The sequence below is a fragment of the Variovorax sp. R-27 genome, from assembly GCF_049913215.1.
Lineage (GTDB): Bacteria > Pseudomonadota > Gammaproteobacteria > Burkholderiales > Burkholderiaceae_C > Variovorax.
This window is the reverse complement of sequence record NZ_CP183984.1, coordinates 412851-638486: the sequence shown is the minus strand read 5'-3', so window position 1 is coordinate 638486 and position 225636 is coordinate 412851. Positions and strand designations below refer to the sequence as shown.

Annotated in this window: 203 protein-coding genes and 1 pseudogene (2 of these 204 running past the window's edge); 101 read left to right on the top strand and 103 right to left on the bottom strand. The window is 67.0% G+C overall.

All coding sequences use genetic code 11. From position 1 onward, the window contains the following. The 4 genes in view from ACN9MV_RS02945 to ACN9MV_RS02930 are tightly spaced (at most 49 nt apart) and all read right to left on the bottom strand, a layout consistent with a single transcriptional unit that may run on beyond the window. On the bottom strand, positions 1-477 hold the 5' portion of the coding sequence (locus tag ACN9MV_RS02945; protein WP_093054092.1) for a LysR family transcriptional regulator. 450 nt of this gene lie to the left of the window's left edge; only the first 477 of its 927 coding nucleotides appear in the window; its start codon is at positions 475-477; its stop codon lies off the left edge, out of view. Positions 478-526: 49 nt separating this feature from the next. Then, on the bottom strand, positions 527-1507 hold the full coding sequence (locus tag ACN9MV_RS02940; RefSeq protein ID WP_426391259.1) for a Bug family tripartite tricarboxylate transporter substrate binding protein: 981 nt from the start codon (positions 1505-1507) through the stop codon (positions 527-529). Positions 1508-1511: 4 nt separating this feature from the next. Next, complete coding sequence (locus ACN9MV_RS02935) at positions 1512-2702, bottom strand: CaiB/BaiF CoA transferase family protein (RefSeq protein WP_426391258.1); 1191 nt, start codon at positions 2700-2702, stop codon at positions 1512-1514. After that, the gene (locus tag ACN9MV_RS02930) at positions 2695-3633 is read right to left on the bottom strand and encodes a hydroxymethylglutaryl-CoA lyase (RefSeq protein ID WP_426391257.1); all 939 of its coding nucleotides are present in this window, start codon (positions 3631-3633) and stop codon (positions 2695-2697) included. Before ACN9MV_RS02930 ends, ACN9MV_RS02935 begins: the two co-directional genes overlap by 8 nt. Positions 3634-3764: 131 nt before the next feature. On the opposite strand from ACN9MV_RS02930, the gene ACN9MV_RS02925 reads away from it, so the two are divergent. Continuing rightward, positions 3765-4505 (top strand): IclR family transcriptional regulator, encoded by a 741-nt coding sequence (locus ACN9MV_RS02925; protein WP_093175179.1) that lies wholly within the window; start codon positions 3765-3767, stop codon positions 4503-4505. Positions 4506-4509: 4 nt separating this feature from the next. Here the strand turns inward: ACN9MV_RS02925 and ACN9MV_RS02920 are convergent, their stop codons facing one another. After that, positions 4510-5481 carry a Bug family tripartite tricarboxylate transporter substrate binding protein gene (locus tag ACN9MV_RS02920; protein WP_426391256.1) on the bottom strand — a complete coding sequence of 324 codons (972 nt, stop codon included), beginning with the start codon at positions 5479-5481 and terminating at the stop codon, positions 4510-4512. A gap of 46 nt (positions 5482-5527) precedes the next feature. Next, positions 5528-6505, bottom strand: a complete 978-nt coding sequence (hisC, locus tag ACN9MV_RS02915) for a histidinol-phosphate transaminase (protein WP_426391255.1) — start codon at positions 6503-6505, stop codon at positions 5528-5530. Positions 6506-6711: 206 nt separating this feature from the next. Here hisC and ACN9MV_RS02910 point away from each other — a divergent pair, with 206 nt between their 5' ends. After that, positions 6712-8886: a malate synthase G gene (locus ACN9MV_RS02910; protein ID WP_426391254.1), complete on the top strand. Its 2175-nt coding sequence runs from the start codon at positions 6712-6714 to the stop codon at positions 8884-8886. A gap of 130 nt (positions 8887-9016) precedes the next feature. Then, complete coding sequence (locus ACN9MV_RS02905; protein WP_426391253.1) at positions 9017-10270, top strand: MFS transporter; 1254 nt, start codon at positions 9017-9019, stop codon at positions 10268-10270. Positions 10271-10304: 34 nt separating this feature from the next. Here the strand turns inward: ACN9MV_RS02905 and ACN9MV_RS02900 are convergent, their stop codons facing one another. Together ACN9MV_RS02900 and ACN9MV_RS02895 are read right to left on the bottom strand one after the other, a co-directional pair. Beyond that, positions 10305-11072, bottom strand: a complete 768-nt coding sequence (locus ACN9MV_RS02900; protein ID WP_426391252.1) for a hypothetical protein — start codon at positions 11070-11072, stop codon at positions 10305-10307. A 4-nt stretch (positions 11073-11076) separates the two neighbouring features. Then, positions 11077-11304 carry a hypothetical protein gene (locus tag ACN9MV_RS02895; RefSeq protein WP_097200447.1) on the bottom strand — a complete coding sequence of 76 codons (228 nt, stop codon included), beginning with the start codon at positions 11302-11304 and terminating at the stop codon, positions 11077-11079. Positions 11305-11695: 391 nt separating this feature from the next. On the opposite strand from ACN9MV_RS02895, the gene ACN9MV_RS02890 reads away from it, so the two are divergent. Further along, positions 11696-12268 (top strand): fasciclin domain-containing protein, encoded by a 573-nt coding sequence (locus tag ACN9MV_RS02890; RefSeq protein ID WP_093054272.1) that lies wholly within the window; start codon positions 11696-11698, stop codon positions 12266-12268. 7 nt (positions 12269-12275) lie between these two features. On the opposite strand, the gene ACN9MV_RS02885 is transcribed toward ACN9MV_RS02890, so the two are convergent. Then, complete coding sequence (locus tag ACN9MV_RS02885) at positions 12276-13211, bottom strand: LysR substrate-binding domain-containing protein (protein WP_093054044.1); 936 nt, start codon at positions 13209-13211, stop codon at positions 12276-12278. 82 nt (positions 13212-13293) lie between these two features. Here ACN9MV_RS02885 and ACN9MV_RS02880 point away from each other — a divergent pair, with 82 nt between their 5' ends. Genes ACN9MV_RS02880 through ACN9MV_RS02865 form a run of 4 tightly spaced genes read left to right on the top strand, consistent with a single transcriptional unit; the run spans position 13294 to position 16011 of the window. Beyond that, positions 13294-13617: a DUF2917 domain-containing protein gene (locus ACN9MV_RS02880; protein WP_307615339.1), complete on the top strand. Its 324-nt coding sequence runs from the start codon at positions 13294-13296 to the stop codon at positions 13615-13617. Positions 13618-13650: 33 nt separating this feature from the next. Next, positions 13651-14466, top strand: a complete 816-nt coding sequence (locus tag ACN9MV_RS02875; RefSeq protein WP_093077172.1) for an enoyl-CoA hydratase-related protein — start codon at positions 13651-13653, stop codon at positions 14464-14466. Between the two features lie 55 nt (positions 14467-14521). Further along, positions 14522-15778: a 6-phosphofructokinase gene (locus ACN9MV_RS02870; RefSeq protein ID WP_426391251.1), complete on the top strand. Its 1257-nt coding sequence runs from the start codon at positions 14522-14524 to the stop codon at positions 15776-15778. Beyond that, entirely contained in the window at positions 15775-16011 is a 237-nt protein-coding gene (locus tag ACN9MV_RS02865) for a cysteine-rich CWC family protein (protein WP_093054040.1), read from the top strand. The genes ACN9MV_RS02870 and ACN9MV_RS02865 overlap by 4 nt, the downstream gene beginning before the upstream one ends. Here the strand turns inward: ACN9MV_RS02865 and ACN9MV_RS02860 are convergent. Next, positions 16002-17315 (bottom strand): zinc-binding metallopeptidase family protein, encoded by a 1314-nt coding sequence (locus tag ACN9MV_RS02860; RefSeq protein ID WP_093076978.1) that lies wholly within the window; start codon positions 17313-17315, stop codon positions 16002-16004. The two genes, ACN9MV_RS02865 and ACN9MV_RS02860, sit on opposite strands and share 10 nt — an antisense overlap. Positions 17316-17443: 128 nt before the next feature. Between ACN9MV_RS02860 and ACN9MV_RS02855 the strand changes: the two genes are divergently transcribed. The 4 genes from ACN9MV_RS02855 to ACN9MV_RS02840 all read left to right on the top strand — a co-directional run bounded on the left by ACN9MV_RS02855 (position 17444) and on the right by ACN9MV_RS02840 (position 23293). Next, the gene (locus ACN9MV_RS02855; protein WP_093054038.1) at positions 17444-18931 is read left to right on the top strand and encodes a DHA2 family efflux MFS transporter permease subunit; all 1488 of its coding nucleotides are present in this window, start codon (positions 17444-17446) and stop codon (positions 18929-18931) included. A gap of 73 nt (positions 18932-19004) precedes the next feature. After that, positions 19005-20144: an ABC transporter substrate-binding protein gene (locus tag ACN9MV_RS02850; RefSeq protein WP_093054036.1), complete on the top strand. Its 1140-nt coding sequence runs from the start codon at positions 19005-19007 to the stop codon at positions 20142-20144. 53 nt (positions 20145-20197) lie between these two features. Then, positions 20198-20965 carry a class II glutamine amidotransferase gene (locus ACN9MV_RS02845; protein WP_093054034.1) on the top strand — a complete coding sequence of 256 codons (768 nt, stop codon included), beginning with the start codon at positions 20198-20200 and terminating at the stop codon, positions 20963-20965. 117 nt (positions 20966-21082) lie between these two features. Next, positions 21083-23293, top strand: coding sequence for a TonB-dependent receptor (locus ACN9MV_RS02840; protein ID WP_426391250.1), 2211 nt, complete (start codon positions 21083-21085; stop codon positions 23291-23293). Positions 23294-23302: 9 nt separating this feature from the next. Here ACN9MV_RS02840 and gshB read toward each other — a convergent pair whose 3' ends face one another. After that, complete coding sequence (gene gshB / locus ACN9MV_RS02835) at positions 23303-24262, bottom strand: glutathione synthase (RefSeq protein ID WP_093076974.1); 960 nt, start codon at positions 24260-24262, stop codon at positions 23303-23305. Beyond that, a complete protein-coding gene (locus ACN9MV_RS02830; protein ID WP_426391249.1) occupies positions 24262-24396 on the bottom strand; it encodes a hypothetical protein in 135 nt (44 codons plus the stop codon). Before ACN9MV_RS02830 ends, gshB begins: the two co-directional genes overlap by 1 nt. Positions 24397-24541: 145 nt before the next feature. Between ACN9MV_RS02830 and ACN9MV_RS02825 the strand changes: the two genes are divergently transcribed. Together ACN9MV_RS02825 and ACN9MV_RS02820 are read left to right on the top strand one after the other, a co-directional pair. Further along, positions 24542-24973 carry a hypothetical protein gene (locus ACN9MV_RS02825; protein ID WP_097200939.1) on the top strand — a complete coding sequence of 144 codons (432 nt, stop codon included), beginning with the start codon at positions 24542-24544 and terminating at the stop codon, positions 24971-24973. Positions 24974-24986: 13 nt separating this feature from the next. Next, positions 24987-25910, top strand: coding sequence for a polysaccharide deacetylase family protein (locus ACN9MV_RS02820; RefSeq protein WP_426391248.1), 924 nt, complete (start codon positions 24987-24989; stop codon positions 25908-25910). Between the two features lie 17 nt (positions 25911-25927). On the opposite strand, the gene ACN9MV_RS02815 is transcribed toward ACN9MV_RS02820, so the two are convergent. The 6 genes from ACN9MV_RS02815 to leuS form a co-directional block, all read right to left on the bottom strand. Continuing rightward, entirely contained in the window at positions 25928-27796 is a 1869-nt protein-coding gene (locus ACN9MV_RS02815) for a potassium transporter Kup (protein WP_093054026.1), read from the bottom strand. Between the two features lie 179 nt (positions 27797-27975). After that, positions 27976-29298 (bottom strand): glutamate--cysteine ligase, encoded by a 1323-nt coding sequence (gene gshA / locus ACN9MV_RS02810; RefSeq protein WP_426391247.1) that lies wholly within the window; start codon positions 29296-29298, stop codon positions 27976-27978. A gap of 97 nt (positions 29299-29395) precedes the next feature. Continuing rightward, positions 29396-30688, bottom strand: coding sequence for a glutamate-5-semialdehyde dehydrogenase (locus ACN9MV_RS02805; RefSeq protein WP_426391246.1), 1293 nt, complete (start codon positions 30686-30688; stop codon positions 29396-29398). A gap of 78 nt (positions 30689-30766) precedes the next feature. Next, on the bottom strand, positions 30767-31840 hold the full coding sequence (gene holA, locus ACN9MV_RS02800; RefSeq protein WP_426391245.1) for a DNA polymerase III subunit delta: 1074 nt from the start codon (positions 31838-31840) through the stop codon (positions 30767-30769). 28 nt (positions 31841-31868) lie between these two features. After that, positions 31869-32414 (bottom strand): LPS assembly lipoprotein LptE, encoded by a 546-nt coding sequence (lptE, locus tag ACN9MV_RS02795; protein ID WP_093175220.1) that lies wholly within the window; start codon positions 32412-32414, stop codon positions 31869-31871. A gap of 11 nt (positions 32415-32425) precedes the next feature. Further along, entirely contained in the window at positions 32426-35056 is a 2631-nt protein-coding gene (gene leuS / locus ACN9MV_RS02790; protein ID WP_093175222.1) for a leucine--tRNA ligase, read from the bottom strand. 161 nt (positions 35057-35217) lie between these two features. On the opposite strand from leuS, the gene ACN9MV_RS02785 reads away from it, so the two are divergent. Beyond that, positions 35218-36192, top strand: a complete 975-nt coding sequence (locus ACN9MV_RS02785) for a Bug family tripartite tricarboxylate transporter substrate binding protein (protein ID WP_426391244.1) — start codon at positions 35218-35220, stop codon at positions 36190-36192. Beyond that, positions 36185-37264 (top strand): NAD/NADP octopine/nopaline dehydrogenase family protein, encoded by a 1080-nt coding sequence (locus tag ACN9MV_RS02780; RefSeq protein ID WP_426391243.1) that lies wholly within the window; start codon positions 36185-36187, stop codon positions 37262-37264. Before ACN9MV_RS02785 ends, ACN9MV_RS02780 begins: the two co-directional genes overlap by 8 nt. Here the strand turns inward: ACN9MV_RS02780 and ACN9MV_RS02775 are convergent. From ACN9MV_RS02775 to ACN9MV_RS02765, 3 genes are read right to left on the bottom strand one after another with little or no spacing between them, the layout of a single operon-like run. Then, positions 37259-37855, bottom strand: coding sequence for a peroxidase-related enzyme (locus ACN9MV_RS02775; protein ID WP_093076960.1), 597 nt, complete (start codon positions 37853-37855; stop codon positions 37259-37261). The two genes, ACN9MV_RS02780 and ACN9MV_RS02775, sit on opposite strands and share 6 nt — an antisense overlap. Then, positions 37852-38364, bottom strand: a complete 513-nt coding sequence (locus ACN9MV_RS02770) for a CMD domain-containing protein (RefSeq protein WP_093054008.1) — start codon at positions 38362-38364, stop codon at positions 37852-37854. The genes ACN9MV_RS02775 and ACN9MV_RS02770 overlap by 4 nt, the downstream gene beginning before the upstream one ends. Positions 38365-38367: 3 nt before the next feature. Continuing rightward, positions 38368-39825, bottom strand: a complete 1458-nt coding sequence (locus tag ACN9MV_RS02765; protein WP_426391242.1) for an NAD(P)-binding domain-containing protein — start codon at positions 39823-39825, stop codon at positions 38368-38370. Positions 39826-39956: 131 nt separating this feature from the next. Between ACN9MV_RS02765 and ACN9MV_RS02760 the strand changes: the two genes are divergently transcribed. From ACN9MV_RS02760 to ACN9MV_RS02735, 6 genes are all read left to right on the top strand, one after another. Continuing rightward, a complete protein-coding gene (locus tag ACN9MV_RS02760; RefSeq protein ID WP_426391241.1) occupies positions 39957-41624 on the top strand; it encodes an alpha-glucosidase in 1668 nt (555 codons plus the stop codon). Between the two features lie 5 nt (positions 41625-41629). Then, the gene (gene glgB, locus ACN9MV_RS02755; RefSeq protein ID WP_426391240.1) at positions 41630-43801 is read left to right on the top strand and encodes a 1,4-alpha-glucan branching protein GlgB; all 2172 of its coding nucleotides are present in this window, start codon (positions 41630-41632) and stop codon (positions 43799-43801) included. Positions 43802-44387: 586 nt separating this feature from the next. Beyond that, entirely contained in the window at positions 44388-46475 is a 2088-nt protein-coding gene (gene glgX, locus ACN9MV_RS02750; protein ID WP_426391239.1) for a glycogen debranching protein GlgX, read from the top strand. A 91-nt stretch (positions 46476-46566) separates the two neighbouring features. Then, entirely contained in the window at positions 46567-47874 is a 1308-nt protein-coding gene (gene glgC / locus ACN9MV_RS02745; protein ID WP_426391238.1) for a glucose-1-phosphate adenylyltransferase, read from the top strand. A 17-nt stretch (positions 47875-47891) separates the two neighbouring features. Then, positions 47892-49373, top strand: coding sequence for a glycogen synthase GlgA (gene glgA / locus ACN9MV_RS02740; protein ID WP_093076951.1), 1482 nt, complete (start codon positions 47892-47894; stop codon positions 49371-49373). A gap of 34 nt (positions 49374-49407) precedes the next feature. Then, positions 49408-51891 (top strand): glycogen/starch/alpha-glucan phosphorylase, encoded by a 2484-nt coding sequence (locus ACN9MV_RS02735; RefSeq protein ID WP_093053995.1) that lies wholly within the window; start codon positions 49408-49410, stop codon positions 51889-51891. A 1-nt stretch (position 51892) separates the two neighbouring features. Here the strand turns inward: ACN9MV_RS02735 and ACN9MV_RS02730 are convergent, their stop codons facing one another. The 4 genes from ACN9MV_RS02730 to ACN9MV_RS02715 form a co-directional block, all read right to left on the bottom strand. Next, positions 51893-52363 carry an ExbD/TolR family protein gene (locus ACN9MV_RS02730; protein WP_354337146.1) on the bottom strand — a complete coding sequence of 157 codons (471 nt, stop codon included), beginning with the start codon at positions 52361-52363 and terminating at the stop codon, positions 51893-51895. A 12-nt stretch (positions 52364-52375) separates the two neighbouring features. After that, positions 52376-53071, bottom strand: a complete 696-nt coding sequence (locus ACN9MV_RS02725) for a MotA/TolQ/ExbB proton channel family protein (protein WP_093053991.1) — start codon at positions 53069-53071, stop codon at positions 52376-52378. Between the two features lie 15 nt (positions 53072-53086). After that, on the bottom strand, positions 53087-53851 hold the full coding sequence (dapB, locus tag ACN9MV_RS02720; RefSeq protein WP_426393140.1) for a 4-hydroxy-tetrahydrodipicolinate reductase: 765 nt from the start codon (positions 53849-53851) through the stop codon (positions 53087-53089). 182 nt (positions 53852-54033) lie between these two features. After that, the gene (locus ACN9MV_RS02715; protein ID WP_093053987.1) at positions 54034-54597 is read right to left on the bottom strand and encodes an outer membrane protein assembly factor BamE; all 564 of its coding nucleotides are present in this window, start codon (positions 54595-54597) and stop codon (positions 54034-54036) included. A 94-nt stretch (positions 54598-54691) separates the two neighbouring features. Here ACN9MV_RS02715 and fur point away from each other — a divergent pair, with 94 nt between their 5' ends. Continuing rightward, entirely contained in the window at positions 54692-55111 is a 420-nt protein-coding gene (gene fur / locus ACN9MV_RS02710; RefSeq protein WP_019655576.1) for a ferric iron uptake transcriptional regulator, read from the top strand. A gap of 16 nt (positions 55112-55127) precedes the next feature. On the opposite strand, the gene hprK is transcribed toward fur, so the two are convergent. The 4 genes from hprK to ACN9MV_RS02690 all read right to left on the bottom strand — a co-directional run bounded on the left by hprK (position 55128) and on the right by ACN9MV_RS02690 (position 59617). Further along, the gene (hprK, locus tag ACN9MV_RS02705; protein WP_093053985.1) at positions 55128-56087 is read right to left on the bottom strand and encodes an HPr(Ser) kinase/phosphatase; all 960 of its coding nucleotides are present in this window, start codon (positions 56085-56087) and stop codon (positions 55128-55130) included. 95 nt (positions 56088-56182) lie between these two features. After that, positions 56183-56650: a PTS sugar transporter subunit IIA gene (locus tag ACN9MV_RS02700; protein ID WP_093053983.1), complete on the bottom strand. Its 468-nt coding sequence runs from the start codon at positions 56648-56650 to the stop codon at positions 56183-56185. Positions 56651-56835: 185 nt separating this feature from the next. After that, positions 56836-57165 (bottom strand): ribosome hibernation-promoting factor, HPF/YfiA family, encoded by a 330-nt coding sequence (hpf, locus tag ACN9MV_RS02695; protein ID WP_056515121.1) that lies wholly within the window; start codon positions 57163-57165, stop codon positions 56836-56838. Positions 57166-57496: 331 nt separating this feature from the next. Continuing rightward, complete coding sequence (locus tag ACN9MV_RS02690) at positions 57497-59617, bottom strand: ATP-dependent helicase (protein ID WP_426391237.1); 2121 nt, start codon at positions 59615-59617, stop codon at positions 57497-57499. A gap of 227 nt (positions 59618-59844) precedes the next feature. Here ACN9MV_RS02690 and corA point away from each other — a divergent pair, with 227 nt between their 5' ends. The 3 genes from corA (at position 59845) to ACN9MV_RS02675 (ending at position 64117) form a co-directional block, all read left to right on the top strand. Next, a complete protein-coding gene (gene corA, locus ACN9MV_RS02685; protein ID WP_093053979.1) occupies positions 59845-60831 on the top strand; it encodes a magnesium/cobalt transporter CorA in 987 nt (328 codons plus the stop codon). A 120-nt stretch (positions 60832-60951) separates the two neighbouring features. After that, entirely contained in the window at positions 60952-63324 is a 2373-nt protein-coding gene (locus ACN9MV_RS02680; RefSeq protein WP_426391236.1) for a phosphoketolase family protein, read from the top strand. Positions 63325-63364: 40 nt separating this feature from the next. Beyond that, positions 63365-64117, top strand: a complete 753-nt coding sequence (locus tag ACN9MV_RS02675; protein WP_426391235.1) for a YoaK family protein — start codon at positions 63365-63367, stop codon at positions 64115-64117. A 1-nt stretch (position 64118) separates the two neighbouring features. Here ACN9MV_RS02675 and ACN9MV_RS02670 read toward each other — a convergent pair whose 3' ends face one another. From ACN9MV_RS02670 to ACN9MV_RS02625, 10 genes are all read right to left on the bottom strand, one after another. Further along, positions 64119-64889 (bottom strand): 5'-methylthioadenosine/adenosylhomocysteine nucleosidase, encoded by a 771-nt coding sequence (locus ACN9MV_RS02670; protein ID WP_426391234.1) that lies wholly within the window; start codon positions 64887-64889, stop codon positions 64119-64121. Positions 64890-64892: 3 nt separating this feature from the next. Then, positions 64893-66524: an ABC transporter substrate-binding protein gene (locus ACN9MV_RS02665; RefSeq protein WP_093076939.1), complete on the bottom strand. Its 1632-nt coding sequence runs from the start codon at positions 66522-66524 to the stop codon at positions 64893-64895. Positions 66525-66559: 35 nt separating this feature from the next. Beyond that, positions 66560-67597 (bottom strand): dipeptide ABC transporter ATP-binding protein, encoded by a 1038-nt coding sequence (locus ACN9MV_RS02660; protein ID WP_426391233.1) that lies wholly within the window; start codon positions 67595-67597, stop codon positions 66560-66562. After that, the gene (locus ACN9MV_RS02655) at positions 67594-68619 is read right to left on the bottom strand and encodes an ABC transporter ATP-binding protein (protein ID WP_093053967.1); all 1026 of its coding nucleotides are present in this window, start codon (positions 68617-68619) and stop codon (positions 67594-67596) included. Before ACN9MV_RS02655 ends, ACN9MV_RS02660 begins: the two co-directional genes overlap by 4 nt. Before the next feature lie 17 nt (positions 68620-68636). Then, positions 68637-69542, bottom strand: coding sequence for an ABC transporter permease subunit (locus tag ACN9MV_RS02650; RefSeq protein ID WP_093053965.1), 906 nt, complete (start codon positions 69540-69542; stop codon positions 68637-68639). Positions 69543-69546: 4 nt separating this feature from the next. Then, the gene (locus tag ACN9MV_RS02645; protein ID WP_426391231.1) at positions 69547-70551 is read right to left on the bottom strand and encodes an ABC transporter permease subunit; all 1005 of its coding nucleotides are present in this window, start codon (positions 70549-70551) and stop codon (positions 69547-69549) included. Positions 70552-70614: 63 nt separating this feature from the next. Beyond that, positions 70615-72294, bottom strand: coding sequence for a long-chain-fatty-acid--CoA ligase (locus ACN9MV_RS02640; RefSeq protein ID WP_426391229.1), 1680 nt, complete (start codon positions 72292-72294; stop codon positions 70615-70617). Positions 72295-72396: 102 nt separating this feature from the next. Beyond that, positions 72397-73821: an NAD(P)(+) transhydrogenase (Re/Si-specific) subunit beta gene (locus ACN9MV_RS02635; protein WP_093053959.1), complete on the bottom strand. Its 1425-nt coding sequence runs from the start codon at positions 73819-73821 to the stop codon at positions 72397-72399. Then, positions 73818-74150, bottom strand: a complete 333-nt coding sequence (locus ACN9MV_RS02630; protein ID WP_093053957.1) for an NAD(P) transhydrogenase subunit alpha — start codon at positions 74148-74150, stop codon at positions 73818-73820. Before ACN9MV_RS02630 ends, ACN9MV_RS02635 begins: the two co-directional genes overlap by 4 nt. Before the next feature lie 20 nt (positions 74151-74170). Further along, positions 74171-75301, bottom strand: a complete 1131-nt coding sequence (locus ACN9MV_RS02625) for a Re/Si-specific NAD(P)(+) transhydrogenase subunit alpha (RefSeq protein WP_093076932.1) — start codon at positions 75299-75301, stop codon at positions 74171-74173. A gap of 441 nt (positions 75302-75742) precedes the next feature. Between ACN9MV_RS02625 and ACN9MV_RS02620 the strand changes: the two genes are divergently transcribed. The 3 genes from ACN9MV_RS02620 (at position 75743) to ACN9MV_RS02610 (ending at position 77479) form a co-directional block, all read left to right on the top strand. Next, the gene (locus ACN9MV_RS02620; RefSeq protein ID WP_093053953.1) at positions 75743-76456 is read left to right on the top strand and encodes a response regulator transcription factor; all 714 of its coding nucleotides are present in this window, start codon (positions 75743-75745) and stop codon (positions 76454-76456) included. Positions 76457-76532: 76 nt separating this feature from the next. Beyond that, positions 76533-76967, top strand: coding sequence for a DUF4019 domain-containing protein (locus tag ACN9MV_RS02615; RefSeq protein ID WP_093175266.1), 435 nt, complete (start codon positions 76533-76535; stop codon positions 76965-76967). A 23-nt stretch (positions 76968-76990) separates the two neighbouring features. Next, a complete protein-coding gene (locus ACN9MV_RS02610) occupies positions 76991-77479 on the top strand; it encodes an NUDIX hydrolase (protein ID WP_426391228.1) in 489 nt (162 codons plus the stop codon). A 1-nt stretch (position 77480) separates the two neighbouring features. Here the strand turns inward: ACN9MV_RS02610 and mnmA are convergent, their stop codons facing one another. Continuing rightward, positions 77481-78581 carry a tRNA 2-thiouridine(34) synthase MnmA gene (mnmA, locus tag ACN9MV_RS02605; RefSeq protein ID WP_426391227.1) on the bottom strand — a complete coding sequence of 367 codons (1101 nt, stop codon included), beginning with the start codon at positions 78579-78581 and terminating at the stop codon, positions 77481-77483. Between the two features lie 145 nt (positions 78582-78726). Between mnmA and ACN9MV_RS02600 the strand changes: the two genes are divergently transcribed. Next, a complete protein-coding gene (locus tag ACN9MV_RS02600; RefSeq protein ID WP_426391226.1) occupies positions 78727-80454 on the top strand; it encodes a long-chain-fatty-acid--CoA ligase in 1728 nt (575 codons plus the stop codon). Positions 80455-80457: 3 nt separating this feature from the next. On the opposite strand, the gene ACN9MV_RS02595 is transcribed toward ACN9MV_RS02600, so the two are convergent. From ACN9MV_RS02595 to ACN9MV_RS02575, 5 genes are read right to left on the bottom strand one after another with little or no spacing between them, the layout of a single operon-like run. Further along, positions 80458-81453, bottom strand: coding sequence for an LLM class flavin-dependent oxidoreductase (locus tag ACN9MV_RS02595; RefSeq protein ID WP_093054262.1), 996 nt, complete (start codon positions 81451-81453; stop codon positions 80458-80460). Between the two features lie 45 nt (positions 81454-81498). Further along, positions 81499-83181 carry an FxLYD domain-containing protein gene (locus ACN9MV_RS02590; protein ID WP_426391224.1) on the bottom strand — a complete coding sequence of 561 codons (1683 nt, stop codon included), beginning with the start codon at positions 83179-83181 and terminating at the stop codon, positions 81499-81501. Positions 83182-83226: 45 nt separating this feature from the next. Continuing rightward, positions 83227-83823, bottom strand: a complete 597-nt coding sequence (locus ACN9MV_RS02585; protein WP_426391223.1) for a hypothetical protein — start codon at positions 83821-83823, stop codon at positions 83227-83229. 13 nt (positions 83824-83836) lie between these two features. Continuing rightward, positions 83837-85627 carry a VanW family protein gene (locus ACN9MV_RS02580; RefSeq protein ID WP_426391222.1) on the bottom strand — a complete coding sequence of 597 codons (1791 nt, stop codon included), beginning with the start codon at positions 85625-85627 and terminating at the stop codon, positions 83837-83839. After that, entirely contained in the window at positions 85624-86229 is a 606-nt protein-coding gene (locus ACN9MV_RS02575) for a DUF6891 domain-containing protein (protein WP_093053937.1), read from the bottom strand. Before ACN9MV_RS02575 ends, ACN9MV_RS02580 begins: the two co-directional genes overlap by 4 nt. Before the next feature lie 206 nt (positions 86230-86435). Between ACN9MV_RS02575 and ACN9MV_RS02570 the strand changes: the two genes are divergently transcribed. Further along, positions 86436-87197 (top strand): hypothetical protein, encoded by a 762-nt coding sequence (locus ACN9MV_RS02570; protein WP_426391221.1) that lies wholly within the window; start codon positions 86436-86438, stop codon positions 87195-87197. Between the two features lie 85 nt (positions 87198-87282). Here ACN9MV_RS02570 and ACN9MV_RS02565 read toward each other — a convergent pair whose 3' ends face one another. Continuing rightward, positions 87283-87663, bottom strand: coding sequence for a helicase SNF2 (locus tag ACN9MV_RS02565; protein WP_093053935.1), 381 nt, complete (start codon positions 87661-87663; stop codon positions 87283-87285). A 251-nt stretch (positions 87664-87914) separates the two neighbouring features. Between ACN9MV_RS02565 and ACN9MV_RS02560 the strand changes: the two genes are divergently transcribed. Further along, on the top strand, positions 87915-88391 hold the full coding sequence (locus ACN9MV_RS02560) for a DUF6314 family protein (RefSeq protein WP_426391220.1): 477 nt from the start codon (positions 87915-87917) through the stop codon (positions 88389-88391). Position 88392: 1 nt separating this feature from the next. Here ACN9MV_RS02560 and ACN9MV_RS02555 read toward each other — a convergent pair whose 3' ends face one another. The 5 genes from ACN9MV_RS02555 to ACN9MV_RS02535 all read right to left on the bottom strand — a co-directional run bounded on the left by ACN9MV_RS02555 (position 88393) and on the right by ACN9MV_RS02535 (position 93028). After that, the gene (locus tag ACN9MV_RS02555; RefSeq protein ID WP_093054258.1) at positions 88393-88986 is read right to left on the bottom strand and encodes a biotin transporter BioY; all 594 of its coding nucleotides are present in this window, start codon (positions 88984-88986) and stop codon (positions 88393-88395) included. A gap of 31 nt (positions 88987-89017) precedes the next feature. Next, positions 89018-89611, bottom strand: a complete 594-nt coding sequence (locus ACN9MV_RS02550; RefSeq protein WP_093175283.1) for an energy-coupling factor transporter transmembrane component T family protein — start codon at positions 89609-89611, stop codon at positions 89018-89020. Next, positions 89604-90350: an energy-coupling factor ABC transporter ATP-binding protein gene (locus ACN9MV_RS02545; protein WP_426391219.1), complete on the bottom strand. Its 747-nt coding sequence runs from the start codon at positions 90348-90350 to the stop codon at positions 89604-89606. Before ACN9MV_RS02545 ends, ACN9MV_RS02550 begins: the two co-directional genes overlap by 8 nt. 42 nt (positions 90351-90392) lie before the next feature. Then, positions 90393-91229 (bottom strand): isocitrate lyase/PEP mutase family protein, encoded by an 837-nt coding sequence (locus ACN9MV_RS02540; protein WP_426391218.1) that lies wholly within the window; start codon positions 91227-91229, stop codon positions 90393-90395. A gap of 95 nt (positions 91230-91324) precedes the next feature. Further along, entirely contained in the window at positions 91325-93028 is a 1704-nt protein-coding gene (locus ACN9MV_RS02535) for a M14 family zinc carboxypeptidase (protein ID WP_426391217.1), read from the bottom strand. Positions 93029-93140: 112 nt separating this feature from the next. Between ACN9MV_RS02535 and ACN9MV_RS02530 the strand changes: the two genes are divergently transcribed. The 4 genes from ACN9MV_RS02530 to ACN9MV_RS02515 all read left to right on the top strand — a co-directional run bounded on the left by ACN9MV_RS02530 (position 93141) and on the right by ACN9MV_RS02515 (position 95471). Continuing rightward, positions 93141-93854, top strand: a complete 714-nt coding sequence (locus ACN9MV_RS02530; protein WP_093053924.1) for a YebC/PmpR family DNA-binding transcriptional regulator — start codon at positions 93141-93143, stop codon at positions 93852-93854. 21 nt (positions 93855-93875) lie between these two features. Then, on the top strand, positions 93876-94274 hold the full coding sequence (locus ACN9MV_RS02525) for a GFA family protein (protein ID WP_093053921.1): 399 nt from the start codon (positions 93876-93878) through the stop codon (positions 94272-94274). A 139-nt stretch (positions 94275-94413) separates the two neighbouring features. Next, positions 94414-95112 (top strand): HAD-IA family hydrolase, encoded by a 699-nt coding sequence (locus ACN9MV_RS02520; RefSeq protein WP_093076906.1) that lies wholly within the window; start codon positions 94414-94416, stop codon positions 95110-95112. Positions 95113-95117: 5 nt separating this feature from the next. After that, a complete protein-coding gene (locus tag ACN9MV_RS02515) occupies positions 95118-95471 on the top strand; it encodes a cupin domain-containing protein (protein ID WP_426391216.1) in 354 nt (117 codons plus the stop codon). A gap of 16 nt (positions 95472-95487) precedes the next feature. Here ACN9MV_RS02515 and ACN9MV_RS02510 read toward each other — a convergent pair whose 3' ends face one another. From ACN9MV_RS02510 to ACN9MV_RS02480, 7 genes are all read right to left on the bottom strand, one after another. Continuing rightward, entirely contained in the window at positions 95488-96645 is a 1158-nt protein-coding gene (locus ACN9MV_RS02510) for an NAD(P)/FAD-dependent oxidoreductase (RefSeq protein ID WP_426391215.1), read from the bottom strand. Beyond that, positions 96642-98057, bottom strand: a complete 1416-nt coding sequence (locus tag ACN9MV_RS02505) for an FAD-dependent oxidoreductase (protein ID WP_426391214.1) — start codon at positions 98055-98057, stop codon at positions 96642-96644. The genes ACN9MV_RS02510 and ACN9MV_RS02505 overlap by 4 nt, the downstream gene beginning before the upstream one ends. Further along, positions 98054-98434 (bottom strand): (2Fe-2S)-binding protein, encoded by a 381-nt coding sequence (locus tag ACN9MV_RS02500; protein ID WP_426391213.1) that lies wholly within the window; start codon positions 98432-98434, stop codon positions 98054-98056. Before ACN9MV_RS02500 ends, ACN9MV_RS02505 begins: the two co-directional genes overlap by 4 nt. A gap of 19 nt (positions 98435-98453) precedes the next feature. Further along, positions 98454-98948, bottom strand: a complete 495-nt coding sequence (locus tag ACN9MV_RS02495) for an Lrp/AsnC family transcriptional regulator (RefSeq protein ID WP_007828485.1) — start codon at positions 98946-98948, stop codon at positions 98454-98456. 78 nt (positions 98949-99026) lie between these two features. Next, complete coding sequence (locus tag ACN9MV_RS02490; protein WP_426391211.1) at positions 99027-100430, bottom strand: aspartate aminotransferase family protein; 1404 nt, start codon at positions 100428-100430, stop codon at positions 99027-99029. A gap of 162 nt (positions 100431-100592) precedes the next feature. After that, positions 100593-101525 carry a 2-hydroxyacid dehydrogenase gene (locus ACN9MV_RS02485; protein WP_426391210.1) on the bottom strand — a complete coding sequence of 311 codons (933 nt, stop codon included), beginning with the start codon at positions 101523-101525 and terminating at the stop codon, positions 100593-100595. A 94-nt stretch (positions 101526-101619) separates the two neighbouring features. Next, positions 101620-102498, bottom strand: a complete 879-nt coding sequence (locus tag ACN9MV_RS02480; RefSeq protein ID WP_093053902.1) for a GNAT family N-acetyltransferase — start codon at positions 102496-102498, stop codon at positions 101620-101622. 222 nt (positions 102499-102720) lie between these two features. Between ACN9MV_RS02480 and ACN9MV_RS02475 the strand changes: the two genes are divergently transcribed. The 9 genes from ACN9MV_RS02475 to ACN9MV_RS02435 all read left to right on the top strand — a co-directional run bounded on the left by ACN9MV_RS02475 (position 102721) and on the right by ACN9MV_RS02435 (position 114249). Next, on the top strand, positions 102721-104202 hold the full coding sequence (locus ACN9MV_RS02475) for an aldehyde dehydrogenase family protein (protein ID WP_426391209.1): 1482 nt from the start codon (positions 102721-102723) through the stop codon (positions 104200-104202). A 216-nt stretch (positions 104203-104418) separates the two neighbouring features. After that, positions 104419-105084, top strand: coding sequence for a haloacid dehalogenase type II (locus tag ACN9MV_RS02470; protein WP_093053896.1), 666 nt, complete (start codon positions 104419-104421; stop codon positions 105082-105084). A gap of 31 nt (positions 105085-105115) precedes the next feature. After that, positions 105116-106408 (top strand): NAD(P)/FAD-dependent oxidoreductase, encoded by a 1293-nt coding sequence (locus tag ACN9MV_RS02465; protein ID WP_426391208.1) that lies wholly within the window; start codon positions 105116-105118, stop codon positions 106406-106408. 69 nt (positions 106409-106477) lie between these two features. Next, positions 106478-108100, top strand: a complete 1623-nt coding sequence (locus tag ACN9MV_RS02460; protein WP_093076890.1) for an ABC transporter substrate-binding protein — start codon at positions 106478-106480, stop codon at positions 108098-108100. A 10-nt stretch (positions 108101-108110) separates the two neighbouring features. After that, positions 108111-109067, top strand: a complete 957-nt coding sequence (locus ACN9MV_RS02455; RefSeq protein ID WP_093053887.1) for an ABC transporter permease — start codon at positions 108111-108113, stop codon at positions 109065-109067. Between the two features lie 61 nt (positions 109068-109128). Beyond that, positions 109129-110001, top strand: a complete 873-nt coding sequence (locus ACN9MV_RS02450) for an ABC transporter permease (RefSeq protein ID WP_426393139.1) — start codon at positions 109129-109131, stop codon at positions 109999-110001. Continuing rightward, entirely contained in the window at positions 110001-111647 is a 1647-nt protein-coding gene (locus ACN9MV_RS02445) for an ABC transporter ATP-binding protein (protein ID WP_426391207.1), read from the top strand. Before ACN9MV_RS02450 ends, ACN9MV_RS02445 begins: the two co-directional genes overlap by 1 nt. 11 nt (positions 111648-111658) lie before the next feature. After that, the gene (locus ACN9MV_RS02440) at positions 111659-112747 is read left to right on the top strand and encodes a tartrate dehydrogenase (protein WP_093076886.1); all 1089 of its coding nucleotides are present in this window, start codon (positions 111659-111661) and stop codon (positions 112745-112747) included. A 17-nt stretch (positions 112748-112764) separates the two neighbouring features. After that, the gene (locus ACN9MV_RS02435) at positions 112765-114249 is read left to right on the top strand and encodes an NAD-dependent succinate-semialdehyde dehydrogenase (protein ID WP_426391206.1); all 1485 of its coding nucleotides are present in this window, start codon (positions 112765-112767) and stop codon (positions 114247-114249) included. 15 nt (positions 114250-114264) lie between these two features. Here the strand turns inward: ACN9MV_RS02435 and ACN9MV_RS02430 are convergent, their stop codons facing one another. The 3 genes from ACN9MV_RS02430 to ACN9MV_RS02420 all read right to left on the bottom strand — a co-directional run bounded on the left by ACN9MV_RS02430 (position 114265) and on the right by ACN9MV_RS02420 (position 119155). Beyond that, positions 114265-116502, bottom strand: coding sequence for a LamG-like jellyroll fold domain-containing protein (locus ACN9MV_RS02430; RefSeq protein WP_426391205.1), 2238 nt, complete (start codon positions 116500-116502; stop codon positions 114265-114267). 177 nt (positions 116503-116679) lie between these two features. Beyond that, a complete protein-coding gene (locus ACN9MV_RS02425) occupies positions 116680-117939 on the bottom strand; it encodes an NAD(P)/FAD-dependent oxidoreductase (RefSeq protein WP_426391204.1) in 1260 nt (419 codons plus the stop codon). Positions 117940-118012: 73 nt separating this feature from the next. Next, the gene (locus ACN9MV_RS02420) at positions 118013-119155 is read right to left on the bottom strand and encodes a saccharopine dehydrogenase family protein (RefSeq protein ID WP_093175327.1); all 1143 of its coding nucleotides are present in this window, start codon (positions 119153-119155) and stop codon (positions 118013-118015) included. A 419-nt stretch (positions 119156-119574) separates the two neighbouring features. Here ACN9MV_RS02420 and ACN9MV_RS02415 point away from each other — a divergent pair, with 419 nt between their 5' ends. The 7 genes from ACN9MV_RS02415 to ACN9MV_RS02385 all read left to right on the top strand — a co-directional run bounded on the left by ACN9MV_RS02415 (position 119575) and on the right by ACN9MV_RS02385 (position 126969). Then, entirely contained in the window at positions 119575-120378 is an 804-nt protein-coding gene (locus ACN9MV_RS02415) for a transporter substrate-binding domain-containing protein (RefSeq protein WP_256216757.1), read from the top strand. Between the two features lie 10 nt (positions 120379-120388). Continuing rightward, the gene (locus ACN9MV_RS02410) at positions 120389-121192 is read left to right on the top strand and encodes an amino acid ABC transporter permease (RefSeq protein WP_093053866.1); all 804 of its coding nucleotides are present in this window, start codon (positions 120389-120391) and stop codon (positions 121190-121192) included. 1 nt (position 121193) lies between these two features. Next, on the top strand, positions 121194-122006 hold the full coding sequence (locus tag ACN9MV_RS02405; protein WP_426391203.1) for an amino acid ABC transporter ATP-binding protein: 813 nt from the start codon (positions 121194-121196) through the stop codon (positions 122004-122006). Between the two features lie 88 nt (positions 122007-122094). After that, entirely contained in the window at positions 122095-122547 is a 453-nt protein-coding gene (locus ACN9MV_RS02400; protein ID WP_093053860.1) for an Lrp/AsnC family transcriptional regulator, read from the top strand. A 14-nt stretch (positions 122548-122561) separates the two neighbouring features. Further along, complete coding sequence (locus tag ACN9MV_RS02395) at positions 122562-123254, top strand: aspartate/glutamate racemase family protein (RefSeq protein WP_426391202.1); 693 nt, start codon at positions 122562-122564, stop codon at positions 123252-123254. Positions 123255-123618: 364 nt separating this feature from the next. Beyond that, entirely contained in the window at positions 123619-125382 is a 1764-nt protein-coding gene (locus ACN9MV_RS02390) for a branched-chain amino acid transaminase (protein WP_426391201.1), read from the top strand. A gap of 21 nt (positions 125383-125403) precedes the next feature. Then, positions 125404-126969: an acetolactate synthase large subunit gene (locus ACN9MV_RS02385; RefSeq protein ID WP_426391200.1), complete on the top strand. Its 1566-nt coding sequence runs from the start codon at positions 125404-125406 to the stop codon at positions 126967-126969. Between the two features lie 8 nt (positions 126970-126977). Here ACN9MV_RS02385 and ACN9MV_RS02380 read toward each other — a convergent pair whose 3' ends face one another. From ACN9MV_RS02380 to ACN9MV_RS02370, 3 genes are read right to left on the bottom strand one after another with little or no spacing between them, the layout of a single operon-like run. Continuing rightward, a complete protein-coding gene (locus ACN9MV_RS02380) occupies positions 126978-128444 on the bottom strand; it encodes a PLP-dependent aminotransferase family protein (RefSeq protein WP_426391199.1) in 1467 nt (488 codons plus the stop codon). Between the two features lie 7 nt (positions 128445-128451). After that, positions 128452-129906: a dihydropyrimidinase gene (gene hydA, locus ACN9MV_RS02375; protein ID WP_426391198.1), complete on the bottom strand. Its 1455-nt coding sequence runs from the start codon at positions 129904-129906 to the stop codon at positions 128452-128454. Between the two features lie 2 nt (positions 129907-129908). Further along, positions 129909-131408, bottom strand: a complete 1500-nt coding sequence (locus ACN9MV_RS02370) for an NCS1 family nucleobase:cation symporter-1 (protein ID WP_426391197.1) — start codon at positions 131406-131408, stop codon at positions 129909-129911. Between the two features lie 227 nt (positions 131409-131635). Here ACN9MV_RS02370 and ACN9MV_RS02365 point away from each other — a divergent pair, with 227 nt between their 5' ends. After that, positions 131636-132406, top strand: a complete 771-nt coding sequence (locus ACN9MV_RS02365) for a FadR/GntR family transcriptional regulator (protein ID WP_093175345.1) — start codon at positions 131636-131638, stop codon at positions 132404-132406. Positions 132407-132481: 75 nt separating this feature from the next. On the opposite strand, the gene ssb is transcribed toward ACN9MV_RS02365, so the two are convergent. Further along, a complete protein-coding gene (gene ssb / locus ACN9MV_RS02360) occupies positions 132482-133042 on the bottom strand; it encodes a single-stranded DNA-binding protein (RefSeq protein ID WP_097200521.1) in 561 nt (186 codons plus the stop codon). Positions 133043-133150: 108 nt separating this feature from the next. Here ssb and ACN9MV_RS02355 point away from each other — a divergent pair, with 108 nt between their 5' ends. Next, positions 133151-134539 (top strand): chloride channel protein, encoded by a 1389-nt coding sequence (locus tag ACN9MV_RS02355; protein WP_426391195.1) that lies wholly within the window; start codon positions 133151-133153, stop codon positions 134537-134539. 18 nt (positions 134540-134557) lie between these two features. After that, a complete protein-coding gene (gene uvrA / locus ACN9MV_RS02350; protein WP_426391193.1) occupies positions 134558-137680 on the top strand; it encodes an excinuclease ABC subunit UvrA in 3123 nt (1040 codons plus the stop codon). 36 nt (positions 137681-137716) lie between these two features. On the opposite strand, the gene ACN9MV_RS02345 is transcribed toward uvrA, so the two are convergent. The 5 genes from ACN9MV_RS02345 to ACN9MV_RS02325 all read right to left on the bottom strand — a co-directional run bounded on the left by ACN9MV_RS02345 (position 137717) and on the right by ACN9MV_RS02325 (position 143121). Beyond that, positions 137717-138205: a type II toxin-antitoxin system VapC family toxin gene (locus tag ACN9MV_RS02345; protein ID WP_426391192.1), complete on the bottom strand. Its 489-nt coding sequence runs from the start codon at positions 138203-138205 to the stop codon at positions 137717-137719. Beyond that, the gene (locus ACN9MV_RS02340; RefSeq protein ID WP_426391191.1) at positions 138202-138972 is read right to left on the bottom strand and encodes a hypothetical protein; all 771 of its coding nucleotides are present in this window, start codon (positions 138970-138972) and stop codon (positions 138202-138204) included. The genes ACN9MV_RS02345 and ACN9MV_RS02340 overlap by 4 nt, the downstream gene beginning before the upstream one ends. A 143-nt stretch (positions 138973-139115) precedes the next feature. Beyond that, positions 139116-139871: a GntR family transcriptional regulator gene (locus ACN9MV_RS02335; protein ID WP_093053825.1), complete on the bottom strand. Its 756-nt coding sequence runs from the start codon at positions 139869-139871 to the stop codon at positions 139116-139118. Then, the gene (locus ACN9MV_RS02330; RefSeq protein WP_426391190.1) at positions 139868-141637 is read right to left on the bottom strand and encodes a glycerol-3-phosphate dehydrogenase/oxidase; all 1770 of its coding nucleotides are present in this window, start codon (positions 141635-141637) and stop codon (positions 139868-139870) included. The genes ACN9MV_RS02335 and ACN9MV_RS02330 overlap by 4 nt, the downstream gene beginning before the upstream one ends. Then, positions 141634-143121 carry an FGGY family carbohydrate kinase gene (locus ACN9MV_RS02325; protein WP_426391189.1) on the bottom strand — a complete coding sequence of 496 codons (1488 nt, stop codon included), beginning with the start codon at positions 143119-143121 and terminating at the stop codon, positions 141634-141636. Before ACN9MV_RS02325 ends, ACN9MV_RS02330 begins: the two co-directional genes overlap by 4 nt. Positions 143122-143302: 181 nt before the next feature. Between ACN9MV_RS02325 and ACN9MV_RS02320 the strand changes: the two genes are divergently transcribed. The 12 genes from ACN9MV_RS02320 (at position 143303) to ACN9MV_RS02265 (ending at position 158945) form a co-directional block, all read left to right on the top strand. Further along, positions 143303-144349, top strand: a complete 1047-nt coding sequence (locus ACN9MV_RS02320) for a substrate-binding domain-containing protein (protein ID WP_093076861.1) — start codon at positions 143303-143305, stop codon at positions 144347-144349. Further along, entirely contained in the window at positions 144346-145869 is a 1524-nt protein-coding gene (locus tag ACN9MV_RS02315; protein ID WP_426391188.1) for a sugar ABC transporter ATP-binding protein, read from the top strand. The genes ACN9MV_RS02320 and ACN9MV_RS02315 overlap by 4 nt, the downstream gene beginning before the upstream one ends. Next, a complete protein-coding gene (locus ACN9MV_RS02310; RefSeq protein ID WP_426391187.1) occupies positions 145866-146900 on the top strand; it encodes an ABC transporter permease in 1035 nt (344 codons plus the stop codon). Before ACN9MV_RS02315 ends, ACN9MV_RS02310 begins: the two co-directional genes overlap by 4 nt. An 11-nt stretch (positions 146901-146911) precedes the next feature. Further along, on the top strand, positions 146912-147892 hold the full coding sequence (locus ACN9MV_RS02305) for an aldo/keto reductase (protein ID WP_426393138.1): 981 nt from the start codon (positions 146912-146914) through the stop codon (positions 147890-147892). 46 nt (positions 147893-147938) lie between these two features. Then, a complete protein-coding gene (locus ACN9MV_RS02300; protein WP_093076858.1) occupies positions 147939-148790 on the top strand; it encodes a class I fructose-bisphosphate aldolase in 852 nt (283 codons plus the stop codon). Between the two features lie 190 nt (positions 148791-148980). Beyond that, a complete protein-coding gene (locus tag ACN9MV_RS02295; RefSeq protein ID WP_426391186.1) occupies positions 148981-153690 on the top strand; it encodes an Ig-like domain-containing protein in 4710 nt (1569 codons plus the stop codon). A 145-nt stretch (positions 153691-153835) separates the two neighbouring features. Further along, on the top strand, positions 153836-154075 hold the full coding sequence (gene atpE / locus ACN9MV_RS02290; protein ID WP_426391185.1) for a F0F1 ATP synthase subunit C: 240 nt from the start codon (positions 153836-153838) through the stop codon (positions 154073-154075). Positions 154076-154230: 155 nt separating this feature from the next. Continuing rightward, positions 154231-155436, top strand: coding sequence for an ABC transporter substrate-binding protein (locus ACN9MV_RS02285; RefSeq protein ID WP_093053805.1), 1206 nt, complete (start codon positions 154231-154233; stop codon positions 155434-155436). 128 nt (positions 155437-155564) lie between these two features. Then, positions 155565-156485 (top strand): branched-chain amino acid ABC transporter permease, encoded by a 921-nt coding sequence (locus ACN9MV_RS02280; protein ID WP_093175361.1) that lies wholly within the window; start codon positions 155565-155567, stop codon positions 156483-156485. Continuing rightward, positions 156482-157465, top strand: a complete 984-nt coding sequence (locus ACN9MV_RS02275) for a branched-chain amino acid ABC transporter permease (protein ID WP_426391184.1) — start codon at positions 156482-156484, stop codon at positions 157463-157465. Before ACN9MV_RS02280 ends, ACN9MV_RS02275 begins: the two co-directional genes overlap by 4 nt. Further along, a complete protein-coding gene (locus ACN9MV_RS02270; RefSeq protein WP_093053796.1) occupies positions 157462-158217 on the top strand; it encodes an ABC transporter ATP-binding protein in 756 nt (251 codons plus the stop codon). The genes ACN9MV_RS02275 and ACN9MV_RS02270 overlap by 4 nt, the downstream gene beginning before the upstream one ends. Next, complete coding sequence (locus ACN9MV_RS02265; RefSeq protein ID WP_258351680.1) at positions 158214-158945, top strand: ABC transporter ATP-binding protein; 732 nt, start codon at positions 158214-158216, stop codon at positions 158943-158945. Before ACN9MV_RS02270 ends, ACN9MV_RS02265 begins: the two co-directional genes overlap by 4 nt. A 55-nt stretch (positions 158946-159000) precedes the next feature. Here ACN9MV_RS02265 and ACN9MV_RS02260 read toward each other — a convergent pair whose 3' ends face one another. The 5 genes from ACN9MV_RS02260 to ACN9MV_RS02240 all read right to left on the bottom strand — a co-directional run bounded on the left by ACN9MV_RS02260 (position 159001) and on the right by ACN9MV_RS02240 (position 163339). Further along, positions 159001-159639: a methyltransferase type 12 gene (locus ACN9MV_RS02260; RefSeq protein WP_426391183.1), complete on the bottom strand. Its 639-nt coding sequence runs from the start codon at positions 159637-159639 to the stop codon at positions 159001-159003. Between the two features lie 133 nt (positions 159640-159772). Next, the gene (locus ACN9MV_RS02255) at positions 159773-161230 is read right to left on the bottom strand and encodes a SulP family inorganic anion transporter (protein ID WP_426391182.1); all 1458 of its coding nucleotides are present in this window, start codon (positions 161228-161230) and stop codon (positions 159773-159775) included. Between the two features lie 236 nt (positions 161231-161466). Next, positions 161467-162180: an SDR family oxidoreductase gene (locus tag ACN9MV_RS02250; protein ID WP_093076848.1), complete on the bottom strand. Its 714-nt coding sequence runs from the start codon at positions 162178-162180 to the stop codon at positions 161467-161469. Positions 162181-162398: 218 nt separating this feature from the next. Continuing rightward, positions 162399-162851, bottom strand: coding sequence for a lysozyme inhibitor LprI family protein (locus ACN9MV_RS02245; RefSeq protein ID WP_143047744.1), 453 nt, complete (start codon positions 162849-162851; stop codon positions 162399-162401). Then, positions 162848-163339 carry a glycoside hydrolase family protein gene (locus ACN9MV_RS02240; RefSeq protein WP_093175371.1) on the bottom strand — a complete coding sequence of 164 codons (492 nt, stop codon included), beginning with the start codon at positions 163337-163339 and terminating at the stop codon, positions 162848-162850. Before ACN9MV_RS02240 ends, ACN9MV_RS02245 begins: the two co-directional genes overlap by 4 nt. Before the next feature lie 48 nt (positions 163340-163387). Here ACN9MV_RS02240 and ACN9MV_RS02235 point away from each other — a divergent pair, with 48 nt between their 5' ends. Beyond that, positions 163388-163582, top strand: a complete 195-nt coding sequence (locus ACN9MV_RS02235) for a hypothetical protein (RefSeq protein ID WP_426391181.1) — start codon at positions 163388-163390, stop codon at positions 163580-163582. 23 nt (positions 163583-163605) lie between these two features. Here ACN9MV_RS02235 and ACN9MV_RS02230 read toward each other — a convergent pair whose 3' ends face one another. From ACN9MV_RS02230 to gtdA, 9 genes are all read right to left on the bottom strand, one after another. After that, the gene (locus tag ACN9MV_RS02230; RefSeq protein WP_426391179.1) at positions 163606-164214 is read right to left on the bottom strand and encodes a glutathione S-transferase; all 609 of its coding nucleotides are present in this window, start codon (positions 164212-164214) and stop codon (positions 163606-163608) included. A 39-nt stretch (positions 164215-164253) separates the two neighbouring features. Continuing rightward, on the bottom strand, positions 164254-165144 hold the full coding sequence (locus ACN9MV_RS02225; protein ID WP_093175377.1) for an acyl-CoA thioesterase: 891 nt from the start codon (positions 165142-165144) through the stop codon (positions 164254-164256). 90 nt (positions 165145-165234) lie between these two features. Next, positions 165235-165924, bottom strand: coding sequence for a hypothetical protein (locus ACN9MV_RS02220; protein WP_093076843.1), 690 nt, complete (start codon positions 165922-165924; stop codon positions 165235-165237). 54 nt (positions 165925-165978) lie between these two features. Then, positions 165979-167334 carry an FAD-dependent oxidoreductase gene (locus tag ACN9MV_RS02215; RefSeq protein WP_426391176.1) on the bottom strand — a complete coding sequence of 452 codons (1356 nt, stop codon included), beginning with the start codon at positions 167332-167334 and terminating at the stop codon, positions 165979-165981. Further along, positions 167334-168314, bottom strand: coding sequence for a Bug family tripartite tricarboxylate transporter substrate binding protein (locus ACN9MV_RS02210; RefSeq protein WP_426391175.1), 981 nt, complete (start codon positions 168312-168314; stop codon positions 167334-167336). The genes ACN9MV_RS02215 and ACN9MV_RS02210 overlap by 1 nt, the downstream gene beginning before the upstream one ends. An 84-nt stretch (positions 168315-168398) precedes the next feature. Next, on the bottom strand, positions 168399-169376 hold the full coding sequence (locus tag ACN9MV_RS02205) for a Bug family tripartite tricarboxylate transporter substrate binding protein (RefSeq protein ID WP_426391174.1): 978 nt from the start codon (positions 169374-169376) through the stop codon (positions 168399-168401). A gap of 56 nt (positions 169377-169432) precedes the next feature. Further along, positions 169433-170695 carry a 3-hydroxybenzoate 6-monooxygenase gene (locus tag ACN9MV_RS02200; protein WP_093076840.1) on the bottom strand — a complete coding sequence of 421 codons (1263 nt, stop codon included), beginning with the start codon at positions 170693-170695 and terminating at the stop codon, positions 169433-169435. A gap of 24 nt (positions 170696-170719) precedes the next feature. Continuing rightward, entirely contained in the window at positions 170720-171424 is a 705-nt protein-coding gene (locus tag ACN9MV_RS02195; protein WP_354337210.1) for a fumarylacetoacetate hydrolase family protein, read from the bottom strand. Positions 171425-171490: 66 nt separating this feature from the next. Continuing rightward, positions 171491-172552 (bottom strand): gentisate 1,2-dioxygenase, encoded by a 1062-nt coding sequence (gene gtdA, locus ACN9MV_RS02190; protein ID WP_426391172.1) that lies wholly within the window; start codon positions 172550-172552, stop codon positions 171491-171493. Between the two features lie 121 nt (positions 172553-172673). Between gtdA and ACN9MV_RS02185 the strand changes: the two genes are divergently transcribed. The 6 genes from ACN9MV_RS02185 to ACN9MV_RS02160 all read left to right on the top strand — a co-directional run bounded on the left by ACN9MV_RS02185 (position 172674) and on the right by ACN9MV_RS02160 (position 176748). Further along, positions 172674-173570, top strand: coding sequence for a LysR family transcriptional regulator (locus ACN9MV_RS02185; protein ID WP_093053751.1), 897 nt, complete (start codon positions 172674-172676; stop codon positions 173568-173570). Between the two features lie 112 nt (positions 173571-173682). After that, positions 173683-174132, top strand: coding sequence for an acyl-CoA thioesterase (locus ACN9MV_RS02180; protein ID WP_093053749.1), 450 nt, complete (start codon positions 173683-173685; stop codon positions 174130-174132). 97 nt (positions 174133-174229) lie between these two features. Beyond that, positions 174230-174709, top strand: coding sequence for a phasin family protein (locus tag ACN9MV_RS02175; protein ID WP_307615997.1), 480 nt, complete (start codon positions 174230-174232; stop codon positions 174707-174709). Positions 174710-174855: 146 nt separating this feature from the next. Then, positions 174856-175578 carry a TetR/AcrR family transcriptional regulator gene (locus ACN9MV_RS02170; RefSeq protein WP_093053744.1) on the top strand — a complete coding sequence of 241 codons (723 nt, stop codon included), beginning with the start codon at positions 174856-174858 and terminating at the stop codon, positions 175576-175578. Between the two features lie 5 nt (positions 175579-175583). Beyond that, on the top strand, positions 175584-176423 hold the full coding sequence (locus ACN9MV_RS02165; RefSeq protein WP_097200543.1) for a hypothetical protein: 840 nt from the start codon (positions 175584-175586) through the stop codon (positions 176421-176423). A gap of 67 nt (positions 176424-176490) precedes the next feature. After that, positions 176491-176748: an acyl-CoA-binding protein gene (locus ACN9MV_RS02160; protein WP_007835415.1), complete on the top strand. Its 258-nt coding sequence runs from the start codon at positions 176491-176493 to the stop codon at positions 176746-176748. A gap of 21 nt (positions 176749-176769) precedes the next feature. On the opposite strand, the gene ACN9MV_RS02155 is transcribed toward ACN9MV_RS02160, so the two are convergent. The 4 genes from ACN9MV_RS02155 to ACN9MV_RS02140 form a co-directional block, all read right to left on the bottom strand. Continuing rightward, on the bottom strand, positions 176770-177684 hold the full coding sequence (locus ACN9MV_RS02155) for a DNA/RNA non-specific endonuclease (RefSeq protein WP_426391168.1): 915 nt from the start codon (positions 177682-177684) through the stop codon (positions 176770-176772). A gap of 54 nt (positions 177685-177738) precedes the next feature. Further along, a complete protein-coding gene (locus ACN9MV_RS02150) occupies positions 177739-177978 on the bottom strand; it encodes a hypothetical protein (protein ID WP_143042575.1) in 240 nt (79 codons plus the stop codon). 8 nt (positions 177979-177986) lie between these two features. Continuing rightward, positions 177987-179636: a S8 family peptidase gene (locus ACN9MV_RS02145; protein WP_354337217.1), complete on the bottom strand. Its 1650-nt coding sequence runs from the start codon at positions 179634-179636 to the stop codon at positions 177987-177989. Between the two features lie 66 nt (positions 179637-179702). Beyond that, on the bottom strand, positions 179703-180941 hold the full coding sequence (locus ACN9MV_RS02140; RefSeq protein ID WP_426391166.1) for a CaiB/BaiF CoA transferase family protein: 1239 nt from the start codon (positions 180939-180941) through the stop codon (positions 179703-179705). A gap of 253 nt (positions 180942-181194) precedes the next feature. Here ACN9MV_RS02140 and ACN9MV_RS02135 point away from each other — a divergent pair, with 253 nt between their 5' ends. From ACN9MV_RS02135 to ACN9MV_RS02105, 7 genes are all read left to right on the top strand, one after another. Beyond that, positions 181195-182085: a helix-turn-helix domain-containing protein gene (locus ACN9MV_RS02135; RefSeq protein ID WP_093076831.1), complete on the top strand. Its 891-nt coding sequence runs from the start codon at positions 181195-181197 to the stop codon at positions 182083-182085. Positions 182086-182195: 110 nt separating this feature from the next. Further along, complete coding sequence (locus tag ACN9MV_RS02130) at positions 182196-183116, top strand: ABC transporter substrate-binding protein (protein ID WP_093053723.1); 921 nt, start codon at positions 182196-182198, stop codon at positions 183114-183116. 25 nt (positions 183117-183141) lie between these two features. Beyond that, positions 183142-184653, top strand: a complete 1512-nt coding sequence (locus ACN9MV_RS02125; RefSeq protein WP_426391163.1) for a sugar ABC transporter ATP-binding protein — start codon at positions 183142-183144, stop codon at positions 184651-184653. 96 nt (positions 184654-184749) lie between these two features. Next, positions 184750-185730, top strand: coding sequence for an ABC transporter permease (locus tag ACN9MV_RS02120; RefSeq protein WP_093053717.1), 981 nt, complete (start codon positions 184750-184752; stop codon positions 185728-185730). A 36-nt stretch (positions 185731-185766) separates the two neighbouring features. Beyond that, the gene (locus tag ACN9MV_RS02115; RefSeq protein WP_093053714.1) at positions 185767-186897 is read left to right on the top strand and encodes an alcohol dehydrogenase catalytic domain-containing protein; all 1131 of its coding nucleotides are present in this window, start codon (positions 185767-185769) and stop codon (positions 186895-186897) included. A 15-nt stretch (positions 186898-186912) separates the two neighbouring features. Further along, on the top strand, positions 186913-188439 hold the full coding sequence (locus ACN9MV_RS02110) for an FGGY-family carbohydrate kinase (RefSeq protein ID WP_426391160.1): 1527 nt from the start codon (positions 186913-186915) through the stop codon (positions 188437-188439). A gap of 117 nt (positions 188440-188556) precedes the next feature. Further along, positions 188557-189294, top strand: a complete 738-nt coding sequence (locus ACN9MV_RS02105) for an SDR family oxidoreductase (RefSeq protein ID WP_426391158.1) — start codon at positions 188557-188559, stop codon at positions 189292-189294. 12 nt (positions 189295-189306) lie between these two features. Here ACN9MV_RS02105 and ACN9MV_RS02100 read toward each other — a convergent pair whose 3' ends face one another. The 3 genes from ACN9MV_RS02100 to ACN9MV_RS02090 are packed head-to-tail and all read right to left on the bottom strand — an operon-like array spanning position 189307 to position 192801. After that, positions 189307-189624 carry a polyhydroxyalkanoic acid system family protein gene (locus ACN9MV_RS02100; RefSeq protein WP_093053707.1) on the bottom strand — a complete coding sequence of 106 codons (318 nt, stop codon included), beginning with the start codon at positions 189622-189624 and terminating at the stop codon, positions 189307-189309. After that, positions 189617-190741: an aminopeptidase gene (locus ACN9MV_RS02095; RefSeq protein WP_093053704.1), complete on the bottom strand. Its 1125-nt coding sequence runs from the start codon at positions 190739-190741 to the stop codon at positions 189617-189619. Before ACN9MV_RS02095 ends, ACN9MV_RS02100 begins: the two co-directional genes overlap by 8 nt. Then, entirely contained in the window at positions 190738-192801 is a 2064-nt protein-coding gene (locus ACN9MV_RS02090) for a molybdopterin-containing oxidoreductase family protein (protein WP_426391155.1), read from the bottom strand. The genes ACN9MV_RS02095 and ACN9MV_RS02090 overlap by 4 nt, the downstream gene beginning before the upstream one ends. Before the next feature lie 51 nt (positions 192802-192852). On the opposite strand from ACN9MV_RS02090, the gene ACN9MV_RS02085 reads away from it, so the two are divergent. Beyond that, positions 192853-193980 (top strand): ABC transporter substrate-binding protein, encoded by a 1128-nt coding sequence (locus tag ACN9MV_RS02085; protein ID WP_093076819.1) that lies wholly within the window; start codon positions 192853-192855, stop codon positions 193978-193980. A gap of 22 nt (positions 193981-194002) precedes the next feature. Here ACN9MV_RS02085 and ACN9MV_RS02080 read toward each other — a convergent pair whose 3' ends face one another. From ACN9MV_RS02080 to ACN9MV_RS02065, 4 genes are all read right to left on the bottom strand, one after another. After that, positions 194003-195097, bottom strand: coding sequence for a M14 family metallopeptidase (locus ACN9MV_RS02080; protein ID WP_426391153.1), 1095 nt, complete (start codon positions 195095-195097; stop codon positions 194003-194005). Continuing rightward, positions 195094-196296: a M20 aminoacylase family protein gene (locus ACN9MV_RS02075; protein ID WP_093053693.1), complete on the bottom strand. Its 1203-nt coding sequence runs from the start codon at positions 196294-196296 to the stop codon at positions 195094-195096. The genes ACN9MV_RS02080 and ACN9MV_RS02075 overlap by 4 nt, the downstream gene beginning before the upstream one ends. Positions 196297-196383: 87 nt before the next feature. Further along, a complete protein-coding gene (locus ACN9MV_RS02070) occupies positions 196384-196884 on the bottom strand; it encodes a deaminase (RefSeq protein WP_426391151.1) in 501 nt (166 codons plus the stop codon). A gap of 18 nt (positions 196885-196902) precedes the next feature. Further along, entirely contained in the window at positions 196903-198093 is a 1191-nt protein-coding gene (locus ACN9MV_RS02065; protein WP_093076814.1) for a glycerophosphodiester phosphodiesterase, read from the bottom strand. Positions 198094-198198: 105 nt separating this feature from the next. Between ACN9MV_RS02065 and argE the strand changes: the two genes are divergently transcribed. The 11 genes from argE to ACN9MV_RS02010 all read left to right on the top strand — a co-directional run bounded on the left by argE (position 198199) and on the right by ACN9MV_RS02010 (position 211509). After that, on the top strand, positions 198199-199365 hold the full coding sequence (argE, locus tag ACN9MV_RS02060; RefSeq protein WP_426391150.1) for an acetylornithine deacetylase: 1167 nt from the start codon (positions 198199-198201) through the stop codon (positions 199363-199365). After that, positions 199358-200623 carry a DUF445 domain-containing protein gene (locus tag ACN9MV_RS02055; protein ID WP_426391149.1) on the top strand — a complete coding sequence of 422 codons (1266 nt, stop codon included), beginning with the start codon at positions 199358-199360 and terminating at the stop codon, positions 200621-200623. Before argE ends, ACN9MV_RS02055 begins: the two co-directional genes overlap by 8 nt. 117 nt (positions 200624-200740) lie before the next feature. After that, positions 200741-202393, top strand: coding sequence for a hypothetical protein (locus tag ACN9MV_RS02050; RefSeq protein WP_426391148.1), 1653 nt, complete (start codon positions 200741-200743; stop codon positions 202391-202393). Between the two features lie 140 nt (positions 202394-202533). Further along, the gene (locus ACN9MV_RS02045; RefSeq protein WP_093053681.1) at positions 202534-203307 is read left to right on the top strand and encodes an MHYT domain-containing protein; all 774 of its coding nucleotides are present in this window, start codon (positions 202534-202536) and stop codon (positions 203305-203307) included. Positions 203308-203406: 99 nt separating this feature from the next. Further along, complete coding sequence (locus ACN9MV_RS02040) at positions 203407-205017, top strand: acyl-CoA carboxylase subunit beta (RefSeq protein ID WP_426391147.1); 1611 nt, start codon at positions 203407-203409, stop codon at positions 205015-205017. Further along, positions 205014-206960 carry an acetyl/propionyl/methylcrotonyl-CoA carboxylase subunit alpha gene (locus ACN9MV_RS02035; RefSeq protein ID WP_426391146.1) on the top strand — a complete coding sequence of 649 codons (1947 nt, stop codon included), beginning with the start codon at positions 205014-205016 and terminating at the stop codon, positions 206958-206960. Before ACN9MV_RS02040 ends, ACN9MV_RS02035 begins: the two co-directional genes overlap by 4 nt. 34 nt (positions 206961-206994) lie before the next feature. After that, positions 206995-207894, top strand: a complete 900-nt coding sequence (locus ACN9MV_RS02030) for an SDR family oxidoreductase (RefSeq protein WP_426391145.1) — start codon at positions 206995-206997, stop codon at positions 207892-207894. A gap of 23 nt (positions 207895-207917) precedes the next feature. Next, entirely contained in the window at positions 207918-209078 is a 1161-nt protein-coding gene (locus ACN9MV_RS02025) for an acyl-CoA dehydrogenase family protein (protein ID WP_093076805.1), read from the top strand. Between the two features lie 7 nt (positions 209079-209085). Further along, positions 209086-210261, top strand: coding sequence for an acyl-CoA dehydrogenase family protein (locus ACN9MV_RS02020; protein WP_426391144.1), 1176 nt, complete (start codon positions 209086-209088; stop codon positions 210259-210261). An 89-nt stretch (positions 210262-210350) separates the two neighbouring features. After that, positions 210351-211112 carry a slipin family protein gene (locus ACN9MV_RS02015; protein WP_093076802.1) on the top strand — a complete coding sequence of 254 codons (762 nt, stop codon included), beginning with the start codon at positions 210351-210353 and terminating at the stop codon, positions 211110-211112. A gap of 94 nt (positions 211113-211206) precedes the next feature. Beyond that, complete coding sequence (locus ACN9MV_RS02010) at positions 211207-211509, top strand: Dabb family protein (RefSeq protein WP_426391143.1); 303 nt, start codon at positions 211207-211209, stop codon at positions 211507-211509. 10 nt (positions 211510-211519) lie between these two features. On the opposite strand, the gene ACN9MV_RS02005 is transcribed toward ACN9MV_RS02010, so the two are convergent. Beyond that, complete coding sequence (locus tag ACN9MV_RS02005) at positions 211520-212800, bottom strand: DEAD/DEAH box helicase (RefSeq protein ID WP_426391142.1); 1281 nt, start codon at positions 212798-212800, stop codon at positions 211520-211522. 32 nt (positions 212801-212832) lie between these two features. On the opposite strand from ACN9MV_RS02005, the gene ACN9MV_RS02000 reads away from it, so the two are divergent. From ACN9MV_RS02000 to ACN9MV_RS01980, 5 genes are all read left to right on the top strand, one after another. Beyond that, the gene (locus ACN9MV_RS02000) at positions 212833-213216 is read left to right on the top strand and encodes a translation initiation factor Sui1 (protein ID WP_426391141.1); all 384 of its coding nucleotides are present in this window, start codon (positions 212833-212835) and stop codon (positions 213214-213216) included. Positions 213217-213223: 7 nt separating this feature from the next. Beyond that, on the top strand, positions 213224-213460 hold the full coding sequence (locus ACN9MV_RS01995) for a DUF3820 family protein (protein ID WP_093053658.1): 237 nt from the start codon (positions 213224-213226) through the stop codon (positions 213458-213460). A 181-nt stretch (positions 213461-213641) separates the two neighbouring features. Next, positions 213642-214052, top strand: coding sequence for an RNA recognition motif domain-containing protein (locus ACN9MV_RS01990; protein WP_093053653.1), 411 nt, complete (start codon positions 213642-213644; stop codon positions 214050-214052). 200 nt (positions 214053-214252) lie between these two features. Further along, positions 214253-214741 carry a tripartite tricarboxylate transporter TctB family protein gene (locus tag ACN9MV_RS01985; protein WP_093053650.1) on the top strand — a complete coding sequence of 163 codons (489 nt, stop codon included), beginning with the start codon at positions 214253-214255 and terminating at the stop codon, positions 214739-214741. A gap of 12 nt (positions 214742-214753) precedes the next feature. Continuing rightward, entirely contained in the window at positions 214754-216265 is a 1512-nt protein-coding gene (locus tag ACN9MV_RS01980; protein ID WP_093053647.1) for a tripartite tricarboxylate transporter permease, read from the top strand. A gap of 64 nt (positions 216266-216329) precedes the next feature. On the opposite strand, the pseudogene ACN9MV_RS01975 reads toward ACN9MV_RS01980, so the two are convergent. Next, positions 216330-216434: pseudogene (locus tag ACN9MV_RS01975) on the bottom strand (sulfite exporter TauE/SafE family protein); the annotation flags it as partial. Between the two features lie 375 nt (positions 216435-216809). Here ACN9MV_RS01975 and ACN9MV_RS01970 point away from each other — a divergent pair. Further along, on the top strand, positions 216810-218048 hold the full coding sequence (locus ACN9MV_RS01970; RefSeq protein ID WP_093053644.1) for an ammonium transporter: 1239 nt from the start codon (positions 216810-216812) through the stop codon (positions 218046-218048). 18 nt (positions 218049-218066) lie between these two features. Continuing rightward, on the top strand, positions 218067-218369 hold the full coding sequence (locus ACN9MV_RS01965; protein ID WP_093053641.1) for a hypothetical protein: 303 nt from the start codon (positions 218067-218069) through the stop codon (positions 218367-218369). A gap of 35 nt (positions 218370-218404) precedes the next feature. On the opposite strand, the gene ACN9MV_RS01960 is transcribed toward ACN9MV_RS01965, so the two are convergent. From ACN9MV_RS01960 to ACN9MV_RS01940, 5 genes are all read right to left on the bottom strand, one after another. Next, positions 218405-220078: a thiamine pyrophosphate-binding protein gene (locus ACN9MV_RS01960; protein ID WP_426391140.1), complete on the bottom strand. Its 1674-nt coding sequence runs from the start codon at positions 220076-220078 to the stop codon at positions 218405-218407. 25 nt (positions 220079-220103) lie between these two features. Further along, positions 220104-221333: a pyridoxal phosphate-dependent aminotransferase gene (locus tag ACN9MV_RS01955; RefSeq protein ID WP_093175457.1), complete on the bottom strand. Its 1230-nt coding sequence runs from the start codon at positions 221331-221333 to the stop codon at positions 220104-220106. Then, complete coding sequence (locus tag ACN9MV_RS01950) at positions 221330-222229, bottom strand: amino acid ABC transporter substrate-binding protein (protein WP_426391139.1); 900 nt, start codon at positions 222227-222229, stop codon at positions 221330-221332. The genes ACN9MV_RS01955 and ACN9MV_RS01950 overlap by 4 nt, the downstream gene beginning before the upstream one ends. Positions 222230-222330: 101 nt before the next feature. Then, entirely contained in the window at positions 222331-223869 is a 1539-nt protein-coding gene (locus tag ACN9MV_RS01945; RefSeq protein ID WP_093053629.1) for an L-piperidine-6-carboxylate dehydrogenase, read from the bottom strand. A gap of 127 nt (positions 223870-223996) precedes the next feature. Continuing rightward, positions 223997-224416: an MAPEG family protein gene (locus ACN9MV_RS01940; RefSeq protein WP_093053626.1), complete on the bottom strand. Its 420-nt coding sequence runs from the start codon at positions 224414-224416 to the stop codon at positions 223997-223999. 95 nt (positions 224417-224511) lie between these two features. On the opposite strand from ACN9MV_RS01940, the gene ACN9MV_RS01935 reads away from it, so the two are divergent. Continuing rightward, on the top strand, positions 224512-225171 hold the full coding sequence (locus tag ACN9MV_RS01935; protein ID WP_093053623.1) for a hypothetical protein: 660 nt from the start codon (positions 224512-224514) through the stop codon (positions 225169-225171). A gap of 10 nt (positions 225172-225181) precedes the next feature. Here ACN9MV_RS01935 and ACN9MV_RS01930 read toward each other — a convergent pair whose 3' ends face one another. Further along, positions 225182-225636, bottom strand: the 3' portion of a protein-coding gene (locus ACN9MV_RS01930) for an IclR family transcriptional regulator (protein ID WP_093053620.1). 412 nt of this gene lie beyond the right edge of the window; the window shows 455 of its 867 coding nt (coding positions 413-867); its start codon lies off the right edge, out of view; its stop codon occupies positions 225182-225184.

Below are 225636 nucleotides of genomic sequence, written 5' to 3'. Positions count from 1 at the left end.
GGCGAGCCGCACGCTCACGAGCGATGAATCGGGCAGATCGCCCACGCGCACCGCGCAATCGAAGCTCTCGCCAGTGACGTCGACCACGCGGTCGCTGAGGTTCAGCGAGATCGTCACTTCCGGATGCAGCGCATGAAAGCGCGGCACCAGCGGCGCGACGTGGCGGCGGCCGAAGCCGGCCGGCGCCGTTACGCGCAGGTGGCCGCTGGCCTTGATGCCGCCGGCACTCACGCTGGCTTCTGCGTTGGCGAATTCGGTCAGCAGGCGCTGGCAGTCTTCGAGAAATGCGCTGCCCTCGTGCGTGAGCGTGATGCGCCGCGTGGTGCGCACCAGCAGCTTGACGCCCAGGCGTTCTTCCAGCGCATCGAGCCGGCGCCCCATGATCGCGGGCGCCACGCCCTCGGCCTTGGCCGCGGCCGTGAGACCGCCGCGGGTCGCGACCGAGACGAAGGATTCGAGCTGCTTGAGGCGGTCCATGGGGCGGAAACTATATCGCCCGCCGGTTTGCTGGTTAGCTGGAGGGCGCCTATTCGGGCCGCACGCCCGCCTCGCGCACCGCCGCGCCCCAGCGCGCATGCTCGACCTTGACGTACTGCGCCGCCTGCTCCGGACTGCCGCCCACGGGCGTGCTGCCTTCTGCCAGCAGCTGCGAGATGGTCGCGGGCTTGGCCAGCGCCTTGTCGACGGCGGCGTTGAGCTTCTTCACGATATCGGCGGGCGTGCCGGCCGGTACGACGAGCGCCTTCCAGTCCACCGCCTCGAAGCCCTTGTAGCTCTCGCCCACGGTCGGCACCTCGGGCATCACCGGCAGGCGCTTGGCCGAGGTGACGGCCAGCGCGCGCAGCTTGCCGCCCTTCACCATGGCGAGCGCGCCCTGCGGCGTGGCGAACATGTAGTCGGTCTGGCCGCCGAGCAGGTCGGTGATGGCCGGCGCGGCGCCCTTGTACGGCACGTTGAGCACCTGGAAGCCCGCGCGCTTCGCGAGCACCTCGCCGGCCATGTGGCCCAGCGTGCCGGTGCCGGCAAGCGCCTGCTTGATCTCGCCGGGCTTGGCCTTGGCGGCCGCGACCAGATCGGCCAGCGACTTGTACGGCGCGTCCGCGCGCACCACCAGCACCACGGGCTGCGAGGCCACGACCGACACCGGCACCAGGTCCTTCAGCGCGTCGTAGGGCATCTTGGGGAACAGCGTCGGGTTGATCGCGAGGTTGGCGGTCTGGCCCAGGCCGATGGTGTAGCCGTCGGGCTTGGACTTGGCGACCACGTCCATGCCGATGTTGCCGTTGCCGCCCGCGCGGTTGTCGACGATGAAGGTCCACTTGGTGTCGTCGACGAGCTTCTGCGCGATGAGGCGCGCCACGATGTCGGTTGCGCCGCCGGGCGTGTAGGGCACGACGAGACGCACGGGCTTGTCGGGCCAGGCGGTGTCGGCAAGGGCGGGAGCGGCGTTCAGGCATGCGGCGGCCGCGGCGCACGCCAGCAAGGCGCGCCGTGTGATGAAAAACATGGGGTCAGTCTCCGAGGGTGATGTGTTGTGTTTCGAGCGCGGCGATTTCTTCGTCGCTGTAGCCCACTTCTTTCAGCAGCTCGCGGCTGTGCTCGCCGACGTGCGGCGGCTGCAGCCGGATGCCGGGCCGTTCGCCTCCCAGCGTGAACGGCATCAGCGGCACCTTGGCCGTGCTGCCGTCGTTCATGCGCACCGGCGCAAGGCCGCCGGTGGCGTTCAGGTGCGGGTCGTCGAACAGCTCCTGCGGCTTGGTGATGGGCGCGAAGGGCAGCTCGTTCTGCTCGAACACCGCGCTGAGTTCGGCCGCGCTGTGGTTCGCGAGGTGCGAGCGCAGGATGGGCATCATCCATTCGCGCGCCAGCACGCGGTCGTTGTTGGTCTTCAGGCGCGAGTCGGCCAGCATGTCCTCCAGGCCGAAGGCCTTGCAGAAGATGGCCCACTGCTTGTCGCTCACGGCCGCCAGGAAGATCTGCTCGCCATCCTTCACGGTGAACACGTCGTACACGGCCCAGGCCGAGATGCGGCTGGGCATCGGGTCGGCCGCCTTGCCGGTGGCGGCGAACTGCATCATGTGCTGCGCGACCAGGAACACGTTGTTCTCGAACAGCGCGGACTGCACTTCGCAGCCCTTGCCGGTGAGGTCGCGCTGGCGCAGCGCTGCCATTGCGCCGATGGCGCCGAACATGCCGCCCATGATGTCGTTCACGCTGGTGCCCGCGCGCAGCGGGTCGCCCGAGCGGCCCGTCATGTAGGCGAGGCCGCCCATCATCTGCACCACTTCGTCGAGCGCGGTGCGGTGGTCGTACGGGCCGGGCAGAAAGCCCTTGTGGCTCACGTAGACGAGGCGCGGGTTGAGCTTGCTGAGCGTGTCGTAGTCGAGCCCCAGCTTCTTCATGGTGCCGGGCTTGAAGTTCTCGCTGACGATGTCGGCGGTGGCGACGAGGCGCAGCGCGGCCTCCACGCCCTCGGGCTTCTTCAGGTCGAGCGCGATGCTCTTCTTGTTGCGGTTGAAGGTCGGGAAGAAGCCCGAGCCCGAGCCGAGCAGGCGGCGCGTGTTGTCGCCCTCGATGGGCTCGACCTTGATGACCTCGGCGCCGAGGTCGGCCAGCAGCAGGCCGCAGGTCGGGCCCATGACCATGTGGGTGAACTCGACGACGCGGACGCCGGCATAAGGAAGAGGATTGGCTTCAGACATGTTGTGCGGTGTGTTCCTGGACGAAGCCCTTGGGCAATCCGGCTTCCGGCGTCATGCCGTAGACCGGCTCGCCCGGCAGGCCGGCCATGAGCGGCGCGCGCGCCGCAATGAGTTTCTGGATGTCGATGCCGGTGCGCACGCCCATGGCCTCGAACATGAACACAAGGTCTTCGGTAACGGCATTGCCCGAGGCGCCCGGCGCATAAGGGCAGCCGCCGAGACCGCCGAGCGATGCATCGAAGGTACGCACGCCCTCGTCCCAAGCCGCGAGGCAGTTGGCGATGCCAAGTCCGCGCGTGTTGTGCATGTGGGCCGCGCCCGCGTGCCTGCCGATCTCCGCGCTCAGCCGCTTGAAGAGGCGGCGCACCTGCGCGGGGTTGGCGTAGCCCACGGTGTCGGACAGGCCCGATTCGTCGGCGCCGGCCTCGATGCATTGCGCGGCCAGGCGGATCACGTCGTCTTCGGGCACCAGGCCCTGCAGCGTGCAGCCGAAGGCGGTGGAGATGCCGGCTTCGAGCTTCACATGCGGCGCAATGGCGCGGCGCAGATCGGAAATGGCGCGCACCTCCTCGACCATTTCGGTCGGTGTCTTGCGCACGTTGGCCAGCGAGTGCGCCACGCTGGCCGACACCGGCATCGTGAGCTTGTGCACGCCGGCCTCGAGCGCGGCCTGCGCGCCCTTGCGGTTGGGCACCAGTGCCATCACGGTGAGGCCGGGCAGCGTGACGGCGTGGCGCACCACGTCGGCGGCGTCGGCCATCTGCGGCAGCAGCTTCGCGGGCACGAAGGACGCGACCTCGATCTCGCGGATGCCGGCGGCGTAGAGCGCGTCGATCCAGCGCAGCTTGTCGGCCGTGGGCATCGTGGCCTTGACCGACTGAAGGCCGTCGCGCGGGCCGACCTCGCTGATGAGGACGTCGGGGGGTGTCATCGGACTTGTCTCCTTCGATGGAATCGTGGAATCGCTTGACTGTTCTATCTTACAGAACTATATTCCGTTAAACAGAATTAGACCGTCGATCCACCCGACTGTCAAGCCGACCCATTCCCTCCCTCCTCCTCATGCCCCGCAAAGCCCAGACCGAATCCGTGTCCGACCTCAATGCCGCCCCCGGCGGCGCGGCGGCGGTCGACCGCGCGCTGAGCCTGCTCTCGGCCTTTCAGGCGGGCGACGAGGCGCTGTCGCTCGCGCAGTTCGCCGAGCGCACGCAGCTCTACAAGAGCACCGTGCTGCGGCTGCTGGCCTCGCTCGAACACGCGCGGCTGATTCGCCGGCAGGACGACGGGCGCTATGCGCTGGGCATGGAGATCGCGCGGCTGCACGGGCTGTACGCGGCGTCGCAGTCGCTCGACCGCATCGTCCTGCCGGTGCTGCGCTCGCTCGCTGCAACAACGGGCGAAAGCGCGGCGTACCACGTGCGGCAGGACCAGGGCGACAGCTGGGTGCGCCTGTGCCAGTTCCGGGTCGATTCATCGCACGTGGTGCGCGACCACGTGCGCGTGGGCGACCTGCTGCCCAACGACCGAGGCGCAGGCGCGCGCGTGCTGATCGCCTTCGGCCCGGAGGCCGAACAGCCGCGTGGCGCGAAAGAACGCAAGCTGTACGACAGCATTCGCGCGCAGGGCTACTGCGCGCTGGTGGGCGACCGCACGGCCGAGCTGGCGGGCATCTCGGCGCCGGTGTTCCATGCGGACGGCAGCCTTGCCGCGGCAGTCACGCTGACCATGCCCACGCACCGCTACGACGAGCGCTACATCGAGCCTGTGCAGGCTGCCGCGCGGGAACTCGGCGGGCAGGTCTGAGCGATCAGGACTCGGCCTTGAAGCCCGAGTTCTTGATCGGCATTTCCCAGCGCTTCAAGTGCGCTGCCTGGATGGCTGCCAACTCGGCCGGCCCGGCATGCGCAGGCACCAGCCCCAGCGAATAGATCTTCTCCTGCACGTCGGGCATGCGCAGCGCATCGGCCACGGCCTTGTCGATCCGTGCGACCACTTCGGGCGACATCCCCGGCGGGCCATAGAGGCCGAAGAACGCATCGGCCGTCACGTTGATGCCCGACTCCTTCAGCGTCGGCACGTCGGGCAGCGCGCGGCTGCGCTGCTCGCCCGTCACCGCGAGGATGCGGACCTTGCCGGCGCGGTGGTGCTCGATGGTTTCCGAGGCCGTGTCGACCATCAGCGGCACCTGGCCGCCGATCAGGTCTTGTGCAGCCGGCGCGCCACCGCGGTAGGCCACGTGCGTCATCGGCACGCCGGCCGCCTGGGCGATCAGTTGTCCGGCAAAGTGCGGCACCGTGCCCGCGCCCGAGGTGGCGTAGTTGGCCTTGGCCGGGTTGGCCTTCATCCACGCCAGCACCGTCTTCAGGTCGCCGGCGGGCGCGCCGGGCCCGGCCGTCACCGCGAAGTCGAAGATGCTGCCGAGCGCGATCGGCGTGAAGTCCTTCGCCGGGTCGTAGCCGAGGTTCGAGTAGAGCCACGGATGGATCACCATCGCGCCGCTCGGCGAGAACACCAGCGTGGTGCCGTCCGGCGCCGCGCGCCTGAGTTCGCCCAGCGCGAGCCGGCCGGCCGCGCCGGGCTTGTTGTCGATGATGACGTTCTGCCCGAGCGACACACGCATCTTCTCGGCGAGCACCCGCGCCACCACGTCCGCCGAGCCGCCCGGCGGAAAGCCGACCAGGATCCGCACCGTGCGGTCTTGCTGCGCGAACACCAGCGGCGCAGCGGCCGCGACGGCAAAGGCGGCAGCGGACTGCGCTGCGAACTGACGGCGCTTCATGGTCTTGTCTCCTCGGGGCGTTGTTGAAAAAGGAGTGCCGCCCTGCTCAGCGCAGCGCGGCCAGCACCGCGCGGTTCTGCTCGGGCAGGCCGATGCTGATGCGCAGCCACTGCGGCAGGCCGTAGTTGCCGAGCAGTGAAACCTCGATGCCGGCCGCCAGCAGGCGCGCGTGCACGGCCTGCGCATCGCCGACCTGCACCATCAGGAAATTGCCCGACGAGGGAACGTACTCGAGGGCCAGTTCCTTGAAGCCCGCCGCGAGCTGTTCGCGCCCGGCCGTATTGAGCTCATAAGTGCGCGCGAGGAAGTCCGCATCGCCCAGCGCGGCCACTGCCGCGGCCTGCGCCGGTGTCGTCACGTTGAAGCGCGGGCGGTGCGCGTTCATGCGCGCCGTGAGCGCCGGCTGCGACACGCCGTATCCGATGCGCAGCCCGGCCAGGCCGAAGGCCTTGGAGAAAGTGCGCGCCACGACCAGGTTGGGCAGGCGTCGCACCCACTCGATGCTGTCGTAGCGCTGCACAGGCGACAGGTACTCGGTGTAGGCCTCGTCGAGCAGCACCGTCACGTGCGCGGGCACCGATTGCAGAAAGGCCAGCAGCGGCGCAGCATCGATGAAAGTGCCGGTCGGGTTGTTCGGGTTGGCCACGAACACCAGCTTCGTGTCGTCGCCGATGGCAGCGCGCATGGCGCCCAGGTCGTGGCCGAAGTTGAGCGAGGGCACGACAGTTGCGTGCGCATGGGCCTGCGCCGTGGCCTGCGCGTAGACGACGAAGCCGTACTGCGAATAGACGACGCCCTCGCCGGGCTTCAGGCTGACCTGCGCCGCGAGATGGAGGATTTCGCTCGATCCGCTGCCCAGCGTGAGCCAGTCGGCCGGCACGTCGAGCCGCGCGGCCAGCGCGTTCTTCAGCGCGGTGCCGTTGCTGTCGGGGTAGTTGCCAGCACCTACGAGCGCGGCGGCGGCCGCGCGGCGGGCCGAGTCGGGCATGCCGAGGGGGTTTTCGTTGGAGGCCAGGAGGATCATGGAAACGGGTCGGGATTTATTTAAGAAGTTAAATATATCCCTCGCCTGCGGCGTTCTTATCAGTGCCTACCCTTTGCGCCCCAGGCCGCTCGCCAGCGATTACCTTCATTTTTGTCACGGATAAATCCCGCTTCCGGCTCTTACTCGCCAGCAAAGTATCGAATAAAGTTCGACCCAGGATTGCATTTTTCTCAAGGAGAAACCCCATGACCGCCCGCACCACCGCCCACGGACTCCAGGTCGCGACCGAGCTCCACCGCTTCATCGAAGACAAGGTCCTGCCCGCCAGCGGCGTGGCCAGCGACGTCTTCTGGAAGGGCTTCGACGCCATCGTCAGCGATCTCGCGCCGAAGAACATCGCCCTGCTCGCCGAGCGCGACCGCCTGCAGAGCGAACTCGACGCCTGGCACAAGAAGAACCCCGGCCCGATCGCCGACATGCCGGCGTATCGCGCCTTCCTCGAGAAGATCGGCTACCTGCTGCCGCAGCCCAAGGGCACGAAGGCCACCACGGCCAACGTCGACTCCGAACTCGCGCTGCAGGCCGGCCCGCAGCTGGTGGTGCCCATCCTGAACGCGCGCTACGCGCTCAACGCCGCCAACGCACGCTGGGGCTCGCTGTACGACGCGCTCTACGGCACCGATGCCATCTCCGAAGCCGGCGGCGCCGAAAAGGGCAAGGGCTACAACCCCGTGCGCGGCGCCAAGGTCATCGAGTTCGCGCGCAACGTGCTCGACCAGGCCGCGCCGCTGGAAAACGGCTCGCACAAGATGGCCACCGGCTACAGCGTGAAGGACGGCAAGCTCGTCGTCACACTGCAAAGCAGCAGCACCGGCCTGGCCGATGCCTCGCAGTTCATCGGCTACCAGGGCGATGCCGCCGCGCCGTCGTCGGTGCTGCTGAAGCACAACGGCATTCACCTCGACATTCGCATCGACCGCAGCACGCCCATCGGCAGGAGCGACGCGGCCGGCGTGAGCGACCTGGTGCTCGAAGCCGCGCTCTCGACCATCCTCGACCTCGAAGACTCGGTGGCCGTGGTCGATGCGGCCGACAAGGTGGTCGCGTATTCGAACTGGCTCGGCATCGTCGAAGGCACGCTGACGGAAGAAGTCGCCAAGGGCGGCAAGACCTTCACGCGCGGCCTGAACGCCGACCGCGAATACACGGGCGCCGACGGCAAGCCCGTCAAGCTGCACGGCCGCTCGCTGATGTTCCTGCGCAATGTGGGCCACCTGATGACCAACCCGGCCGTGCTGTATGCGGACGGCAAGGAGATTCCGGAAGGAATCTTGGACGCCGTGGTGACCACCACCATCGCCACCATCGACCTGAAGCGCAAGGGCAACTCGCGCACCGGCAGCATCTACATCGTCAAGCCGAAGATGCACGGTCCGGCCGAAGTGGCCTTCGCGAGCGAGCTGTTCGGCCGCGTCGAGCAGCTGCTCGGCCTGCCCGCCAACACCGTGAAGCTCGGCATCATGGACGAGGAGCGCCGCACCAGCGTGAACCTGAAGGCCTGCATCGCCGAGGCCGCCGCGCGCGTGGCCTTCATCAACACCGGCTTCCTCGACCGCACCGGCGACGAAATGCACACCGCCATGCAGGGCGGCCCGATGATCCGCAAGGGCGACATGAAGTCCAGCGCGTGGATCGGCGCTTATGAAAAGAACAACGTGCTGGTCGGCCTGTCGTGCGGCCTGCGCGGCAAGGCGCAGATCGGCAAGGGCATGTGGGCCATGCCCGACCTGATGGCCGCCATGCTCGAACAGAAGATCGGCCACCCCAAGGCCGGCGCCAACACCGCCTGGGTGCCCTCGCCCACCGCCGCCACGCTCCATGCGCTGCACTACCACCAGGTCAGCGTGACCGCGGTGCAGCAGGAACTGGAAAAGATCGACGCCGACGGCGAGCGCGACAACATCCTCAACGCGCTGCTGCAGGTGCCGATCGCGGCCGACGCCAAGTGGACTGCCGAAGAGCGCCAGCAGGAAATCGACAACAACGTGCAGGGCATCCTCGGCTACGTGGTGCGCTGGATCGACCAGGGCGTGGGCTGCTCGAAGGTGCCCGACATCCACAACGTCGGCCTGATGGAAGACCGCGCGACGCTGCGCATCTCCAGCCAGCACATCGCCAACTGGCTGCTGCACGGCGTGGTGACCAAGGCGCAGGTCGACGAGACCTTCCAGCGCATGGCCAAGGTGGTCGACGAGCAGAACGCGGGCGACCCGCTGTACCAGCCGATGGCCGGCAACTTCACGACCTCGTCGGCCTACAAGGCGGCGCAGGACCTGGTGTTCAAGGGCATCGAGCAGCCGAGCGGGTATACCGAGCCGCTGCTGCATGCGTGGCGGTTGAAGGTGAAGGGCGAGGCCTGATCCACCCAGGCCCGGCACCCTGCCGGGCTTGAAGCATGAAAAGAACGGCGCCCTCGGGCGCCGTTCTGCATGAGGGGCGGCGTGCCATTAGCATTCGTCGCTCTCCCTCCTTCCCGATCCTTCCCTTTCGATGAACACGAATGCGGTATCGCCGCCCCCGCCGCGCTGGTCGACTTCGGCGGCTGCCATGCTCGTGGCACTGGCCTCGGCTTTCGCCCTGAGCCAGGCCTTCCGCACCGTTGGCGCCATGATGGCCACGCCCCTCAGTGGCTACTTCGGCCTGACGCCCCAGCAACTCGGCATGTGGGCAGGCACCTTCCACTTCGCCTTCGGGATCATGCAGCTCGCGATGGGCGTGTCGATCGACATCTTCGGCGTGCGCCGCACGGTGCTGACAGCCTTTCCCCTGGCCGTCGCGGGCGCCGCGCTGTGCGCGGTGGCGCCGAACTTCCACGCACTGCTGCTCGGGCAGGCGTTGATCGGCGTCGGTTGCGCGCCGGCGTTCCTGGCCTGCACGGTGTTCATCGCGCGGCATTTCGATGCCTCGCGCTTCACCGCGATGTCGGGGCTGGTGATGAGCATGGCCGGCATGGGCATCCTGTTCACCGGCACGCCGCTGGCCTTGCTGATCGAGGCTGCGTCCTGGCGCGCCGGCTACGCGGTGCTGGCCGCATTCGCGGTGCTCTCGTGGCTGGTCATCTTCTGGCGCGTGCGCGAGCCCGCTGCACTCGCGAACCCGCAGCCCGTGCCAGCCGAGCGCCAGTCGCTGCGCAAGGCCGTGCGCGAACTGGTGCCTCTGTTCGCGATGCCCCACACCTTGGGGCTGGTGTGCTTCGCCTGCGTGTCGTACGCGGCATTCATCACGCTGCGAGGCCTGTGGCTCGGCCCGGTGCTGCACGACCGCCACGGCCTCTCGCTGGTGGCCAGCGGCAACGTCGCACTGGTGATGACCGTCGCCGGCATGATCAGCCCGATGCTGTTCGGCCGCATGGACCCGGGCGGCGCGCGACGCACGCGCTGGATGATGGGGTGCGCGTTCGCCGGTACGCTGATGTTCGGCGCGATGGCGCTCACGCATTCGCGCATCGTGGACATCGGCCTGCCGATCGTCTACGGGCTGCTGTCCGGCTACAGCGTACTGCAGTACGCGTACACCAAGAACGCTTACCCGGCGGCCATGACGGGGCGCGCGATGGCGCTGATGAACATGGCCATGTTCCTCGGTGTCTCGTTGATGCAGTGGACGACCGGCGTGGCCGCATCGTGGGCTGTGGCGCATGAGGTCGAGCCGTACCGCGCGGTGTTCCTCACGGTGGCGGGCATGCTGGCCGCGGGCACGATTGCGTTCCTCGTGCTGCCGCGGGCGCCGGCGCGAGCTGGCTAGCGCTTGATCGCCAGCATCAGCACGCCGCCGACGATCAGCCAAAACGCTTTCGCACCTCCCATTGGCTGAGTCTGCGCATGGCGGAGGCGTACACATGATCGCGCCCATACATCTCCCGATGATCGGCTGAACCGAAGGCCGGCTTTTCGCAACCGCCGCGCCGCGTGACCGGGCAGCGGCGCAACACGTCGTAGTACGTCACATCGAGCATCGTCCGCCGCAACTCGGGCAGCGGCGCGAGCGTGACCTCGAACCAGCAGCCATCGATGCGGTGCCATTGCGTGACCTCGTCGATCACATGAAAGACAGGCGCCTTGCCGGCCGGCGGCCTGCTCCACGCGGCGCGATAAGCCAGCTTCTGCGCCTTGCGCGCTTCATGCAAGCGCCGGTTGGGCAGCAGGATGCCGGTGACCGGATGCACGAAGAGTTCCACATGTGCCGCTTCACTCAGTAGCGTGCGAAGGCGGCTCCGCCACCGCTCGGCAGGCACCCACACCTGGCCGTCGCGCAGTTCGGCCCTGCACTCCACGAAGCCGTCGATGTGCTCGAAGATGTGCGCCTGCACCGTGCTGCGGCGGTCAATGCCGCTACAGAGTTCGGCGTACACCTTGTCCCACGGCCGGTGTACCTGCTTGTGCAACCAGCGCTTGAGCGGCGCGAGGTTTTCGCTGAGCCACTTCGGGTGGGCATGGCCGCGCTTCATGCCCAGGTGCGAACCACGGTCCTTGCTGTTGCGCCACTTGCGCCCATCTCCCTGCACTCGCCAGCCGCCTCGCGGCCGCTCGACGATGACCTTGTCCATGTCTTCACGCATCGTCGCCCCTCCCGCCCAGGCTGCGCGCAGCCTTCTGCAGCGCCACCTTCTGCGCACGCCGTTCCGCGCGGTGCGTACGCAGGTGACGTCCTGCGCCCTGGCTCGATTCGCCGCGCGCCATCGCGGCCACCACTGGATTGCGAGGTGCCGCAGTCGGCACCGAAAAATAGAACCGGCCCAGACGCTTGTTGTCGTCACGGGCCTTTCGTTGAGCACTCATGTGCACACACTCCAAAAAACAAAAAAAGCCCCGGCGAATGGCTGCGCGGGGCCTTTGTCGATGGGCCTCGGCGGATGCGTGGATGCACGTCCGGCCGGGGCGGTCGGTGTGCGGGTCAGGTGTTCAGGAAACGGTTCATTGAATTGGTTTGTCGCCCGGGAGGTTGGTCGTCGCCAAGCGCGGTGAAAAGAAACTGTTGCTGAAAAACGAAGGGCGGATTCTGTCGAGCGCGCTCGTGATGCGCAAGCGCCGCACGCGCGGTTGTGGCGCAAAGCCGACGCGTGAATCCAGTTGCGCGGCCGCGCCGTATTCGACTCAAGCGCATCGCGCCTCCGAGCTGCCGGCGGTTTCCGCAGAGAACTTCAAGAACCATTCTTTTCAGGAGCCTTCAATGAAAAAACTCATGATTGCAGTCGGCGTTTCGGTCTTGCTCGGCGCTTGCGCGGGCGGCATGGGCGGCAGCAGCGGCGGCATGTCGTCGACGAACCCGATGGTCGGCGGCGCAGCGATGTACCCGACGAAGGACATTGTCGACAACGCCGTGAATTCGAAGGACCACACGACGCTGGTGGCCGCAGTGAAGGCCGCGGACCTGGTCGGCACGCTGAAGAGCCCCGGCCCGTTCACCGTGTTCGCACCGACCAACGCGGCCTTCTCCGCGCTGCCGGCCGGCACTGTCGACACGCTGCTCAAGCCCGAGAACAAGCCCACGCTGACCAAGGTGCTGACCTACCACGTGGTGCCCGGCAGGATGGACGGCCCGGCGCTCATGAGCGCCATCAACGCAGGCGGCGGCAAGGCCACGCTGAAGACCGCGAGCGGCGGCACGCTGACCGCGACGATGAGCGGCAGCAACGTGATGGTGACCGACGCCAAGGGCGGCACGGCGATGGTGACGATCGCCAACGTCTACCAGTCGAACGGCGTGATCCACGTCGTCAACAAGGTGCTGCTGCCGGGTTGATCGTCGGTCAGCTTCGCTGCGCGGCCTCGGCTTCGTCGCGCAGCCACTGCGCGAAGTCCTGCGCGTCGCGGTTGCCCGCGGCGCGCCTCGACATCTCGATGAAATAGCCGCGGTGCGATGCGGCGCCTTCGCCGAGCGGCGCCACGAGCCGGCCATCGCGCACCAGTTCGCTCAGCAACGGCAGCCGGCCGATCACCACGCCCTGCCCCGCCACCGCGGCGGCCACGGCATCGGCGTACTGAGTGAAGCGCAGCGTGCTCTTCATGCGCAGGTCTTCCAGCCCCATCACCTTGAGCCAAGGCTCCCAGTCGGCGGTCGGGGCTTCGCTGTGGTCGGGGTATTCCACGGTCAGCAGCGTGAGCTTCGAAAAGTCCGAGAGTTGGCGCAGCGATGCGGCAAGCTGCGGCGAACACAGCGGGATGACGGACTCCTCGAACAGCGCCGGTCCGATGCCGCGGCCAATGGGCGCAAAGCGCACGGCCAGGTCGATGCGGCTGCTTTCCAGGTCGAGCACGTCGAGCGTGGCCGACACGCGCACGTCGACCTGCGGATGGCTGCCGGTGAAGCGCGCCAGTTTGGGAATGAGCCAGATCGACGCAAAACCCGGCGTGGTGGTGATCGCCACCTGGCGCGGCGCCGAACTCGCACGCACACGCGCCGTGGCGTCGCGCAGCCGCTCCAGGCTGTCGGTAACGGCTCGCTGCAGCACGCCGCCGGCCTCGGTGAGCGCCAACGCGCGGTGGCGGCGCTCGAACAGCAGCACGCCCAGGCTGGCTTCGAGTTGCTGGATCTGCCGGCTGACGGCCGATTGCGTCAGGTGCAGTTCGCCAGCCGCCAGCGTGAAGCTCAGCCGGCGCGCGGCCGCCTCGAAACTGCGCAGAAGTTCGAGCGGCGGCAGCTCGCCGCTCATGGCGCCTGGGGCTTTCGCATTCTCTGGGTGCATGCAACGAGTTCCGAATGACCGTGTGCAAAGGGGAGGTCGGCTCACTATATTCATTCGTATCACGAATGCAATGGAGCTTGCCATGAGCGCCTCTTCTTCCAACACCTCCCGCTTCCACGTCAACCTGCCGAAACGTTCCGTCTTCACCGTGCCCGACGGCGCGGGCGTGGGCATCGAGTGCCGCAGCGGCTCGGTGTGGGTCACGCTCGACCGCGATATGCGCGACATCGTGCTGGAGCCCGGCGACCGCTTCGAGAGCACCGACCACCGGCGCGTGCTGGTCTCGGCGCTGGAGCCGTCGTGCATCACGGTATCGGATGCGCAGCCGGCCGCGATGCCGCTGCCCGCGCGTTCGCGCGCATGGTCGCCTTGGCGACTTCTGCCCCACGGGTTGTCCCCGGCTTGACCGTGCTCCATGGGCGCCGAACCATCGATGCCCATGAGCCCCGACGCACCGACACAACCCTTCATCCTCCAGGAACAGGCCGACGGCATCGCAACGCTGACGCTGAACCTGCCCGCCAAGCTCAACCCGATCGCGCACGGCCTGCAGGTCGAACTGCGTGATGCGCTGGAACGCATACGCGACGACCGCTCGGTGCGCGCCGTGATCCTCACGGGCGCCGGCAAGGCCTTCTGCGTGGGCGCCGACCTGAGCGCGATGGCGCCGGGCGACAAAGACAAGTCACTGGGCACACAGACTGCCGAGTGGATGCAGGAGCTCAGCAACCCGCTGATCGAAACGCTGCGCAGCTTGCCGGTGCCGGTAGTTGCCGCTGTCAATGGCCCGGCGGCCGGTGCCGGCGTGGGCCTGGCGCTGGCAGCCGACGTGACCATCGCGGCACGCAGTGCCTACTTCTATCTGCCCTTTTTGCCGAAGCTCGGCATCGTGCCCGACCTCGGCTGCACCTGGGCCATTCCGCGCCGCGCCGGCCGGGCGCGCGCGATGGGCATGGCCCTGCTCGACGAACGCGTAGGCGCGGGGCGTGCCGTGCAGTGGGGGCTGATCTGGGCCTGCGTGGACGACGAGCAGTTGCTGGAAGAAGCCAAGGGCATCGCGCAGCGCCTCGCCCGCCTGCCGGCGCATGCCGTGCTCGAAGCGCGCGAAGCCTTCGAGGCCTCCGAGCACCACACGCTGAAGGAGCAGCTGCACTACGAGAGCGAGCGCCAGCGCGAGCTGATCGACCGCCCCAGCTTCCGCGAAGGCGTGAGCGCGTTCCTGCAGAAGCGGCCACCTGTCTTCGAGAGCCGCTGACATCCTGACACGCCGGCACTGGCGCCTGCCTTAGGGCTGCGGGAGAATCCCGCGCATGCCCATCCTCAACGCCTTCTACGCCCAGTCGGGCGGCGTCACCTCGGTCATCAACGCGTCGGCCTGCGGCGTGATCGAAACGGCGCGCCGGCACCCGGACCGCATCGGCAAGCTCTACGCCGGGCGCAACGGCATCATCGGCGCGCTGACCGAAGAGCTGATCGACACCGGCGCCGAAACTGCCGAAGCAATCGCAGCGCTGCGCAGCACACCTTCGGGCGCCTTCGGCTCGTGCCGCTACAAGCTCAAGTCACTGGAGAAGAATCGGCGCGAGTACGAGCGGCTGATCGAGGTGTTCAAGGCGCACGGCATCGGCTACTTCTTCTACAACGGCGGCGGCGATTCGGCCGACACCTGCTTCAAGGTGAGCCAGCTGTCGCAGTCGACGGGCTATGCGCTGCAGGCCATCCACGTGCCCAAGACCATCGACAACGACCTGCCGCTGACCGATTGCTGCCCGGGCTTCGGCTCGGTCGCGAAGTACGTGGCGGTGTCGACCATCGAGGCTTCGTTCGATGTCCGCTCGATGGCGGCCACGTCGACCAAGGTGTTCGTGCTCGAAGTGATGGGCCGGCACGCGGGCTGGATCGCCGCGGCGGGCGGCCTGGCGGCGGACCAGGGCATTCCGGTGGTGGTGCTGTTCCCGGAGATCGAATTCGACAAGGCACGCTTCATCGCACGTGTCGATGAACTGGTGAAGCAGCACGGCTACTGCTCGGTGGTGGTGTCCGAAGGCTGCCATCACCCCGACGGCACCTTCCTCGCGGAGCAGGGCACGCGCGACGCCTTCGGCCATGCGCAGCTCGGCGGAGCCGCGCCGGTGGTGGCGCAGATGGTCAAGGAAGCGCTGGGCCACAAGTTCCACTGGGCCGTGGCCGACTACCTTCAGCGCGCGGCACGCCACATCGCCTCTGCCACCGACGTGAAGCAGGCCTATGAGCTGGGCCAGCGCGCGGTGGAGCTGGCGCTGGAAGGCCGCAACGCGGTGATGCCGACCATCGAGCGCACGTCCGACGTGCCGTATGCCTATCGCATCGGCAGCGCGCCGCTCGAATCCGTCGCCAACGTCGAGAAGCCGATGCCGCGCGATTTCATTTCGGACGACGGCTACGGCATTACCGAGAAGTGCCGTCGCTACCTGCTGCCGCTGATCGAGGGCGAGGACTACCCGGCCTACAGCGGCGGGCTGCCGGTGTACGTGACGCTGCAGAACGTGGCCGTGCCGAAGAAGCTGCCGGCCTTCGAGATCGCATGACCACTCTGGCGGCAGTCCCGGGCCTGATCGACGCCACGCGCTGTCCGCTGTGCGGCGAGCCGAACCGCTGCGCGATGGAGATCGAACGAGAGACGGGGCAAACGCAGCCACCCTGCTGGTGCATGCAGGTCGACTTCAGCAGGGCGCCGCTCACGAACCTGCCGGAAGACATGCGCGGGCTGGCGTGCATCTGCATGCGCTGCGCGACGGGCGAGTCGCCGCCTCAGGGCTGACCGGAGCTTTGCGATTGCGTCTGTGATTGCACCTGCTCGGGTGCAGGGTCGGCCACATCGCCAGCCACCACCATCGTCGGCGCATCGCCCGGCCGCTGCTGCGTGATCACGCGGTGAATGAACTGCAGCTTTCCCACCGCCACGCGCGGCAGCACGAAGGGGTAGTAATCGGGCTGGCCCATGCTGCGCGACAGTTCGTTGAGCACGTTGGTGAGCAGCACCCAGCCATTGATGAAGTCCAGGAACTTGCCGGCATCGGGATCTTCCGGCTGCCACAGGTCGTCGAGGGTGAACAGGTCGCTCGTGAGCTCGACGTTGGTCGCGTCGACGCCAAAGCTCATCGCCGTGTCTGCGGTGTCGGCCATGTGCAGGTAGTGGGCCCAGGTCTCGGCCCAGTCTTCCCACGGATGGGTGCTCGCGTAGCTGCTCACGAAGCGGTCGGCCCAGTCGGGCGGCGGGCCCTGCTCGTAGTGGGTCTGCAGCGCGGCGGCGTAGTCGGCGCGGTCGTCGCCGAAGAGCGCGCGGAAGTCGTCGATCCACGGCGTGGGCAGCACCAGCAGGTCCCAGTAGTAGTGGCCGATCTCGTGGCGGAAGTGGCCGAGCAGCGTGCGGTAGGGCTCGCGCATCTCGGCGCGGATGCGCTCGCGCACGGCGTCTTCGGCCTCCTCGGCGTTGAGGGTGATCACGCCGTGCTGGTGGCCAGTCATCACGTGCGGGCCGCCCGGCATGTTGCTGAGGAAGTCGAAGGTCAGGCCGTGCACGGGATCGACATGGCGGCTCACCACCGGCAGGCCGAGCGCGAGCAGCTGCGAGATGAGCCGGCGCTTGGCGGTTTCGAGCTTGCGCCAGAGTTCTCCGTTGCTCTCCAGCGAGAGATCGGGGATGGTGCGCGTGACGCTGCAGGCCAGGCAGTAGCCCGGCGCAAGGCCTTGGGTATCGGGAGGCAGTTGTTCGCCGTCGCGCGCGGCGGGCACCATCCAGCTGCAGGCGGCCGGCGTCATGAGGTTCGCACAGCGGCGGTAGGTGTTGCCGTGCGGATCGCCGAACACGGTGAAGGTGTCGGGCTGCGCGCCCTCGCCCACGGCCGGTGCGAGCGGCATGACGCCGAGCCGGTCGATCACGTAGCCCAGCGGCGTGTGGCAGGCCAGGCATTCGCTGTTGCGCAGGAAGACGGGGCGGCCGCACTGGCAGCGATAGGCGCGGCTGACGGTCGGCGAGGCCAGTTCGGCCGCAAGCGTAGGCGCGCCTTCGGGCTCGATGGCAGCCTGCTGGGCATTGGCTTGTTCGTCGGGTGAAGAGTCCATGTTCTTGTCTTGATCTTCTTGACGCGGAGGGGACAGCGGATGCATTGTGCGGCCGCCCCGCGCAGTCCCGGCCGTGCAAAGACCGATATGCTTGTAGGACGACGGACCCCGAGACATTCCGCCGCCCCATGACCTCCCCACAGACTTCCGAAGCCGCGATCGCGCCGGCCCCGCCTTCCATCGGCTCGCTGCGCGAGCGCTATGGCGAACGCTACCGCTGGTACTTGCTGCTGTCGGTCATGGTGGGGACGATGGCGTCGATCATGTCCTCGACCATCGTCAACGTTGCGATTCCGGGCATGAGCCATCATTTCTCGCTCGGCCAGGAGCGCGCGCAGTGGGTGAGCTCGGGCTTCATGGTGGCGATGACGGTGTCGATGCTCACCACGCCGTGGCTGCTGTCGCGCTACGGCTACCGGCGCACGTACGTGGGCACGATGCTGTTGCTGCTGGTGGGTGGCATCGTGGGCGGCGTGGCCAACGACTTCTCGCTGGTGCTGTTCGCGCGCGTGGCCGAAGGGCTGGCGGCGGGGGTCGTGCAGCCCATTCCGGCCATCATCATCCTGCGCGCCTTCGAGCCGCACGAGCAGGGGCGTGCGAGCGGCATCTTCGGCATGGGCGTGGTGCTGGCGCCGGCCATCGGGCCGAGCATCGGCGGGGTGCTGGTCGATCTGTTCGGCTGGCGCTCGATCTTCTTCATGGTGGTGCCGTTCTGCCTGGCCTCGCTCTGGCTGGCCTACAAGTTCGTGCCCAAGACTGCGCCCGGCGGCGTGGCCGCGGTACGCGGCAGCGGGCTCGACGCGCGCGGGCTGGCGCTGGGCACGGTTGGCACGCTGTGCCTGCTGAACGGGCTGGTCGCGCTGCGCGGCGATTCACCGCTGCAGGCGGGCCTGCTGCTGGCCGGTGCGCTGCTGGCGTTCGGCATCTTCGTTTGGTGGCAACGTCGACTCGCGGCCTCGGGCGGCACGCCGCTGATGAACCTGGCGCTCTTCCAGTACCGGCAGTTCGCGATGGGCAGCGTGGTCGCCTTCATCTACGGCACGGCGCTGTTCGGCTCGACCTACCTGCTGCCGGTGTACATGCAGGTGGGGCTGCACCTTTCCGCATCGCACGTGGGCACCATCCTGCTGCCGGCGGGCATCGTGCTGGCGCTGACCATCGCCGGCGTGGGCCGGCTGGCCGACAAGCATCCGACCTGGGTGCTGGTGACGATCGGGCTCGTGCTGCTGGCGGCCTCGTTCGCGCTGATGATGGTGCTGCGGCTCGACAGCGCGCTGTGGCTGCTGGTGGCCTTCGCGATCATCGGGCGCATCGGGCTGGGCTTCATCCTGCCTTCGCTCAACCTGGGCTCGATGCGGCCGCTGGCCAAGCCGCTGATCCCGCAGGGCGCGAGCGCCATCAACTTCGTGCGCATGCTGGGCGGCGCGGCCGGCGTGAGCCTGTGCGCGATCGTGCTGGAGTGGCGTCTCGCGGCGCACGGCGATTCGCTCGCCAACCCGATGACCAGCCCGGCGCGGCTCGCGGCCTTCGACGAGGTCTTCGCGATGCTCGCCGGCCTTTGCGCGCTGGCCATCTGCGCAGCGTGGCAATTGCGCCGCCCGCCACAGTCAGGGTAAGCACCAAGTAGTACGAAAGAACCCATCGTCTCTAATTGTGAGAATTTGTTAAATCAGTTGGGATGGGTCTTACATGCAACGCAGAAGTTTTATCGCCTCGACGGCCGTGGCGGCCGCCGGGCTCGCTCGGCTCTCTTCCGCGCAAGCCGCCGAAACGGGGGTGAGCGACAGTGAAATCGTGCTCGGCAGTTCGGCCGTGCTGAGCGGGCCGCTCGGATCGCAGATCAAGGTCGTGCACAACGGTGCCGCGCTGGCGTTCGATGCCGTCAACGAACAGGGCGGCGTGAACGGGCGCAAGATCAAGATGGTGGCGCTGGACGACGAGCTGAAGGCCGACAAGGCGGTAGAGAACTACACCAAGCTGCTGAACGACCATCGCGTGTTCGCCTTCTTCGGCTGCGTGGGCTCGGGCACCACGGCCGCCGCGGCCAAGCTGCTGCAGCAGAGCGGCGCGCCCAGCGTGGGCGGCTACGGCGTGGGCGACAGCGCGCGCGAACGCGTCGCGGGATCGGCTTACTTCGTGCGCGCCAGCAACGCCCGTGAAGCGCAGGCCCTGGTCGAGCACCTGGCGACCATCGGTGTGAACAAGATCGCGATCGCCCACCTCGACAACCCCGGCGGCGCCGAGGCGGTCAAGCTGATCGAGGCGGCCATGGTCCCCCACAAGCTGGTGCCGACGGCCAAGGTGGTCGCCAAGGGCGACGGCTCCGACGCCGCCGCCGCCGGCAAGGCGCTGGCCGACAGCCAGTCGCAGGCCATCCTGATGTACCTGGCCGGCACCGTGGCCGGCGAGGTGATCAAGGCCACCTACGCCGCCGGCAGCAAGCCGATGTTCTACGGCATGTCGATCGTGCCGGGCGAAGTCACGGCCAAGGTGGTGGCCCTGCAGGCGGGCGGCCTCGCGATCTCGCAAGTCATGCCCTATCCCTGGGGCGAGGTGGAGACGGTGACGCGCGACTATCGCCGGCTGGCGGAGCGGGCACAGGTACCGGTGGGTTACGGCAGCTTCGAGGGCTACCTGAACGGGCTGGTGATGATCGAGGCACTCAAGCGCACCGGCCGCGACCTGACGCGCGCCCGCCTGCATGCGACGCTGCGCGCGCTCAAGTTCCGCCTGGCCGGCATGGACATCGATTTCTCGACCGGCAACACCACCGGCTCGCGCTTCATCGAAATGGTGCGCGTCACGCCCGAGGGCCGCTTCGTGCGCTGAGCGGCGAGCGGATCCGCCGCACGGCCGGCCGGCACTCGCGCTCTAATAGCGCCATGTGCCAATTGCTAGGAATGAACTGCAACACGCCGACCGACGTGACCTTCAGCTTCACGGGGTTCGCGCAACGCGGCGGCCGCACCGACCACCACGCCGACGGCTGGGGCATCGCGTTCTTCGAGGACCGCGGGCTGCGCCACTTCGTCGACCACCAGCCGGCGAGCGAATCGCCAGTGGCTGAGCTGATCCGGCGCTATCCCATCCAGAGCCGCAACGTCGTGGCGCACATCCGCAAGGCGACGCAGGGCGAGGTCAACCTGCAGAACTGCCACCCGTTCGTGCGCGAACTGTGGGGGCGCTATTGGGTGTTCGCCCACAACGGCGATCTGAAGGAATTCCGCCCGCGGCTGCACGGCAACTTTCATCCGGTGGGCAACACCGACAGCGAACACGCCTTCTGCTGGATCATGCAGGAGCTGGCCAAGTCGCATGCGGGCGTGCCGAGCATCGAAGAGCTGACACTCACGCTGCGCGAGCTGGCGCCACAGCTCGCGAGCCACGGCACCTTCAACTTCATGCTGTCCAACGGACAGGCGCTGTGGGCCCATGCCTCGACCAACCTCTGGTACGTGGAGCGCCGCCACCCCTTCGTGACCGCGCAGCTGTCGGACGAAGACGTGGAGATCGACTTCGCGCAACACACCACGCCCAACGACCGCGTGGCCGTGGTCGTCACCGCACCGCTGACCACCAACGAGACCTGGACACCCTTCGCGCCGGGCGAGCTGCATGTGTTCGTGGACGGGCAGCGATCCGGTTTCTGACGCAGATATGAAGTCTTTCGACCGACACTTTTTTGCAACATTGCAAGAAAGTATCAACAGGTGGATGCAATCGAGTGAACAATAACCGTTCTCATTTGCATCTTATCTGGATCGTCCATGCCCGCTCCCCGCTTCTTCCTCCGGCCAACCGTGGTCGCGTCGCTGCTCGCGCTCAACACCGTGGCCGCCCTGGCCCAAACCACCACTGCCGAGCCGGCTGCGGCAGCGGCCAGCGGCACGCTCTCCACGGTGACCGTGGAAGCCAGCGCCGATGCATCGGCCGAAGGCCTGACCAAGCCCTATGCGGGCGGCCAGGTGGCGCGCGGCGGGCGGGTCGGCATCCTGGGCAACCAGGACATGATGAGCACGCCGTTTTCCAGCACCAACTACACCAACGAGTTGATCCAGGACCAGCAGGCCAAGAGCGTGGCCGACGTGCTGCTGAACGATCCGTCGGTGCGCCAGGCGCGTGGCTTCGGCAACTTCCAAGAGCTGTACGTGGTGCGCGGCTTCCCCGTCTACTCAGACGACGTCTCGTACAACGGCCTCTACGGCATGCTGCCGCGCCAGTACATCGCTTCTGAGTTCTTCGAGCGCGTGGAGGTGTTCCGCGGCGCCAACACCTTCCTGAACGGCGCCGCGCCCGGCGGCAGCGGCATCGGCGGCGCGATCAACCTGCTGCCCAAGCGCGCGCCCAACGAGCCGCTCACACGCATCGGCTTCGGCGTGCAGACCGGCGGCCAGGGCTTCGTCAACCTCGACCTGGCCCGCCGCTTCGGTCCCGACGACAGCCTGGGCATTCGCGTGAACGCTGTGCGCCGCGAAGGCGGCACCGGCGTGAAGAACGAAAGCCAGCAGCTCAGCGCCTTCGGCGTGGGCCTCGACTGGCACAACCGCAACGTGCGCCTGTCGGCCGACTTCGGCTACCAGGACTACGACCTGAAGGACGGCCGCCCGAGCCTGACGCCCTCGTCCACGTTGCCGATCCCCCGCGCGCCCGACGCCCGCACCAACTTCGCCCAGCCCTGGACCTACTCGAAGGAAAAGGACAAGTTCGCCACCTTCCGCGGCGAAGTCGACATCACCGACAACATCACGGCCTGGGCCGCCGGCGGCGTGCGCCGCAGCGACGAAGACAACGTGCTGTCGAACCCAACCCTCACCGACTCGTTCGGCAACACCAGCAACACTCGCTTCAGCAACACCCGCAAGGACCGCATCGGCACCGCCGAGCTCGGCGTGCGCGGCAACTTCGCGACCGGCCCGGTGAAACACACCGTGGTGGCCTCGGTCGCCAAGTACAGCAACGACCGCGACAACGCGTACACGATCTCGCGCGGCACCATCCGCAACAACATCTACGCACCGTACGCAACGGCATACCCGGTCGCCAACGCCTTCACCGGCAACACGCTGGAAGACCCGCGCCTGACCGACAAGATCGACACCTCGAGCGTGGCCATCGCCGACACCATGTCCTTCATGGACGACCGCCTGCTCGTCACCCTCGGCGCGCGTCGCCAGACCATCGAGCAGACCAGCTTCGCCTACACCACGCTCAAGCAGACGAGCACCTACGACAAGAGCAAGACCACGCCGGTGGCCGGCGTCGTGTTCAAGATCACGCCGACTGTCTCGGCCTACGCCAACTACATCGAAGGCCTCGTCAAGGGCAACGTCGCGGGCACCACGGTGAACAACCGTCCCGTCACCAACGCCGGCGAAATCTTTGCGCCCTACCAGGCCAAGCAGAAGGAAGTCGGCGTCAAGTACGACGGCGGCACGCTCGGCGCCAGCGCCGCGTTCTTCACCACCGACCAGCCCACCTACTACTACTCGGGCCAGACCTACGGCCTGTACGGCAAGCAACGCAACCAGGGCCTCGAGTTCTCGGTGTTCGGCCAGCCCACCAAGGGCCTGCGCTTGCTCGGTGGCCTGACGCTGCTCGACGCCAAGCAGAAGAACACGCAAGGCGGCGCGACCGACGGTCTCACCGCCATCGGCGTGGCCAAGCAGCAGGCCAATCTCGGCGCCGAATGGGACGTGCCCGGCCTGCGCAACCTGTCGCTGAACGCACGCGTGCTGTACACCTCGAAGCAGTACGCCAACGCCACCAACACGCAGTCGGTGCCGTCGTGGACGCGCTTCGATATCGGCGCGCGCTACCTGGTCGACCTCGGCAACGGCCGCGCGCTCACGCTGCGCGCACGCATCGACAACCTGTTCAACAAGTCGTACTGGGCCTCGGTGGGCGGCACGCAGGGCAGCAACTACCTGGTGCTGGGCGCGCCGCGCACGTTCGCGGTGAGCGGCACCATCGACTTCTGACCTGCTGCGTCAGCGGCCCTGCTTGCGCAGGGTCTCTTCCAGCGCATCGATGAACATCGCCGGCACGTCGAAGCCGGTCTGTTCGGTGATCTCCTGAAAGCACGTCGGGCTGGTCACGTTGATCTCGGTCACCGAGTCGCCGATCACGTCGAGCCCGATCAGCAGCAGCCCGCGCGGCGCGAGCGCACGGCCCACGGTCTCGGCGATCTCGCGGTTGCGCGCGGTCAGCGGTTGCGCCACGCCCTTGCCGCCCGCAGCCAGGTTGCCGCGCACCTCGGTGCCCTGCGGAATGCGCGCCAGCACGAAGGGCGCCGGCTCGCCCGCGATGATCAGGATGCGCTTGTCGCCCTGCACGATCTCGGGCACGAAGCGTTGCACCATGATCGTCTCTGCGCCGTCCTTGTTGAGCGTCTCGACGATGGAGCCGAGGTTCAGCGCATCTTGCCGCACGCGGAAGATGCCCATGCCGCCCATGCCGTCGAGCGGCTTCAGGATGATGTCGCCGTGCTCGGCGTGGAAGTCGCGCACGGCCTGCGAGCTGCGCGTCACCAGCGTGGGCGTGGTGAACTGCGGAAACTCCATGATCGCGAGCTTCTCGGGGTGGTCGCGCAGCGCGCGCGGCTTGTTCACCACCTGCGCGCCCTCGCGCTCGGCCTGCTCCAGCAGGTGCGTGGCGTAGATGTACTCGGCGTCGAAGGGCGGGTCCTTGCGCATCAGCACGGCGTCGAAGTCTTTCAGCGCCTTGGCCTCGGTGATGTCAACGCTGTACCAATCTTTCGGGTCGCCGGTCAGCGTGATCTGCTGCACCGTGGCCGTGACCACGCCGCCCGACTTCCACTGAATGTCCTGCGGCAGGCAGGCCGCGATGCGGTGGCCGCGGCGCTGGGCCTCGCGCATCATCGAGAAGGTCGTGTCCTTGTAGATCTTGAAGTGATCGAGCGGATCGGCGACGAAGAGGATGTTTTTCATCAGGCGTTCTTTCTTGCGGTGCCGGGAGCGGCGGCTGCCACCGGGATATCGGGCGCGATGTTGCCGGAAGCGGCGATGTCCTTGCCGGCCGGGGCCTTTTCTTCATGCGTCCGGCCGGGCTTGGGGAATCGCATCGGGCGATTGTGCCGGGAGGCCGGCAGCACCAGATTGTCAACAATCTGAATTCCATAATGTCAACCATCAGGCACGGGAATTGCACGAACCCAGTCGCGACATCCCGCCGTGCACCGCCATGGCCCAGCAAGATTGGAGAACCCCGTGGACGCATCCGTTTCGCAGCAGAGCAATCCCGCGCTCGACCCCGCCGCCGTGGTCGACGAGTTCCTTCGCCTGGTGATGATTCCCGACCCGCAGTCGGCCTCCCGCTTCACCGCGCCCGGCATCCGCATCCGCTTCACCGGCAACCGGCCAATGCAGGCGCCCGGCGACACCTCCGCCTTCAACGCAAAGCGCTATGCGTGGGTCAAGAAGAAGATCGAGCGCACCGAAACGGTGGCCGGCGGAACGCCCGAGGAAACGGTGGTCTACAGCCTCGGCACGCTCTACGGCGCATGGCCCGACGGCACGGCCTTCGAAGGCAATCGCTATGTCGACCGCTACGTGGTGCGCCATGGCCTGATCGTGCAGATGGACGTGTGGAACGACAGCGCCGAATGGCTGCTGGTGCGCGCCGGCCTCGCCGTGCTGTGATGAGGCCCCAGGCATGACGACGCGCTGGCCCGACCGGCTTCCCACGCACGACCGCTTCGACTACCGGCCCATCACGCGGCGGCCCGACTACGTGTGGCCGAACGGCGCGCGGCTGGCGGTGTACATCGGCTTCAATGTCGAACACTTCGCCTTCGGCGACGGGCTGGGCGCATGCATCGGCCCGGCCTCGCCGCAACCCGACGTGCTCAACCACGGCTGGCGCGAGTACGGCAACCGCGTCGGCGCGTGGCGCTGCCTGGAGCTGTTCGACGCGCTCGCGCTGCCCACCGGCGCGCTCGTCAACACCGCGCTGTATGACCACTGCCCCGAGCTGGTCCAGGCGCTGGTGGCGCGCGGCGACGAGCTGATCGGCCACGGTCACAGCAATGCCGAGCGCCAGGGCGCGCTCGACGAAGTGCACGAACGCGCGCTGCTGCAGCGCTGCCGCGAACGCATGGTGCGCGAAAGCGGGCAGGCACCCGCCGGCTGGCTCTCGCCATGGATTTCGGAAAGCGCCGTCACGCCCGACCTGCTGGCCGAGACCGGCTACAGCTACTCGCTCAACTGGTGCCACGACGACCAGCCGCTGCGCATGCGCACACGCGGCGGCGGCTCGCTGTGGTCGGTGCCGTATCCGCAGGAGCTCAACGACATCCCGATGATCGTCGGCCGCCTGATGGACGCGAAGGATTTCAGCGCGATGGTGATCGACAACTTCGAGGAGATGCTCGAACAGTCGCGCACGCAGCCGCTGGTGATGGGCCTGGCGCTGCACCCGTACATCGTGGGCCAGCCCTATCGGCTGCGGCACCTGCGCACCGCACTCACGCACCTGGCGCAGGCGCGCGACCGGGGCGACATCTGGTTTACCACGCCGGGCGCGATCGCCTCGCACGTGGAAGGGCTCGCGAAGGAGCGCCCAGGAGAATTCGACTGAGGCGCCCTGCCTGAGCCTCAGATCTCGATCTTCGACCCCAGCTCCACCACCGCATTGTTCGGCAGCCCCAGGAACGCCGCCGCCCCGCTCGCGTTGTGGTGCATCTGCGCGAACAGCTTCTCGCGCCACGGCGCCATGCCGCTTCCGAGCGTCGGAATCACGACGTCGCGCGACAGGAAGTAGCTGGTCGTCATCGGCTCCAGCTGGCAGCCGCGCATGCGCGCGTTTTCGAGCGCGCGCGGCAGGTCGATGTCGTTCTTGAAGCCGTAGTGCACGATGATCTGCCAGCAGTGGTGGCCGAGCGCCTCGATCTCGATGCGCTTGTCCATCGGAATCCACGGCACCTCGTGGTTGCGCACGGTGACGAACATGTTCTGTTCGTGCAGCACCTTGTTGTGCTTCAGGTTGTGCAGCAACGCATTCGGCACGGTGCCCGGCTCGGCCGTGAGGAACACCGCCGTGCCATCGACACGCGCCGGCGGGCTCACGAAGACCGAGTCGAGAAAGGACTTCAGGTCGATCGCGTCGGCATGCTGCGCCTCGCCCATCAAACGGCGTCCTTCCTTCCACGTCATCATCAGCGTGAAGACGAAGCCGCCGATCAGCAGCGGGAACCAGCCGCCCTCGAACAGCTTGAGCAGGTTCGACGCGAAGAACAGGAAGTCGACCACGAAGAAGACCGCTGTCGATGCGATGCACAGCGCCAGCGGAAGCTTCCACGCGTAGCGGATCACGAAGAAGGTCAGCACCGTGGTGATCAGCATGTCGGTGGTCACGGCAATGCCGTAGGCCGCGGCCAGGCTGCTCGACGAGCGGAACATGACCACCGCCAGAACGATGGCCACGAACAGGCCCCAGTTGACCAGCGGAATGTAGATCTGGCCCGCCGTGCGCACGCTGGTGTGCTCGATGTTCAGGCGCGGCAGGTAGCCCAGCTGGATGACCTGGCGCGTGACGCTGAAGGCGCCCGTGATGAGGGCCTGCGACGCGATCACCGTGGCCGCCGTGGCCAGCAGCACCAGCGGAATGAGCGCCCATTCGGGCGCCATCATGAAGAACGGGTTCTTCACCGCCTCGGGGTTCTCCAGCAGCAGCGCGCCCTGGCCGAAGTAGTTGAGCGTCAGCGCCGGCATCACGACCGAGAACCACGCAATGCGGATCGGGCTCTTGCCGAAGTGGCCCAGGTCGGCGTACAGCGCCTCGGCGCCGGTCACGCACAGCACGGTAGCGCCCAGCAGGATGAAGCTGGTGCCCGGGTTGTCCCACATGAACTTCAGCGCATAGAACGGGTTCAGTGCCTTCAGGATCTCGGGGTGGTGCAGGATCTGCGACACGCCAAGCACGGCAATCGCCAGGAACCACACGAGCGTGATCGGTCCGAAGAACTTGCCGATGCCCGCCGTGCCGCGCTTCTGCACCACGAAGAGACAGAACAGCACGACCAGCGTGAGCGGGATCACGTAGTGCGTGAAGTGCGGCGACACCACCTCCAGGCCCTCGACCGCCGAGAGCACCGAGATGGCCGGGGTGATGACCCCGTCGCCATAGAAGAGCGAAGTGCCGAAGATGCCGACCACCAGCAGCAGGTGGCGCAGCCTGGGCTTGTCGGCCACCGCGCGGGAGGCCAGCGCCAGCATGGCGACGAGGCCGCCCTCGCCTTCGTTGTCGGCCCGCAGCACGAGCACGACGTACTTGATGGAGACGATGACGGTGAGCGTCCAGAAGAACATCGAGAGGATGCCGTAGACGTTCTCGACGGTGAACGGCACGTGGCCGTGGCCGAACACTTCCTTGACGGCATACAGCACGCTGGTGCCGATGTCGCCATAGACGACGCCGATGGCGCCGACGATGAGGCCGGCTGAGAGATTTTTGGGGGCTGACACGAAGTCGATGGGAAAAGGGCAGGCTGCTGGAATCGACGCGTCAGACACGCCGGGGCGAGGCAAGTGTGAACTTTAGTCCACCTGCGTCACCCTCCCGCCCTTTTGTTTCCGTTGCTGTGGGGCCGCTATTTTGCCGTTGCTTGTGGTCGGCGCAAGCCGCCACAAGCCGCCCCCGGCAATCATTCGTAGATTTCGGCGTCCGGATCGGTCGCTTCCATCTCGTAGCTGGCGGCCACCATGGCCAGCCGGCCGACCACGCCATACATGTAGAAGCGGTTGGGCGCGCTGGCGCCAGGCTTGGCGCCGGGCTGTGGCAAGTGCGCACTTTCAGAAAAAGCCAGCGGCACGAAGCTCGCGCCCGGCAGCTTGAGGTTTTCGTCGGCGGCGCGCTCGGCATGCACGCGGTAAAAACCGCCGACAACGTAGCGATCCATCATGTAGACCACCGGCTCGGCCACGCCGTTGTGCACGCGCTCGTTGGTGAGCACGCCTTCCTGGACGATCAGCTCGGTGGGTTCGCGCAGCTCGCGGCCGGCGCCGGTCTTGCCGGCCGGGGCGCTGCTGGCGGTGCCGCGCGGCTTGCCGATCAGCGCCTCGACGTCCTTGGCATCGCGCACCGTCACCACGCCCGGGCTGCCGCTGCCGCTGTGGCCGCCCTTGACCACCACGAACGGCTTCTCGTTGATGCCGTATTCCTTGTACTTGCGGCGCACCTTGATCAGCACCGCATCCACATGGCTGGTCAGCACGTCGATGCCGCGGCCCTCGGCCACATCCACGCCTTCGGCGCGTGCATAGATCGGGTTGATGAGCCACGGGTCGATGCCCAGCAGCTTGCCGAGGCGCTTGGACAGTTCCTCGTAGCTGTGCAGATGGTTGCTCTTGCGGCGCACCGACCAGCCTGCGTGCAGCGGCGGCAGCAGATACTGCTCATGCAAATCTTCGAGGATGCCGGGCGTTCCTGCAGAAAGCTCGTTGTTGAGCAAAATTGTGCAGGGATCGAAGTTCTTCAGCCCCAGTCGGCGCTTGCTGCGCACCACCGGCTCGAGCGTCACGGTTTCGCCGTTCGGCAGTTCGATCTTCTTGGGCGACTTGATGGCCGGATCGATCGACCCAATGCGCACGTTGAGCCCCGCCATGTGGAAGATGCGCACCAGTTGCGCGACGTTGGCGAGATAAAAGGTATTTTTGGAGTGATTTTCCGGAATGACGAGCAGGTTGCGCGCTTCCGGACAGATCTTCTCGATGGCCGCCTGAGCAGCCTGCACCGCCAGCGGCAGCATCTCCTTGGTGAGATTGTTCCAGCCGCCCGGAAAGAGGTTGGTGTCGACCGGGGCCAGCTTGAAGCCGGCGTTGCGGATGTCGACGGCGCTGTAGAACGGCGGCGTGTGCTCCATCCACTCGAGCCGGAACCAGCGCTCGATGGCGGGCATCGAGTCGAGCACCCGCTGCTCCAGTTCGTTGATCGGGCCGGTCAGGGCGGTGACGAGATGCGGAACCATGCGGCGGCCTTGTTGGTTTTGTGCTTAAAGGTGGAGCGGAATTGTAGGATTTGGGGATGGCCGCCCCAATGACAAGACCGCACGCGGGCGCATCGGATCAGGTCCGGACTTCGCCCTGCCCCAGCACCACGTACTTGAGCGAGGTCAGTCCTTCGATACCCACCGGACCGCGGGCGTGGAACTTGTCGGTGCTGATGCCGATTTCGGCGCCCAGCCCGAACTCGAAGCCATCCGCGAAGCGTGTGCTCGCATTGACCATCACGCTGGCCGAATCGATCTCGCGCAGGAAGCGCTGTGCGTGGACATGGTCGCGCGTGACGATGGCGTCGGTGTGGTGGCTCGAATAGCGGTTGATGTGCGCGATGGCCTCGTCCACGCCGGCCACCACCTTGATGCTGATGACGGCGGCCAGGTATTCCTCGGACCAGTCGGACTCGACCGCATCGACCACCCGGGCCTTCGGATCGAGCGCCTCGTCGGCGCGCAGGATGGCGGCGGCCACCGGGTCGCAGCGCATTTCCACACCCTTGGCCGCGAAGATGGCGGCGATCTCGGGCAGGAAGTCGTCGGCCACCGACGCCGACACCAGCAGGCCTTCGGCGGCGTTGCAGGGGCTGTACTTCTGGGTCTTGGCGTTGTCGACGATGCGCAGCGCCATGTCGAACTCGGCCGTGTCGTCCACGTAGACGTGGCAGTTGCCGTCCAGGTGCTTGATGACCGGCACCTTGGCGTCGCGGCTGATGCGCTCGATCAGCCCCTTGCCGCCGCGCGGAATGATCACGTCGACGAACTCGGGCATGGCGATGAGCTGGCCGACGGCCTCGCGGTCGGTGGTCTGCACCAGCTGCACCGCTTCGACCGGCAGGCCGGCTTCGGCCAGCGCCTCGGACACCAGCAGCGCCAGCGCCTTGTTCGACTCGATGGCTTCCGAGCCGCCGCGCAGGATGGCCGCGTTGCCGCTCTTGATGGCAAGGCTCGCAGCCTCGATGGTCACGTTGGGCCGGCTCTCGTAGATCATGCCGAAGACACCGATCGGCACGCGCATCTGGCCCACGCGGATGCCGCTGGGCTGCTGCTTCATGCCGATGATTTCGCCGATCACGTCGGCCATGCCGGCGAGCTGCTCGCAGCCGATGGCCACGGTCTCGATGACCTTGGGCGTGAGCTTGAGACGATCGACCATCGGCGCCGAGAGGCCAGCGGCGGTGGCGCGTTCCAGGTCCTTCTGATTGGCGACCGCCAGCACCGGGCCGGCTTCGCGCAGGCGTCGGGCCAGCGCCTTCAATGCTATGTTTTTGGTAGCTGCATCCGCACGGGCCATGAGGAATGCAGCGGCTTTGGCTTGCAGACCCAGGGTCTGCATGTGCTCGCTGACGTTGAACGCATTCATGTGTTCATTTTCCCACGCCGACCTGTGACCCGGCTTACACGGGCCTTTTGATGGCTCAAGCCATCGCGCCCAAGCGGATCAGGCGCGCCGAGGAGCGGTCGCCGCGCTGCTGCAGGCGCGGCACAGCATCAGCGCCAGCCGCTGCAGGGCCTGCCAGCCGCTGGCGGGCCAGTCGGGCTGCTTCAGCCCCTTCACGATGCCGTCCACCACATGCGCCGCGCGCAGCAGCCGGGTCAGCATGCGGTCGTCCAGCCGCGGCAGCACGCGCTCGAAGGCGCGCTCGCGCGGGCCCCAGATGCGGTTCTCGCGCAGCGCCATCGGCAGCGGGCGTCCCGAGGCCATGGCGTCCTTCACACGCTTGAGCGCGCGGATGTCCTCGGCAATCGTGTAGTGCACCAGCACCTCGGCCTCGCCCTCGGCCTGCAGGCCATCGAGCATGCGCGCCACGCGCTGCGGATTGCCGGCCAGCACGGCTTCGGACAGCTTGAACACGTCGTAGCGCGCCACGTTGTTGACCGCACCTTCGACCTGCTCCCAGCTCAGCTCGCCGGCCGGATGCAGCAGCGCGAGCTTCTGGATTTCCTGGTGCGCGGCGAGCAGGTTGCCCTCCACGCGATCGGCAAAGAACTGCAGCGTGCGCTGGCCTTCGTCGCCGGGCATCACGCGCTGGCCCTGCTGGCCCAGGCGCTGCGCGATCCATTGTGGCAGCGCGCCGCGCTCGATCGGGTCGACCTGGATGCTCGCGCCGTTGTTCTCCAGCGCCGAGAACCAGGCGCCGGTGCGCGTGGCCTTGTCCAGCCGCGGCAGCATCACCAGCGTGAGCGTGCTGTCGTTACCGGGCGCGGACTCGGCCATCTGCTGAAGGGCCGCGCTGCCGTCCTTGCCGGGCTTGCCCGAGGGGACGCGGATCTCGACGATCTGCTTGTCTGCGAACAGCGAGAGCGAGCCCCCGGCCGCGAGCACCGCGCTCCAGTCGAAGTGCGCGCCGGCCACGGTGTAAGAGCTGCGCTCGGTGTAACCCTGCGCGCGCGCGGCGGTGCGGATGGCGTCGGCCGCTTCCTGCGCGAGCAGCGGCTCGTCGCCGTGGATCGTGTAGAGCGGCTTCAGGCCCTTCTGCAGGTGGGCTCCGAGCTGGGCGCTGGCAAGTTGCATGGAAATGGAATGGCCGGAGCGCGCAGGCTCAGAGTTCCTTGACGGCCGCCAGGCGGCGCATCAGCTGCTGCGCGATGTCCGACTGCATGTCGCGGAACAGCAGGTCGGCTTCGCCTTCCTTGGCCAGCGCGTTGGTTTCGTTGAAGCTCAGGTCGCGCGTCTGCGAGACGTCGGTGGCCGGCAGCAGGTCTTTACCGCCCGGCGTGCGCAGGCGGAAGCGCACCTTCAACTGAAGCTGCAGCTCGCGCACCAGGCCGGCCGAGTTGGTCGAGATCACGATGCGGTTGCGGTCCTCGCTCAGGATCTCCAGCACCACGTCGGCGGCCGGCGCCGGAGACGAACCACCGGCGGTGGACGTGTCGGGCGTCACCACCGTCACGGTGCCGGTCGCCCGCAGCTCGCGCCGGATCTGGTTGATCATGGCCGAGTTGCCCGACACCTGCAGCGTCTTGAACGCGAAGACAGGCGCCTTGCGCAGCTCGAAGCCGCAACCGGCCAGGCCGAGCGAAGCGCCCGCCGCCGTCAATCCGAGAAGAAAGCCGCGGCGCGGCAGCGAGACATTGCGAGTGTTCATGCTTGAGTCGTTCAAAGGACCACGTTGACCAGACGGCCGGGAACCACGATCACGCGCTTGGGCGGCGCGCCTTCGGCGAAGTTGACGAAATCGTCGCAGGCAAGCGCGAGCTTCTCGATCTCGTCCTTCGATGCGCCGGCCGGCACGCTGAGCTTGCCGCGCAGCTTGCCGTTGACCTGCAGCATGAGTTCGATCTCGTCCTGCACCAGCGCACCGACGTCGACCGCGGGCCAGGGCGCGTCGAGCAGGCCGCCCAGGTCCTTGTCGTAGCCGAGTTCGTTCCACAGCTGCTGGGCGATGTGCGGCGTGGCCGGGTAGAGGCAGCGCAGCAGGATGCCGAAGCCCTCGCGCATCGCGGCCGCGTCGCCCGCGCTGCCGTCGGGCTTGAAGCCTTCCAGCGCGTTGAGCAGCTTCATCGCGCCCGACACCACCGTGTTGTATTGCATGCGCTGGTAGTCGTAGTCGATCTGGCGCAGCACGGTGTGCACCTCGCGGCGCAGCGCCTGGGCATTCTTGCCGAAGGTCTGGCCGCTGACAGCCACCGGCGCCACGTCCGCCTGCGCCACGCCGAAATTCCACACCCGGCGCAGGAAGCGGTAGCTGCCTTCGACGGCCGCGTCGTTCCACTCGAGCGTGGCTTCGGGCGGCGCGGTGAACATCGTGTACAGGCGCGCGGTGTCGGCGCCGTATTTCTCGATCAGGTCCTGCGGGTCGACGCCGTTGCGTTCGCTCTTGCCCATCTTGCCGACGCCGCCGTACTCGACCTTCGTGCCGTCGGCGGTGGTGCCGCCGGTGATGCGGCCCTGCGCATCGAGCACCGTCGCGACTTCGCTGGGCGGGAAGTAGTCCTTGCCGCCCTTTTCGTTGCGCTTGTAGAAGATGTGGTTGAGCACCATGCCCTGGGTGAGCAGCTTGCTGAAGGGCTCGTCGGCCTTCACGAGGCCAAGGTCGCGCATCACCTTGGTCCAGAAGCGCGCGTACAGCAGGTGAAGAATCGCGTGCTCGATGCCGCCGATGTACTGGTCCATCGGCATCCAGTAGTCGGCGCCGCCGGCCACCATCGCCTCTTCGTTCTTCGGGTCGCAGTAGCGCATGAAGTACCACGACGAATCGACGAAGGTGTCCATCGTGTCGGTCTCGCGCCGCGCGGGCTTGCCGCAGACGGGGCAGACCACGCCGGCGTGGAAGCCTTCGTGCTTGTGCAGCGGGTTGCCCGAGCCGTCCGGCACGCAGTCGGTGGGCAGCACCACGGGCAGGTCTTTCTCGGGCACCGGCACTGCGCCGTGTTCGTCGCAATGGATGATCGGGATCGGCGTGCCCCAGTAGCGCTGGCGGCTCACGCCCCAGTCGCGCAGGCGCCAGGTGGTCTGCAGCTCGCCCAGGTCCTTCTGGCCCAGCGCATGCGCCACGGCGGCCACGGCCTCCTTGTACGACATGCCGCTGAAGTTGTCGGAATTGATGGTCACGCCGCGCTGCTTGTCGGCGTACCAATCCTGCCACTTGTGATAGTCGAAGTGCGGCTCGTCGTCGACCAGCACCACCTGGATGATCTCGATGCCGTACTTGTTGGCGAAGGCGAAGTCACGCTCGTCGTGCGCGGGCACGCCCATCACGGCGCCGTCGCCGTAGCCGATCAGCACGTAATTGCCGACCCACACGGGCACCTGCTCCTCGGTGATCGGGTGCTTGACGGTCAGGCCGGTGGGCACGCCCTTCTTCTCTTGCGTGGCGAGTTCGGCCTCGGTGGTGCCGCCGCTCTTGCACTCCTCGATGAAGGCCGCGACCTTGGGGTCGAGCGTGGCGGCATGCGCGGCCAGCGGATGCTCGGGCGCCACGGCGCAGAAGGTCACGCCCATGATGGTGTCGGCGCGCGTGGTGAACACGTACATGCGGCCGTCCTGGATCAGCTTGCCGCTCGCGTCCTTGATGTCATGCGTGAAGGCGAAGCGCAGGCCCTCGCTCTTGCCGATCCAGTTTTCCTGCATCAGCTTGACGCGCTCGGGCCAGCCCGGCAGCTTGTGCTGGGTGTGTTCGAGCAGTTCCTCGGCGTAGTCGCTGATCTTCAGGTAGTAGCCCGGGATCTCGCGGCGCTCGACCGTGGCGCCGGTGCGCCAGCCCTTGCCGTCGATCACCTGCTCGTTGGCCAGCACGGTCTGGTCGACCGGGTCCCAGTTGACGACCTGGGTCTTGCGGTAGGCAATGCCCTTTTCGAGCATCTTCAGGAACAGCCACTGGTTCCACTTGTAGTAGCTGGGATCGCAGGTGGCGATCTCGCGGCTCCAGTCGATGGCCAGGCCCATGGCCTGGAGCTGGCCCTTCATGTAGGCGATGTTCTCGTAGGTCCACTTGGCCGGCGGCACGCCGTTCTTCAGCGCTGCGTTCTCGGCCGGCAGGCCGAAGGCGTCCCAGCCCATGGGCATCAGCACGTTGTAGCCGCTCATGCGCAGGTGGCGCGTGAGCATGTCGTTGATCGTGTAGTTGCGCACATGGCCCATGTGCAGCTTGCCGCTGGGGTACGGCAGCATCGAGCAGGCGTAGTACTTCTTGCGGCTCGTGTCCTCGGTGACGCGGTAGGCATCGGCGGCGCTCCATTGCGCCTGGGCAGCGGACTCGACGTCGCTGGGTTTGTAGCTGGGATTCATGGCGGTTCGGCAAGAGCCCGGCTCGGAGCGGCCGGGAACGCGGGATTATCGCGCCCGGGCGAAAGCCCCGGCCGGCAGACTCTAGACTCGGGGCACGTAACCTGCGTGTTGCGCGGGTAACGCCTGCCGTCCGGCAGGTTTTTCGCACCGCCTGGAACACCATGAAACTGCGCCTGAAACACCTCGCCCTGGGCCTAGCGGCCGCCGTCGGCCTCGCCGCCACGCCCCTGTGGGCCCAGCAGAACGACAAGCCCCTGCGCATCGTCGTGCCCTTCGCCACCGGCGGCGCGCAGGACGTGATTGCGCGCTACCTGGGCGCCAAGCTCACCGACAAGCTCGGCCAGCCCGTCATCATCGACAACAAGGCCGGCGCTGGCGGCATCGTGGCCGCCGACGCGGTGGCCAAGGCAACCGACGGGGCCACGGTGCTGCTGGCCACCGGCGGCGCGATCACGATCGCCCCCCACCTGCAGCCCAAGCTCCCCTACGACCCGGTGCACGAGCTGGTGCCGGTGGCCCTGGTGGCCGACACGCCGATGACGCTGTCCGTGCGCACCGAGAGCCCCTACAAGACGGTGGCCGACGTGCTGCGCGATGCCAAGGCCAAGCCGGGCCAGGTGACCTATGCCTCGACCGGCAACGGCACCGTCTCGCACCTGACCGGGGCGCTGCTGGCGCAGGCGAGCGGCACGAACCTGCTGCACGTGCCCTACCGGGGCGCCGCACCCGCCATGACGGACCTGCTGGGCGGGCAGGTGGCCGCCATCGTCACCAGCGTGGCCTCGATCGAACCCATGGTCGCCAGCGGCAAGGCGCGCGTGCTCGGCACCTTCTCCCGGGTTTCCCTTCCCAGCATGGGTTCGGCCCCCACCATCGGCGAGGCCACGGGCCTGCCTGGAATGGAAGTGCCGGTCTGGGTCGGCGTGATGGCGCCGGCGCGCATGCCGGCGGCGAGCGTCGAGAAGCTGTCGGCGGCGCTGCTCGAGGTGTGCAACCTGCCGGAGACGAAGCAGCGCTTCGCCCAGTTGGGCGCGGTGAACACCTGTGGCGGCCCGGCTGCCTTGGGCAAGGTCGTGACGGAAGACAGCCAGCGCTGGGCGAAGGTGATCAAGCAGGGCGGGATCAAGGTTGACTGAGTTTTCGGGCAAGAAGTACCGCGTCGGCATCGCGGGCACCGGGGCAATCGCGCTGGCCAGCGCGGCTTGGCTGCGACAGGCGGGCCACGGCGTCACCATGTGGTCGCCAGGCGGCCAGGGAGCAGAAGCCTTGCGCACGCAGGCACTGGAGGCCAGCGGCATCCAGTCGTTTTCAGTGACCGTCGAGGTTGCCGACGACGCGGCCGGGCTGTGCGCGGCCTCCGACGTACTGCTGCTGGCCCTGCCGGTCAACGGCCACAAGCGCGTGATGGACGCTCTGCTCCCCTGCCTGCGCGACGGCCAGACCGTGATCGTCAGCTCGATGGCCTCGCTGTCGTCGCTCTATCTCCATGAAGCAGCCCGCCGCGCCGGCCGGCAGATCACTGTCGCCAGCTTCGGCACGACCGTTCTGACCGCGCGCCGCGAATCGGGCACGCAGGTCAGGGTGATGACGCGACGCAAGGCCGTCGGCGTCTCCGCCCTGCCCGCCTCCGAGACGGCCCAGGCCGTCGCGCTGTGCACCGCCCTCTTCGGCGACGGCTTCTCCGCGCAGGACAGCGCCCTCGCCAGCGCCCTGGCCAACGTCAATCCGCAGTCGCACGGCCCGCTCGCGGTCTTCAACTGGACCCGCATCGAGCGCGCCGAGAACTGGCCGCAGTACCAGTGCATGACGCCCGGCGTGTCGCGCGCGATCGAGGCACTTGACCAGGAACGCCGCGCCGTGGCGGCAGCCTTCGGCATCGAGCTCGGCCCCATCGAGGCGCATTTCGCGCGCTCCTTCGGCACCACGTCTGAAAAGCTCGCAGACATCGCCGCCGAGCTGCACGCCAAACGCGGCGGCCCGCCCGGCCCCACGCAGGTCGACACCCGCTACGTGACCGAAGACATGCCCTACGGCCTGGCGTTCGTCGAGGCGCTGGGCGCCATCGCCGGCGTGCCGACGCCCGCGACCCGCACCATCGTGGATGCAGCCTCGCTGGTCAACGGCGTCGACTTCCGCCGCGAAAACGACCTGCTCGAACCGCTGAGCCTGGCGAACGAAACTGTCGCCGGGCTGCTCGCGCGCCTATGAACCGTCTGCTTCGGGGAACACCGGCTCCCCGAGGTTGAGCATCAGCCGGTTGGCCCAGGCGAAGATGGCAACCGAATGGATCAGGTCGAGTATTTCCAGCTCGGTCAGCCCGACCTCCTTCAACCCGCGCACGTCGTCGGCCGAGACCTTGTCGGGCTCCGCGCCAAGACGGATCGAAAACTCGACGATGGCCTTCTCGCGCGCCGTGGTGCCGGCGCCCGCCGGCTCCTCGAACACCTGCGAGATCACGTCGTTGCGCTTGGCCAGCTGCTCGAAGCGCTGCGCATGCACCGAGGCGCAGTACACGCAACCATTGACGCGCGACTCCACCGTGGCACCCAGCTCGCGCTCGGCGCGCGGCATGCCGCCCGGCGCGAACATGATCGCGTTGAAGGCAATCGAGCGCTGCAGCAGTATCTCGGGCTGATGCGCCAGCACCAGAAAGTACGGCGACGTGCGCGCCTGCGGGCTCATCTCGTCCAGCGCCGCCAGTTGCGCCGGCGTGGCGGTGTCGACGTTCACCGTGTCGAGCCACGGCTTCCACTTCAGCACCTCGTTGGTGAAGCCCTTGATGCGGATCGGGGCCATCATGCCGCCACCTCCACCGCTGCCAGTGCCTTCAGGCCCGCGGCAACGCGGATCTGGTACGACAGGAAGGCGATCAGCTGGCTCATCGCCACGATGGCGGGCGTCGAAAGGCCGCTGTCGACCAGCGATTGCACAGCCGCCTTGTCGCCCTCGATGGGGCGTTCGATCAGCTTGCCGGTGAAGGCCAGCACGGCCTGCAGGCGCGCATCGGCCACGGGCTTGCCGGCGTCCACCGCCGCCGTCAGGGCGCTGTCCGCGCCTTCGGCCGCCAGCCGGTCGCGGTAGTGCGCGGCAAGGCTGTCCGCCTTCGACACGCGGCAGGCATGCAGCGCCACCAGCAGCCGCTCGCTCACTGACAGGCCTTCGACGGCCGGGGAAAACATCGCGTCGTAGCTGCCTTGCGTCGCGGCGACGACCTTGTCGCGCTGGCGCCGCAGCGCCCAGGTGGGGTGGTCTGGCGCCAGCGGGACGGCGGCATCGATCACATCGGAAGTGGGAGTGCTGGTTGTCATGGTTCAGTTTCTTTCCTGAGGCGGCAGCGCGGGCGTCCATTCGTCGCCGAAGAGTTCCGGCTCGGCGTAGGCCTCGAGGTTGGCGTAGTGGTGGTCGAAGTCTTCGCGGTAGAACAGGCTGGCGATGCCGCTCGCCAGCCGCTTGGCGCCGTCGCTGATGGCCGGGATGTCGCCCGACACCGTGCCGTGCGACAGCGCCGCCGGGTAGCAGAAGCAGTGGATGCGCCCAAGCCCCGGGCATTCGCCCGGCACGCGCTCCTGGAATTCGAAGACCGGCCCGAGGTCGGGCGAGTCGGCCAGTTCCTGGTCTTCGTCGCCGGGGGCGGGTACGAAGCGGTCTTTCCAGGTGCGCACCTGGGCGGCGATGCCGTCGAACTCGGGGCGGTTGGGCCAGTCGACCTTGAAGCCGGTCGAGACGATGAGGAAGTCGAATTCGAAGTCGCCCTTCGGCGTCGACACGCGCATCGAATCGCCCTTCGGCTCAATGGCCAGGATCGGGCAGCCAAAGTTGAAGAAGGCATTGGCGTGCCCCGACACCCGCAGCGTGCTGCCATGCGGCGGCGGCACGTTCGCCACGTTGATGTAGTGGCGGATGCGCCACTTGAGCTCGTCGGGCAGGTCGTAGTGGCCCTGCGTGAGCCCCGGCACGCCCGCGCCCTTGCCCTTGTTGACTCGCGGCAGGTCGGGCCGGCGGATCAGCAGCTCGACGCTGTGCGCACCGGCCTCCAGCGCGGTGCCTGCGCTGTCCATGGCCGAAGAGCCCGCGCCGACCACGCCCACGCGCAGGCCCTTGAGCCGGCCGTAGTCCATTTCGTCGGAAGAATGCGCCCACTTCGAGCGCGGCAACGCGTTGACGAAAGCGGGAATGGCCGGCCCGCCCAGGCCGTCTCGCCCGGTGGCGAGGACGACCCGGCGCGCCAGCACGCTGCGTTCGCCTTGCGGCGTGCGCAGGTCGAGGCGCACGCCGGTGGCATCGGTCAGCGGATGAATGCCGGTCACGGCCGTGTCGTTGCGCACGTCCACGCCCATCACGCGGCGGTACCAGACCAGATAGTCCATCCACTGCAGGCGCGGGATCTTGTCCATCGCCGTCCAGGCCTCCAGCCCGAACTGGGCCTCGAACCACGCACGGAAGGTGAGCGACGGCAGGCCCAGCGCGGGACCGGTGAGCTCCTTGGGCGAGCGCAGCGTCTCCATGCGCGCCGTGGTCGCCCAGGGGCCTTCGCTGCCCGCGGGCGAGCGGTCGAACACCACCGCGCGAATGCCCAATTGCGCCAGCGCGACCGAGGCAGCCAGGCCGGCCTGCCCGCCGCCGATGACGGCCACGTCGAGCATCGGTTCACCGCCGACTTGCCGCGCGGGCATCCAGTTGCGCCCGGGCCAGCCGAGGTATTCGAGGTCCTGGGCAAGCCGCGCTTCGAGCGCGGCGAGGGAAGAAGAGGCGGAATCTGATGTCGTCATTTTGAAAAGCGGGAGCGGCGCCCAGTGTAGAAAGCTTCACGGGTCTTCGCGCCATGCACCACCGCCCCGCACCTGCGTATCACTGGCCCGAATTTCGCATGCCACAATGATTTCAGACCACAGGGACCGGCATGGGCAGCAATACCGACAGCAGCGAATGGTGGCGCGGTGCGGTGATCTACCAGATCTACCCGCGCAGCTTCATGGACAGCGACGGCGACGGCATCGGCGACCTGCCGGGCATCACGTCCCGGCTCGAGCACGTGGCCAGCCTCGGCGTCGACGCCATCTGGGTTTCTCCTTTCTTCCGATCGCCGATGAAGGACTTCGGCTACGACGTGGCCGATTACCGCGCCGTAGACCCGATGTTCGGCACGCTGGCCGACTTCGACGCCATGCTGGCGCGGATGCACGAACTGGGCCTGAAGCTCGTCATCGACCAGGTGTTGTCGCACACGTCCGACCAGCACGCCTGGTTCGCCGAGAGCCGCTCGAGCCGCGACAACCCCAAGGCCGACTGGTACGTGTGGGCCGACCCCAAGCCCGACGGCACGCCGCCCACCAACTGGCTCTCGGTGTTCGGCGGCTCGGCCTGGCAGTGGGATTCGCGCCGGCGGCAGTACTACCTGCACAGCTTCCTGGCGGAGCAGCCCGACCTCAACTTCCATTGCCCCGAAGTGCAGGAGGCGCTGCTGGGCGAGGTGCGCTTCTGGTGCGAGCGCGGCGTGGACGGCTTTCGCTTCGACGCCTGCAACCACCAGTTTCACGACGCGCAGCTGCGCGACAACCCGCCGGCCTCGCTGGCCTCGATAGGCGAAGTCAGCACGGTGCGCGCCGACAACCCCTATGCGATGCAGCAGCATCTGTACGACAAGAGCCAGCACGAGAACCTGGCGTTCCTCGAGAGCCTGCGCCGGCTGCTCGACGGCTACGGCGCGGTGGCGCTGGGTGAGGTCGGCGACGAGAACGCGCCGCCCGTCATGGCGCAGTACACCGACCGCGGCAAGCGACTGCACCAGGCCTACAGCTTCAGCCTGCTGACGGCCGACCACAGTCCCAAGCACCTGCGCCACCAGGTCGAGGCCCTTGACGAAGCACTCGAACCCACGAACGGCTGGGGCTGCTGGGCGATGTCGAACCACGACGTGCCGCGCGTCGCCACGCGCTGGAGCGACGGCGGCGCACCCGACACGCGCCGCGACCGGCTCTGGCTGACCCTGCTGCTCGCGCTGCGCGGCAGCGCGAGCATCTACCAGGGCGAGGAACTGGGCCTGCCAGAGGCCGAAGTGCCGTTCGAACTGCTGCAAGACCCGTACGGCCGCGCCTTCTGGCCCGAGTTCAAGGGCCGCGACGGCTGCCGCACGCCGATGCCATGGACCGCCGAGGCGCCGAACGGCGGCTTCACCACCGGCGCGCCCTGGCTGCCGGTGTACGGCGCCCACCTGCCGCTGGCCGTCGAACGACAGGCCGCGGACACTAGGTCGATGCTGGCCTTCAGCCGTACGCTGCTGCACTGGCGGCGCACGCAACCGCTGCTGCGCACCGGTGGCATCCGCTTCATCGACGCACCCGAGCCACTGCTGCACTTCGAGCGGCGCGACGGAAAGCTCTCGCTGCGGGCGGTCTTCAACTTAGGGAGCGAGCCGGTATCGATGCCGTTGCCCGACGGGCTGATGCCTCTCGTCGGACAGCCGCTTGAGCACACCGCCGTCATGCAGACCGTGGATGAAAAGCGCATGCTGACGCTGGCGCCGTACGGCGTCTTCTTCGGCACACCCGCCGTTGAAGGACGAAGCTGACCACCATGCCCTTGAAGCCGCTGCCCGAGTCCGAAGTCCATGCGCTGATGCGCGCGGAGCACGGCGATCCGTTTGCCGTGCTGGGCCCGCACGAGAGACCCGAAGGCCTGGAAGTGCGCGCGCTGCTACCCGGCGCGCAGCGCGTGGCCGTGGTGCATTCGCGCACCGGCTGGCCGCTGGCCATCCTCGCGCGGCACGAAGGCTCGGACCTGTTCAGCGGGCTGGTTCCGGCGGCCGAAGCCCGCATGGGCTACTCGTTCCAGGTCGACTGGGAGGCGCACACCTCACGGCTGGAAGACCCGTATCGCTTTCCGTTCGTGCTCGGCGAAACCGATGTTTGGCTGCTGGCCGAAGGCACGCACCTGCGGCCGTGGGAGCGGCTGGGCGCGCACATCCGCGAGATGGACGGCGTGAAGGGCGTGGCCTTCGCGGTCTGGGCGCCGAATGCGCGGCGCGTGTCGGTGGTCGGCAACTTCAACAACTGGGACGGCCGGCGCCACATGATGCGGCTGCGCCGCGAGTGCGGCGTGTGGGAGATCTTCGCGCCGCACGTGACCGTCGGCGACAGCTACGAGTTCGAGATCCTGTCGGCGCAGGGCGAGGTGCTGCGCAAGGCCGACCCCTTCGCGTTCTCGTCGCAGCTGCGGCCCGACACGGCCTGCGTGGTGCAGCCCCTGCCCGCGCCGGTAAAGATGCCCGAAGGCCGTGCCGCCGCAAACGAGCGCCACGCGCCGATCAGCATCTACGAAGTGCACCTGGGCTCATGGCGCCGCAAGAACGGCCATGAATGGCTGGACTACCGCGACCTGGCCGACACGCTGGTGCCCTACGTGCGCGACCTGGGCTTCACGCACATCGAGCTGCTGCCAATCACCGAGCACCCCTTCGATGGCTCATGGGGCTACCAGCCGATCGGCCTGTACGCGCCGACCTCGCGCTTCGGCACGCCGGGCGACTTCCGGCATTTCGTCGAGGCCGCGCATGCGGCCGGGCTGGGCGTGATCCTCGACTGGGTGCCCGCGCACTTCCCGACCGATTCGCACGGCCTCGGCCGCTTCGACGGCACGGCGCTGTATGAGTACGCCGACCCGCGCGAGGGCTTCCACAACGACTGGCAGACGCTGATCTTCAACTACGCCCGCACGGAGGTGCGCAACTACCTGGTCGGCAATGCGCTGTACTGGCTGGAGCGCTACGGCGTGGACGGCCTGCGCGTGGATGCGGTGGCTTCGATGCTGTACCGCGACTACAGCCGCAAGGCCGGCGAGTGGGTGCCGAACGTGCTTGGCGGACGCGAGAACCTGGAGGCCATCGACTTCCTGCGGCGCATGAACCGCGTGGTGGGTATTGAGCGGCCTGGGGCGGTGACGCTGGCCGAGGAGTCGACGAGTTTTCCCGGCGTGACCCGTCCGCCGGAAGACGGCGGGCTGGGGTTTCACTACAAGTGGAACATGGGCTGGATGAACGACACGCTGTCGTATGCGGGCACAGACCCGGTCTATCGCAAGCACCATCACCAGCAGATCACCTTCGGGCTGATGTACGCGCACAGCGAGAACTTCGTGCTGCCGCTGTCGCATGACGAGGTGGTGCATGGCAAGGGCTCGCTGATCGGGCGCATGCCCGGGGACGAGTGGCAGAGGTTTGCTGGCCTGCGCAACCTGTACGGCTACCTTTGGGCGTATCCGGGCAAGAAGTTGTTGTTCATGGGCGGGGAGTTCGCGCAGTACGCGGAGTGGAATGCGGACCGCGGCCTCGACTGGCATCTGCTGGAGCATGCCTCTCACCAAGGAGTGCGGCGGCTGGTGCGCGACTTGAACAACGTGTATCGGCACTTTCCTGCGTTGCACGAGCTTGACCATGACGGGGCGGGGTTCGAGTGGATCGTGCATGACGATGCGGATCAGTCGGTGTTTGCGTTCGTGCGGCGGGGGCGGGATGGGGCGTTTGTTGTGGCTGTTTGCAACTTCACGCCTGTGCCTCGGCATGGGTATCGGTTGGGGGTTCCTGCTTCGGGTTCCTACCGGGAGGTCATCAATACGGATGGGGCGGTTTATGGGGGGAGTGGGGTTGGCAATGGGATTGTCGAAAGCGCTCCTGTTGCTTGGCATGGGAAGGCGGATTCGATCTCGATCAGCGTGCCTCCGTTGGCTACTGTGATGTGGGTGTTGGCTTGAAAGCTTGTGACTTGGTTTGCTTCCCGGAGCCGGGTCTCGGCCCGGCGGCCGACCTACTTTTCTTTGCTTCGCCAAAGAAAAGTAGGCAAAAGAAAGGCGACCCTGCTGTCTGCGTCCCTCCGCTTCGCTACGGGCAACCTGCGGTGCTCGACGTAGACGGGGGTCCGCAGAACTCGCTTCGCTCAAACAGCTGCGGCCCTGATCCCGTCTACGTCTGCGCTCCTCGGCGCAGCCAGAAGGGATTGGGGAACCCAGCGGGCCATCGCTTCGCTCGGCCCCCGAACATCCAACAGCCAATACCAGGCCGAGCGAAGCAAAGGCCCGTTCCGTCTCCCCTCCCCTCTGGCTGCGCCGAGGAGCGCAGCGTTTCGCGGATCAGGGCTCGCCCTTGTCTGAGCGAAGCGAGTTTGGGCGAGACCCCGCGAAACGCGAGCACCACAGGTTGCCCCTTCGCAAAGCGAAGGGGTCGCAGACAGTGGGGTCGCCTTTTCTTTGGCTACTTTCTTTTGGCGAAGCAAAAGAAAGTAGCTCGCCCGCCGGGGCGAGTCCCGGCCTCGGAAAGCAAACCCACCCAAAGGCCAGCCAAATGCTGAGCCCAGGCACCCCCTTCCCCTTGGGCGCAACACCTTCACCACAAGGCGTGAACTTCGCCCTGGCAGCCCCGACAGCAGAAGCAGTAGAACTCTGCATCTTCGACACCACAGGCAAAAACGAACAACAACGCCTGAAACTGCCAGCACAAACAAACGGCATCTGGCACGGCCACATCCCCAGCGCATCTCCAGGCCTGGTCTACGGCTACCGAGTCCACGGCCCCTGGTCCCCTCAAGAGGGAACCCGCTTCAACCCAGCCAAGCTCCTGCTCGATCCCTACGCCAAAGAGATCGTGGGCAACTACGACGGCAGCGACATCCTCCTGGGCCACGACCCAGCGAATCCAGACAAAAGAGACACCCGAGACAACGCCGCAGTCGCCCTCAAGGCCCGGGTAGCTGCACCCAGTCCGGCACCAGCAGCCACTCCCGGCCACGCTCGCATCGCAGCAGGCGACCGAGTCCTCTACGAGCTGCACGTAAAAGGCCAGACAAAGCTCCACCCCGCCGTCCCCGCAGCCCTGAGAGGTACCTACGCCGGCCTGGCGGAACCCGCCGTACTTGACCACCTCCAGGCCCTGGGCATCACAACCCTGAGCCTCATGCCCGTTCAGCACCGAGCAGACGAGCAGCGCCTGCAGCACATGGGCCTGAGCAACTACTGGGGCTACACCACCATCGGCTGGTTCGCCCCCGAAGCCCGCTACTGGAGCGGCCGCCCCGGCACCACCCCCGCCGGCGAATTCCGCGCCATGGCCGACGACATCCACGCGCGCGGCATGGAACTGGTGATCGACGTCGTCTACAACCACAGCGCCGAAACCGACGAGCTCGGCCCCACGCTCTCGCTGCGCGGCATCGACAACGCCCTTTACTACCACCTGCGCCCCGACGACCGCGCCCTCTACGAGAACTGGACCGGTTGCGGCAACTGCCTCAACCTCGGCGAGCCGCGCGTGCTGCAGCTGGTGATGGACAGCCTGCGCTTCTGGGCCTGCGAGATGGGCGTGGACGGCTTCCGCTTCGATCTCGCCCCGGTGCTCGGACGCGATGCACAACGGGGGTTCGATGCGCGCGCGCCCTTCTTCGCCGCCATCGCCCAGGACCCGGTGCTCTCGCGCACGCTGCTCATTGCCGAGCCATGGGACATCGGCCCGGGCGGCTATCGCCTGGGCGAGTTCCCGCCCGGCTGGCTCGAATGGAACGACCGCTACCGCGACACGCAGCGCGGCTTCTGGCTGCGGCAGGACCACGACGACAAGGCGAGCCTCGGCGACTTCGCCCATCGCTTCACCGCCTCCAGCACCCAGTTTGCGCACAACGGCCGCGCACCGACCGCGAGCGTCAACTTCGTCACCGCGCACGACGGCTTCACGCTGCGCGACCTCGTGAGCTACAACGAGCGCCACAACCTCGCCAACGGCGAGGACAACCGCGACGGCCACGGCCACAACATGAGCAACAACTGCGGCGTCGAGGGCCCGAGCGACAACCCCGCCGTGCTGGCCTTGCGCACCCGCCTGCAGCGCGCGCTACTCGCCACGCTGATGCTGTCCCAGGGCACGCCCATGCTGCTGGCCGGCGACGAGCTCGGCCACAGCCAGCAGGGCAACAACAACGCCTACTGCCAGGACAACGAAACCACCTGGCTCGCATGGATCGGCGCGTCCGCCCCCGGCAGCGACGCCGCCCGCATGAGCGCCTTCGTGGCGCGCCTGGCCGCCTTGCGCCGGGAGGCCCCGGCCCTGCGCAGCACCCGCTGGTGGCCGGCCGAAGCGCCGCAGGGCACGCCATCGGGCATCCGGTGGCTGCGCCCCGACGGCGAACCGATGACGCCCGCCGACTGGAACAGCACGGGCACGGCCCTTGCAATCCTCTTCGGCGATGGCACCGACGACAACAGCAGCGCGTGGCTGGTGATGGTGAACGCAGGTCCGCAGCCCGTGTCTTTCACGCTGCCCGCGGGCACGTGGCGCCTGAGCCTTTCCACCGACCCCGGGCACGACCCGGGCGAGATGGGCCAACCGCTCGGCGACAAGGCACAAGTGCCTTTTTCGAGCATCGGGATTGCAAGAACGTAGGAGCCAGGCGCGCGGCGCGGTGCTAGTCTCGATGCAGAAACTCTGACGACGAATTCCAACAAGCGAATAGACGAACGAACGGAGACACAGGATGGACAACCTCACACCGCAAGCGCACCCGCAGCAGGAGCTGCAGGCCCATCAACTGGTACGCCGCACCATCGCCCTGGTGCTGGCCGGCGGGCGCGGCTCCCGCCTCAAGCAGCTGACCGACCGGCGCGCCAAGCCGGCCGTGTACTTCGGCGGCAAGTTCCGCATCATCGATTTCGCGCTGTCCAACTGCCTGAACTCGGGCATCCGGCGCATGGCGGTGGTCACGCAGTACAAGTCGCACTCGCTCATGCGCCACCTGCAGCGCGGCTGGAGCTTCTTGCGCGCCGAGCTCAACGAGATGGTCGACGTGCTGCCCGCGCAGCAGCGCGTGGGCGACGAGCACTGGTACCGCGGCACGGCCGATGCGGTGTTCCAGAACCTCGACATCATCCAGACCCGCTCGACCAAGCACGACTACGTGGTGGTACTTGCCGGCGACCACATCTACAAGATGGACTACTCGATCATGGTGAAGGACCACGCCGAGCACGGCCTGGGCTGCACGGTCGGCTGCATCGAGGTGCCGCGCATGGAAGCCACGGCCTTCGGCGTGATGGCCATCGACGACGGCCGCCAGATCACTGCCTTCCTGGAAAAGCCCGCCGATCCGCCCGCCATGCCCGGCCACCCCGACGTGGCGCTGGCGAGCATGGGCATCTACGTGTTCGACTCCGAGTACCTCTACCAGCTGCTCGAAGAAGACAGCGCCAACCCCGATTCGAGCCACGATTTCGGCAAGGACATCATTCCCCGCGCCGTGGCCCAGGGCCGCGCGCTGGCCCATCCTTTCGGCATGTCGTGCGTCACGCGGGCCTCGCGCGGACCCGACGCCAAGGCCTACTGGCGCGACGTGGGCACGATTGATGCATTCTGGGCAGCCAACCTCGATCTGGCCTCCATCACCCCGGAGCTCGACATCTATGACACGGACTGGCCCATCTGGACCTACCAGCGGCAGCTGCCACCGGCCAAGTTCGTGCTCGACCGGCACGGCCAGCACGGCATGACGGTCAACACCATCGTCTCGGGCGGCTGCATCGTCTCGGGCTCCAAAGTCAGCAGCTCGGTGCTGTTCTCGGGCGTGCGCATCCATTCCTTCTGCGAGATCAACGAGGCCGTGCTGCTGCCCGACGTGGAAGTCGGCCGCGGCGCCCGGCTCAACCGGGTGGTGATCGACCGCGCCTGCGTCATACCCGACGACATGGTGATCGGCGAAGATGCCGCGGCCGACGCCGCCCGCTTCGAGCGTACCGAGAACGGCGTGGTGCTCGTGACACGCGAGATGCTCAAACGACTGGCCGCCTGAGGCCACAACGCCCCACGATGCGAATCCTCCAGGTCAGCGCCGAACTCTTTCCCCTCCTCAAGACCGGCGGCCTGGCGGATATCGCCGGCGCCCTGCCCCTGGCGCTCATGGCCGAAGGCGAGGACGCGCGCGTGCTGCTGCCGGGCTTTCCGGCCATCGTGGCGGGCGTGCGCGACCTGGCGCCTGTGGACGGTTTCAATGCGCCCTGGGGCGAGCGCTTCGGGCTGCGCCTGGGGCACATCGACATCGACGGGGCGCCCGGCATCCCGGCCTACGTGATCGACGCACCGGCGCTCTACGGCCGGCCCGGCAATCCTTACGAAGACACCTCGCGCCAGCCCTACGGCGACAACCACCGCCGGTTCGCCTTGCTCGGCTGGGCCGCGGCGCAACTGGCGCAAGGGCTCGATCCGCAGTGGCGGCCGGAGGTGGTACACGCGCACGACTGGCACGCCGCGCTCGCGCCGGCCTACCTGCACTTCGCGCGGCAGGCCGGCGGCCCTCACGTAGGCAGCGTCTTCACCGTGCACAACCTGGCCTACCAGGGCATCTTCGCGCCCTGGAACTTCACCGAGCTCGGCTTGCCCGGCGCTGCGTTCCAGATGAACGGGCTCGAATACCACGGCCAGGTCTCGTTCATGAAGGGGGGCCTGTACTTCGCCGACCGGCTCACCACGGTCAGCCCGACCTACGCGCTCGAAATCCAGACGCCCGAGCAGGGCTGCGGACTCGACGGCCTGCTGCGCCAGCGCAGCGGGGTGCTCAGCGGCATCCTCAACGCGGTCGACGACAAGGTCTGGAACCCGGCGACCGACGCCGCGCTGATGCAGGGCTATCACACGCCCGAAGGCCGCCACATGGCCGGCAAGGCGCGCTGCAAGTCGGTGCTGCAGCATCAGCTGGGGCTGGCCGAGCGGCCGGATGCGCCGCTCTTCATTCTCGTGAGCCGGCTCACCGAGCAGAAGGGCCTGCACCTGGTGCTGGGCGGGCTCGATGCGCTGCTCGCCCAGGGCGGCCAGCTGGCGCTGCTGGGCAGCGGCGAGACCTGGCTGGAGGAAGCCTTCCGGCAGCGCGCGGCTGCCACGCCGCAATCGGTCGGCGTCACCATCGGCTACAACGAGACGCTGGCGCACCAGATGTTCGGCGCGGGCGACGTGACGCTGGTGCCTTCGCTCTTCGAGCCCTGTGGCCTCACGCAGATGTACGGCCTCAAGTACGGCAGCCTGCCGTTAGTGCGCCGCGTCGGCGGGCTGGCCGACACGGTGGTCGACAGCTCGCTCGAAGACATGGCCAGCGGCGAAGCCACCGGCTTCGTGTTCGACAGCTTCGAGGTCGCCGACTACGAACGCGCCGTGCGCCGCGCCTTCGCGCTCTACGAGCGTGCGCCCGACTGGCGGCGCGTACGCGGCAACGCCATGCGGCGGCCGGCCGACTGGGCCACTGCGGCCGCGCAGTACATCGATGTCTACCGGCAGGCGCTCGAACAGCCGCGTGCCTGACCACCACAACAACTTCCACGCAACAAGGGCGCCCATGACGATCAAAGACTTCGCCTATGACCACCCCGACCGCGACGTCGCGGCCTTCAAGCGCGCGGTGGCCAACAAGCTGATCTACGCGGTCGGCAAGGACCCGGTCGCCGCCAGCCAGGACGACTGGCTCAACGCCACCTCGCAGGCGGTGCGCGACCAGCTGGTCGAGCGCTGGATGATGACCACGCGCGCCAACTACGCGCAGGACCTCAAGCGCGTCTACTACCTGTCGATGGAATTCCTCATCGGGCGCACCTTCACCAATGCGCTGCTGGCCGTGGACCTCTACGACACGGTGCGCGAGGCACTGGCCGACTTCGGCGTCGACATGGACGCGCTGGCCGAGCGCGAGCCCGACGCTGCGCTGGGCAACGGCGGCCTGGGCCGGCTCGCAGCCTGCTTCCTCGACTCGATGGCCACGCTCGGCGTGCCGGGCATGGGCTACGGCATCCGCTACGAATACGGCATGTTCCGCCAGCGCATCGTCGACGGCCAACAGGTCGAGACGCCCGACTACTGGCTCACGCGCGGCAACCCGTGGGAATTCCAGCGGCCCGAAGTGAACTACCGCGTGCGCTTCGGCGGCCACGTGCAAAAGCGCGAGGGCACCAACGCCCCCTACGGCGCGGCCGACTGGGTCGACACGCACGACGTGCTGGCCGTGGCCTACGACACCATCATCCCGGGCTACGGCACGCAGGCCACCAACACGCTGCGGCTGTGGTCGGCGCGCGCCACCGAGGAAATCGACCTCTCGGCCTTCAATCGCGGCAACTACATGGGCGCGGTCGAGAGCAAGAACCAGTCGGAGAACGTCTCGCGCGTGCTCTACCCCGACGACTCCACGCCCTCGGGCCGCGAGCTGCGGCTGCACCAGGAGTATTTTTTCTGCAGCGCCAGCGTGCAAGACCTGCTGCGCCGCTACCTGCGCAACCACAAGACCTTCGACCAGCTGTCCGAAAAAGTCAGCATCCACCTGAACGACACGCACCCCGTGCTGGCGGTGCCCGAGCTCATGCGCCTCTTGCTCGACGAACACGGCCTCGCGTGGGACGTGGCCTGGGCGCACACGCAGAAGGTGTTCAGCTACACAAACCACACACTGATGCACGAGGCACTGGAAACCTGGCCGGTGGAAATGCTGGGGCGCATCCTGCCGCGGCACCTGCAGATCATCTACGACATCAACGCGAAGTTTCTCGCCACCGTGACGCAGAAGGTCGGCAACGACGTGGAGCTGATGCGCAGGCTGTCGCTGGTCGACGAGGCCGGCGAGCGGCGCGTGCGCATGGCCTACGTGGCGGTGCTAGCCAGCCACTCGATCAACGGCGTGTCGGGGCTGCACTCGGAGCTGATGAAGCAGTCGATCTTCTCGGATTTCGCGAAGATCTTTCCCGAGCGCTTCAACAACAAGACCAACGGCGTCACGCCGCGCCGCTGGCTGGCGCAGGCCAACCCGCCGCTGGCGGCGCTGCTCGACCAGCGCATCGGCAAGGGCTGGCGGCGCGACCTGTCGCAGCTCGAGGCACTCAAGCCCATGGCCGCGCAACCGGCCTTCGTGCGCGCATTCCGCCATGCCAAGCGCGAGAACAAGCTGCGGCTGGCCAACTGGGTCGAGCAGCACCTGAAGCTCGACATCGATACCGACGCGATGTTCGACGTGCAGGTCAAGCGCATCCACGAATACAAGCGGCAACTGCTCAACGTGCTGCACGTGGTGGCGCGCTACCACCGCATCCTCGACGCGCAGGCGGCGGGTGGGCCGATCGACATCGTGCCGCGCGTGGTGGTGTTCGCGGGCAAGGCGGCTTCGGCGTACGCGATGGCCAAGCTCGTCATCCGGCTCATCAACGACGTGGCGAGCACCATCAACGCCGACGCGCGCGTGGGCAAGCTGCTGAAGGTGGTGTTCCTGCCGAACTACAGCGTGAGCCTGGCCGAGATCATCATGCCGGCGGCCGACCTGTCGGAGCAGATTTCCACGGCGGGCACCGAGGCCTCGGGCACCGGGAACATGAAGTTCGCGCTCAACGGCGCGCTCACCATCGGCACGCTGGACGGCGCGAATGTGGAAATGCGCGAGAACGTGGGACCGGAAAACATCTTCATCTTCGGCAACACCACGCCCGAAGTGGCCGACATCCGTGCACGGGGCTACCAGCCGCGCGAAATCTACGAAGAGAACGCCGAGCTCAAGCGCGTGCTCGACGCGATCCGCGACGGCGCGTTTTCAGCAGGCGAACCGGCGCGCTACCAGGGCATCTACGACGCGCTGGTGAACTGGGGCGACCACTATTTGCTGCTGGCCGACTACGCGAGCTACGTGGCCAAACAGGCCGAAGTCGATGCGCTGTACCGCGACTCGGATGCGTGGACGCGGATGGCGATTCTCAATGTGGCGGGTATGGGTGCGTTCTCGTCGGACCGCACGATTGCGCAGTACGCGCATGAGATCTGGCACACCAAGCCCGTGGTGCTGGGCTAGCCTAGCTTCCGGGCTTCTTCGGCGGCTCGGCCTCGGTCACAAAGCCGATGCGGCTCAGCCCGGCCTTGTTCGCGATGCCCATCAGCGCCACCACCTTGCCGTAAGGCACGGTCTGGTCGGCGCGCAGTTGCACTTCGGTGTCCTTGCTGTCGGCAGCGGCCTTTTCGAGGCGGGTGGCCAGTTCTTCGTCGGTCACGGCCTGGTCGTTCAGGAAGACCTTGCCCGAGGCATCGACGGACAGGCTCACGAACTTGGGCGCGTCGTTGGGCTGGCCAGCGTCGGTCTGCGGCAGGTCGAGCTTGATCGAGCTGGCCATCAGCGGCGCGGTGATGATGAAGATCACCAGCAGCACCAGCATCACGTCGACCAGCGGCGTGACGTTGATGTCGGACAGCGGCCGCTGCGCGCCCGCTCCCATGGCACGTCCACCGCCGCCGGCGCTGCTACCCAGTGAAGTGCGACCGAAGGCCATCGTGCTGAGTGCTCAGACCGGCATTGGCCGCGCGGGCGGCGGCGCAGCGGGCTCCGGCGGGGTGCCGAAGCTGCCCAGCAGGTCGTGCGCGAAGCCTTCGAGCTCGGCCTCGATGCGGCCGATGACGCGGCCGAAGACGTTGTAGGCCAGCACGGCCGGAATAGCCACGGCCAGGCCGAAGGCCGTCATGATCAGCGCCTCGCCGACCGGTCCGGCCACCTTGTCGATGGTGAAGCCGCCGGTCTGGCCGGCAATGCCCGTCAACGCGCCGTAGATGCCCCAGACCGTGCCCAGCAATCCGACGAAGGGCGCGGTGGCGCCGACCGTGGCGAGCAGGATCTGCCCCGCCTGCAGCCGGCGCAGCGCGCCGTGCAGGGCGTCGCGCAGCACGCGCGTGAGCCGCTGGTTGCGGTCGACCGTGGCGCCCAGCGTGCCGGCCGGCGCACCGGCGGCCACGCTCTTGATGGCCGACACGGCGGGCGACACGAGCGTCGCGCGGTCGAAGGCCTTGAGCTTCTGCTCGGCGTCGGCCAGGGTGGACGACTGCCAGAACGCCGCGATGCTGCGCAGCACGTCGCGCGTGCCGCCGCGCAGCAGCCACGCCTTCCAGAGAATGATGACCCAGCTCGCGATCGACATCGCCAGCAGCAGCGCCGCCACCGAACGGCTGACGCCGTCGCCATGGGTCAGCAGATCGAGCACGCTCATCGGCGGTCCTTTTGGTTAGCGCAAGCCCAGCACGTCGTACATGTCGAACAAGCCGGCGCGCTGTTCGGCCAGGAAGCGCACCGCGCGCAGGCTGCCCTGGGCGTAGGTGGTGCGGCTCGACGACTTGTGGGTGATCTCGATGCGCTCGCCGGTGCCCGCGAACAGCACGGTGTGGTCGCCCACGATGTCGCCGCCGCGGATGGCCGAGAAGCCGATGGTGGAAGGGTCGCGCTCGCCGGTGATGCCTTCGCGGGCGTACACGGCGCAGTCCTTGAGGTCGCGGCCCAGCGCATCGGCAATCACTTCGCCCATCTTGAGCGCGGTGCCCGAGGGCGCGTCGACCTTGTGGCGGTGGTGCGCCTCGATGATTTCGATGTCGTAGCCCGTCGACATGGCCTTGGCCGCCATTTCGAGCAGCTTGAAGGTGACGTTGACGCCCACGCTCATGTTGGGCGCCATCATGATCGCGATGTCTTTCGCAATCTCGGCGATCTCGGCCTTCTGCTCGTCGCTGAAGCCGGTGGTGCCGATGACGGCCTGCACGCCAAGTTCGCGGCAGACCGCGAGGTGCGCGAGCGTGCCTTCGGGGCGGGTGAAGTCGATGAGCACCTGCGCGTCCTTCAGGCCGGCGCGCAGGTCGGACACGATGGACACGCCGCTGTCGAAGCCCAGGAAGGCGCCGGCATCGGTGCCGAGGGCCGGGCTGCCCGCGATGTCGAGTGCGCCGGCCAGTCGCAGGTCGGGCGCGTTGCGCACGGCCTCGATCAGCATGTGGCCCATGCGGCCCGACGCCCCGGCGACGGCGACACGGCGCGGCGCAGTGGAGGAACTGGAAGGAGTGGTGGTGGATTCAGTCACGCGGATTCAGTCTTCGAAATTTCGAAACGGCCAATGGCATGCATGGACACGGGACGGACGCCGCCTGACTCGGCGGGCGCCGCCCGCTGCTGCTTGTGCTGCGCTCAGCGCGCGGCTTCGAGCGGGGGGTAGGCGGCCGGCAGCGGCGGCAGGGAGGCCGACGTGCCTGCGGCGGCGTCGGCTTTTTTATCGTCCTTGGCGGGTGCGAATTTCTTGAGCTCGTCTTCCGAGGCCTCGAGCGTCGGCACCTTGCCCGATTTCTTGCGGGTGTCGAGCGTGGCGACGAATTCCTCTTCGCTGGGCATTTCATCGCCCTCGAAGCGGTCCAAGAGCTCGCCATTGAAGAACACGGTCAGGTGGCGCTCCTGCGGATCGACGCCCTGGCGGCGGATCGTGAACACGTAGTCCCAGCGGTTGGCGTGGAATACGTCGTTCAGCAGCGAGGTACCGAGGATTTCACGCACCTGCTGGCGCGACATGCCCGGCTTGAGCGCCGCGACTTGTTCCTTCGACACGAAATTGCCCTGCACCACTTCGACTTTGTAAGGTGTAACAGCGGCCAGCGCGCCACGCGTGCGATCGCTGAAACCGCTGCAGGCACCAAGGCAGAGCGTTGCGGCAACGGCAGCAACCAGCAGCCAGGGACGGCGTTGGAGAATGGCAGGCATGGGAGGAAAAAGGGGGTAGCGATATGATCGGCCATTGTAGCGGCTGGCCTTTTTCGGGGCCTTTTTGCCGCAGCCCCAGGGCGCAGGAACCAACATGGCCAACATCGACGAACTGAAGAACACCGGCCTCAAGGCCACTCTACCGCGCCTGAAGATCCTCGAGATCTTCCAGACCGGCAGCCAACGGCACATGACGGCGGAAGACGTGTTTCGCGTGCTGCTGAACGAACATTCCGACATCGGCCTGGCCACCGTCTACCGGGTGCTGACGCAGTTCGAGCAGGCCGGCATCCTCGAGCGCAGCCACTTCGAAAGCGGCAAGGCCGTATACGAGCTGAACGAAGGCACGCACCACGACCACCTGATCTGCACCTCCTGCGGCAAGGTCGAGGAGTTCTACGACGCCGAGATCGAACGCCGCCAGCAGATGATCGCCAAGGACAAGGGCTGGATCCTGCAGGACCACGCCATGTCGCTCTACGGCCTGTGCGGAGACTGCGCAAAGAAGCGCTGATCCGTCTCCCTCGTTTTCAGTCCCCGTCGCGGGAGTTTTCCATCGCCTTGTGGTGGCGCGCCACGAAGTCGGCGTACGTGTCGATGCCGCGCAGCTGCAGGATCGAATTGCGCACCGCCGCTTCCACCAGCACGGCGATATTGCGCCCCGCCACCACCTGGATGATGACCTTGCGCACCGGGATGCCCAGCACGTCCTGCGTGAGCGGCGCCGAAGGCATGCGCTCGTAGTCGCGCTCGAAGCTGTCGCGCCGCACGAGGTGCACGATGAGCTTCAGCCGCATCTTCCGGCGCACCGCCGTCTCGCCGAAGATCGCGCGGATGTCCAGCAGGCCGATGCCGCGCACTTCGAGCAGGTTCAGCAGCAGGTCGGGGCAGCGGCCTTCGATGGTGTTCTGGTTGATGCGGAACAGGTCGACCGCATCGTCGGCCACAAGGCCATTGCCGCGCGAGATCAGCTCCAGTCCCAGCTCGCTCTTGCCCAGGCCCGACTCGCCCGTGATCATCACGCCCATGCCCAGGATGTCCATGAACACGCCGTGCATCGAGGTGCGCTCGGCAAAGTGCTTGGACAGGTAGGCGCGCAGCAGGTCGATCACGAAGGCCGACGACTCGCGCGTGGCGAACAGCGGCAGCTGGGCGCGCTCGCAGATCGACAGCAGCTCGTCGGGCGCAGCCTGGCCGTCGGCCAGCACCAGCATCGGCGGCTCCAGCGTGACGATGCGGGCGATGCGCCGCGCGCAGTCTTCCTCGCTGCCGCGCGTCAGGTAGGCCACCTCGCGGGCGCCGAGGATCTGCACGCGATATGGGTGGATGTAGTTGAGATAGCCAACAAGGTCGGCCGCCGACTGGGCGCGGCTGATGACTTCGGGGTCGAACTGGCGCTCTGAAGCACCGAGCCCCGCGAGCCATTCCCAGCGGAGCGAACCGCGGAACTCCTCGAACATGGCATCGGCGCTGATGACGGTCGGCTTCATGCGTTCAGGAGACGGCGCCCGGCGCCGGCATTGGATGAGTGACGGGAAGAAGTGCCGCGCAGCTTATCAGCAGCCGCACGCGCCGACACATGCGCTCAGGCGACTTGGGTCGACTGCCAGCCGGCAATGAGGCCGTGCAATGCAGAAGCGTCGGTGCTGGACTTGATCTGTTCGCGCAGGCTGGCGTCGCTCAGCAGTTCGGCGATTTCAGAGAGGATTTCGAGGTGCTTCTGCGTGGCCGCTTCGGGCACCAGCAGGAAGATCAGCAGCGCGACGGGTTGCTCGTCGGGTGCGTCGAAGCCGATGGGGTTGGCCAGCTGGAACACCGCGGCCATCGGCGCCTTGAGGCCCTTGATGCGGCCATGCGGAATGGCAACGCCGTGGCCCAAACCGGTGGAGCCGAGGCGCTCGCGGGCAAACAGGCTGTCGGTGATGAGGGCACGGCCCAGACCGTGAAGGCTTTCGAACAGCAGGCCGGCTTCTTCGAAAGCACGTTTCTTGCTAGTAGCGTCAACGCTCACAAGCACTTGAGCGGGCGGCAGGATGGACGCGAGGCGATTCATGGTGGGTGCAGAGCGGGGGCGATTATGCACCCGCTTGGTAAAAACCCCCAGTCCCCCTATTTACTTTCTGTCTACATGTTGTCCTGAGGCCTCGTACTTCCCTCTGGGGGCTTGCCAAAGCCCTACCGCAACAGTCGGAAAACAAAAAGCCGCCCGAAGGCGGCCTTGATGCGAGCCGGGGGCTCTTACATCACGCGCTTGGGCGCCGCGTGATGGTGGTCCTGCAGACGATCCTTGTGGCGCACCACCTGGCGGTCGAGCTTGTCGACCAGTTCATCGACCGCAGCGTAGAGATCAGCGTGGCTCGACTCCGCGAACATGTCATTGCCCTTGACGTGAATGTTGCACTCCGCCCTTTGGCGGCGTTCCTTTTCCTTCTGCTTTTCCACCGTGAGGATCACCTTCACATCGACAACCTGGTCGAAATGTCGGGTGATCCGGTCCAGCTTGCTCGTGACGTAGGTGCGCAAGGCAGGGGTGACGTCGAGGTGATGACCGCTGATCGTCAAATTCATGAATGACCTCCTGGAATTGACGGTTGGGGAAATGACCGCGCTACGGAATGCAGCGTGGCCGGCGAAAAACGGGAGTTTTGAGAGGGGGAACGGGAGGAAGGGAAGAAGAGGAAAGAGGGGTGGGTCGATTCACTATGCCCAAGCTGTCACGGTATTGCAATACCTGAGTTGCCCGGGGTTTTGCGGCTTCGTGCGCAGCTTTTCACACGCTAGCGAATCAATAGCAGCTGGCGCTCGCGGGGCAGGCGATGCAGCGCTTCGAGAACAAATGTTTCAGCCCCGGTCCACGTGTGACCCTGCCACCGGAAGGGCCAGCAGCCCGCTCAGCGATTCAGCGCCAGGCCGCGCGCATCCGGTTGCGCAGGTCGATCACCGCGCTCGGCGGCGGCACGGCCGGCGGGCGTACCGGCGGAGGCGGCCAGGTCTGCTGCTCGAAGCCTTCGAGATCGGCATCGGCGATGAAGCGCGTGCGGTTGGCATACAAGTGCCGGTCGCCGCGCGCCGCTTGCTGCGTGATGTGGAAGCGCTGCGGTATCAGCAGGTGCAGGTGGTCGCGCGCCCGGGTCATTGCCACGTACAGCAGCCGGCGCTCCTCTTCCAGCTCGTGCGCGCTCTGCGCCACGTCGGCCGGCAGGCAGCCGTCGACCACGTTGAGCACGTGCACCGAATTCCACTCCTGCCCCTTGGCCGAATGGATGGTCGAGAGGATCAGGTAGTCCTCGTCGAGCAGCGGCGGGCCCGGACGGTCACTGGTGGCTTCGGGCGGGTCGAGCGTGAGTTCGGTGAGGAAGCGTTCGCGCGAGGCATACCCGGCCGCGAGTCGCGCCAGTTGCTCCACGTCTGCGCGCCGCACGCCGGAGGTGTCTTCATACAGCCGCTCCAGATGCGGCAGATACCAGTCCATCGCCAGCTCGACATCGGCCGGCCACTTCAGCGAGGGTGCGCGCAAGGCGGCGTAGGCCTCGGCAAAGTCGACCCACTGCGCGCGTGCCGCGGAAGGCGGCACGAAGTCGCGCACCGCTGCGGCGGGGTCGGCCGCCTGGTCCATCGCATCGAGCAGGCGCGCGCCCGTGACAGGGCCGATGCCGGGGATCAGCTGCGTCACGCGAAAGCCCGCCATGCGCCCGCGCGGGTTCTGCGCAAAGCGCAGCACCGCGAGCAGGTCCTTCACGTGCGAGGCCTCGAGAAACTTGAGCCCGCCGAACTTCACGAACGGGATGTTGCGCCGCGCCAGTTCGAGTTCGAGCGCCGCGCTGTGCGTCGAAGTGCGGAACAGCACCGCCTGCGACTTCAGCGCGAGCCCGCCCTCGCGGTGCGCCAGCACCTTGTCGGCCACCCAGCGCGCCTGCCCCGCTTCGTCGGGCACGAGCACCAGCAGCGGTTTGCCGGCCGAGGGCTTGTCGGTCCACAGCGTCTTGGCATGCCGCTCGGCCGCATGCGCGATCACGCGGTTCGAGACATCGAGGATCGGCTGCGTCGAACGGTAGTTGCGCTCCAGCGTGACCACGCGCGCGGCCTGCGTGAACTGCGACGGAAAGTCGAGGATGTTGCGCACCGTCGCGCCGCGAAAGGAATAGATCGACTGCGCGTCATCGCCCACCACTGTCACACCGCGCCCGTCGGGCTTGATCGCGAGCAGGATCGAAGCCTGCAGCAGGTTGGTGTCCTGGTACTCGTCGACCAGCACGTGGTCGAAGCGCTCACCGATGTGCGCAGCCAGCGCGGGCTCTGCGGCCATCTCGGCCCAGTAGAGCAGCAGGTCGTCGTAGTCGAGCACGTTCTGCCGCTGCTTGGCCTCTACGTAGGCGCCGAACAGCTTCTTCAGTTCGGCCTCCCATTCACCGCACCAGGGAAAGGCCTCTTTCAGCACATCGGCCAGCGGCGCGCGCGTGTTCACGCAGCGCGAGTAGATCGACAGGCAGGTGCCCTTGCGCGGAAAACGATTGACGGTGGAAGACAGGCCCTGCTCGTGACGCACCAGCCCCATCAGGTCTTCGGCATCGCCGCGGTCGTGGATGGTGAAGTTCTCGTCGAGCCCGATCTGCGGCGCGTACTCGCGCAACAGCCGCGCGCCAATGCCGTGGAAGGTGCCGGCCCAAGGCAGCGCGGGCGGGGCTTCGGACTTCAGGCCGAGCACACGTGCCAGCACCTGGCCTGCGCGGCGCTCCATCTCTTGCGCGGCACGGCGAGAGAAGGTCAGCAACAGCAGGCGCTGCGGATCGACACCGCCGGCAATGAGGTGTGCGACACGGTGCGCCAGCGTGCTGGTCTTGCCCGAACCGGCGCCGGCAATGACGAGCAGCGGCCGCTCGTCGCGTTCGGCAATGGCTGCTCCCACCCCGTGTTCGACCGCCGCGCGCTGCGCGTCGTTGAGCGTGGCCAGCGCGTCGGCCAGGCGCTCGGCCTGGGTCTTCGCGGCAGCGGAAAAAACGGGGAGCGCAGCGGTCTGCATGGGCACGACTTTACTGTATGCCCGTCCAGTCCAGCCACCGTGCTGCCATGTGGCCGGTGACATAATCGCGCCTCGCTGCAACCGGAGATTCTTCCCAATGGAAACCGCCCCGTCTCGGCAGCTTTCAACTCCCTTTCACTGACGCGTTTTTCTTAGCGCACGTCGGGCCCGGGAATTGAAAGCGCCCCTCCCTCGCCCATCGTTCAGTCATTCCCGGGAGTGAGCCAATGCTCAACATCTTCACGCTCGCCAACGGCCGCCTCGTTCAGGAAGAAATCGAGGCGCTCGAAGAGCTCTCCAAGTTCCAGCCGATCTGGGTCGACCTCGAGTCACCCACGCTCGAAGAAAAGCGCTGGATCAAGCAGTACTACGGCCTGTCCATTCCCGAAGACGCGATGGACGAGGACATCGAGGAGTCGGCCCGCTTCTACGAAGAAGACAACGGTGAGCTGCACATCCGCTCCGACTTCTTGATCGACGACGACGAAGACCCGCGCACCGTGCGCGTGGCCTTCATCCTCAACCAGCACAACACCGACCTGCGCAGCCGCGGCGTGCTGTTCTCGATCCACGACGAAGACGTGCCCGTGTTCCGCCTGCTGCGCATGCGCGCGCGCCGCGCACCGGGGCTGATCGAAGACGCCAAGGAAGTGATGCTCAAGCTCTTCGACGCCGACGCCGAGTACTCGGCCGACACGCTGGAGAACATCTACGACGAGCTCGAAGTGGCCGGCAAGAAGGTGCTCTCGGGCAACGTCAGCGACGAGCTGGCCGGCGAAGTGCTCGGCGCCATCGCGCGGCAGGAAGACTTGAACGGCCGCATCCGCCGCAACGTGATGGACACGCGCCGCGCGGTCAGCTTCATGATGCGCAGCAAGATGCTCAACGCCGAGCAGTTCGAGGAAGCCCGGCAGATCCTGCGCGACATCGAATCGCTCGACAACCACACGGCCTTCCTGTTCGACAAGATCAACTTCCTGATGGATGCGACCGTCGGTTTCATCAACATCAACCAGAACAAGACCATCAAGATCTTCTCGGTGGCCAGCGTCGCGCTGCTGCCGCCCACGCTGATCGCGAGCATCTACGGCATGAACTTCAAGTTCATGCCGGAGCTCGACTGGGCCATGGGCTATCCGTATGCCATCGTGCTGATGGCGGCGAGCGCGCTGGTGCCGATGTGGTACTTCCGCCGGCGCGGCTGGCTCAAGTAGCCTGAGCGGGGCGCGCCGGCGCGCGCAGCCTCACGGGCGCTTTCCTGACAGGGCGGTGCGCATGCGCGCCGCATGATGGTTCGATGGCCGGCGCCGCTTCGGTCCATCGGAGCCGTCCCCATGCCACATTCCCCCTCCCCTGCCATCCCCGCGCGCTTCGCGTTGCTCGACGCCTGGTGGCGCGCCGCCAACTACCTGTCCGCGGGACAGATCTACCTGATGGGCAACCCGCTGCTGCGGGAGCCGCTGGCCCTCGAGCACATCAAGCCGCGCCTGCTCGGGCACTGGGGAACCACGCCGGGGCTCAACTTCATCTACGCCCACATGAACCGCGCCATCAACGCGCGCGACCTCGATGCCATCTTCATCGCCGGCCCCGGCCACGGCGGGCCGGGCGTGGTGGCCAGCACCTACCTCGAAGGCACCTACACCGAGGTCTACCCGCACATCTCGCGCGACACCGAAGGCCTGAAGCGGCTGTTCACGCAGTTCTCGTTTCCGGGCGGCATCCCGAGCCATGTGTCGCCGGAAACGCCGGGGTCGATCCATGAGGGCGGCGAGCTCGGCTATTCGCTGCTGCATGCGTACGGCGCGGTGTTCGACAACCCCGAACTGCTGGCCTGCTGCGTCATCGGCGACGGCGAGGCCGAAACCGGCGCGCTCGCGGCCAGCTGGCATTCCAACAAGTTCCTCAACCCCGCGCGCGACGGCGCGGTGCTGCCGATCCTGCATCTCAACGGCTACAAGATCGCCGGCCCCACCGTGCTCGCGCGAATCGGCGACGAGCAGCTCACGCAGCTGATGCGCGGCCACGGCTACGAACCGCGCTTCGTGTCGGGCGACGACCCCGCGCTGATGCACGGCCTGATGGCGGACGCACTCGACGCTTCGCTCGATGCGATCCGTGCAATCCAGGTGGAGGCGCGCTCGGACGGCTTGGGACAGCGGCATCGCTGGCCGATGATCGTGCTGCGCTCGCCCAAGGGCTGGACCGGGCCGAAGACGGTGGACGGCGTGCGCATCGAAGGCACGCAGCGCGCGCACCAGGTGCCGCTGACCGGCTTCGCCGAGAAGCCGGCCCACATCGCGCTGCTGCAGGAATGGATGCAGAGCTACCGCCCCGAAGAACTGTTCGATGCCGACGGCGCCCTGCGCGCCGACATCGCCGCCCTCGCGCCTCGAGGCACGCGCCGCATGAGCGCGAACCCGCACACCAACGGTGGCCTGCTGCTCAAGAACCTCAAGCTGCCCGACTTCCGCGACTACGCCGTGGCGGTGCCGAAGCCAGGCGCCGTCGACGCGGAGGCCACGCGCGTCACCGGCGAGTTCCTGCGCGACGTGATGCGGCTCAACGCCGGCGAGCGCAATTTCCGGATCATGGGCCCGGACGAGACCACGTCGAACCGCCTGGGCGCGGTCTTCGAAGCGACCGACCGCATGTCGAGCGCCGAGATCCTGCCGGGCGACGACCACGTGGCACCCGACGGCCGCGTGATGGAAGTGCTCAGCGAACACCTCTGCCAAGGCTGGCTCGAAGGCTACCTGCTGACCGGACGGCACGGTTTCTTCTCGTGCTACGAGGCTTTCATCCACATCGTCGACTCCATGTTCAACCAGCATGCGAAGTGGCTGAAGGTGACGCGCAACATCCCCTGGCGGCGCCCCGTCGCGTCGCTGAACTACCTGCTGACCAGCCATGTCTGGCGCCAGGACCACAACGGCTTCAGCCACCAGGACCCGGGCTTCATCGACCACGTCGTCAACAAGAAGGCCGAGGTCGTGCGGGTCTACCTGCCGCCCGACGCCAACACGCTGCTGTCGGTGACGGACCATTGCCTGCGCAGCCGCAACTACGTCAACGTGATCGTGGCGGGCAAGCAGCCCGAGGCGCAGTGGCTCGACATCGCCGCGGCCGAGCGCCACTGCAGCGTGGGCCTGGGCATCTGGGACTGGGCCAGCAACGACAACGGCGTGGCGCCCGACGTGGTGATGGCCTGCGCCGGCGACGTGCCCACGCTGGAGACCATGGCGGCGGTGGACCTCCTGCGGACGCTGCTGCCGGACCTCAAGGTGCGGGTGGTGAACGTGGTCGACCTGATGGCGCTCGAATCACCCTCGGGGCATCCGCACGGCCTGCCCGATGCGGTCTTCGACTCGATCTTCAGCACCGACGCACCGGTGATCTTCGCCTTTCACGGCTATCCCGCCCTGGTCCACCGGCTGACCTACAAGCGGCGCAATCACGGCAACTTTCATGTGCACGGCTACCTGGAAGAAGGCACGACCACCACGCCCTTCGACATGACGGTGCTGAACCGGCTCGACCGCTTCCACCTCGCAGCCGACGCCATCGATCGCGTGCCCCGCATCCGCGACACGGCGGGCCACGTGCAGCAGCACCTGCGCGACCGGCTGCTCGAGCACCGGGCCTACATCACCCGGCACGGGCAGGACATGCCCGAGATCGCCGACTGGCGCTGGGTGCGACACTGAGCGCTTGCGGGGCCGACCGACGCCGCCCCGGGAGACCACCGTGCGCAGACTTCGTTTCCTCACCAACCGCCATCGAGCGCCGTCTACCAACACCGCGCTCGGCCTGCTGCTGGCCTTCAATGCCGGGGCCGTCAACGCGGGCGGATTCCTTGTGCTGCACATGTACACCTCGCACATGACCGGCTTCGCGTCGCAGCTCGCGGACGGCATGGTGCTGGGCAACGCCACGCTGCTGCTGAACGCGCTGGGCGCGATCCTGGCATTCCTGAGCGGCGCCGCAGTATGCGCGGTGCTGGTGAACTGGGCGCGGCAGCACCGGCTGCACGGCGTCTATGCGCTGCCTCTGCTGCTGGAAGCCGCGCTGATGTTTCCGTTCGGACTCGCGGGAGCCATCACGCTGACCTGGCCAACGCCGTTCGCGGTGCCGCTCACGGTGCTGCTGCTGTCGTTCATCATGGGCCTGCAGAACGCCGTGGCGTCGAAGACCTCGGGCGGCAGCACGCGCACCACCCACATGACCGGCAACATCACCGACATGGGGATCGAGCTGGGCAAGATGCTCTACTGGAACCGGCGCATGCCGTCGACACCCCTGCCGGTGCGCCACGACCGCAGCAGGTTGCGCCGCTGCGGCGGGCTGGTCGGCATGTTCGTGCTTGGGGGAACGGTGGGCGCGCTCGGCTTCAAGCACGTGGGGTTCGTCTGCGTCGTGCCGCTGGCCGCCCTGCTGCTGGTGCTGTCCATCCCGCCCCTGCTTCGCGACCTTCCGCATTGGCGGCGGGCCGCGCCTTAGCTCAGGCCCTTTTCGCGTCCCGGCCGGCCAGCCACGCGTTCACGAGCGCGAGGCTGTAGCGGCTCGCGACCTCGGCCACGAACCGTGCGAAGTCGCCATGCGCCTCATCGTCCGCGCGATCCGAGATCGTCCGCATGGCCGCGAATGGCACGCCGTAGTCGTGGCAAACCTGCGCCACCGCGGCGCCTTCCATCTCGACCGCGAGTGCGTCGGGCAAGCTGAGGCGCAGCGCTTCGCTTTCGGCGGCGGTCGAGACGAAGCGATCTCCACTCACCAGCAGGCCGCGATGCACCTTCGGCGACTGGAGGCCGAACTCGTCGACCGCCTCTTGCCCCACCAGGGCCAGCGGATCACGCAGTGTCACTTCGGCCACACCCGCCAATGCGTCGCTGATCGCAGCATCGGCCGTGAAGCGCGAAAGGCCCAGCAAGGGCACTTCGTATTTCGGAAAGATGGGCGAGGCATCGAGGTCGTGCTGCAGCAACTGCCTGGCAACGACCACGTCGCCGACATTCACGCTCGGCGCGAGTCCGCCCGCGACACCGGTGAAGACGATGGCCCCGACGGCAAATCGCTCGAGCAGCATCGTGGCCGTCACTGCCGCCGCGACCTTGCCGATGCGCGACAGCACCGCGACCACAGGCTGGCCATGCAGATGGCCGACCCAGAAGTCGCGCCCGGCGATGCGCACGCGTTGCTCGTCGGGCATCTGCGCGAGGAGCGCACTCAGCTCCTCGTGCATTGCCGCGACGATGGCGATGGGCGCAGCCACCTGCTACTTGATGTCCACGCCGTAGAAGGTGTGGCGGCCGAAGGGGCTGAGCTTGAAGTCGACCACTTCCTTGCGCACCGGCTTCAGCTGCACCGCATGCGCAATCGTGAACCACGGCGCCTGCTCCTTGAAGATCAGCTGGGCCTTCTTGTAGAGCGCGTCGCGGTCGGCCTGCTTGGTCGTGCTCTTGGCCTTCACCACAAGGTCTTCATACGGCTGGTAGCAGAACTTCGAAATGTTGCTGCCGCTGGCCGACTTGGCCGAGGCGCAGCCCAGCAGCGTGTACATGAAGTTGTCCGGGTCGCCGTTGTCGCCGGTCCAGCCCAGCATGCCCATCTGGTGCTCGCCAGCCTGCAGGCGCTTGCGGTACTCGCCCCACTCGAAGCTCTTGATCTCGGCCTTGACGTTGATCTTGGCGAGGTCTGCCTGCATCAGCTCGGCAATGCGCTTGGCGTTCGGGTTGTACGGGCGCTGCACCGGCATGGCCCACAGGTCGGTCGAGAAGCCGTCGGGGAAGCCGGCCTGCGCCAGCAGCTTCTTGGCGGCTTCGGGATCGTACGGGTCGTCCTTCACGGCATCGTTGTAGGACCACATGGTCGGCGGGATCGGGTTCTTCGCGGCCACGCCGGTCGAGAGGTACACGCCGTCGATGATGGCCTTCTTGTTGATTGCCATGTTGATGGCCTTGCGCACGCGCACATCGTCGAAGGGCTTCTTCGTGGTGTTGTACGAGAGGTAGCCGACGTTCAGGCCGGGCTGCTCCAGAAGCTGCACGTTCGGGTCCTTGCGGATCGCGTCGAGGTCGGCCGGGTTCGGGTAGGGCATGACGTGGCATTCGCCCTTTTGCAGCTTGGCCCAGCGCACCGAGGCATCGGGCGTGATGGCGAACACGAGGTCGTCGATCTTCGCCTTGCCGCCCCAGTACTGCGGGAAGGCCTTGAAGCGGATGATCGCGTCCTTCTGGTACTGCACGAGGTAGAAGGGGCCGGTGCCGATCGGGTCCTGGTCGACCTTCTCGGGCGTGCCGGCCTTCAGCATGGCAATGGCGTATTCCTTCGACTGGATGCCCGCGTACTGCATGGCCAGGTTCGCGAGGAACGGCGCCTCGGGCTGGTTGAGCACGATCTTCACCGTGTAGTCGTCGATGCGGTCCACCGTCTTCAGCAGCTTGGGCATGCCCATGTCGTTGAAGTAGGAGTGGTTCTGGCTCGTGACCTTGAAGAAGGGATCGCTCTCCTTCCACTGGCGCTCGAGCATGAAGATGAAGTCGTCGGCGTTGAAGTCGCGCGTGGGCTTGAAGCTCTTGCTCGTGGTGTGCCACTTCACGCCCTTGCGCAGGTGGAAGGTGTAGACCGTGCCGTCGGCGGAGATGTCCCACTTCTCGGCCAGGCCCGGCACGACCTTGGTGCCGCCGCGCTCGAACTCGACGATGGTGTTGTAGACCTGCGTGGTCACGTCGAACGAGGTGCCGGTGGTGTTCATCCCCGGGTAGAAGTTCTCGGGGCTGCCTTCCGAGCAATACACCAGCGTCTTGGCAGACACTGCGCCACAGGCCAGGGTAAGGGCCGCAAGCGCTGTCGGTGCCAGGAGCGCCAGGCTTCGTGAGCGGCGCGAAACGGTGGGCTGGGTCTTCATGTGGACTCCTTGAGACACGGTTGAAAAAGCGAACGTTAAGGGTTCGTCGCCATCGCGATGGCGGCGGAGGGAACATCGGCGCGCACGAGCGGCGCACCGTCGAGAAACTTCTCGGAGAAGTGGCAAGCCACCAGCCGCTCGTCGAGCATGCGCAGGAGCGGCCGCTCTTCGTGGCAACGCGGTGCCACGTGCGGGCAGCGCGTGCTGAACACGCAGCCCGAAGGCGGATTCAGCGGCGACGGCAGCTCGCCCTTGAGCACGATGCGCTGACTGCTCAGGCCCGGCGTCGAGGCCAGCAGCGCCTGCGTGTACGGATGCAGCGGCCGCGCGAAGATGCGCGACTTGGGACCCTGCTCCACCGCGTGGCCGAGGTACATCACGAGCACGTCGTGCGCGATGTGCCGCACCACGCCGAGGTCGTGCGAGATGAAGAGGTACGCCAGGCCGAGCTCGGCCTGCAGGTCGGCCAGCAGGTTCAGCACCTGCGCCTGGATCGACACGTCGAGCGCCGACACCGGCTCGTCGGCCACCAGCAGGCGCGGGCTCAGCATCAGCGCGCGCGCAATGGCGATGCGCTGGCGCTGGCCGCCCGAGAACATGTGCGGATAGCGGTTGGCGTACTCGGGCCGCAGGCCCACGCGCGCGAGCATGTCGCGGGCCTTGGCGGCGCGCTCCGACTTGCCCATGGTGGTGTTGATGGCCAGCGGATCTTCGAGCACCGTCGAGATCTTCTTGCGCGGATTGAGCGAGCCGTACGGGTTCTGGAACACCAGCTGCACGGCCTGCCTCAACTCGCGCTTGCGCTCTGGCGGCGGGTTCACCGCATCGGCGCCGATCAGCGTGAGCTGGCCTGCCGTGGGCTTCTCGATCAGCGCGACCATGCGCGCCAGGGTCGACTTGCCGCAGCCCGATTCGCCGACCACGGCCAGCGTGCACCCGCGCTCGATGCGGAACGAGATGTCGCCCACCGCGCGCAGGTGCGACGGCGCGCGGAACAGCCCGCGGCGGATGTCGTAGGTGCGCTGGAGGTTGTTCGCCTCGACAACCACTTCAGTCGATGTGCTCTCGCTCATGACAGCACCTCGGCCGCCAGCTGCTTCGGCGGATCGCTCTCTATAGCCGCCTTGCGCCCCGGCTCGCCGAGCGGAAAGTGGCAGCGCACCTCGGCGCTCTGCCACTCGCGCAGCGCGGGCCGCACCTGGCAGGCGCGCTCGGTCACGTAGCTGCAGCGCGGCGCGAAAAGGCAGCCCGCGGGCCGGTCGTGCACGCCGGGCACCACGCCGCTGATGGTGGCGAGCCGGCCCTCGGGCGCGGCGCGCTCGGGCAGCGCAGCAAGCAGCGCCTCGGTGTACGGATGCTGCGGCGACGCGAAGAGCCGGTCGACGCGCTGGTGCTCCATCACCTGCCCCGCGTACATCACGGCAATGCGCTGCGCCATTTCGCTGACCACGCCCATGTTGTGCGTGATGAGCACCAGCGCCATGCCGCGCTCCTTCTGCAGGTCGCGCAGAAGGTCGAGGATCTGCGCCTGGATGGTCACGTCGAGTGCGGTGGTCGGCTCATCAGCGATCAGCAGGCGCGGGTTGCAGGCGATGGCCATGGCGATCATCACGCGCTGGTTCATGCCGCCCGAGAGCTGGTGCGGATAGCTGCCCAGGCGCGACGACGCGGCCGGGATGCCCACCTGCTCGAGCAGCTCGGTCGCGCGCTTCTTCGCCTCGCGCTTGTCGAGCTTCAGGTGCAGCCGCAGCGTCTCCATCAGCTGGAAGCCGATGGTGAAGCAGGGGTTGAGGCTGGTGGTCGGCTCCTGGAAGATCATCGCGACCTCCTTGCCGACCAGCGCACGGCGCGCCTTGTCGGAAATGCCGAGCAGTTCCTTGCCCGCAAAGCGCATGTGGTCCGCACGCACGCGGCCCGGAAAGCCGACAAGGCCCATCAGCGCCATCATCGTGACGCTCTTGCCCGAGCCCGATTCGCCGACGATGCCTAGCACCTCGCCTTCTTCGAGCGTGAGACTCACGCCGTCGACCGCATGCAGCACGCCGCCCTGCGTGGGGAACTCGACGTGCAAATTCTTTATTTCAAGCAAAGGCATCTTTTCTTTCCTTTGCTTCAGCGCTTGAGCTTCGGGTCGAGTGCATCACGCAGACCGTCGCCCAGAAGATTGAAAGCCAGCACCGCCGCGAGGATCGCCATGCCCGGGAAGGTAACGACCCACCACGCGCGCAGCACGAACTCGCGCGCATCGGCCAGCATGGTTCCCCACTCGGGTGAGGGCGGCTGCGCGCCGAGCCCGAGGAAGCCGAGCGCCGCCGCATCGAGGATGGCGGTCGAGATGCCGAGCGAGGCCTGCACGATCAGCGGTGCGGCGCAGTTGGGCAGCACCTCGCTGAACATCAGGCGCAGCGTGCCGGCGCCGCTCACGCGCGCGGCGGTCACGTAGTCGCGCGAGACCTCGGCGATGACGGCGGCGCGCGTGATGCGCACATAGTGCGGCAGCACCACGATGGCCACCGCGAGCATTGCGTTGACCAGCCCCGGCCCGAGGATCGCGACGATCACGATGGCCAGCAGCAGGCTCGGCAGCGTGAGCACGATGTCCATCAGCCGCATGATCGCGATCTCGAGCACGCCGCGGAAGAAGCCCGCGATCAGCCCGAGCACCACGCCCACGACCACCGACAGCGCCACCACCGCGACACCGATCGACAGCGACAGCCGCGCGCCGTACATCAGCCGCGAAAGAATGTCGCGCCCGATCGCGTCGGTGCCCAGCAGGTAGCTGACGGAGCCGCCCTGCTGCCACGCCGGCGGCTGCAGGAAGACGGCGCTGTTGGTTTCGTTCGGCGCGTGCGGTGCGATCCACGGCGCGAACAGCGCAACCAGCAGCAGGAAGACGATGGTGGCGAGCCCGATGACCGCGCCGCGGTTGGCCGAGAACGCCGTCCAGAACTCGCGCCACGGGCCGGGAGGGGCGGTGCTTTTCGCACCGGTGGAAATGGTTTGTGTCGAGGCCATGAGCTCAGCGCCGGATGCGGGGATTGATGACGCCGTAAGCCACGTCGACGAGCAGGTTCACCAGCATCACGATGCCGCCGAGCAGCAGCATGCCGCCCTGCAGCACCGGATAGTCGCGTCGGCCGATGGCCTCGATGAGCCACTTTCCGACGCCGGGCCAGGAGAAGATGGTCTCGGTGAGGATCGCGCCCGTGAAGAGCACGCCCACCTGCAGCCCGATGACGGTCACGACCGGGATCAACGCATTGCGCAGCGCATGCAGCCCCACCACGCGAAAGCGCGACAGGCCCTTGGCGCGCGCGGTGCGGATGTAGTCCTCGCCCAGCACTTCGAGCATGGCCGAGCGCGTCATGCGCGCAATGACCGCAAGCGGCACCGTGCCGAGCACGATGGCCGGCAAGATGAGGTGATGCAGCGCCGACCAGAAGGCCTCGACGTCGCCGGCACGCAGCGAGTCGATCAGCAGGAAGCCGGTGTCGGGCTCGATGTAGTACTGCACCGCGATGCGCCCCGACACGGGCGTCCATCCGAGCTGTACCGAGAAGAACAGGATGAGCAGCAGTCCCCACCAGAAGATCGGCATCGAATAGCCGGTGAGCGATGTGGCCATCACGCCGTGGTCGAAGATGGAATTGCGCCGCACCGCCGCGAGAATGCCGGCCGGCAACCCCAGCAGCAGCGCGAAAAGAATGGCGCAGACCGCAAGCTCGACAGTGGCCGGAAAGAGCGCGAGGAACTCGCTCATCACCGTGTCCTGCGTGATCAGCGACTTGCCGAGGTCGCCGTGCAGCACGCGGCCGATGTAGATGCCGTACTGCACGATCACCGGCTTGTCGAAGCCGTAGGCGGTGCGCAGTTCGGCATGGCGCGCGGGGTCGATCCCGCGCTCGCCGGCCATGGTTTCAATGGGGTCGCCCGGCACGAGCCGGATGAGGAAGAAGGCGAGCAGTGTCATGCCGATGAAGGTCGGCACCAGCAGGCTCACACGGGTCAGTAGGAATCGAAACATCGACCCGCGAATATGCAAGATCGATGCCGTGGCCCTACCCGGGCCGAACCCTTACTTCAGCGCTTACTTCTTGGCGTCGCGCAGCTCGCGGCGAAGGATCTTGCCGACCGGCGTCTTCGGCATGTCGCTACGAAACTCTACGATTCGCGGCTGCTTGTAACCCGTAAGGTTTGCTCTGCAGTATTCGCGCACCTGCGCCTCAGTGAGCGAAGGGTCTTTCTTCACGATCACGAGCTTCACGGCCTCGCCGGTCTTGTCGTCGGACACGCCGACCGCCGCGCATTCGAGCACGCCCGGAATCAGTGCAACCACGTCTTCGATCTCGTTCGGGTACACGTTGAAGCCCGACACCAGGATCATGTCCTTCTTGCGGTCGACCACCTTGAAGTAGCCGCGCTCGTCGACCACGCCGATGTCGCCGCTCTTGAAGTAGCCGTCGGGCGTCATGACCTTGGCGGTCTCGTCGGGGCGCTGCCAGTAGCCGGCCATCACCTGCGGGCCCTTGATGGCGATCTCGCCGCGCTCGCCGGTCGGCACTTCGTTGCCGTCGTCGTCGAGCAGCTTGAGCCAGGTGCTCGGCAGCGGCAGGCCGATGGTGCCGGTGTAGGCGGTGCTGTTGGTCGGGTTGCAGGTGGTGGACGGCGAGGTTTCCGACAGGCCGTAGCCTTCGCAGATCGGGCAGCCGGTTTTCTCTAGCCAGAGCTTCGCGACCGCGGCCTGCACCGCCATGCCGCCGCCGACCGAGACCTTGAGGTTCTTCCAGTTGACGGTGTTGAAGTCGGGGTGGTTCGCCAGCCCGTTGAACAGCGTGTTGACGGCAGGGAAGCTGTGGATGGTGTGCTTCGACAGTTCCTTCAGCACGCCGGGAATGTCGCGCGGATTCGGAATCAGGATCAGCTTGCCGCCCGTGCGCATGTTCAGCATCATGCCGACCGTGAACGCGAAGATGTGATACAGCGGCAGCGCGCACACGCTGGTGGGTTGCTCGTTGGCCGGCACCTTGTTCATGACCGGCTCGTTCCAGGCCTCGGACTGCAGCACGTTGGCGATCACGTTGCGATGCAGCAGCACCGCGCCCTTCGACACGCCGGTGGTGCCGCCGGTGTACTGCAGCACCGCCACGTCGTCGGGGCCGATGGCCACGGGCTTCAGCGAAGCGCTCGCGCCCTTGTCGAGCGCGTCGTTGAAACGCACCGCGCCCGGCAGGTTGAACTGGGGCACCATCTTCTTGACGTTGCGCACCACGTAGTTGACGAGCGCGCCCTTCAGGAAACCGAGGCGGTCGCCCATGGAAGCCAGCACGATGTGCTTGACCGGCGTGGCCCCGATGCATTGCTGCAGCGTGGTGCCGAAGTTCTCCATGATGATGATCGCCTTCGCGCCGGAGTCCTTGAGCTGGTGCTCGAGTTCGCGCGGCGTGTACAGCGGGTTCACGTTGACCAGGATCAGCCCGGCGCGCAGGATGCCCGCAACCGAGATCGGGTACTGCGGGCAGTTGGGCATCATGACCGCCACGCGGTCGCCCTTGGCGAGGCCCAGGCTCTGCAGGTAGCCCGCGAAGGCCTTGCTCTGCCTGTTGGTTTCCGCGTAGCTGATGTCCTTGCCCATGAAGCTGTAGGCCGTGCGGTCTGCGTACTTCGTGAAGCTCTCTTCCATGAGCGCGACCAGCGAGGGGTACTGCGAGGCATCGATATCGGCGGGCACACCCTGCGGGTAGCTGCTGAGCCAGGGACGATCGGTCATTGGATTTGTCTCCTCCGGGAAGTCGGACTTGTTGAAAGCGAAAACGGCGCTCGAAGTGGCGCCGCGAAGAACTCGCCCGCCGTGCGGGCAGGGACCTTCGGCCTATTCGATGGCCTTGCCCATATCTTCCACTACTTTTTTAGCATCGCCAAAGACCATCATGGTCTTGTCCATGTAGAAGAGCTCGTTGTCCAGCCCGGCATAACCGGCGGCCATGGAGCGCTTGTTCACGATGACGGTCTTGGCCTTGTAGGCCTCCAGGATCGGCATGCCGTAGATCGGGCTGCCCTTGGTGTGCGCGGCGGGGTTCACCACGTCATTGGCGCCCAGGATGATCGCCACGTCGGCCTGGCCGAACTCGCCGTTGATGTCTTCCATCTCGAACACCTGGTCGTAGGGCACTTCGGCCTCCGCCAGCAGCACGTTCATGTGGCCGGGCATGCGGCCCGCCACCGGGTGGATCGCGTACTTCACGGTGATGCCCTTCTCGGTGAGCTTGGCCGCAAGTTCCTTCACCGCATGCTGCGCGCGTGCGACTGCAAGGCCGTAGCCCGGCACGATCACCACCGTCTCGGCATTGCCGAGCACGAAGGCCGCATCGTCGGCACTGCCGGTCTTCACCGGGCGCTGCTCCTTGGCCGCGCCGCCGGCCGTGGCCGCCTCGCCGCCGAAGCCGCCCAGGATAACGTTGAAGAACGAGCGGTTCATGGCCTTGCACATGATGTAGCTCAGGATCGCACCCGAGGAGCCCACCAGCGAACCGGCCACGATCAGCATCGCGTTGTTCAGGCTGAAGCCGATGCCCGCGGCCGCCCAGCCCGAGTAGCTGTTGAGCATCGACACCACCACCGGCATGTCGGCGCCGCCGATCGGGATGATGATGAGCACGCCCATCACGAAGGCCAGCGCCAGCATCGCGAAGAAGGCCGGCCAGCTTTCGGTGAAGACGAACACCAGGCCCAGGCCGATGGTGGCCAGGCCCAGCACGAGGTTCAGCATGTGCTGGCCCGCGAACTGCACCGGCGCGCCCTGGAACAGGCGGAACTTGTACTTGCCCGAGAGCTTGCCGAAGGCGATGACCGAGCCGCTGAAGGTGACGGCACCGATGGCCGCGCCCAGGAACAGCTCGAGCCGATTGCCGCTCGGGATCGGGTCGCCCTTGATCGCGATGCCGAAGGCATGCGGCTCGGCCACTGCGGCGACCGCGATGAACACCGCGGCCAGGCCGATCATGCTGTGCATGAAGGCGACCAGCTCGGGCATCTTGGTCATCTCGACCTTGTTGGCCATGTAGGCGCCAAGGCCGCCGCCGAGCACCAGCGCGACCAGCACGTAGCTCAGCCCGTTGAGGTTGCCGCTGGCAAGCTTGTAGATCAGCGCGCCGGTGGTCAGCACGGCGATTGCCATGCCGGTCATGCCGAAGATGTTGCCGCGGATCGAGGTGGTCGGATGGCTCAGGCCCTTGAGGGCCTGGATGAAGCAGATGCTGGCAACGAGGTACAGCAGCGTGACGAGGTTCATGCTCACTTGGCGGCTCCCTCTTCAGCCTTCGGTGCGACGGCCTTCTTTTCTTTCTTCTTGAACATCTCCAGCATCCGCCGCGTGACGAGGAAGCCGCCGAAGACGTTCACCGCGGCCAGCGCCACGGCCAGCACGCCCATGGTCTTGCCCAGCGGCGTGTCGGTGAGTGCGGCCGCCAGCATGGCGCCCACGATCACGATGGCCGAGATGGCGTTGGTCACTGCCATCAGCGGCGTGTGCAGCGCAGGCGTGACGGTCCACACGACGTGGTAGCCGACGTAGATGGCCAGCACGAAGATGATCAGGTTGATGACTGTGTGCGAAACGATGTCCATGTTCTTCTCCTCGGCGGGCGTTATTTCTTCGTGACCTGGCCGTCTTGCGTGACGCGGCAGGCGGCGACGATGTCGTCCTCGAGGTCGATCTTCAGCGCGCCCTCCTTGGTGACGATGAGCTTGAGAAAGTCGAGCACGTTGCGCGCGTAGAGCGCCGAGGCATCGGCCGCCACGAGCGCAGCGAGGTTGGTTTCGCCGACGATGGTCACGCCGTGCTTCACCACCGTCCTGTCGGCTTCCGACAGCGGGCAGTTGCCGCCCACGCCGCCCGCGCCCTTGCCGGCGGCGATGTCGACGATCACCGAACCCGGCTTCATCGACTTGACCATGTCCTCGGTGATGAGGGTCGGCGCGGCACGGCCCGGAATGAGGGCAGTGCTGATGACGACGTCGGCCAGCGCCACGCGCTTGGCGACTTCGACCTGCTGGCGCGCGAGCCAGCTTGGAGGCATCGGCTTGGCATAGCCGCCGACGCCGACCGCGGCTTCTTTTTCTTCGTCGGTGTCGTACGAGACTTCGATGAACTTGCCGCCGAGCGATTCGATCTGCTCCTTGACGCTGGGGCGCACGTCGGATGCCTCGATGACAGCGCCCAGGCGCTTGGCCGTGGCGATGGCCTGCAGGCCCGCCACGCCCACGCCCAGGATGACGACGCGCGCGGCCTTCACCGTGCCGGCCGCCGTCATGAGCATCGGGAAGAAGCGCTGGTACTTGTCGGCCGCGATCATCACGGCCTTGTAGCCGGCGATGTTGGCCTGCGACGAGAGCACGTCCATGCTCTGGGCGCGGGTGGTACGCGGTGCGGCTTCGAGCGCGAAGCCGACGACGCCTGCAGCAGCCAGGCGCTGCAGGCCGGCCGCGTCGAAGGGATTGAGCATGCCGATGACGACGGCGCCGGACTTCAGCAGCGCGGTTTCGGCATCGGTGGGCGTGCGCACCTTGAGCACCATGTCGGCGGAGAAGGCCCCGGCCTGGTCGGTGATCTCGGCGCCTGCGGCCTGGTACGCGGCATCGGTGACGCTGGCTGCAACGCCGGCCCCCGACTGCACCCGTATGGAGTGCCCTGAGGCGACCAGTTTTTTCACCGTCTCAGGTGTAACAGCCACGCGGGTTTCGCCAGCCAGTGTCTCGGCGGGCACGCCTATCAGCATAGAGATCTCCTCAGAGCAAGGGGGCACAGGGAATGCGGGCAGAGCTTACAGCAAGATTACAGCCGCCCGCCGTCGCCAAAACGCTCTGTGGTTTTGACCCCAAAGTGCCGATGAATGCTGTCGGCATCGCTATTCAATTGATAGCAAATTCGGGTATTCGATAGCCGCCTCGCGAAGACCGCGGCACGTGTCCAACCTCGCGCCGGCCGAACTCCAGGCGGTTTGTCCAGCGAGAAGTTGTCGATGGGCACCCATAACGCCCTCTACTCAGGATCTCGATTTGTATTCAACTGCCGTTAACTTCGTTAACAAGTGAACTGAAAACCTCGATTTGCGTGCATTAGTTGCAGTTCAAAAACTTTACGTTAGTCGCAGATAGATACACTTCAGCCCAATCGCCAGTTCACAGAGACTGACGAAGGGGAGGAAGAAGGGGATGGAATGCGAATCGCGGTACTCAATGACGGTGTAGATCAATTCAAGCGAATCAATCGAACCATGGCGGCACTCGAGCACGAGTGCCATCCCTACACGGAAGGAAAAGCGCTGTTGCAGGCAATGCGCCGGCAGACCTTCGACCTGCTGATACTCGACTGGAACCTGTCCGACATGGAGGGCCCGGACGTGGTGAGGTCCATCCGTCACGAACTCAACAGCCGGCTTCCCATTCTTTTCGTGACCGACAAGCGCGACGAGGCGGACATGGTCGAAGGCCTCAACGCGGGCGCGGACGACTTCATGGTCAAGCCCACCCGTGCCGGCGAACTCGAAGCGCGTGTGAACGCGCTGCTGCGCCGGTCCTACCCGGCCCAGCACGAGATGGAACTGGTCTTCGGCCCTTACCACTTCTATCCGCCCTCGCGCGTTCTGAAGGTTCGCGGCGTGCAGGTCGAGCTGAAGAACCGGGAGTACGAGCTCGCGCTGTTCCTGTTCCAGAACGTCGGGCGACTGCTTTCGCGGGAGCACCTGCACGAGGCCGTCTGGGGCCTTGGCATCGAGGCGCTGTCGCGCTCGCTCGACACCCATGTCTCGCGCCTGCGAACCAAGCTCGACCTGCGCCCCGCAAACGGCTTCCTGCTGCTGGCCATCTACGGCCTGGGCTACCGGCTGGAAACAATCGAAGCCGATGCCCTGTCCAGCATCAGCGCGCGCTGAGTCGGGAATCTCCGGCACGCTACAGTCTCCAACGGCACCCCGCCGTCATGTGCTTGCACCACAAGGAATGAGACGAATGAATTCGATGATCCGGTTGCTGCTCGCCGCCACGTTGTTCTGGAGCTGGTTCAGCCCGGCCGCTGCGCAGGAGGTCGAAGCCAGCGACATGGTGCGCGGCGGCATGCTGGCGATCCAGATGATCGACCAGGGCAAGGCCGGCGAACTGTGGGACGGCGCCACCCCGGCCACCCGCAAGCGCGTGACGCGCGCCGACTTCACCGGCCAGGTCGCCAGGAGCCGCGCCCCAATTGGCGCACCGCAGATGCGCACCTGGGTGGCAGTCAATCGCCAGGTCGTGGCCGACGCGGACAGCGAGACGGCCGGCCAGTACGTCAGCGTCGAATACGAGACCCGCTTCGCGAACAAGCCCGACGGCACGCTGCGCGAGCTCGTGAGCTTTCACCTCGACAGCGACCGCGTCTGGCGCTTCAGCGGCTACGTGCTGAAATAAGCGCCCCAAACACGGTAAATCCCATGGCAGGCCCGCGCTGGAAACCCAACGTCACCGTGGCTGCGGTAATCGAGCGCGACGGGCGCTTCCTGCTGGTCGAGGAGCAGACCAGCGACGGCCTGCGGCTCAACACACCCGCAGGCCACCTGGACCCTGGCGAATCCCCAGCCGAGGGCTGCGCGCGCGAAACCCTCGAAGAAACAGCCCATCATTTCACGCCAACAGCGCTCATCGGCGTCTATATGGCGCGTTCCCGGCCGCTGGCCGAGCGCGGCGAAGACACCACCTATATGCGCTTCGCCTTCACAGGCATCCTGGGTGCATTCGAAGAAGGCCGACCGCTCGACGAAGGCATCGTGCGCACCATCTGGATGACGGCGGACGAAATCCGCGTCAGCGTGGCGCGGCATCGCAGCCCGCTGCTGCTGCAGTGCATCGAAGACCATCTGGCCGGCAAACGCCACCCGCTGGATCTAGTCCACGTCGACGAATCGGTGCGGTCGTCGCCCTGAATCAGACGATGACGCCGCCGCCAAGGCAGCGTTCGCCGTCATAGAGCACGGCCGACTGCCCCGGCGTCACAGCCCACTGCGGCTCGCCGAAGCGCAAGCCGAACGCAGCGGCATCACCAGCATCCATCTCGCAAGCCGCATCGACCTGCCGGTAGCGCGCCTTCGAGCCGTAGCCGCCCGGCACCGGCGCCTCGCCGGAGACCCAGCTCGCATCGTCCGCCTTCAGCACCGACGACAGCAGCCACGGATGGTCGTGCCCCTGCACCACCCACAGCGTGTTCTTCTCGACGTCCTTGCGCGCCACGAACCACGGCGAGTGGTCGCCCGAGCCGCGCTGCGCGCCCTTCTCCTTCACACCGCCAATGCCCAGCCCCTGCCGCTGCCCCAGCGTGTAGAAGCTCAGCCCCTGGTGCTCGCCCAGCTTGCGGCCGCGGTCGTCCTTGATCGGGCCCGGCTCCTTGGAGATGTAGCGGTTGAGGAAATCGCGGAACGGCCGCTCGCCGATGAAGCAGATGCCAGTCGAGTCCTTCTTCTTCGCGTTGGGCAGGCCGATTTCCTCGGCGATGCGGCGCACCTCGGTCTTGTGCAGCTCGCCCACCGGGAACAGCGTCTTCGACAGCTGCGCCTGGTTCAGGCGGTGCAGGAAGTAGCTCTGGTCTTTCGAGGGATCGAGCCCCTTCAGCAGCTCGTGCTTGCCGGTGGCCTCGTTCAGGCGCACGCGCGCATAGTGCCCGGTGGCGATCTTCTCAGCGCCCAGCCGCATGGCGTGGTCGAGAAAAGCCTTGAACTTGATCTCGGCGTTGCACAGCACGTCGGGGTTCGGCGTGCGGCCGGCCTTGTATTCGCGCAGGAACTCGGCGAACACGCGGTCCTTGTAGTCGGCCGCGAAGTTGACGTGCTCGATCTCGATGCCCAGCACGTCGGCCACGCTGGCGGCGTCCACGAAGTCGATGTTCGACGAGCAGTATTCGCTGTCGTCGTCGTCTTCCCAGTTCTTCATGAAGATGCCGACCACCTCGTGCCCCTGCTGCTTGAGCAGGTGCGCCGTGACCGCGGAGTCCACTCCGCCGCTCAATCCCACCACGATCCGTTGCTTTGCCATAAGCCCGCCATTGTCCCAGCCCGGCGGTAGGGGCTTCCCGTGTGTGGGAAATCGGGAAAACCCCTGTCGCCGGCTTGTCAGCTACCGCCCCACGATGCGAAAGGCCGGCGCTAAAGTGCCGCAAAGCACAGCGGAGACAAGACGCATGGCCACCCCCTCCCCCGCCGCCCTTTCCGGCGACAACACCCCCTGGACACGCGCCTACCCACCCGGCATGCGCTGGGACGCCGAACTGCCCGTGAAGCCGGTGCAGCAGATGCTCGACGAGGCCGTCGAGCGCTGGCCCGACCACTCCGCCGTCGAGTTCATGGGCCAGGCCATCACCTACCGCCAGCTCGGCGCCGCGGTCGACCGTGCCGCCAAGGGCCTGCAAGACCTGGGCGTGAAGCCCGGCGTGCACGTCGGCCTCTACCTGCCCAACACGCCTCACTACCCGATCGCCTTCTTCGCCGTGCTGAAGGCCGGCGGCACGGTGGTGAACTACTCGCCGCTCGACGCCGAGCGCGTGCTGGCCCACAAGATCGAGGACAGCCGCACTGACATCCTCATCACGCTGGACCTCGTCAACCTGTACCCGCAGATGGCGCGCCTGCTCGACAACTCGCGCCTGCAAAAGCTGGTGGTCGGCAGCCTCGGCGACTACGGCGCGATGGGCGACAAGGTGCAAGCCCAGCTGCAGGGCGCCGGCCAGATCGCTCCCGTGCCCGCCGACGATCGGCATGTGCGCTTCACCGAGCTGCTGAAAAGCGAAGGCACGCACGAGACCCACCCGATTGGCGACCTCGCCGAAGAAATCGTGGTGTTGCAGTACACCGGCGGCACCACCGGCCTGCCCAAGGGCGCGATGCTCACGCACGCCAACCTCACGTCGGCCTCGGCGCAGTACTACGAGTCGACCAAGGGCGACCCGCCCATCCTGGCCGAAGGGGCGGAACGCTTCCTGGTCGTGCTACCGCTCTTTCACATCTTCGCGCTCAGCGCCGCGATGCTGCTCGGCGTGCGCCTGGGCGCGGCGCTGGTGCTGCACACGCGCTTCGATGTCGACGCGGTGATGAACGAACTCGCGGCCAGCAAGATCAGCGTGTTCCCCGGTGTGCCGACGATGTACACCGCGATCCTCGCGCACCCCAAGGCCAAGGAGATGGACCTGCGCTCGCTCAAGTTCTGCGGCTCTGGCGGCGCGCCGCTGCCGGTGGAGGTGGAGCAGCGCTTCTTCGAGCTCACCGGCTGCCACCTCAACGAAGGCTGGGGCATGACCGAGACCTCGCCCGTGGGCACCTTCACGCCCGCGCGCGGCGTGCGCAAGGCGGGCTCGTGCGGCATGCCGCTGCCGCAGGTGCGCATCAAGCTCGTGAGCCTGGACGATCCGGCGAAGGACGTCACCACGTTCGGCGAGCCTGGCGAGCTGTGCATCAAGGGCCCGAACGTGATGAAGGGCTACTGGAACAACCCGAAGGCAACCGCCGAGTCGATGACGGCCGACGGCTACTTCCGCAGCGGCGACGTCGCGAAGATGGACGCCGACGGCTACTTCTACATCGTCGACCGCACCAAGGACATGCTGCTGTGCGGCGGCTACAACGTCTACCCGCGCGTGCTGGAAGAGGCGGTGTACGAGCACCCCTCGGTGGCCGAGGTCTGCGTCATCGGCATCCCCGACGAGTACCGCGGCCAGTCGCCCAAGGCCTTCGTGAAGCTGAAGGAAGGCGCGAGCGAACTGACGCTCGATGCGCTCAAGGCCTTCCTGAAGGACCGCCTGGGCAAGCACGAGATGATCGGCGCGCTGGAGATCCGGCCAGAGCTGCCCAAGACCGCCGTGGGCAAGCTCTCCAAGAAAGACCTCGTTGACGAGGAAGCCCGCAAGCGGGCCTGAGCTTTACTGCTTCGGCGCCTGTCCGAACGCGTTGGCCAGCAGCTCATAGGAGCGCAGCCGGGCAGCGTGGTCGAACACCTGCGAGGTGATCATGAGCTCGTCGGCACCGGTGCGCGCGACGAACGCTTCCACGCCCTTCTTCACCGTCTCGACCGAACCCACCGCGGAGCACGACAGCACCGAGTCGAGCAGCGCGTTCTCCGCGGGCCCGACCTTCTGACGATAGTTTTCCACCGGCGGCGGCAGGCGCCCCGGCCGGCCGCTGCGCAGGTTCACGAAGGCCTGCTGCCACGAGGTGGCGCGGAACTCGGCCTCTTCGTCGGTGTCGGCCGCGAACACGTTGAAGCCCAGCATCACATACGGCTTCTGCAGCTGTGCCGACGGCTTGAAGGTCTCGCGATAGATCTGGATGGCCTGCATGATCTGCTGCGGCGCGAAGTGCGAGGCAAAGGCGTAGGGCAGCCCCAGATGCGCCGCGAGCTGCGCGCCGAAGGTGCTGGAGCCGAGGATCCACACCGGCACTTCGAGCCCCGCGCCGGGCACGGCCCGCACCGGCTGCTGCGGCGTCTTCGACATGAAGTCCATCAGCTCGATCACGTCCTGCGGAAACTGGTCCGCGTCCGATTCGAGGTTGCGCCGCAAGGCCCGCGCGGTGCGCTGGTCGGAGCCGGGCGCGCGCCCCAGGCCCAGATCGATGCGCCCCGGGTACAGCGATTCCAGCGTGCCGAACTGCTCGGCAATCACCAGCGGCGAATGGTTCGGCAGCATCACGCCGCCTGCACCGATGCGGATGGTGGAAGTGCCCGCTCCCACGTGCGACAGCAGCACGGCAGTGGCCGCGCTCGCGATGCCCGGCATGCCGTGGTGCTCGGCCAGCCAGTAGCGCGTGTAGCCCAGCTTCTCGCCATGCTGCGCCAGCGAGAGCGAGTTGCGGAACGACTGCGCGGCGTCGCTGCCCTCGGTGATCGGGGAAAGGTCGAGGATCGATAACGGAATCATGGCCGCGATCATGGCGCGAACCGCCCAACGCCGTCGCCCGAGGGGCTATTCGGTTTGGTATAGCGTCGTCACGCTCGCGAAGTCGCGGCCGTTCTGCTCCACGTTCACCTGGAACGGCACGCTCTCGCCCGGCGCGATGGCCGGCAGGTTCTCCACCAGCTTGAAGCCCGTGAGCTGCCCGTTGCGGTCGCGCAGGCTGACCCACAGCCGCACCTTGCCGACGATGCCCGTGCCCGGGTTCTTCACGCTGCCCGTGACTTCCACGCTCTTGTAGGTAAAGCGCTGGCTGAAGTTGAGCAGCACGCTGCCGGTCTCGGCCTTGGTGCCCGTCACCTTCACCTCCAGCGGCTTGCGCGGACCCGGCAATGCCGCGCGGCGCATCGGCTTCCATTCGATGCGAGTCGCGGTGATGCGCTCCATGTCCTCGGGCTCGAGGAAGATCGGAAAGCGCTCGCCCGGATAGAGGTACGCCAGCCCCGCGATGTTGGTCGTGCCATGCGCCTTGCTGCCGCTGAAGCGCGAGATCACGCCGCCCGGCGCCAGCACCACTGCATCGGTGCTGCGGTTCACCAGCTCGCCCAGGAACAGCCGCTGCTGGATGTTGTTGCGCCCGTCCACCAGCGGCAGCAGTTCGAGTTGCTTGTCGTCGAAGCGCTCGCTGTCGTCGGCCAGCAGGTCGTCGGTGCCCAGGCGCAGTTCGGGGTTGAAGGACTCTGGGCCGCCCACCGTGCGGATCACGCGGTCGGCGTTCAGCACCGGCGTGCGCGTGCCCGACGACTCGACCGTGCTGTAGCCGATGCGGTAGTCCCATGCCGCGATGGCCGTCGCGCGGCCGAAGCGCGCGATGCTCACGTCCATCGAAGTCCGCGTGCCCGGCTGGATCTCGTTGGCCTGCCCGTAGCCGTGGCCGAAGCCGATCACCTGCCCCGCGTCGTCGTACAGCGTGACCAGCACCTCGAAGCCGCCGAGCACCGTGGCGTCCTTGCGGTCGTTGGCGATGCGGCCCACCAGCCGCACGCGCTCGCCCTGCTGGATGAGCCGCACGCGCGAGAAGGCCATGCGCGGCCCCTGCACCGCGCTGTAGGGCTCGGCCAGCTTCTGCACGCGCAGCTCCTGCCGAGTGACGTTCTTGCCGCTGGGCATGTCGATCAACACGGGCGCACTTTCGCCGGGCTCCAGCACGGACACCGGCAGCATCTCGCTGCGCTCGTCGAGCTTGCTGTCGCCGTCGTAGTACGTGGCGCGAATGCCCGCGCGCGACAGCGACTTGCCGGTTTCGTTGCGCGCCACCACCAGCAGCTTGGGCATGGCCGAACTGCCGCTGCCCACCAGCACCTGGCGCGGCTCGTTGAGCTTCAGGCCATCGACGGGAATGGTGCGATCGACCGCAGCGGCCACCACGGACCGCGGTGCACCGGACGCGGCGTCGCGGGAGTCGAAGAGAAACAGCCCGATCACGCGAAACACCAGCACCGCGCCCAGCAGGACGGCCACGCCGATGCCGACCTTGCGCAGCATCAGCTTCTGCCTCAGCGCCTCTTCAGCCGCGAGCCGGCGGCCGGCCTCATTCTTCACCTGGTTGAGCACGCGCTCCAGCCGGTCGGACACGTTGTCTTCCACCAGCGTGACCGAGCCGCAGTGGTCGCAGGTGTATTCGTTGAGGCCGGTGCGCTTGAGCACGCTGCTGCCGCATTCGCCGCACTTGAGCGTCTGGAGGTCGATGGTCATTGAAGTGCTGCTCCCGTATTGTTTTTCCTGCGGCGCGCCAGCCGACTACCAGTCGAACAGGTCCGCGATGTCGCCTGCCTCGCTGGCGCCAATCAGCGGCGTGAGCCGCTCGATCAGGCGCGCGCGGTGCACCGGGTTGACGGAATCGTCGTCCATGAAGATGTCCTCGCCCGCCTCGTCCCACACTTGGCCGATAGTGCCGAGGCACGCGGCCATCTCGAGGATGTCGGCAAAGATCGGTGCATCGTCTTTCCACACACCCTCGCCATGCCGGGCGAACTGTATCGCGCCTGTGTTCAGGTCGAAGATGAAGGGGTCCGCGCCCTGGTCGGCCACCACCAGCCAGCGATCGGGCCAGTCGGCAATGCGCTCGCCGGTGATGCCGTGCCAGCGGTAGCCGGCCTGCAGCTCCCACAGGCGCGCGAGCGTCGGAATGCTGAAGGGGTTGCCGGCGGTCGGCACCGTGAGGCCCGCATGGCCCACGCGGTCGTTGATCCACTCGCCGAGCGGGCCGACCTGTGCGTAGAAGGTTTCGATGGCGGCCGGCAGAGGGATCTCTCCGCGCCAATGCTCGGCGGTGGATTGCGGCGCCAGCGCGCCATGGGAAGCCAGCGCCGCGCGGGCCTGTTCGATCGATGCCATCTGTCCTCTCCGTTCAGGGGATGCAAGCAGCCTGCAATGCGGCGCGCAGGGCCTCGACGTCGCCCGGTGCTACCTCGCGCACGCCGGTCAAGCCTGCGAGGCCGCATGCGGTCGAGGCCACCACGGGCACCCCGGCTGCCACAGCGCGCAGTACCGCGCGCGGTGCGTGCTCGACGTGCGCGGGCAGCACGACGACGCTGGCGCCGGCCAGCCAGTCGCCTTGCCAGTTCATGTGTTCGATGTGCGCGATGCCGCGCCAGAGTTGCTTGTCGTCCGAAGGCGCACCCAGTACGCGCAGCCGGTAAGGCCAGCCTTGCAGCGCCGCGGCAAGTTCGCGCGCGCCCTTGCGTGCCAGTGCGCTTGCGGCGAACACGACGAGCGGCGGCCCCCTGCGTTCGATGAAAGCAGCAGCCTTGACCGGGGGCAGCATCCAGTCGAACCGCGTCAACGCTGCTTGCGGTGCCAGCTTGGCGAGCTGCCGGGCGACATCTGCATGCGGCGTGACCACAGCCTGCGCACGGGCAAGCGCCAGCGTCTCGGCGCGCACCAGCGACGGATCTGCGCGGAAGTCGCGCAGCGTTGCGTCACCGGGCCAGTACCGGGCCGCGGCATCGAGCCGCTGTTCGATTTCGGCCATCGGCAACGCGCTGGCCAGCACGGTGACGCGGCGCCCGTCGAGCGCACCGATGCGCTGCAGGTGCGGCAGCAGTGCCTGCTCGACCACCAGCTCCGTGTGCTCCGGCGTCAGGCGGCTTGCCAGGGCGCGCGCAAGCCAGCGCTGGCCGTCGATCAGGCTCGCCTGCCGCCGGCCTGCATGCCGCGCCCAGAGCCGCTGCCACAGCGCGCGGCGCAAGCTCACGGCCCACAGTGTCTGCGCGGGCACTGCTGTCTCACGGTGCCAGCCGGTCGCGGGCAGACGCCAGAACGCAAGCCGCAGCGGCGCCGGCTGCAGGCGCTGCGCGTGTGGATGTTCCTCGCGCAGGTAGCAGGCGAACTCCGGCGTCCAGCCATCGACCAGCACTGCGGCGCGGCCCTCGGGGCCGACGTCGACCTGGGGACGATGGCGAAAGCAGGAGGTCTGTTCGCAACTCAGGCAACCGCGCGCCAATGGCAGTGCTGCGCCCGCGTCATTCGTTCGGCGCAGCGCCACAGGAGCAGCCGGTGCCGCCAGCGGAGAACGCGCGCGGATGCGCAGCACCAGTTCGCTATCGGTCAATTCCACTTCGAGCCGCCACGCATGCTTTGCGCGCAGCTTGAGATCGACGTAGTTCCAGAACACCGTCGCATCGACCGCGTCACCGTCGGCCGCGCCGGCCCGCTCGATGCGCGCCGTGTGCCCGTGGCGCTCGACCAGCTCGAAGCCCGCGCGCACCGCCACGGTGGCGAGCGCGTTCGACAGCTGGCAGAGCCCGCCGGCCAGCGTCGGCACCACGCAGCCGCCGCGCAGCTCGCGGCCCTGCACGAAGCCGCGCCATGCGCCCGGCCGCCCCAGCTGGCGCCAGAAGCTCAGCACTTCGCCTGCCGGCACCTCGATGGCATCGAAGGCACGGCGCGCCACGCGCAGGTTCTGCACCTTGCCGGCCACGAGCGGAAATTCTTCGGCGCGGCCGTCGGACCACAAGGGAGTGCGGTATTGCGCGAGCACCGGCGCGTCGGCCAGTGCGCTGTCGCCGCCGTGCCAGCGCCGGGCCGAAGGTCGTAGCGTCTCGCGCAACGCATGGGCCGTGGCCAGCAGCCGCGAGCGCAGCCAGAAATCGATCGCGTCGATGCGGCGCGGCGGCTGCCAGGCCTGTTGCACGCTCACGCGGAGGGGCCGCGCTTGCGCCATTGGCCGAGGTCGGCTTCGATGCGCTGGTCGATGTTGCCGCTCCATTGCACGCCGAAGCCGGCCGCACGCAGCAGCTCGGCGATGCGGTGGCCCACCACCACGGTGTTGGCTTCGCGCTGCTCGATCTCGGGGATCATGCCGCCGCTGAAGGCCAGGTGCAGGCGGCCGGTGCGCACCGCCGCATCGAGGTCTTGCGCGTGATAGAAGCAGCAGCCGCGAATACCCGAGTCCATGCGGCCCGCGGCGCGCCATTGCTCGCGCACGTCGTCGTGGCCATCGGCGAGCGTGTTGCCTGCGCGATGCAGCGCAATGATCTTTTCGCTGCGCAGCTGCGCGAACACAGCTTCGAGCCGGTCGTATTCGGTCTGCGCGGGCCACCCGGCCTCGGCCGCGCGCTTGGCGGCGCATGCACTTGCGGCCTCGGCCTTGACCCAGGCCCGGTCTTCGGCGGTGATCTCATCGGGATCGAGGTACTCGTCGGTGATCAGCCATTCGACATCGGCGTCGGGATAAAAGCCGCTCCACACCAGGTCGTGGATGCGTCCGCGCGTGTCTTCGGGGTCGAGAGTAAGGGCCATGCGTGTTGGGTTGCCGCCTCGGCTGCAACGGGATCATGCTTTCTTTTTTCCTTACGGAAGCGTGCTCGTATTTTCACCCGGCCGCACCACGATGACGCACTAATGCGAAAGCATGAAGTCTTGCGGCCACCCCTTCCGCGCCGCGCAATCATGAAGGATGCGCCGTGGCAAGGCAATGCGCCTTTTGGCGAAGGCGGCTCCGCCACATGGCCGGGAGCCGCACCGGCGTGGTGCTGCTTGTTTGCTGCGCGACTGGCTATGCTCGGCGGCTCTTCATGCTGCAGCGCCATTCATCCATCGACCCGATCGCCCAGCCGGACGACGAAAGGCTGCCCACCGAATGGACCTCGCGCGCGCCGCCGGCCACGGAGCGCGCGCCGAAGTCGGCCGCCGACTGGGCCGCATGGCTGGCCGCGCTCGCGGTGCTGGTGTTCATGGCGGTCTTCGGCTTCCAGGCAATGACCTGGGCGCTGGCCGGTGGCTGGCAATGGCTCTGGCTGGTGGTGGGTCTGCCGTTCTTCGGGGTCTTCTCGGTGTCGGCGGTGCTGCTCGTCGTCACGAGGCTGCGCGAGCGCCGCCGGGTGCGCGTGGCGCTTGAAGGCATGTCGCTGGAGCGCGGGGAAGGCTTTCGCGTCGGCGAGCCGTTCGAACTTCGGCTGCGTGCGACGGTGCCCATTGCGCGGGAAGGCGAACGCACAGTGGCGCCGGAACGCATCGTCATGCGGCTGATGCGGCGGTCCTTCGTCGGTGCGCCCGATGGCACGGGGTCGCTGATCGATGAGTGCTGCGATGAAGCCATCGCGTTCCGGGAGGATGCGCGGGCAGGAAGGCTGCTCTATGCCTGCGAACTCAGCGCAGGCTCCGGATACGGCGACGCCGCGCAATGGTTCGTCGAACTGCACGACCCGACCGACGACGACAACGCGCCTTTCCTCATCGCCGCGCTGCGGCCGCTGCCCGCGCGCTGACCAGGCGCAGCAAGCCAGACGCAAAAAGGCCGGGCCATGCATCGCATGGCCCGGCCTTTTGTCTCAGCCCCTGTCGGGGGAGTGATTACAGCGGCAGTGCGTCACCGCGAGCGGCAGCGCGGGCTGCGGCACGCACCGCGGCGCGGTCGACCGTGCTTGCCACGACCGGTGCGACACCAGCGGCAGCGCCTTCGGCATACGGGTCAGCGCTGTGTGCAGCGGCAACTGCATCGGCGCGAACGGCGGCACGGCTGGTCGTCGAGACGATCACGCGAGCGGGGCCTGCGTCGGCGCCGGTGGCATAGGGGTTGGCGCTATGGGCTGCAACCACGGCCTGGCCGGCAACGTCGGCGCGGCTGGCGGCCGAGGTCACTTGGTGCACGCCTTCATACGTTTCAGCGTGTGCGGCACCGGCAGCGGCCAGCAGGGCGATGGAGATAGCGGAGAGGAGCTTAGAGGCGGTCATTTGGATGTCCTTCAATTCGTTTCAGTTCTTTGGATGATTTCGAACCGGTCTTGGGTGGGTCACCGTCCCTCCGGGGGCGGCCACCTCGCTCGGGGCCCTGTTCACCCAGATCGGCTTTGGGGCCGGTCTGTGAGATGAATTGTGCGCCGTTATCTAAGTAAAAACCCTTAGAGAAAAGAACCACGGCGTTCACGAAGTGGAAACAATCAGCTGCTCCAAAGGGAGATCAAGGCTTGTCGTAGAGTCTTTGCATGAGCACGCCGGCCCCTGCCTTTCCACCCCCGCCCCCCTGGGGCACTGCGGACACTGTCTTCGACAGGCTGGTGGGCGCATGGGACCTGGAACGAACCATCGAGGGCCAGGCCTCCATGACCGGCACAGCCGTGTTCACGCCGCTCGAGACAGGGATGCTGAAGTACCGCGAAGAGGGCCGGATCCGCCTTGCCGACGGCAAGGAATTCGACGGCCACCGCGAGTACCTCTTCGAACGCGCCCCGGGCGGCTTCGTGGTGCACTTTGCCGAAACCCCGCCGCGCCTGTTCCACGCCATCGGCATCGTGCGCGACGGCGATGCGCTCGCCGGTTCGGCCACGCACCTGTGCACGCCCGACACCTACGACAGCAGCTACCGCTTTCTGGCGGACGGCTCCTTCACCATCCGCCACACGGTCCACGGCCCGCGCAAGGACTACCTCTCGGCCACCGTGTTCAGGCGACGCGGCAAGTAGCTCAGTCGCGGTCGAGCCGCCAGCCCGGCATGCCGCGCATCACCGTCTGCACGAGCATCGCGCAGATGCCGCACTTGATCAGGTCGCCGGGAATGAACACCAGCATGGCCAGCGCGGCCTGCGGCAGCGACATATGGGCGATCAACGAAAGCCCGACGATGCCGAAGCCGTAGACCACGACGATCCCGCCGACCACCGACGACACAAAAGCCGCAACCAGCAGCCCCACGCCCGTGGCCCCGGCCATGCGACGCACGGCAAGGCGCATCAGCAAGCCGCAGGCGAAGGCCCCGAACATCCAGCCGAACAGGAAGCCCCCGGCCGGCGCCACGAACACGCTCAGGCCGCCGCGGCCGCCGGGCAGCAGCGGCAGGCCCAGTGCCACCGCGAGCAGGAACAGCGCAATCGCCAGGAACCCACGGCGCGGCCCGAGCAGGCAGCCCGCCAGCATCACGCCCAGCGACTGCAGCGTGATCGGCACGCCGAACGGCAGGTCGATCTTCGGGATCAGGCCGAACACCGCCATCAGCGCTGCGAACAGCGCGATGTACGACAGGGAGCGGGACGAAGTGAGGGAGCCTGAAGTGGTGGTCATGGCAATCGCAATCGAGAAAAAGGAAGGAAGCTCAGCGCCCGAGCCGCGCGGCGAGCGCATCGGCCACGCGCTCCGCCGTCTGCAGCGTGCGGATGGTCAGCGGCGCCAGCAGCCGCAGGCCGCCGCCGTGGCCTGAACGCGCGCGGTAGGCGTCGTCGAGGCGCTGCCACTGCACATAGAAATTTTCGGCGAAGCGCAGCATCAGGCCAAGGCCCAGTGCGATCCGCTCGGTCGGCACGCCAAGGCGCTGCAGCGGATGCAGCACCGCTTCGAGCACCGCCAGCAGGTCTTCGAAGCGCGTGGTCAGCGTGAGCATCAGCGCAAGCGTCGCCGCGCTGGCAAGGCGCAATGCGCTGGCCACGCCGAGCGGGGTCGTGCCCATCGCCCAGTGGAAGCCGACGATCAGCCCGCCAGCGATCGCCACGCCGACCAGCATGCGCACCCGGCGCCACGCAGGCGGCCCGAGCGAGACGAAGATCAGCAGCACCACCGCGCAGGCAACGGCCAGATGCACCGGCCGCTCGACCAGCACCAGCAGCGTGCCGCACACCGACAGCACCGCGAGCTTGACCCACGCCGCCATCGCATGCATCCACGTCGGCTGCTCCGAATAGAGGCTACGCATGGCGGCCCCGCTCTGCCGCAGCGCGCTCGCGCACGTTCTCGGCATAGGCCTCGCACACTTCGCGGCCCGGCCCGTCGGCGCGCACCTTGCCCTGTTCGAGCCACAGCACGCGTTCGAAGTCGTAGACGTGTTCGAGCAGGTGCGTGGACACGAGGATCTGGTGATCGCTCGCCTCGAGCTGCGCGGCCAATCGCGCCTGGCTCAGCAGATCGAGGCTGGCAAAAGGCTCGTCGAGCAGCAGCGTGGCGGGCTCGCTGATCTGCAAGGCCAGCAGGCACACCTGCTGGCGTTGCCCCTGGCTCAGCTCGCCCACGGCGCGCCCGGCCCAGGCTTCGAGCCCGCGCTGCGCAAGAAAATCGCGCGCCTGCTGCCGCGCCGCCTGCCGTGTTTCGCCACGCGCCGTGAGGCTGAAAGCCAGTTCCTCGGCCACGGTCGGAAAAATGATCTGGTCGTCGGGGTTCTGGAACATCAGGCCCACGTGCTTCGACAGCTGCCTGCGGTCGGCCTGCGTGTCGCAGCCATGCACGACCACGCGCCCCTGCTGCGGCTGATCGAGTCCGCTGATGAGGCGGAACAGGCTGCTCTTGCCGGCTCCGTTGTCGCCGACCAGGCCGATGCGCGTCTCCTGCAGGCTGAGCGTCAGCCCCTCGAAGACATGCTGGTTGCCGCGCACCAGCGTCACCGCCTCGAGGCGGATGCTGTGCGGGGAGCTGGTTTCGGGCGGGGTCGGCTGCGGCAAGGGGCGCCCACTGTACCCGAACGCGCCATGGGGCCAAGGAGTTCAGGCAGTGGCGGCAAAGAGCCCGTTGATCTCTCCGACCGACAGCATGCCCTCGCCCATCGTGCCGAAGCGGCCATGCTCGAAAGCCTCCTTGGCGATCCGGTCTACCAGCCCCAATGCCGACTGCAGCGGGCCGCAACCCAGGCTGATTCGCCGCGCACCAGCACGCGCGAGCCCATCGGCGGACGGTGCGCCGGCATAGCCCGCGTACACGTTCACGGGCAGGCTCAGCGCGCCCGCCAGCCGTTCGATCTCTTCAAGACTGGACATGCCGGGCACGAAGATGCCGTCCGCACCCGCCGCCGCATAAAGCTGTGCGCGGCGCAGCGCCTCTTCGAATCGAGCCGCCGGGTCGTTCCAGGGCACGAAGTAGACGTCGGTGCGCGCGTTGATGAAGAAGCGCGCGTCGAGCTTGCGGATGGCGGCGATGCGCTCGCACAGCACCTCGGGCGCCGCCAGCTCGCGCGTGCCCGGCCTTGTGCCGTCCTCGATGTTGATGCCGGCCGCGCCCATGCCGATCAGCGCGCTTGCCACGTCGCCCACCGCCTGCGTGCTGTCGCCATAGCCCTGTTCGATGTCCACGCTCACCGGCACTCCCGTCACGCGGCAGATGCGCTCGCAGGCTGCGATCAGCTCGCTGACGGGCATGCGCTCGCCGTCCGCGTAGCCAAGCGACCAGGCCATGCCCGCGCTGGTGGTTCCGATGGCGCTTGCGCCGGCGCGCTCGACGATGCGGGCGCTGGCGGCGTCCCAGGCGTTCACGAGAACCAATGGATCAGGGCCGGCGTGCAGCCGGTGAAAGGCATCTGTCTTCTGTTGCGCGTCGCTGGATCGCATGTCTGGTCGTTCCAAAGGAGTTGAAGGATGACCGCAGCCTAGACGCAATGCGCCGCCGGGACTTGGAAAAAACTGCTGTCCGCGCCGCGACCTGCCTATATCAGCCCGACCACCGGATAGCGTCGCCACCCCGGCTCCGCATGGCGCCGGCCGTGCGCAAAGAGAAAGCCCAGCACAGCCTGCTGGTCAGACAGCTTCTCGGGGTGGTCCGCCTTCCACTGCTCGAACTGGCGCTTCAGCGCGGGCTCGTCCTCCAGCATGCGCAGCGCGGTGTCCTCGAATACATAGGCCGAGAAGTTCTCCTTCTTCTCCAGCACGCTATTGAAGAAGCCCCAGCGGAAGAAGCTGTCGTGGGCTTCGGGCTCCAGCGTTTCGACCGCGTAGCGGGCGTTGGGTTGGTCCAGTGGCACCAGCACGTCGCCCACGCGCGCCTGGAAGCGCTCGGTGTGCGTGGCGAGCACCAGCTGGTCATGGAACATGTGGCCTTCGTAGGCGCTCGCGCGCGAGGTCACGCTCTGCACGCGGTACACCCGGGCCGCATCGAACAACTGGTCCGCTTCCAGGCGCCGCAGCTCGACGCCGTTCCATTGCAGGCGCTCGATCACTTCGCGCCAGGCCTGGGGCACCAGGTAGGCCTTGGGCGCCGCGACCGCCAGGTCTTCCACGCAGCGATCGAAGTGCACGATGTCTTTCTCCCAGGGCTGGCTGCGGTCGTAGGCCAGGCGCTCGTAGTTCCCGAGCCGGCTCGGCGTGCGAACCGCGCGATAGCCCTTGAAGCGAAGGCTCGCCGGCCGGCTGCGGTCGTTGCGCCATGTCAGCGGCCAGCGCGCCTGCTGCGCTGCAGCAGCCCTGGCGTCGCGGCGCAGCGCCTGAATCTGCGCCGCGTGCGCGACGGTGAACTCCAGCACCACCTCGACCAGCGTCCGCATGGAAGCCACGCGGTCGGCAAAGGGCTTGAGCATGTGGGTCTCGGGCATGAAGCCGATGGTGTGGTGCAGCGCCGCATAGCCGGTGGAAAAGCGCGGCAGGTCGAGGAAGTCCTCGATGCCGTCGTCGGGTGTCTCGGCCAGCAGGTTCATGTACGGGCAGGTGGGCCAGCCGCGTTGCGCCATGTCGCCGTAGATCGCAGGCAGCATGCTTTCGCGCAGGAACTGCCCGAGCCCGCCGCCCAGCTTGTCGGGCTGGGTCGGGATCAGCGTCATGGTGTAGCTGTAGTCCGCGCCGTTGGAGGTGTGGGTGTCGACCATCACATCCGGGTCCCACGCGGTGAAGAAGCGGTTGAACACCTGCGCGGCCAGGCTGTCGCACTTGATGAAGTCGCGGTTCAGGTCCAGGTGCCGGCCGTTGCCGCGGAAGCCGAAAGATTCGGGCCCGAGCTGGTTCACGCGCGAGGTGTTCTGCCGGTTGATACAGCCGTCCACGTTGTAGACGGGAATGAACAAAAACACCGTGTCGCCCAGCGCCGCCAACCGCCCGGGCTGCGTGCAGAAATCGCGCACCAGCGCCATGCAGGCGTCGATGCCCTCGGGCTCGCCGGGGTGGATGCCGTTGTTATTGAAGAACACCGGGCGGCGCTGCTGCTTGAGCGTGTCGCGATCGAACACGCCGTCGGCAGTGACCACGCCGGCGTGAAGGGGAACGCCGGTGTCCGACACGCCGATCTCGCCCCAGCGCAGCACGCCGGGAAATTGCCCGGCCAGCCGCTCGTAGAAGGCGATGCATTCGGCCCAGGTGGTGGTCTGGTTGCCGTTGCCGGACTCGAACGGCGTGGGGTACTGGTTTTCGTGTGCAGCAGTCATGGGAAGAAGGCTACAGTAGTCGCCCCAATCCGGTCATCCAGCCCTTCTTTCTGCAAAGCCAGGAGCCTGCCAGACACGGCCGCACGCACAACACACATTCAAGGAAACAGACATGGGCGCCCAATGGAAAGCGAAACACAAGGATCTGGCGGCCAATGCCAAGGGCCGGCTGTTCAGCAAGCTCGCCAAGGAAATCATGATGGCCGCGCGCAACGGCGCCGATCCGGCCTCCAACTCGCGTCTTCGGCTGGTCGTGGAGCAGGCGCGCAAGGCCTCGATGCCCAAGGACACGCTCGACCGCGCCATCAAGAAAGGCGCGGGCCTCACTGGCGAGGCCGTGCATTTCGAGCACGTGATGTACGAAGGCTTCGCGCCGCACCGCGTGCCGGTGATGGTCGAGTGCCTGACCGACAACGTGAACCGCACCGCGCCTGAAATGCGCGTGCTGTTCCGCAAGGGCCAGCTGGGCACCTCGGGCTCGGTGTCGTGGGACTTCGACCACGTCGGCATGATCGAAGCCGAACCCGCCAAACCCGACGCCGACCCCGAAGTGGCCGCCATCGAAGCCGGCGCCCAAGACTTCGAACCGGCCAGCGAAGGCCACCCCGCAGTCTTCCTGACAGACCCCACCGACCTCGATCTCGTGAGCCGCGCGCTGCCGGCCCAGGGCTTCACCGTGCTGTCGGCCAAGCTGGGCTACAAGCCCAAGAACCCGGTCGATCCGGCGAGCCTGAGCGCGACAGACCTGGAAGAAGTCGAAACCTTCCTGGCGGCCATCGACGCGAACGACGACGTGCAGAACGTGTTCGTGGGCCTGGCGGGCTGAGGCAGCTTCTTCATCGGCCGCATGCTCGCGGGAAAGTGCCTCTGCGGCGCCGTCCACTACAAGGTGGCGGATGAATTCGCCTACGCCCTGAACTGCCACTGCTCGGACTGCCGGCGCGCGACCGGCTCGGCCTTCAAGCCCTTCGCGGGCATCGAGCGCGGCAAGCTCGCCATTACGCAGGGCGAAGACGCGGTGATGATCTACGGCAAGAAGGACGCGGGCGACATTCACTGCGCAAAGTGCGGCTCGCTGCTCTATTCGGTGGTGCGCGACGGCCAGTTCGTGCACGTCACGCTGGGCACGCTGGTCGATGCGCCAGCGATTCGCCCGACCGCACACATCTTCGTCGGCTCCAAGGCGCCGTGGTTCACGATCACGGACGACCTGCCGCAGCACAAGGGCCACGTCGGCGAGAACTGAGCGCTGCCGCGCAAGAAGATGCCACCGCGGCGCCGACAACCGCATCCTGTGCCGTGACGCGGCCCAAGTTCGGGCCCGCGCCCGCAGGGTGCGCACCTATGCTCGATGAAGTCCTCTTCTTCATCCTTGGAGCTTTTCCATGTCCCTGCAAGATTTCAAGGTCCTCACCTTCGACGTCGTCGGCACGCTGATCGATTTCGAGGGCGGCATGCTCGCCTACCTGCGCAGCGCGGCGCCCGATGCCGACGTGAGCGACGACGACTTCCTGGCCGCCTACCGGCGCGCGCGCGCCGACGGCAATGCCGGCTGGTACCCCGACGACCTGGAGCGCTGCTGGCACGCCGTCGCGCCGGCGCTTGGCTTGCCCGACACCGACGCCATCGCGCAGGGCCTGCGCGACTCGGTCGCGCAATGGCCGGCGTTCCCCGATTCGGTGGAAGCGCTGAAGCGGCTCGGCAAGCGCTTCAAGCTGGTGACGATGACCAACGCCCAGGCCTGGGCGCTGGCGCATTTCGACAAGACCCTGGGCTCGCCCTTCGACATGCTGCTGAGCTGCGACGACGCGCTGTGCGAGAAGCCCGACGCGCGCTACTTCGCCTATGCCCGCGGCCGCTTCGAAGGCGCCTGGGGCTACAAGCAGGCCGACAACCTGCACGTGGCGCAAAGCCAGTACCACGACATCGGCATCTCCAAGCAATTGGGCATCACCACCTGCTGGATCGAGCGTCGGCATGCACAAAAGGGTTCGGGCGGCACCATCGAGTCGAAGCACACCGTGCCCGACTACCACTTCCACACGCTGGCCGAGCTGGCCGATGCGGTCGAGGCCGGACGTTGAGCACCATGGGCATCACCATCCTTCGCCAGTCGGCCACCATCGGCGGCCTGCAAGACCAGGGCACGCCCGCACGCCCCCTGAGTCAGCCACCCTGCCGGCTGAGCGGCATCGACGTCGAGCTCGCCGGCGCAGGTGACAACAAGAGCGGCATCTGGCAATGCGAGCCCGGCCGCTTCGAGCGCCAGCTGGCCAACGCCGAGGTCATGCACATCCTGGCCGGTGCCTGCACATTCACGCCGACCGATGGCGCCGCGCTGGAGATTCGCGCGGGCGACACGCTGTTCTTTCCGGCGAACACCACCGGAGAGTGGCATGTGCACGAGACCTTGCGCAAGGTCTTCGTCGTGATGACGCTGTAGGCAAGCGGCCGCGGCCTCAGGCCGCCTGCTTCGTCTGCTCTTGAGCGAACCGGCCGATCGAGAAGCTCTCGATCGGCGTCGACGTCTGGCCAGTGGCGATCAGCTCGGCCATCGTCTCGCCCACGCCCGGGCTGATCGCAAAGCCCTCGCCATTGAAGCCGAAGGCATAGTGCAGGCCCGGCACGCGGGCGCTCGGGCCCATCACGGGTTGCCAGTCGGCGGTGTAGCCCTCGATGCCGCTCCACACGCGGATCAGTTGCACGTGCTCGAAGGCCGGCACGAAGCGGCGCAGCTCGCGCAACTGGCGCAGCACGTTGTCGGGCTTCACGTAGGCGCGGATGTGCTGCGCATGCGCAGGCCCCTTGAGCCCGCCGCCGAAGACGATGTTGCCGCGCGCGATCTGCCGGAAGTACAGGCCCTCGTGCTCGATGGGCGAAGAGATGCCGATCGACGGCCCGATGGCGTAGGGCAGCGGCTCCGTCACGCCCATCTGCGGCCCGCGCGCATCCATCGGCACGGCTTCGCCGAACTGTTCGGCCATGCGGTTCGACCACGCGCCGCAGGCTACAAAAAGCTGCGCCGCGCGAAAGCGCCGGCCGTCCGCCGTGTGGGCAACGAAGCCCGCGCCATCGCGCTCGACATGCATCACCTCGGCCTGCTCGACGATGTTCGCGCCCGCGCGCCGCGCTGCCCGCGCAAAGGCCGGGCCGGCCAGGCGCGGGTTGGCGTGGCCGTCGTTCGGCGACAGCGATCCGCTCACGATGCCGGGCGCGAAGATGCCCCAGCGCCGGCGCAGATGCTCCGCATTGAATAGTTCGAGATCGAGGCCGAGCGGCTTCACGTCTTTCGCGTGCTGCTCCAGCACCGCGGCCTGCTGCTCGGTGTAGCAGACGCGCAGGTGGCCGTAAGGCACGAACTCCAGGTCTTCGCCCAGCAGTTCCTTCACGCGGCCCCAGACGGCGCGCGCACGGTTGGCCAGTGGCATCTGCGCCAGAGCGCGGCCCTGCCTGCGCACATTGCCGAAGTTGGTGCCGCTGGCCTGGCGGCCCACGAGCTCGCGTTCGAGCAGCGTGACCGACAGGCCATGCTGGCGGCGCAGGAAGAAGGCGGCGGTGGTGCCCATCAGGCCGCCGCCGAGCACCAGCACGTCGGTGGTGGTCGTCGTATCGCTCATGCCTGCACCTCGCGCGTGTTCATCATCAGCGGCTTGACGGGTGCTTGCGAGCGCAGGCGCCCCACCAGTTGCACCGGCACGCCGCTGGCCTGCGCCACGATCTCGGCCGAGGCGTGGCCGCAGAAGCGGCCCTGGCAGCGCCCCATGCCGACGCGGCTGAAAGCCTTGGCGCGGTTGACTTCATGGCTGTCCATCTCGTTGACGCAGCGGCGCAGTTCGCCTGCCGTCACCGCCTCGCAGCGGCACACGACCGCGTCGTCGGGCAGTGCCGCAGCCTGTGCATGCGGCCATGGAAAGGCACGCGCCAGGCCTTCGCGGAAGCGATTCATCTGCGCCAGGGTGCGACGCAACGCGGCGGACTCGGCGTCGTAGAGCGCACGGCCCGGTGCATGGCCGAGATCGGCCAGCGCGGCGAGCGCTGCCAGTCGGCCGGCCGCTTCGGCACCATCGGCCCCGAGGATGCGAACGCCGTCGCCGGCCAGGTACACGCCCTTGGTGCTGCTGCGGCCGTCGGCGTCGATGCGCGGCAGCCACTGCCGGCTCAGCGGCTCGAATTCGAAGTCGCAGCGCGCAATGTCGGCCAGCTGCGTTTCGGCGCGCAGGTGCCAGCCGAGGCCCACGGCATCGCACTCGAAGCGCTGCTCGCGCCCCTGGGCATCGCGTACGGCCACGGCCTGCACGCCCAGGCTGTCGTCGCCGTCGATGCGCAGCGGCTCCACGCCCTGCAGCACCGGCACGCCCACGCGGCGCAGGCCGCGAATCAGCGCGAGCCCGCGCAGTGCCAACCGCGGTCTTGCAAGCAAACCGGCCACGGCGCCCCAGGGCTTGGCGGCCGGTGCGGTGTCGAGCACCGCTGCCACCCGCGCGCCGGCCTGCACGTACTGCGAGGCCACGAGGTACAGCAGCGGGCCGCTGCCCATGAAGACGACGCGCGAACCAATGGCGCAGGCCTGCGCCTTCAGCGCGATCTGCGATGCGCCCAGGCTGTAGCAGCCGGCGCGGTGCCAGCCCGCCACGGGCATCAGCCGATCGGTCGCGCCGCTGCACACCAGCAAGGCATCGAACGGCAGCGTCTGCGGCTCGCCGGCATGCACGACGTGCAGCGCGCCTTCGCTCACGTTCCAGGCCAGCGTGTCGCCGCGGTAGTCGATGTGGTCGCGCAGCGCGTCGAAGTCGCTGTGCAGCGCCTGCGCTTTTTCGGCCTCGGTGCCGTAGAGCTTGGCATAGGGCCGCTTGAAGCCCTCGGGCTGGCGGCGGTAGATCTGGCCGCCGTCGCGCCGGCTTTCGTCGACGACGATGGGCCGCACGCCGGCGCGCACCAGCGCCTGCGCGGCGCGCACGCCGGCGGGGCCGGTGCCCACAACGACGATGCGTGGCGAAGCAGAAGGAAAAGAAGGAGGCGCCCCGCTCATGCCCCGCCCTCCGGCGCATGGCGAGCCAGCGACTGCTGCAGGTCCGGTGTCGGCAACCACTGGTCCGCCGGCGGGCGCGTAAGCACCGACATGCCCTCTTCCACCGGTGTCGAGCAGGCGCGCAGGCGCTCGCCGGCCGGTGTCCACACCCAGCAGTCCTGGCAGGCGCCCATCAGGCAGAAGCCGGCGCGCGGCCCGTCGCCGAACTCGCTGTCGCGCACGCGTCGTCCGTTGCTCAGCAGCGCCACCAGCAGCGTGTCGCCGGCCAGCGCGGTGCGGGCCTCGCCGTCGATGTGCAGGGTCAGCGCGGGCCGGTCGGTTTCCGCGAGCCGCACGAAGCGGGCTGGCGGCTGGAAGCGAGGCTTTGGTTCGGGCATGGACGGTCGAAGGCGCCGGTCAGCGCTCGTGAGGGAAAAGCCGTTCGATCGGACAGTGCGTCTTGATGAACGGCGACTTGATGACGATGTAGCTGAAGTACTTCGCGATGCCGATGTTGCGTTCGAGCAGCCCCTCGATCACTTCCTGGTAGTGATTCACGCCGCGGGTGAGAAAGCGCAACAGGTAGTCGTAGCCGCCGCTGACCAGGTGGCATTCGAGCACCTCGTCGACCTCGCGGATCGCAGCCTCGAAGCGCACGAAGTCCTCGCGGTGGTGGTCCGACAGCGTGACCTCGGTGAACACGGTGAGCGTGTCGCCGAGTTTTTCGAGCCGAAGGTGCGCGCCATAGCCGGCGATGTAGCCGGCCTGTTCCAGCCGCTTCACGCGAATGAGGCAGGGGCTGGGCGAGAGCCCCACCGCGTCCGCCAGGTCGACGTTGGTCATGCGCCCGTTCTTCTGCAACTGGGCCAGGATGCGAAGGTCGAGTCGGTCGATCTTGAAAGCTTCTGACATGGCGGTGCCTGATAACGAGAGAAAGCCCGATTCTGCGTCGTTGGCCGCCGGTCTTGCGGGCTTTGCGCGCCTGTTCGCTCAGGCCGCCATCGCGGCGCGGACGTCAGGTGCTTCCAGCACTTCGTCGAGCGTCTTCTTCAGCCGCGCGAACATCTGCGCAAACTCGTCCTCGGTGAAGGTGAGCGCAGGCGCAAAGCCGAGGATGTGGTCGCCGAATGAGCGGAACACCAGCCCGTTGCGGTAGCCGGCGGCGAAGATGCGATCGGACAGCCCCAGCGCCGCATCGAAACGGCGCTTGCTGGCCTTGTCGCTCACCAGCTCCAGCGCGCCCAGCAGGCCGCGGTGGCGTGAATCGCCCACCAGCGGATGCGCGAGCAGCGCATCGAGCCCGGCGGCGAAGTGCGCCGCGCCGCGCTGGCCGTTGGCAAGGATGCCGCCTTCCTCGTAGAGCCGCAGCACTTCGAGTGCAACAGCGGCGCCGACCGGGTGCGCCGAATAGGTCGCGCCGTGGCCAATGGAGGCGCCCTCGGGCGCGCCGTCGGCGATGCCGGCGTAGACCTTCTCCGACATCATGGTCGCGCCCATCGGCACGTAGCCGGCCGTGAGGCCCTTGGCCATGGTCATCAGGTCGGGCTCCACGTCTTCGGCTTCGCAGGCGAACATGGGTCCGGTGCGGCCGAAGCCGGTGATGACTTCGTCCACGACGAAGAGGATGTCGAGCTCACGCGCGGCCTCGCGCATGGCCTTCAGCCAGCCCTTGGGCGGCACGATGACGCCGCCCGAGCCTTGGATGGGTTCGCAGAAGAAGGCAGCCACGTTGTCCGCGCCCAGCTCGGCCACCTTGGCGCGCAAGGCCGCGACCGACGAGGCGATCAGCGCCTGCGGGTCGGCGCCGTCGGCATGGCGATAGGCGTAAGGCGACGCAATGTAGTGCTGCGTGGGCAGCGGCAGGTCGAAGCCGCGATGAAAGGCCGGCAGCGCCGTGAGGCCCGCGCCGGTGGACGACGAGCCGTGGTAGCCGCGCTCCAGCGAAATGAACTGCTTCTTCGACGGCCGGCCGGTCGCGTTGTAGTACTGCACGATGAAGCGCACGGCGGCATCGACCGCCTCGGAGCCACCCAGCGTGAGGTACACGCGGGTCAGCGAGGCGGGCGTGATCTGCACCAGTTTTTCAGCAAGGCGGATGGCCGGCTCGCTGCTGAAGTGGAAGTAGCCGGTTGCGTACGGCAGCTTGCGCATCTGCTCGGTGGCGGCCTGCACCACGCTCTCCTGCCCGTAGCCCACGTTCACGCACCACAAGCCCGCAAAGGCGTCGAGCAGTTCGTGGCCGTTGCCGTCGGTCAGCCAGGCACCACGGCCCGAAGACAGCACGGTGGGGCCGCGCTGCTCGTGCACGCGCCAGGGCGAGACGGGGTGGATCAGATGCGCGCGGTCGATTGCGTCGAGCGCGGCTTGGTGGGGCAATGCGGTGGGGTGCGTCATGACGGTGTTGGAGGGAGCGAGAGCGAAGGAGCTTTCGATGCCCTCAGCTTAGGCGGCGCACCGCACGAGGTGGTGCTGCTTTGGGGGTGCCGCACAAAGCAGGCTGCGGTTGTGTGCATGGCACGCAGCAGATCGTGCGGTCGGTCTTCCTTCTTCCCGTCTTCAATACCCACGCGCGCGGTCGACCAGCCCGAGCATCGGCTCGCCGGCTTCGAAGCGCTCGAGGTTGTCGAGCACCACTTCCGCCGCGCTCAGCGGCTGCGTCATGCTCGCGATGTGCGGCGTGAGCTGGATGCGCGGATGGCGCCAGAAGGCGTGCTCCAGCGGCAGCGGCTCGGGGTCGGTCACGTCGAGCACCGCATCGCCGATCTGTCCGCTTGCGAGCGCGGCCAGCAGGTCGGCATCCACAAGCTGCGGCCCGCGCCCCACATGCACCAGCCCGGCGCCCGTGGGCAGCAACGAAAACAGCCGCGCATCGAGAAAGCCGCGTGTCGAATCGGTCAGAGGCAGCAGGCACACGAGGATGTCGGTGCGCGCCAGAAAGGCCGGCAGCTCATCGGCGCCGGCATGGCATTGCACGCCGTCGACCTCGTGCCGCGAACGGCTCCATCCTGCGCAGTCGAAGCCCAGCGCAACAAGCTGCGCCAGCACGGCCTGCCCGAGCGAGCCCAATCCGAGCACGCCGATGCGCCGTTCACCAGCGGGCCGCACGGGCAGCGGCCTCCACAGGCCCTCCTGCTGCTGGCGCCGGTATTGCGGCATGTCGCGATGCAGGCCAAGCACAGCATGCGTCACGTACTCGACCATGCCGCGCACGATGCCGGGCTCCACCATGCGCACGATTGGCAACGAGGCCGGAAGCGCTGCGAAGTCGAACTGATCGACGCCCGCGCCGGAAGAAAACAGCACTTCCAGATTGGGAAAGCGCGTCGCCAGATCTTCCGGCGGCTCCCAGGCTGCGAGGAAGCGCACCTGCGCTGGGTCGCCGATGTCGGGCCAGATGCGGAAGTCGATGTCTGGTGAGCGGCGGCTGAACACTTCGGCCCACAGGCGGCCTCTTGCCGGGTCGGATTTGTAGAGGAAGGTAGTTTTCATGATTGACTGGGACTCGGCTGGGAACACGTTCAGGGTGCGTGCGAATGACACCGGGTACTCCCGTCGGCGTGATCGCACCCTGAACAGCAAGCGCTCATCCAACAGCCTGAGTAACGATGGCAAAGAGCGAAGGACCACCCGCCGGAGTGACAAGCGGCGCACCACGCACCATCGTCGTAGGCGCATCCACACGCAGCAGCCCGATGCTCTCCAGGCACTCAGACAGCCCACTGTCGAAGTCGATGTCGATGCGCGTGAAGTGCCCGGCATTCACACTGGCCAGATGCGCGATCAACGCCTTCGCACCGTCGACATCAGGCGCAACCACCGGCCCGATCGAATGCCCGCGCCCGAAGCGACGCAGCATCGCAAAGCCGCGCGGTTCGTTGTCATGGTCGAGCACCACGCAGGCATCGGCGGTGGACAGCAGGTCGGCAATCAATGCATCGCGCGGCATGCCACGCGCCGCCGCGTCGAGGGCCTGCAGCGCTGCTGCCTCGTGAACACCGGCAGGCCGCAGACGCCAGCCTGGCTGCAAGGCCACCAGCGGCGCCGACTGCGCGATGCCCTGGTGCTGCCGCAATTCGCCGGTGCGCACGAACCCCAGCCGCTCGTAGAGGCCGCGACCTTCGGCGGTGGCATGCAGCAGCACCGTGCGGTCTTCCAGGCCGTCGAGCAGCGCGCTCATTAAACGGTGTCCGATGCGCCGGCCCTGGCAGGCTGGCGTCACGACCACGAGGCCGAGGGTGGCGTGGCGTTCGCCCCAGAGCCAGCGCAGGGCACAGCCGACGATCTCGCCGTCGCGCTCGGCCACGATGCCTTCGGCATGCGCGAACACCTGCGCCCAGTCCGCCAGCCGATGCGGCCAGCGCAACAGGTCGGTCAGCGCCTGCGCGAACGGCAGGTCGGCAGGCGTCATCGGTCTCAGCACCACGCCGTCTCCGGTGGGTGCATTCGGGGTCTGATCGGGCATTGAAGGGTCTCGGTAGCGAAGAGGATGTTCCTTCCATCTTGGACGACATCGGCGCACGGTGCCAGACCGAAATCGACGTTCACTGCAACTTGCAAGCTTCGGCTGCAACGTGCCCGGGTTTTGCAATTCGCTGCGGTGCGGTGCCTGCGTACGCATACAAATGCTGTGCCAACCTGCCTAGGATCGATCGCCGCCCTTGCGGTGTTCTCGCAACCTACGCCCATGCAAGCCTTCGACCCGCGACAGATCCACGTGCCTTCGGGCCATTTCATCGGTGGGCGCCTCGTGCCCGACGCCGGCCGTATCGTGGTGCACAGGCCCTCCGATGCGCAGGCGCATGCCGAGCTTCCACTGGCCGATGCCGACACGGTAGACGCCGCCGTGCGCGACGCATGGAGCGCCTGGCGCCACAGCGACTGGGCACGCCGTGCACCGCGTGAACGCGCTCGCGTGATGCGCCGCTGGGCTGAACTGATCGAGGCCGATGCGGCAAATCTCGGCCCGCTGGAAGCCGTGTGTTCCACGCGGCCGGTGCGCGACGCCATCGCGTGGGACGTTCCATTCACGGCCGAGGGCCTGCGCTTCTTCGCCGAGTACGCGGACAAGCTCGGCGGCGAAGTCGCGGCAACACGCCACGACCACCTTGGCATGGTGGTGGCCGAGCCCTATGGCGTCATCGGTGCGATCACGCCGTGGAATTTTCCGCTGGTCATGGTGTCGTGGAAGGTCGGCGCGGCGCTCGCGGCCGGCAATGCGGTGGTGCTCAAGCCATCGGAGCTCACGCCCTGGTCGGCGCTGCGGCTGGCCGAGCTGGCCATCGAGGCCGGCGTGCCGCCCGGGCTCTTCAACGTCGTGCAGGGTGATGGCCGCATCACTGGAGACGCGCTCTCGCGGCACCCGCTGATATCGAAGATGACCTTCACCGGCTCCACCCGCACCGGCGCCGCCATCATGGCCGCCTGCGCCATGACCGGCCCCAAGCCGGTAACGCTGGAACTCGGCGGCAAGAGTCCGCAGCTGGTGTTCGACGATGCGCCCGACATCGACCGCCTGGCCGGCATGATCGCCGGCGCCATCACCGGCAACGCGGGGCAGGTGTGCGTGGCCGGGTCGCGGCTGATCGTGCAGCGCGGCATTGCCGAGGCGCTGGTGGAGCGCATCGCGGCGCGCTTCGCGGCGATCCGCCCGGGCGCGACCTGGGACGACACGGCCACGCTGCCGCCCATCATCTCGACGCCGCAGGCCGGCCGCATCCTGGAGATCGTCGATCGCGCGCGCGACGCCGGGGCTACCGTGCGCTGCGGCGGCGGCCTGTTCGACGGCGGGCCGGGTGGCGCCTACTTCCAGCCCACGCTGATCGAGGGTGTTGACGGCGCCAACCCCGCGGTGCGCGAAGAGATCTTCGGACCGGTGCTCACGGTGCAGACCTTCGCCGACGAAGAAGAAGGCCTGGCGCTTGCCGCGCACGAGCACTACGGGCTGGCCAGCGGCGTGCACACCGCCGACATCGGCCGCGCGCTGAGGGCGATGCGCGGCATCAGTGCCGGCACGGTCTGGATCAACCGCTACGGCCGCAGCGCCGACTTCGTGATTCCCACCGGGGGTTATCACCAATCGGGCATCGGCAAGGACCTGGGGCGCCAGGCGGTCGAGGCCAACCTGCGCTTCAAAAGCGTGCTCATCGACTTCGCCGCGACGCACTGAGGTGCGCCGCCGCACGCATGGAGGGCAGACCGCATGGCATGCCGCCACGCCCCCTTCAAACCGCAGCTTTGTCGCGGCGGGCAACGTTTTTCCCTACAACTCCGGAGCGGCTGCGTGCTGCAATCAATTCGTAATGAGCTTGTCGCAATTGCCATCCAAAGCAAGCGACCCGACCCGGCCGGCGACCGGTTTGAATGAACCCAAGGATTCGAGACCATGACCTTCAAGCCCAAGTACGTGACCTTCGACTGCTACGGAACGCTGACGCGCTTCCGCATGAAAGAGATGTCGCATGAGCTCTTTGCCGATCGCATTCCGGCCGAGCACATGGAGCAGTTCATCGCCGACTTCGCGGCCTACCGCTTCGATGAGGTGCTGGGCGCCTGGCAGCCCTACGAGGTGGTGCTGAAGAACGCGGTGCGGCGCCTGTGCCGCAAGTGGAAGATCCAGTACTTCGACCTGGACGCGCAGAAGATCTACGACGCGGTGCCCACCTGGGGCCCGCACGCCGACGTGGCCGCCGGCCTGGCCAAGGTCGCGAAGGAAATCCCGCTGGTGATCCTGTCGAACGCATCGGACGACCAGATCCAGAAGAACGTCGCGATGCTCGGCGCTCCCTTCCACCGCGTCTACACCGCGCAGCAGGCCCAGGCCTACAAGCCGCGCCTGACCGCCTTCGAATACATGCTCGATTCGCTCGGCTGCAACCCGGAAGACGTGCTGCACGTGTCGTCCAGCCTGCGCTACGACCTGATGTCGGCGGACGACCTGGGCATCGTCAACAAGGTGTTCGTGAATCGCGGCCATGGGCCCGGCAACCCCGCGTACCGCTACACGGAGATCCAGGACATCGGCGGCCTGCCCGGCGTCGTCGGCCTCTGATCTTTCTTTCTTGCAGCACCAGCCCCACGCCATGAAGCTCGACTCCTACTGGACCGATTCGGCGCCAGCCTTCGCCCCCGAGGCACATGAGTTGCCGGCGCAGGTCGATGTAGCCATCGTCGGCGGCGGCTTCACCGGCCTGTCGGCGGCGCTGGCACTGGCCCGGCGTGGTGCCCGCGTCGCGGTACTGGAGGCCGGCTCGCGGGTGGCGGCCGAAGCGTCGGGCCGCAACGGCGGGCACGTCAACAACGGGTTGGCCGTGGACTACGCCGATGTGGCGGCCAAGGTCGGCGTCGAGCGCGCGCGCGGCTGGTATCACGCGTACGACGCGGCGGTCGATACGGTGGCGCGGCTGGTGCGCGACGAGGCCATCGACTGCGACTTCATGCGCCACGGCAAGCTCAAGCTCGCCACGCGGGCGAACCAGATGGCCGCGCTCGAAAACAGCGCCCGACGCCTGGTCGACGACGGCGTAGACTGCGACGTCGAACTGCTCGACGCGGCGCGCGTGCGCGCAGAGGTGCAGAGCGATCGCTTCCACGGCGGCCTGCTCTACAAGCGCAGCGGCCAGATGCATATGGGTCGCTTCGCACACGGACTGGCAACGGCCGCGCAGCGCAACGGCGCACAGATTCACACCTCCACCGAGGTCAGCCGCATCGAGCGCATCGGCCAGGGCCATGCGCACCGGCTGCACACCGGGCGCGGCGTGGTCACGGCGCAGCAGGTGCTGCTGGCCACGGGCGCGACGCGCCATGGCGGCTACGGCAGCTTCGGCTGGCTGCGCCGGCGCATCGTGCCGATCGGCAGCTTCATCGTCGTCACCGAGCCGCTGGGCGCCGAGCGTGCGCAGGCATTGCTCGCGGCGCGGCGCACGTATACGACCATCGCGAACATCCACCACTACTTCAGGCTCACGGCCGACCACCGGCTGGTGTTCGGCGGACGGGCACGCTTCGCGGTCTCCAGCCCGCAGTCGGATGCCGCGAGCGGCGACATCCTGCGCGCGGGGCTGGCCGAGACATTTCCGCAGCTCGGCGCGGTGCGGCTCGACTATTGCTGGGGCGGACTGGTCGACATGACACAAGACCGCCTGCCGCATGCCGGCGAACGCGACGGCCTCTACTACGCCATGGGCTACAGCGGCCACGGCACGCAGATGTCGGTGCACATGGGCGAACGCATGGCCGCCGTGATGGGCGGCAATGCGGGCGCCAACCCCTGGCAGGGCCGCGAGTGGCCCGCCATTCCCGGCCACTTCGGCCCGCCGTGGTTCCTGCCGGCGGTGGGCGTCTATTACCGGCTCAAGGACAGGCTGGCCTGAGGGCTTGCAGTCATCTCTTTCGTTCGTTTCCGATTTCTTCCACCCCACGGCCCCTCAGGAGCACCCACCATGAGCGACAGCAGCAACAAGAGCTTCGAAAACCTCGTCGGCCCAGACGAAAGCCTTCGCGTGATGGCATCGCTGCGACGCGGCGCCTCTCGGCGCGACATCCTGACGATGCTGATGGCCGGCGGCATGCAGGCCACGCTGGCCGGCAGCCTGGCGGGCATGGCGGTGTCGGCCCATGCGCAGACGCCGCGGCGCGGCGGGCGCATCCGGGTGGCGGGGGCCACCGCTGCCGCGACCGACACGCTCGATCCGGCCAAGCAGTCGAACCAGACCGACTACTCGCGCTGCAACATGATCTACAACGGCCTGACGACGCTCGACGGCAGCCTGACGCCGCAGCCCGCGCTGGCCGAATCGTTCACCACCAAGGATGCCAAGACCTGGGTGTTCACGCTGCGCAAGGGCGTGCTGTTCCACGACGGCAAGGCGCTCTCGCCCGCCGACGTTGTCTTCTCGGTGATGCGCCACAAAGACCCGGCCGCGGCCTCCAAGGCCAAGGTGCTCGCCGACCAGATCGAGAGCGTGAAGGCCACGGGCCCGAACGAAGTGACGGTGGTGCTGAGCGCGCCCAACGCCGACCTGCCGGTGATCCTGGGCACCTTCCACTTCCACATCGTCAAGGACGGCACCACCGACTTCAACACCGGCATCGGCACCGGCCCCTACAAGCTCAAGGAGTTCAAGCCCGGCATCCGCTCGCTGGTGGTGCGCAACGAGGCCTACTGGAAACCCGGCAAGCCGTACCTCGACGAGATCGAGTTCGTCGGCATCGGCGACGAGAGCGCCCGCGTCAACGCGCTGCTGTCGGGCGGCATGGACCTGGTGGGCTCGGTCAACCCGCGCTCGGTGGAACGCGTGAAGGGCACGCCCGGCTTCGGCATCTTCGTGACCCAGTCGGGCCAGTACTCCGACCTGGTGATGCGCAAGGACGCGGGCCCCGGCGCCAACCCGGACTTCGTGCTCGGCATGAAGCACCTGTTCGACCGCGAGCAGATGAAGAAGACCATCGCGCTCGACTACGCCGTGGTCGCCAACGACCAGCCGATCGACCCGACCAACCGCTTCTACTTCGGCGGCCTGCCGCAGCGCCCCTTCGACCTGGACAAGGCGAAGTTCCACCTGCAGAAGGCCGGCGTCACCGGCAAGGTGCCGGTGGTGGCGTCGCCCGCGGCGCTCTACTCGGTGGAGATCGCGCTGATGCTGCAGCAGACCGCGCAGCGCGCAGGCCTGGAGCTCGACATCAAGCGCATGCCGGCCGACGGCTACTGGTCGAACCACTGGCTCAACAGCCAGGTGGGCTTCGGCAACGTCAACCCGCGCCCGAGCGCCGACGTGCTGCTCACGCAGTTCTTCCAGTCGGGTGCGGCCTGGAACGAGTCGCGCTGGAAGAGCGAGAAGTTCGACCAGCTGCTGCTCGCCTCGCGCGCCGAGACCGACCTGGCCAAACGCAAGCAGATGTACGCCGACATGCAGACCATGATCCACCAGGACGCCGGCATCGGCATTCCGCTTTTCCTGGCGAGCATCGACGGCCACACTTCCAAGCTCAAGGGGCTGTCGCCGATTCCGCTCGGCGGTCTCATGGGCTACAACTTTGCCGAGAGCGTATGGCTCGAAGCATGAGCCCGCGGACATGAACCGACAGATCCTCAAGCTGCTCGGCCAGCGCATAGCGCTGGCGCTGCTGTCGCTGCTGGCGGTGTCGGTGATCGTGTTCTCGATCACCGCGGTGCTGCCCGGCGACGCAGCCCAGGAGCAGCTCGGCCAGGACGCCACGCCGGAAGCATTGGCCGCGCTGCGCGCGCAGATGGGCCTGGACGTACCCGCGCCCAAGCGCTATGCGCAGTGGCTGCTGGGCATCGCGAAGGGCGATCTCGGCCGCTCGGCCACCACGCAGATGCCGGTGTCGGAGCTGGTTGCCAGCCGCCTGCCCAACTCGCTGCTGTTGGCTGCTGTCACGGCGCTGTTCTCGGTGCCGATCGCGCTGGCGCTGGGCATCGCCTCGGCGGTGTGGCGCGGCTCCTGGTTCGATCGCCTGGCCTCGACCTCGGCGGTGGCGGTGGTGTCGGTGCCGGAATTCCTGGTCGCGACGCTGGCGGTGCTGGTGTTCGCGGTCAAGCTGCGCTGGCTGCCGGCACTTTCCTTCGTCAGCGACATCGATTCGCTGGGCCAGATGCTGCAGGCCTTCGCGATGCCGGTGCTGGTGCTGTGCTGCGTGATCGTCGCGCAGATGATGCGCATGACGCGCGCCGCGGTCATCGACCAGCTCGAGGCGCCCTACATCGAGATGGTGCGGCTCAAGGGCGCTTCGCCGATGCGCATGGTGCTGGCGCACGCGCTGCCCAACGCGGTAGGCCCGATCGCCAATGCGGTGGCGCTCAGCCTGTCGTACCTGCTCGGCGGCGTGATCATCGTCGAGACCATCTTCAACTACCCGGGCATCGCCAAGCTGATGGTCGACGGCGTATCGCAGCGCGACATGCCGCTGGTGCAGACCTGCGCAATGATCTTCTGCTGCGCCTACCTGATCCTGGTGACCGCTGCCGACATCTGCGGCATCGTCGCCAACCCGCGGCTGCGGCACCGCTGAAGAAGAGGCAGCAAGCATGGAACCGTCCACCTCCCCCTCCTCTTCTCCGGCTGTGAACGCCATGGCCTCCATCACGGCCGCGCCGCTGCCCGAGCCGAAGCGCGGCCGTCTGCACTGGCTCGCAGGCTTCGGCGTCTCCGGCCTGCTCGGCCTCGCGGTGCTGCTCTTCTGGATGCTCGCGGCGGTGTTCGGTCCCTGGCTGCTCTCGTACAGCACGGCATCCACCGGCACCTCGAACGTCTTCATGCCGATCGGCGCGGCGCATTGGCTCGGCACCGACTACCTCGGGCGCGACATGCTGGCGCGCGTGATCGAAGGAGCGCGCTACACGGTCGGCGTCGCGCTGCTCGCCACGCTCGTGGCCAGCGGCACCGGCACCGTGCTGGCATTGCTGGCAGCAGCCAGCGGCCGCTGGATCGACGCAACGCTCAGCCGCTGCCTCGACACCCTCACGGCCATTCCGAGCAAGATGTTCGCGCTCATCATGGTGGCGGGCTTCGGCTCCTCGGTGCCAATGCTTGTCTTGACCGCGGCCATCATCTACGTGCCCGGCGCCTACCGCATCGCTCGCTCACTGGCCGTGAACATCAACGCGCTCGACTACGTGACCGTGGCGCGCACGCGCGGCGAAGGCACGCTCTACATCATGCTGCGCGAGATCCTGCCCAACATCGTCGGCCCGATGCTGGCCGACCTGGGGCTGCGCTTCGTCTACACCGTGCTGCTGCTGGCGAGCCTGAGCTTCCTCGGCCTGGGCATACAGCCGCCGGCCGCCGACTGGGGATCGCTGGTGCGCGAGAACATCGGCGCTCTGGCCATGGGCGGCGCCTCGGTGATCGTGCCGGCGCTGGCCATCGCGAGCCTGACCATCGCGGTCAACCTCGTCATCGACAACCTGCCCGGCGGCGCCGCGCGAGAAAAAGGAACACGCTGATGGGAGCACCACTCACAGTCCAGGGCCTGAGCATCTGCGCTGGCGCCAGCACGCTGGTCGACAACCTGAGCTTCTCCGTGCAGCCCGGCGAAGTGCTGGCGCTGATCGGCGAGTCGGGCTCCGGCAAGACCACCACTGCGCTGGCGCTGATGGGCTATGCGCGCCACGGCTGCCGCATCTCGGCGGGCAGGGTGCAGATCGGCGACACCGACGTGCTGGCGCTCGATGCCCGCGCACAGCGCGCGCTGCGCGGGCGCACCGTGGCCTACATCGCGCAGAGCGCGGCTGCATCCTTCAACCCCTCGCGCACGATCATGGACCAGGTGGTCGAGCCGACCGTGATCCACGGCCTGTGCAAGCGGGCCGAAGCCGAGGCGAAAGCGGTGCAGCTGTTCCGCGAACTGGCGCTGCCCGATCCGGAGAGCATCGGCTCGCGCTATCCGCACCAGGTGTCGGGCGGCCAGCTGCAGCGGCTGATGGCGGCGATGGCGCTGATCGGCGACCCCGACCTCGTGATCCTCGACGAACCGACCACCGCGCTCGACGTGACGACGCAGATCGAAGTGCTGCGCGCCTTCCGCCGCGTGGTGCGCGAGCGCCGCGCCACCGCGGTGTACGTGAGCCACGACCTGGCGGTGGTGGCGCAGATGGCCGACCACATCCTGGTGCTGCGCAACGGCCGCATGCGCGAGCTGAACGCGACGGGGCAGATCCTCGCCGCGCCGGCCGACGAATACACGAAGAGCCTGCTGGCCGCCGCGCGGCCGGTGCCGCGTGCTTCAGCCGGGGCCACCGACGACGGCCGCGAACTGCTGCTCGAAGTGCGCCAGCTCTCGGCCGGCTACGGCCCGGTGGATGCGCAGGGGCGCCCGGCCAAGCCGATCCTGCAGGACATCGACCTGAAGCTGTACCGCGGCCAGGCAATCGGCGTGATCGGCGAGTCGGGCTCGGGCAAGACCACGCTGGCGCGCGCGGTGGCGGGCCTGCTGAAGCCCAGCCATGGCAGCGTGCTGTTCCACGGCCGCGAACTGAAGCCCACGCTGCAGCAGCGCGAGCGCGACGAGCTTCGCCGCATCCAGATCGTGTTCCAGATGGCCGACACGGCACTGAACCCATCGCAGACCATCGAGCGCATCCTGGCGCGGCCACTGGAGTTCTACAAAGGCCTGCGCGGCGAGCCGCTGCAGAGGCGCATCCGCGAACTGCTGGATCTGGTGAAGCTGCCCCAGACCGTGGCCGGTCGCCTGCCGGGCGGGCTGTCGGGCGGGCAGAAGCAGCGCGTGAACCTGGCGCGCGCGCTCGCGGCCGACCCCGACCTGATCCTGTGCGACGAAGTCACATCGGCGCTCGACACCGTGGTCGGCGCGGCGGTGCTGGACCTGATGGCGGAGCTGCGGCGCGAACTGGGCGTGTCTTACCTCTTCATCAGCCACGACCTGCACACGGTGCGCGCCGTGTGCGACGAAATCGTCGTGATGCAGCACGGCCGCAAGCTCGCGCAGGTGGCGCGCGCCGACTACGACCGCGGCCCGCACCACCCCTACTACGAGCTGCTGGCGCACTCGGTCCCCGAGTTGCGCCAGGGCTGGCTCGACGAGATGGACCGCGCGAATCACGTGGACCGCGCCACGGCCCTCACATCATGAGAAAGACCGAAATGACACCGACCTTCCGCATCGCGCTGATTGCCGGCGACGGCATCGGCAAGGAAGTGATGCCCGAGGGGCTGCGCGTGGTGCAGGCCGCCGCGGAGCGCTTCGGCTTCGAGCTCGACTGCCGCACCATCGACTGGGCCAGCGCCGACTACTACGCAGCGCACGGCCAGATGATGCCGGACGACTGGAAGGAACAGCTCAAGGGCGTCGACGCGCTGTTCTTCGGCGCCGTCGGTTGGCCCGCGACCGTGCCCGACCACGTCTCGCTCTGGGGATCGCTGCTGAAGTTCCGCCGCGAGTTCGACCAGTACATCAACCTGCGTCCGGTGCGCCTGTTCGAGGGCGTGCCCTGCCCGCTGGCCGGCCGCAAGCCCGGCGACATCGACTACCTCGTGGTGCGCGAGAACACCGAGGGCGAATACACCTCCCTCGGCGGCGTGATGTACGAGGGCACCGAGCGCGAAATCGTGATCCAGGAATCGGTCTTCTCGCGCCACGGCGCCGACCGCGTGCTGCGGTACGCCTACGAGACCGCGCGAGCGCGCAAGCGCAAGCACCTGACGGTGGCCACCAAGAGCAACGGCATCGCGATCAGCATGCCCTGGTGGGACGGACGCGCTGACGCGGTGGGCCTCGACTTTCCCGACGTGACGGTCGACAAGCAGCACATCGACATCCTGTCGGCGCGCTTCGTGCTGCAGCCCACGCGCTTCGACGTGGTGGTGGCGAGCAACCTGTTCGGCGACATCCTCTCCGACCTCGGGCCCGCGACCACCGGCACCATCGGCCTTGCGCCGTCGGCCAACCTGAACCCCGAGCGCAAGTTTCCGTCGCTGTTCGAGCCGGTGCACGGCTCGGCGCCCGATATCTACGGCCAGAACATCGCCAACCCGATCGCAATGATCTGGTCCGGCGCGCTGATGCTGGACTTCCTCACGCAGGGGCAAGGCGCGGGCCGCGCGGCGCACGACGCGATCCTGGGCGCGATAGAGGCGGTGCTGCGCGACGGTCCGCGCACGCGCGACCTCGGCGGCTCGGCGAGCACCACCGAAGTGGGCATCGCGATTGCAGAGCGCGTCGCGGCGGCCTGAAGAAAGACTTTTCGACCATGACGACACTCGAACTCGAACACAAAGACCTGATGCCCGGCCGCCAGCTCATCGGCGCCGATTGGCGCGAGGCTGGCGACGCCCGCCGCCTCGACGTGACCAACCCCGCCACCGACGCCGTCTTCGCGAGCGTGCCCGACGGCACGGCCGCCGACGCACGCGCGGCCGTCGATGCCGCGCACGCAGCCTTCCCAGCTTGGCGTGCAGTGCCTGCCAAGCAGCGCGCGCAGATCCTCAAGCGCTGGAACGACCTGATGCTGGCGCATCAGCAAGACCTGGGCCGCCTGGTCTCGCGCGAACAGGGCAAGCCGTTGGCCGAGGGGATCGGAGAGATCGCCTACGCGGCCAGCTACGTCGAGTGGTTTGCCGAAGAGGCCACGCGCGCCAACGGCGAAGTGATTCCCGCGCCGGTAACGGGCCGCCGCATGCTGGCATTGAGGGAGCCGGTGGGCGTGGTCGCGGCGATCACGCCGTGGAATTTTCCGGCGGCCATGATCGCGCGCAAGATCGCACCGGCCCTCGCGGCGGGCTGCACGGTGGTGTGCAAGCCGGCCGAAGACACGCCGCTGACCTCGCTGGCCCTCGTGAAGCTGGCGCAGGAAGCGGGCGTGCCTGCCGGCGTGCTCAACATCGTGACCGCATCGCGCGAACGCACGCCCGAGGTGGTGGACGTGTGGCTGGCCGACGCGCGCGTTCGCAAGATCAGCTTCACCGGCTCCACGCCTGTGGGCAAGCACCTGGCGCGGGCTTCGGCCGACACGCTGAAGAAGCTCTCGCTCGAGCTCGGCGGCAATGCGCCCTTCATCGTGTTCGACGACGCCGACGTCGACGCCGCGGTGGAAGGCCTGATGGCCTCCAAGTTCCGCAATGGCGGCCAGACCTGCGTGTGCCCGAACCGCGTGTTCGTGCAGGCCCGGGTGCACGATGCATTCGTCGACAAGCTGGCCGCGCGGGTCGGTGCGCTGCGCGTGGGCCCGGCTACCGAGCCAGACTCGCAGATCGGCCCGATGATCAACGCGCGCGCGGTCGACAAGATCGAGCGCCATGTGCGCGATGCGGTCTCCAGGGGCGCGCGCATCGTGGTCGGCGGCGAGCGGCTGCGCAATGCGCGCTGCGACGGCCCCAACTACTACGCACCCACCGTGCTGGTGAATGCTGACGCGACGATGGAATGCAGCTGCGAGGAAACCTTCGGCCCCGTGGTGCCCGTCACTCGCTTCGAGACCGAGGCCGAAGTGATTGCCGCCGCCAACGACACGCCCTTCGGGCTCGCGGCGTACTTCTATTCGACCGACGTGCGCCGCATCTCGCGTGTGGCCGATGCACTGGAGTCGGGCATTGTCGGCATCAACGAAGGCGCTCTGGCGGCCGAGGCCGCGCCCTTTGGCGGTGTGAAGGAATCGGGCTACGGCCGCGAAGGCTCGGTGCATGGCCTGGAGGACTACATGCACATCAAGTACGTCTGCCAGGGCAGGCTGGGCTAGACGCTACCGGATCGCCTACTGGGCCAGCGCCGCCACGTCCGCGCTGCCCAGCGCGCCGCTGTAGATGCGGAAGTCGTCGATGCGCCCCTTGAGATACGAATCGCCGGAGAACTGCGAACGCCCCAGCCAGTTCTGCGTTGTCGAGCCGAGATCGAAGGGCCCCAGGCTCATCTGCGCATTGGAGCCGGCCTCGACGCCGTCCACGTACAAGGTGCCGAGCGCGCCGGACACGGTCACCGCAACGTGCACCCACTTGCCGGTCGGCAGCGCCGCTGACCCGTCGATCACCTGCTCGTTGTAGCCGTGGACGGTGGAGATCGCGAAACGCGGCGTGCCGCTGTTGCTGCGGGCGGTCAGCATCATGTAGCGGCGCTCGCCGGAGCCGAAGTCGAAGACCCGCGACCACGTCGCGAGGCTGTCGATGTACAGCCATGCGGTGATGCTGAAGTCGGCAAGGTCTTTCGACACCACGCCCGCAGGCAGGGCGACATAGCTGCCGGCCTTGCCGTCGAGCACAACTGCATTGCCTTCGCGTCCGGCAACCCAGGCCGCGCCGCCTTGCAATGCGCTGGCGCCGAACTGGCCGGTCGCGTCGGCAGCTGTGGTGCCGCTCGCTTCATCGAACTTGAGCTGCATCAGCAGCTCGGCCTTGATCGCGGCCCTCTCTTCGTTGGAGGCTGCGCTCTCTCCCGACGCGGTTACCGCAACGATCACGTAGTACCAGACTTCTCCGGCAACGACGCTGCTGTCCGTGAACGTGAGCGTGTCGGTGATGTCCGGGGCGATGGTGGCGTACGGCCCGCCGGCGGTGCTCGCGCGCTTGACCGAATAGCTCTGCGCGTCGGGGCAGCCCCACCATGACAGCACCGCCTGCGTGCCGCGCACCCGGGCCGTGAGCCCGCTCGGCTTTCCCGGTGCCGCGAGCGGATCGCGCGTGAAGGTCAGCGTGCCGAAGCCCAACTGGTCGCCGTTGCCACCGTCCCCCTCAGGGTACATCTGCGCGACCTGCAGGGCGGTGTAGGGCGTCGCGATGCCCAGGCGATTCGCGTAGTGGTTGTGCACGCTTTCCCATATGCCGCGCCGGTGCCCCTGGCCGGCAGTCGACAGCACCGACTGCGTGCCCTGCTTGTTGATGTTGGTGAAGAAGGGCACGGTGTAGAAGTCGCCGTTGCTGTCGCGCAGGTTGGACTTCGCCACGTACTCGGCGCCGGCGAGAAAGCGGTTGTTCTCGTAGCCGTACGTGTCGTCTCCCTGGTTCCATGCCATTTCGTGGAACGCGCCCGCCAGGCCGATGCCCAGGGTGCAGTGGCCCTGATCGCGCCCGCTCTCCTGCCACTGGCCGAGGTAGCCCGAATGCACCTGGTAGACCGCCTGCAGGCCGGCCCCGTTGCCCTGGCCTGTCTTGTAGTAGCTCATCGCCTCGTCGTAGATGTCTTGCCGGTCGCACAGCACGCCGATGGACAGCATCGCGGCCAGGGTGCACTGGTCCCAGTTGGCCCAGTAGTTGGTGATCTGGGCGCCGTTGTGGTTGGTCAGGAAGCTGTGGTTCAGCGGATAGAACACGGTGAGCATCATGTTCTGGAAACGCGCGAAATCGGCGGCGGCCCAGCCCTCGTAGGTGCGCATGATCTCGGCCGCATTGGCGAACTGGTAGCCGTAGATGCCGGCGGCCAGGAAGCGGTCCGCATTGCCGGTGAGCGTGGTCAGCGTGGACGACCATTCGTTCAGGAAGACCACGGCCAGATCGGCATAGCGCGTGTCCTGCGAGACCTTCCAGCGCAGCGCCAGTTGATAGGCGCGCGCGATGTCGATGTACATCTGCGCGAAGTTGGAGTCGTCGCCGCCGCGGATCACGGTGGCCAGCGGGCGCGGCTTCGCACCAAGCTGCGCGCGGCCATTGCCCGTCAATGCGTTCCAGCCGTCGAGCCAGGGTTGCGCCTTGTCCTTGACCTTCTGGCGCATGCGCTCGAAGTCGGCTTCGGTGTGCAGCAGGCCGGGGTGGACGAACTTGCGCGCCTCCACGGATGGAGTCGTCGATTCGGGGACAACGACATCGGCAAGGGCCACTGCATCGGCCGACGCCGCCGCGGCCGTTCCCTGCTGTGCGGCGCCAGAGCCCGCCGCCATCGAGAAACCACCGCCTCCCCCACCGCCGCAAGCCGTTGTTCCCAATGCGAGGGCGCTTGCCGTGCCAAGAAAAAATACGCGGCGGTCCAGGGAGAAGCCGTTCTTGTCGTCCAACGAATTTGCCATCTGCCGAATTTTTGTAAAAAATTAATTCAGCAACATGCATGCCATTCGCTTTGCGCCGTGCAACCGCGTGCCATTGGTAGCACGGATGAATGCATTGGGCCTGGATTGCGTTGGCGAATCGCGCAATCCCATGACATTGATGTCACAGGCGGCTTGCGACTGCGCCAGAAATGTCGGCTATCGAAGAAAGCGGCCGGGCGCGAACGGCAGTGGATCGATGTCGCAAGGCTCGCCGTGCATCAGCGATGCCAGCAGGCGGGCCGTTCCCGGAGCGGTGTTGAAGCCGATGTGCTGATGGCCGAACGCAAGCCACAGGCCGGGATGCCGCGGGCATTCGCCGACGATCGGCCGGCTGTCCGGCAATGTGGGCCGGCTTCCCATCCAGGCCTCCGGTTCGAGGCGGCTGTCCAGCGGAAACGCTTCGCGTGCCGCGCGTTCCGCAAGTTCGAGTTGAACGAGGTTCTTCGGCGCATCGCGCTGCGCGAGCTGCACGCCGGTGGAAAGCCGCAGGCCCTGCTCCATGGGCGACAGCACATAGGCGCCGCCGGTGTCGTACACGGGTCGTCCGAGCGAGGCGTTGCCCACTGCGCTGTAGTGCATGTGATAGCCGCGCTCGAACGCCATCGGCACGGAAATGCCGAGCGACTTCTTCGCGAACTCCCGGGTCCACGGCCCCAATGCGAGCACGACCTTCGATGCCTCGTGCACCGAGCCGCCCTCCTCACGGAGCTGCCAGACATCGCCTGCGCCGGAGCGGCCGAGTCCGCTGATCGACACCTGTTTGATCTGCCCTCCGCGCGAGACGAAAAGCCTGGCGTACGCCTCCACGACGCGGCCCGGGCTGTCCACCGAATCGGTGTCCTGGATCCACAGCGCACGCGGAAAAAGAGGCTTCAGATGAGGCTCGAGGTCCGAGAGCTCTTTCGCATCCAGCACGCGCGTGGCGACGCCGAAGCGATCGAAGGTCTCGCGCGAAAGACGGCTGCCGGCAAAGCCTTCTTCGCTGCGGTAGAGAAACAGCCACCCGTTGGTGCGCAGGCGATGCGCCGCCCCTGCTTCGGCGAGCAGGCGCCGGTGTTCCGACGTCGAGAGCCTGATCAGCGCATCCAGCGCGGTAGTGGTCTCCTGGAACACGCTGGCGCGCGCGCTGGCGAGAAAGCGCACGGCCCACGAAAGATTCTTCGCAAGGAATGCGGGGTCGTAGCGAAAGCTCGCCGCAGTGTTCTTCAACAGCTTCGGCAGTACCGACCACAGCCCGGGATGATTGAACGGCATCAGCGAGCTGCGTGCGATCACCCCGGCGTTGCCATACGAGGTCTCGCGGCCCGGGGCAGTGCGGTCGAACAGCGTGACCTCATGCCCTCTGCGTTGGAGCTCCAGGGCACACGACACGCCGACGATGCCGGCGCCCAGAATGGCAACAGTGTTCTTGTTCATTCCCTCGATTTTCGTCGGCGGCGAGGGCCAGGCCTGGTACGCGACGTCCCCGGCCTGCAGATGGACGGATCGATCAGGCGTGCGCAGGCTCGCCCTTGGGCCTTGGCGCGGGAGCGAACGACGCTACGCCCAGGCCCTGGTAGTAGTGGCCGACCTTGGTGGCGAGGAACTGCCCGAGCGGCGCCTGCTCCTGCCCGACGAAACCGTGCGCGGGAAGCTGGCCCTGCCGCAGCAGTTCGAACACGCCGACGACGCCGGCGGCCGTGGTCAGCTCGATGGCGGTGCGGTCCTTGCCGCGCAGCGGCGCTCCGAACACGCGCCCGACGCGCGTCTCCTGCTCGAAGCGGCCATTGCGCATGCCCGAGGCCGATGCAAACAGGATCACCACGTCTTCGCGGCTGTGCGGCACTGCATGCTCGAGCACCTGGCGCAGCAGGTCGCGCCGCTCGATCAGGCGCAGGTCGTGCAGCAGGAAGTTCATCGCGTCGCGATGGCCGGGATAGCGGATGGTCTTGTAGTCGAGATTGCGGACCTTGCCTTCGAGCGTCTCGCACAGCGTGCCCAGGCCGCCTGAGGTGTTGAAGGCCTCGAAGGCTTCGGCATCGAGCGTGAAGGTCTCGTGCCCTTCCATCGGCTGCACCGACACCAGCTGGCCGTTCACGATGGCGTCGCACGGGTTGCAGTACTCGTTGATGACGCCGTCGATGCTCCAGGTGAAGTTGTAGCGCAGGCTGTTGGTGGCATTGCGCGTGAGTGCGCCCACGCGCAGGCGCAGGTCGTAGAGCTCGTCGAAGCGGCTTGCGAGGTAGCCGCCGAGCATGCCGATCACGCCCGGCGCCAGGCCGCTCTGGGGCATGAGGACCGAGGTCGCCGTCTTCGAGATCTCGCGGATGGCCTTGGTTGCCGCCACGTCCTCTGTCAGGTCGAAGTAATGCACGCCGCATGCAGCAGCCTCGGTGGCCACGCGCTGCGCGAGGAAGAACGGCAGGCAGTTGATCACCACCGAGTGCGCGCGCAACGTGGTGCGCAGGTCTTCGGTGCTCTCCACGTCGAGCGCGATGCGCTGCACCAGCGGGTCGTTTTCGTCGCCGCGGCCCGGCCTCACGTCGGCCAGCGTCACTGGCAGGCGGTGGTATTCCGCAATCATGTCGGCCACGGTGCTGCCGACCTTGCCGGCACCCAGAACCAGGACTTTCTCGATCTTCACTTTGGTCATTTCATTTCTCCTGCGGGGCACCGTTGCCCTGTAAAAGAACTGTAAAAGTGAGTCCTGGCAGTTGATAGAGAGCAGATCGGCGAAAGGGCTGCGCGCTTCGTCGATACGACGACGCCGTTCGTCAGCTTGGACTGTCGGCACAGGGACAATGACTTCCAGGCCTGAAGTCGCCCCGCGCAACGAAGCGCCGCATGCCCGGCCGAAACCGTCGAAACGACGCGCCAGACTGCATATCGCCGAAGACTCTGACGGTATGACGAGAGAAATCCGTCGTCCTGACGATGTGCCGCGTTGCTTGTGACAGTCCGCACTTCTAGACTCGGACTCGGGCTGGGAAGCGATACTTTCCTTTTCTTTTTATGGCGAGCTTCTTGCTTGGAGTGAACGTGCTTACCAAACGAATCCTTTTCCGTGCCCTCGTGGCTGTGACAACCGTCTGCGCGCTGGGCTCGGCCTTTGCGCAGGAATCAGCAGAAAGCTCGCTGGCCCGGGTGCAGCGCACCAAGGTATTGCGCGTCGGCGCCGTCGCAGGCGCCATTCCGTATTTCGCCAAGGACATCACCACCGGCAAGTGGGAAGGCTTCGGCCCCGACTTCGCGGAAAGCCTGGGGCAGAAGCTCGGCGCCAAGGTCGAGTACGTCGAGACCACCTGGGGCAACGCGGTGCTCGACCTGCAGTCCAACAAGATCGACGCCATGTTCGGCATGGCCCCCACGCCGGCCCGCAAGGAAGTGGTGGGCTTCTCCGACACGCTCTTCGACAACACCTACACGGTGGTGTGCAAGAAGGGCATTCCGCAGAAGACCTGGGAGCAGCTGAACTCGCCCGACATGAAGATCGTGGTGGACGTCGGCTCCAGCCACGACCAGCTGGCAACGCGCGTGCTGCCCAAGGCCGATGTCTCGCGCCTGGAAAACTCCGGCGCCGCCACGATGTCGCTGCAGGCCGGCCGTTCCGATTGCCAGGTGCTGGTGATCCTGCTGGCCCAGCCGCTGCTCGCCAAGCGCGGCTCCATCGGCACCATGTACATCCCGCAGCCGGTCTACACCGCCCCGGTGAGCATCGGCCTGCGCAAGGAAACCGACACCGGCATGCAGAAGGCCGTCAACGCCTGGCTGGCCGATGTCCGCGCGAAGGGCGAAGTCCGCAGCGTCATCCTGAAGAACATGGAGAAACTCGCGGGCGTGCCCGCCAGTGCCTTCCCGCCCGAAATCAAGTTCTGAGGACGCCCCGATGGACAGCGTGGAATCTTCGAGCGAGCCGAAGAGCCGCTCCCAGCTCGGCACGGCCCTGCTGATCGTCCTGGCCCTGGCGGGCGCCTGGGCAGCCCTGAAGCACTTCTCGGGCGGTGCCCTGGGAGGCGGTGCAGGCAGCTACGACTGGGACTTCGGCGTGCTCTGGAAATACCGCAGCCTGCTGGTGTCGGGCCTGCTCTACACCCTGCTCTTCACGGTGATCTGCGTGGTGCTGGGGCTGTTCGTCGGCCTGGTGACGGGCCTGGGCCGGCTGTCGAGCAACCCGCTCATCACCGCGCCGCTGCGCGCCTACATCGAAGTCTTCCGCTGCACGCCGGTGCTGGTGCAGCTCGTGTGGTTCTACTACGCGCTGCCGGTGCTGACCGGGCTCGAGATGTCGGCGGTCGTGGCCGCCACGCTGTGCCTGTCGCTCTACGGCGGCGCCTTCTATTCGGAGATCGTGCGCGGCGGGATCATCTCGATCGACGCCGGCCAGACCGAAGCCGCCAAGGCGCTGGGCATGACGCGGCTGCAGCTGCTGCGGCGCGTGATCCTTCCGCAGGCGTTCAAGAAGATGGTGCCGCCGCTGATGAACCAGTCGATCATGCAGCTGAAGAACACCTCGCTGCTGTCGGTGCTGGCCGTTCCCGACCTGCTCTACCAGGGCCAGGTCATCGCGCACGACACGTACCGGCCGCTGGAGCTCTACACCTTCATCGCGATCGCGTACTTCGCGGTTCTGCTGCCCATCACGATCTGGGCCAAGCGCATGGAATTCGGCTCCGGCCCGAAAGAGGTTTGACATGGCCAGCCCCCTGATCGAAATCGCCAACCTGAAGAAGGCCTTCGGGCAGAACGTCGTGCTGAAAGACATCTCGCTGCAGATCGAACGCGGCCAGGTGGTCGCGATGATCGGGCCCTCGGGCTCGGGCAAGTCGACACTGCTGCGGTGCATCAACCTGCTGTCGATACCGAACGCCGGGCGCATCACGGTCGGCGAGCAGACCATCGAGTTCGACGGCGCGCGCACCACGCTGCCCAGCGAGCGCAGCCTCGCACGCTTCCGGGCCTCGACCGGCATGGTGTTCCAGCACTTCAACCTCTTCCCTCACATGACCGCGCTGCGCAACGTGATGGAAGGACCGGTCACCGTGCTGAAGACGCCCAAGGCGCAGGCCGAGGCCGAGGCGCGCGCGCTGCTGGCGAAGGTCGGCCTGCTCGACCGGGCCGACTACTACCCGGACAAGCTGTCGGGCGGACAGAAGCAGCGCGTTGCGATCGCGCGTGCGCTGGCCATGAAGCCCACGGTGATGCTGTTCGACGAAGCGACTTCCGCGCTCGACCCGGAACTGGTCGGCGAAGTGCTCAACGTCATCAAGGGCCTGGCCCGCGAAGGCATGACGATGATCCTTGTGACGCACGAGATCGGCTTTGCGCGCGAAGTGGCCGACCAGGTGATCTTCATGCGCGACGGCGTCGTCGCCGAATGCGGCCCGCCGGGCGTGGTGATCGACAACCCGCAGCAGGAATCGACGCGTGCCTTCCTCGGGCGCTTCAAGGCTTCGTCGGAAGCCGCCAGCAGCAGCAGCAACGTCGTCGTCACGGCCGTGGCGTAAGCGGGCGATGGTCCCCGCCATCGAGATCTCAGCGTACGACGGCCGCGACGCGGCGGCACAATCCACTCATTTCCGCTGCAGGGCCGCCATGGACCTACGACTCGACGACCTGGACCGTCACCTGTTGACGCTGCTGCAAGCCAACGCCCGCGAGCCCGCCGCCAATCTCGCGCGCAAGCTCAAGGTCGCCAGGACCACCGTGGTCGCACGCATCGCGCGGCTGGAGCGCGATGGCATCGTCTCGGGGTACGGGGTGCGCCTTGGCCAACGGCTGGAGCAGGCTGCGGTGCGGGCCTTCTGCGGCCTCAGCGTCAATGCGAAGAGCGCCCCCGTGATCATCAAGGCGCTCGGGCGTTTGCCCGAAGTGGAAGAAGTGTGGGCCGTGAGCGGCCAGTTCGACTACATGGTCCTGCTCCGATGCAGCAGCCCCGAACAGCTCGACACCCTTCTCGACCAGATGGGACAGATCGACGGCGTCAACCAGACGCAGACCTCGATCGTGCTGAGCCGCAAGATCGATCGCCGCAGCACGGTGGAGTGACGGCAGGCCCCACGATGGCAATGACCCGCGACGCCGGTGCCTTTCTGGGCGTGCTGATGCTCGACACGCGCTTTCCGCGGCCACCGGGCGACATCGGCAACCCTGAGACCTTCAGCCGGCACGGCATTCCGGTGCGGTTTCATGTGGTCACGGGCGCTTCGCCCGAGCGCATCGTGAAGCAGGCCGACCCTGCGCTGCTGCAGCCCTTCGTCGATGCCGCGCGGGCGATGGTCGACGAGGGCGCAGCGATGATCACGACCAGCTGCGGCTTTCTGGCCGCCTACCAGGACACGCTGGCCGACGCGGTGCCCGTTCCCGTCGTCACGTCGAGCCTGCTGCAGTGCAAGGACTTCGCGCGGCCGGGCGTCCTGACCTTCGATGCGGCTTCACTGAGCCCCGCCATCCTGGCCATGGCCGGCGTGCCGCAGGCGACGCCCGTGCAGGGCGTGGAGCCGGGGTGCGAGTTCCATCGGCGCATCCTCCACAACGAAACGCAGCTCGACCTCGAAGAGGCCGGCCGGAATGTGGTCGACGCCGCATGCCGCCTCGTGGAGCTGTCGCCCTCGGTCGAGGACATCGTGCTCGAGTGCACCAACATGCCGCCCTACCGCGAGGCGGTTGCGCGCGCGACAGGGCGGCGCGTGCACGACATCGAAACGCTGCTGGTCGCGCGTTGGGCGGGGCGCGGGAAGCCCCACAGCAAGTAAAGGCGCGCCGCAAGCCGGCCGCCTCTTCCACCCCCTGAATTCCTGACTGCGGGCACGCCATCGGCGGCAGCCCGGGCAGCGCCGACGGCCGAATTGCGCCACCAATACAGCCCCCACTTTGGTGCCAATACAGTTATTTATAACGATTTGAACCGTAAATGGAATGCCTTCGACAAGGCACCGTACGATCCGCTCGGCTTCAATTGTTTTTATTCTTCAATCTTCTTTTAGAGCAAATCCGGACAATTAATCCTTTTTATTTAATTCAACAAATCACCAATCCCGACAGGGACTTTTTGGCCCAACTGATGCCGAAGGCTGTTTATCGCCTCGGATTTTCTTTTCTTCATCTCCTGGAGATTTTATGGACAGCAATTCCGGTCGATCGATATTTCCAGCACCGCACCCCAGCATCGCGTGGATGGACGGTGAATTTGTCAATTGGGAGCAATGCACTTTGCATGTTCGCACCCAGGCTGGATTTTTTGGTGCGAACATATTCGAAGGGCTTCGGGCTTATTGGGACGAATCCACGAAAAAATCGTACATCTTCCGCCTGAACGACCATCTGAAGCGGCTCGAGCAGTCGATGAAGATCATGCGAATGAAGTCGCGCTTCGATACGCCAACGCTCCGGCAGGCGACGATCGAGTTGCTGAGCCGCTGCGAATTTCAGGCGCACGCGCAAATCAACCTGTCGACGTATTTCAGATATTCCGGCCCCGGCGAGCCATTGGTCGCTACCGAAGATACGGGTGCGCACATTACCGCAATTCCGCTGCCGCGCTCGCCGAAGATAGAAAAAGGAGTTGCCGCTGCAATTTCCACCTGGCGCCGGATTTCCGACGACTGCATACCGCCGCGCGCCAAGGTAGCAGCCAATTACCAAAACAGCCGTCTTGCACAAAATGAAGCGCGCGATAACGGCTTTGATATCGCAATCATCCTGAATAACAGGGGCAAGGTGTCCGAAGGCCCGGCGGCGTGTCTTTTCATCATCAGGGACGGCGTCTTGATCACGCCTCCGACCTTCGCCGATATCCTGGAAAGCCTGACCCGCGATACGCTGATCGTGCTGGCCAGGGAGAAATTGGGGCTGCAAGTCGTGGAGCGCGAAATCGACCGCACCGAATTGCTGATTTCCGATGAAGTCCTGATGTGCGGCACCCTGTTCGAGATACTCCCCGTGACTTCCGTCGATCGCCTGCCCATCGGCGACGGCGAAGTGGGGCCCATCACCCGCCAGCTGCAGGCGCACTACCTGACGACGGTGACGGGCGGATACCCGGAATATTCGTCCTGGTGCACCGAGGTGGCCGCGCCGCCCGCGGTACTTCCGCCCAAGGTCACGCTGACCCACCAGGAGGCCATCGAATGGGTGGACAGCGCCGACAACGCCTACCACGCCTACCCATGGGCCAAGGCGAGCCTGGACGATTTCAGCGGCTACCTGCGGGAGCCGAGCAAGTTTCCATGCAACTTCGCGCGCGCGGCGTTCCGCACGAACACGCTGCATTTCGTCTTCGCGGGCTCCGACACCGATCCGCTCGAACTCGCTCGCGTGCGCCAGGGGCTGCGCGAATACCTGAAGACGGTTTCGGTGATGACGGGGATCGAGGAATCCATGAACGTGCTGGTGATCCTGTTCAAGCCCGAAGCACAGGAGCGGGCGCTCGATCACTACCACCAGACCGCCTGGCACGTGATGCAGGACTGGGTCGACAACGATCCCGAACCGTGGCCGCCCGAGATCCCCACCGACCCCGAGCAGCCGTTCTGGAGCCTGTGCTTCGCGGGCGTTCCGCTCTTCATCAACGTCAGCGCGCCGGCGCACCGGCACCGCAAGAGCCGCAATCTCGGTCGTTCACTGGCCATGGTCACGCAGCCGCGGGCGGGCTTCGACCTGCTCGCCGGCCCCACGCCGGAAGGCGACAAGGTGAGGCAGCGAATCCGCCGGCAGGTGGAGCTGTACGACGGGCAGCCGGCGCCGGACGTCGTCGGCACCTACCACCGGGGCGACCTCGAGTGGAAGCAATACGTCTTCACGGACACGAACGACGAGAAGCTGACCCGCTGCCCGCTGCACATCGACGCCGCAGCACCCACGCAGCAACGCCGCACGGGCTGAAGAAGAAAGAAGGAGAACGAATTGAACGGTTCCGATGTCATTTGCGAAACCTTGATTGCCTCGGGCGTCGAGGTGTGTTTTGCCAACCCGGGAACCTCCGAGCTCCACCTGGTGGCCGGCATGGAACGCCGGGCGGACCTGCGCTGCGTGCTGGGCCTTTTCGAAGGCGTGGTCACGGGCGCGGCCGACGGCTATGGGCGCATGACCGACAAGCCCGCCGCGACCCTGCTGCACCTGGGCCCGGGCCTGGGCAACGGGCTGGCGAACCTTCACAACGCCAGGCGCGCCAGGACCCCCATCGTCAACATCGTCGGCGACCATGCGACGCACCACCTGCCCTTCAACGCTCCGCTGACCTCCGACATCGAAAGCCTCGCCAGGCCGATGTCGAACTGGTACGGACGCATCGGCTCCGTGCATGACATTGCCTCGAGCGTTTCCGACGCGTGCCGGGCAGCCAGGTCGCTGCCCGGTGTCGCCACGCTGGTCGTGCCCGCGGAAGTCACCTGGGGCGATGCCGACCCGGTGCAGCCACCGAGTCTCACAAGATTCGCAGACTCACCGCCGCCTCCCGATCGCGAGAAGGAACAGCGGGCCGTGGCCCTGCTGCGCAGCGACCGGAAGACGGCGTTGTTTCTCGGTGGCCGCGCACTGCGGCAGGAAACCCTTGCGCTCGCTTCCGAGATCGCGCGCAAGACCGGCGCCAGCCTGCTGGCCCCCTTTGCGAATGCGCGCATGGCACGCGGGGCAGGAAGCCCCGCCGTGCCGCGCGTGGCCTACGCGACGGACCTGGCCGTGGCCCAGCTGGGGCAGTTCGATGCGATCGTCATGATCGGCGCCGAGCGGCCGGTGGCATTCTTTGCGCATCCGGGCATGCCGAGCCGCCTGCTTCGCGACGATTGCGAAGTGATCGAGCTGTGCGAACCGGGGGGCGATGTTGCTGCGGCCATCGAAGGTCTCGCGGAATACTTCGCTTCGGCCCGGTTGGTCCTGGACGAGCCCCCGCCCGCAAGACGCCGCGACCAGCCACATCTTCCACTAGGCCCACTCACGAACGAAGCGCTCGCGGAGCTGATTGCCCGGCTGCTGCCGGACAACGCCATCGTCTGCGACGAGGCTTTGTCTTCCGTGACGCAGCTTTTTGCCAAGTCGTATGACGCGGCACCGCACGACTGGCTGCAGATTACCGGTGGCTCGATCGGCATCGGGATTCCGCTCGCAACGGGCGCTGCCATCGCCTGCCCCGACAGAAAGGTGATCACGCTTCAAGCCGACGGCAGCGGCATGTACACGCTGCAGGGGCTCTGGACGCAGGCGCACGAGAACCTCGACGCGATCACGATCGTTCTGGCCAACAGGAAGTACGCGCTGCTGATCGACGAGATGCGGCGCATGGGCGTGAAGCCCCCCGAGCACCAGACGCGCGGCAGCTTCGACCTCACCGATCCCATTCTCGATTGGGTCTCGCTGGCAAAAGGCATGGGTGTGGAAGCCGCGCGTGCTTTCACGGCGGAAGAGTTCATCAAGGTCTTCGTCGGCGCGCTGAAGCGCAGGGGGCCTTTTCTTATCGAGGCGGTCCTCTCATGAGAACGCGCTCATAGCGCGGACAGGAACTGCCAGAACCTGTCCGTGTCGCAATAGGCCACGTTGAAACGGAACCAGGCGCTGGCGGTGTCCGATGCGCTGAAGTACATGCCCGGGGCGAGCCAGATGCCCTGCCTGAGTGCGCGTGCCGTCACTTCCCTGGCCTCGGCAGGATCGATCGGCAGGCGCCCCCAGAGAAAGAGGCCTCCGCGCGGGCGATGGAACAGTTCCACGCCGGCAGCGCAGAGCTTTCGCTCGATCTGCGTGTGCACATCCGCCAGGCGATGGCGCAGCCGTTCGAGATGCTGGCGATAGGCGCTGTCGACAAGAATCTGGTGAACGGCCTTTTCCGTGACCGCGGAAGAAGTGAGCCCCGTGACCATCTTCAGGTGCACCAGCGCTTCGAGGGTGGCCGCATCGGCCGCGATGAAGCCCACGCGCAGCAGCGGCGAAATGGTCTTTGAGAATCCGCCGATGTGGATGACCGGCCCGAGGCCCGCCATGGCGGCCAGCATCGGTGTGTCGGGCGGAGCGAGCCCCCGGCTCACGTCGTTCTCGACGATGAGCATCTGCGTGCGCTGCGCAATCTGGAGCACCTTGTAGGCCATCGGCAAGGTAATCGACGTGCCCGTGGGGTTGTGCAGCGCGGAGCTCACGAAGAGGGCCTTGGGCTTGTGCTTCTGCACCAGGGCCTCCAGCACGTCGGTGTCCAGGCCGGCCGGCGTGCGAGGCACGAACAGCAGCTGCACGCGCGCCAGCTTCAGCCGTTCGAGCAGGTTGCAATAGCAGGGGTCCTCGACCACGACGACGTCGCCTGGCTTGAGGAGAAAGCGGATGACGAGGTCGATGGCCTGCGTGGCGCCCTGCGTGATCAGCACCGAGTTGATGTCGGCAGGCACGCCGAAGCGCGCCAGCTCGAAGGCCACGCGCGACCGCAGGCTGGCATCGCCGAAGGGCTGGCCGTACCCGCCGACCTGGCTCTTCATGGTGCGGCTCAGCGATCGCAGGGCCCGGCCGAATTCGATGCCGTCGAGCCAGCCCGATGGAAGCCACCCGCAGCCGGCCTTGATGGATGCCGTCTGGTCGGAGAACACCTCCGACAGGAGCCACGCATCGTTGGGGCCGGACGGCGGCACGCGCAGCTGCGGTGCAGGCTCCATCGTGACCTGGCTCGCCACGATGAATCCGGCGCCGGGGCGCGACGCGATCATGCCGAGCGACACCAGCCGCTGGTACGCCTGTGCAATGGTGAAGGTGCTGAGCTGCAGATGCATTGCCATCTGCCGCACGGATGGCAGCTTCTCGCCGGACAGAATCCTGCGCTGCCCGATCGCCTCGGCAATGCCGTCCACAAGCTGGCTGACCAGCGAGCTTGCGCGGCCTTTGCGGCGATCGATGGAGAGCTTCAACCCATGGTCGCTCAGCTCCACTGCGTCCCCACCGGCCATGGCTTGCGCGCAGCGCCGGGGTTCGAGCACAGCCTGCTCAAGGCTTCGCCGCCATTGGAGCGAACTGCTGCTTTGCACGTTTGTTGAGCGCCTGGAAATTGGCACCAAATGCAGGGCGCGGCAGATAGCGGCCCGCGCCCCGCTCTGCGCGCAGGTCACCGTTGGCATACACCACGCGCCCCTGGCTGACCGTGTGCGTCGGAATGCCGCGCACGGTGCGTCCTTCGAAGATGTTGAAGTCGCCCCTGGAGTGCTGCGTTGCCGCCGAAAGGGTCTTGGAGGCCTGCGGGTCCCACAGCACGAGGTCGGCATCGGCCCCCTGGGCGATCAGGCCCTTGCGGGGATACAGGTTGAAGAGCCTGGCCGCATTGGTCGATGTGACGGCGACGAATTCGCTGGGCGTCAGCCGACCGGAGTTGACCCCGGCATCCCAGATCACGGCCATGCGTTCCTCGATGCCGCCGCAGCCGTTCGGTATCTTGGCGAAGTCGTCCTTTCCGGCGGCCTTCTGGGCCGCGCAGAAGGTGCAGTGATCGGTCGCGGTGGTCTGCAGGCTGCCCGACTGGAGGCCGCGCCAGAGAAACTCCTGGTGCGCCTTCGAGCGGAATGGCGGGCTCATCACGTGTGCAGCAGCGCTGGCAAAGTCTGGCGCGCGATACACGCTCTCGTCGACCACTAGGTGGCCTGCAAGGACTTCGCCGTAGACCCGTTGCCCGGCCGCGCGGGCGCGCGCAATTGCGTCGGCCGCCTCCATGCAGGACACGTGCACGACGTACAGGGGAACGCCCAGCACGTCGGCGATGGCAATGGCTCGCTGGGCCGCCTCGGCCTCGACCGCGGGCGGGCGCGACCGCGGGTGGCCCTCGGGTCCGGTTACGCCCTTGCGGGCCAGCTCCTGCTGGAGAAAGTGGACAAGCTCGCCGTTCTCGGCATGCACCGTGGGCATGGCACCGAGTTCGAGTGCGCGGCGAAAGCTCTTCACCAGGATCTCGTCGTCGCACATGATGGCGTTCTTGTAGGCCATGAAGTGCTTGAAGCTGCTCACGCCTTCTTCATTCACCAGGGTGCCCATGTCGCGGTGCACGCTCTCGTCCCACCAGGTGATGGCGACGTGGAAGCCGTAGTCCGCGGCGGACTTGCGCGCCCATTCCCTCCAGGTGCCATAGGCTTCCATCAGGGACTGCTGCGCGTTGGGGATCACGAAGTCGAGGATGGTCGTGGTCCCGCCGGCCAGGCCCGCGGCCGTGCCGGTGAAGAAATCGTCCATCGTGACCGTGCCCATGAACGGCAGCTGCATGTGCGTGTGAGGGTCGATGCCGCCGGGCAGCACGTACTGCCCGGAAGCGTCCAACTGCACCGCGCCGGCCGGCGCCTGGCGTGCGGCATCGGCGCCGATGGCGGCAATCTGCCCTTCGACGCACAGCACGTCGGCTGTGAACTCCCGGTCGGCGTTGACGACGATCCCGCCTCTGATCAAGAGCGCGTTCGTCATGCTCAAGCCTCCGAAGGCCTGGTCTGTTGCGGCACCGTCGTCTGCTTCTGCAGCCGCATCGACGCAACGTACACGACGGTCGAGATGGCGATGCCCGCGAACCATGCGTAGGTGTAGATCGTCTTGAAGACTTCGGGCACGGTCGGAAAGACGCTCGGCAGCGCCGCATTGAGGAACCCGGGGAGGTTGGGCAGGACACCGGCGATGAACGCTGCGATTGCGGCAGGGTTCCACCCGTTCCTGTACCGGTACTCGCCATGATCGCTGTACAGGTCGTTCACTTGCAGCTGCGTGCGGCGGACGATGTAGTAGTCGGCAATCAGGATGCCGGCGATCGGCCCGAGCAGCGCGGAGTAGCCGATCAGCCACGTGAAGATGTAGCCCTGCGTGGATTCGAGCAGCTTCCACGGCATCATCGCGACCGCGATACCGGCCGTGATGTAGCCCCCCGTGCGGTACGAGATGGCCCGCGGATTCAACGCCGAGAAATCGTAGGCCGGGCCCACCAGGTTGGCCGCCAGGTTGACGCTGACGGTATCGACCAGCAGCACGATCAGCGCGATGAGCACGGCCGCGCCCGTCATGCGGCTGGCCAGGTCGACCGGGTCCCAGATCGCCTTGCCGTAGATCACGACCGTGGCGGAGGTGACGACCACCGCAAGGGCCGCGAGCAGCCCCATGGGAACGGGCAACCCGACCGCCTGCCCGACGATCTGGTCGCGCTGCGATTTCGCGAAGCGCGTGAAGTCGGGAATGTTCAGCGCAAGGGTGGCCCAGAAGCCCACCATGGCCGTCAGCGACGGCCAGAAGACCGCTGCGAACTGACCCGCCTTCTTGCCGCCTTCGACGAACTGCGAGGGCTGCTGCAGGATCGGGCCCAGGCCTCCGGCGCGGTTGAGCGCCCACGCCAGCAGCACGAAGCAAATGAGGATCTTCAGCGGCGCCGTGTACGTCTCGAGCTTGCGGATCGATTCGATGCCGTGAATGACGAAATAGAACTGGAGCGCCCAGAAGACGAGGAAGCTCACCAGCTGGAAGAAGTTGATGCCCAGCCAGGCGATCTTCTCGCCTTCGAGCGGATGGCCGATCAGCACGCCGACCAGCGTGTAGATCATCATCCCGCCGAACCAGGTCTGGATACCGTACCAGCCGCATGCCACGAGCGCGCGCAGCAGCGCCGGTATGCGGGCGCCCCGGGTGCCGAACGAGGCACGCGCGAGCACCGCGTAGGGAATGCCGTACTTCACGCCCGCATGCCCGATCAGCAGCATCGGGATCAGCACGATGAAGTTCCCCAGGAAGACCGTGCCGACGGCCTCGGACCAGGACATGCCGGACTCGATCAAACCGGCGGCCAGGGTGTAGGCGGGAATGCACATCACCATGCCCACCCAGAGCGCGGCGAAGTGATACCAGCGCCAGGTGCGCTGCTCGGGCCGCGTGGGCGCCAGGTCGTCGTTCCAGAGTCTCGAGTGGGCTTGCAAAGGTTCGCTTGATTTCATGATTTTTCCTTTGAGAGAGTCACGTGGGGCTGGGAATTGAGCTTCTTCGATATGCCTACTATTTATCCGTATAAAACATATAAATAGGAGCATTACATAGCAAGTTCGATGCCCGAACAAGCCCGATCACCGGCCTATTGCGCATGTTTTTGACTCAATTGCATTCAATTGCATCGATTTATCATGGGCGATCGGCTCCGCTCGGGAGCTTCCCCAAGGAACAGGGCATGCCCATTGGTCAACGCGCAAGAAAACGCCCCAAGCTCTCGGACCTCGTCGTCGAAGACGTGAAGCGCTGGATCGTTACGGAGCGCAAGCAGCCAGGCGACCGGCTACCGAACGAGAAAGAGCTCGTCGAGCTTTTCGGCGTCTCGAAGAGCACCATGCGGGAGGGATTGAAGGCACTGGAAGTGCGCGGCCTGATCAAGACGCGCACAGGCCCGGCCGGCGGCGCCTATCTCCAGCAGGTCTCGCTGGATCACGCATCAGAGCCGCTGAGAAACTTCCTGCACTTCCACCACCTGGACGGGCATCACATCTACCAGCTGCGCAAGATCCTGGAGCCCGAACTCGCGGTCAGCGTCGTCGGCCGGCTCGACGCGAAGCAACTGGACCTGCTCGAGCAGACCATCCGCCTGTGCGAGCAGGAGCCTCGCAACGACATCGAGTTGCGTGCACAACGCGTCGCCGAGCTGGAGTTTCACAACCTGCTGGCGGACAAGTGTCCCAACGCCCTGCTCGCCTTCATGTGCCGCTTTCTCAACGACCTGCTGCGCGACCTCATGGTCTACAAGAATGCATGGGAGCACCGCCACTTCGGCGAAGCCAACCTGGGCTTTCACACCAGGCTGCTGCAGGCCTTCCGCGATGAAGATGCCGACGCCGTGCACCGCCTGATGACCGAGCACATGGTCGATGCCGAAACGCACATGCACGAAATGGAAGTGCACGTCGGCGTGCAGCAGTTGCTGATGCCCGCGGGTCGGCGCCACGCGTGACTGGCCTGCCCAAATAGAAAGAGCCGCTCCCTTTCGGGAAGCGGCTCTTTGCTTGTGAACCTGCGAAGGTCCGGATCAGAACGGAATGTCGTCGTCCATGTCGTCGAAGCCCGACGACGACTTGGCCGGTGCCTGGCGCGGAGCCGGCGCCGCAGCGCGCGGAGCGGCTGCCGGCGCGCGCGGGGCGTAACCGCCGCCGCCACCACCACCGCCATTGCCGCCTTGCGAATAACCGCCACCGCCGCCACCCTGCGAGTAGCCGCCGTCGTCCTCGGGACCGCCCGACGGGCCGCCCTGGCCCTGACGGCTGCCGAGCATCTGCATCTGGTCGGCGCGGATCTCGGTGGTGTACTTTTCGATGCCGTCCTTGTCGGTCCACTTGCGCGTGCGCAGGCTTCCTTCAACATACACCTGCGAGCCCTTGCGCAGGTACTGGCCGGCGATTTCGGCCAGGCGGCCGTTGAAGACGATGCGGTGCCACTCGGTGGCTTCGCGCATTTCGCCGCTTTGCTTGTCTTTCCAGCGATCGGTGGTGGCCACTGTGACGTTCGCGACCTGGTCGCCGCTCGGGAAGGTACGCATTTCGGGGTCGCGCCCCAGATTGCCGACGACGATGACTTTATTGACCGATGCCATATGCACTGCCCCTGATAAGTAGATGAAGGAGGAGGTTGAGAAGAACCCTCGATTGTGCCCCAAGGCGATCGGCCGCACTCCCGCCAAGTGCCAGAATGGACTTCTACGATGAACCGCGAACCAGACTTTTTCGAGCATCTGCGCGCCGAGCTGTCGAACGGCCGCGTCTGGCTCGACCGGGCGATCGTGCTGGGCTACGCCATCGCGGCCGGGCTGTTCGTGGTGGGCTTCACGCTGGCCAGCGACTGGGTCTTTGGCGAATTCCACCGCTTCTACGCCGCCTGGCCCCGGGCGGTGCTGCTGACGACACCGCTGCTCACGGCCGGCATCGTCTGGTTCACATTGCGCTTCTTCCCCGGCGCGGGCGGTTCGGGCATTCCGCAGATCAAGGCGGCCCTGAATCCGGCCCTGCCCGAGGAACGGCGCTTCGTTTTTGCCTCGCTGCGGCTCACGGTCGCCAAGATCGGGCTGGGCGCGGCGGGCTTCGCGGCCGGCCTTTCGATCGGGCGCGAGGGGCCTTCGGTCCAGGTGGCGGCGGGGGTGATGCAGCATGCGCGCCGCTGGCTCTCGCCCAACACCACCATCGATGGGCGGGCGCTGCTGGTTGCCGGGGGTGCAGCGGGCATCGCGGCAGCCTTCAATGCGCCGCTGGCGGGCGTGGTCTTCGCCATCGAGGAGCTGTCGGGCCGGCTCGAGGCACGCTCCAGCGGCCTGATCATCACGGCCATCGTGCTGGCGGGCCTGGTGGCGGTGTCGGCCTTCGGCAATACCAGCTACTTCGGCGTGATCCGTGTACCCCGGCTGGGCTGGGACGTGCTCGGACCCGGCCTGCTGGTCACCCTGCTGAGCGGCGCGGCCGGCGGGCTGTTCGCGCGGCTGCTGATCGCCTCGCTCACGGGCGCGGCGGGGCGCTTCAACCGCTGGCGGGCGCGCTTTCCGGTGCGGTTCGCGGCCTGCGGCGGGCTGGCCGTGGCCGTCATCGGGCTGGCGACGGGCGGCGTCACCTTCGGCGCGGGCTCCGAGGCGGTCAAGCAGATGCTGCAGGGCCACGACGAGCTCACGCCGCTCTACACCGTGCTCAAGTTCATCGCCACCTGGCTCACGGCCTGGTGCGGCGTGCCGGGCGGCATCTTCGCGCCGTCGCTGTCGATCGGCGCGGGCATCGGCGACGCGGTGGCCCGGCTGGCCAGCAGCGACCAGGGGCCGGCGCTCATCGCCATGGGCATGGCCGGCTTCCTGGCGGCGGTGACGCAGGCACCACTCACCGCCTTCATCATCGTCATGGAGATGGTCGACGGCCACTCGATGGTGCTGAGCCTGATGGCCGCGGCCATGCTGGCCAGCCTGGTCTCGCGGATGATCAGCCGCCCGCTGTACGACACGCTGGCCGAGCACATGGTTGGCCGGGCCATAAGCAGTACGGGCAGTACGGGCAGCGGGGGCAGCACCGGGCCGGTGCATCCGCCCAGGCCTGCAGAGCCCGGCCACTCGCCATGAAATGCGCGGCGGTCTATCATGTCCGGTTGCCCTCGGACGATCGCCCCCTTGAATTCAATATCCACTGAAGACACCGCAGCCGACGCCGAAAGCGCACGCGATGCGGAGCGCGAACGCGCCACCTACCTCGGCGCGGTGCTCGCGCAACAGCGCATCAGCATCCGCGGCGCGCGCACCCACAACCTGAAGAACGTCGATCTCGACATCCCGCGCAACAAGCTGGTGGTGATCACCGGCCTGTCGGGCTCGGGCAAGTCGAGCCTGGCCTTCGACACGCTGTATGCCGAAGGGCAGCGGCGCTACGTCGAGAGCCTGTCGGCCTATGCGCGGCAGTTCCTGCAGCTCATGGACAAGCCCGACGTCGACGTGATCGAGGGCCTGTCGCCCGCCATCAGCATCGAGCAGAAGGCCACCAGCCACAACCCGCGCTCGACCGTGGGCACCGTGACCGAGATCCACGACTACCTGCGCCTGCTGTACGCCCGCGCCGGCACGCCCTACTGCCCCGACCACCACCTGCCATTGCAAGCGCAGACGGTCTCGCAGATGGTCGATGCCACGCTGGCATTGCCCGGCGAGCCGCGCCTGATGATCCTGGCACCCGTGGCGCGTGAGAAGAAGGGCGAGTTCCTCGAACTCTTCGCCGAGATGCAGGCGGCCGGCTACGTGCGCTTTCGCGTGGACGGGCAGACCTACGAATACAACGACCTGCCCAAGCTCAAGAAGACCGAGAAGCACGACATCGACGTGGTCATCGACCGCCTGCGCGCGCGCGCCGATATGCAGCAGCGGCTGGCCGAGAGCTTCGAGGCCGCGCTGCGCCTGGCCGAAGGCCGCGCCATTGCGCTCGAGCTGGGCGCCGAGGGTGCGGCTGATAAAGAGCACCTGTTCAACGCCAAGTTTGCCTGCCCGATCTGCCACTACTCGCTGTCGGAGCTGGAGCCGCGCCTCTTCTCGTTCAACTCGCCCGTGGGCGCCTGCCCCAGCTGCGACGGCCTCGGCCACCGCGAGGTGTTCGACCCGGCGCGCGTGGTGGCCTTTCCTTCGCTGTCGCTGGCCAGCGGCGCCATCAAGGGCTGGGACCGCCGCAACGGCTATTACTTCAGCATGATCGAGAGCGTCGCGAAGCACTACAAGTTCGACGTCGACGCGCCCTTCGAATCGCTGCCGGCCTCGGTGCAGCAAGTGCTGCTGCACGGTTCAGCCGCCGAGGAGATCAAGTTCAACTACACCATGGAGTCGGGCAACTTCGCGGGCAAGAAGCTCACGAAGAAGCATCCCTTCGAGGGGATCATCCCGAACATGGCGCGGCGCTACCGCGAGACCGATTCGGTGATGGTGCGCGAAGACCTCGCGCGCTTTCGCAACCTGCAGCCCTGCCCCGATTGCGGTGGCTCGCGCCTTCGCCCCGAAGCGCGCAACGTGTTCCTGGTCGACGAATCGAACCGCCCGGCCGACGGCGGCGAACCGCCGCGCATGGCGATCTTCGAGCTCAGCCGCCTCACGCTGCGCGATTCGCTCGCGTGGTTCCATACGCTCAAGCTGCGCGGGGCCAAAGCCGACATCGCCGACAAGGTGGTGCGCGAGATCGGCCTGCGCCTGAAATTCCTGAACGACGTGGGCCTGAACTACCTGAGCCTGGACCGCAGCGCCGAGACGCTCTCGGGGGGCGAGGCGCAGCGCATCCGGCTCGCGTCGCAGATCGGCTCGGGCCTCACAGGCGTGATGTACGTGCTCGACGAGCCCAGCATCGGCCTGCACCAGCGCGACAACGACCGGCTCATCGGCACGCTGAAGCATCTGCGCGACATCGGCAACAGCGTGATCGTGGTCGAGCACGACGAGGACATGATCCACGCCGCCGACCACGTGATCGACATGGGCCCCGGCGCGGGCGTGCACGGCGGGCGCGTGATGGCGCAGGGCACGTATGCCGAGGTTTCATCCAACCCCGACTCGCTCACCGGCCAGTACCTGTCGGGCACGCGCAAGATCGAAGTGCCGAAGCACCGCACCGCGTGGCTGCCCGTGGTGAGCAAGCCTGCGTTCAACGAAGGCAAGAAGGCCTCGCGCTTTCCGCCGAGCCCCGCGGCCGAACGCCGCGCCGCACGCGAGGCTGCTCACCTGGCCACGCAGACCGACCTGCAGGAAATTCGCGTCGTCGGCGCCACCGGCAACAACCTGAAGAACGTGAGCGTCGCCTTCCCGGTCGGCCTGCTGACCTGCGTGACGGGCGTCTCGGGCTCGGGCAAGTCGACGCTGGTGAACGACACGCTCTACACGGCAGTGGCGCGCACGCTGTACCGCGCGCACGAAGAACCGGCTGCGCACGAATCGGTCGAGGGCATCGAGTACTTCGACAAGGTCATCAATGTCGACCAGAGCCCCATCGGCCGCACGCCGCGCAGCAACCCGGCCACCTACACGGGCCTGTTCACGCCCATCCGCGAGCTGATGGCCGAGACCAACACCGCGCGCGAGCGCGGCTACGGCCCGGGCCGCTTCAGCTTCAATGTGGCGGGGGGGCGCTGCGAGGCCTGCCAGGGCGACGGCGTGGTGAAGGTCGAGATGCACTTCCTGCCCGACGTGTACGTGCCCTGCGAGGTCTGCCACGGCCAACGCTACAACCGCGAGACGCTCGAGGTTTTGTACAAGGGCAAGAACATCGCGCAGATCCTCGAGATGACGGTCGAGACCGCGCACGAGTTCCTGAAGGCCGTGCCGACCATCGAGCGCAAGCTGCGCACCCTGCTCGACGTGGGCCTGAGCTACATCAAGCTCGGCCAGTCGGCCACCACGCTGTCGGGCGGCGAGGCGCAGCGCGTGAAGCTGGCGCTGGAGCTCAGCAAGCGCGACACCGGCCGCACGCTCTACATCCTCGACGAGCCGACCACCGGCCTGCACTTCGCCGACATCGAGCTGCTGCTGAAGGTGCTGCACCAGCTGCGCGACGCGGGCAACACCATCGTCGTGATCGAGCACAACCTCGACGTCATCAAGACGGCCGACTGGCTGATCGACATGGGCCCTGAAGGTGGCGCGGGCGGCGGCATGGTGGTGGGCGAAGGCACGCCGGAAGACATCGCGGCGAACGAGGCGAGCCACACGGGGCGGTATCTGAAGCGGCTGCTGACAAACTGATTGAACGATGATTGAGCACTGACGCTCAATCACGACTCAAACGCTAAGGTCGCCCAGGAGTCCTCGTTGGCCATTGTCAAACCAGGCGGAGTCGAAGCCGTCGGCCAACAAGATCGGCTTCACGACGCTGGTACCAGCGTCGTTCAGTCTGCGTAGGTACTTCACCAAAGTTTGAGCATCCTCTGTGAGGATATGCGTCAACGATTCGCAGATTGCCTGGGCGATCAGCTTGATGTCGTCCTTGACGGCACTTCGATCATCGTTGCCATCTCTCTTGAGATCGCGCATCAGCAACCCTGCGGTCATGGCGTGGTCGATGTTGAAAGGGAGCACTTCGAAATTGCGCAAGGGCAAATCGGTCACTGCTTGCTTAACCTGGAATTCCGAAGCCGCAATTGCCGATAGATACAGCGGTACGCCGCGCTTCAGGGCTTCTCGAAGATAGCTGACCGCAGCTTGATGATGAGCACGCGTCGGATCGGCTAGCGAGATCAGGTAGCTCGTGTCGAGCAGAATCGCGCTCACTCCTTGCTTCCCCGAAGCTCGTCGATCCAAGCACCCGCATCAGGCACATCGCGCCATGCCTTGGCCCCGCGTTGAGTCAAACGATCCAGGTCTTTTTCATCGAGCCGGCTCTCGTGCTCGACGAACTCCAAGAGCTTGGCGCCTCGATACTCGCGTGTCATGACGTTGTATTCCGCAACGATCCGGATCATCGCTGGCTTGTAGAGACGATTGACTTTTTCATCTCGCAGCATTTCACGGGCTGCATCAACCAGCAATGCCTTGCCGTCCGGCAGACGAATGTGGGCGTTGGGCTTTGCATGGCCACCCATGTCTTCGATTTCACCGCGCACATAGCGCTCGACACGTACCCACTGGTCCGCATCGTCGGCCCTGAAGTCGGATTCGGCACTGATCACGATGGCAGCGGGCAGAAAATCCGCTGCAATACTCACGCGCCATCGACGACCGCCGCGCGCGCCTTTTTGCCAGCGCTCGATCACAGCGCGTCGCTTCAAGCCGACGCCATCCATCTCTTGACCGTTGGCGAGCTTTCGCAGATCGTTCAGCAAGACAGGATTGGCCGTAGGCGCCGTGCGAATGGCCAGCGATCCTTTTTCGATAGAAATATCGAGCGCGTTGGTATCGACGTCGTTGCCGTCGCCGCGAAGAAATTCATCCACGTCCCGGGTAAAGCTGCGCAGCACGGACAGGGGCACTCGGTCGGGCGAGATTTCATATCCAGCCGACTCATCGTGCAAAGCTATCAGCAACTCTTGGGCTTCCATCGGTTCATTCTAGGGGTCGAAGCAATTTCCTTGTAGGGGGCCGTCCAAGGCGCATGCGGCCAATCGAGGCACGAATACGCAGGCACCATCAGTTGTTCGCCCTCCCAGGCCTCGCGCAACGCCGCGAAGAGCTGAGTACCACCTCAGGTCGTCGTCTGCACGTGCAGGCGGCTGGTCTTGCAGCGGTGGAGCGCGCGGTAGTGTTCCAGCGGCCGGCCATTGGCACCGTAGGCGATCGATTCGATGCGCAGCAGCGGCTCGGGCTGCGGCAGGTTGAGCAGCTGGCAGGTCTCGGCGTCTGGCAGCACCGCATCGATCCAGCGTTCGGCGCGCACCAGGCGCAGGCCGTACTGGCGGCGCAGCACGTCGTACAGCGAGCGGTCGTCCAGGCGCGTGCGGTGCAGGCCCGGCGCAAGGTCGGCGGGCACCACGGTTTCGACCAGCAGGCGCAGCTCGCCGTCCACGCTGCGCAGGCGCTTCAGCGCGACCACCTGCGTGTCGTCACTCAACCCAAGTGACGCGGCTTCCTGCTCGGTGGGCGCGCGCAGTTCCTGCGTGAGGATCTGCGTGCGAACCGAGCGGCCCTTGCGCTCCATCTCGTCGGAAAAGCCGAGCACGGTCGAGACGAAATCCTCGTCGCGCTCGCGTGCCGACACGAATGCGCCGCGGCCCTTGATCTTGTAGATGAGGTTGTTGCGCACCAGGTCGGCCAGCGCCTCGCGCACCACGATGCGCGAGATGCCGAACTGCTCGCCGAGCTCGGCTTCGGACGGCAGCTTGGCGCCGATGGGCAGCGCGCCCTGCAGGATCTGCAGTCGAAGCGCATCGCGGAACTGGGCCCACAGGGGCGACTCGGAGTCGCGGTCGAGCACGGTCGAAGTTTCGGTCGAAGAGTTCACGTTGAGGGCTGGCCCAAGGCCTGAGGAGTCATCAATGATGCATCGAAAGACGGCTGCGCATCGGCCACCACCGGCGAAAGCCGCACGCCGTGGCGCTCGCGCAGGGCGGCGGAGCAGGCTTGCAGTTCGTGGTGTGCCTGCGCTGCGTCCCAGCCGAGCGCTTCGGCTGCAATGCCAGCCATCTCGGCCAGCGCAGCATCGGTGACGAGCCCGCGAATCGCCAGCAGCGTGCGGCGGATCACGAGGTCGTCGAGATGGACCACGCCGGTTTCGAGGCAGAGGTACGAGAGTTCGGCGACGGAGTAGTCGGGCGCGTGCTGCAGCGGCACGTCGCCCGAGGCACCGAGGCGCTGCGCCAGCGGCAGCGCCTTCGATCCATAACGGCGCAGCAGCACCTGTGCGCGCGTGCGGCCCAGGCCGGAGGTGGCAACCATGCGATCGACGAAGCGCTCCGTCGCCTGTGCATCGGCAGGCAGCTCCGCACCGCCGCCGATGGGCAGCAGTTCGGTCGATGCGGTGCGCGGGCGGCCCAGCTGCTGCAGCACTTCGTTGGTGGCTTCTTCAGCAAGTGCGCGAAAGGTCGTCCATTTGCCGCCGACGAGGCCGACGATGGGAATGTCGCGCGTCGCATTGGGCGGGTCGAGCACCACCGAATGGTCACGCGAGATCTGCCCCGGCTTGTCGGCGTCGGAGCGTGCGAGCGGCCGCACGCCGACATAGGTGTAGACCACGTCGCCGCGCCCGAAGGAGAGGTTAGGGAACACCTCGGCCAGCACGTCGAGCAGGTAGTCGACCTCTTCGGGCTCCGTGCCGATCTGGTCGGGGTCGTCCACCGGAATGTCGGTGGAGCCCACCAGCACGCGGTCGAGAAAGGGATAGACGATGCACACGCGCCCGTCCACCGCCTCGAAGTAGGCCATGCGGCCTTCGAGCGCATCGCGCAGCGCGGGGTGGTCGAGCACGAGGTGCGAGCCCTTCGTGCCCATCACACGCGAGCCCGCGCCGCCGAGCACGGCCGTGCTTCGGTCGAGCCACGCACCGCTGGCATTCACCACGGTGTCGGCCGTCACGCGCACCAGCGCGCCGGTGATCTCGTCGCGCAGCGTGAGGATGTTGCCCGCGCAGCCCATCACGCGGCAGTAGTTGGCGGCGGCCGAGCGCGGCTGGTCGCGGCAGGCGTCGCCGATCAATTCGAGGATGAGCCACTCGGGGTGGCTGATCCATGCGTCGAAGAAGGTGGCGGTCCAGCGCACCGCGGCGCGGAACAGGCTGCGGTCGTTCTGCGGCACGCGGCTGATGCGGTGGTTGGGCATCACGCGCTGGCGGCGGCCCAGCAGGTCGTACAGGCGCAGGCCCGCCGCCACGGCCAGCAAGCCGCGCGTGCGCTGCGGCGGCGTGCGGCCGAAGAACTTGAGCGCGCTGCTCATGAGGCCGCCGAAGAAGCTCGACAGCGGCACCACCGTCTTCAGCGGCTGCACCAGGTGCGGCGCGTTGCGCAGCAGCAGGTTGCGCTCGCGCGTGGCTTCGGCCACCAGCGAGAAGCTACCGTTCTCCAGGTAGCGCAGGCCGCCGTGGATCATGCGCGAGGGCGCGCTGCTGGCACCCGCGCTGAAGTCGCCCTTGTCGACGATGAGGCAGTCGACGCGCTGCAGGCACAGGTCGCGGAACACGCCGACGCCGTTGATGCCGGCGCCGACGATCACTGTCGAGAAATGACGATCCGCCAGCGAAGCCGGACGCACGAAAGGCAGTTGCCAGGCGCTCATTTCGCAGCTCCCGACAGATGGGAAAACACAGGAGACATGGTGTCGATCAGTTCGTTGAAGCCGGCGTTGAAATCGGCATGGGCGCGTGCCTCGGCGGCATCGGGTTCGACCGTGTCGCAGGGCGCGAGCAAGGCGCTGCCTTGTTCGGCGTGGTCGATGCCTTGCGACATGGCGGCGTAGATGGCTGCGCCGCGCGCGCCGGTTTCGTCGTCGGCGCAGCGTTCGACCGGATGAGCCAGGAAGCCGGCGAGCAGGCGCACGAGGCGCGTGTCGCTCGCACCGCCGCCGAGCACGGTCGATGCGGACACGGGCAGGCCGCAGGCTGCAAGGCGCGCGGTGTGCCGCGCGTGCAGCGCGGCGACCGAATCGACCACCGCGCGCGCCATGTCGCCGCGCGTGTGGTGGCTCTTGAGCCCGACGAAGCCCGCCGTCACGCCGCCACCGCCGTTGACGAAGGGCAGGAAGCGCAGGCCGCCCGCACCCAGCGGCACCGACATCGCCAGGTCGACGACAGCGCGCGAATCGGGCAGCCCCAGCACGCCAGCCAGCCATGCGATGTTGGCCATCGACGACGGACTGTTCTCCATGTAGAGCCGCTTGTCCTCGCGGCCGAAGTTCACGACGGCGGCAACGTCGGGCTTGGGCTCGATCACCGGCCCGATCACCGCGTTCACGCACCAGGTGCCGAAGACCGACACGGCACGGGCGCGCCCTTCCGCGCAGATCGCGGTCATCGAGGCGAGCAGGTCGATGGCGCCCATCGCCACGGGGATGCCGGCGGGCAGGCCGCACAGCGCGGCTTCGGAGGGCCGCAGCTTGCCGGCGACCTCGCCGCTCGGCACCAGCGGCCCGAAGACGTGCGGCCCGAGGTCCGCGATGCCCGATGCATCGAAGGCCGCCTGCGACCACGTGCCCGTTGCGATCGACACCAGCCCGGCAGTGCTTGCATCGCTGGCATCGGTCGCGATCTCGCCTGTCAGCAGAAAGCCGAGATAGTCCTTCGCGAACAGCAGCCGGCGCACCGCGCCGCGCTGCACGGCATCGGTGCCCAGCAGCTCGGCCGCGATCACGGTGGGCTGCCCCGGCCACGGCCTGCAGCCGACATCCGCGAACAGAGCGTCGCCATGGCCCAGTGAGAGCGAACGTGCACGCGCATCGGCGCGCTGGTCGGTCGACGCCACGGCCCGCCCGCCCACGAGTTCGTTGCGCGCATCGAGCGCATAGAGCCCCGCGCCGTGGCCCGTGCAGCCGATGGCGCAGACCTCCGCCACGCGGGCGCCGAGCTGGTGGGCGACGTCGCGCAGCACGTGGGTCAAGGCCGCGCGGATCGCCGTCGCGGCCACTTCGCATCCCCCTCCAGGCAGCCGGTCGTGCGGCAGTGGCATTCGGGACAAGGCGATGGAGCGGCCGCTCCCGGCTTCGAGGGCCAGGGCTTTCAGGCTGCTCGACCCCATGTCGATGCCGATCAGTATGTTTGGCTTCATGTCATAACAGCTTCGGCGGAATAAAAGCGCGTTGCCAGTAGCGTTTCCCCTAGTTATCCCGTCAAACGGGCAGCGCGTACATTCTAGCCTGTCATAACAACTGTCGTGACGCAGAGGATCAAAGCGCTGCCCTGAAAAGCAGCATTGCAAGCTGAGCCCACCCAACGTGAGGAGACAAAAAATGAGGCGTAATTTCCTGAAGTCCGCCGCGGCAGCCGGCATCGGCCTGGCCGGCGCCAGCGCATTCGCGCAGCAGCAGGCCGCGGCACCCGCCGCGGGCGGCGGACTGCGCGGCAACCCCAGCGACGTCTACGTGATGAACGTGATGGTGTCGGGGGTCGAGTACTGGTTTCCGGTCTACGAAATGATGAAGCAGCTCGGCCGCACGCTGGGCGTTCGCACCCGCTACACCGGCACGCCGGAGTACGACGTGAACAAGCAGCTCGCGTCCTTCGAGCAGGAGCTGGCGCGCAAGCCTGCCGGCATCCTGCTGCACCCGATGAACCCCGACCCGTTCATCGAGCCCATCAATCGCGCGGCGGCGATGGGCATCCCGGTCGTCACCTTCGCGGCCGACTCGCCGAACTCCAAGCGCACCTCTTTCATCACGTCCGACAACGACCGCGAAGGCACGCAGGCCGCCGACGCCATCGCCGCATCGCTGGGCGGCAAGGGCGAATACGCCGTGCTGGAGAACCCGGGCCAGGACAACCACGACCGCCGCATCGCCGCCTTCGTGAACCGCATGAAGGCCAAGCACCCGGGCATGAAGCTGGTCGGCCGCGCCGCCAGCAACCAGGACCCGAACAAGGCCTACCAGGCGGTGCTGAGCCTGGCGCAAGCCAACCCGAACCTGGGTGCCCTCTTCATGCCCGAGGCCAACTCGGCGCTCGGCGCGGCGCAGGCCAAGGTCGAGACCAAGAAGAACATCAAGGTGATGTGCTGCGACGTGAACGCCAAGATCCTCGACATGATCAAGTCGGGCGACGTGTTCGGCGCCATCAACCCGAACCAGGGCATGCAGGGCTACATGGGCATGATGATGCTGTTCCTTGCGAAGAACCCGACACTCATCGACCCGATGAACGACGCCAAGCGCAACGGCACCAACCCGATGGCCGTGCCCTTCCTGGACAACGGGCTCGCGGTGGTCAGCAAGGCCAACGCCGACGACTTCTACTGGGACAAGTACCTCGCTCGCCGCGGCACCAAGGGAATCGGCGAGTGAACGCAGTGAGCGCATTGCTCGAACTGAAGGGGATCAGCAAGCGCTTCGGCGCTTCGCGTGCTCTCTCGGGCGTGGACTTCTCGCTGCACCGCGGCGAGATCCACGCCCTTTGCGGCGAGAACGGCGCGGGCAAGTCCACGCTGATGAACATCATCGACGGCATCCACCAGCCCGACGAAGGCACGATCTCGCTCGACGGCCAGCAGGTGGTCATCGACGGCCCGGCGCACGCCATGCGCCTGGGCATCGGCCTGGTGCACCAGGAGATCGCCCTGTGCGGCGACGCCACCGTGGCCGAGAACATCTTCATGCCGGAGATCAACGCCGGCAAAACAGCGTGGATGAACTACGCGAGCCTCAACGAGCGCGCCGCCAAGGTGCTGCAGCGGCTGGGGCAGGACATCGATCCTTCCGCGCTGGTGAAGGACCTGAGCATTTCCACGCAGCAGCTCATCGAGATCGCCAAGGCGCTCACGCTGAACTGCAAGGTGCTGATCCTCGACGAACCGACGGCCGCGCTGACCGACAACGAATCGGCAGCTCTCTTCAGGGTGCTGCACGACCTCAAGGCGCAGGGCATCGGCATCATCTACATCAGCCACCGCATGGCCGAGATCTTTGCGCACGGCGACCGCGTCACCGTGCTGCGCGACGGACGCGACGTGCACAGCGGCCCGCTCGCCGAGCTGAACGCCGACGACCTGGTGCGCCGCATGGTCGGGCGCGACCTGGGCAACTACTACCCGCCGAAGCAGGAAGAGCCTGCATCGGACGAACACGTGCTCGAAGTGAGCGACATCGCCGACGGCGAACGCGTGCACGGCGTGTCCTTCACGCTGAAGCGCGGCGAGATCCTCGGCATTGCGGGCCTGATGGGCGCCGGTCGCAGCGAGCTCGCCGAAACCGTGTGCGGCCTGCGCCCCGCGCGGCGCGGCACCGTGCGCCTGCGCGGCAAGCAGCTCACGATCCGCAAGTACAGCGACGCATTGCGCGAAGGCATCGCCTACCTCAGCGAAGACCGCAAGGCGGCCGGTGTGTACCTCGACCTGCCCATTGCGCAGAACATCGCATCGATGGCGCTGAAGCGCGTCAGCTCGCGCTTCGGCCTGCTTCAACGCTCGGCCGAACACAGGCTGGCCGTGGAGCTCGGCACCAAGCTCAAGCTGAAATCCGACGGGGTCGACATCGACGTGGCGAGCCTGTCGGGCGGCAACCAGCAGAAGGTGGCCATCGCCAAGCTGCTGGCCACCAACCCCTCGGTGCTGCTGATGGACGAGCCCACGCGCGGCGTGGACGTGGGCGCCAAGTCGGAGATCCATCACATCCTGCGCGAGCTGGCCAACCAGGGCGTGGGCGTGATCGTGATCTCTTCGGAGCTGCCCGAGATCATCGGGCTGTGCGACCGCGCGCTGGTGATACGCGACGGCCGGCTGGCCGGTGAAGTGCAAGACAACGAAATGACGGAAGAGGCGCTGCTGCGGCTGGCCTCCGGACTTTGCGAAGAGGAAACGACAGCATGAACTACCCGGCACAACTCGATGCGGGGGCCGCCCCAGGCCTCCAGCCGCGACCACAGACTGGAGGAGGAGGCCCCGTGAAACCCGCCAGCAAACTCGGCAGCATGCGCGAAATGGGCTTGCTGCTCATCATCGCGGCGCTGTGCGTGGGCATGAGCTTCGCGTCGCCCTACTTCCTCACGTGGGACAACGTGCGCGCGATGCTGCTGTCGTTCTCCATCGAGGGCATCGTGGTGGTGGGCATGACGATCCTGCTGATCGTCGGCGGTATCGACCTGTCGGTGGGCTCCGTCGTGTGCTTCGCGATGGTGGTCACGGGCAAGCTCTTCCTCATGGGCTTCGACCCGTGGACGGCGGGGCTGGTGGCCATCGGCGCAAGCGCGCTGATCGGCGCGATGATCGGCGGCTGCGTCACGCGCATCGGCCTGAACCACTTCATCGCCTCGCTGGCCTTCATGGTGATCGTGCGCGGCCTGTGCCTGGCGCTCACGCAGGGCACGCCGCAGTCGCTGTTCTCGCTGCCTGCCGAGTTCAAGTTCATCGGCCAGGGCACGCTCTTCGGCATTCCGGCCGTGATCCTGATCTTCCTGGCGATCGTGGTGGCGAGCGACTTCGTGCTGCGCCGCTCGACCCTGCTGCGCCGTGTGTTCTACACGGGCAGCAACGAGAAGGCCGCGCTGTACTCGGGCATTCGCGTGGGCAACGTGAAGTTCTGGGTCACGGTGCTGTGCTCTGCCTCCGCGGGTCTTGCCGGCGTGATCTACACGGCCCGCTTCGGCGCCGCCACGCCCACCTTCGGCATGGGCATGGAGCTCAACGTGATCGCCGCCGCGGTGATCGGCGGTGCCAGCCTCAAGGGCGGCTCGGGCACGGTGCTGGGCGCTGTGCTGGGCCTGGCGCTGCTGTCGGTGGTGACCAGCTCGCTGATCCTGCTCGACGTGTCGCCTTACTGGCAGGACGTGATCAAGGGCCTCATCCTGCTCGCGGCCGTGACCATCGACCACCTCATGAACACGAGAAAGGCCAAGCGATGAACAACGCATCGATGAAGAAGACCACGCTCGGCCCCTCGGGCATCGAATGCTCGGCCATCGGCCTGGGCACCTGGGCCATGGGCGGCTGGATGTGGGGCGGCGGGGACAACGCCGCCGCCGTGCTGGCCATACAGGCTTCGCTAGACGCGGGCGTGAACCTGATCGACACCGCGCCGGCCTACGGCCTCGGGCGCTCCGAGAGCATCGTCGGCACCGCGCTCAAAGGCCGCCGCCACGAAGCCGTGATCGCCACCAAGTGCGGGCTGGTGTGGCACACGCAAAAGGGAACGCACTTCTTTGAAGAAGACGGCCACCCGGTGTACCGCTACCTCGGACGCGAGTCGATCATCCACGAGGCGGAAGAAAGCCTGAAGCGCCTGCAGACCGACTACATCGACCTCTACATCACGCACTGGCAGGACAGCACCACGCCGGTCGAGGAGACGATGAGCACGCTGCTCGAACTCAAGAAGCAGGGAAAGATCCGCGCCATCGGTGTGAGCAACGTGAGCCCCGAGACGCTCGCCGAGTACCTGCGCTATGGCCCGGTCGACGCGGCGCAGGAGCGCTACAGCCTGATCGACCGCGAGATCGAGCAGACGCTGGTGCCGCTGTGCAGCGAGAACAACGTGGCGGTGCTGGGCTACTCGTCGCTGGCGCTCGGCCTGCTCGCCGGCCCCATCGACCCCGAGCGCAAGTTCAACGGCGACGACCAGCGCGCGAGCAACCCGCGCTTCAGCGCCGGGAACCGCGGAAAGCTCAAGGCCTTCTTCGAGGAGATCGAACCGCTACGCAAGCAGCTCGAATGCTCGTTCGGCCAACTGATGATCGCGTGGACGCTGGCACGCGGCAGCATCTCGGTGGCGCTGTGCGGCGCACGCGTCAGCAAGCAGGCCATCGAGAACGCGGGCGCCGGCTCGGTGTACCTGCGCGACGACGCGCTGCAGCTCATCGACACGGCGGCCAGCAGGCATCTGCTCGCGCTGGCCTGACTCACCTTTTCTGTCCCACAACCAAACAAGCAAGGATTTCTTTCGTATGTCGAAGGACAAGACCGCACGCCTGAACCGGCTGCTGAACAACGGGCGCTGCCTGGACATCGCGCTCGACCATGGCGTGTGCAACGAGCCCTCGTTCCTCAACGGGCTCGAGGATATGCCGGCGGTGATCGACAAGCTGGTCGCCGCCGGCCCCGACGCCATCCAGCTCAACTACGGCCAGGCCGACCTGCTGCAGGACCGCCCCGGCCGTGACAAGCCCGCGCTGGTGCAGCGCATCGACATGGGCAACCCCTACAACGCCACCGCGCACCGCGTGATGTGGGCCGTGCTGCAGAACGAGCATGACCCGGTGCTGCCGGCCGTGCAACGCGACGCCGCCTGCGTGGTCGTCAACCTGTTCATGCTGCCGGACGAACCCGACCTGTTCCGCCAGTGCGTGCAGAACATCGCGCGCGTGCGCGCCGACTGCGACCGCTACGGCATGCCGCTGATGATCGAGCCGCTGGTGATGCAGTCGCCCACGCCCGGCAGCCGCTACATGGTCGACGGCGACGCCGAGAAGATCGTCACGCTGGTGCGCCTGGCGCGCGAGATGGGCGCCGACATCGTCAAGGCCGACCCGACCAGCGACCCGGCCGACTTCCACCGCGTGGTACAGGCCGCGCGCTGCCCCGTGCTCGTGCGCGGCGGCGGGCGCGAAGACCTGCAGCAGGTGTTCGCACGCTCGCGCGTGCTGATGGACGAAGGCGCCGTCGGCATGGTGTACGGGCGCAATGTGTACCAGCACGCCAATCCGTCGGCGGTGGTCGATGCGCTGATGGCCATGATCCACCGCGGCGCGAGCGCCAAGGAGGCGTGGGACATCTATGAATCGGGCGGCGTGAGATGAGCTGACGCCACCCGATCAAGGAGAGAGCGAGAGAGGGAAGAAGAGGAAGCAAAGGCTGTACGGCGGGCGACGCATGCGTCGCCCGCCGGGGTGCGTCCTGCGCGCGAGCTTTTGCCAGAAGAAAAAAGACGGAGCGAGTTGGCCGAGAAAAAGGGTTCCCCTGCGGACTTCAAACAACCTGGAGGCAACGATGAAAATCCGGTATTACTTGATGGCGTTCCTGCTGCCGTTCGTCACGCTGCTGACGCACGCGGCAATCACCGGGGTCAGTCCGATGACGACCCTGAACAACATGGCGGCAGCGGTCTCCGCGGCCGTCGCCGACCCGCTCCCGCTGCAGGGGCCGGGCCTGGGCAATCTCACCTACACGTCGGCCGAGCTGTTCAAGCCGGTGTCGATGATCACCAGCCCCGCGCACCCGCTCGATCCGGCGCACAGCAGCGCCTACGAATCGCGCGAGGTGCCCGCCACCTACCCGGGCCGCAAGGACTACGGCATGAACGCGGGCATCATGGTCAACGGCTACTTCCTCACCTCCTTCGCGCCGGACAGCGGCCTGGGCCCGGGCGGCTTCCTGCTGTACGACGTGTCGAACCCGCGCCAGATCCAGCTGGTCAAGAAGATCTACGAACCCGAGGCCCGCACCAAGGAGTTCCGCGAAACGCACTCCTTCGGCACCGCGAAGATCGGCGGCAAGACGTACGTGGTGCTGCCCAGCATCAACGGCGTCGAGTTCTGGGACTTCACCGACGTCAACGACATCAAGCAGGTGAAGAAGCTGGCGCTGCCCGGCGTCAATGGCGGCGACTACGAGAACGTGGCCTGGCAGCTCTGGTGGCAGGCACCCTACCTGTACGTGGCGTCGGCGGGCCGGGGCATCTTCATCGTCGATGCCGGGGACCCCGCGAACGCCGTGATCGCGAACCGCGGCGCCGGCAAGCCCAATCCGGTACCCACCGGCGAGCTCGGCGGTTTCCGCATCGGGCCGATCTTCACGATGGGCAACCACATGGTGCTGACTGCGATGGAAAGCAACGGCGGCTTCGCGAGCCTGGACATCTCCGATCCGCTCAACCCCAAGGTGCTCGATTCCATCGTGGGCACCACGCCGTTCTACTACGCGACTTGCTTCGACGGCAGGAACCTGCATGCCTCCGCGCGCAACAGCGGCGCCAGGATGTACAGCTACGACCTGAGCGACCGCTCGCACTTCGTGGCCGAGGACAACCGGCTCGTCATCGACGAACAGCTGTACTGCGCCACGCAGGACAACTACGTCATCCAGGGCGCGCAAACGCGCATCCACAAGGTCGACGTGAGCAATCCGCTCAACCACGTGGAGGTGGGCCGAGGCAGCATCCTGCGCGAGGACGACCCGAACTTCACGCATTCGGACAACGGCCAGGTCGCGATGTTCGGCAATCTCGTCTTCGTGGGCAACGACCATGGCTCGGGCAGCGGCTTCGTCGTGCACTCGGTGGACCCCGACACCACGAAGCCCGAGGTCAAGCAGGTCTCGCCCGCCAACGGAGCGAAGCAGCAGGCGCTGACATCGCGCATCGGCCTGGGCATGACGGACAACATCCGGCCCGAGAGCGTGAACTTCAACACCTTCATCGTGCGCCCAGTCGGCGGCAACACGCTGGCCGGCACCTACAGCGTGCAGCTGGGCATCATCAACTTCCACCCCGACCAGCCACTCTCGCCCGGCACCAGCTATGAAGTGTTCCTGCCGGCCAACGGCGTGAAGGACTATGCGGGCAACGCCATCGGCGCGGACTACAAGTCGACCTTCAACACCGGCAACGCGACCGACATCAACCTGATGCACTACTGGACGCTGGCGGGCAACCTCTCCGACCAGATCGGCGCCAACAACGGCACGCCCGCCGGCGGCGACGCGTTCGAGAGCATCGGCATGAACTTCGCGAACCGCACCACCGGTGTGCCGCTGAAGAACGACAGCGTGGCCACCGTGCTCGGCGGCACCGCCTCGCTGAGCTTCTACATGAAGACCACGCAGGCGGGCGGACCCAACTCGTGGACCGCGCCCGGCATCTTCGGGCGCGACCAGTCCGGCGGCGCGGACGACGTGTTCTGGGGCTGGCTCGACAACGGCGGGCGCATCAAGCTGTCGATCGGCAACGATGCGGGCACCACCTCCACCGCAGCGGTGAACGACGGCAGCTGGCACCACGTCGTGATGACGCGGGACGCGGCCTCGGGTGCGCAGGCCGTGTACGTCGATGGGGTGAAGACCACATCCACCGGCCCCACCGGCAACAAGGGCCTGTCGAACAAGTTCAACCTGCTGGGCCAGATCCAGGGCAATGCCGCGCTCTTCAAAGGCACGCTGGCGGAGGTTCGCGTCTACGGCCGCGTGCTCAACGACAGCGAGGTGAGCACGCTGCGCGGCCAGGCCATCATCGGCGACCCCGGCATCGGCGGCGGACCGAAGATCGTCAACGGCCAGCTGGTGTTCAACCCGGCCACGCTGGGCAGCAGCGGCGCGCAGTTCCGCTGGAACTTCGGCGACGGCACGCAGACTGCCTATTCGAGCCAGCCGAACTACACCTACACCTACACGCGCCCCGGCCACTTCACGGTGACGCTGACGGTGAAGGACAGCAGCGGCCGCGAGACCTTCTACACCTACAACCTCACGGTGATCGTTCCGACCACGGCGCGGGCGCCCACGCACACCACCAACATCGCAGGCGACGCGAACTCTGTGTATTCGGTCAACCCCGACAGCGGCACGGTCGCCGCCATCAACGCGCAGACCCTGGCCAAGCTCTGGGAGACCCGCGTAGGCGATGAGCCGAAGACGCTGGCAGTCGGCCCCGACGGACGCATCTGGGTCACGGTGCAGGGCGAGGACAAGCTGGTCGCGCTCAACGCGGCAGACGGCGCCATCTCCGCCACCGTGGCGCTCGCCTACGGCAGCGGCCCCTACGGCGTGGCCTTCACGCCCGATGGCGCGAAGGGCCTGCTGACGCTGGAGAGCAAGTCGGTGCTGATGAGCTTCGACCCGAACAACGGCGCCACAACCGGTGCGGTCGCGCTCGATGGCGCGCTGCGCGGCATTGCCGTCAACTCCGACTCGCAGGTGGCCTACGTCACGCGCTTCAAGTCGAAGATGACGGGCGGCCAGCTGCACAGGGTGAACCTGCAGAGCATGAGCGCCATGACCACCATCGCGCTGCCGGTGGACACCACCACGGTGGACACCGAGAGCCGTGCGCGCGGCGTGGCCAACTACCTGAGCCAGGTCGTGATCTCGCCGGACGGCAAGCGGGCGGTGCTGCCTTCGAAGAAGGACAACATCGTGCGCGGCAAGTTCAGGGACGGAAACAACCTGGTGCACGACCAGACGGTGCGCTCCATCCTGTCGCAGGTCGACCTGCAGGCGGCGGCGGAGAAGTTCGACGAGCAGATCGACTTCGACGACCGCGCACCGGCGCGCGCCGCGCTGTTCTCCGCGTCGGGTGACTACCTGTTCGTTGCGCAGATGGAAGGCAACCGCGTCGCCATCGTCGATCCGTACAGCCGCTCGGTGCGCGGCGAGATCAACGCCAGCAGCGCGCCGCACGGCCTGTACCTGGACTCGGCGCGCAAGCGGCTGTTCGTCAACAACTTCCTGGCGCGCTCGGTGTCGGTGCACGACGTGGCCTCGGTGCTGAGTTCGGAGACCAATGCCCCGACCTTCCTGCAGAACGTGTCGACGGTGGCGCAGGAGCCGATGGCGGCCGCGGCGCTGCGCGGCAAGCAGGTGTTCTACAACGCCTCCGACCGGCGCATGAGCAAGGACAACTACATCTCCTGCGCGAGCTGCCATGCGGACGGCGGCGATGACGGCATGGTGTGGGACTTCACCCAGCGCGGCGAGGGCCTGCGCCGCACCATCAGCCTGCAGGGCCGGCGCGGCATAGGCCACGGCAAGCTGCACTGGACGGCCAACTTCGACGAGGTGCAGGACTTCGAGAACGACATCCGCAACGAGTTCGGCGGCACCGGCTTCCTGACGAATGCGGACTTCGCCGCCACCTCCGACCCGCTGGGCGCGCCCAAGGCCGGCAAGAACGCGCAGCTCGACGACCTGGCGGCCTACCTGGGCTCGCTGAGCAAGTTCATGCGCAGCCCGGCGCGCAACGCGGACGGCAGCCTGAGCGTGGATGCGACGCGCGGCCAGACGCTGTTCAGCTCGGCGCAGTGCGTGACCTGTCACTCGGGCGGCACCTTCCGCGACGGCCTGCGGCACGACGTGGGCACGATCCAGGCATCGTCGGGCAAGGGCATGAACCAGCCGCTGGCGGGCGTGGGCTTCGACACGCCGACGCTGTCGGGCACGTGGAACACCACGGCGTTCTTCCACAACGGCCAGGCGGCCACGCTGCAGGACGTGCTCACCAGCGGCCACGGCAACGCCAACAGCCTTCCAGGGGCCGACCAGGTGGCGATCCGCGAGTACGTGCGCTCGCTCGACACGGCTCCGGCCGTCGTCGCGCGCATCCGCTCCGACCTGAACCCCACGATGTGCGTGAACATCAAGGGCGCGGCGACCACCAGCGGCACGACCGCCGTGCAATGGCCGTGCGGCAACGCCGGCAACGAGAAGTTCACGGTGAACAGCCTGACGGGCGGCTACGTGCAGTTCGTCGCAGAGCACAGCGGCCTGTGCCTGGCGCAGAACGGCACCGCGACGACGAATGCACCTGTGGTGCAGCTGGCGTGCACCGCCGGCGACACAACGCAATGGAGCCTGGTCGGCGGGACGGTTCGCAACCGCGCATCGGGTTCATGCCTCGATGTGCCGAACGGCTCGACGACGCAGGACACGGCGCTCATCACGTGGACCTGCAACGGCGGCAACAACCAGAACTGGACCCAGTTGCCCTGAGGCTCTGACGCTCCCCTGAAAGCCGGCCGCTTCTTGCGGCCGGCTTTTTTTCGTGCAGCCCATGACCTCCCACGTCATGGACCGTGCGCACCCTCTCTGGGAAAGTACCTCCATCGAATCAATCAACCAACCAGGAGAAAACACCATGACCGGCTTCAACATCCTTCCCCTCGCAGTCGCCCTGCTGATCGGCTTCGCGGCCCTCGGCTCCTGCCTCGGCATCGGGCTGGTCGGCCAGAAGTTCCTGGAAAGCACCGCACGCCAGCCCGAGCTGGTCGACACGCTGCAGACCAAGTTCTTCCTGGTGGCGGGCGTGACCGACGGAGCCTTCATCATCGCCACCGGCATCGGCCTCTGGTTTGCCACCGCCAACCCCTTCGGCTGAGCAGGAACGAGACGGCGCACTGGCACCATTCGTGCTAGCACTGTTGACACCGAATTGTTTACAGTTAAAGTATTTAGCTATCAACGGTTTGATGTCGCCGGTGCCGCATGGGGCGGTACCGGTGCGTTGTTTCATCTTTCCCTGCCGGAGAACCCATGAGCCACCTGCCCCCGAAGTCGCCCGCGCTGCCGCGCACCCTGCTTTCGCTGCTGCTGTGCGGCGCAGCCCTCGGTACCGCGGTGTCGGCCGCTGCCGCACCCGTCAAGGTGGGCCTGGCCCTCGACATCTCGGGGCCCTTCGCGGCATTGGGCGCCGAGGCGCGCGACGGCTTCGCGCTGGGCATCAAGCAGCTGGGCGGCAAGCTCGGCGGGCAGGACGTCGAATTCGTGCAGGCCGACATGGCCGGCAGCCCCGACCAGGCCAAGCAGTTGGTCGACCGCATGATCCAGCGCGACAAGATCGATATCTTCAGCGGCCCCATCGGCTCCAACGTGGCGCTGGCCGTGGGCCCGACGCTGTTCAACGCCAAGGTGCCGTACCTCTCGGCCAACGCCGGCCCGAGCCAGTTCGCCGGCGCGCAGTGCAATGCCTACTTCTTCGGCACCGCCTACCAGAACGACCAGTTCCACGAGGCCGCCGGCAAGTTCGCGCAAGACCGCGCCTTCAAGAAGATCGTGCTGATCGCTCCCAACTACCCCGCCGGCAAGGATGCCCTTGGCGGCTTCAAGCGCCAGTTCAAGGGCCAGGTGGCCGACGAGCTCTACACCAAGCTGGGCCAGATCGACTACGCCGCCGAGCTCGCGCAGTTGCGCGCGGCCAAGCCCGACTCCATTTACTTCTTCCTGCCCGGCGCGATGGGCATCAACTTCATCAAGCAGTTCGTGGGCGCGGGCCTGTCGAAGGACATCACGCTCGTGACCAGCGGCTTCTCGGCCGACGAGGACGTAATCGGCGCCGTGGGCGACCCGATGCTCGGCCTGTTCAACACCTCGCACTGGGCGCACGACCTCGACAACGCCGCCAACAAGGCCTTCGTGGCCGCGTTCCGCAAGGAATACAACGGCCGCTACCCGTCGGTGTACGCCGCGCAGGCCTACGACGCGATCCTCGCGATGGACGCCGCCGTGAAGCAGTCCGGCGGCAACGCGCAGAACCGCGAAGCCGTGGTGGCCGCGCTGAAGAAGGCCAACTACGCATCGACGCGCGGCAACTTCAAGTACGCGAACAACCACTTTCCCATCGAGAACTTCTACCTGCGCGTGATCGGCAAGGATGCGCAGGGCAAGGTCACGAACAAGCTGATCAACACGGTTCTCACGAACTACGGCGACAGCTACGCAGACAAGTGCCCCCTGAAATAGGCTCGCCCCCAGGCTTCGCGCACTTCGTGTCGCTTCTCCTTCCCCCTACCGGGGGCAACACCTGAGGCCCGGCAAAGCCGGTTCCTCGGTGTTCCTCGAATGAAAACGCGAGCAATCCTTGTGATCCTATGAGTGGAATTCTTGTTCTCGAGCAGCTGCTCAACGGCCTCGGCTACGGGCTGATGCTGTTCCTGCTGGCTGCGGGGCTCACGCTGGTGTTCGGCATCATGGACGTGCTGAACCTCGCGCATGGCTCGCTCTTCATGGCCGGCGCATATGTGGCGGCCGAGGCGCACACGCGCACCGGTTCGTTCGCGGCGGCCATCGTCATCGCGGTGGCGGTCACCGTCGTGGTCGCGCTGCTGCTCGAAGTGCTGCTGATGCGCCGCCTCTACACACGCGACCACCTCGCGCAGGTGCTGGCCACCTTCGGCGTGATCCTGGTCGCCGACGACATCGTGACGATGGCCTGGGGCCCGTCGCCGGTGATGGCGCCGACGCCGGCCGCGCTCTCGGGGCCGGTCGAACTGATGGACGGCCTGCCCTACCCGGCCTATCGCCTCGTGATCCTCGTCGGTGGCCTGCTGGTGGCGCTGGCGCTGTACCTGCTGGTGAACCACACGCGCATCGGCATGCGGGTGCGCGCGGGCGCCTCCGACCGGCCGATGGCCGAGCTGATGGGCGTGCGCGTGGGCCGCATCTTCAACGGCGTGTTCCTGCTCGGTGCGGCGCTGGCCGCGCTGGCGGGCGCGCTGATGGGCCCGATCGTCGCGGTGCAGGTCGGCATGGGCGAGGCCATCCTGATTCCGGCGCTCGTGGTGCTGGTGATTGGCGGCATCGGTTCGGTGCGCGGCGCCTTCGTGGCTGCACTGCTCGTGGGCGTGGTCGACACCGTGGGGCGTGCCTTCGTGCCGATGCTGCTGCGTGCCACGCTGCCGCCGGCTACTGCAGCCGACCTGGGGCCGCTGTTCGCCGAAGTCGCGATGTACGCGCTGATGGTGGTGGTCCTCATCTTCCGGCCCTCGGGCCTTTTCTCGGCACGCGCATGAAGTCCTCACGCTACATCGGCCTCGGGCTGCTCTTCGTGCTGCTCGCGGCGTTTCCGCTGGTCGCGCCTGTCTTCGGGCTCGAGTTCTACATCGGCTTCGTGCGGCGCGTGCTCATCGTGGCGCTGGCTGCGGCGAGCCTCAACTTCATCCTCGGCTTCGGCGGCATGGTGGCGCTGGGGCACGCGGGCTTCATCGGCGTGGGGGCGTACACGGTGGTCGCGCTCAGCGACGCGGGCGTGATGTCGGCGTGGGTGATGTGGCCGCTGGCCGCGCTCGTGGCCGGCCTCGTCGCGGCGCTGATCGGCACGGTGGCGCTGCGCACGCGCGGCGTGTACTTCATCATGACCACGCTGGCCTTCGCGCAGATGCTGTATTTCGTGGTGGTGTCGCTGCGCCGCTATGGCGGCGACGACGGCTACACGCTGATGTCGCGACCCACGCTGCTGCCGGGGCTGGACCTGGGCAATGAAGCCAACTTCTACTGGGTGGTGCTGGCGATCGTGGCGCTCGCGCTCTGGTGGCTGCACCGTGCGACGCTATCGCGCTTCGGCCATGCGCTGATGGGCATCCGCGACAACGAGACGCGCATGCGGGCGCTGGGCTATCCGGTGTTCCGGCTGCAGCTGGTGGCGTTCGCGATTGCAGGCGCCATCGCGGGGCTGGCCGGTGCGCTGCTCGCGGGCGGCAACGGATTCGTGAGTCCGGCGACGATGCACTGGACGCAGTCGGCCACGCTGCTGGTGATGGTCGTCATCGGCGGGCTGGGGCGCAGCTGGGGCGGGCCGGTAGGCGCTGTTGTCTGGCTGTTGCTCGAAGAGGCGTTGAAGCAGCACACGGAGCATTGGCATATGCCGCTGGGGTTGTTGCTGATCGCTGTTGCGTTGTGGGCACCCAAAGGGCTTGCCGCCCTCTACAAGCGCCGCTTGCCCCTCACCCCAACCCTCTCCCCGGAGGGGCGAGGGAGTAAGACGACACCATGAGCCTTTTCAGAATCGAAGGGTTGGTCAAGCGCTTCGGCGGACTGCTGGCGACCGACCATGTGAACCTCACCGTGGAGCGCGGCGAAGTGCATGCGCTGATCGGCCCGAACGGGGCGGGCAAGACCACGCTGGTGAACCTGATCACCGGCCTGCTGAAAGCCGATGCCGGCCGCATCCTGCTCGACGAAGCCGACATCACGAAGCTGAAAGATCATCAGCGCGTGGCCGCCGGCATGTCGCGCTGCTTCCAGGTGACGCGCGTGTTCCCCAAAGAAACCGTGCACGACAACCTGATGCTCGCAGCGCAGGCCCATGCGGGCACCAGCCTGCGCTTCATGGCGCCGCGCGCGAAGGAACGCGACCTCGTCGATCGCGCCGTGGCGCTTGCGGACCGCGTCGGCCTCGGCAGCGAACGCGAGCGCATCGCGGGCACGCTGCCGCACGGCGCGCAGCGCGCGCTCGACGTGGCGCTGGCGCTCGCGGCCGAGCCCAAGCTGCTGCTGCTCGACGAGCCGATGGCCGGCATGGGCCCGGACGAATCGGCGCGCATGGTGGAGCTGATCGAATCGCTGCGCGCATCGATGGCCATCCTGCTGATCGAGCACGACATGGACGCGGTGTTCCGCCTGGCCAACCGGCTCACCGTGCTGGTGCAGGGCAAGGTGCTGATGAGCGGCACGGCCGACGAAGTGCGGGGCCACCCCGACGTACAAGCCGTCTACCTCGGCACGGAAGCAGAAGGCCATTCATGAGTGCGGCATCCACATTGCTCGAAGCGAAATCCATCGAAGCCGGCTACGGCGCCAGCCAGGTGCTGTTCGGCATCGACCTCGACATCCGCCCCGGCGAAGTGCTCGCGCTGCTCGGACGCAACGGCATGGGCAAGAGCACGCTGCTGAAGGTGTTGACCGGCACGCTCTCGCCGATGCGCGGCAGCGTGCACTTCGGCGGCGCGGCCATTGGCGGCCCGAACAAATCGATGCGGCCCGACGCCATCGCGCGGCGCGGCGTGGCCATCGTGCCCGAAGGGCGGCATGTGTTTCCCAATCTCAGCGTCGATGAGCACCTGCGCGCCTTTGCAAGACCGCGTCCGGGCAGCGCGCCGCGCTGGACGCTCGACGCGCTGTACGGCCTGTTCCCTCGCCTGTCGGAGCGCAAGGCCAACGCGGGCAACCAGCTCTCGGGCGGCGAGCAGCAGATGCTGGCCATCGCCCGCGCGCTGTCGACGCACCCGCGCCTGCTGATCCTCGACGAAGCCACCGAAGGGCTGGCCCCGGTGATCCGCGAGGAGATCTGGCACTGCATTGCCACGCTCAAGGCCGAAGGCGAGGCGATCCTGGTGGTCGACAAGTACGTGCAGCGCCTGCTGCCGCTGGCCAACCGCCATGTGATCCTCGAACGCGGGCGCGTGGTGTGGCAGGGCGACTCGGCTGCGCTGGACGCCGACCGGTCGCTGTGGACGCGCTACCTGGGCGTGTAGGGCCTCCGTTCGCCCCCTGGTTCGCGCGGCTTCACGGCGTTCACGGCGCCGCGTCTCATTGCGGACGAAGCGCGAGGAAGTAGACCCACGCTTCCTCGTTGCGGCCGATGCGCTCCATCTCCCAATGCGTGCGCAAGCCGGCCTCTCCAAGCTGCGCGGCGAACAGGTCTTTCGCCCAGTACACGGTGTGACAGTCGCCATTCGTCTCGCCTTCGCCGACTCGCATGGAGACCAGGAAGGCACCGCCGGGCTCGAGTGCGTCGAAGACCTTGCGCAAGATCGGGCCGATCTGCGCGCGATCGACATGAATCAGCACGCACATCGCGAGGATGGCGTTGTAGGGCCCTCCCAGCGCATCCGTGATGACATCGAGCAGTTCGCCCTTCTTGCCGCGCTCCGCCTGCAGGTCGAGAAATGCCTGTGCCGCATCGGTGCGCCTGACGACCCCGCCCAGGGACTCGATGAAGTCGGCGTCCCGCCCCGGACCGGAGCCGATCTCGAGCACGGTGCCGCCGGTGGGCACGAACTGCATCATCCGCCGCATCGCGTCCGCGATTTCGGGCTGCAGCGGGTGTTCGGCCACGATCGCGTTGTACTCGCGGGCAGAACCTTCGTAGGACTGGACGGTCCGGTGCGATTTCTCCAGCGCCTGTGCGGAGATTTTCATGAGCAGCCTTTCCGGCCCATCGGACATCCGGCGGGACCTGGATGGAAAGTCTAGGTCCAACGCGCCATCCGGCTCATGGGGAAAATCGCCTAGGCGCTGACCGGTGCCGTGGCGTGCGCGAGCCGCAGCGCGCGGGAAGGCACGGCGCCCGCTTGACCTTTCAGTCGGGCGCGGTATCGAGCTGCAGCACCAGGTCGCGGCTGGCCTGGTTCATGCCGGCCACGTCCACCACGCTGCCGTGCTTGCGCAATCGCTCGACCACCTTCTTCAGCGCGGCCACGGCGGTCACGTCCCAGAAATGTGCTTGCGACACGTCGATGCGCACCGCTGCACCGTCGATCTCGCGCACGTCGAAGGCGTCGACCAGCATGTCGGCGGAAGCGAAGAACACCTGGCCGGTGACGCGGTAGACGCGCGCGCCGTCGGCGTCCTGCGCTGCATGGACATGCAGCAGCCGCGCCACCTTGAATGTGAAGAACACGCCGCTGAGCATCACGCCCGTGGCCACACCCGCGGCAAGGTTGTCGGTGGCCACGGTGACGGCCACCGTGGCGAGCATCACCGCGCTCGACATGCGCGGATGCCGCACCAGCGTGCGCAGCGAGCCCCAGTCGAAAGTAGAGGCCGACACCATCACCATGATCGCGACCAGCGCCGCTACAGGCACCTGCGACAGCCAGGGCTTGAGCAGCACCATGAGGATCAGCAGGAACGCGCCCGCGAAGAGCGTGGACAGCCGCCCGCGCCCGCCGTAGCGCACGTTGCTCACGGTCTGGCCGATCATTCCGCAGCCCGCAATGCCGCCGAAGAAGCTGGCCGCGACATTGGCCACGCCGAGGCCGCTGCACTCGCGGTTCTTCGAGCTCGGTGTGTCGGTCAGCTCATCGACCACACTGGCGGTCATCATCGATTCGAGCAGCCCGACCATCGCGATGGCGAACCCCGGCAGCGCGATGATGCGCAAAGTCTCGAGCGTCAGCGGCACGTCGGGCAGCGCGAACGCCGGCAGCGCGCCGGGCAGTTGCCCGAGGTCGGCCACCGTCTTCAGCGGCAGCCCCAGCCAGTGGCCCACCAACGTCACCACCACGATGCACACCAGTGGCGAAGGCACGATCGTTGTGATGCGCGGCAGCAAATAGATGACGGCCAGCCCGAGCCCGACCATGGCCCAGGTCGCGGTGTTGGCACCGATGAAATGCGGCATCTGCGCCGCGAAGATCAGGATGGCGAGTGCGTTGACGAAGCCGGTACGCACGGACGACGAGACGAAGCGCATCAGCACACCCAGGCGCAGCAGGCCGAACACGATCTGCATTGCACCGGCGAGCACGCCGGCAGCCAGCAGGTACGGCAGGCCGTGCGCATGCACCAGCGGCGCGGCCACCAGGGCCACAGAGCCGGCCGCGGCCGACACCATGGCCGGCCGGCCGCCGGCGAAGGCTATGACGATGCCGATGACGAAGGAAGCGAACAGGCCGACCGCCGGATCGACGCCGGCTACAAAAGAGAAAGCGATGACTTCGGGAATGAGAGCGAAGGTGGCGACGGCACCAGCCATGAGCTCGCGGGGAATGCTGGGGCACCACTCGGTGCGCAGGCGACTGTGGGAAGAAGACATGGAAAAAGAAAAGCAGCCCGCATGCCACCGGCAAGGCGGTGCGGGAGATGGCAGGACAAGGGCCGGCGTGCGACCCGTGCGCGTCGCGTCGGCCGAAGCCGCCGCGCATCACTGCGCTCGCGTCAAGGAGGCGTCGGCCGCGAGCAACCCGACTGCCGGCGGCGAATGGGAAAGCGGGGCATCCTCGGGCACATGGGCGAGATTGTAGAGAGCGGCCTGTCGCCGGCCGCCGGGCTTCACACCGAGCGCGTGATGCCGCCGTCCACGCGCAGGTTCTGCCCGGTGATGTAGCCCGCGCCTTCCGACGCGAGGAAGCCGATGACGGCCGCGATCTCGCTGCTCTTGCCGTAGCGGCCCATGGGAATGCGGCCGCGGAATTCGGCCTTCTCGGGCAGGCTGTCGATGAAGCCCGGCAGCACGTTGTTCATGCGCACGTTGTCGGCCGCGTACTTGTCGGCAAAGAGTTTGGTGAAGGCTGCGAGGCCCGCGCGGAACACGCCCGATGTGGGGAACACCGGGTCGGGCTCGAAGGCGGCGAAGGTGGAAATGTTGATGATGGAGCCGCCGCCCTGCTTCACCATGAGCGGCGCAACGAGGCGCGCGGGGCGCACCGCGCTCAGCAGATAGACGTCCATGCCGCGGTGCCAGTCTTCGTCGGTGATGTCGAGGATGGGTGCGCGAGGGCCGTGGCCGGCGCTGTTGACCAGCACGTCGACGCGGCCCCACTGGGCAACGACCTTGTCTACGAGCCGCTTCAGGTCGTCGTTCGACTGGTTCGAGCCGGTCACGCCGATGCCACCCAGCTCGGCAGCCAGTGCCTCGCCCTTGCCCGACGACGAGAGGATGGCTACACGAAAGCCGTCGTCTGCGAGCTTGCGTGCTGCTGCGGCGCCCATGCCGCTGCCACCTGCGGTGACGATGGCTACTTTTTTCTGTTCTTCAGAAGACATCCGGGATTCCTTGGTTCATGCGGAGCCTGCATTTAGCCAAGGAATCGGGACTCTTGCCATTCAGGCTCTTGTCTTGTTGTTCAGGGCGAGTGCGAATGACACCGGGTACTCCCCTCCGCGAATGTCCCCCGGCCTGCGGCCTCCTCCTTTATTTCGCTGCGGGGAGCACCCGGTGCCATTCGCACGTGGACGCGGCGCTTGTGCTGAACTCCAAAGGCTTACTGCTTGCAGGTGCGTTGACGTTCAACCTGTTTCGTCATCCGAACGATTTCGTGCTGAGCGCACATGGACTCCGCCGTCCGCTCAAGCGAACCACCGCCATAGTCCTTCGCCGCGCTGCGTTTGCATCCCTGGTCTCGCGCGACTTCCCAACGGGCGATCCTGGCTTCGAGCCGCTCCTTGCAGGCCGGCAACTGCTGCACCTTGCTGGCTACGGCGTGCTTCAGTTTCAAGTCGGCCGCAACGACATCTCGATACGCACAAATATTCATTGCTGATTGACTTACCTCGCAGCGAGACAGAAGGCCACGCAACTCGTCCTCGGATATCCCGGAGCGTTGCGCCAAGGCGGTCAATACCTCCTGAAAACCAGGCTCGTATCTCGCAGGAGAGGCTGCGGATGCTCCCGAGACTGCGAAGACGGCCAGCAGGGTAACGAATACGCGTTTCATCGTGTGGGCTGAAATGGGGATGTTTCCTCGCGCCGGCGGTTTGCCAGGCCCTGTGAACGAACAGCGCGAAGACGGCGGCCGCGAGCATCGCGGGGACGGACAAAGACGTTGCTGTTCATGTGCGTCACAACGTCTGCATTGGAACCCCGATTCGCAGCATCGAGCACTGACCGGGCGCCAGCGACACCAAGATTGAAGGTGTAGCTCACCAGCGCATCGAACTGGGCTTGTGTGAGTGCCTGGCGATTCACGTGCCTCCGCACGCCGGCCTCCGCCGTGTGCAGTCGGGTCGCCAACTGGGCATCGACTTGCGCCGCCGTTACCGGACGAACCAGTTCCTCGGCAGTGCAAGGACCAAGGTGCGCGAGAGCACCCACTCCAAACGTACAGTTGTTTGCCATGTCGTTGTAGTACTGGAGACGCACATCCTCGCGGCGGCGAAGTTCTGCGCGCCCACTGGCACTCATCGCCATATTTTCGTTGGCCATTCAAGCTCCCTTGTTGTGATTCCAAGGCCCGCGTTTTATCAACGCCTCATGACATGGCTCACCATCCGCTGGCACATTCCTGACACCTTCGCGAAAAACTGCGCGTTCAAGGCGCAACTGTCGTGCTGGCCGATCAACCGCCGCGTCCAACGATCACGTCGATGGTGTGCTCTGCGCGGCGAAATAAAGGAGGAGGCCGAAGGCCGGGGGACATTCGCGAAGCGGAGCACGCCGTCGGCGTGATCGCGCCCTGAATCGAACGGAACTCAGGCAGTGGGCAACGTCGCCTGCATCGACGCACGCTGGTTGAACGCCTCGAACCACTTCGCGCTATTCGGCGCTTGAGCGCGCCAATCCACTGCGGGAAACCGGAAGTCCATGTAGCCCAACGCGCAGCCAAAAGCGATGGTGCCGATATCGACACGGTCACCGAACGAAGGCGCTGCCGTCTCGAGCCATTCGAGACCGGTACGCACCTTGGCGAGCTGACCGTCGGTCCAGTCGGCCCAGCGCAGCTCCTCGGGACGCAACACGCTCTCGTAGCGAGCGAGCAATGCGGCGCCAGTCATGCCGTCGGCCAGCGCCAGTTCGGTCAGGCGTGCCCAGCGCGCGGCGCCGTCTCCCGGAAACAGCTTGCCCGACTGCGTGGCGTTCAGGTACTCGCAGATCACGCGGCTGTCGAACAGCACCTGACCGTCGTCGGTGATGAAGGTCGGCACCTGCCCGAGCGGGTTCTTCGGAATGATGGTGGCGTCGCGCTTCACGGGGCCGGCCGCGCTGGGCAGCTTCTCGATGCGGTCTGCAATGCCGAGCTCGTGCGCCACGACCATGCACTTGCGCACGAAGGGGGAAGCGGGAGAGAAGAAGATTTTCATGGTGATGAGAGCTTGTGCTTCGGGCTTGCGCTGTCGTGACTACGCCGGCTTCCTGATGCGCAGCATGCCCTCCTGCGCGGCCGAAGCCACGAGCCGGCCGTCGCGCGCATAGAGGCTGCCGCGGCACAGGCCGCGCGCGCCGCCCGCGCTGGGCGAATCGAGCACGTACAGCAGCCAGTCGTCCATGCGGAAATCGCGGTGGAACCACATCGCGTGGTCGAGGCTCGCGGGGCGCACCTGGCCGCTCATGAAGCTCAGGCCATGCGGCAGCATCGCGGCGCGAAGCAGGCCGTGGTCGGAGGCATAGGCCAGCAGCGCGCGGTGCACCATCGGATCGTCGGGCAGCGGCGCGATGGCGCGCATCCAGATGGCGCTTTGCGACGCCGCCGGGCGCGGCAGCGGCGCCATCAGGTCTTCAGGGTCGACGCGGCGGTATTCGATGCCGTGCGGCTGTATTGCCTTGGAGCGCCAGGGCTCTGGCAGGCGGTCGCCGAGGGCGATGCGCTGGTCGAGCTCGCTGACGAGGCCTTCGGGGCCGGCCACCTCGGGCATGTCGAACTGGTGCTCGACGCCCTCGTCCACGGTCTGGAACGAGGCCGACATTTCAAAAATGATGCGCTCCTGCTGGCGCGCCACCACGTGGCGGGTGGTGAAGCTGCGGCCGTCGCGCACGCGGTCGACGCTGTACTCGATGGGGGCATGTTCGCCCGGCAGCAGGAAGTAGGCGTGCATCGAATGCACCGGGCGCTCGGCGCCCACCGTGAGGCTCGCGGCCATCAGCGACTGGCCCAGCACCTGGCCGCCGAACACGGCGGGCGTGCCGATGTCCTCGCTCTGGGCCAGGAAGCGGTCGCCGCCCAGTGGCTCGAGCTGCATGAGCGCGACGAGTTCGTTGACGAGGTGGGCGGCGGTAGCGGAATCGGTGGTCATCGGGGGAAGGCTGTCAAAACAGGGCAGAAAGCAACCCTGGACCATAGCAAAGGCCGCGCCCGCGGGCTGTCGCGGGCCGGTCAGCGGCTGCTATCTGAAGAAGCAGATGTCCATGAAGCGGGCCCGGCAGCTGTAGTCAGTGCCGCCCTGCACCACCGACAACGGCGCCCCGCCCAGCACCAGCGAGCCGTCGGCGGCGCGGGCCAGCGGCGTCGGCGCGGCCTTGTCGGCAGGGCCGCTGGCCGTTTCCTGCTCCACGTACTTGAGGTACTGCGTCCGGGAGAAGTCGACCGCCTCGTCCTGCTTCAGCACGCCGGCCTCGTAGCGGCGGCCCTTCACGCTGCCGAAGTAGCGCAGCGCCGGCCCGGTGCGGTCGCCGTATTTCACCTCGGTCTTCGCGAAGCCGGTCTGGATCAGGAAGGCCTGGTCGTCAGGCGTCAGGTCGGTGTCGAAGGCCATCAGCACGTACTGGCCTTCGAGGCTCTGGTTGCGCGCCACCTTCAACTCGCCGACCAGTGCGGGCGAGATCTTGGTGCGCCCTTCCCACCGCAGGATGGTGGCCACGCCCGGGTCGCCGTCGAACACGTAGTGGTACTTCTCGCCGGCAATGACGAGCTTGCGGCCGTCCTTGCTCGCGAGAAAGCTCACCATCGCGTCCTTGCCATGAACGGGCTCGCCCTCGGGCGTGCTGGCGCAGCCCCACTGCATCAGGCCGAGCGCGGCGCACGAAAGAGCCAGGAAGCCGCGGCGCGCGGTGATCGACAACGAAAGAAGATTCACGTTTCGTCCGGGGGTCGAGTTCATCTTGCCCCGGACTCTAGCGCGCCACCGTGCTCAGCGGTCGAGGTCGGCGCCGTCGGCGACCAGCTTTTTCTGCAGGGCCGGCACATCGACCTTCGCGAAGGCCGTGCTGCCCAGCGACGCTGCCGCCGTGCCCGCGGCCTGCCCCATGACGAAGCAGCCACCGCTCGCACGCGCGGCCGACTGGCCTTCGTGCGTCATCGATGCGCAGCGGCCGGCCACCAGCAGGTTGTCGAGCGTCTGCGGCACCAGCATGCGCCAAGGCAGGTGGTTGTAGGCGTTGGCTTCGTCGCGCGGAAAGGCCCACTCGATGCGGCCGTCTGCGTGCATTTCCATCGGCCAGGCATTCAGGCCGATGTTGTCGTCGAACTTCGCCGAGCCCAGGATGTCTTCGCGCCCGAGCGCGTAGAGCCCCTGGATGCGCCGCGTCTCGCGAATGCCGACTTGCGGCGCGATCTCCACGATGGACGACTGCGCGAAGCCCGGCACCTCGGCCTTCAAGAACTTGAAGTACTCGCTGATCTGGCGGCGGCCTTCGAGCTCGCCCTCGGTGAGCTCGCGCGCATCGACACCGTTCATCGCGCGGCCCTGGGCGTTGCGGATCTGCGTGACGTTGGCGCGCCATTCGCGCGGGTCCTTGTTGGGCCGCAGGATGGCGCCTTCGCGCGGAAACTTGTAGACGCCCGGCTTCTGCTGCTCGGTGCGCGCCATGTAGTCGTTGATGGCCTTGAACTCGCCCACCGCTTCCAGTGCGGCCGGCGCGTCGACCTGGCCGATGCGGAACATGGTGGTCGGGAACAGCCCGCTGCCGTGTCCGTCGCCCACCTCGAAGGGCACGCCGGCAAAGGCCGCCACGTCGGCGTCGCCGCTGGCGTCGATGAAGGCGTTGGCGCGAATGGCCTGGCGGCCCGACTTGGTCTCGACCACCAGCGCCGCGATGCGGCTGCCCTCGCGGATCACCGCGGCCGCGTACGCATGGAACAGCAGCTTCACGCCCGCGGCGTCGAGCAACTGGTCAGCGGCCAGCTTGTAGGCCGAGGTGTCGTACGAGCGCACGCAGATGCGCCCGCCCATGCCGTTCTGCGGCTGGTTCATGCCGTTGAGGCCGGCGATGCGGTCGATCAGCTCGTCGACCACGCCGTGCACCAGCTGCGTCATCTCGCCCTTGCGCTTGCCGTACAGGCCCGCGAAGTTGGTAACGCCGCCGGCAGTGCCCATGCCGCCGAGAAAGCCGTAGCGCTCCACCAGCAGCGTGTTGGCACCGTGGCGTGCAGCGCTCACGGCGGCAGCGATGCCGGCGGGGCCGCCGCCGACCACCACCACGTCGTATTCACCGAAGACCGGCAGCTCGCGCGCCGGTTCATGCAATGTTGTGGGAGACGTAGTCATCACTGGAGCTTGATTCCGCGTGCGGAAATGATCTTGGTCATGATCGACGCCTCTTCGTTGACGCGCGTGCGCATCCCGTCCGGCGAGGTGCCCACGGCCTGCCAGCCTTGCTCGAAGAGCTTGCGGCGCACGTCCGGGTTCTTCATGACCACTTCGAGTTCGCGGCTGATGCGCGCCTGCGCCGCCTTCGACAGGTTGGCCGGGCCGAGCAGCGCCACCCACACTTCGAGATTGAAGTCCTTCACGCCAGCTTCCGACAGCGGCGGGATCTCGGGCACCAGCGCGCTGCGGCCGCCCGTGAGGCCGATGGCCTTGAGCTTGCCGGCCCTGATCTGCGGCATGGCCACGCCCGGCGGGATCAGGCCCATCTGCACCTGGTCGCCCAGCATCGCGGTGATGACCTGCGGGTTGCCCTGGTAGGGCACGTGCTCGGGCTTGAAGCCGGGCACGCGGGTCTTGAGCAGTTCCATGCCCAGGTGCCCGACCGAGCCGATGCCCACCGAGCCGTAGTTCCACTTGTCGCCGGCCTTGCGGCCCTCGTCGAAGAAGGCGGTGCCGGAGGGCAGGTTGTTCTGCGCCACCAGCACCAGCGGCGCGGTCGCGATCAGCGACAGGTAGGTGAAGTCTTTCACCGGGTCGTACGGCAGCCTGGCGTACAGCATCTTCGACGACGTGAGGTTGCCGTTGATGACGATGCCCAGCGTGTGGTCGTCGGTGGCCTTGGCCACCTGGTCGGCCGCGATGTTGCCCGAGGCGCCGGCCTTGTTGTCGACCACGATCGGCTGGCCCAGCGCCTTCGACAGCGGCTCGGCGATGGTGCGCGCCGCGATGTCGGGCGTGGAGCCGCCCGGGAAGCCCACGAGCAGGCGGATCGGCTTGGTCGGCCAGGCGGCATTCTCTGCATTGGCGCTCAGCGGCAGCGCGGTGGCGGCGGCCGCCAGACCGCAGGCAATCAGGAGAGCTCTCTTGGTGGCTTGCATGAAAAGAAGTGTGAAAAAGTTGTCAAAAACCAAAGAGGGCCAGCTTAACTGTCGAGCAAGACACCGGGCAAGCCACGCCCCCCGCTATTCGAGGCTGATGTTGCCCCTGCGCACCAGCTCGCCGTACACCTTCGACTTGGCCTCGGCATTGCGCTCGATTTCCTCTGGCGACCGGGCCAGCGGCTCGAAGGCGAAGGTGTCGAAGCGGGCGCGGATCTCGGGGTCGGCGATGACCTTGGCCACGTCGGCATTGATCTTCGCCTTGATGGCTGCCGGCACACCCTTGGGCGCGAGCAGCGACACGAACGAATTCACCTCCAGCGAAGCCGGGCCGCCGGCCTCGGCCATGGTCGGCACGTCGGGCATCTGCGGGATGCGCTTGGGCGCCGCGATGGCCAGGTAGCGCAGCTTGCCGGCCTTGTAGATGCCCTGGCTCGACGGAATGCTCGCGAAGCTCCAAGGCACCTCGCCCGCACCCACGTTGGAGAACAGCTGCGACACCTCGCGGTACGGCGCGTGGCGCATGTGGATGCCAGTGAGCGCCTCGAGCTGCTGCGCGCCCAGGTGGCCCGGGCTGCCCACGCCCCACGAGCCGTAGACGATGCCGTCGGGGTTGGCCTTGGCGGCGGCGATCAGGTCGCTCATGTTCTTCCACTTCGAGTCGGTGCCCACGGCCACGAAGAAGGGCGTGCGAAAGAGCGATGCCACCGGGTCGAAGTGCTGCAGCGTCACGAAGTTGCGCGACTTGTACAGGTGCGGCAGCGCGGCGATGTGCTCGCTGTCGAGCTGCAGCAGCGTGTAGCCGTCGGGCGCGGCGCGGCGGGCCTGGTCGATGGCGATGAAGCCGCCGCCACCGGGCTTGTTGTCGATCAGCACGCGCTGGCCCCACAGGCGCGAGAGCTTGTCGGAGACCAGGCGCAGCACCGCGTCGGGGCCGCTGCCAGCCGCGAAGGGGGTGACGAGGGTCACGGGCTTGTTGGGGAAGTCGCCGGCTTGCGCCATGGCGCCTGTCGCCGCCGTCAAGGCGAGGACGCCTGCCAGAAGTGCTCGCGAAAAGTTCATGTCTTGTCTCCTGGGCCTGGGGCCTCGATGGTTATGAATGTTGGAAGCAACGGGTGTCAGTGCAGCGAAAGCGCGGCGGCCATGGCGGCCGCTTCGGCAGATGGCCGCAGCGCCTCGGGGGCATCGTCCAGGCAATGCTCGGGCCGCCAGGCGTAGAGCCATTCGACCGCATCGTAGAAGCGCTCGGGCGAGCGGCCGATCCACAGGCTGTTGCGCACAAGGCGCTCCACGCCCTTGGCGTGATACAGCCGCCCCATCTCGCGCACCGACAGCACCACGCGCGCCGTGCGGGCGATGCGTGCAGCTTCATAGAGCTTGAACGCGGCGGTCATGTCGAAGCCGCAGGCCTTCACCGCCTCGCCGAGCGTCACCGCGTCTTCGAGCGCCATGCACGCGCCCTGCGCGAGGTACTGCATCATGGGATGCGCCGCATCGCCCAGCAGCGTGGCCGGGCCCTCGCTCCAGCGCTCCACCGGATCGCGGTCGGCGGTGCTCCAGCGGCGCCACGAGGTCGGACGGTCTAGCAGCTGGCGCGGGCGCGCATGCACACCCTCGAAGTACGAGAGCACTTCTTCCTTGCTGCCGTCGGTCACGCCCCACTCCTCCTGCTCGCGGCTGTGGAATGTGACGACCAGGTTGTATTGCTCGCCATGGCGCAGCGGGTAGTGCACCAGATGGCAGTTGGGGCCGGCCCAGACCACGGGCGCGTTCCAGCGCAAGTCGGCCGGCATGTCGGCCGCAGGCACCACGGCGCGGTAGACCACGTGGCCCGACACGCGCGGCGCATCGCCGATGAGTTTGCTGCGCACCACCGACTTCACGCCGTCGCAGCCGACGATGGCGTCTGCCTTGAACTGCCGGCCATCGCTCGTGACGGCAGTGACGCCCTGACCGCCCATATCGATAGCCTCGACCTGCGCCGAGGTGTGGAAGCGGATCAGCGGATGCTGCTTCACGGCCTCGTGGATTGCGCCATGCAGGTCAGCGCGGTGGCTCACCGCATAGGGATTCCTGAAGCGCGCGCGGAAGGCTTCGCCGACCGGCACCGAGGCCACTTCGCCGCAATCGACCGCGTCCATCATCACCAGCCTGTCGGTGAACACCGAGCCCCGCCGCACCGCCTCGCCCACGCCCAGCGCGTCGAGCGCGGCGAAGGCATTGGGCCCTAGCTGCAGGCCGGCGCCGATCTCGCCGATGGTGGCGCTCTGTTCGAGCAGGTCGATGGAAACACCCAGGCGCGCGAGCGCCAGCGCCGCGGCCATGCCGCCGATGCCGCCGCCGACCAGCAGCACGGTGGGAGGGTTCTTCGATGGGGTCATGGCGAGCCTGTGCGGTGAAGAAGATCAGTCGATTTGCACGGTCAGCGACGGCAGGCGGTCGATGCTCACCTTGATCGTCTGGCCGGGCTTCACCGCGCCCACGCCTTCGGGTGTGCCGGTGAAGATCAGGTCGCCGGGCTGCAGCGTGAACAGCGTCGACAGGTTGGCGATGACTTCGTTCACCGACCAGATCAGGTGCGTGATGTCGCTGTTCTGGCGCACCTGGCCGTCGACTTCGAGCACGATGGCGCCGGCGTTGATCTCGCCCACGTCGGCCAGCGTGCGCAGCGGCGCGATGGGCGCGGAGAAGTCGAAGGCCTTGCCGATTTCCCACGGGCGGCCCTGCTCGCGCATCTTCATCTGCAGGTCGCGGCGGGTCATGTCCAGGCCCACGGCGTAGCTGTGGATGTGGCTTGCGGCCTGGTCGACCGGAATGTCCTTGCCGCCCTTGCCGATGGCGACCACCAGCTCGGCTTCGTAGTGGTAGTTGCTCGTGAGCGGCGGGTAGGGAATGGACGCGCCTTTGCCGTCGAACACCGGCACCACGGAAGCGTCGTCGTTCGGCTTGCAGAAGAAGAAAGGCGGTTCGCGGTCGGGGTCGAAACCCATCTCGCGCGCATGGGCCGCGTAGTTGCGGCCGACGCAGTAGACGCGGCGCACGGGGAACTGCTGGTCGGAGCCCACGATGGGCAGGCCGACGATGGAAGGAGGCGTGAAGACGAAGGACATGAAGGCTCCTGCCGCGCGTGGCGGCACACGGTCGAACAAAAAAAAGAAAGAAGGGTCGCCCGGGCTTCAGGCGTCTTCGAGAAAGGCTTCGCGCAGGATGCCCATGGCCTGCTGCACCGGGCGGTCGGAAAAGCTGAAGAGCACGGTGTCTTCGCCCTGCGACGACAGCCGAAGCGGCGCCCACGAAGGCACCACGAAGGTGTCGCGCGGACCGAACTCGAAGCGCTGGCCGGCGATCTCGGCCGTGCCGTGGCCTTCGACCACGCTGTACACCGCGCCATCGGTCGCGCGGTGCGTCTTGCCCGCGAAGCCCTTTGGCAGCAGTTGCAGGTTGGTCGAGATGGTCGGCATCGGCGAGCCGCCCGTCAGCGGGTTGATGTAGCGCAGCTTGTGGCCCAGCCATGCGTCGGGCGCTTCCTGCGTCTGCAGTTGCGCTAGCGCCTCGCGGCTGCGTGCGTAGGGGTAGTTGAAGATCGGCGAGGTGGCCGATGTGTGGTCGTGCCGCACCGGCACCATGTTGTGGCCGAAGCGCGCGAGGCTGTTGCCTTCGGGGCGCGACACGTGCTGCACCTTGGCGTCGTCGTTCTCGGCGAAGCCGGCGTCGAAGAAGCGCAGCATCGGAATGTCGAGTCCGTCGAGCCACACCACCGGCTCCACTGTGCCGCCGATGCCTTCGTTGCCATGGTCGTGCCAGGCCCATGAGGGCGTGATGATGAAGTCGCCGGGGTACATGGTGGTGCGTTCGCCGCCCACCGTGGTGTAGGCGCCCTTGCCGTCGACGATGAAGCGCAGCGCCGACTGCACGTGGCGATGCGAAGGCGCCACCTCGCCCGGCATGATGAGCTGCAGGCCCGCGTAGAGCGACTGCGTGATCGACGAGTTGCCGGGCAGCGCGGGGTTCTCGAGCACCAGCACGCGGCGCACGGCCTCTTCGGCGGTGATGAGCTCGGCCGACTCCATCAGCAGCGGACGGATCTCGTCGTAGCGCCACAGCGCGGGCACGCAGGGCGTCTGCGGTTCGCGCGGCACCAGCGCGTGCAGCGATTCCCACAGCGGCGTGAGATTCAGCGGGCGGATGCTGGCGTAGTAGTCGCGGCGTTCTGCCGCATTGGAAGGCGCGGGTTTCATGGCGTGGGTGTCTCCGTGGCGGCATTGTTGAGCCGCACCACTATTTCCTCAAGACCGGTAGCCAATACACGGAATTCGAAATTTCGATAATGGTGCCTTTCACCGTACGCAGGAGCCCCCGATGTCCAAGCTCGATCTCGAATGGCTCGCCGTGTTCGACGAGGTCTACAAGACCGGCAACGTCTCGAAGGCGGCCGAGCGGCTGGGCATGGCGCAGGCCGCGGCCAGCACCGCGCTGAACAAGCTGCGCGCGCACTTCGACGACCGCCTGTTCACCCGCACCGCGCAGGGCATGCAGCCCACACCGCATGCCGAGCGCATCTATCCGAACCTGCGCGAGGCGCTGGCCCAGCTGGCTCAGGCCCAGGGCAACCGCAGCAGCTTCGAGCCCGCGCAGGCACAGCGGCGCTTTCGCATCTGCATGACCGACATCAGCGAGGTGGTGCTGCTGCCCGGCCTGCTCGACCACCTGCGGCGCGCGGCGCCGGGGGTGCATATCGAGACCGAGATCATCTCGACCATCAGCGGGCGCCGCCTGCAGGACGGCGAGGTCGACCTGGCCGTGGGCTTCATGCCGCAGCTGGACGCGGGCTTCTACCAGCAGACGCTGTTCATGCAGAACTTCGTCTGCCTGGCGGCGCAGAACCATCCGCGCATCGGCGCGAAGCTCACGCGCAAGCGCTTCGAGGCGGAGGCGCATGCGGTGGTGTCGACCTCGGGCACCGGGCACGCCATCGTCGACACGACCATCGCGCGGCTGGGCCTGAAGCGCGACGTGGTGGTGCGGCTGTCGAGCTTCCTGAGCGTGGCGCGCATCGTGGCGCACACCGAGCTGATCGTGGTGGTGCCGCGCATCCTCGGCAAGGTGCTGGCCACGCAGGAGCCGGTGAAGCTGCTGGAGCCGCCCTTCACGCTGCCGGCCTATGCGGTGAAGCAGCACTGGCACGAGCGCTTTCATGCCGATCCGGGCAATGCCTGGCTGCGGCGCACCCTGGCCCAGCTGTTCAGCGGCAGCTAGCAGCCGACTGACTGAGCGTGCATGCCCGGACGACGGGCGGCATCCGCAAGCGTGCGCCCGCTCGCATAATCGCGGCTCCCCACCCCATAGCCATATCCGAAAAGGCGGCCCCATGTCTTCGATCACCCTGCGTTTTCTCGCCGAACCCAGCACCGTCAACTTCGGTGGCAAGGTCCACGGCGGCACGGTCATGAAGTGGATCGACGAGGCCGGCTACGCCTGCGCGACCAGCTGGGCCAAACGGTATTGCGTCACCGCCTTCATCGGCAGCATCCGCTTTCACCGGCCGATCATGATCGGCGACCTCGTCGAGGTGGAGGCCCGCCTGGCCTACACCGGCAACACCAGCATGAACATCTCGGTCGAGGTGCGCAGCGGCGACATGAAGGGCGGCTCGATGGAAAAGACCACCGAATGCCTGATCGTGTTCGTCTCGGTCGACTCGCACGGGCGGCCGCTGCCGGTCGAGGCCTATGTGCCCGGCACGCCCGGTGAAATGGCGCTGGCCGAGCGCGCGAAGGCGCATCTCGACGCGAGCCGCGCGGCGGGCGCAACGCCCTGAGCCTTCCCGGGGAGGCTTGGCCTCATAGACGCGAAGCTCTAATGGGAAGCACGTCGAACGGCTAGAGTCGGCCGGTTGTTTGCAAAGGAACATTCGCATGGCTACCCAGGACGACGACAGCAACGGCAAGGCCGCAGACCGCATCAAGGATTCCGCCCAGCAGATCTGGCTTGCCGGGCTCGGCGCCTTCGCCAAGATGCAGCAGGAAGGCAGCAAGGCCTTCGAGGCGCTGGTCAAGGACGGCGCCGGCATGCAGAAGAAGACCCAGCAGGCCGCCGAGGAAACCCTGTCCCAGGCCCAGCAACGCATGGCCGGCTTCGCCAGCGAGTTCGGCACCAAGGCCGCGGGCCAGTGGGGCAAGCTGGAGAACATTTTTGAAGAACGCGTGGCGCGCGCCCTCGAAAAGCTCGGCATCCCCAGCGCCGCCGACATGGCTGCGCTGCAGGCGCGCGTCGAGGCGCTCGAAGCACAGCTGAAGAAACCGCAGGGCGCCGCCGCCGCTCCCCGCAAGACCGCGGCCCGCAAGACGGCCGCGCCGGCCGCCAAGAAAACCTTGCGCCGCAGCAAAGCCGGCTGAGCCAGCCCGAGCCGTCTGCCGACCGGTCGGTATTGCGGCACTGCACAAAAAATCAGCGCGGCAAAACATGTCCCGCACCGTTCATGGTGCGGTGCACATGCGCTAGAGTGCCCCCAAGAGACCACGAGACAACCGGGGGCACCGACATGGCAAAGAAGGCGCCACGCCGCACGGCGCAACGCATCCTCGAAGCCGCATTGGATCTGTTCAACCGCTTCGGGGAGCCGAACGTCTCGACCACCCTGGTGGCGGGCGAACTCAACATCAGTCCGGGCAACCTGTACTACCACTACCCGGCCAAGGAAGAGCTGATCAACAAGCTCTACGAAGCCTACGAGACCGAGCTCAACGAACTGCTGCACGCGAGCGAAGGCGTGCACGACGTGGAGGACGCGTGGTTCTTCATGCACAGCCTGTTCGAGCTGATCTGGCGCTACCGCTTTCTCTACCGCGACCTCAACGACCTGCTCAGCAAGAACCGGCGGCTGGAAACCCAGTTCCAGCTGGTGCTGAAAAACAAGGCACGCGCCATCCGCCAGCTGATCGCCGGCCTGAGCCGCGCCGGGCACCTCGAGATCGACGCGCACGAGGTCGACACGCTCGCGCAGAGCATGGTCGTGGTGCTGACCTACTGGCTCAGCTATGAATACGTGCGCAACCCGCGCGAGGCGCTGGAGCCCGCGCATGCGCAGGGCGCGCTGATGCGCGGCGGCCACCACACCCTGCACCTGCTCGCGCCCTACCTCGGGCGGGAACAACGGCGGCATCTGCTGACACTCAGCAATGCCTACAACGGCGAAGATTCCAGCAACAGCGGTGCCGGCAGCAGCGCCGGCGCCGCGGCTTCCCCGGTCGATATGGCGGTCTAGCAACCATGCCCCACCCCGATTTCAAACCGCTCTCGCTGATGTCTGCCAGCCCGCTTGCCACCGCCGACGCGGCCCCCTGGACGCCCCTGCCCTGGGCCGACGTGCCCCGTTTCGATGCCCGCAGCGTGCTGCTCCACTGGCCGCGCCTGCATGCCGGCCACGAGCTGCCGCTGCCGCCCGAAAGCTCTGCGCTCGCCGAAGGCTGGGCGCTGTACCACAGCGGCGAATTCGAACGCGCCGCCGCTATCGGCCTGCTGCAGGGCGCCGAAGGGCTGGCGCTGGCCAACCAGGCGACCGCGATCTACGCCAACTACGTCGAACCGCGCGAGGCCGTGCGGCTCGCGATGTTCCGCCAGGTGATCGAGCGCGCGAGCGCGCAGGCCGCTGCCGAGCCCGAGAACTGCCAGGCGCTCTACTGGCAGTCCTACGCGCTGGGCCGCTACAGCCAGGGCATCAGCGTGGCGCGTGCGCTGGCGCAGGGACTGGGCAGCAAGCTCAAGGGAGCGCTGGAGCGCGTGATCGAGCTGCAGCCGCGGCACGCGGACGCGCACCTCGCGCTGGCTTCGTTCCACGCCGAGGTGATCGACAAGGTCGGTGCGCTGGTCGGGCGCATGACCTACGGCGTGCGTGCCGAGACCTCGCTCGAACTGTTCGAACGCGGCCTCGAACTGCACCCCCATTCGGCCGCCGGAATGATGGAATACGCCCGCGCGCAGCTGATGCTGCACGGCGAATCGCGCACGGGCGAGGCAACGCGGCTATATGAAAGAGCTGCAGGGCTGAAGCCGGCCGATGCGCGGGAGCGGCTCGATGTGGAGCTGGCGCGGGCGGGGCTGAAGGACTGAATCTGGTACCACCGGGTACCGCGCAATTTAAGATGCACGGTTTCCGCTTTTCTTCAATTCGACCGCCATGTCTGATCTCAACGCCCAATTCGAAGCCGCCCAGGCCAACTCCAAGCTGCTCGCCGAGCGCCCCGACAACCCGACGCTGCTGAAGATCTACGGCCTCTTCAAGCAAGCCACCGAGGGCGACAACACCGCCAAGAAGCCCAGTTTCAGCGACATCGTCGCGCGCGCCAAGTGGGACGCATGGACCGCCCAGAAGGGTGCGAGCGCCGACGAGGCCAAGCAGAAGTACATCGACCTGATCGAATCCCTGCGCGGCTGATCGACCGCGCCTTCGCACCAGTCAGGCCGGAAGCTTCGTATCGGCGTAGCGCCGGATGGGCTGGACGAACGCGATGTCAACGCCATCGAGCACGTCACGCCCTTCGAGGCTTTCGAACTTGAGCCCGGTCTCTGCTTCGATGAACGCGAGCGGACGCTGCGAGGTTTCGAAGTCCTCGAGGTCGCGCGCCACTCCTGAATCGAGATAGGTGCCCTGGCTCATCAGGTAGGCGATGGCGCTCAGCTCGCCCGTCGCCTCGCTGATGAAGGCCACCACCTTCCAGAAGTCCCGCGGAATCTGTATGCCGAATCTCTCCGGGTCGTCCGACCGGAGGATCGGGCCCGTGAAGACGCTGATGCGCTTGTCGTCGCCCTGGGCATTGCCGAGGATGTAGTCCTCTAGATCGCCCCACAGCCCATCGTTGAAAGGCTGCCATTGCGGGCAGGCGTTGGTGGCAAAGAAGGTGTCGATGTTGGCCCGCTGCGCCGTTGCCAGCGAGCCCCAGTTCGGGTCCTGCCTGCGCGTCATGTGGCCGCGGGAAAATTTCTTGTCCTGCTCGGGGCCGTAGGCCTCCCGCAGCATCTGGTATTCCTTCTTGATGCGGCCATCGTAGTTCCAGGTGTCGTGACGCGGAACGTTCTTCGACTTCGACCCGTCGATGTTGCACGCCGAGTAAAGCGGCACGCGCCGGGAAATGCATTGCACCGTGCTGAAGTGCTGGTACTTGAGCTCGAAGGAGCCGTCTTCGAGCTTTGCGATGTCGTCCATGGAGATGGCGTCGCCCATCGACGGCAGTTCCACTCGGTTGGCGTCCCCGAAGAACTCTGGTGCGTAGCCTTCACGGCCCCTGAAGAACTCAGGCGGCTTCGGCGTTGCGGCGACGCGCTGGATTCCGGCCCATGAATTGCTCACGACCTGGATGTCTGTATCGGACATGAAGCTCCCTATCCAAAAACTCCATGACCACCAGCGGCCGTGGGCGCCTTGCGGCTATTTCGCGAGCTTGGCGCGTGCGTTTTTCAGATTGAAGACAGGCTTGCGGATTTCCGCGAAGCTAGGCTGGGACACGGCCCATTCCGGGTTCTGCTCGAGCGCCGCCAGTTGCTCCTCGTCGAGCTGGGCTTCCACCAGGGTGCTCGTCTTTGGCGTGAGCACCGCGCCCGGCACGCTGCGACGCAGCCGTGCTTGCGCCGACAACTTCTTGCCAGGGCTGCCTGTGTAGGTCAACACGACGCTTGTCACTTCAGAACTCCAAAACCTTCATATTCGGCTGGCCAACCCACCTTTTGCGCTGTCTGAGACAGCATCTTGACGATGGCGTCGGCCTTTTCAGGACCGTCAGGCATGTTAAGCAGCTTCGAATTCCCTGACAACAGACGGGCCGCCATGCCCGAGGAGTACGGCGTGGCCATCGAGGTGCCGGACATCATTGCGTACTTTTCGCCCGGAAACGTCGACAGCACCGCCACGCCGGGGCCGATGAAATCGGTCGAAAGCCCATAGTTCGAGAACTCGGCGACAAACTCTTTCTTGCGGCGGATCTCGCTCTCCTGAAAGCTCTCGGGGCAATCGGCCGGAAATGTCCCGTCGCGCCCCAGCGCACCGACGGCCAGTGTGTGGCTGTACCGGGCCGGGTAGCGCAGCAGGGGCTGGCCGTCGTTGCCGGTGGCCGCGAACACCACAACGCCGGCATCGCGCGCCTTCTGGAGGATGTCCGGCATCTCCGGCATCGGCTCCAGGCTGCCCATGCTGATGTTCACGATGTTGCAGCCGTCACTGATGGCGCGTTCAAGCGCGCTGGCAATGTCGGTCGATTTCGCGCGTCCGCGCTCGCCGGTCTTCGGGCAGACCCGGTAGGCCAGCAGGCGGCAGGCCGGCGCAAGGCCATAGATGCCGGTGGCGGCCGCTTTCTTGCCCGCGATGATGCCGGCGACGTGGGTCCCGTGCCCGATGCCGTTGTCGAGAAAATCCGCGGCATTCTCGCCAGTGACGAAACAGCCGCCGCCCGCCACGGCGATGTCCGCATGCGGCCCGACGCCGCTGTCGATCACGCCGACCGTCACGCCCGCTCCGGCCTGGGGGTCGTATGGCGCGTAGTTCGCCAGCAGCTGGAAGCTGTCGGGCACCAGCGGCGTGGCCTGCACGTTCAATCGCTTCGGTGCCGCGACCCGGTCGAATCCCTTGATGAAGACCGACCAGTGCGTGTGTTCCGGCTCGACCAGGATCATTTCCACCCGCGGGTAGAGCACCGGAATTCCCAGGCTCGCGATTCCCTTGCTGTCGGTCACCGCGGGTACATGCGCGCCGTCCCAATCGACGAGCGCCTTGACCCGGACGCCCGGCACGGGCTTGCCCTGCGGGTCCGCAAGATGCAACTCGAAGCTCTTGACCTTGGCCCCCGGCGCGACCTGGATCGCGCTGGAATCCAATTCATCGCTCAGCGGCCGGATGTACTGGAGGTAGGCCCATGCGGCAGGTGCAACCCGCAGCCCTGGCGTGTTGCGGCGCATCGCCAGCAGGGCGGACGAGTTGGCCTGCATCACGGACACGTCGTCGAGCTGCTTGATGAGCTTCATCCGGGGAATGCCGCGACCTTCCACTCTTTGACCGAGCGCCTCTGCCGCGTTGCCGAGATTGATTGCGCTCAGTGCCGCCATCTCTGCACCGCCAGCCACGGCGCTCCTGGAGGGCCACACGATGACGTCGTCGGAGAACTTGGGCTCCACGGCCACGCGGCGCAGACGCAGTTGCTGCAGCAGGTGCTCCACCTTCTCGCAGTCCGATTTCGACAAGTCCCATTTCGCAGTCCCGTAGACGCGTTCGGTTTCACGCGCAGGGGTGCTGCTGTTTCGCTTCGGGGCTTCCTGTCGCCTGTTCGCTGCTGCCATGGACTCTCCTTGTTGCCCGGTTTATCGCACGGAGGCCATTTCAGGCCCATGAATGGCCCGTATCGGCTAGCCCACTATTCCGCGCTCGTGCAGCGCGGCGATCTGTTCCGCGCTCAGGCCGATTTCCCTCAGCACCGCATCGGTGTCCGCGCCCAGCGCCGGCGCGTTGTGCCGGTGGCTGGCCGGCGTGAGCGACATCTTGGGCACGAAGCCAGGCACCGCGAGCGCAGTGCCGTCGGCCATCTGCACCTGCTGCAGCATGCCGCGAGCGGCGTAGTGCGGGTCGGCCGCGATGTCGGCGATCGTGTAGATGCGCCCGCCCGGCACATGCGCCGCGTCGAGCGCGGCCAGCACCTCGTCGACGGTGTGCTGCGCGGTCCAGTCGCCGATGGCGGCGTCGAGCATTTCGACCCGCGCCACGCGGCCGGTGTTGCCGGCCAATGAAGGATCGGCCGCGAGGTCGGGCCGGCCGATGCACGCCATGAGCCGGCGAAAGATGCTGTCGCCATTGCCCGCGACGATCGCGTAGCCGCCGTCCGCGCAACGGTACGCATTGGTCGGCGCAATGCCCGGCAGCGCGCTGCCGGCCGCCTCGCGCACCGCGCCGAATTCGCCGTACTCGGGCAGCAGGCTTTCCATGCAGTTGAAGACGGCCTCGTAGAGCGCCACGTCGATCACCTGTCCCTTGCCCTTCGGATATTCCGCACTCACCGTCGCGTGGCGGTGCTGCATCGCCATCAGCACGCCGATCACGCCGTGCAGCGAGGCCAGCGTGTCGCCGATCGACACGCCCACGCGCACCGGCACGCGCCCCGGCTCACCAGTGAGGTGGCGCAGCCCGCCCATGGCCTCTGCCACCACGCCGAAGCCGGGGCGGTCGCGGTACGGGCCGGTCTGGCCGTAGCCGCTGATGCGCAGCATCACGAGCGCAGGGTTGGCGGCCAGCAGCTCGTCAGGGCCGAGGCCCCAGCCTTCCATCGCGCCGGGGCGGAAGTTCTCGATCAGCACGTCGGCCTCGGCCGCGAGCTTGCGCACGACGGCCTGCGCCTGCGGTTCGCGCAGGTCCAGCGCCAGCGAGCGCTTGTTGCGCGACTGCACCTGCCACCAGACGGAGGTGCCGTCTTTCAGCAGCCGCCAGGTGCGCAGCGGATCACCCGCGCCGGGCGGCTCGATCTTGATGACCTCGGCGCCGAAGTCACCCAGCGTGCGCGCGGCGAAAGGCCCGGCGATGAGCTGCCCGAGCTCGATGACCTTGAGGCCGGCCAGCGGGCCCGCTGCCGGAGGGGAGGAGCTTGTTGTCGTCATGACGCCAGAGTGTGCCCGGGCCTGCCGGGGCGGGAAAACACCTATGAATTCTTGACTCCGAGAATCCGGCGCTTTCCGCAGCGCAGCAAATACCGCCCTCGCCCCCTCCTCTCCCCGAGGAGAAAGGAGTTTGCTGCGGCGCAATGCATGGCGCGGCATCGGCCATCCGGGCCTCCCCGGAAGTCAAAAAAGTATCGAATCCGGGCGCCATCTCTGGTTGTTGGCATCGGGAGCGGTTCGTACAGTCCGCCCCATGCAACCCGACCTGGAAATCGTTGAAGTCCGCGGTGACGAATCGTTCACCTGCTGGGCGCACGGCTACCCGTACCGCACGGTGCGCTGGCACTTCCATCCCGAGTACGAGATCCAGCTGATCGTCGAGACCCAGGGCGTGTATTTCGTGGGCGACCACGTCGGCCATTTCGAGCCGGGCAACCTCGTGCTGATGGGCCCCGACCTGCCGCACAACTGGATCAGCGACGTGCCCGCAGGCCAGAGCGTCGAGCGGCGCGGCATCGTGATCCAGTTCCCGGCCGGGCTGATGCAGAACATGGCCGGCACCTTTCCCGAGTTCGAGCGCATCGCGCCGCTGCTGGCCGAATCGGGCTCGGGCCTGCTGTTCTCGGTGGAGACCGCCGCCGCGGCCAAGCCGATCATGGAATCGCTGCTGCAGGCGCGCGGCCTGCGCCGCGTGATCCTGCTGCTGTCGCTGCTCGAACTGCTGGCCGACGGCAACGACCGCCAGCGCCTGGCCAGCCCCGCGTTCAAGCCCGACCCCAAGGCTTTCATGTCGCACGCAATCAACAACGTGCTGGCGCACATCGCGGCCAACCTCGGCGACGACCTGCGCGAGCCGATGCTGGCCGAGCTGGTAGGCCAGAGCCCGAGCGCGTTTTCGCGATCCTTCCGCAAGCACACGGGCCAATCGTTCGTGCGCTACGTGAACCGGCTGCGCATCAGCCGCGCCTGCGAGCTTCTCACCAACAGCGAGAAGCCGGTGCTCGACGTCTGCATGGACGTGGGCTTCAACAACGTGTCGAACTTCAACCGGCAGTTCCTGCTGCACAAGCGCATGCCGCCGACCAAGTTCCGCAATTTCCATCGCATGCAGGCCGCGGCCTCGCGTGCCGCCAACCCGCCGTAGCCGGGTTTCCGTGTTCCCCGTGTCGTCACCGACGCGGCCCTTCGGGCACCGCGTGGGGCGAGCCTTTGTCCGCGTTTTTCGACAGTCACAAACCCAAGGAGACAGCCACCATGAAGAACATCCTCAAAGCCACCGCCCTTACTGCCGCACTGGTCTGCGGCGCATCCGCCGCGCAGGCGCAGGCCCCGAAGCAGCCGCTGCGCATCGGCATGACCTTCCAGGAGCTCAACAACCCCTACTTCGTGACGATGAAGCAGGCGCTCGAAGAGGCCGCTGCCAGCATCGGCGCGACCGTGGTCACCACGGACGCGCGGCATGACGTGGCCAAGCAGATCGGCGACGTGGAAGACATGATCCAGAAGAAGGTCGACATCCTGCTGCTGAACCCGACCGACTCCACCGGCGTGCAGTCGGCCGTGCGCTCGGCCAAGAAGGCGGGCCTCGTGGTGGTGGCGGTGGACGCCAACGCGCAGGGCCCGGTCGATTCCTTCGTCGGCTCGAAGAACACCGACGCCGGACGCCTTGCCTGCGAATACCTGGCAAAGAGCATCGGCGAGAAAGGCGACGTGGCCATCCTCGACGGCATTCCCGTGGTGCCGATTCTGGAGCGCGTGAAGGGCTGCCGCGAAGCACTCGCCAAGTACCCCGGCATCAAGGTGGTGAGCACGCAGAACGGCAAGCAGGAACGCGCCACCGCGCTCACCGTGACCGAGAACATCCTGCAGGCCAACAAGGACCTGAAGGGCGTTTTCAGCGTGAACGACGGCGGCTCGATGGGCGCGCTCGCGGCCATCGAAGCCAGCGGCAAGGACGTGAAGCTCACCAGCGTGGACGGCGCACCCGAGGCCATCAAGGCCATGCAGAAGCCCGGCTCGAAGTTCATCGCCACCACCGCGCAGTACCCGCGCGACCAGATCCGCCTGGCGATCGGCATCGCGCTGGCGAAGAAGTGGGGTGCCAACGTGCCCGCCGCGGTGCCGGTCGACGTGAAGCTGATCGACGCCGAAGGCGCGAAGACCTTCACCTGGTAACCGACGCCAGAAGCAGCGCACGGCCATGAACGACACCGCCGAAATGCTGAGGCTCGAAGGCGTCTCGAAGAGCTTTCCGGGCGTGAAGGCACTCGCGGGCATCGACCTCTCGATCCGCAAGGGCGAGGTGCATGCGCTGCTCGGCGAGAACGGCGCGGGCAAGTCGACGCTGATGAAGATCCTCGGCGGCATCTACCAGGCCGACGAGGGGCGCATCTTCATCGAAGGCAGCGAGCGAAAGTTCGCGGGCTACAACGATGCCATCGCAGCGGGCATCGGCATCATCTTCCAGGAGTTCAGCCTCATCCCGTACCTGAACGCGGTGGAGAACATCTTTCTCGGCCGCTACCTGAAGAACCGTTTCGGTCTGATGGACAAGGCGGCGATGAAGCGCTCTGCGCGGGCCTTGTTCGACGAACTGGGTGTGCAGATCGATCTCGGCGTGCCGATCTGCAGGCTCTCGGTGGCGCAGCAGCAGTTCGTGGAAATCGGCAAGGCGCTGTCGCTGAAGGCGCGCCTGCTGGTGCTCGATGAGCCGACCGCCACGCTCACGCCGAACGAGGCCGGGCACCTGTTCAAGATCATGCGGGAGCTGCGCGCCAAGGGCGTGGCGATGATCTTCATCTCGCATCACCTCGACGAAATTTTCGAGGTGTGCGACCGCATCAGCGTGCTGCGCGATGGTGCCAATGCGGGGCATGCCGAGGTGGGCGCGACCGATGTGGATGCGCTGGTCGAAATGATGGTGGGCCGCCGCATCGAACACAACTTTCCGCCGAAGCCGGTGCCCGCGCCGCGCGGGCGCAAGGTGCTCGAAGTGCCGCACATCCAGCTAGCGAAGGGCGGCCCCATCAATGCCTTCGATCTGCATGAAGGCGAGATCCTCGGCTTTGCGGGGCTGGTCGGTTCGGGCCGCACCGAGTTGGCGCTGGGCATGATGGGCGCCGACCGCGTGCACCGCAAGACAGTGCTGCGCAACGGCAAGCCCGTGCGCCTGGACGACCCGACGCAGGCGCTGGAAAACGGCATCGGCCTGCTGCCCGAAAGCCGCAAGGTCGAAGGGCTGATCACCGACTTCACGATCCGCTTCAACATCTCGCTGAACAACCTCGGCAGGCACCGCAGCGCGGGGCTGGTGAGCCAGGCGTCGGAGAAGCAGGCGGCCGGTGAACTCTCGCGCCGCGTCGGTGTGAAGGCGCCGAACATCGAGACACGCGTGGCCACGCTGTCAGGCGGCAACCAGCAGAAGGTGGTGATCGCGCGCTGGCTCGGCCACGCCTCTGAAGTGCTGATCTTCGACGAGCCCACGCGCGGCATCGACGTAGGTGCCAAGGCCGAGATCTACAGCCTGATGCGCGAGCTCACGCGGCAAGGCAAATCGATCGTGATGATTTCGAGCGAGCTGCCCGAAATCGTCGGTATGTGCGATCGCGTTGCTGTGTTCTCGGGCGGGGCCATCGTGGCGACGCTCGAAGGCGACGCAATCAACTCGGGCGACATCATGCGCTACGCCACTTCGTCGGGAGGCGCTCAATGACTGCGACAGAGATTTGTTCGAGGCGCGATCACGCCGACGGCGCCCACTGTGCACAGGGCATCCCGTCTTCGCGCAATACCCAGTGGAGCACATGAAATGAACGCAACCGCAACCCACCCCACACCACCGGCACCTGCAGGCGGCTTCTTCACCCAGTTGCGCCGCTCCACAGCCTTCCTCCCACTGGTAGGCCTGGTCGCGATCTCGGTCTTCATGATCGTCGCGACCGACAACTTTCTCTCCTGGGGCAACCTGCAGAACATCGCGCTGCAGTCGTCGATCAACGCGATCATCGCGGTGGGCATGACGGCCGCGATCCTCACCGGCGGCATCGATCTTTCGGTGGGTGCGGTGGTGGCGCTGTCGGGCACGCTGGCCTCGGGAATGATGGTGCAGTTCGGGCTGCCGCCGATGCTGGCGGTGCCGCTCGGCCTGGCCGTGGGTGTGGTGATCGGCCTGTTCAACGGCTACTGCGTAGCCTACCTGCGCATGCCGCCGATCATCGTGACGCTGGCCACCATGGGCATTGCGCGCGGCATTGCGCTGATCTACACGGGCGGCTATCCCATCGACGGGCTGCCCGATTCTTTCGCCTTTCTCGGCGGCGGTGTGCTGGCCGGCATCAAGGTACCGATCCTCATCATGCTGGCGACCTACCTCGTGGCCTACGTGCTGCTGAACATGGCGCCGTTCGGCCGCTACGTGTATGCCATCGGCGGCAATGAGGAAGCCACTCGACTCTCGGGCGTGCGCGTGTCGCGCTACAAGCTGCTCGTGTATGCGCTGAGCGGGCTGACCGCCGCCATCGCCGGCATCGTGCAGGCAGCGCGCGTGACCAGCGGACAGCCCGGCGTGGGCGTGGGCTTCGAGCTCGACGCCATCGCAGCCGTGGTGATGGGCGGCACATCGATTGCCGGCGGGCGCGGCGCCATCGTCGGCACGCTGGTCGGTGCGCTGCTGCTGGGCGTGCTGAACAACGGCCTCAACATGATCGGCGTGTCGCCGTACCTGCAATTGATCATCAAGGGCGGGATCGTCCTGCTCGCCATCTTCATCAGCCGCGAAGCCAAGCGCTGACTTCGCAACAGACACATTCCCCACTCCCCCAACCTCATGTCTTATCAAAAGCTCCAGCCCGGTACGTCCGGCGCCATCGCACAACTCGCTTCAATGCAGGCCGTCGTCTGCCATGGCCCGAAGGACTATCGCCTCGAAACCGTCGACATGCCGGCCATCGGCCCGAACGAGTTGCTGATCTCCATCGCCGCCTGCGGCATCTGCGCCTCCGACTGCAAATGCCACTCGGGCGCGAAGATGTTCTGGGGCGGTGACGGCCAGCCCTCATGGGTCAAGGCGCCGGTCATTCCCGGCCATGAATTCTTCGGCTACGTCGAAGCCCTCGGCGAAGGCGCGGGCGAGCACTTCGGCGTGGAGAAAGGCGACCGCGTGATCGCCGAGCAGATCGTGCCCTGCGGCAAGTGCCGCTTCTGCACTTCAGGCAAGTACTGGATGTGCGAAGTGCACAACATCTTCGGCTTCCAGCGCATCGTGGCCGATGGCGGCATGGCCGACTACATGCGCCTGCCGCCGACCTCGCGCGTGCACAAGATCCCCGACGGCATTTCGCTGGAAGACGCGGCCATCATCGAGCCGCTGTCCTGCGCGATCCACACGGTGAACCGCGGCGACATACAGCTCGACGACGTGGTGGTCATCGCCGGCGCCGGCCCGCTGGGGCTGATGATGGTGCAGGTCGCGGCGCTGAAGACGCCGAAGAAACTCATCGTGATCGACCTCGTGCCGGAACGACTGGCGCTCGCCAAGCAATACGGCGCTGATGTCGTCATCAACCCCAAGACCGAGAACGCAGATGCCATCGTCAAGGGTTTGACCGAAGGCTACGGCTGCGACGTGTACATCGAGACCACCGGCGCCCCCATCGGCGTGACGCAGGGGCTGGACATGATCCGCAAGCTCGGCCGCTTCGTCGAGTTCAGCGTGTTCGGCTCGGAAACGAGCGCCGACTGGTCGATCATCGGCGACCGCAAGGAGCTCGACGTGCGCGGTGCGCACCTGGGGCCCTACTGCTACCCCGTTGCCATCGACCTGCTGGCGCGCGGCCTGGTCACCTCGCAGGGCATCGTCACGCACGGCTTTCCGCTGACCGAATGGGAGCGCGCCTTCGCGCTGGCAAACTCGCTGGATTCCATCAAGGTGCTGCTCACGCCGCAGCCCCGATCCTGAGAGAGACAACACACCATGAAATACGTGATCGGCGTCGACATCGGCACGCAAAGCACCAAGTGCCTGCTGGTCGGCATCGACGGCAAGGTGCATGCGCAGGCGAGCGTGGCCTACCAGCCCGAGACGCCGAAGCCGCTGTGGGCGCAGCAGGACTGCGCCGTGTGGTTCGACGCGGTGTGCGAGAGCGTGCGCACCTGTGTGGCCGGCAGCGGCGTCGCGCCGTCGGACATCGCAGCGATGTGCGTGAGCAGCCTGTACGGCGGCGCGGGCATTCCGGTCGACGGGCAGATGCAGCCGCTGCACCCTTGCCTGATCTGGATGGACCGCCGCGCCACCGCCGAGGTCGCATGGGTGAACGCGAACGTGGAAGTGCCACGCCTCGAAGCCATCACCGGCAACGGCGTCGACAGCTACTACGGCTTCACCAAGATCCTGTGGGTGCGCGAGCACCTGCCCGATGTGTGGGCGAAGACGCGCCATTTCCTGCCACCCAACAGCTATATCAATTGGCGGCTCACGGGCGAGCTTGCCGTCGATCACAGTTCCGCCGGCAACATCGGCGGCGTGTACGACGCGGCGCGCCGGCAGTGGTCCGAAGAGGCGATGCAGATGCTCGGCATTCCGTCGCGCATGATGCCGCCGCGCTTGGTCGAGTCGAGCGAGGTGGTCGGCGGCCTGAGCGCCGAATGGGCCGCGAAGCTCGGCCTTGTCGAAGGCATGCCGCTGATGGCGGGCGGCGTCGATGCAGCGGTGGCCACCTTCTGCGCGGGTGTCACCGGCAGCGGCGACCACGTGGCGATGATCGGCACCAGCATGTGCTGGGGCTTCGTGAGCCCCACGGTCGATGCACGGCACAAACTCATAACGATGCCGCACGTGTACAGCGGTGCGGACCGCAGCTATGTATTCGGCGGCGCGATCACGGCGGGTGCAGCCATCACGTGGTTCCGCGAAGCCTTCTGCCAGGCCGAAGTGGCCGAGGCGGCGCGCACCGGCGAAGATGCGCACGCACTGATCGAGCGCAAGGCCGTCGACGTGCCACCCGGTGCGGAAGGCCTCGTGTTCCTCCCCTACCTCATGGGCGAGCGCAGCCCGATCTGGGACGCGCAGGCCAAGGGCGCCTTCATTGGTCTCTCGCTCGCGCACAGCCGGGCGCACCTGTACCGCGCGGTGCTCGAAGGCGTGAGCTTTGCACTGCAGCACAACATCGAGGCGGGACGCCAGAGCGGGCAGCCGCTGGACGATCGGCTGATCGTGGTCGGTGGCGCGGCGCACTCGGACCTTTGGATGCAGATCGTGGCGGACATCACGGGCTACCCGGTGTTCACCATCGAGCAAGAGGTCGAGGCCGCGCTCGGTGCGGCAATGCTCGCGGCATTGGGCGCGGGGCTGGTCGATGCGGCGACGGCCGAGCGCGGCTGGATCACGCTGGTGGAGCGGGCGCGGCCCGAACCCGCGGCACAGGCTGTGTATCGCGAGCGCTTCGAAATCTACAAATCGCTTTATCCAGCGTTGCGTGATGCGGTGCATCGGCTGAAATGACTGCTCGATGCGATCTGGAGCGAAATAAAGAAGGAAGCCGCAGGCCGGGGGACATTCGCGGAGGGGAGCACCCGGTGTCATTCGCACGCACCCCGAACGAACACTGAAGCAACTGACATGACAACCTCCTTCAACTTCTCCGGCCAACGCGCACTGGTGACCGGCGCGAGTAGCGGCATCGGCCGCGCAGTGGCAATGCGACTCGCGCAGTCCGGCGCAAAGGTCACAGCCGTGGGACGCAACGCCGCGGCACTGGAGACGCTGCACGCCGAAGCCGGCTGCACGCCACTCGTGCTCGACGTGGCCGACGCACCCGCCCTGGAGCGTGCGCTTACCGCGTTGCAAGCATTCGACCTCGTAGTGAACTGCGCCGGTATCGCACTGCTCGAATCCGCTGTCGAAATGAAGGCCGAAAGCTTCGACACCGTGATGGCCGTCAACGCACGTGCCGCAGCACTCGCGGCCTCACGCTGCGGCAAGGCCATGATCGCGGCCGGCATACGCGGCAGCATCGTCAACGTGTCGAGCCAGGCCTCGCTGGTCGCACTCGACGCGCACCTCTGCTACTGCGCCTCGAAGGCCGCGATGGACGCCATCACGCGCTCGCTGTGCCTGGAGTTCGGGCCGCACGGCATCCGCGTGAACAGCGTGAACCCGACCGTCACGCTCACGCCCATGGCCGAACAGGCCTGGGCCGACGCGGACAAGAGCGCTGCCGCCCTCAGGAACATTCCGCTGGGCCGCTTTGCGCAAGTGGAGGAAGTGGTGGCGCCGATCCTCTTTCTGCTGAGCGATGGCGCGTCGATGGTGAGCGGCGTGGCGCTGCCGGTGGACGGCGGCTACACCATCGTCTGAAGCCGAAGTCTCTCAGGCGAGACGGGTGCCGCCACCCCGGGGGGATTCGAGCAACGCGTCGAGGTTTCGCGTGATCTTCTGCTCGATCATTTCGCTGAAGCTGCTGAACAGGAAGCCCAGCGTCGCGTCGAGCGTGAAAGTGCTGGCCGTGACTTCGACGGTGCCGTCGATGCCCGCACGCGTGAAGGTTGCCACGTCGCGGTCTTCGCCCTTGGTGTAGACGCATTCGAGGCCGAACTCCTGTTCGGCCTGCTTGATCCACTGGCGTGCGGCGACGCGCGCCCCGGCGATGCCCAGCGTGTGGTTGCGTTCGATATGGATGTCAGGCACCGTGATCTCCGTTTTTTTGTTCCGGGCTGGAATGGGTTTGCATGATGCCGGTCGCCGCCTGCAGGGCACTGCGGCGTTCTTCCGTGGTCGGCAGCGCGGCGATGCGCCGGACCTCAGTGTAAAAGCGCGGCCAGTCGTGGCCTTCGTGTTCGAAGAGTTTCTCGAAGCTGGGCACGAGATCGTCGTAGGCGCCCTGCGCGCCGAAGGCCGCGTTGTTGGCGCGCGCCACCCAGGCGTCGTAGGCGTTGCGGCGGGGGCCGGACCAGCCCTCCTTCAGCTTCGCGTAGCGCTCGCGAAAATCGGCCATGGCCGCCTGCTTCATGACCTCGACCTTGGCCCAGTCCTTGGCCTTGGCTTCGGGCGATTCGTAGACCTGCGTCAGCGCGCGGCGGGTGTTGAGAGCCAGTGCGCGGAAGTCCTGGCGCTGCCCATCGAACTGCGCGTACTCGCGGCGGGCCTGCTCGCCGGCTTCGCGCTGCAGCCACATCGCCCCGCCAATGCGCTCGACGGCCGTGGCGTACGACTCGTTGAACACCGTGTCGCCGGCCACGTAGAGCACCTGGTGCGCCAGTTCGTGGAACACGATGCGCGCGAGCTCGCCCTCGGGGTAGCCGATGAAGGTGGACAGCAGCGGGTCGCCGCCGGCCCAGTTCATCCAGCCCAGCGTGGAGTACGCGGGCACAGGGTACACGGCCACCTCCAGATCCTGCTTCTTCTGAGCCTCTGCTTCGGCCTTGGCCGCGTCCTCGCTGTAGTAGCCGCGGTAGCCCACACACCCCGCCACCGGGAAGCACCAGCTCTTGAGCGTAAGCGAGTACGGCGGCGCGGCCACCACGTTCCACACGGCGGCGGGGCGGTGCAGGTCGGCATACGACTTGTAGCTGGCGTTGTCGGGCAGGCCGAGTTCGGCGGAAGCGAAGCGGCGGATGCGCTGCGTGAGTTCGAGCTTGGCCTTCAGCGGCGCGGACACGGCCGGGTCGGCCAGCCACTCGGGCACCGGCTTGGCGGCCCGCATGATGCCGATGTGGCCGCTGGCGGACTGCCAGTAGTAGCCGAGGTCGGCACAGCCGGTGAGCAACAGCGCGCCGGCCAGCGCAAGCGCGGGGAGAGGCCTCACGCCTTCTCGACCTCGACGAGGCAGTCGTAGAACGTGGGGCCGCGGCCGATGTCGGTCAGGCGCTGGCTGGTCAGCTCATTGACGTTGGTGCCGTCCATGCCGAGCTTGCGCCACCAGATGCCCATGCCGTGCACCACGCCCTGCCGCGCGCGGCGCGAGACCTCGGCGCGGCAGCGGTGCTCGCCGCGCTTGTTGAACACGCGCACCATCGCGCCGTCCTCGATGCCGCGCGCGGCGGCGTCGGCCTCGTGGATTTCGAGCAGCGGCTCGACCTCGATGGCGCGCAGGCTCGTCACGTTGACGAAGGTGGAGTTGAGGAAATTGCGCGCCGGCGGCGAGATCATGGCCAGCGGAAATTCGGTCGAACTGCCGGCCGGCTCCCAGTTGGGCACGTGGTCGGGCAGGCCGCCGATGCCCATGGCTTCGAGGCGCGCGCTGAAGAATTCGCAGCGGCCTGAAGGCGTGGGAAAGCTGCCTTCGGCAAACGGCGCCTCGGGCAGCTTCACGCTGGTGAAGCCCTGCGCCAGCAGCTCGGGGAAGTCGATTGCGTTGTCGGCAAAGGCGGTGCGGCACAGCGTCTCGTCGGAATCCGAGAAGCAGGGCTCGCCAAAGCCCATGCGGCGCGCCAACTCGCGGAACACCCAGGCGTTGCTGCGGGCCTCGCCGCGCGGTGCCACGGCCGGGCGGTTCAGCAGCACGTCGGTGTGGCCGTAGCTGCAGTGGATGTCCCAATGCTCCAGCTGCGTGGTGGCGGGCAGCAGGTAATCGGCGTAGTCGGCGGTGTCGGTGCGGAACTGCTCCAGCACCACGGTGAACAGGTCTTCGCGCGCGAAGCCCGCCGCCACCTTGGCCGACTCGGGCGCCACCGCCACCGGGTTGCTGTTGTAGACCACGATGGCCTCCACCGGGTTGGCGGTGTCCAGCAGCGCGTCGCCGATGGTGCTCATGTTGATGGTGCGCGGCTTGCGCCCGGCCAGCAGGTCGGGGCGCTGCAGCGCGGCGCGATCGACCGGGTAGTGGCCAGAGCTGCTCAGCAGCAGGCCGCCCGCGCGGTTGCGCCAGGCGCCCACCAGAGCCGGCAGGCAGGCGATGGCGCGGGCGGCGTTGCCGCCGCCGCGCACGCGCTGCATGCCGTAGTTCAGGCGGATCGCAGCCGGCTTGGTGGTGCCGTAGGCCCTGGCCAGCGACACGATCTGCTCTTCGGGAATGCCGCAGACTTCGGCCGCGCGCGACGGCGGCCATTGCAACGCGCGCTCGCGCAGTTGCTCCCAGCCCAGCGTGTGGTTGGCGATGTAGTCGTGGTCGAGCCAGTCGTGCACGATCAGCTCGTGCATCAGGGCCAGCGCCAGCGCGGCGTCGGTGCCGGGCAGCAACGCGATGTGCTCGTCGCACTTGTCGGCGGTTTCTGTCTTGCGCGGGTCGATGCACACCAGCCGTGCGCCGGCGCGCTTGGCGGCCTGGGCGTGGCGCCAGAAATGCAGGTTGCTTGCGATGGAATTGCTGCCCCAGATCAGGATCAGCCTGGCTTCGGCGAAGAATTCGATGCGCATGCCGACCTTGGCGCCCAGCGTGTAGACCATGGCTTCGCCGCCGGCCATCGAGCAGATCGTGCGGTCCAGCAGGGTGGCGCCCAGCTTGTGAAAGAAGCGCCGGTCCATCGACTCGCCCTGAACCAGCCCCATGGTGCCCGCATAGCTATAGGGGACAATAGCTTCGGGTTTTCCCTGTAATACTCGAAGATGCGCGGCGATGTCGTCCAATGCGGCTTCCCAAGACACCGGCTCGAACTGGCCGCTGCCCTTGGGGCCGACACGTTTCAGGGGCTGCACCAGCCGTTCGGCATGGTCGTTGCGTTCGATGTAGCGTGACACCTTGGTGCACAGCACGCCACCGGTGTGCGAATGGGCGGCATTGCCCTGCAGCTTGACGGCCACGCCGTCCTTGACGGTTGTAACGAGCGCGCAGGTGTCCGGACAGTCGTGGGGACAGGCGCCCAGCACGGTGGTCGTTACGGGCTGGGGAGGCGCTTCTTCGAGCAAGGTATCCGGTGCGTGGGCCATCGGGCGAGTCTAATTTGTGCGCGAGTCAGAGCGCGGGAGTGGGTTTTCATCATGTTGAATCGACGTCATTTTTCTTTGGCCGCAGGCGCGGCCGCCACGCTGGGGAGTTTCGGCATTGCGCGGGCACAGGGCGACACGCCGCTGGTGCTGGGCCAGTCGGCAGCGTTCACCGGTCCGGCGGCGCAGCTGGGCATCCAGTTTCACCAGGGCGCCAAGGTGTTCCTGGACCAGTACAACGCCCAGTCGGGGCACCGCGACGTGGTCATCAAGAACCTCGACGACGGCTACGAGCCCGACCGCTGCGCGGCCAACACGCAGAAGCTGATCTCGGAAGACGTGTTCGCGCTCTTCGGCTACATCGGCACGCCGACCAGCCTGGCGGCGCTGCCGCTGGCGGTGAAGGACAAGGTGCCGTTCGTGGCCCCCTTCACCGGCGCGATGTCGCTGCGCGAGCCCTTCCAGAAGAATGTGTTCCACCTGCGCGCCTCGTACAACGACGAGACGGCGCTGATGGTGAAGCAGCTCACCCACCTGGGCCTGAAGAAGATCGCGGTCTTCTATCAGAACGACGCCTACGGCAAGGCCGGGCTCGACGGCGTGACGCTGGCGCTCGGCGAGCAGCAGCTCAAGCCGGTGGCGCTGGCCACGGTGGAGCGCAATTCGTCCGACGTGGCGCAGGCGGTGAAGACCATCGTGGCGGCGCGGCCCGATGCAGTGGTGCAGGTGGGTGCATACAAGGCCTGCGCGGCCTTCATCCGCGAGGCGCGCAAGGCGGGCTACGGCGGCACTTTCTTCAACATGTCCTTCGTCGGCACGCAGGCGCTGGCGGACGAGCTGGGCAAGGACGCGGCCGGCGTGATGGTGACGCAGGTGGTGCCCTCGCCCTACAACCAGGCCAATGCGCTGGCGCGCGAGTTCACCGAGGCGGTACGCAAGGCCGGCGGCGGCGCGAGTGCCAATTTTTCGAGCATGGAGGGCTACCTGGCCGCCAAGGTGCTGACCGAGGGCCTGCGCAAGGCCCCGGGCAAGCCCACGCGCGAGAGCCTGATCGCGGGGCTGGAAAGCATCGACCGCCAGCAGTTTGGCGGGTTCGAGGTGTCGTTCTCTGCCAAGAACCACGTGGCGTCGAAGTTCGTCGAGCTTTCGATGCTGACTGGGGATGGGCGGGTCAGGACTTAGGGGCTTGTGCTGACCGATCAGGTCAGCCGCCGAGCCCGTCAGCAGCCTGGAACATCGCCTGCCGCGCCTGGCTGACGATCTGCCCGCGCCAGGCATCGGTGTCCGTATAGAACGCTTCCAGCATCCGAGCACGGATACCGTCGGCCAGGTCGGCCGGCGCCTGGGGGTGCTTGTGCAGCCAGTGGTCGGCACGCAGCGCGCCGGTCACTTCGAGGATCGGCAGCGTGCCGTATTCGAGCGCGATGCCGGTGTACTCTGCCTGCGGGCACTCCTCGTATACAGAGTCCCACATCAGCCCGCGCAGCAGCGCCGAGGTCGAGGAGCCGTCGTAGATCGAGGTGACGGGCGCGGCGGGCGTGCCCCACCACGCATTGGCGCGCGCATAGGCGACCTTGTCGTCGCGGCAGGCGAAGATGCGTTCGCCCAGACCGTTCGGGCCCAGCCCCGTGTGCAGGTCGATCCAGGCAATGCGCTTCGCGTTGCCCGCGTGCCGCTTGAGCACGCTGCGGATGGTCTTGTTGCTCCAGGTCGGCGCCTTGCCGCCGAAGAACAGGCCGTCGTCGAACTGGTATTGCCCGCTGGTCACGGCCGCCTGGTAGGCAGTGGCGCCGTGCTTTGCGATCCACTTGTCCACCGCCGCCTGGTTCTCGGGCGTGGGCGGCCAGGTGGCGGGCAGCAGCAGGTCGTGCAGCTTGGCATACGGCTCGTTGACCGGCACCGGCTTCGAGAAGTCGATGAAGTTGCGGTTCAGGTCGACGTTCTCGTGCGTCACGCGCCGGCCGTAGGAAAAACCGTGCGGGTTGAGCGCATGCACGTACAGCACCGCCACGCCCTGTGCCTTGGCCTTCTCGCGCCATTCGGCATCGTGCAGCGCGAACACCTGCACGCCGCTGCCGCAGTGGCCCTCGGCGCCATGGCAGGCGCTGCTGACGATCAGCAGGTTCTGCGCATTCGCGTCGCCGTCGAGCGCGACGTCCATCGACAGGTCTTCGCCGTCGCGCCCCTTGAGCGGGTGCGCATGCGGCTCGACCGTGAGGCCGGCGCTCACGCAGCCTTGCAGGAACTTCTGGCGCGCCTGGGCGTAGCGCGGCGAAAAGGCCTCTGCGATGCCGATCATGTCGCTGCGCCGCCGGGCTTGAGGAACTGCTCGGCGATCTGCACCCAGCAGGTGGCGCCCAGCGGGATGAGGTCGTCGTTGAAGTCGTAGCTGGCGTTGTGCAGCGTGCACGGGCCTTCGCCGTGGTGCACGTCGCGGTGCGTGCCGTCGCCGTTGCCGATGAAGGCATAGGCGCCGGGCTTGGCCTGCAGCATGAAGGCGAAATCTTCGGAAGTCATGGCGGCCTCCTGCTTCAGCACGTTCTCGGGGCCGACGATGCCGCCCATCACGCGGCGCGCGAAGTCGGCTTCGGCCTCGGTGTTGATGGTGGGCGGGTAGTAGCGCTCGAAGCGGAAGTCGCAGGTGGCGTCGTGCGCCGCACAGATGTGGTCGGCGATCTGCTTCATCTTCGCCTCGATCAGGTCGAGCACCTCCAGCGAGAAAGTGCGCACCGTGCCCGACAGCTCGCAGTTGTCGGGAATCACGTTGTTGGTTTCGCCGGCATGGATGGTGGTGACCGAGATCACGGCCGAATCGGTCGGCTTCATCTTGCGCGTGAGGATGGTCTGGAAGGCCTGCACGATCTCGCAGGCGATAGGCACCGGGTCGATGCCCGTATGCGGCAGCGCGGCATGGCCGCCCTTGCCGATCACGTTCACATGAAACTTGTTGCCCGAGGCCATCACCGGCCCGGGGCTCACGGCGAACTGGCCCGCTTTCATGCCGGGCCAGTTGTGCATGCCGAACACGGCATCCATGGGGAACTGCTCGAACAGCCCTTCCTTGATCATTTCGCGGGCGCCGCCGCCGCCCTCTTCCGCGGGTTGGAAGATCAGGTAGACGGTGCCGTCGAAGTTGCGGTTCTTCGCCAAGTGCTGGGCGGCTGCGAGCAGCATGGCCGTGTGGCCGTCGTGGCCGCAGGCGTGCATCTTGCCGTGGTGCTTGCTGGCGTGGGCGAAGGTGTTGAGCTCGGTGACGGGCAGCGCGTCCATGTCGGCGCGAAGGCCGACTGCGCGGCTGCTGGAGCCATTCTTGACGATACCGACCACGCCTGTGGTGCCCAGGCCGCGATGAATGGGAATGCCCCATTCGGTGAGCTTGCCTGCCACCACGTCGGCGGTGCGGACTTCCTGGAAACAGAGTTCGGGGTGGGCGTGAAGGTCACGTCGGACGGCGGCGATGCCAGCCGCCTGCGTGACGAGCGAGTCGATGAGTTTCATGGCGTGGACGTCTCAAAATGCCAGTCTATCCACTCTGGCGTTTCGAGGCACCACCAAAAATGCGCACCCCGCGTGCGCACCCGGGGTTCAGTGCCCGGCGGTCCAGAAGCCGACGTGCGGCGCGGAGGCTTCCTCTTCGAGCAGCGGCCCCACCACCTCGACGCGCCGCTGCCCGCGCGCAAAGACCTCGCGGCAGGGGAGCGAAAAGGTCGGGTTTTCGGGGTGGTCGCCGGTCAGGCCGAGCAGCGCGTGCTCTGAAAGCGCGTAGACCACGCGGCCGATGTTCGTCCAGTAGATGGCGCCCGCGCACATGCAGCAGGGCTCGGCGCTGGTGTACAGCGTGCAGCGCGCGAGCTGCTCGGGCGTGAGCAGGCGCGCGGCCTGCGCGGCGGCGGCCAGCTCGGCGTGCTGCGTGGGGTCGCCCTCTGGCGGCATCGAGTTGTTGCCCGCGGTGACGACGACCTCGCCATGCTCGTTCGCCACGAGCGCGGCAAAGGGATGGCGCCCGCGCGCCTTCGACTCATCCGACAGTCGGATGGCCATGCGCAGAAGTTCGAGGTCGCGTGGCGACAAGTCGTCGGTGGTCATTTGCGGACAACGCCCCGATCAGCGGCCGATGCTCTTCAGATAGTCGGCGCGCGCAGCCAGCGCGGTGTCGGTGAAGTCGGTGAACACGCCGTCCACACCGAGCTTGTAGTACACGCCGTATTCGTTCTTGCCGTCCTTGTTGTAGTCGGACGCCAGGCGGCGCGACTCGTTGCGGAAGGTGAATGGGTGCACGAACAGGCCGGCCTTGTGCGCATCGGCAATCAGCGAGGTGGGCGCGGTGGAGGTGGCGTCGGCGTCGTTGATCTTGCCGTCCTTGTTGACGTCCACCGGCTTGCCGTCGGCGCCGATGGTGCCCTTGATGCTCACGATGTAGCGCTTCCACGGGCCGATGCCGTCGGCGTAGGTCTTGATCTCGGCCAGGCCCGCGGGCGTGACCATGGCGTCGAAGTTGCGCTTGTCGCCGGCCTTGGTCCAGTCGTAGGGGCGGTCGCTGGGCACGGCGAAGGTCACGGCGCCGGTCTTCAGGTCGACGCTGTCGCCGTCGATCAGCTGGATGAGCTTGGTGTTCAGGCCCTTGCTCTTCATGTACTTGAGGCTGCCCGGCTCGAAGGACTGCACGTAGATGGGCGCGGTCTTGCTGTTCCAGCCGGCCGCGTTGATGGCAGCGATGACCTTGTCTTCCAGGGGCAGGCCCAGGTCGCGGAAGTAGGTCGGGTTCTTGGTCTCGGGGTAGATGGCGATGGTGCGGCCGGTTTCCTTCGACTTGGCCTTGGCGAAGTCGATGATTTCCTGGAAGGTCGGCACCTTGTACTTGCCGTTGAATTCCTGCGGACGCTCGGCGTCAGTGGAAATGGCGCCCAGGGTCTTGATCTCGGCCAGCGTGAAGTCGTTGCTGAACCAGCCGGTCTGGGTTTCGCCGTCGACCTTGATGGTCTTCTTGCGCGAGGCGAAGCGGGGATGCTTGGCCACGTCGGTGCTGATGGCGAGGTTGGGGTCGTGGCGCGCGATGAGCACGCCGTCCTTGGTGGAGATCAGGTCCATCTCGATCACGTCGGCGCCGAGCTCGATGGCGCGCGCATAGGCTTCGAGCGTTTCTTCCGGCAGGTAGCCGGATGCACCGCGGTGGGCGATGACCAGCGGCGGGTTGCCGTCGAGCGTCAGCAGCTTGTTGCTGGAAGGTCCGGTGGTGCTGCAGGCGGCCACGCAGAGGGCGGCGGTGGCGGTCAAGGCGATCTGAAGGGTGCGCATGGTGCTGGTTTCTCCGTCCAAAAGAAGAGGGGCAGCGTACCCGCTTCGCGTGACGGCTACGACATCCACGCACGCGCCGCGCCGACTTCCGGGAGAATGTGTTGCATGCTCCACACGCTTTCCCCCCAAAGCCTGCTGCTGGCCCAGACCCTGGTGCGCATGAACACCGTCAGCGCCAACAGCAACCTCGAACTGATCGACTTCGCGCAGAGCCACCTCGCGGCCCTGGGCGTCAAAAGCCGCATCACCTACAACACCGAACGCACCAAAGCGAACCTGTTCGCCACGCTGGGCGAAGGCAAGCCAGCCGGCGTGATCGTCTCGGGACACACCGATACGGTGCCCTGGGACGGACAGGACTGGAGCGTCGACCCGCTCTCCGCCGTGGTGCAGAACGAGCGCCTCTACGGGCGCGGCTCGGCCGACATGAAGAGCTTCATCGCCATCGCGCTGGCCAATGCCCATCGCTTCCTGGAGAGCGACTCGCCTTTCGCGGTGCACTTCGCCTTCAGCTACGAGGAAGAGATCGGCTGCTTCGGCGTGAAGGAACTGATCGCCGACATGCGCGACGCCAACATCAAGCCTATCGCCTGCATCGTGGGCGAGCCCACCAGCATGGTGCCCGCCATCGCGCACAAGGGCGTGTACCGCTACAAGTGCTGCGTGCGCGGCAAGGAAGCGCATTCCTCGCTCACGCCGAAGTCGGTCAACGCCATCGAAATGGCGGCCCGGGTGATCGGCAAGGTGCGCGACATGGCAGAAGACTTCGAGCGCAACGAGCCGCGCTACGAGGGCTTCGACGTGCCTTTCAGCACCGCGAGCGTGGGCCAGTTCCACGGCGGCATTGCCGACAACGTGGTGCCGCGCGACGCCGAGTTCCGCTATGAATTCCGCGACCTGCCGACCGCCGACGCCAAGCGCATGCAGGCCGACGTGGTGGCCTACGCGGGCAGCATCGAACCGGCGATGAAGAAGGTCGCGCCCGACGCGGGCTTCAGCTTCGAGACCATCTGCGAGATTCCGAGCTTCCTTGGCGCGGCCGACAACCCGATCACCAAACTGGCGCAGCGCCTCGCGGGCGAAGAACGCACCACGCTGGTGGCCTTCGGCACCGAAGCGGGTCTGTTCAAGAACGCCGGCATCCCCACCGTTGTGTGCGGACCCGGCAGCATCGAGCAGGCGCACCAGCCCGACGAATTCGTGAGCCTCGAGCAACTCGCGCGCTGCGAGCTGTTCATGGAGCGCCTTGCTTCCACGCCCGCCATTGGCTGAACCGGCGGAAAGCAGCGGCGATGCGCTGGGGCGCATGAAGCGTGTCGCGCTCGGCCTGCTGTGCGGCGCGGCGTTGCTCTACGCGGCGGCGAGCGCGCTTCATGCGCAGCACCCGGCCTGGGGCTACGTGGCCGCCTTTGCCGAAGCCGCGATGGTCGGCGCCATTGCCGACTGGTTCGCGGTGGTGGCGCTGTTTCGCCATCCGCTGGGCCTGCCGATTCCGCACACCGCGATCATCCCGAGCAACAAGGACCGCATCGGCGCCAAGCTCGCGGGCTTCATCTGCGACAACTTCCTGAGCACCGAACAGGTGCTCGCCAAGCTGCGGCAGTTCGATGCGGCCGGGCGCATCGCCGACTGGCTGGCACGCCCCGCCAGCGGCGAGAAGCTCGGCGAATGGGGCGTGGCCGGCACGCGCTACGGGCTTTCGGCCTTCGACGACGAACGGGTGCGCGACTTCATGGGGCGTGCCGCCGCAGCCGGCCTCGAAAAAATTGACCTCTCGCGCCTGACCGGCCAGGCGCTCGACGCGCTCACCGCCGGCGGGCGCCACCAGGCCCTGCTCGACGACGTGCTGCAGCAGGTGGCCGGCCTGCTCGAAGGCGACGAGGTGCAGGCGCACATCACCGAGGCCATTGCGCGCGAGATCAAGACGCTGCGCTACGTGGGCCTCGACCAGGTGGCGGCCAAGCTGGCCACGCGCAAGATCGTCGCGGCCGTGGCGCGCACCATCGGCGAGCTGGCGGCCGAACCCGACCATCCGATGCGCAAGCGCTTCGATCACTTCGTCGACGACTTCGTGGTGCGCCTGAAGCTCGACCCCGAGTTCCAGCAGCGCGGCGAGCAGATCCGCGCCGAGCTCATCGCGCACCCCGCCCTCGGCGACTACCTGCACGGGCTGTGGGGCGAGCTGCTGGCGTGGCTGCACGACGACCTGGGCCGCGACGACTCGGCCATCCGCCAGCGCATCGCCTCGATGGCCGGCGCGCTGGGCACGCGGCTGCAAGGCGACGAAGCCATCCGCCGCTGGATCAACGAGCAGATAGAGGCCGCCGCGCCGCTGGCCATCGAGCGCTACCGCGAGGACATCCGCCGCTATATCGAGGAACGCGTCGGCGAGTGGAACGCGCAGGAGATGACACTCGAACTGGAACGCCACATCGGGCGCGACCTGCAGTTCATCCGCATCAACGGCACGCTGGTGGGTGGGCTGGTGGGGTTGCTGATCCACACGGTCACTCAGCTGCTGCGCGGCTGAACGAACGGGCTCGGGTAATCCACAGCGGACGAAAGTCCGCATCGTGTCTCCGGAGAGACTTTGCGGCCCCTTTCGCCTCCTAGACTGCTTCGCGCATCAACAAGAGGAGAAAACGCCATGCCCTGTCGAAGCAGCCTTCGCGCGGTCGCACTGACCGCCACCCTCGCCCTGATGGGCGCCTGCAGCACGGTCGCGCCGCCATCGCCTGCCACGCGGCCCGCATCGTGGGGTGCTCCTGAGGCGCTGGTCGCCCCTTCATCCTTCTCGGGGGTGCACGGGCTGGCCATCGACGCGAAGGGCCGGCTGCTCGCGGGTTCGGTCGTCGGCAACACGCTGTGGGAGGTCGACCGCAACACCGGCGTGGCCAAGGTGCTCATCGATGCGCCCGAGGGCCAGGCCGACGACATCGCCGTGGGTCCGAAGGGCGAACTGGCCTGGACCAACTACCTCATGGGCATGCTGCGCTACCGCGAGAGCGACACCGCCCCGCTGCGCGTGCTGGCCAAGGACCTGCCGGGCCTCAACTCGCTCGACTTCGACCGCCGCAACGGCAAGCTCTACGCCTCGCAGGTGTTCCTGGGCGACGCGCTGTGGGAGATCGACCGAGAAGGCCAGAAGCCGCCGCGGCTCATCAAGAAGGACATGGGCGGCTTCAACGGCTTCGAGGCCGGCCCCGACGGCATGCTCTACGGGCCGCTGTGGTTCAAGGGACAGGTCGTGAAGATCGACCCGGCGAACGGCAACATGACCGTGATCGCCGACGGCTTCAAGATCCCGGCCGCCGCCAATCTCGACGGCAAGGGCAACCTCTGGGTGGTCGATGCGCGCAGCGGCGAGCTGGTGAAAGTAGACCTCGCCACCGGGCGCAAGACGGTCGCAAAGCAGCTGCGGGCCTCGCTCGACAACCTGGCCATCGCGCCGGACGGCACGATCTATGTGTCGAACATGGCCAACAACGAGGTGCAGGCCTTCAACCCCGCCACCGGCGAACTTCGCACGCTCACCAGCGGCAAGGTGGCGGTGCCGGCCGGCATGAAGATCGACGGCAACGACCTGTGGGTGGCCGACGTCTTCGGCTTCCGCCAGGTCGACGTGCGCACGGGCGAGGTGCGCGACGTGTTCCGCATGCAGCGCGAGCCCGATCTCGACTACCCGTTCGCAGTGGGGCTGTCGCCAAAACTCTTTGCGCTGAGTTCGTGGTTCACGGGCACGGTGCAGCTGGTCGACCGGCAGACGCTGAAGACCGTAGAAACCATCCACGGCCTGAAGGCACCGTTCGACGCCATCCCCATGCCCGACGGCAGCGTGATCTACGCCGAAATAGCTACCGGCAGCATTACCCGCGCCAGCGGGCCGAAGTTCACCGAAAAGTCAGTGCTTGCTAGCGGCCTGAACGGCCCGGTGCAGATGATCGTCGGCCAGGACGGCGCGCTCTACGTGACCGAGGCGGCCGGCAAGCTGCTGCGCATTCCGCTGGACGCCAGCGCGCCGTTGCGCACCGTGGCTGACGGGCTGGCGCTGCCCGAAGGCGTGGCGCAAACGCCGTGGGGCAGCTTCATCGTGGCCGAGAGCGCGGCGCGGCGGCTGGTGGAAATCGCCCCCGACGGCACGCGCCGCACGGTCGCCGAGAACCTGCCGATCGGCCTCGCGCCCGGGCCCGGGCTGCCCCCGCCCTATGTGGTCACTGGCGTCGCCGTGAGCCGCGACGGCACGATCTACATGTCGGCCGATCGCAACAATGCGATATATCGAATTCGCCCCGTAAGGTAGAGTAACAATAAGTGTAAATTGGAGTTTACTTTTAAAAACAAATATTACAGACTGCGCGGGACGTCTTGTGGCGTCCCGATTGCATCCGGTAGTCGGGAGGTCTGCGAGGCGCTCTTTTCCTGAACTTGAAAGGACATCGCATGACTCCGCTCGTCGTAGGCCAACTCCTGTCGCCCGAGTACTCCCTGGGCATGGTGGCGCTCTCCTTCCTGATCTCATTCGCGGGCTCGCTGGTGGCCCTCATCTGCGCCGGCCGCATGGTCGGCGCGGACGGCAAGCCCAACCTCGCCGTCGTGGCCTGCGCCGCGGTGGCGCTGGGCGGCATCGGCATCTGGTCGATGCACTTCATCGGTATGCTGGCGTACCGCCTGCCGGTGGCCATCTCGTACAACATGCCGCTCACGGTGGTGTCGCTGGTGGCGGCCATCCTGATCTCCGGCATTGCGCTGTACATGGCCGGTGGACGGCGCAAGTTCAGCAAATCGGGCTGGCTCGCCGGCAGCCTGCTGGCCGGCATCGGCGTCTGCGTGATGCACTACATGGGCATGTTCGCGATGAGCATGCGCGCTTCGATGAACTTCGACCTGGCCGTGGTCGGGCTGTCGGTGCTCATCGCCGTCACCGCCGCCGCGGCCGCCCTGTGGCTGGCGTTCAACCTGCGCAAGTTCTCGCACAAGGTCGCGGCCGCTGCCGTGATGGGCGTGGCGGTCTGCACCATGCACTACGTGGGCATGAGCGCGGCCAGCATGGTCTGCATCGCAGCCGCGCCCGCCGACGCGCTGGCCATCGGCGGCAGCTACATGGGTCTCACGGTGTTCGGCACGGCCGGCGCGGTGCTGATCTTCATCTACTGGGTGGTAACGGGCAGCAGCCTCGATGCCCCCGTTGCCGCGCCACGCGCGCGCGCCAGCTGATGACCGGCTGACGACCAGCTAGTAGGCGCAAGCGGGCGGGGCGCCCGCCCCCTAGAGTCTGTGCAGAGCGAAAACAAGCGACCTGTACAGACTCTTCCCATGCCCGTCATCGAATCCCGGCTGCAAGCGGCCAGCGACACCTTCCAGGCCAACCGCACCGGCATGCTCGCGCTGCTCGACCAGGTGCGCGCGCACGAGGCCCGCGCCGTCGCGGCCTCCGGTGCCTCGGCAGAGCGTTTTGCCAAGCGCGGGCAGCTGCTGCCGCGCGAGCGCATCGCGCTGCTGCTCGACACCGGCGCGCCCTTTCTGCCGCTGGCCTCGCTCGCGGGGCTGGGGCAGGACAACCCCGATCTGGCCAAGAGCGTGCCCGGCGGGGGCCTGATCTCCGGCATCGGCCAGGTGTCGGGCGTGCGCTGCATGGTCAGCGCCTCCGACTCGGGCATCGACGCCGGCGCGCTGCAGCCCATGGGCCTCGACAAGCAGCTGCGCGTGCAGGAGATCGCGCTCGAAAACAAGCTGCCCTATGTGCAGCTGGTGGAAAGCGCCGGCGCCAATCTCATGCACTACCGCGTGCAGGACTTCGTGCGCGGCGGCAACATCTTCCGCAACCTCGCGCGGCTGTCGGCTGCGGGGCTTCCGGTGGTGACGGTGACGCACGGCTCCTCGACCGCGGGCGGCGCCTACCAGACGGGCCTGTCCGACTACATCGTGATGGTGCGCGACCGCACGCGGGCCTTTCTCGCGGGGCCGCCGCTGCTGAAGGCCGCCACCGGCGAGATCGCCACCGAAGAAGAACTGGGCGGCGCGGTGATGCACACGCACATCTCGGGCCTCGGCGACTACCTGGCCGAAGACGACCGCGACGCCATCCGCATCGCGCGCTCGATCCTCGGCGGCATCGACTGGGCGCGCAACGAAGCGCCGCGCCAGTTCATTCCGCCGCGCTACGACGCCGGAGACCTGCTCGGCATCATGCCGAGCGACGGACGGCGGCCGGTCGACATGCGCGAAGTCATCGCGCGCATCGCCGACGGCTCCGAGTTCCTGGAGTTCAGCGAGCACTACGGCAGCGCCACCGTCTGCGGCCACATCCGGCTCGAAGGGCATGCCGTGGGCATCGTCACCAACAACGGCCCTATCGATTCCGACGGCGCGACCAAGGCCACGCACTTCATCCAGGCCTGCTGCCAGACGCGCACGCCCATCGTCTACCTGCAGAACATCACGGGCTACATGGTGGGCCGGGCGCACGAGGAGGCCGGCATCATCAAGCACGGCGCGAAGATGATCCAGGCCGTGACCAACGCCAGCGTGCCGCAGATCACGCTGCACTGCGGCGCCTCTTATGGCGCGGGCAACTACGGCATGTGCGGCCGGGGCTTCGCGCCTCGCTTCTGCTTCTCGTGGCCCAACGCGCGCACAGCCGTCATGGGCGGCGAGCAGGCGGCGAAGACCATGGCCATCGTCATGGAGGCGGGCATGGCACGCAAGGGTGCGGTCGACCACGCGAAGATCGATGCGATGCAGCAGCAGATCGTCGAGCGCTTCGATCGGCAGATGAGCGTGTTCACCACCAGCGCGCTGCTGCTCGACGACGGCGTGATCGACCCGCGCGACACGCGTGCGGTGCTGGCGGAAGTTCTTTCCGTGTGCCGCGATGCCGATGCGCGTGTGCCGCAACCCATGCAGTTTTCGGTAGCGCGGCCATGAGTGCATTCCACAAGATCCTGATCGCGAACCGCGGCGAGATCGCGGTGCGCGTGATGCGCACGGCGCGCGCGATGGGCTACCGCACGGTGGCCGTGTATTCGAGCGCCGACGCGGATGCCGAACATGTGCGGCAGGCCGACCAGGCCGTGTGGATCGGCGAATCTCTGCCCGCGCAGAGCTACCTGAACATCGCCGCAATCATCGAGGCCGCGCGCACCAGCGGTGCGGATGCAGTGCATCCGGGCTACGGCTTTCTCGCGGAGAACGCAGCGTTCGCACAGGCCTGCCGAGACGCGGGGCTGGTCTTCATCGGACCATCACCGGAGGCCATTCGCGCGATGGGCGACAAGGCCGGCGCCAAGCGGTTGATGCAGGCGGCGGGCGTGCCGTGCATTCCGGGCTACCAGGGCGAAGACCAGGGCGCGGAGAAGCTGGCCGCAGAGGCGGCGCGCATAGGCTGGCCCGTGATGATCAAGGCGACTGCGGGCGGCGGCGGGCGCGGCATGCGGCTCGTCACCTCCGCCGCTGACTTCGCCGGACAACTGCACAGCGCGCAGTCCGAAGCGCTCAACGCGTTCGGCGATGCCACCGTGATCCTGGAGCGCGCCATCGTCGCGCCGCGCCACGTCGAGGTCCAGGTGTTCGCCGACCGGCATGGCAACGCCATCCACCTTGGCGAGCGCGACTGTTCGGTGCAACGTCGGCACCAGAAGGTCGTCGAGGAAGCGCCCTCGCCAGCAGTGTCCGACGCACTGCGCGAACGCATGGGCGCCACCGCCGTCGCCGCGGCGAAAGCCATCGCCTACGAAGGCGCGGGCACGCTCGAATTCCTCCTCGACGCCGAAGGCCAGTACTGGTTCATGGAAATGAACACGCGCCTGCAGGTGGAGCACCCGGTGACCGAAGCGGTGACGGGCCTCGACCTCGTCGAGCTGCAACTGCGCGTCGCGGCCGGCGAGCCCTTGCCGCTCGCGCAGCAGGACGTGCGCATCACCGGCCATGCGATCGAAGTGCGCCTGTGCGCCGAAGATCCGCAGCAGGGCTTCATGCCGCAGAGCGGCACGCTCGCGGCGTGGCGGCCCTCTGCCGCGTTGCGCACCGAACACGCCTTGCGTGACGGCGCCGCCGTGCCGCCCTTCTACGATTCGATGATCGCCAAGCTCGTGGCGCATGGCCGCACGCGCGAGGAAGCCCGGCACCGGCTGATCGCGGGCTTGCAGGACACGGTGACGCTCGGCATCTCGACCAACCAGCAGTTGCTGCAGCGTGTGTTGTCGCATGACGTATTCGCAAGCGGTGCGGCTACGACCGCCTTCATCGGCGATCACCTCGACGCCCTGCTCACCGCCGATGCGGAGGATGAAACCCGCTCCGCATTGCTCGCCGCCCTGCTCCTTCAACTGGGTGACCGTGGCTGGCCCTCGCCGCTCGCACACACGCTGCCCAACGCCCTTCGCTTCGCGCTCGACGGCACGGTACACGCGGCCCGGGTGACACCGCGCGGCGCTGGCCGGTTCGACATCGCGCTGGACAACGAGACGCCAGTGCAGCTCGCATTGCTCGCACTGCCCGGCGATGGCGGGCTCCGCTTCTCGTGCGGCGGCCTGTCCGAACAGGCCTTCGTCGTGCGCCAGCCCGACCGCGTGGATTTCCACTTTCGCGGCCAGTCGTTCCAGCTGGAGAACCTCACGCACGTAGCGGTGCTCCGCACCGACGGCACCGACGGCGACGGCCTGTTGCGCGCATCCATGAACGGCCGCGTGATCGCCCTGCTGGTGGCCGAAGGCGATGCGGTCGCCGCGGGCCAGCCGCTCGTCACGCTCGAAGCGATGAAGATGGAGCACGTGCACTGCGCGCCGCGTGCCGGTCGTGTCGCGCTGCATGTCGCGGTGGGCGCGCAGGTGGCCGCGCGGCATGTAGTCGCGCAGGTCGCCGACGCGTGACGCTCTTCAAGACAAGTTTCCGAAAGTCTTCCGCATGAATGCATCCTCCCGCTACCGCTCCGTCTTCGCACCCGGCCTGTTCGGCGGACAGGTCATCGTCGTCACCGGCGGCGGCTCCGGCATCGGCCGCTGCACAGCGCACGAACTCGCGGCGCTCGGCGCGCAGGTGGTGCTGGTCGGCCGCAAGCCCGAGAAGCTCGACAAGGTACGCGCCGAGATCGAAGCCAGCGGCGGCAAGGCCAGCACGCAGGCCTTCGACATCCGCCAGGAAGAAGCGGTGCGCGCAGCCATCGCCGCCATCGTCGCAGCGCACGGCCGCATCGACGGGCTCGTGAACAACGCTGGCGGCCAGTACATCACGCCGCTTGCCGCCATCTCGGCCAAGGGCTGGGAGGCGGTGATCCACACCAACCTCACGGGCGGCTTCCTGGTCGCGCGCGAGTGCTATGTGCAAAGCATGCAGGCCAACGGCGGTGCCATCGTCAACATCGTGGCCGACATCTGGGGCTCCATGCCCAATATGGGCCACAGCGGCGCGGCGCGCGCCGGCATGGTGAGCTTCACCGAAACGGCGGCCGCCGAATGGGCCGAGAGCGGCGTGCGCGTGAACGCGGTGGCGCCGGGCTACATCGCATCGAGCGGCATGGACCACTACCCGCCCGAAGCCGGCGACATGCTGCGCGCCATGCGCAACACGGTGCCTGCGGGCCGCTTCGGCAACGAGGCCGAGACCTCCGCCGCCATCGCCTTCCTGCTGAGTCCTGCGGCCAGCTTCATCAGCGGCAGCGTGCTGCGCGTGGACGGTGCACGGCCGCAGGTGCGCATGGGCTGGCCGATGGAGATTCCCGATGCGCAGACGCAGCAGCGCGCGGCGGTGCGGCCTTTCGATGGCTTCCATCTCGCGCAGACGCCGCGCGTGTTCCAGGACAAGTAAAGAACGACCGGAGACAAGACACCATGCAGTACACCCACGAACACCTCGAGATCCAGAAGACGCTGCGCCGCTTCATCGACGACGAGATCAACCCGCACGTGGACGAATGGGAAGCCGCCGAGATATTCCCCGCGCACGAGGTCTTCAAGAAGCTCGGCAATCTCGGCATGCTGGGCCTGAACAAGCCCGAGGCCTTCGGCGGCGCCGGGCTCGACTACTCGTACGCGATGGCGATGGCCGAGGCGCTGGGCCACATCAGCTGCGGCGGCGTGCCGATGGCGATCGGCGTGCAGACCGACATGTGCACGCCCGCGCTCGCACGCTTCGGCAGCGACGAACTGCGCCGCGAATTCCTCGCACCCGCCATCGCGGGCGACATGGTCGGCTGCATCGGCGTGAGCGAGCCCGGCGCGGGCAGCGACGTGGCGGGCCTGAAGAGCCATGCGCGCAAGGACGGCGACGACTACCTCATCAGCGGCCAGAAGATGTGGATCACCAACAGCCTGCAGGCCGACTGGATGTGCATGCTGGTCAACACCAGCGACGGCCCCGTGCACCGCAACAAGTCGCTCGTGATGGTGCCGATGGACAGCCCTGGCATCGAGAAGGCGAAGAAGATCCGCAAGATCGGCATGAATTCGAGCGACACCGGGCTCATCTACTTCGACAAGGTGCGCGTGCCGCAGCGCTACCGCGTCGGCGAAGAGGGCCAGGGCTTCGTCTACCAGATGCAGCAGTTCCAGGAAGAGCGCCTGTGGGCGGCCGCAAGTTCGCTCGAACCGATGGAAGACTGCATCGCGCAGACCATCGAATGGGCGCAGCAGCGGCAGATGTTCGGCGCCACGCTGGCCGACCAGCAGTGGGTGCAGTTCAAGCTGGCCGAACTCAAGACCGAGGTGGAAGCACTGCGCGCCCTCACGTACCGCGCCTGCGACCTGCATGTGCAGGGCGAGGACGTGCTCGAACTCGCGTCGATGGCCAAGCTCAAGACCGGACGCCTGACACGGCAGGTGTCCGACACCTGCCTGCAGTTCTGGGGCGGCATGGGTTTCACGCTGGAAAACCGCGTTTCGCGGCTGTACCGCGACGGCCGGCTGGGCTCCATCGGCGGCGGCGCCGACGAGGTGATGCTCGGCATCCTCGCAAAGACCATGGGCATCGCCAAGCGGCCGCCGCGCGGTTGAACACGGCATGGACGCCGAACTGCAAGCCGACCGAGCCGCGCTCGCCGACACGGTGCGGCGCTTTGCCGAAAGCGAAATCGCGCCGCATGTGCAGGCATGGGACGACGCGGGCGAATTTCCACGCGCGCTCTACGCCCGTGCCGCCGAACTTGGCCTGCTGGGCCTGGGCTATCCGGAGGAACTCGGCGGCACGCCCGCCTCGTATTCGCTGAAGCTGCCTGCGTGGGTCGCGCTCGCGCGCCATGGCAAGAGCGGCGGCGTGCTTGCGAGCCTGTTCTCGCACAACATCGGCCTGCCGCCCGTGGTGCTGCATGCAAGCGACGCGGTGCGCCACGAGGTCGTGCCGCCGGTGCTGCGCGGCGAGAAGATCGCAGCGCTTGCCATCACCGAGCCCGGTGGCGGCTCCGACGTGGCCTCGTTGCGCACTACTGCAAGGCGAGAAACAGACGGCAACGGCGATCACTACGTGGTCAACGGCGAGAAGACTTTCATCACCTCGGGCATGCGCGCCGACTGGATCACCGTGGCCGTGCGCACCGGCGAAGGACGCGGCGCGGGCGGCATCTCGATGCTGCTGGTGCCGGGCGACACGCCGGGTCTTTCGCGCACGTGCCTGTCGAAGATGGGCTGGCTGTGCTCCGACACCGCGACGCTGCACTTCGACAACGTGCGCGTGCCTGCGCGCTACCTTCTCGGGAACGAGAGCGAAGGCTTCCGCATGGTCATGGGCAACTTCAACGGCGAACGCATCGGCATCGCGGCGGGCGCCCTGGGTTTCTCGCAGGCCTGCCTCGACGAGGCGCTGGCCTGGGCGCGCGAGCGCAAGACCTTCGGCGCTGCGCTCATCCAACACCAGGCGGTGCGCCACAAGCTGGTCGACATGCAGATGCGCATCGCCTCCACCGAGGCCTGGATCGAGGCGGTGTCGGCCGAGGGCGACGCGCTCGAAGCGGCGGGGCGCTTCAATGCACCCGAATGGGTCGCGCAGATCTGCATGCTCAAGAACCACGCGACGCAAACCATGCAGTTCTGCGCCGACCAGGCGGTGCAGATCCTCGGCGGCATGGGCTTCATGCGCGGCACGGTGAGCGAGCGAATCTACCGCGAGGTGAAGGTGATGATGATCGGCGGCGGGGCCGAAGAGATCATGAAAGAGCTGGCAGCGAAGCAGATGGGCTGGTAGTCACCTTTCTTTCTTCGTGCCGCGAGGAACGCCGCCAAGCGCCGGGTGTCCAACTATCCAGCGCTTTCGCTGGGTCGCAGGAGACCAACATGCTCTCTCTCACCTCCGGCATCGGCGCCGTCATCCTTGTGCTGTTGGCGGTGCTGCTGTTTTCAGCGGTATGGATCTTCCGGGAGTACGAACGCGGCATCGTGTTCACCCTCGGGCGCTTCTCGAAGGTTTCGGGGCCGGGTCTGGTGCTCGTGATACCGGCCATCCAGCAGGTGGTGCGCGTCGACCTGCGCACCGTGGTGCTCGAAGTACCGACGCAGGACGTGATCTCGCGCGACAACGTGTCGGTGAAGGTCAGCGCGGTCGTCTACTTCCGCATCGTCGATGCCGAGAAGGCCATCATCCAGGTGAAGGACTTCTTCAACGCCACCAGCCAGCTGGCCCAGACCACCCTGCGCTCGGTGCTGGGCAAGCACCAGCTCGACGACATGCTGGCCGAGCGCGAGAAGCTCAACCTCGACGTGCGCGAGTCGCTGGACGTGCAGACGGCTTCATGGGGCATCAAGGTGTCGAACGTGGAGATCAAGCAGATCGACCTCACCGAATCGATGGTGCGCGCCATCGCGCGGCAGGCCGAGGCAGAACGCGAGCGGCGCGCCAAGGTGATCCACGCCGAGGGCGAGCTGCAGGCTTCCGAGAAGCTGTTCCAGGCCGCGCGCGTGCTGGCGCAGGAGCCGCAGGCCATTCAGCTGCGCTACCTGGAAACGCTCACGGTGATCGGTGCCGACAAGAACACGACCATCGTGTTCCCGTTGCCGATGGATCTGATCTCGAGCTTCCTCGGCAAGCAGCACGCATAGCGGCGCGCAACGCGCGGAAGCGGAAAACTGTTCTTCACGCGCGAAGGCCTGCAATGCATGGTCTTTCGCGAGGCGCCTGCTTACCATCGTGCGCATGTTCAAGCACATCGTGATGTGGGACCTGCGTGGCGACACGCCGGAAGAAAAGACGCAGGCCCGCCAACTGCTCAAGCACAATTTCGAATCGCTGCGCGGCCAGATCCCGGGCCTGCTGCACATCGAAGTGGGCGTTGATTCGAGCCGCGCAAGTTATGCCTGCGACGTGGTGCTCTACAGCGAGTTCGACAGCCAGGCCTCGCTCGACGGCTACGCCACGCATCCAGCGCACCTGCGCATTCGCGAAGAGCTGGGCGACCTTCGCGTCGCGCGGCACCAGGTCGATTACGCGGCAGACTGATCGGCGCTGGTCAGTCGTTCTTCTCGGGAGCATCCCCCCGGGCCGCGGCAAGCGCAGCAGCCGCACGCAGTTTGTCTTTCTTGCTCGGCCGCTTGCCCTTGATGCCCCCGGTGCCCGACGCATCGACCAACGGCACCGCCACTTCCGTCGGCTCGAAGCCTTCGACGCGCTCACGCGGCAGGCTCAGCCCCTGGCGCTTTTCGATCAGCCGGAAGTGCGCCTCGGTCGACGCGCTCACGAAGCTGATCGCAAGGCCGCTCTCTCCTGCGCGCCCCGTGCGGCCGATGCGGTGGATGTAGTCGGTCGGCGAGCGCGGCAGGTCGTAGTTGATGACCACGGCCAGCTGCGCGATGTCGATGCCGCGTGCCGCGAGGTCGGTGGCGATCACCACGTCCCAGCGGCTCTGCTTGAACTGCGAAAGGATGTCGGTGCGCGTGCCCTGCGCGATGTCGCCGTGGAAGGGCACTGCATAGATGCCGTTCTTGTAGAGCTTCTCGGCCACGATCTGTGCCGCGTGCTGCGTGGCGACGAAGACAAGCACGCGGTCCCATTCGTTCTCGTGCTGCTTCAGCAGATGGTGCAGCAGCTGCGTGCGGCGGGCGGCGTCGACCTCGATCACGCGCTGCACGATGTTCGGCTCGGTGCCCGGCTCGCCCTGCACGTCGACGACGGACGGGTCGCGCAGCATGCCATCTGCCAGCGCCTGGATGGCGCTCGGGAAGGTGGCGGAGAACAGCAGGTTCTGGCGCTGCTTGGGCAGCAGCGCGAGGATGCGGCCGAGTTCTTCGGCAAAGCCGAGGTCGAACAGGCGGTCGGCCTCGTCGAGCACGAGCATCGACACGGCATCGAGCTTCAGCGCGTTGTGCTCGACCAGGTCGAGCAGACGGCCGGGAGTGGCAACGACGATGTCGGCACCGCCGCGCAGGCCCATCATCTGCGGGTTGATCGACACGCCGCCGAATGCGACGACGATCTTCAGGCGCTCGGGCAGGTGCTGCGCCAGGCTGCGCATGGTTTCGCCGACCTGGGCCGCGAGTTCGCGGGTGGGCACGAGCACCAGGGCACGCACGCGGCGAGATGAGCCCTGCGCGCGTTCAGCGCCCAGGCGCTGCAGCAGGGGCAGGGAAAATGCTGCGGTCTTGCCGGAGCCGGTCTGCGCCGAGCCCCGCACGTCGCGACCTTGCAGAATCGCGGGGATGGCCGCGGCCTGGATGGCGGTCGGCGCGGCGTAGCCGCTTTGGGCGGCAGCCTGCACGAGCGCGGGGATCAGGCCCAGTGAGTCGAATGGCATGTAAGCAGACAGAGAGAGAAGAGACGAATCGAATGTCGACGATGAAACAGCAGCGCAATCAGTCCGGCAGCGCCCTGGTGTACTCCACCGAGGCGGGCGGGCGCATGTGCCCCGGCTGCGGGGAGCCGGTGGCCCAGTGCCGCTGCAAGGAACTCAAGGCGCGCGTACCGGCCACCGACGGCATTGTGCGTGTATCGCACGAGACCAAGGGGCGCAAAGGCAAGGGCGTGACGGTGGTCAAGGGCGTCGCGCTCGATGCGGCGGCGCTCACGGCACTCGGCAAGCAGCTGAAAACGGCCTGCGGCTCGGGCGGCACGGTAAAGGACGGCGTGATCGAAATCCAGGGCGACCACCGCGAAACGGTGATCGCCGCACTCGTGAAGCAGGGCCACACGGTCAAGCGGGCGGGAGGCTGAGCACGCGATGAAACCTGAAGACCTGCAGCGGCTGGTGACGCTCGAAATGCCTTTTGGCAAGCACAAAGGCACGTTGATTGCCGATTTGCCCGGAAATTACCTGACGTGGTTTGCACGCGAGGGTTTTCCCTCGGGAGAAATAGGCCGGCTACTCCATTTGATGCATGAAATAGACCACAACGGGCTCTCGGACCTGCTGAAACCGTTGCGAAACCGCCCGTCGCGCCGGGATGTTTCTCAATAACACACGATTTCGCCACGTTTTTTGCAATTAGGGCTGGATAATCCGGCCTACGTGTCTGTGAGCTTTGTCTCCCGTGCACGTAATTCGGTGATCGGTCAGTTTCGCGCCACAGCGCATTTTGTTTGTTGTGATTCTGGGACTCCATCGCTTTGTCTTGTTGGTTTGAATTAGGAGTCCCTCAATGGGCAAGAAACTCTACGTAGGCAACCTCGCCTACTCCGTGCGTGACAACGACCTGGAACAAGCCTTTGGCGAGTTCGGCGCAATCGTCAGCGCCAAGGTCATGATGGAACGTGACACCGGCCGTTCGAAGGGCTTCGGCTTTGTCGAAATGGGTTCGGATGCTGAAGCACTCGCAGCCATCGAAGCCATGAACGGCCACTCGCTGCAGGGCCGCGCCCTGACGGTGAATGAAGCCCGTCCGATGGAAGCTCGTCCCCCCCGTACCGGTGGTGGCGGCGGCTACGGCGGCGGTGGTGGTGGCGGCTACGGTGGTGGTGGCGGCGGCGGCGGTTACGGCGGCGGCGGCGGTGGCCGCAGCGGTGGTGGCGGCGGTTACGGCGGCGGCGGCGGTGGTCGCGGCGGCTACTAAGCCCTTCCCTCCAGAGCCTTCGGGCTTCTGAATGAAAAGCTCCTTCGGGAGCTTTTTTCGTTTGTGGCCCTCTGTGGCGCAGGGAGCGTCGAGGGAGAACCCTAGCCCTGCGGTAAGCATTTGTCCGTACCGGGCAGGTCAGCCAACGGTCAGGCCCGCAGAACGACCCTCACCCTTCCATACAAGAGGGGCGAGACGACATGCGCATCAAGAGTCAGGCTGACTTCTTTTCAGGAGTCATGTTCACCACCGTGGGGGGCGCCTTTGCGATAGGCGCGACCACCTACACCATCGGCGACGGCGCCCGCATGGGGCCGGGCTACTTCCCGCTCATGCTGGGCATCCTGCTGGCCATCCTCGGGGCCATCATCATGTTCCAGGCGCTGGTGGTCGAAACCACCGACGGCCACCCGATCGGCAAATGGGCCTGGAAGCCGCTGGCCTTCGTGCTCGGCGCCAACCTGGCCTTCGGCGTGCTGCTGGGCGGCCTGCCCAGCATCGGGCTGCCGGCCATGGGGATGATCATCGCGATCTACGCACTCACGATCATCTCGAGCATGGCGGGCGAGCACTTCAAGCTGCGCGACGTGCTGATCCTCTCGACCATCCTGGCGGCTGGCAGCTACGTGGCCTTCATCTGGGCGCTCAAGCTCCAGATCCAGGTCTGGCCCACCTTCATTTCGGGCTGAGGAGCGCACACCATGGACCTGATCCACAACCTTTCCATCGGTTTCGGCGTTGCCTTCACCTTCACCAACCTGCTGTACTGCCTGCTGGGTTGCATCCTGGGCACGCTGATCGGCGTGCTCCCGGGAATCGGCCCGGTCGCAACCATCGCGATGCTGCTGCCCGCCACGTACGCATTGCCGCCCGTGTCGGCGCTGATCATGCTGGCCGGCATCTACTACGGCGCGCAGTACGGCGGCTCGACCACGGCCATTCTGGTGAACCTGCCAGGGGAGTCGTCCTCGGTGGTCACCTGTATCGACGGCTACCAGATGGCAAGGCAGGGCCGCGCAGGCCCGGCGCTCGCCGCGGCCGGCCTCGGCTCGTTCTTCGCGGGTTGCGTCGGCACGCTGATCCTGGCCGCCTTCGCGCCGCCGCTGACCGAGCTGGCTTTCAAGTTCGGTCCGGCCGAGTACTTCTCGCTGATGACGCTGGGCCTGATCGGCGCCGTGGTGCTGGCTTCGGGTTCGCTGCTGAAGGCGGTGGCGATGATCGTGCTGGGCCTTCTGCTGGGCATCGTGGGCACCGACGTCAACTCGGGTGTCGCGCGCTACAGCTTCGACATTCCGGAGCTCACCGACGGCATCGGCTTCGTGGTGATCGCCATGGGCGTGTTCGGTTACGGCGAAATCATCGGCAACCTTTCGCAGCCCGACGACGAGCGCGAGGTGTTCACGCACAAGGTCAAGGGCCTGTGGCCCACCAAGGACGACTTCAAGCGCATGCTGCCCGCGGTGCTGCGCGGCACTGCCCTGGGTTCTGCACTGGGCATCCTGCCCGGCGGCGGCGCGCTGCTGGCCTCGTTCGCCTCGTATGCGCTGGAGAAGAAGATCCGCATGCGCCCCGGCGAAGTGCCCTTCGGCAAGGGCAACATCCGCGGCGTGGCATCGCCCGAGTCGGCCAACAACGCCGGTGCGCAGACTTCCTTCATCCCGCTGCTGACGCTGGGCATTCCGCCCAACGCGGTGATGGCGCTGATGGTGGGCGCAATGACGATCCACAACATCCAGCCGGGTCCGCAGGTCATGACCAGCAACCCCGAGCTGTTCTGGGGCCTGATCGCCTCGATGTGGATCGGCAACGCGATGCTGATCATCCTGAACCTGCCGCTGATCGGCATGTGGATCAAGCTGCTGACGGTGCCCTACAAGTTCCTGTTCCCCGCCATCGTGCTGTTCTGCGCGATCGGCGTGTACTCGACCAACAACAACACCTTCGACGTGTGGATGGTGGCGGCCTTCGGCTTCATCGGCTACCTGTTCATCAAGCTGCGGACCGAGCCTGCGCCGCTGCTGCTGGGCTTCATCCTCGGGCCGATGATGGAAGAGAACCTGCGGCGCGCGCTGCTGCTGTCGCGCGGTGCGTGGAGCGTATTCGTCACCCGGCCGCTGTCGGCGGGGCTGTTGGTGGCGGCTGCGCTGCTGCTGGGCATCGTGCTGCTGCCCGCAATCAAGGCCAAGCGCGAGGAAGCCTTCGTCGAGGAGTGAGCGCTCCGGTCCCTGCAAGAAGCCCCCGCTCCGGGGGCTTTTTTCATTTGGGGCCTTTGCTCGGGGTGCCCCAAATAGACGCGCTCTTGTTGGTGCCCGGCAGGGTCGCCGGCGGTGCGCCCGGAAACACGGCGAACAGCGAGGCGCCCGTTACCACCAGCATTTCCATAGGGGGAGGACTACCTCACCCGTGGCGCTATCAAAAAAGGAGCTGAAGATGCAGGTGCATCAAGTCATGCAGGCATAAAAAAGGCGCCGACCAGCGGCGCCTTTCAAAGTCAAACACGGCATCTCGTACGGAGCCTTTGAAGCATTTTTATTGTTGCTTGGGGATTGTCTCCTCGGACCCTCGGCAGCACGAGCAGGGCCCGTTCGCGAGTGGGCAGACTTTAGGGTGCGCACCGCCTCAGTGCATTGGGAATTACCCGCTTTGCCTTACCGAGAAAGCCCGATTTGCGAACCAAAGTGTTTCTGATAGTTAACGATGTGGCACGACTTGTGCAGGCAGCACCAAGGTCCATCACTTCAAGAAGAAGAAACGGTCATGGCCCTGGCTCCGCACGCCTCCATCAACGCGGCAGACACCGCATGGATGATGACTTCGACCGCGCTGGTGCTGCTGATGACGCTGCCCGGCATCGCACTCTTCTATGCGGGCATGGTGCGCCGCAAGAACGTGCTGGCCACCATGGCGGGGGTGGTGGCGATAGCCGCGGCGGTCTCGCTGACCTGGTTCGCGGTGGGCTATTCACTGGCCTTTACCGAGGGCTGGCCCTGGCTGGGCGGCACCGGGCGCTTCTGGTTCTCGGGCTTCGAGTATCTGAAGGAGGCCGGGCAGGTGGCGGTGAGCCACGTCGCGCCGAACGTGCCTGAATCGGTCTACGCGATGTTCCAGCTGACCTTCGCGATCATCACCACCGCACTGGTGCTTGGCGCTTTTGTCGAGCGCATGCGCTTCTCGGCGATCCTGTGGTTCGCGCTGCTCTGGAGCGTGCTGGTGTATGCACCTGTCGCGCACTGGGTGTGGGAGCCGGGCGGCTGGCTCGCGCAGATGGGCGCGCTCGACTTCGCCGGCGGCTCGGTGGTGCACGTCAACGCGGGCATCGCGGGGCTGGTGTGCGCCTATGCGCTCGGGCCGCGCAAGGGCTACGGGCGCGAGGCCTTCGAGCCCTACAGCCTGGCGATGACGATGACGGGCGCGGGCCTGCTGTGGGTAGGCTGGTTCGGCTTCAATGCGGGCTCGGCGGTGGCGGCCGACGGGCGCGCGGGCCTGGCGATGCTGGTGACGCACATCGCGGCGGCGGCCGGCGCCATGAGCTGGATGCTCGGCGAATGGATCGTGCGGCGCAGGCCTTCGCTGCTGGGCCTGTGCTCGGGCCTGGTGGCGGGGCTGGTGGCCATCACGCCGGCAGCCGGCTTCGTCACGCCGCTGTCCGCGCTGGCCATCGGCGCGATCGCGGGGCTGGCCTGCTACTGGGGCGCCACCGGGCTCAAGCACCTGCTTGGCGCGGACGACTCGCTCGACGTGTTCGGCGTGCACGGCATCGGTGGCATCGTGGGCGCGCTGCTGACGGGCGTGTTCGCCGATGCGCGCATCTCGGGCGCCACGGGCGACGTGCTGACGCAGGCGATCGCCGTCGGCAGCGTGGCTATCTACAGCGCAACGGGGACGGCGGTGGTGCTGTTTCTGGTGCACATCATGGTCGGGTTGCGCGTCGATGCCGACAGCGAGGTGCTGGGCCTCGATCTTGCACAGCACAGAGAACATCTCGGGAGTAGTTGACCCACCGACGGAGGAACCATGCCATCCATGTCCGAAAGCGAACGCATCGCCCTTGCTGCCCGCCTTCACGTGGCGCTGCGGCGAAAGCATGGGCGCGTGACCGACACCGAGTGGATGGCGACCAATGCCGAGTACGCGGCCGAGATCGTGCGCATGACGCGCGCGCACGCTGCCGACACCAAGGACGAGGAGCTTTACCAGTTGGCGACACGGCTGGAGCAGGCGATGGAGCCGCTGGCTCGCGCTGCGCGGCTGGCGGCACGGCAGCCCGATGGGACGCCGCCTACGCCGCCGCCTCGCTATGTGGGTGGGTTGCGCTGAGTCTTTTCGGGGTGGGTGCGAATGACACCGGGTGCTCAGCTTGCAGCCAGCGCTGCCTTGCGAATCGACTGTAGGGTGCTTCCCGGGGTGATCGCTTCCGGGTCCAGCAGGCAATGCAGGATGGCCGGCTTGCCGCTCTCTCTCGCGCGCGCCAGCGCGGGGCCGAATTCTTCGGTGCTGTTCACGCGTTCGCCGTGGCCGCCGAACACCTCGGCATAGCCGCGGAAGTCCGGGTTCTTCAACTGCGTGGCGCTGATGCGGCCGGGGTAGTGCTTTTCCTGGTGCATGCGGATCGTGCCGTACATGGCGTTGTCGAGCAGCACCACGATGATCGGCAGGCCGTACTGCACGGCCGTCGCGAATTCCTGGCCGTGCATCATGAAGTCGCCATCGCCCGCGAACACGACCACTTCGCGCTGCGGCCACAGCCGCTTGGCGCCGACGCCGGCCGGCAGGCCGTAGCCCATCGAGCCGCTGGTGGGCGCAAGCTGGCTCGCGTAGGAGCGGAAGGGCCAGAAGCGGTGCACCCAGGTGGCGAAGTTGCCCGCACCGTTGCAGAAGATGGTGTCGGCCGGCAGCACTTCGCGCAGGTGCTGCATGACCTCGCCCATCTGCAGCGGGCCGGGAATGCGGATGGGGGCCGGGTCGCTCCAGCGCAGGAAGTCTTCGCGGGCGGTCTTCGTTTCTGCCTGCCAGGCCGGCGTTTGCGCGGGGCGCAGCGTGGACACGGCTTCCGCGAAAGCCTGCGGCGTGGCGTGGATGCCCTGCGCCGGACGATAGAGCTTGCCGAGCTCGTCGGCGTCGGCGTGCACGTGCACCAGCGCCTGCTTCGGCTGCGGAATCGCCAGCAGCTCGTAGCCCTGCGACGGTACTTCGGACAAGCGCCCGCCGACCAGCAGCACGAGGTCGGCGTTGCGGATGCGCTCCAGCATGCGCGGATTGGCGCCAAGGCCCAGGTCGCCCGCATAGCAGGGGTGCTCGGCCGACATCAGCATCTGGCGACGGAACGAGCAGTACACGGGCAGCGAGAACGCGGCCGCGAAATCCGCGAACTGCTGCGCGGCCTTCTCCGACCAGCGGCTGCCGCCCAGGATGACCACCGGACGCTGCGCCTGCGACAGTCGTTGTTGCAGCTCTGCGAGTTGCGCTGCACCGGGATGGGTTTCGGTCACCGCGTAAGGCTGCGCGTCGGCCACCGTCGCGGCCTCGGTCAGCATGTCTTCGGGCAGCGCGATCACCACCGGCCCGGGCCGGCCCGAGGTTGCGACATGGAAGGCACGCGACACCAGCTCAGGCACCCGTGCCGGATCGTCGATCTGCACCACCCACTTGGCCATGGTGCCGAACACCGCGCCGTAGTCCAGCTCCTGGAAGGCTTCGCGGCCCAGCGCATCGCGCGCGACCTGGCCGACGAACAGCAGCAGCGGTGTCGAATCCTGGTGCGCGATGTGCACGCCGGCCGCCGCGTTGGTGGCGCCCGGTCCGCGAGTGACGAAGCACACGCCCGGCTTGCCGGTGAGCTTGCCCTGCGCCTCGGCCATCATCGTCGCGCCGCCTTCCTGGCGGCACACGGTCACGTCGATGGATGCGTCATGCAGCGCGTCGAGCACGGCGAGAAAGCTTTCGCCGGGCACGCAGAACAGCTGCTTGACGCCGTGGGTGATGAGCTGGTCGACCAGGATCTGGCCGCCGGTGCGGGGTGAGGTCATGCGTTTTCCAATGAAATGAAGGAGGTCATTCGAGCGCGGCGCAGGCAGCGATGATGCGCGCGCACGCCTCTTCCAGCTGCGCCATCGATGTCGCATACGAAATGCGGAAGTACGGCGCCAGCCCGAACACGCTGCCCGGCACCACCGCCACCTCGAAGTCCTGCAGCAGGTAGCGGCAGAAGTCGCTGTCGGTCTGCAACAGCGCACCGCCGCGGGTGCGCTTGCCGAGCACGCCGGCGCAGCTCGCGAAGGTATAGAACGCGCCTTCCGGCACGCGGCAGTGCAGCCCCGGCGCGCGGTTCAGCGCGGCGACCACGAAGTCGCGCCGCGCCTGGAAGTCGGCGCAGCGCTCGGCCACGATGCCCTGCGGCCCGGTCAGCGCCTCGATGGCAGCGGCCTGGCTGATGGACGAGGGGCACGAGGTCGTCTGGCTCTGCACCACGGCCATGGCCGCGATCAGCGCGCGCGGCCCGGCGCCGTAGCCCACGCGCCAGCCGGTCATCGCGTAGGCCTTCGACACGCCGTTGATGGTCAGCGTACGTTCGCGCAGGCGCGGCTCCACGGCCACCGGCGTCGCGAATGCCAACCCGTCGTAGAGGATGTGTTCATAGATGTCGTCCGCCAGCACCCAGACTTGCGGATGGCGCAGAAGCACCTCGCACAGCGGCTTCAGCTGCGCCGCGCTGTAGGCCGCGCCGGTCGGGTTCGACGGCGAATTGATGAACAGCCAGCGCGTGCGCGGTGTGATCGCCGCTTCGAGCTGCGCGGCATCGAGCCGGAAACCGTTCTCCCCGGTACACGCCACCGGCACCGGCACGCCGCCGCAGATCTGCACGATGTCGGCGTACGAGGTCCAGTACGGCGCGGGCAGGATCACCTCGTCGCCGGGGTTCAGGCTGGCCATCAGTGCGTTGAAGATCACCTGCTTGGCGCCTGCGCTCACGCTGATTTCGTCGAGGGCGAAGTCGAGCGCGTTGTCGCGCTTGAACTTGAGCTGCACCGCCGCCTTCATCGCCGGGCTGCCGTCGAGCACCGTGTAGCGCGTGTCGCCGCGCCCTATGGCGCGCACCGCGGCCTCGCGCACGTTCTGCGGCGTATCGAAGTCAGGCTCGCCCGCGCCCAGCACGATCACCGGACGACCCGCGCGCTTGAGCGCGTTCGCGTTGTCGGTGATGCGCAGGATCTCCGAGACGCCGATGGCGCGCACGCGCTGCGCCGGCTGAAAAGCGAGGGAGGCAACGGTATCTGCTGTCACTTGGCGTAGGCCTCCAGTGGCTTGTCGTTGGGGTCGAGCATCAGCTGCTTCAGCGCCGCGCTCATCGGCAGGTTCAGGCTCGTGTTCTTCGGCGGAATGGCGGCCACGAACCACTTGGTGTAGATCTTCTCGAGGTCGCCGCTCTTCATCATTCGGCGCAGCGAATCGTCCACCGCGGTCTTGAAGGCCGGGTCGTCCTTGCGGAACAGCAGCGCGATCGGCTCCGAGCCCAGCGCGTCGCCCACGATGCGGTAGGCCCCGGGGTTCTTCGAGTTCGCGATGATCCCGGCCAGCAGGTTGTCGTCGAGCACGAAGGCATCGGCGCGGCCCGACTCCATCAGCAGGAAGCTTTCGAGGTGGTCCTTGCCGAGCATGGTGTTGTACGAGACGTTCTGCGCGCGCTCGCGCTTGCGCAGCAGCTGCACCGCAGTGGTGCCGGTCGATGCCGAGACGTTGCGGCCCGCGAGCTGGTCGAGCGTGGTGATGCCCGAATCGACCTTGGTCGCCATGCGCACTTCGCTCACATAGGTGGTGAGCGCGAAGGCCACCTGCTGCTGGCGCGCGGTGTTGTTGGTGGTGGGGCCGCAGCCGATGTCGAGCGTGCCGTTCTGCACCAGCGGGATGGTGTTCTGCGCGGTCACGGCCATGTATTCGAGCCTGGCCGTGGGCGCGATGTCTTTCAGCACGCGCTCGCACAGCTCGACGTGATAGCCCACGTACTTGTCGCCCGCGCCGAGCATGTAGGCCATCGGCGGCGAGGCTTCGCGCACGCCGAGCACGACCTTGCCGCTGGTCTTGATCTTGTCGAGGGTGCCGGTGGCTGGGGTCTGCGCGCTGGCACCGAATGCGAATGCAAGCAGCGTGGCGGCCGCGACTCTCTTGAAGGGAATGCTCATGTTCTCTGTCTCCTGGTTATGGTTTTTGGTGAATGCATGCGGCCGCCCACCTGCCGCCGCAGCAAAGCGCTGCGCGGCAAGCTCGAACAAACCGGAGGCGATCAGTCGCCGATGTCGAAGGTCACGCCTTGCGCGAGCGGCAAGGCGGTGGAGTAGTTGATGGTGTTGGTGGCACGGCGCATGTACGCCTTCCAGCTGTCGGAGCCGGCTTCGCGCCCGCCGCCTGTTTCCTTCTCGCCGCCGAAGGCGCCGCCGATTTCCGCGCCGCTCGGACCGATGTTGACGTTGGCGATGCCGCAGTCCGAACCCGCGCTCGACATGAAGCGCTCGGCCTCGCGCATGTTCAGCGTGAAGATCGACGACGACAGGCCCGCGCCCACTGCGTTGTGCAGCTCGATGGCTTCGTCGAGCGTGCTGTAGCGCACCACGTACAGGATGGGTGCGAAGGTCTCGCGCAGCACGGGGCCCTCATGCGACTTCAGCTCGACCAGCGCGGGGCGCACGTAGTAAGCGTCCTTGGTGCCGATGCCTTCGACGCGCTGGCCGCCGTGCACCTTTGCGCCGATCTCGCGGCATTCACCGAGCGCCTTCTGCATGCCGTCGAAGGCCGCGCGGTCGATCAGCGGGCCGACCAGCGTGCCGGCCTCGCGCGGGTCGCCCACCTGCACGTTGCCGTAGACCTTGGCGAGCTTGGGCACCAGCTGGTCGTACACGCTCTCGTGCACGAACAGGCGACGCAGCGTGGTGCAGCGCTGGCCGGCCGTGCCCATGGCCGCGAAGGCGATGCCGCGCAGGGCGAGGTCGAGGTCGGCCGAGGGCGTGACGATGGCGGCGTTGTTGCCACCGAGTTCGAGAATGGCGCGGGCAAAGCGTGCGGCCAGCTTTGGCCCCACCTGCCGGCCCATGGCGGTCGAGCCGGTGGCCGAGAGAATCGGCACACGGTGGTCGTCGACCAGCACTTCGCCGACGTCGCGCTGGCCCAGCAGCAGGCCGAGCAGGCCTTCGGGCGCATCGCCGAAGCGTTCGATGGCGCGCTGCGCGATGGCGTGCACGGCCAGCGCGGTCAGCGGCGTTTTTTCAGACGGCTTCCACACCACCGAGTCGCCGCACACCAGCGCCAGCGCCGCGTTCCACGACCACACGGCCACCGGAAAGTTGAAGGCCGAGATCACGCCGCACACACCCAGCGGGTGCCAGGTTTCCATCATGCGGTGCTCGGCGCGCTCGGTGGCCAGCGTGAGGCCGTAGAGCTGGCGCGAGAGGCCGACGGCGAAGTCGCAGATGTCGATCATTTCCTGCACCTCGCCCGCGCCCTCGGACGGGACCTTGCCGGCCTCCAGCGTGACGAGCAGGCCCAGGTCGCGCTTGGCGGCGCGCAGTTCTTCGCCCAGCAGCCGCACCAGCTCGCCGCGGCGCGGCGCCGGCACGTTGCGCCAGGCCTTGAAAGCCTCGTGCGCACGGCCGATGGCAGCGGTGGCCTCTGCCGGCGAGGTCTGCGGCACCTGCGCAATCACCTCGCCGCTGACGGGCGAACGCACCGTCAGCTCGCCGCCGGTGTGGGCCTCGGGGGGCACGCCCAGACGCTGCAGCAGCTGCTCGACTTCGGTGGCGACGGAGGGGGAGGTGTTGGCTTCGGACATGGACGCGCTCCGGGAAGGAGGAGAAAGGAGGACCCGGTCAATATCTGCGAATCCCGCGCGCTTGCCTAGTGAAAATATGGAAGGACCTGATGCGTTTCAGGAATGAACTCGCACGGTTCATGTGCGCCTAGCGCACCAACCGGGTGGCCGCCATCACCCACAGCACCACCAGCACGCCGTTGCTCGCGGCGAACAGCACCAGCCGGTGGATCACGTGGTTGTAGGTCAGGTGCACCACGCTGTGCAGCGCGCGCAGGCCGACATACGCCCAAGCCAGCCAGATCGCCGTGGGCGTGGGCAGCACCGCTACATAGAAGAGCAGGCACACCACATAGAACAGCACCGGCAGCTCCAGCAGGTTCATGTAGTTGCGGTTCGGGATGCGCACGGCGTCGGGCACGGCCGCCGATTCGCCCAGCTTGAAATCGATGCCCCGGACCTCGCGGCGCCGCACGGCGCGGATGCGCACGATGGGGATGAGCAGCAGCACCAGGCCGGTGAGGCCGGCGAGGGCGAATACGGGGTAGAGGATCGAGGGGTTGTTCATGGATGGGGCTCCTCGCGCGCATTGTCGTGTCAGGCGGAAGAGTCGAACTGGCCTGTTCGGCGACTGAAGGCGTAGTCGAAATTGCAAGGGCGGACATGGATCCGCCGCTGCCGAATCAGGCAACATCAGGCATGCACTCGGAATTCGAACAAGAAATCGTGATCCTGACGGGGGCCGAAGTGGTGCGCCGCCGCACCGGCATGTACTTCGATGTCCATGATCGCGATGTCGCCGCGACGCTTGCCCTGCAGGCCCTCTGCCATGCCATCGACGATGCGATCGACGGTCGATGCACACAGATTTTTCTGAAGATCGACGGCGCGGAAATCGACGTGCGCTACGACAGCGGCATGCCTCTCGAGCCCGACGCGCAGCATCCGAACTGGACGGTGGCGCAGATATTTCTCACGATCCATGCCGCCTGCCATTCGCGCAAACGCCATCTGGAAGTGGGTTCGGAGTTCTGCCGGATTGGGATCGCGGTACTGAACGCTGTCTGCAGCGAACTCACGGCGGAGATCAGGGACGGTGGAAAGCAATTGCGGCTGCGCTTCGAGCAAGGAGAGTTGCGGGAAGAGGCCCCGATTTCGGCCACCCAGGAAGCCGACGAAACGCGGCTGCATTTCGTGCTCGATCCGTCAATACTTCCGGACAACCGGCCCGGCGAAGACGCATTGCGCCGTGCCCTGCACGATCTGCACTCCCGATTTCCGGGCCTGAAGATCGAGATGGAATACGCATCCGCAAGCGATTGAAGCGAATCGCTCAGCCCGGCCCGGGCGCCTCGGGCAACGAAATCTTCTGGCTCGCCGGCGACCCAGCCAGGCTCTGCGCCGGCCTCCTCAACGTCGCATCGAACGGATTGATCTTCGGCCCGATGGCCGCTGCCTCGCGCTTGAGCAGCTCGACCACCGTCGGCATGCGGTCCGCATTGAGCCGGTCGGCAATCGTGCCCACGCTCAGTGCCGCCACGGCACGCCCCTCGCGGTCGAGGATCGGCACGGCCACGCCCGCCATGCCTTCGAGCAGGCCCGTGTTGCGCCCCGCGTAGCCCGCCTGCCGCACGCGCTCGATCTCGGTGCGCAGGTACACCTCGTCGTACACGCCGTACTCGCGCACGCGTGAGAGGTTGAAGCGGATCACCTCTTCGCGCTCGGCCTCGGGCAGGAAGGCCAGGATCGCCAGCGCGCCCTGCCCCACGCCCAGCGCGATGCGCCCGC

What these genes read in the sequence shown, in the direction of transcription:
- ACN9MV_RS02595 (WP_093054262.1), bottom strand. Translation starts at nt 81,453, where the DNA reads ATGATTCCGTTATCGATCCTCGACCTTTCCCCGATCACCGAGGGCAGC.
- ACN9MV_RS02420 (WP_093175327.1), bottom strand. Translation starts at nt 119,155, where the DNA reads ATGACCAAAGTGAAGATCGAGAAAGTCCTGGTTCTGGGTGCCGGCAAG.
- ACN9MV_RS02650 (WP_093053965.1), bottom strand. Translation starts at nt 69,542, where the DNA reads ATGGCCTCGACACAAACCATTTCCACCGGTGCGAAAAGCACCGCCCCT.
- ACN9MV_RS02445 (WP_426391207.1), top strand. Translation starts at nt 110,001, where the DNA reads ATGGGAGCACCACTCACAGTCCAGGGCCTGAGCATCTGCGCTGGCGCC.
- ACN9MV_RS02520 (WP_093076906.1), top strand. Translation starts at nt 94,414, where the DNA reads ATGTCCCTGCAAGATTTCAAGGTCCTCACCTTCGACGTCGTCGGCACG.
- ACN9MV_RS02080 (WP_426391153.1), bottom strand. Translation starts at nt 195,097, where the DNA reads ATGATCGGCATCGCAGAGGCCTTTTCGCCGCGCTACGCCCAGGCGCGC.
- ACN9MV_RS02630 (WP_093053957.1), bottom strand. Translation starts at nt 74,150, where the DNA reads ATGGACATCGTTTCGCACACAGTCATCAACCTGATCATCTTCGTGCTG.
- ACN9MV_RS02155 (WP_426391168.1), bottom strand. Translation starts at nt 177,684, where the DNA reads ATGTCCGATACAGACATCCAGGTCGTGAGCAATTCATGGGCCGGAATC.
- ACN9MV_RS02265 (WP_258351680.1), top strand. Translation starts at nt 158,214, where the DNA reads ATGAGTGCGGCATCCACATTGCTCGAAGCGAAATCCATCGAAGCCGGC.
- ACN9MV_RS02570 (WP_426391221.1), top strand. Translation starts at nt 86,436, where the DNA reads ATGGCCGGGAGCCGCACCGGCGTGGTGCTGCTTGTTTGCTGCGCGACT.
- ACN9MV_RS01990 (WP_093053653.1), top strand. Translation starts at nt 213,642, where the DNA reads ATGGGCAAGAAACTCTACGTAGGCAACCTCGCCTACTCCGTGCGTGAC.
- ACN9MV_RS02620 (WP_093053953.1), top strand. Translation starts at nt 75,743, where the DNA reads ATGCGAATCGCGGTACTCAATGACGGTGTAGATCAATTCAAGCGAATC.
- ACN9MV_RS02565 (WP_093053935.1), bottom strand. Translation starts at nt 87,663, where the DNA reads ATGACCGCCTCTAAGCTCCTCTCCGCTATCTCCATCGCCCTGCTGGCC.
- ACN9MV_RS02505 (WP_426391214.1), bottom strand. Translation starts at nt 98,057, where the DNA reads ATGAGCGGGGCGCCTCCTTCTTTTCCTTCTGCTTCGCCACGCATCGTC.
- mnmA (WP_426391227.1), bottom strand. Translation starts at nt 78,581, where the DNA reads ATGGCAAAGCAACGGATCGTGGTGGGATTGAGCGGCGGAGTGGACTCC.
- ACN9MV_RS02475 (WP_426391209.1), top strand. Translation starts at nt 102,721, where the DNA reads ATGCAAGCCTTCGACCCGCGACAGATCCACGTGCCTTCGGGCCATTTC.
- ACN9MV_RS02040 (WP_426391147.1), top strand. Translation starts at nt 203,407, where the DNA reads ATGCCCGTCATCGAATCCCGGCTGCAAGCGGCCAGCGACACCTTCCAG.
- ACN9MV_RS02935 (WP_426391258.1), bottom strand. Translation starts at nt 2,702, where the DNA reads ATGTCTGAAGCCAATCCTCTTCCTTATGCCGGCGTCCGCGTCGTCGAG.
- ACN9MV_RS02260 (WP_426391183.1), bottom strand. Translation starts at nt 159,639, where the DNA reads ATGTCCGATGGGCCGGAAAGGCTGCTCATGAAAATCTCCGCACAGGCG.
- atpE (WP_426391185.1), top strand. Translation starts at nt 153,836, where the DNA reads ATGACCGGCTTCAACATCCTTCCCCTCGCAGTCGCCCTGCTGATCGGC.
- ACN9MV_RS01960 (WP_426391140.1), bottom strand. Translation starts at nt 220,078, where the DNA reads ATGACCTCACCCCGCACCGGCGGCCAGATCCTGGTCGACCAGCTCATC.
- ACN9MV_RS02275 (WP_426391184.1), top strand. Translation starts at nt 156,482, where the DNA reads ATGAAGTCCTCACGCTACATCGGCCTCGGGCTGCTCTTCGTGCTGCTC.
- ACN9MV_RS02940 (WP_426391259.1), bottom strand. Translation starts at nt 1,507, where the DNA reads ATGTTTTTCATCACACGGCGCGCCTTGCTGGCGTGCGCCGCGGCCGCC.
- ACN9MV_RS02090 (WP_426391155.1), bottom strand. Translation starts at nt 192,801, where the DNA reads ATGGCCCACGCACCGGATACCTTGCTCGAAGAAGCGCCTCCCCAGCCC.
- ACN9MV_RS02145 (WP_354337217.1), bottom strand. Translation starts at nt 179,636, where the DNA reads ATGGCAGCAGCGAACAGGCGACAGGAAGCCCCGAAGCGAAACAGCAGC.
- ACN9MV_RS02435 (WP_426391206.1), top strand. Translation starts at nt 112,765, where the DNA reads ATGACGACACTCGAACTCGAACACAAAGACCTGATGCCCGGCCGCCAG.
- ACN9MV_RS02125 (WP_426391163.1), top strand. Translation starts at nt 183,142, where the DNA reads ATGAACGACACCGCCGAAATGCTGAGGCTCGAAGGCGTCTCGAAGAGC.
- ACN9MV_RS01995 (WP_093053658.1), top strand. Translation starts at nt 213,224, where the DNA reads ATGAAACCTGAAGACCTGCAGCGGCTGGTGACGCTCGAAATGCCTTTT.
- ACN9MV_RS02910 (WP_426391254.1), top strand. Translation starts at nt 6,712, where the DNA reads ATGACCGCCCGCACCACCGCCCACGGACTCCAGGTCGCGACCGAGCTC.
- ACN9MV_RS02105 (WP_426391158.1), top strand. Translation starts at nt 188,557, where the DNA reads ATGACAACCTCCTTCAACTTCTCCGGCCAACGCGCACTGGTGACCGGC.
- ACN9MV_RS02765 (WP_426391242.1), bottom strand. Translation starts at nt 39,825, where the DNA reads ATGACGACATCAGATTCCGCCTCTTCTTCCCTCGCCGCGCTCGAAGCG.
- ACN9MV_RS02085 (WP_093076819.1), top strand. Translation starts at nt 192,853, where the DNA reads ATGTTGAATCGACGTCATTTTTCTTTGGCCGCAGGCGCGGCCGCCACG.
- ACN9MV_RS02240 (WP_093175371.1), bottom strand. Translation starts at nt 163,339, where the DNA reads ATGGCCAACGAAAATATGGCGATGAGTGCCAGTGGGCGCGCAGAACTT.
- ACN9MV_RS02310 (WP_426391187.1), top strand. Translation starts at nt 145,866, where the DNA reads ATGAACTACCCGGCACAACTCGATGCGGGGGCCGCCCCAGGCCTCCAG.
- ACN9MV_RS02920 (WP_426391256.1), bottom strand. Translation starts at nt 5,481, where the DNA reads ATGAAGCGCCGTCAGTTCGCAGCGCAGTCCGCTGCCGCCTTTGCCGTC.
- ACN9MV_RS02175 (WP_307615997.1), top strand. Translation starts at nt 174,230, where the DNA reads ATGGCTACCCAGGACGACGACAGCAACGGCAAGGCCGCAGACCGCATC.
- ACN9MV_RS02490 (WP_426391211.1), bottom strand. Translation starts at nt 100,430, where the DNA reads ATGACGCACCCCACCGCATTGCCCCACCAAGCCGCGCTCGACGCAATC.
- ACN9MV_RS02110 (WP_426391160.1), top strand. Translation starts at nt 186,913, where the DNA reads ATGAAATACGTGATCGGCGTCGACATCGGCACGCAAAGCACCAAGTGC.
- ACN9MV_RS02700 (WP_093053983.1), bottom strand. Translation starts at nt 56,650, where the DNA reads ATGAATCGCCTCGCGTCCATCCTGCCGCCCGCTCAAGTGCTTGTGAGC.
- ACN9MV_RS02455 (WP_093053887.1), top strand. Translation starts at nt 108,111, where the DNA reads ATGAACCGACAGATCCTCAAGCTGCTCGGCCAGCGCATAGCGCTGGCG.
- ACN9MV_RS02865 (WP_093054040.1), top strand. Translation starts at nt 15,775, where the DNA reads ATGACCACTCTGGCGGCAGTCCCGGGCCTGATCGACGCCACGCGCTGT.
- hprK (WP_093053985.1), bottom strand. Translation starts at nt 56,087, where the DNA reads ATGAAGCCGACCGTCATCAGCGCCGATGCCATGTTCGAGGAGTTCCGC.
- fur (WP_019655576.1), top strand. Translation starts at nt 54,692, where the DNA reads ATGGCCAACATCGACGAACTGAAGAACACCGGCCTCAAGGCCACTCTA.
- ACN9MV_RS01970 (WP_093053644.1), top strand. Translation starts at nt 216,810, where the DNA reads ATGGCCCTGGCTCCGCACGCCTCCATCAACGCGGCAGACACCGCATGG.
- ACN9MV_RS02905 (WP_426391253.1), top strand. Translation starts at nt 9,017, where the DNA reads ATGAACACGAATGCGGTATCGCCGCCCCCGCCGCGCTGGTCGACTTCG.
- ACN9MV_RS02365 (WP_093175345.1), top strand. Translation starts at nt 131,636, where the DNA reads ATGCCCATTGGTCAACGCGCAAGAAAACGCCCCAAGCTCTCGGACCTC.
- ACN9MV_RS02575 (WP_093053937.1), bottom strand. Translation starts at nt 86,229, where the DNA reads ATGGCCCTTACTCTCGACCCCGAAGACACGCGCGGACGCATCCACGAC.
- ACN9MV_RS02875 (WP_093077172.1), top strand. Translation starts at nt 13,651, where the DNA reads ATGAGCCCCGACGCACCGACACAACCCTTCATCCTCCAGGAACAGGCC.
- ACN9MV_RS02845 (WP_093054034.1), top strand. Translation starts at nt 20,198, where the DNA reads ATGTGCCAATTGCTAGGAATGAACTGCAACACGCCGACCGACGTGACC.
- ACN9MV_RS02715 (WP_093053987.1), bottom strand. Translation starts at nt 54,597, where the DNA reads ATGCCTGCCATTCTCCAACGCCGTCCCTGGCTGCTGGTTGCTGCCGTT.
- ACN9MV_RS02030 (WP_426391145.1), top strand. Translation starts at nt 206,995, where the DNA reads ATGAATGCATCCTCCCGCTACCGCTCCGTCTTCGCACCCGGCCTGTTC.
- ACN9MV_RS02555 (WP_093054258.1), bottom strand. Translation starts at nt 88,986, where the DNA reads ATGACCACCACTTCAGGCTCCCTCACTTCGTCCCGCTCCCTGTCGTAC.
- ACN9MV_RS02500 (WP_426391213.1), bottom strand. Translation starts at nt 98,434, where the DNA reads ATGCCCGAACCAAAGCCTCGCTTCCAGCCGCCAGCCCGCTTCGTGCGG.
- ACN9MV_RS01940 (WP_093053626.1), bottom strand. Translation starts at nt 224,416, where the DNA reads ATGAACAACCCCTCGATCCTCTACCCCGTATTCGCCCTCGCCGGCCTC.
- ACN9MV_RS02930 (WP_426391257.1), bottom strand. Translation starts at nt 3,633, where the DNA reads ATGACACCCCCCGACGTCCTCATCAGCGAGGTCGGCCCGCGCGACGGC.
- gtdA (WP_426391172.1), bottom strand. Translation starts at nt 172,552, where the DNA reads ATGAAACCCGCGCCTTCCAATGCGGCAGAACGCCGCGACTACTACGCC.
- ACN9MV_RS01985 (WP_093053650.1), top strand. Translation starts at nt 214,253, where the DNA reads ATGCGCATCAAGAGTCAGGCTGACTTCTTTTCAGGAGTCATGTTCACC.
- ACN9MV_RS02730 (WP_354337146.1), bottom strand. Translation starts at nt 52,363, where the DNA reads ATGGCCTTCGGTCGCACTTCACTGGGTAGCAGCGCCGGCGGCGGTGGA.
- ACN9MV_RS02900 (WP_426391252.1), bottom strand. Translation starts at nt 11,072, where the DNA reads ATGGACAAGGTCATCGTCGAGCGGCCGCGAGGCGGCTGGCGAGTGCAG.
- ACN9MV_RS02330 (WP_426391190.1), bottom strand. Translation starts at nt 141,637, where the DNA reads ATGAGCGCCTGGCAACTGCCTTTCGTGCGTCCGGCTTCGCTGGCGGAT.
- ACN9MV_RS02065 (WP_093076814.1), bottom strand. Translation starts at nt 198,093, where the DNA reads ATGCGCACCCTTCAGATCGCCTTGACCGCCACCGCCGCCCTCTGCGTG.
- ACN9MV_RS02645 (WP_426391231.1), bottom strand. Translation starts at nt 70,551, where the DNA reads ATGTTTCGATTCCTACTGACCCGTGTGAGCCTGCTGGTGCCGACCTTC.
- ACN9MV_RS02735 (WP_093053995.1), top strand. Translation starts at nt 49,408, where the DNA reads ATGACGATCAAAGACTTCGCCTATGACCACCCCGACCGCGACGTCGCG.
- ACN9MV_RS02725 (WP_093053991.1), bottom strand. Translation starts at nt 53,071, where the DNA reads ATGAGCGTGCTCGATCTGCTGACCCATGGCGACGGCGTCAGCCGTTCG.
- ACN9MV_RS02470 (WP_093053896.1), top strand. Translation starts at nt 104,419, where the DNA reads ATGACCTTCAAGCCCAAGTACGTGACCTTCGACTGCTACGGAACGCTG.
- ACN9MV_RS02660 (WP_426391233.1), bottom strand. Translation starts at nt 67,597, where the DNA reads ATGAGCGAGAGCACATCGACTGAAGTGGTTGTCGAGGCGAACAACCTC.
- ACN9MV_RS02785 (WP_426391244.1), top strand. Translation starts at nt 35,218, where the DNA reads ATGAAACTGCGCCTGAAACACCTCGCCCTGGGCCTAGCGGCCGCCGTC.
- ACN9MV_RS02590 (WP_426391224.1), bottom strand. Translation starts at nt 83,181, where the DNA reads ATGACCATCGACCTCCAGACGCTCAAGTGCGGCGAATGCGGCAGCAGC.
- ACN9MV_RS02925 (WP_093175179.1), top strand. Translation starts at nt 3,765, where the DNA reads ATGCCCCGCAAAGCCCAGACCGAATCCGTGTCCGACCTCAATGCCGCC.
- ACN9MV_RS02205 (WP_426391174.1), bottom strand. Translation starts at nt 169,376, where the DNA reads ATGAACTTTTCGCGAGCACTTCTGGCAGGCGTCCTCGCCTTGACGGCG.
- ACN9MV_RS02560 (WP_426391220.1), top strand. Translation starts at nt 87,915, where the DNA reads ATGAGCACGCCGGCCCCTGCCTTTCCACCCCCGCCCCCCTGGGGCACT.
- ACN9MV_RS02160 (WP_007835415.1), top strand. Translation starts at nt 176,491, where the DNA reads ATGTCTGATCTCAACGCCCAATTCGAAGCCGCCCAGGCCAACTCCAAG.
- uvrA (WP_426391193.1), top strand. Translation starts at nt 134,558, where the DNA reads ATGTCCGGTTGCCCTCGGACGATCGCCCCCTTGAATTCAATATCCACT.
- ACN9MV_RS02485 (WP_426391210.1), bottom strand. Translation starts at nt 101,525, where the DNA reads ATGAAAACTACCTTCCTCTACAAATCCGACCCGGCAAGAGGCCGCCTG.
- ACN9MV_RS02425 (WP_426391204.1), bottom strand. Translation starts at nt 117,939, where the DNA reads ATGAACAAGAACACTGTTGCCATTCTGGGCGCCGGCATCGTCGGCGTG.
- ACN9MV_RS02665 (WP_093076939.1), bottom strand. Translation starts at nt 66,524, where the DNA reads ATGAAGACCCAGCCCACCGTTTCGCGCCGCTCACGAAGCCTGGCGCTC.
- glgA (WP_093076951.1), top strand. Translation starts at nt 47,892, where the DNA reads ATGCGAATCCTCCAGGTCAGCGCCGAACTCTTTCCCCTCCTCAAGACC.
- ACN9MV_RS02000 (WP_426391141.1), top strand. Translation starts at nt 212,833, where the DNA reads ATGTCGACGATGAAACAGCAGCGCAATCAGTCCGGCAGCGCCCTGGTG.
- ACN9MV_RS02005 (WP_426391142.1), bottom strand. Translation starts at nt 212,800, where the DNA reads ATGCCATTCGACTCACTGGGCCTGATCCCCGCGCTCGTGCAGGCTGCC.
- ACN9MV_RS02295 (WP_426391186.1), top strand. Translation starts at nt 148,981, where the DNA reads ATGAAAATCCGGTATTACTTGATGGCGTTCCTGCTGCCGTTCGTCACG.
- ACN9MV_RS02895 (WP_097200447.1), bottom strand. Translation starts at nt 11,304, where the DNA reads ATGAGTGCTCAACGAAAGGCCCGTGACGACAACAAGCGTCTGGGCCGG.
- ACN9MV_RS02270 (WP_093053796.1), top strand. Translation starts at nt 157,462, where the DNA reads ATGAGCCTTTTCAGAATCGAAGGGTTGGTCAAGCGCTTCGGCGGACTG.
- ACN9MV_RS02585 (WP_426391223.1), bottom strand. Translation starts at nt 83,823, where the DNA reads ATGGCATCGATCGAACAGGCCCGCGCGGCGCTGGCTTCCCATGGCGCG.
- ACN9MV_RS02180 (WP_093053749.1), top strand. Translation starts at nt 173,683, where the DNA reads ATGTCTTCGATCACCCTGCGTTTTCTCGCCGAACCCAGCACCGTCAAC.
- hisC (WP_426391255.1), bottom strand. Translation starts at nt 6,505, where the DNA reads ATGATCCTCCTGGCCTCCAACGAAAACCCCCTCGGCATGCCCGACTCG.
- ACN9MV_RS01945 (WP_093053629.1), bottom strand. Translation starts at nt 223,869, where the DNA reads ATGTCCGAAGCCAACACCTCCCCCTCCGTCGCCACCGAAGTCGAGCAG.
- ACN9MV_RS02640 (WP_426391229.1), bottom strand. Translation starts at nt 72,294, where the DNA reads ATGACCGATCGTCCCTGGCTCAGCAGCTACCCGCAGGGTGTGCCCGCC.
- corA (WP_093053979.1), top strand. Translation starts at nt 59,845, where the DNA reads ATGCTCAACATCTTCACGCTCGCCAACGGCCGCCTCGTTCAGGAAGAA.
- ACN9MV_RS02305 (WP_426393138.1), top strand. Translation starts at nt 146,912, where the DNA reads ATGAAGAAGACCACGCTCGGCCCCTCGGGCATCGAATGCTCGGCCATC.
- ACN9MV_RS02165 (WP_097200543.1), top strand. Translation starts at nt 175,584, where the DNA reads ATGCCCCACCCCGATTTCAAACCGCTCTCGCTGATGTCTGCCAGCCCG.
- glgB (WP_426391240.1), top strand. Translation starts at nt 41,630, where the DNA reads ATGCCCTTGAAGCCGCTGCCCGAGTCCGAAGTCCATGCGCTGATGCGC.
- hydA (WP_426391198.1), bottom strand. Translation starts at nt 129,906, where the DNA reads ATGACGAACGCGCTCTTGATCAGAGGCGGGATCGTCGTCAACGCCGAC.
- ACN9MV_RS02015 (WP_093076802.1), top strand. Translation starts at nt 210,351, where the DNA reads ATGCTCTCTCTCACCTCCGGCATCGGCGCCGTCATCCTTGTGCTGTTG.
- ACN9MV_RS02210 (WP_426391175.1), bottom strand. Translation starts at nt 168,314, where the DNA reads ATGCAAGCCACCAAGAGAGCTCTCCTGATTGCCTGCGGTCTGGCGGCC.
- ACN9MV_RS02250 (WP_093076848.1), bottom strand. Translation starts at nt 162,180, where the DNA reads ATGTCTTCTGAAGAACAGAAAAAAGTAGCCATCGTCACCGCAGGTGGC.
- ACN9MV_RS02255 (WP_426391182.1), bottom strand. Translation starts at nt 161,230, where the DNA reads ATGTCTTCTTCCCACAGTCGCCTGCGCACCGAGTGGTGCCCCAGCATT.
- ACN9MV_RS02020 (WP_426391144.1), top strand. Translation starts at nt 209,086, where the DNA reads ATGGACGCCGAACTGCAAGCCGACCGAGCCGCGCTCGCCGACACGGTG.
- lptE (WP_093175220.1), bottom strand. Translation starts at nt 32,414, where the DNA reads ATGAACACTCGCAATGTCTCGCTGCCGCGCCGCGGCTTTCTTCTCGGA.
- dapB (WP_426393140.1), bottom strand. Translation starts at nt 53,851, where the DNA reads ATGGGCCACATGCTGATCGAGGCCGTGCGCAACGCGCCCGACCTGCGA.
- ACN9MV_RS02370 (WP_426391197.1), bottom strand. Translation starts at nt 131,408, where the DNA reads ATGAAATCAAGCGAACCTTTGCAAGCCCACTCGAGACTCTGGAACGAC.
- ACN9MV_RS02410 (WP_093053866.1), top strand. Translation starts at nt 120,389, where the DNA reads ATGGACAGCGTGGAATCTTCGAGCGAGCCGAAGAGCCGCTCCCAGCTC.
- ACN9MV_RS02495 (WP_007828485.1), bottom strand. Translation starts at nt 98,948, where the DNA reads ATGTCAGAAGCTTTCAAGATCGACCGACTCGACCTTCGCATCCTGGCC.
- leuS (WP_093175222.1), bottom strand. Translation starts at nt 35,056, where the DNA reads ATGAATCCCAGCTACAAACCCAGCGACGTCGAGTCCGCTGCCCAGGCG.
- ACN9MV_RS02880 (WP_307615339.1), top strand. Translation starts at nt 13,294, where the DNA reads ATGAGCGCCTCTTCTTCCAACACCTCCCGCTTCCACGTCAACCTGCCG.
- ACN9MV_RS02075 (WP_093053693.1), bottom strand. Translation starts at nt 196,296, where the DNA reads ATGAAACTCATCGACTCGCTCGTCACGCAGGCGGCTGGCATCGCCGCC.
- ACN9MV_RS02390 (WP_426391201.1), top strand. Translation starts at nt 123,619, where the DNA reads ATGGACAGCAATTCCGGTCGATCGATATTTCCAGCACCGCACCCCAGC.
- ACN9MV_RS02525 (WP_093053921.1), top strand. Translation starts at nt 93,876, where the DNA reads ATGCTCGCGGGAAAGTGCCTCTGCGGCGCCGTCCACTACAAGGTGGCG.
- ACN9MV_RS02185 (WP_093053751.1), top strand. Translation starts at nt 172,674, where the DNA reads ATGTCCAAGCTCGATCTCGAATGGCTCGCCGTGTTCGACGAGGTCTAC.
- argE (WP_426391150.1), top strand. Translation starts at nt 198,199, where the DNA reads ATGCTCCACACGCTTTCCCCCCAAAGCCTGCTGCTGGCCCAGACCCTG.
- gshB (WP_093076974.1), bottom strand. Translation starts at nt 24,262, where the DNA reads ATGAAAAACATCCTCTTCGTCGCCGATCCGCTCGATCACTTCAAGATC.
- ACN9MV_RS02195 (WP_354337210.1), bottom strand. Translation starts at nt 171,424, where the DNA reads ATGTCCTTCGTCTTCACGCCTCCTTCCATCGTCGGCCTGCCCATCGTG.
- ACN9MV_RS02535 (WP_426391217.1), bottom strand. Translation starts at nt 93,028, where the DNA reads ATGACTGCTGCACACGAAAACCAGTACCCCACGCCGTTCGAGTCCGGC.
- ACN9MV_RS02140 (WP_426391166.1), bottom strand. Translation starts at nt 180,941, where the DNA reads ATGACGACAACAAGCTCCTCCCCTCCGGCAGCGGGCCCGCTGGCCGGC.
- ACN9MV_RS02655 (WP_093053967.1), bottom strand. Translation starts at nt 68,619, where the DNA reads ATGCCTTTGCTTGAAATAAAGAATTTGCACGTCGAGTTCCCCACGCAG.
- ACN9MV_RS02830 (WP_426391249.1), bottom strand. Translation starts at nt 24,396, where the DNA reads ATGCGATTCCCCAAGCCCGGCCGGACGCATGAAGAAAAGGCCCCGGCC.
- ACN9MV_RS02465 (WP_426391208.1), top strand. Translation starts at nt 105,116, where the DNA reads ATGAAGCTCGACTCCTACTGGACCGATTCGGCGCCAGCCTTCGCCCCC.
- ACN9MV_RS01980 (WP_093053647.1), top strand. Translation starts at nt 214,754, where the DNA reads ATGGACCTGATCCACAACCTTTCCATCGGTTTCGGCGTTGCCTTCACC.
- ACN9MV_RS02355 (WP_426391195.1), top strand. Translation starts at nt 133,151, where the DNA reads ATGAACCGCGAACCAGACTTTTTCGAGCATCTGCGCGCCGAGCTGTCG.
- ACN9MV_RS02340 (WP_426391191.1), bottom strand. Translation starts at nt 138,972, where the DNA reads ATGGAAGCCCAAGAGTTGCTGATAGCTTTGCACGATGAGTCGGCTGGA.
- ACN9MV_RS02760 (WP_426391241.1), top strand. Translation starts at nt 39,957, where the DNA reads ATGGGCAGCAATACCGACAGCAGCGAATGGTGGCGCGGTGCGGTGATC.
- ACN9MV_RS02120 (WP_093053717.1), top strand. Translation starts at nt 184,750, where the DNA reads ATGAACGCAACCGCAACCCACCCCACACCACCGGCACCTGCAGGCGGC.
- ACN9MV_RS02600 (WP_426391226.1), top strand. Translation starts at nt 78,727, where the DNA reads ATGGCCACCCCCTCCCCCGCCGCCCTTTCCGGCGACAACACCCCCTGG.
- hpf (WP_056515121.1), bottom strand. Translation starts at nt 57,165, where the DNA reads ATGAATTTGACGATCAGCGGTCATCACCTCGACGTCACCCCTGCCTTG.
- ACN9MV_RS02770 (WP_093054008.1), bottom strand. Translation starts at nt 38,364, where the DNA reads ATGACAACCAGCACTCCCACTTCCGATGTGATCGATGCCGCCGTCCCG.
- ACN9MV_RS02285 (WP_093053805.1), top strand. Translation starts at nt 154,231, where the DNA reads ATGAGCCACCTGCCCCCGAAGTCGCCCGCGCTGCCGCGCACCCTGCTT.
- ACN9MV_RS02510 (WP_426391215.1), bottom strand. Translation starts at nt 96,645, where the DNA reads ATGAGCGATACGACGACCACCACCGACGTGCTGGTGCTCGGCGGCGGC.
- ACN9MV_RS02405 (WP_426391203.1), top strand. Translation starts at nt 121,194, where the DNA reads ATGGCCAGCCCCCTGATCGAAATCGCCAACCTGAAGAAGGCCTTCGGG.
- holA (WP_426391245.1), bottom strand. Translation starts at nt 31,840, where the DNA reads ATGCAACTTGCCAGCGCCCAGCTCGGAGCCCACCTGCAGAAGGGCCTG.
- ACN9MV_RS02035 (WP_426391146.1), top strand. Translation starts at nt 205,014, where the DNA reads ATGAGTGCATTCCACAAGATCCTGATCGCGAACCGCGGCGAGATCGCG.
- ACN9MV_RS02430 (WP_426391205.1), bottom strand. Translation starts at nt 116,502, where the DNA reads ATGGCAAATTCGTTGGACGACAAGAACGGCTTCTCCCTGGACCGCCGC.
- ssb (WP_097200521.1), bottom strand. Translation starts at nt 133,042, where the DNA reads ATGGCATCGGTCAATAAAGTCATCGTCGTCGGCAATCTGGGGCGCGAC.
- ACN9MV_RS02280 (WP_093175361.1), top strand. Translation starts at nt 155,565, where the DNA reads ATGAGTGGAATTCTTGTTCTCGAGCAGCTGCTCAACGGCCTCGGCTAC.
- ACN9MV_RS02820 (WP_426391248.1), top strand. Translation starts at nt 24,987, where the DNA reads ATGACGACGCGCTGGCCCGACCGGCTTCCCACGCACGACCGCTTCGAC.
- ACN9MV_RS02850 (WP_093054036.1), top strand. Translation starts at nt 19,005, where the DNA reads ATGCAACGCAGAAGTTTTATCGCCTCGACGGCCGTGGCGGCCGCCGGG.
- ACN9MV_RS02885 (WP_093054044.1), bottom strand. Translation starts at nt 13,211, where the DNA reads ATGCACCCAGAGAATGCGAAAGCCCCAGGCGCCATGAGCGGCGAGCTG.
- ACN9MV_RS02890 (WP_093054272.1), top strand. Translation starts at nt 11,696, where the DNA reads ATGAAAAAACTCATGATTGCAGTCGGCGTTTCGGTCTTGCTCGGCGCT.
- ACN9MV_RS02450 (WP_426393139.1), top strand. Translation starts at nt 109,129, where the DNA reads ATGGCCTCCATCACGGCCGCGCCGCTGCCCGAGCCGAAGCGCGGCCGT.
- ACN9MV_RS02045 (WP_093053681.1), top strand. Translation starts at nt 202,534, where the DNA reads ATGACTCCGCTCGTCGTAGGCCAACTCCTGTCGCCCGAGTACTCCCTG.
- ACN9MV_RS02230 (WP_426391179.1), bottom strand. Translation starts at nt 164,214, where the DNA reads ATGAAAATCTTCTTCTCTCCCGCTTCCCCCTTCGTGCGCAAGTGCATG.
- ACN9MV_RS02135 (WP_093076831.1), top strand. Translation starts at nt 181,195, where the DNA reads ATGCAACCCGACCTGGAAATCGTTGAAGTCCGCGGTGACGAATCGTTC.
- ACN9MV_RS02690 (WP_426391237.1), bottom strand. Translation starts at nt 59,617, where the DNA reads ATGCAGACCGCTGCGCTCCCCGTTTTTTCCGCTGCCGCGAAGACCCAG.
- ACN9MV_RS01965 (WP_093053641.1), top strand. Translation starts at nt 218,067, where the DNA reads ATGCCATCCATGTCCGAAAGCGAACGCATCGCCCTTGCTGCCCGCCTT.
- ACN9MV_RS02550 (WP_093175283.1), bottom strand. Translation starts at nt 89,611, where the DNA reads ATGCGTAGCCTCTATTCGGAGCAGCCGACGTGGATGCATGCGATGGCG.
- ACN9MV_RS02610 (WP_426391228.1), top strand. Translation starts at nt 76,991, where the DNA reads ATGGCAGGCCCGCGCTGGAAACCCAACGTCACCGTGGCTGCGGTAATC.
- ACN9MV_RS02775 (WP_093076960.1), bottom strand. Translation starts at nt 37,855, where the DNA reads ATGATGGCCCCGATCCGCATCAAGGGCTTCACCAACGAGGTGCTGAAG.
- ACN9MV_RS02300 (WP_093076858.1), top strand. Translation starts at nt 147,939, where the DNA reads ATGTCGAAGGACAAGACCGCACGCCTGAACCGGCTGCTGAACAACGGG.
- ACN9MV_RS02235 (WP_426391181.1), top strand. Translation starts at nt 163,388, where the DNA reads ATGACATGGCTCACCATCCGCTGGCACATTCCTGACACCTTCGCGAAA.
- ACN9MV_RS02320 (WP_093076861.1), top strand. Translation starts at nt 143,303, where the DNA reads ATGAGGCGTAATTTCCTGAAGTCCGCCGCGGCAGCCGGCATCGGCCTG.
- ACN9MV_RS02130 (WP_093053723.1), top strand. Translation starts at nt 182,196, where the DNA reads ATGAAGAACATCCTCAAAGCCACCGCCCTTACTGCCGCACTGGTCTGC.
- ACN9MV_RS02225 (WP_093175377.1), bottom strand. Translation starts at nt 165,144, where the DNA reads ATGACCACCGATTCCGCTACCGCCGCCCACCTCGTCAACGAACTCGTC.
- ACN9MV_RS01950 (WP_426391139.1), bottom strand. Translation starts at nt 222,229, where the DNA reads ATGAGCATTCCCTTCAAGAGAGTCGCGGCCGCCACGCTGCTTGCATTC.
- glgX (WP_426391239.1), top strand. Translation starts at nt 44,388, where the DNA reads ATGCTGAGCCCAGGCACCCCCTTCCCCTTGGGCGCAACACCTTCACCA.
- ACN9MV_RS02540 (WP_426391218.1), bottom strand. Translation starts at nt 91,229, where the DNA reads ATGCGATCCAGCGACGCGCAACAGAAGACAGATGCCTTTCACCGGCTG.
- ACN9MV_RS02625 (WP_093076932.1), bottom strand. Translation starts at nt 75,301, where the DNA reads ATGCTGATAGGCGTGCCCGCCGAGACACTGGCTGGCGAAACCCGCGTG.
- ACN9MV_RS02440 (WP_093076886.1), top strand. Translation starts at nt 111,659, where the DNA reads ATGACACCGACCTTCCGCATCGCGCTGATTGCCGGCGACGGCATCGGC.
- ACN9MV_RS02115 (WP_093053714.1), top strand. Translation starts at nt 185,767, where the DNA reads ATGTCTTATCAAAAGCTCCAGCCCGGTACGTCCGGCGCCATCGCACAA.
- ACN9MV_RS02170 (WP_093053744.1), top strand. Translation starts at nt 174,856, where the DNA reads ATGGCAAAGAAGGCGCCACGCCGCACGGCGCAACGCATCCTCGAAGCC.
- ACN9MV_RS02870 (WP_426391251.1), top strand. Translation starts at nt 14,522, where the DNA reads ATGCCCATCCTCAACGCCTTCTACGCCCAGTCGGGCGGCGTCACCTCG.
- ACN9MV_RS02460 (WP_093076890.1), top strand. Translation starts at nt 106,478, where the DNA reads ATGAGCGACAGCAGCAACAAGAGCTTCGAAAACCTCGTCGGCCCAGAC.
- ACN9MV_RS02050 (WP_426391148.1), top strand. Translation starts at nt 200,741, where the DNA reads ATGCCCTGTCGAAGCAGCCTTCGCGCGGTCGCACTGACCGCCACCCTC.
- ACN9MV_RS02680 (WP_426391236.1), top strand. Translation starts at nt 60,952, where the DNA reads ATGCCACATTCCCCCTCCCCTGCCATCCCCGCGCGCTTCGCGTTGCTC.
- ACN9MV_RS02860 (WP_093076978.1), bottom strand. Translation starts at nt 17,315, where the DNA reads ATGGACTCTTCACCCGACGAACAAGCCAATGCCCAGCAGGCTGCCATC.
- ACN9MV_RS02400 (WP_093053860.1), top strand. Translation starts at nt 122,095, where the DNA reads ATGGACCTACGACTCGACGACCTGGACCGTCACCTGTTGACGCTGCTG.
- ACN9MV_RS02805 (WP_426391246.1), bottom strand. Translation starts at nt 30,688, where the DNA reads ATGAATGCGTTCAACGTCAGCGAGCACATGCAGACCCTGGGTCTGCAA.
- ACN9MV_RS02010 (WP_426391143.1), top strand. Translation starts at nt 211,207, where the DNA reads ATGTTCAAGCACATCGTGATGTGGGACCTGCGTGGCGACACGCCGGAA.
- gshA (WP_426391247.1), bottom strand. Translation starts at nt 29,298, where the DNA reads ATGGTTCCGCATCTCGTCACCGCCCTGACCGGCCCGATCAACGAACTG.
- ACN9MV_RS02025 (WP_093076805.1), top strand. Translation starts at nt 207,918, where the DNA reads ATGCAGTACACCCACGAACACCTCGAGATCCAGAAGACGCTGCGCCGC.
- ACN9MV_RS02615 (WP_093175266.1), top strand. Translation starts at nt 76,533, where the DNA reads ATGAATTCGATGATCCGGTTGCTGCTCGCCGCCACGTTGTTCTGGAGC.
- ACN9MV_RS02200 (WP_093076840.1), bottom strand. Translation starts at nt 170,695, where the DNA reads ATGACCCCATCGAAGAACCCTCCCACCGTGCTGCTGGTCGGCGGCGGC.
- ACN9MV_RS02245 (WP_143047744.1), bottom strand. Translation starts at nt 162,851, where the DNA reads ATGAAACGCGTATTCGTTACCCTGCTGGCCGTCTTCGCAGTCTCGGGA.
- ACN9MV_RS02515 (WP_426391216.1), top strand. Translation starts at nt 95,118, where the DNA reads ATGGGCATCACCATCCTTCGCCAGTCGGCCACCATCGGCGGCCTGCAA.
- glgC (WP_426391238.1), top strand. Translation starts at nt 46,567, where the DNA reads ATGGACAACCTCACACCGCAAGCGCACCCGCAGCAGGAGCTGCAGGCC.
- ACN9MV_RS02070 (WP_426391151.1), bottom strand. Translation starts at nt 196,884, where the DNA reads ATGACCACCGACGACTTGTCGCCACGCGACCTCGAACTTCTGCGCATG.
- ACN9MV_RS02855 (WP_093054038.1), top strand. Translation starts at nt 17,444, where the DNA reads ATGACCTCCCCACAGACTTCCGAAGCCGCGATCGCGCCGGCCCCGCCT.
- ACN9MV_RS02480 (WP_093053902.1), bottom strand. Translation starts at nt 102,498, where the DNA reads ATGCCCGATCAGACCCCGAATGCACCCACCGGAGACGGCGTGGTGCTG.
- ACN9MV_RS02530 (WP_093053924.1), top strand. Translation starts at nt 93,141, where the DNA reads ATGGGCGCCCAATGGAAAGCGAAACACAAGGATCTGGCGGCCAATGCC.
- ACN9MV_RS02395 (WP_426391202.1), top strand. Translation starts at nt 122,562, where the DNA reads ATGGCAATGACCCGCGACGCCGGTGCCTTTCTGGGCGTGCTGATGCTC.
- ACN9MV_RS02325 (WP_426391189.1), bottom strand. Translation starts at nt 143,121, where the DNA reads ATGAAGCCAAACATACTGATCGGCATCGACATGGGGTCGAGCAGCCTG.
- ACN9MV_RS01935 (WP_093053623.1), top strand. Translation starts at nt 224,512, where the DNA reads ATGGATCCGCCGCTGCCGAATCAGGCAACATCAGGCATGCACTCGGAA.
- ACN9MV_RS02215 (WP_426391176.1), bottom strand. Translation starts at nt 167,334, where the DNA reads ATGACTACGTCTCCCACAACATTGCATGAACCGGCGCGCGAGCTGCCG.
- ACN9MV_RS02840 (WP_426391250.1), top strand. Translation starts at nt 21,083, where the DNA reads ATGCCCGCTCCCCGCTTCTTCCTCCGGCCAACCGTGGTCGCGTCGCTG.